The organism is Tenacibaculum holothuriorum (assembly GCF_002120225.1).
Lineage (GTDB): Bacteria > Bacteroidota > Bacteroidia > Flavobacteriales > Flavobacteriaceae > Polaribacter > Polaribacter holothuriorum.
Window position 1 is genome coordinate 1 of the sequence record NZ_LAPZ01000001.1, and the last position, 230,686, is coordinate 230,686.

The 230,686-nt window shown below is 30.1% G+C and carries 223 protein-coding genes, 2 tRNA genes, 1 other RNA gene and 1 pseudogene (1 of these 227 cut by a window edge); 108 read left to right on the forward strand and 119 right to left on the reverse strand.

Features of this window, described 5'->3' with window-relative positions:
- The coding region (locus tag WH52_RS00005) for a 3-hydroxybutyryl-CoA dehydrogenase (protein ID WP_086028874.1) at positions 1-845 on the reverse strand (845 nt) is incomplete at its 3' end.
- 17 nt (positions 846-862) lie between these two features.
- On the reverse strand, positions 863-1,840 hold the full coding sequence (locus tag WH52_RS00010) for a Gfo/Idh/MocA family protein (RefSeq protein WP_086028875.1): 978 nt from the start codon (positions 1,838-1,840) through the stop codon (positions 863-865).
- A 141-nt stretch (positions 1,841-1,981) separates the two neighbouring features.
- Here WH52_RS00010 and WH52_RS00015 point away from each other — a divergent pair, with 141 nt between their 5' ends.
- On the forward strand, positions 1,982-2,623 hold the full coding sequence (locus WH52_RS00015) for a protein-L-isoaspartate(D-aspartate) O-methyltransferase (RefSeq protein WP_086028876.1): 642 nt from the start codon (positions 1,982-1,984) through the stop codon (positions 2,621-2,623).
- A gap of 64 nt (positions 2,624-2,687) precedes the next feature.
- Here the strand turns inward: WH52_RS00015 and WH52_RS14840 are convergent, their stop codons facing one another.
- The 10 genes from WH52_RS14840 to WH52_RS00060 form a co-directional block, all read right to left on the reverse strand.
- Positions 2,688-2,846 carry a hypothetical protein gene (locus WH52_RS14840; RefSeq protein ID WP_158091337.1) on the reverse strand — a complete coding sequence of 53 codons (159 nt, stop codon included), beginning with the start codon at positions 2,844-2,846 and terminating at the stop codon, positions 2,688-2,690.
- Positions 2,847-2,867: 21 nt separating this feature from the next.
- Positions 2,868-3,728, reverse strand: a complete 861-nt coding sequence (locus WH52_RS00020) for a substrate-binding domain-containing protein (protein WP_086028877.1) — start codon at positions 3,726-3,728, stop codon at positions 2,868-2,870.
- Between the two features lie 3 nt (positions 3,729-3,731).
- A complete protein-coding gene (locus WH52_RS00025) occupies positions 3,732-4,601 on the reverse strand; it encodes a nucleoside phosphorylase (RefSeq protein ID WP_086028878.1) in 870 nt (289 codons plus the stop codon).
- Entirely contained in the window at positions 4,602-5,546 is a 945-nt protein-coding gene (locus tag WH52_RS00030; protein WP_086028879.1) for a DUF1835 domain-containing protein, read from the reverse strand.
- A 165-nt stretch (positions 5,547-5,711) separates the two neighbouring features.
- Positions 5,712-6,035: a translation initiation factor gene (locus WH52_RS00035; RefSeq protein WP_086028880.1), complete on the reverse strand. Its 324-nt coding sequence runs from the start codon at positions 6,033-6,035 to the stop codon at positions 5,712-5,714.
- Positions 6,036-6,037: 2 nt separating this feature from the next.
- Positions 6,038-6,985 (reverse strand): isopenicillin N synthase family dioxygenase, encoded by a 948-nt coding sequence (locus WH52_RS00040; protein WP_086028881.1) that lies wholly within the window; start codon positions 6,983-6,985, stop codon positions 6,038-6,040.
- Positions 6,986-7,045: 60 nt separating this feature from the next.
- Positions 7,046-7,738, reverse strand: a complete 693-nt coding sequence (locus WH52_RS00045) for a DUF6048 family protein (protein WP_086028882.1) — start codon at positions 7,736-7,738, stop codon at positions 7,046-7,048.
- On the reverse strand, positions 7,719-8,183 hold the full coding sequence (locus WH52_RS00050; protein WP_086028883.1) for a DUF6452 family protein: 465 nt from the start codon (positions 8,181-8,183) through the stop codon (positions 7,719-7,721). The genes WH52_RS00045 and WH52_RS00050 overlap by 20 nt, the downstream gene beginning before the upstream one ends.
- Positions 8,184-8,291: 108 nt before the next feature.
- Positions 8,292-9,743: a 23S rRNA (uracil(1939)-C(5))-methyltransferase RlmD gene (gene rlmD, locus WH52_RS00055; protein ID WP_086028884.1), complete on the reverse strand. Its 1,452-nt coding sequence runs from the start codon at positions 9,741-9,743 to the stop codon at positions 8,292-8,294.
- 138 nt (positions 9,744-9,881) lie between these two features.
- Positions 9,882-10,235, reverse strand: coding sequence for a hypothetical protein (locus WH52_RS00060; RefSeq protein ID WP_086028885.1), 354 nt, complete (start codon positions 10,233-10,235; stop codon positions 9,882-9,884).
- Positions 10,236-10,330: 95 nt separating this feature from the next.
- On the opposite strand from WH52_RS00060, the gene WH52_RS00065 reads away from it, so the two are divergent.
- The 3 genes from WH52_RS00065 (at position 10,331) to rocD (ending at position 12,660) form a co-directional block, all read left to right on the forward strand.
- Entirely contained in the window at positions 10,331-10,888 is a 558-nt protein-coding gene (locus WH52_RS00065; protein WP_086028886.1) for an RNA polymerase sigma factor, read from the forward strand.
- 2 nt (positions 10,889-10,890) lie between these two features.
- Positions 10,891-11,274 carry a DUF6768 family protein gene (locus WH52_RS00070; RefSeq protein ID WP_086028887.1) on the forward strand — a complete coding sequence of 128 codons (384 nt, stop codon included), beginning with the start codon at positions 10,891-10,893 and terminating at the stop codon, positions 11,272-11,274.
- A gap of 141 nt (positions 11,275-11,415) precedes the next feature.
- A complete protein-coding gene (rocD, locus tag WH52_RS00075; RefSeq protein WP_086028888.1) occupies positions 11,416-12,660 on the forward strand; it encodes an ornithine--oxo-acid transaminase in 1,245 nt (414 codons plus the stop codon).
- Between the two features lie 59 nt (positions 12,661-12,719).
- Here the strand turns inward: rocD and WH52_RS00080 are convergent, their stop codons facing one another.
- The 4 genes from WH52_RS00080 to WH52_RS00095 all read right to left on the reverse strand — a co-directional run bounded on the left by WH52_RS00080 (position 12,720) and on the right by WH52_RS00095 (position 16,795).
- Positions 12,720-15,674 (reverse strand): DEAD/DEAH box helicase, encoded by a 2,955-nt coding sequence (locus WH52_RS00080; protein WP_086028889.1) that lies wholly within the window; start codon positions 15,672-15,674, stop codon positions 12,720-12,722.
- Positions 15,675-15,820: 146 nt separating this feature from the next.
- Positions 15,821-16,147, reverse strand: coding sequence for a CCC motif membrane protein (locus WH52_RS00085; RefSeq protein ID WP_086028890.1), 327 nt, complete (start codon positions 16,145-16,147; stop codon positions 15,821-15,823).
- 15 nt (positions 16,148-16,162) lie between these two features.
- A complete protein-coding gene (locus WH52_RS00090; RefSeq protein WP_233131481.1) occupies positions 16,163-16,462 on the reverse strand; it encodes a DUF2752 domain-containing protein in 300 nt (99 codons plus the stop codon).
- 9 nt (positions 16,463-16,471) lie between these two features.
- Positions 16,472-16,795, reverse strand: coding sequence for a YbaB/EbfC family nucleoid-associated protein (locus tag WH52_RS00095; protein ID WP_086028891.1), 324 nt, complete (start codon positions 16,793-16,795; stop codon positions 16,472-16,474).
- 67 nt (positions 16,796-16,862) lie between these two features.
- On the opposite strand from WH52_RS00095, the gene WH52_RS00100 reads away from it, so the two are divergent.
- Positions 16,863-19,031 carry a S9 family peptidase gene (locus WH52_RS00100; protein WP_198938335.1) on the forward strand — a complete coding sequence of 723 codons (2,169 nt, stop codon included), beginning with the start codon at positions 16,863-16,865 and terminating at the stop codon, positions 19,029-19,031.
- A gap of 98 nt (positions 19,032-19,129) precedes the next feature.
- Positions 19,130-20,125 carry a PLP-dependent cysteine synthase family protein gene (locus tag WH52_RS00105; protein ID WP_086028893.1) on the forward strand — a complete coding sequence of 332 codons (996 nt, stop codon included), beginning with the start codon at positions 19,130-19,132 and terminating at the stop codon, positions 20,123-20,125.
- 58 nt (positions 20,126-20,183) lie between these two features.
- On the opposite strand, the gene WH52_RS00110 is transcribed toward WH52_RS00105, so the two are convergent.
- Positions 20,184-21,353, reverse strand: a complete 1,170-nt coding sequence (locus WH52_RS00110; RefSeq protein ID WP_086028894.1) for an exo-beta-N-acetylmuramidase NamZ family protein — start codon at positions 21,351-21,353, stop codon at positions 20,184-20,186.
- 53 nt (positions 21,354-21,406) lie between these two features.
- Here WH52_RS00110 and WH52_RS00115 point away from each other — a divergent pair, with 53 nt between their 5' ends.
- Positions 21,407-22,642, forward strand: a complete 1,236-nt coding sequence (locus WH52_RS00115) for an ABC transporter permease (protein WP_086028895.1) — start codon at positions 21,407-21,409, stop codon at positions 22,640-22,642.
- Between the two features lie 22 nt (positions 22,643-22,664).
- Complete coding sequence (locus tag WH52_RS00120) at positions 22,665-24,023, forward strand: pyridoxal-phosphate dependent enzyme (RefSeq protein ID WP_086028896.1); 1,359 nt, start codon at positions 22,665-22,667, stop codon at positions 24,021-24,023.
- A 593-nt stretch (positions 24,024-24,616) separates the two neighbouring features.
- On the opposite strand, the gene lipA is transcribed toward WH52_RS00120, so the two are convergent.
- The 5 genes from lipA to WH52_RS00145 form a co-directional block, all read right to left on the reverse strand.
- Positions 24,617-25,486 (reverse strand): lipoyl synthase, encoded by an 870-nt coding sequence (gene lipA, locus WH52_RS00125; RefSeq protein WP_086028897.1) that lies wholly within the window; start codon positions 25,484-25,486, stop codon positions 24,617-24,619.
- 38 nt (positions 25,487-25,524) lie between these two features.
- A complete protein-coding gene (locus tag WH52_RS00130; RefSeq protein WP_086028898.1) occupies positions 25,525-26,745 on the reverse strand; it encodes an Nramp family divalent metal transporter in 1,221 nt (406 codons plus the stop codon).
- A gap of 215 nt (positions 26,746-26,960) precedes the next feature.
- Positions 26,961-27,524, reverse strand: a complete 564-nt coding sequence (locus WH52_RS00135; RefSeq protein WP_086028899.1) for an RNA polymerase sigma factor — start codon at positions 27,522-27,524, stop codon at positions 26,961-26,963.
- Positions 27,515-28,615 (reverse strand): glycosyltransferase, encoded by a 1,101-nt coding sequence (locus tag WH52_RS00140; RefSeq protein WP_086028900.1) that lies wholly within the window; start codon positions 28,613-28,615, stop codon positions 27,515-27,517. Before WH52_RS00140 ends, WH52_RS00135 begins: the two co-directional genes overlap by 10 nt.
- An 8-nt stretch (positions 28,616-28,623) precedes the next feature.
- On the reverse strand, positions 28,624-28,827 hold the full coding sequence (locus tag WH52_RS00145; protein ID WP_086028901.1) for a membrane or secreted protein: 204 nt from the start codon (positions 28,825-28,827) through the stop codon (positions 28,624-28,626).
- A 134-nt stretch (positions 28,828-28,961) separates the two neighbouring features.
- On the opposite strand from WH52_RS00145, the gene aqpZ reads away from it, so the two are divergent.
- The 5 genes from aqpZ to WH52_RS00170 all read left to right on the forward strand — a co-directional run bounded on the left by aqpZ (position 28,962) and on the right by WH52_RS00170 (position 33,110).
- On the forward strand, positions 28,962-29,648 hold the full coding sequence (gene aqpZ / locus WH52_RS00150) for an aquaporin Z (protein WP_086028902.1): 687 nt from the start codon (positions 28,962-28,964) through the stop codon (positions 29,646-29,648).
- A 113-nt stretch (positions 29,649-29,761) separates the two neighbouring features.
- Positions 29,762-31,072, forward strand: a complete 1,311-nt coding sequence (locus WH52_RS00155; RefSeq protein ID WP_086028903.1) for a sulfatase-like hydrolase/transferase — start codon at positions 29,762-29,764, stop codon at positions 31,070-31,072.
- A gap of 4 nt (positions 31,073-31,076) precedes the next feature.
- Positions 31,077-31,841: a YHYH protein gene (locus WH52_RS00160; RefSeq protein ID WP_086028904.1), complete on the forward strand. Its 765-nt coding sequence runs from the start codon at positions 31,077-31,079 to the stop codon at positions 31,839-31,841.
- The gene (locus WH52_RS00165) at positions 31,841-32,434 is read left to right on the forward strand and encodes a toxin-antitoxin system YwqK family antitoxin (protein ID WP_086028905.1); all 594 of its coding nucleotides are present in this window, start codon (positions 31,841-31,843) and stop codon (positions 32,432-32,434) included. The genes WH52_RS00160 and WH52_RS00165 overlap by 1 nt, the downstream gene beginning before the upstream one ends.
- Complete coding sequence (locus tag WH52_RS00170; protein WP_233131482.1) at positions 32,418-33,110, forward strand: SCO family protein; 693 nt, start codon at positions 32,418-32,420, stop codon at positions 33,108-33,110. Before WH52_RS00165 ends, WH52_RS00170 begins: the two co-directional genes overlap by 17 nt.
- Before the next feature lie 114 nt (positions 33,111-33,224).
- Here WH52_RS00170 and WH52_RS00175 read toward each other — a convergent pair whose 3' ends face one another.
- From WH52_RS00175 to WH52_RS00185, 3 genes are read right to left on the reverse strand one after another with little or no spacing between them, the layout of a single operon-like run.
- On the reverse strand, positions 33,225-33,665 hold the full coding sequence (locus WH52_RS00175; protein ID WP_086028906.1) for a hypothetical protein: 441 nt from the start codon (positions 33,663-33,665) through the stop codon (positions 33,225-33,227).
- A 57-nt stretch (positions 33,666-33,722) separates the two neighbouring features.
- Positions 33,723-34,730 (reverse strand): UDP-N-acetylmuramate dehydrogenase, encoded by a 1,008-nt coding sequence (gene murB / locus WH52_RS00180; RefSeq protein WP_086028907.1) that lies wholly within the window; start codon positions 34,728-34,730, stop codon positions 33,723-33,725.
- The gene (locus WH52_RS00185; RefSeq protein ID WP_086028908.1) at positions 34,731-35,921 is read right to left on the reverse strand and encodes a pyridoxal phosphate-dependent aminotransferase; all 1,191 of its coding nucleotides are present in this window, start codon (positions 35,919-35,921) and stop codon (positions 34,731-34,733) included. It abuts the gene before it with no gap.
- 182 nt (positions 35,922-36,103) lie between these two features.
- On the opposite strand from WH52_RS00185, the gene WH52_RS00190 reads away from it, so the two are divergent.
- Positions 36,104-37,438 (forward strand): aspartyl protease family protein, encoded by a 1,335-nt coding sequence (locus WH52_RS00190; protein ID WP_086028909.1) that lies wholly within the window; start codon positions 36,104-36,106, stop codon positions 37,436-37,438.
- Positions 37,439-37,491: 53 nt separating this feature from the next.
- Here the strand turns inward: WH52_RS00190 and WH52_RS00195 are convergent, their stop codons facing one another.
- Positions 37,492-37,902 (reverse strand): DUF1573 domain-containing protein, encoded by a 411-nt coding sequence (locus WH52_RS00195; RefSeq protein WP_086028910.1) that lies wholly within the window; start codon positions 37,900-37,902, stop codon positions 37,492-37,494.
- Positions 37,903-38,093: 191 nt separating this feature from the next.
- On the opposite strand from WH52_RS00195, the gene WH52_RS00200 reads away from it, so the two are divergent.
- Positions 38,094-40,733 carry a valine--tRNA ligase gene (locus WH52_RS00200; RefSeq protein ID WP_086028911.1) on the forward strand — a complete coding sequence of 880 codons (2,640 nt, stop codon included), beginning with the start codon at positions 38,094-38,096 and terminating at the stop codon, positions 40,731-40,733.
- Positions 40,734-40,802: 69 nt separating this feature from the next.
- Here the strand turns inward: WH52_RS00200 and WH52_RS00205 are convergent, their stop codons facing one another.
- The gene (locus WH52_RS00205; RefSeq protein ID WP_086028912.1) at positions 40,803-41,531 is read right to left on the reverse strand and encodes a head GIN domain-containing protein; all 729 of its coding nucleotides are present in this window, start codon (positions 41,529-41,531) and stop codon (positions 40,803-40,805) included.
- 139 nt (positions 41,532-41,670) lie between these two features.
- Between WH52_RS00205 and WH52_RS00210 the strand changes: the two genes are divergently transcribed.
- Positions 41,671-42,228, forward strand: a complete 558-nt coding sequence (locus WH52_RS00210; protein WP_158091338.1) for a lysoplasmalogenase family protein — start codon at positions 41,671-41,673, stop codon at positions 42,226-42,228.
- Here WH52_RS00210 and WH52_RS00215 read toward each other — a convergent pair whose 3' ends face one another.
- From WH52_RS00215 to WH52_RS00225, 3 genes are read right to left on the reverse strand one after another with little or no spacing between them, the layout of a single operon-like run.
- Positions 42,229-43,308, reverse strand: a complete 1,080-nt coding sequence (locus WH52_RS00215; RefSeq protein WP_086028914.1) for a hypothetical protein — start codon at positions 43,306-43,308, stop codon at positions 42,229-42,231.
- Positions 43,295-43,822 (reverse strand): hypothetical protein, encoded by a 528-nt coding sequence (locus tag WH52_RS00220; RefSeq protein WP_086028915.1) that lies wholly within the window; start codon positions 43,820-43,822, stop codon positions 43,295-43,297. Before WH52_RS00220 ends, WH52_RS00215 begins: the two co-directional genes overlap by 14 nt.
- Positions 43,812-44,390 (reverse strand): RNA polymerase sigma factor, encoded by a 579-nt coding sequence (locus WH52_RS00225; RefSeq protein WP_086028916.1) that lies wholly within the window; start codon positions 44,388-44,390, stop codon positions 43,812-43,814. Before WH52_RS00225 ends, WH52_RS00220 begins: the two co-directional genes overlap by 11 nt.
- A 192-nt stretch (positions 44,391-44,582) precedes the next feature.
- Between WH52_RS00225 and WH52_RS00230 the strand changes: the two genes are divergently transcribed.
- A complete protein-coding gene (locus WH52_RS00230; RefSeq protein WP_086028917.1) occupies positions 44,583-45,440 on the forward strand; it encodes a hydroxymethylglutaryl-CoA lyase in 858 nt (285 codons plus the stop codon).
- 1 nt (position 45,441) lies between these two features.
- Positions 45,442-46,254: a hypothetical protein gene (locus tag WH52_RS00235; RefSeq protein ID WP_086028918.1), complete on the forward strand. Its 813-nt coding sequence runs from the start codon at positions 45,442-45,444 to the stop codon at positions 46,252-46,254.
- A 45-nt stretch (positions 46,255-46,299) separates the two neighbouring features.
- Here WH52_RS00235 and WH52_RS15095 read toward each other — a convergent pair whose 3' ends face one another.
- Entirely contained in the window at positions 46,300-46,380 is an 81-nt protein-coding gene (locus WH52_RS15095; RefSeq protein ID WP_086028919.1) for a hypothetical protein, read from the reverse strand.
- Between the two features lie 805 nt (positions 46,381-47,185).
- On the opposite strand from WH52_RS15095, the gene WH52_RS00245 reads away from it, so the two are divergent.
- The 9 genes from WH52_RS00245 to guaB all read left to right on the forward strand — a co-directional run bounded on the left by WH52_RS00245 (position 47,186) and on the right by guaB (position 60,067).
- On the forward strand, positions 47,186-48,736 hold the full coding sequence (locus tag WH52_RS00245; RefSeq protein WP_086028920.1) for a bifunctional metallophosphatase/5'-nucleotidase: 1,551 nt from the start codon (positions 47,186-47,188) through the stop codon (positions 48,734-48,736).
- 110 nt (positions 48,737-48,846) lie between these two features.
- The gene (locus WH52_RS00250; protein ID WP_086028921.1) at positions 48,847-50,031 is read left to right on the forward strand and encodes a DUF4856 domain-containing protein; all 1,185 of its coding nucleotides are present in this window, start codon (positions 48,847-48,849) and stop codon (positions 50,029-50,031) included.
- Positions 50,032-50,135: 104 nt separating this feature from the next.
- Entirely contained in the window at positions 50,136-51,233 is a 1,098-nt protein-coding gene (locus WH52_RS00255; RefSeq protein WP_086028922.1) for an imelysin family protein, read from the forward strand.
- A complete protein-coding gene (locus WH52_RS00260) occupies positions 51,226-52,593 on the forward strand; it encodes an HTTM domain-containing protein (RefSeq protein ID WP_198938338.1) in 1,368 nt (455 codons plus the stop codon). Before WH52_RS00255 ends, WH52_RS00260 begins: the two co-directional genes overlap by 8 nt.
- 25 nt (positions 52,594-52,618) lie before the next feature.
- A complete protein-coding gene (locus WH52_RS00265; protein ID WP_233131484.1) occupies positions 52,619-55,069 on the forward strand; it encodes a TonB-dependent receptor domain-containing protein in 2,451 nt (816 codons plus the stop codon).
- Positions 55,070-55,099: 30 nt separating this feature from the next.
- Complete coding sequence (locus WH52_RS00270; protein WP_086028924.1) at positions 55,100-56,134, forward strand: Fe(3+) ABC transporter substrate-binding protein; 1,035 nt, start codon at positions 55,100-55,102, stop codon at positions 56,132-56,134.
- Positions 56,135-56,155: 21 nt separating this feature from the next.
- Positions 56,156-57,772, forward strand: a complete 1,617-nt coding sequence (locus WH52_RS00275) for an ABC transporter permease (protein ID WP_086028925.1) — start codon at positions 56,156-56,158, stop codon at positions 57,770-57,772.
- A 5-nt stretch (positions 57,773-57,777) separates the two neighbouring features.
- Positions 57,778-58,497 (forward strand): ABC transporter ATP-binding protein, encoded by a 720-nt coding sequence (locus tag WH52_RS00280; RefSeq protein ID WP_233131485.1) that lies wholly within the window; start codon positions 57,778-57,780, stop codon positions 58,495-58,497.
- Positions 58,498-58,591: 94 nt separating this feature from the next.
- Entirely contained in the window at positions 58,592-60,067 is a 1,476-nt protein-coding gene (gene guaB / locus WH52_RS00285) for an IMP dehydrogenase (protein ID WP_086029379.1), read from the forward strand.
- A gap of 51 nt (positions 60,068-60,118) precedes the next feature.
- On the opposite strand, the gene WH52_RS00290 is transcribed toward guaB, so the two are convergent.
- Positions 60,119-60,856 (reverse strand): hypothetical protein, encoded by a 738-nt coding sequence (locus WH52_RS00290; protein WP_086028927.1) that lies wholly within the window; start codon positions 60,854-60,856, stop codon positions 60,119-60,121.
- A gap of 372 nt (positions 60,857-61,228) precedes the next feature.
- On the opposite strand from WH52_RS00290, the gene WH52_RS00295 reads away from it, so the two are divergent.
- The 10 genes from WH52_RS00295 (at position 61,229) to WH52_RS00345 (ending at position 70,853) form a co-directional block, all read left to right on the forward strand.
- Complete coding sequence (locus tag WH52_RS00295; RefSeq protein ID WP_086028928.1) at positions 61,229-61,408, forward strand: hypothetical protein; 180 nt, start codon at positions 61,229-61,231, stop codon at positions 61,406-61,408.
- Between the two features lie 19 nt (positions 61,409-61,427).
- Positions 61,428-63,191 carry a tetratricopeptide repeat-containing sensor histidine kinase gene (locus WH52_RS00300; RefSeq protein WP_086028929.1) on the forward strand — a complete coding sequence of 588 codons (1,764 nt, stop codon included), beginning with the start codon at positions 61,428-61,430 and terminating at the stop codon, positions 63,189-63,191.
- Between the two features lie 2 nt (positions 63,192-63,193).
- The gene (locus tag WH52_RS00305; RefSeq protein ID WP_086028930.1) at positions 63,194-63,859 is read left to right on the forward strand and encodes a helix-turn-helix domain-containing protein; all 666 of its coding nucleotides are present in this window, start codon (positions 63,194-63,196) and stop codon (positions 63,857-63,859) included.
- 99 nt (positions 63,860-63,958) lie between these two features.
- Positions 63,959-64,165 (forward strand): hypothetical protein, encoded by a 207-nt coding sequence (locus WH52_RS00310; RefSeq protein WP_086028931.1) that lies wholly within the window; start codon positions 63,959-63,961, stop codon positions 64,163-64,165.
- 9 nt (positions 64,166-64,174) lie between these two features.
- A complete protein-coding gene (locus WH52_RS00315; RefSeq protein ID WP_086028932.1) occupies positions 64,175-64,408 on the forward strand; it encodes a hypothetical protein in 234 nt (77 codons plus the stop codon).
- Positions 64,405-64,689, forward strand: coding sequence for a membrane protein insertion efficiency factor YidD (gene yidD / locus WH52_RS00320; RefSeq protein WP_233131486.1), 285 nt, complete (start codon positions 64,405-64,407; stop codon positions 64,687-64,689). The genes WH52_RS00315 and yidD overlap by 4 nt, the downstream gene beginning before the upstream one ends.
- Before the next feature lie 342 nt (positions 64,690-65,031).
- Positions 65,032-66,888 (forward strand): DNA topoisomerase IV subunit B, encoded by a 1,857-nt coding sequence (locus WH52_RS00330; protein WP_086028933.1) that lies wholly within the window; start codon positions 65,032-65,034, stop codon positions 66,886-66,888.
- Between the two features lies 1 nt (position 66,889).
- Positions 66,890-67,069: a hypothetical protein gene (locus tag WH52_RS00335; RefSeq protein ID WP_086028934.1), complete on the forward strand. Its 180-nt coding sequence runs from the start codon at positions 66,890-66,892 to the stop codon at positions 67,067-67,069.
- Between the two features lie 207 nt (positions 67,070-67,276).
- Positions 67,277-69,988: a DNA gyrase/topoisomerase IV subunit A gene (locus WH52_RS00340; protein ID WP_086028935.1), complete on the forward strand. Its 2,712-nt coding sequence runs from the start codon at positions 67,277-67,279 to the stop codon at positions 69,986-69,988.
- A 16-nt stretch (positions 69,989-70,004) separates the two neighbouring features.
- On the forward strand, positions 70,005-70,853 hold the full coding sequence (locus WH52_RS00345; RefSeq protein ID WP_086028936.1) for a mechanosensitive ion channel family protein: 849 nt from the start codon (positions 70,005-70,007) through the stop codon (positions 70,851-70,853).
- A gap of 62 nt (positions 70,854-70,915) precedes the next feature.
- Here WH52_RS00345 and lysA read toward each other — a convergent pair whose 3' ends face one another.
- From lysA to WH52_RS00365, 4 genes are all read right to left on the reverse strand, one after another.
- Positions 70,916-72,118 (reverse strand): diaminopimelate decarboxylase, encoded by a 1,203-nt coding sequence (lysA, locus tag WH52_RS00350; protein ID WP_086028937.1) that lies wholly within the window; start codon positions 72,116-72,118, stop codon positions 70,916-70,918.
- 995 nt (positions 72,119-73,113) lie between these two features.
- Complete coding sequence (gene pepT, locus WH52_RS00355) at positions 73,114-74,352, reverse strand: peptidase T (RefSeq protein ID WP_086028938.1); 1,239 nt, start codon at positions 74,350-74,352, stop codon at positions 73,114-73,116.
- Between the two features lie 28 nt (positions 74,353-74,380).
- Positions 74,381-74,935 carry a hypothetical protein gene (locus WH52_RS00360; RefSeq protein ID WP_143591999.1) on the reverse strand — a complete coding sequence of 185 codons (555 nt, stop codon included), beginning with the start codon at positions 74,933-74,935 and terminating at the stop codon, positions 74,381-74,383.
- Between the two features lie 7 nt (positions 74,936-74,942).
- Complete coding sequence (locus WH52_RS00365) at positions 74,943-76,013, reverse strand: DUF3810 domain-containing protein (RefSeq protein ID WP_086028940.1); 1,071 nt, start codon at positions 76,011-76,013, stop codon at positions 74,943-74,945.
- A gap of 128 nt (positions 76,014-76,141) precedes the next feature.
- Between WH52_RS00365 and dnaB the strand changes: the two genes are divergently transcribed.
- The 6 genes from dnaB (at position 76,142) to WH52_RS00395 (ending at position 81,923) form a co-directional block, all read left to right on the forward strand.
- The gene (gene dnaB / locus WH52_RS00370; protein ID WP_086028941.1) at positions 76,142-77,668 is read left to right on the forward strand and encodes a replicative DNA helicase; all 1,527 of its coding nucleotides are present in this window, start codon (positions 76,142-76,144) and stop codon (positions 77,666-77,668) included.
- A gap of 75 nt (positions 77,669-77,743) precedes the next feature.
- A complete protein-coding gene (locus WH52_RS00375) occupies positions 77,744-78,124 on the forward strand; it encodes a biotin/lipoyl-containing protein (RefSeq protein WP_086028942.1) in 381 nt (126 codons plus the stop codon).
- Between the two features lie 88 nt (positions 78,125-78,212).
- A complete protein-coding gene (locus WH52_RS00380; protein WP_086028943.1) occupies positions 78,213-79,397 on the forward strand; it encodes an asparagine synthetase B in 1,185 nt (394 codons plus the stop codon).
- Between the two features lie 58 nt (positions 79,398-79,455).
- The gene (locus tag WH52_RS00385; RefSeq protein WP_086028944.1) at positions 79,456-80,301 is read left to right on the forward strand and encodes a transketolase; all 846 of its coding nucleotides are present in this window, start codon (positions 79,456-79,458) and stop codon (positions 80,299-80,301) included.
- 120 nt (positions 80,302-80,421) lie between these two features.
- Positions 80,422-81,552, forward strand: a complete 1,131-nt coding sequence (gene bshA, locus WH52_RS00390; protein ID WP_086029382.1) for an N-acetyl-alpha-D-glucosaminyl L-malate synthase BshA — start codon at positions 80,422-80,424, stop codon at positions 81,550-81,552.
- Between the two features lie 110 nt (positions 81,553-81,662).
- Entirely contained in the window at positions 81,663-81,923 is a 261-nt protein-coding gene (locus tag WH52_RS00395; protein ID WP_086028945.1) for a hypothetical protein, read from the forward strand.
- Here WH52_RS00395 and aroB read toward each other — a convergent pair.
- On the reverse strand, positions 81,892-82,950 hold the full coding sequence (gene aroB / locus WH52_RS00400) for a 3-dehydroquinate synthase (protein ID WP_086028946.1): 1,059 nt from the start codon (positions 82,948-82,950) through the stop codon (positions 81,892-81,894). The two genes, WH52_RS00395 and aroB, sit on opposite strands and share 32 nt — an antisense overlap.
- A gap of 102 nt (positions 82,951-83,052) precedes the next feature.
- Between aroB and WH52_RS00405 the strand changes: the two genes are divergently transcribed.
- The 12 genes from WH52_RS00405 (at position 83,053) to WH52_RS14995 (ending at position 95,708) form a co-directional block, all read left to right on the forward strand.
- The gene (locus WH52_RS00405) at positions 83,053-84,216 is read left to right on the forward strand and encodes a proline dehydrogenase family protein (protein WP_086028947.1); all 1,164 of its coding nucleotides are present in this window, start codon (positions 83,053-83,055) and stop codon (positions 84,214-84,216) included.
- The gene (locus WH52_RS00410; protein WP_086028948.1) at positions 84,216-84,518 is read left to right on the forward strand and encodes an LETM1 domain-containing protein; all 303 of its coding nucleotides are present in this window, start codon (positions 84,216-84,218) and stop codon (positions 84,516-84,518) included. The genes WH52_RS00405 and WH52_RS00410 overlap by 1 nt, the downstream gene beginning before the upstream one ends.
- 63 nt (positions 84,519-84,581) lie before the next feature.
- Complete coding sequence (typA, locus tag WH52_RS00415; RefSeq protein WP_086028949.1) at positions 84,582-86,354, forward strand: translational GTPase TypA; 1,773 nt, start codon at positions 84,582-84,584, stop codon at positions 86,352-86,354.
- A gap of 297 nt (positions 86,355-86,651) precedes the next feature.
- Entirely contained in the window at positions 86,652-87,509 is an 858-nt protein-coding gene (hisG, locus tag WH52_RS00420) for an ATP phosphoribosyltransferase (RefSeq protein WP_086028950.1), read from the forward strand.
- A 7-nt stretch (positions 87,510-87,516) separates the two neighbouring features.
- Positions 87,517-88,803, forward strand: coding sequence for a histidinol dehydrogenase (gene hisD / locus WH52_RS00425; protein WP_086028951.1), 1,287 nt, complete (start codon positions 87,517-87,519; stop codon positions 88,801-88,803).
- A 37-nt stretch (positions 88,804-88,840) separates the two neighbouring features.
- Positions 88,841-89,872, forward strand: a complete 1,032-nt coding sequence (hisC, locus tag WH52_RS00430; RefSeq protein WP_086028952.1) for a histidinol-phosphate transaminase — start codon at positions 88,841-88,843, stop codon at positions 89,870-89,872.
- A gap of 1 nt (position 89,873) precedes the next feature.
- Positions 89,874-91,007: a bifunctional histidinol-phosphatase/imidazoleglycerol-phosphate dehydratase HisB gene (hisB, locus tag WH52_RS00435; RefSeq protein ID WP_086028953.1), complete on the forward strand. Its 1,134-nt coding sequence runs from the start codon at positions 89,874-89,876 to the stop codon at positions 91,005-91,007.
- A gap of 1 nt (position 91,008) precedes the next feature.
- Entirely contained in the window at positions 91,009-91,590 is a 582-nt protein-coding gene (gene hisH, locus WH52_RS00440) for an imidazole glycerol phosphate synthase subunit HisH (protein ID WP_086028954.1), read from the forward strand.
- Between the two features lie 45 nt (positions 91,591-91,635).
- The gene (hisA, locus tag WH52_RS00445; protein ID WP_086028955.1) at positions 91,636-92,349 is read left to right on the forward strand and encodes a 1-(5-phosphoribosyl)-5-[(5-phosphoribosylamino)methylideneamino]imidazole-4-carboxamide isomerase; all 714 of its coding nucleotides are present in this window, start codon (positions 91,636-91,638) and stop codon (positions 92,347-92,349) included.
- Positions 92,343-93,095, forward strand: coding sequence for an imidazole glycerol phosphate synthase subunit HisF (gene hisF / locus WH52_RS00450; RefSeq protein WP_086028956.1), 753 nt, complete (start codon positions 92,343-92,345; stop codon positions 93,093-93,095). The genes hisA and hisF overlap by 7 nt, the downstream gene beginning before the upstream one ends.
- Positions 93,092-93,679 carry a bifunctional phosphoribosyl-AMP cyclohydrolase/phosphoribosyl-ATP diphosphatase HisIE gene (hisIE, locus tag WH52_RS00455; protein ID WP_086028957.1) on the forward strand — a complete coding sequence of 196 codons (588 nt, stop codon included), beginning with the start codon at positions 93,092-93,094 and terminating at the stop codon, positions 93,677-93,679. Before hisF ends, hisIE begins: the two co-directional genes overlap by 4 nt.
- Positions 93,680-93,884: 205 nt before the next feature.
- The gene (locus WH52_RS14995; protein WP_086028958.1) at positions 93,885-95,708 is read left to right on the forward strand and encodes a fasciclin domain-containing protein; all 1,824 of its coding nucleotides are present in this window, start codon (positions 93,885-93,887) and stop codon (positions 95,706-95,708) included.
- A gap of 94 nt (positions 95,709-95,802) precedes the next feature.
- Here the strand turns inward: WH52_RS14995 and WH52_RS00465 are convergent, their stop codons facing one another.
- Entirely contained in the window at positions 95,803-96,204 is a 402-nt protein-coding gene (locus WH52_RS00465; RefSeq protein ID WP_086028959.1) for a hypothetical protein, read from the reverse strand.
- A gap of 132 nt (positions 96,205-96,336) precedes the next feature.
- Here WH52_RS00465 and WH52_RS00470 point away from each other — a divergent pair, with 132 nt between their 5' ends.
- Genes WH52_RS00470 through WH52_RS00480 form a run of 3 tightly spaced genes read left to right on the forward strand, consistent with a single transcriptional unit; the run spans position 96,337 to position 99,051 of the window.
- Complete coding sequence (locus tag WH52_RS00470; RefSeq protein ID WP_086028960.1) at positions 96,337-97,491, forward strand: class I SAM-dependent methyltransferase; 1,155 nt, start codon at positions 96,337-96,339, stop codon at positions 97,489-97,491.
- A 48-nt stretch (positions 97,492-97,539) separates the two neighbouring features.
- Entirely contained in the window at positions 97,540-98,121 is a 582-nt protein-coding gene (locus WH52_RS00475; protein WP_086028961.1) for a Crp/Fnr family transcriptional regulator, read from the forward strand.
- 9 nt (positions 98,122-98,130) lie between these two features.
- A complete protein-coding gene (locus WH52_RS00480) occupies positions 98,131-99,051 on the forward strand; it encodes an EamA family transporter (RefSeq protein WP_086028962.1) in 921 nt (306 codons plus the stop codon).
- Here the strand turns inward: WH52_RS00480 and WH52_RS00485 are convergent.
- From WH52_RS00485 to WH52_RS00535, 11 genes are all read right to left on the reverse strand, one after another.
- The gene (locus WH52_RS00485) at positions 99,023-99,841 is read right to left on the reverse strand and encodes a DUF1853 family protein (RefSeq protein WP_086028963.1); all 819 of its coding nucleotides are present in this window, start codon (positions 99,839-99,841) and stop codon (positions 99,023-99,025) included. The two genes, WH52_RS00480 and WH52_RS00485, sit on opposite strands and share 29 nt — an antisense overlap.
- A gap of 8 nt (positions 99,842-99,849) precedes the next feature.
- Positions 99,850-100,353, reverse strand: coding sequence for an OmpH family outer membrane protein (locus WH52_RS00490; RefSeq protein ID WP_086028964.1), 504 nt, complete (start codon positions 100,351-100,353; stop codon positions 99,850-99,852).
- A gap of 74 nt (positions 100,354-100,427) precedes the next feature.
- A complete protein-coding gene (locus WH52_RS00495; protein ID WP_086028965.1) occupies positions 100,428-101,708 on the reverse strand; it encodes an acetyl-CoA hydrolase/transferase family protein in 1,281 nt (426 codons plus the stop codon).
- 145 nt (positions 101,709-101,853) lie between these two features.
- On the reverse strand, positions 101,854-102,765 hold the full coding sequence (gene miaA / locus WH52_RS00500; RefSeq protein WP_086028966.1) for a tRNA (adenosine(37)-N6)-dimethylallyltransferase MiaA: 912 nt from the start codon (positions 102,763-102,765) through the stop codon (positions 101,854-101,856).
- Positions 102,765-103,583 carry an ion transporter gene (locus WH52_RS00505; protein WP_086028967.1) on the reverse strand — a complete coding sequence of 273 codons (819 nt, stop codon included), beginning with the start codon at positions 103,581-103,583 and terminating at the stop codon, positions 102,765-102,767. Before WH52_RS00505 ends, miaA begins: the two co-directional genes overlap by 1 nt.
- 45 nt (positions 103,584-103,628) lie before the next feature.
- The gene (locus tag WH52_RS00510; RefSeq protein ID WP_086028968.1) at positions 103,629-104,729 is read right to left on the reverse strand and encodes a 3'-5' exonuclease; all 1,101 of its coding nucleotides are present in this window, start codon (positions 104,727-104,729) and stop codon (positions 103,629-103,631) included.
- Between the two features lie 37 nt (positions 104,730-104,766).
- Positions 104,767-105,426 (reverse strand): YggS family pyridoxal phosphate-dependent enzyme, encoded by a 660-nt coding sequence (locus tag WH52_RS00515; RefSeq protein ID WP_198938342.1) that lies wholly within the window; start codon positions 105,424-105,426, stop codon positions 104,767-104,769.
- Positions 105,426-106,667 carry a DUF1015 domain-containing protein gene (locus WH52_RS00520; RefSeq protein WP_086028970.1) on the reverse strand — a complete coding sequence of 414 codons (1,242 nt, stop codon included), beginning with the start codon at positions 106,665-106,667 and terminating at the stop codon, positions 105,426-105,428. The genes WH52_RS00515 and WH52_RS00520 overlap by 1 nt, the downstream gene beginning before the upstream one ends.
- Positions 106,668-106,674: 7 nt before the next feature.
- Entirely contained in the window at positions 106,675-107,625 is a 951-nt protein-coding gene (locus WH52_RS00525; RefSeq protein WP_086028971.1) for an NAD(P)-dependent oxidoreductase, read from the reverse strand.
- Between the two features lie 86 nt (positions 107,626-107,711).
- Positions 107,712-108,776, reverse strand: coding sequence for a 3-phosphoserine/phosphohydroxythreonine transaminase (gene serC, locus WH52_RS00530; protein WP_086028972.1), 1,065 nt, complete (start codon positions 108,774-108,776; stop codon positions 107,712-107,714).
- 18 nt (positions 108,777-108,794) lie between these two features.
- A complete protein-coding gene (locus tag WH52_RS00535) occupies positions 108,795-109,853 on the reverse strand; it encodes an acyl-CoA reductase (protein WP_086028973.1) in 1,059 nt (352 codons plus the stop codon).
- Between the two features lie 68 nt (positions 109,854-109,921).
- On the opposite strand from WH52_RS00535, the gene WH52_RS00540 reads away from it, so the two are divergent.
- Both WH52_RS00540 and ychF read left to right on the forward strand, forming a co-directional pair.
- A complete protein-coding gene (locus WH52_RS00540; protein ID WP_086028974.1) occupies positions 109,922-110,272 on the forward strand; it encodes a 4Fe-4S dicluster domain-containing protein in 351 nt (116 codons plus the stop codon).
- Between the two features lie 144 nt (positions 110,273-110,416).
- Positions 110,417-111,508, forward strand: a complete 1,092-nt coding sequence (gene ychF / locus WH52_RS00545; RefSeq protein ID WP_086028975.1) for a redox-regulated ATPase YchF — start codon at positions 110,417-110,419, stop codon at positions 111,506-111,508.
- Positions 111,509-111,567: 59 nt separating this feature from the next.
- Here ychF and WH52_RS00550 read toward each other — a convergent pair whose 3' ends face one another.
- The 5 genes from WH52_RS00550 to WH52_RS00570 form a co-directional block, all read right to left on the reverse strand.
- Positions 111,568-113,040, reverse strand: coding sequence for a hypothetical protein (locus WH52_RS00550; protein ID WP_233131487.1), 1,473 nt, complete (start codon positions 113,038-113,040; stop codon positions 111,568-111,570).
- Between the two features lie 55 nt (positions 113,041-113,095).
- The gene (locus tag WH52_RS00555; RefSeq protein ID WP_086028976.1) at positions 113,096-113,716 is read right to left on the reverse strand and encodes an SPOR domain-containing protein; all 621 of its coding nucleotides are present in this window, start codon (positions 113,714-113,716) and stop codon (positions 113,096-113,098) included.
- A 61-nt stretch (positions 113,717-113,777) separates the two neighbouring features.
- Entirely contained in the window at positions 113,778-116,072 is a 2,295-nt protein-coding gene (locus tag WH52_RS00560; protein ID WP_086028977.1) for an FdhF/YdeP family oxidoreductase, read from the reverse strand.
- On the reverse strand, positions 116,065-116,862 hold the full coding sequence (gene fdhD / locus WH52_RS00565; RefSeq protein ID WP_086028978.1) for a formate dehydrogenase accessory sulfurtransferase FdhD: 798 nt from the start codon (positions 116,860-116,862) through the stop codon (positions 116,065-116,067). Before fdhD ends, WH52_RS00560 begins: the two co-directional genes overlap by 8 nt.
- 192 nt (positions 116,863-117,054) lie before the next feature.
- Complete coding sequence (locus WH52_RS00570; protein WP_086028979.1) at positions 117,055-118,227, reverse strand: class I SAM-dependent methyltransferase; 1,173 nt, start codon at positions 118,225-118,227, stop codon at positions 117,055-117,057.
- 138 nt (positions 118,228-118,365) lie between these two features.
- Here WH52_RS00570 and WH52_RS00575 point away from each other — a divergent pair, with 138 nt between their 5' ends.
- Complete coding sequence (locus tag WH52_RS00575; RefSeq protein WP_086028980.1) at positions 118,366-119,271, forward strand: outer membrane beta-barrel protein; 906 nt, start codon at positions 118,366-118,368, stop codon at positions 119,269-119,271.
- Between the two features lie 55 nt (positions 119,272-119,326).
- Here WH52_RS00575 and WH52_RS00580 read toward each other — a convergent pair whose 3' ends face one another.
- The 10 genes from WH52_RS00580 to WH52_RS00625 form a co-directional block, all read right to left on the reverse strand.
- Positions 119,327-120,613: a hypothetical protein gene (locus WH52_RS00580; protein WP_086028981.1), complete on the reverse strand. Its 1,287-nt coding sequence runs from the start codon at positions 120,611-120,613 to the stop codon at positions 119,327-119,329.
- Positions 120,614-120,635: 22 nt separating this feature from the next.
- On the reverse strand, positions 120,636-121,538 hold the full coding sequence (locus WH52_RS00585) for an ATP-grasp domain-containing protein (RefSeq protein WP_086029384.1): 903 nt from the start codon (positions 121,536-121,538) through the stop codon (positions 120,636-120,638).
- An 8-nt stretch (positions 121,539-121,546) separates the two neighbouring features.
- A complete protein-coding gene (locus WH52_RS00590) occupies positions 121,547-122,014 on the reverse strand; it encodes an OsmC family protein (RefSeq protein ID WP_086028982.1) in 468 nt (155 codons plus the stop codon).
- 60 nt (positions 122,015-122,074) lie between these two features.
- Positions 122,075-122,614 (reverse strand): GNAT family N-acetyltransferase, encoded by a 540-nt coding sequence (locus WH52_RS00595; RefSeq protein WP_086028983.1) that lies wholly within the window; start codon positions 122,612-122,614, stop codon positions 122,075-122,077.
- Positions 122,614-123,276 carry a pyridoxamine 5'-phosphate oxidase family protein gene (locus tag WH52_RS00600; protein WP_086028984.1) on the reverse strand — a complete coding sequence of 221 codons (663 nt, stop codon included), beginning with the start codon at positions 123,274-123,276 and terminating at the stop codon, positions 122,614-122,616. The genes WH52_RS00595 and WH52_RS00600 overlap by 1 nt, the downstream gene beginning before the upstream one ends.
- A 17-nt stretch (positions 123,277-123,293) precedes the next feature.
- On the reverse strand, positions 123,294-123,812 hold the full coding sequence (locus WH52_RS00605; protein WP_086028985.1) for a GNAT family N-acetyltransferase: 519 nt from the start codon (positions 123,810-123,812) through the stop codon (positions 123,294-123,296).
- 32 nt (positions 123,813-123,844) lie between these two features.
- Positions 123,845-124,294 (reverse strand): VOC family protein, encoded by a 450-nt coding sequence (locus WH52_RS00610; protein WP_086028986.1) that lies wholly within the window; start codon positions 124,292-124,294, stop codon positions 123,845-123,847.
- An 11-nt stretch (positions 124,295-124,305) separates the two neighbouring features.
- On the reverse strand, positions 124,306-124,674 hold the full coding sequence (locus tag WH52_RS00615; protein ID WP_198938343.1) for a cupin domain-containing protein: 369 nt from the start codon (positions 124,672-124,674) through the stop codon (positions 124,306-124,308).
- Between the two features lie 124 nt (positions 124,675-124,798).
- Positions 124,799-125,089: a DUF1272 domain-containing protein gene (locus WH52_RS00620; RefSeq protein WP_086028987.1), complete on the reverse strand. Its 291-nt coding sequence runs from the start codon at positions 125,087-125,089 to the stop codon at positions 124,799-124,801.
- Positions 125,089-125,607, reverse strand: a complete 519-nt coding sequence (locus WH52_RS00625; protein WP_086028988.1) for a DinB family protein — start codon at positions 125,605-125,607, stop codon at positions 125,089-125,091. The genes WH52_RS00620 and WH52_RS00625 overlap by 1 nt, the downstream gene beginning before the upstream one ends.
- A 79-nt stretch (positions 125,608-125,686) precedes the next feature.
- Here WH52_RS00625 and pdxR point away from each other — a divergent pair, with 79 nt between their 5' ends.
- Complete coding sequence (gene pdxR / locus WH52_RS00630; RefSeq protein WP_086028989.1) at positions 125,687-127,165, forward strand: MocR-like pyridoxine biosynthesis transcription factor PdxR; 1,479 nt, start codon at positions 125,687-125,689, stop codon at positions 127,163-127,165.
- Here pdxR and prmC read toward each other — a convergent pair.
- Both prmC and WH52_RS00640 read right to left on the reverse strand, forming a co-directional pair.
- Entirely contained in the window at positions 127,149-128,081 is a 933-nt protein-coding gene (prmC, locus tag WH52_RS00635) for a peptide chain release factor N(5)-glutamine methyltransferase (RefSeq protein ID WP_198938344.1), read from the reverse strand. The genes pdxR and prmC overlap by 17 nt on opposite strands.
- Positions 128,082-128,128: 47 nt before the next feature.
- The gene (locus tag WH52_RS00640; RefSeq protein ID WP_086028990.1) at positions 128,129-128,620 is read right to left on the reverse strand and encodes a GNAT family N-acetyltransferase; all 492 of its coding nucleotides are present in this window, start codon (positions 128,618-128,620) and stop codon (positions 128,129-128,131) included.
- Between the two features lie 49 nt (positions 128,621-128,669).
- Here WH52_RS00640 and WH52_RS00645 point away from each other — a divergent pair, with 49 nt between their 5' ends.
- The 11 genes from WH52_RS00645 to WH52_RS00695 all read left to right on the forward strand — a co-directional run bounded on the left by WH52_RS00645 (position 128,670) and on the right by WH52_RS00695 (position 140,344).
- Positions 128,670-129,131 carry an NDR1/HIN1-like protein gene (locus WH52_RS00645; protein ID WP_086028991.1) on the forward strand — a complete coding sequence of 154 codons (462 nt, stop codon included), beginning with the start codon at positions 128,670-128,672 and terminating at the stop codon, positions 129,129-129,131.
- A gap of 23 nt (positions 129,132-129,154) precedes the next feature.
- Positions 129,155-130,216, forward strand: coding sequence for a bifunctional diaminohydroxyphosphoribosylaminopyrimidine deaminase/5-amino-6-(5-phosphoribosylamino)uracil reductase RibD (gene ribD, locus WH52_RS00650; protein ID WP_086028992.1), 1,062 nt, complete (start codon positions 129,155-129,157; stop codon positions 130,214-130,216).
- Positions 130,209-130,820, forward strand: a complete 612-nt coding sequence (locus WH52_RS00655) for an HAD-IA family hydrolase (RefSeq protein ID WP_086028993.1) — start codon at positions 130,209-130,211, stop codon at positions 130,818-130,820. Before ribD ends, WH52_RS00655 begins: the two co-directional genes overlap by 8 nt.
- A gap of 53 nt (positions 130,821-130,873) precedes the next feature.
- A complete protein-coding gene (locus tag WH52_RS00660; protein WP_317041830.1) occupies positions 130,874-131,680 on the forward strand; it encodes an EamA/RhaT family transporter in 807 nt (268 codons plus the stop codon).
- Entirely contained in the window at positions 131,680-132,291 is a 612-nt protein-coding gene (locus WH52_RS00665; RefSeq protein WP_198938345.1) for an IMPACT family protein, read from the forward strand. Before WH52_RS00660 ends, WH52_RS00665 begins: the two co-directional genes overlap by 1 nt.
- A gap of 10 nt (positions 132,292-132,301) precedes the next feature.
- Positions 132,302-133,660 carry a hypothetical protein gene (locus WH52_RS00670; RefSeq protein ID WP_086028995.1) on the forward strand — a complete coding sequence of 453 codons (1,359 nt, stop codon included), beginning with the start codon at positions 132,302-132,304 and terminating at the stop codon, positions 133,658-133,660.
- A gap of 201 nt (positions 133,661-133,861) precedes the next feature.
- Positions 133,862-135,631: a 30S ribosomal protein S1 gene (rpsA, locus tag WH52_RS00675; protein WP_086028996.1), complete on the forward strand. Its 1,770-nt coding sequence runs from the start codon at positions 133,862-133,864 to the stop codon at positions 135,629-135,631.
- A 113-nt stretch (positions 135,632-135,744) separates the two neighbouring features.
- A complete protein-coding gene (gene glmM, locus WH52_RS00680; protein ID WP_086028997.1) occupies positions 135,745-137,136 on the forward strand; it encodes a phosphoglucosamine mutase in 1,392 nt (463 codons plus the stop codon).
- A gap of 128 nt (positions 137,137-137,264) precedes the next feature.
- Entirely contained in the window at positions 137,265-138,731 is a 1,467-nt protein-coding gene (locus WH52_RS00685; protein WP_086028998.1) for an aminotransferase class V-fold PLP-dependent enzyme, read from the forward strand.
- A gap of 2 nt (positions 138,732-138,733) precedes the next feature.
- The gene (locus WH52_RS00690) at positions 138,734-139,783 is read left to right on the forward strand and encodes a M14 family zinc carboxypeptidase (protein ID WP_086028999.1); all 1,050 of its coding nucleotides are present in this window, start codon (positions 138,734-138,736) and stop codon (positions 139,781-139,783) included.
- 81 nt (positions 139,784-139,864) lie between these two features.
- Positions 139,865-140,344, forward strand: a complete 480-nt coding sequence (locus WH52_RS00695) for an Lrp/AsnC family transcriptional regulator (protein ID WP_086029000.1) — start codon at positions 139,865-139,867, stop codon at positions 140,342-140,344.
- A gap of 67 nt (positions 140,345-140,411) precedes the next feature.
- Here the strand turns inward: WH52_RS00695 and WH52_RS00700 are convergent, their stop codons facing one another.
- From WH52_RS00700 to smpB, 5 genes are all read right to left on the reverse strand, one after another.
- Positions 140,412-141,023 (reverse strand): outer membrane beta-barrel protein, encoded by a 612-nt coding sequence (locus WH52_RS00700; protein WP_086029001.1) that lies wholly within the window; start codon positions 141,021-141,023, stop codon positions 140,412-140,414.
- A gap of 56 nt (positions 141,024-141,079) precedes the next feature.
- On the reverse strand, positions 141,080-142,033 hold the full coding sequence (locus WH52_RS00705; RefSeq protein ID WP_086029002.1) for a transketolase family protein: 954 nt from the start codon (positions 142,031-142,033) through the stop codon (positions 141,080-141,082).
- Positions 142,034-142,115: 82 nt separating this feature from the next.
- On the reverse strand, positions 142,116-142,697 hold the full coding sequence (locus WH52_RS00710) for a Maf family nucleotide pyrophosphatase (protein WP_086029003.1): 582 nt from the start codon (positions 142,695-142,697) through the stop codon (positions 142,116-142,118).
- Positions 142,687-143,583 carry a UbiA family prenyltransferase gene (locus tag WH52_RS00715; protein WP_086029004.1) on the reverse strand — a complete coding sequence of 299 codons (897 nt, stop codon included), beginning with the start codon at positions 143,581-143,583 and terminating at the stop codon, positions 142,687-142,689. Before WH52_RS00715 ends, WH52_RS00710 begins: the two co-directional genes overlap by 11 nt.
- Positions 143,583-144,041: an SsrA-binding protein SmpB gene (gene smpB, locus WH52_RS00720; RefSeq protein WP_086029005.1), complete on the reverse strand. Its 459-nt coding sequence runs from the start codon at positions 144,039-144,041 to the stop codon at positions 143,583-143,585. Before smpB ends, WH52_RS00715 begins: the two co-directional genes overlap by 1 nt.
- 102 nt (positions 144,042-144,143) lie before the next feature.
- Between smpB and WH52_RS00725 the strand changes: the two genes are divergently transcribed.
- Positions 144,144-144,869, forward strand: a complete 726-nt coding sequence (locus WH52_RS00725; protein ID WP_086029006.1) for a DUF6503 family protein — start codon at positions 144,144-144,146, stop codon at positions 144,867-144,869.
- Here WH52_RS00725 and WH52_RS00730 read toward each other — a convergent pair.
- From WH52_RS00730 to WH52_RS00760, 7 genes are all read right to left on the reverse strand, one after another.
- A complete protein-coding gene (locus tag WH52_RS00730; RefSeq protein ID WP_086029007.1) occupies positions 144,866-145,363 on the reverse strand; it encodes a histidine phosphatase family protein in 498 nt (165 codons plus the stop codon). The genes WH52_RS00725 and WH52_RS00730 overlap by 4 nt on opposite strands.
- 3 nt (positions 145,364-145,366) lie before the next feature.
- Complete coding sequence (locus tag WH52_RS00735; RefSeq protein WP_086029008.1) at positions 145,367-147,268, reverse strand: PEP/pyruvate-binding domain-containing protein; 1,902 nt, start codon at positions 147,266-147,268, stop codon at positions 145,367-145,369.
- Between the two features lie 3 nt (positions 147,269-147,271).
- A complete protein-coding gene (locus WH52_RS00740) occupies positions 147,272-147,832 on the reverse strand; it encodes a DUF4956 domain-containing protein (RefSeq protein WP_143592000.1) in 561 nt (186 codons plus the stop codon).
- Between the two features lie 86 nt (positions 147,833-147,918).
- Positions 147,919-149,748, reverse strand: coding sequence for an ABC transporter ATP-binding protein (locus WH52_RS00745; protein ID WP_086029010.1), 1,830 nt, complete (start codon positions 149,746-149,748; stop codon positions 147,919-147,921).
- Positions 149,749-151,458 (reverse strand): phospho-sugar mutase, encoded by a 1,710-nt coding sequence (locus WH52_RS00750; protein ID WP_086029011.1) that lies wholly within the window; start codon positions 151,456-151,458, stop codon positions 149,749-149,751.
- A 32-nt stretch (positions 151,459-151,490) separates the two neighbouring features.
- Positions 151,491-152,447: a glycosyltransferase family 2 protein gene (locus WH52_RS00755; RefSeq protein ID WP_086029012.1), complete on the reverse strand. Its 957-nt coding sequence runs from the start codon at positions 152,445-152,447 to the stop codon at positions 151,491-151,493.
- An 82-nt stretch (positions 152,448-152,529) separates the two neighbouring features.
- Positions 152,530-153,051 carry a DUF4199 domain-containing protein gene (locus WH52_RS00760; RefSeq protein ID WP_086029013.1) on the reverse strand — a complete coding sequence of 174 codons (522 nt, stop codon included), beginning with the start codon at positions 153,049-153,051 and terminating at the stop codon, positions 152,530-152,532.
- 179 nt (positions 153,052-153,230) lie between these two features.
- Here WH52_RS00760 and ffs point away from each other — a divergent pair.
- An RNA gene (gene ffs / locus WH52_RS00765) (signal recognition particle sRNA small type) lies at positions 153,231-153,329 on the forward strand.
- Between the two features lie 18 nt (positions 153,330-153,347).
- On the opposite strand, the gene xerA is transcribed toward ffs, so the two are convergent.
- Entirely contained in the window at positions 153,348-154,262 is a 915-nt protein-coding gene (gene xerA, locus WH52_RS00770; RefSeq protein ID WP_086029014.1) for a site-specific tyrosine recombinase/integron integrase, read from the reverse strand.
- 130 nt (positions 154,263-154,392) lie between these two features.
- On the opposite strand from xerA, the gene WH52_RS00775 reads away from it, so the two are divergent.
- From WH52_RS00775 to aroQ, 4 genes are all read left to right on the forward strand, one after another.
- Positions 154,393-154,863, forward strand: a complete 471-nt coding sequence (locus WH52_RS00775) for an outer membrane beta-barrel protein (protein WP_086029015.1) — start codon at positions 154,393-154,395, stop codon at positions 154,861-154,863.
- A 108-nt stretch (positions 154,864-154,971) separates the two neighbouring features.
- The gene (locus tag WH52_RS00780) at positions 154,972-155,445 is read left to right on the forward strand and encodes an outer membrane beta-barrel protein (RefSeq protein ID WP_143592001.1); all 474 of its coding nucleotides are present in this window, start codon (positions 154,972-154,974) and stop codon (positions 155,443-155,445) included.
- A gap of 113 nt (positions 155,446-155,558) precedes the next feature.
- A complete protein-coding gene (locus tag WH52_RS00785; RefSeq protein WP_086029017.1) occupies positions 155,559-156,086 on the forward strand; it encodes a porin family protein in 528 nt (175 codons plus the stop codon).
- Between the two features lie 80 nt (positions 156,087-156,166).
- Positions 156,167-156,583 (forward strand): type II 3-dehydroquinate dehydratase, encoded by a 417-nt coding sequence (gene aroQ, locus WH52_RS00790; RefSeq protein WP_086029018.1) that lies wholly within the window; start codon positions 156,167-156,169, stop codon positions 156,581-156,583.
- Here aroQ and WH52_RS00795 read toward each other — a convergent pair.
- From WH52_RS00795 to WH52_RS00805, 3 genes are all read right to left on the reverse strand, one after another.
- On the reverse strand, positions 156,568-157,740 hold the full coding sequence (locus WH52_RS00795) for a lipoprotein N-acyltransferase Lnb domain-containing protein (protein ID WP_086029019.1): 1,173 nt from the start codon (positions 157,738-157,740) through the stop codon (positions 156,568-156,570). The two genes, aroQ and WH52_RS00795, sit on opposite strands and share 16 nt — an antisense overlap.
- Before the next feature lies 1 nt (position 157,741).
- A complete protein-coding gene (locus WH52_RS00800; RefSeq protein ID WP_449451372.1) occupies positions 157,742-158,806 on the reverse strand; it encodes a putative type IX sorting system protein PorV2 in 1,065 nt (354 codons plus the stop codon).
- Between the two features lie 61 nt (positions 158,807-158,867).
- A complete protein-coding gene (locus WH52_RS00805) occupies positions 158,868-159,854 on the reverse strand; it encodes a YheT family hydrolase (RefSeq protein ID WP_086029020.1) in 987 nt (328 codons plus the stop codon).
- Positions 159,855-159,946: 92 nt separating this feature from the next.
- Between WH52_RS00805 and WH52_RS00810 the strand changes: the two genes are divergently transcribed.
- Positions 159,947-160,687, forward strand: a complete 741-nt coding sequence (locus WH52_RS00810; RefSeq protein ID WP_198938346.1) for a CDP-alcohol phosphatidyltransferase family protein — start codon at positions 159,947-159,949, stop codon at positions 160,685-160,687.
- Positions 160,687-161,112: a GNAT family N-acetyltransferase gene (locus WH52_RS00815; RefSeq protein WP_086029021.1), complete on the forward strand. Its 426-nt coding sequence runs from the start codon at positions 160,687-160,689 to the stop codon at positions 161,110-161,112. Before WH52_RS00810 ends, WH52_RS00815 begins: the two co-directional genes overlap by 1 nt.
- Positions 161,113-161,136: 24 nt before the next feature.
- Here WH52_RS00815 and WH52_RS00820 read toward each other — a convergent pair whose 3' ends face one another.
- The 6 genes and pseudogenes from WH52_RS00820 to WH52_RS00845 form a co-directional block, all read right to left on the reverse strand.
- Positions 161,137-162,000, reverse strand: coding sequence for a YihY/virulence factor BrkB family protein (locus tag WH52_RS00820; protein ID WP_158091339.1), 864 nt, complete (start codon positions 161,998-162,000; stop codon positions 161,137-161,139).
- Between the two features lie 10 nt (positions 162,001-162,010).
- Positions 162,011-163,294, reverse strand: coding sequence for an APC family permease (locus tag WH52_RS00825; RefSeq protein WP_086029023.1), 1,284 nt, complete (start codon positions 163,292-163,294; stop codon positions 162,011-162,013).
- Positions 163,295-163,817: 523 nt separating this feature from the next.
- Positions 163,818-164,552: pseudogene (gene lptB / locus WH52_RS00830) on the reverse strand (LPS export ABC transporter ATP-binding protein); the annotation flags it as partial.
- 66 nt (positions 164,553-164,618) lie between these two features.
- On the reverse strand, positions 164,619-164,966 hold the full coding sequence (locus WH52_RS00835) for a carboxymuconolactone decarboxylase family protein (protein WP_086029390.1): 348 nt from the start codon (positions 164,964-164,966) through the stop codon (positions 164,619-164,621).
- Positions 164,941-165,762, reverse strand: a complete 822-nt coding sequence (gene tatC / locus WH52_RS00840) for a twin-arginine translocase subunit TatC (RefSeq protein WP_086029024.1) — start codon at positions 165,760-165,762, stop codon at positions 164,941-164,943. The genes WH52_RS00835 and tatC overlap by 26 nt, the downstream gene beginning before the upstream one ends.
- A 1-nt stretch (position 165,763) precedes the next feature.
- Positions 165,764-166,735, reverse strand: a complete 972-nt coding sequence (locus tag WH52_RS00845) for a KpsF/GutQ family sugar-phosphate isomerase (protein WP_086029391.1) — start codon at positions 166,733-166,735, stop codon at positions 165,764-165,766.
- Between the two features lie 159 nt (positions 166,736-166,894).
- Between WH52_RS00845 and recQ the strand changes: the two genes are divergently transcribed.
- Both recQ and WH52_RS00855 read left to right on the forward strand, forming a co-directional pair.
- Positions 166,895-169,075 (forward strand): DNA helicase RecQ, encoded by a 2,181-nt coding sequence (recQ, locus tag WH52_RS00850; protein ID WP_086029392.1) that lies wholly within the window; start codon positions 166,895-166,897, stop codon positions 169,073-169,075.
- A 3-nt stretch (positions 169,076-169,078) separates the two neighbouring features.
- Positions 169,079-169,672: a YdeI/OmpD-associated family protein gene (locus WH52_RS00855; RefSeq protein ID WP_086029025.1), complete on the forward strand. Its 594-nt coding sequence runs from the start codon at positions 169,079-169,081 to the stop codon at positions 169,670-169,672.
- 80 nt (positions 169,673-169,752) lie between these two features.
- On the opposite strand, the gene WH52_RS00860 is transcribed toward WH52_RS00855, so the two are convergent.
- The 5 genes from WH52_RS00860 to porX form a co-directional block, all read right to left on the reverse strand.
- Positions 169,753-170,124: a DUF4258 domain-containing protein gene (locus tag WH52_RS00860; protein WP_086029026.1), complete on the reverse strand. Its 372-nt coding sequence runs from the start codon at positions 170,122-170,124 to the stop codon at positions 169,753-169,755.
- A 487-nt stretch (positions 170,125-170,611) separates the two neighbouring features.
- Complete coding sequence (locus tag WH52_RS00870) at positions 170,612-171,808, reverse strand: alanine dehydrogenase (protein WP_086029028.1); 1,197 nt, start codon at positions 171,806-171,808, stop codon at positions 170,612-170,614.
- Positions 171,808-172,221 (reverse strand): tRNA (adenosine(37)-N6)-threonylcarbamoyltransferase complex ATPase subunit type 1 TsaE, encoded by a 414-nt coding sequence (gene tsaE / locus WH52_RS00875; protein WP_086029029.1) that lies wholly within the window; start codon positions 172,219-172,221, stop codon positions 171,808-171,810. Before tsaE ends, WH52_RS00870 begins: the two co-directional genes overlap by 1 nt.
- A 44-nt stretch (positions 172,222-172,265) precedes the next feature.
- Positions 172,266-172,835 carry a DUF1287 domain-containing protein gene (locus tag WH52_RS00880; RefSeq protein WP_086029393.1) on the reverse strand — a complete coding sequence of 190 codons (570 nt, stop codon included), beginning with the start codon at positions 172,833-172,835 and terminating at the stop codon, positions 172,266-172,268.
- 5 nt (positions 172,836-172,840) lie between these two features.
- A complete protein-coding gene (porX, locus tag WH52_RS00885) occupies positions 172,841-174,388 on the reverse strand; it encodes a T9SS response regulator signal transducer PorX (protein WP_086029030.1) in 1,548 nt (515 codons plus the stop codon).
- Between the two features lie 216 nt (positions 174,389-174,604).
- Between porX and WH52_RS00890 the strand changes: the two genes are divergently transcribed.
- The 9 genes from WH52_RS00890 (at position 174,605) to fabG (ending at position 185,501) form a co-directional block, all read left to right on the forward strand.
- Complete coding sequence (locus WH52_RS00890) at positions 174,605-175,834, forward strand: HD domain-containing protein (RefSeq protein ID WP_198938347.1); 1,230 nt, start codon at positions 174,605-174,607, stop codon at positions 175,832-175,834.
- Between the two features lie 56 nt (positions 175,835-175,890).
- Positions 175,891-176,925 carry a UDP-3-O-(3-hydroxymyristoyl)glucosamine N-acyltransferase gene (gene lpxD, locus WH52_RS00895; protein WP_086029032.1) on the forward strand — a complete coding sequence of 345 codons (1,035 nt, stop codon included), beginning with the start codon at positions 175,891-175,893 and terminating at the stop codon, positions 176,923-176,925.
- The gene (locus WH52_RS00900; RefSeq protein WP_086029033.1) at positions 176,925-178,316 is read left to right on the forward strand and encodes a bifunctional UDP-3-O-[3-hydroxymyristoyl] N-acetylglucosamine deacetylase/3-hydroxyacyl-ACP dehydratase; all 1,392 of its coding nucleotides are present in this window, start codon (positions 176,925-176,927) and stop codon (positions 178,314-178,316) included. Before lpxD ends, WH52_RS00900 begins: the two co-directional genes overlap by 1 nt.
- Before the next feature lie 2 nt (positions 178,317-178,318).
- Positions 178,319-179,104, forward strand: coding sequence for an acyl-ACP--UDP-N-acetylglucosamine O-acyltransferase (gene lpxA / locus WH52_RS00905; protein WP_086029034.1), 786 nt, complete (start codon positions 178,319-178,321; stop codon positions 179,102-179,104).
- An 8-nt stretch (positions 179,105-179,112) separates the two neighbouring features.
- Positions 179,113-179,679 (forward strand): elongation factor P, encoded by a 567-nt coding sequence (gene efp, locus WH52_RS00910; RefSeq protein WP_086029035.1) that lies wholly within the window; start codon positions 179,113-179,115, stop codon positions 179,677-179,679.
- A gap of 38 nt (positions 179,680-179,717) precedes the next feature.
- Positions 179,718-180,638 carry a UDP-3-O-(3-hydroxymyristoyl)glucosamine N-acyltransferase gene (locus WH52_RS00915; RefSeq protein WP_086029036.1) on the forward strand — a complete coding sequence of 307 codons (921 nt, stop codon included), beginning with the start codon at positions 179,718-179,720 and terminating at the stop codon, positions 180,636-180,638.
- A 75-nt stretch (positions 180,639-180,713) separates the two neighbouring features.
- Positions 180,714-181,589 (forward strand): succinate--CoA ligase subunit alpha, encoded by an 876-nt coding sequence (gene sucD, locus WH52_RS00920; RefSeq protein ID WP_086029037.1) that lies wholly within the window; start codon positions 180,714-180,716, stop codon positions 181,587-181,589.
- A gap of 93 nt (positions 181,590-181,682) precedes the next feature.
- The gene (locus WH52_RS00925; RefSeq protein ID WP_086029038.1) at positions 181,683-184,655 is read left to right on the forward strand and encodes a M16 family metallopeptidase; all 2,973 of its coding nucleotides are present in this window, start codon (positions 181,683-181,685) and stop codon (positions 184,653-184,655) included.
- A gap of 99 nt (positions 184,656-184,754) precedes the next feature.
- A complete protein-coding gene (gene fabG, locus WH52_RS00930; RefSeq protein WP_086029039.1) occupies positions 184,755-185,501 on the forward strand; it encodes a 3-oxoacyl-[acyl-carrier-protein] reductase in 747 nt (248 codons plus the stop codon).
- Positions 185,502-185,770: 269 nt separating this feature from the next.
- Here the strand turns inward: fabG and WH52_RS00935 are convergent, their stop codons facing one another.
- The 3 genes from WH52_RS00935 to WH52_RS00945 form a co-directional block, all read right to left on the reverse strand.
- Positions 185,771-186,190 carry a helix-turn-helix domain-containing protein gene (locus tag WH52_RS00935; RefSeq protein WP_086029040.1) on the reverse strand — a complete coding sequence of 140 codons (420 nt, stop codon included), beginning with the start codon at positions 186,188-186,190 and terminating at the stop codon, positions 185,771-185,773.
- A gap of 518 nt (positions 186,191-186,708) precedes the next feature.
- Positions 186,709-188,037: a sensor histidine kinase gene (locus tag WH52_RS00940; protein WP_233131489.1), complete on the reverse strand. Its 1,329-nt coding sequence runs from the start codon at positions 188,035-188,037 to the stop codon at positions 186,709-186,711.
- A 4-nt stretch (positions 188,038-188,041) separates the two neighbouring features.
- Entirely contained in the window at positions 188,042-189,412 is a 1,371-nt protein-coding gene (locus tag WH52_RS00945) for a sigma-54-dependent transcriptional regulator (protein WP_086029042.1), read from the reverse strand.
- A gap of 165 nt (positions 189,413-189,577) precedes the next feature.
- Between WH52_RS00945 and WH52_RS00950 the strand changes: the two genes are divergently transcribed.
- Genes WH52_RS00950 through WH52_RS00980 form a run of 7 tightly spaced genes read left to right on the forward strand, consistent with a single transcriptional unit; the run spans position 189,578 to position 199,942 of the window.
- Entirely contained in the window at positions 189,578-190,822 is a 1,245-nt protein-coding gene (locus WH52_RS00950) for an efflux RND transporter periplasmic adaptor subunit (protein WP_086029043.1), read from the forward strand.
- A gap of 2 nt (positions 190,823-190,824) precedes the next feature.
- The gene (locus WH52_RS00955) at positions 190,825-191,220 is read left to right on the forward strand and encodes a hypothetical protein (RefSeq protein WP_086029044.1); all 396 of its coding nucleotides are present in this window, start codon (positions 190,825-190,827) and stop codon (positions 191,218-191,220) included.
- A 22-nt stretch (positions 191,221-191,242) separates the two neighbouring features.
- Positions 191,243-191,944 carry an ABC transporter ATP-binding protein gene (locus WH52_RS00960; protein ID WP_086029045.1) on the forward strand — a complete coding sequence of 234 codons (702 nt, stop codon included), beginning with the start codon at positions 191,243-191,245 and terminating at the stop codon, positions 191,942-191,944.
- 31 nt (positions 191,945-191,975) lie between these two features.
- Complete coding sequence (locus WH52_RS00965; protein ID WP_086029046.1) at positions 191,976-194,390, forward strand: ABC transporter permease; 2,415 nt, start codon at positions 191,976-191,978, stop codon at positions 194,388-194,390.
- Positions 194,391-194,392: 2 nt separating this feature from the next.
- Positions 194,393-196,807, forward strand: coding sequence for an ABC transporter permease (locus WH52_RS00970; protein WP_086029047.1), 2,415 nt, complete (start codon positions 194,393-194,395; stop codon positions 196,805-196,807).
- 2 nt (positions 196,808-196,809) lie between these two features.
- Positions 196,810-199,209: an ABC transporter permease gene (locus WH52_RS00975; RefSeq protein ID WP_086029048.1), complete on the forward strand. Its 2,400-nt coding sequence runs from the start codon at positions 196,810-196,812 to the stop codon at positions 199,207-199,209.
- Position 199,210: 1 nt separating this feature from the next.
- Positions 199,211-199,942, forward strand: a complete 732-nt coding sequence (locus tag WH52_RS00980) for a head GIN domain-containing protein (RefSeq protein ID WP_086029049.1) — start codon at positions 199,211-199,213, stop codon at positions 199,940-199,942.
- Between the two features lie 36 nt (positions 199,943-199,978).
- On the opposite strand, the gene WH52_RS00985 is transcribed toward WH52_RS00980, so the two are convergent.
- From WH52_RS00985 to WH52_RS01010, 6 genes are all read right to left on the reverse strand, one after another.
- The gene (locus tag WH52_RS00985) at positions 199,979-201,718 is read right to left on the reverse strand and encodes a hypothetical protein (protein WP_143592003.1); all 1,740 of its coding nucleotides are present in this window, start codon (positions 201,716-201,718) and stop codon (positions 199,979-199,981) included.
- A gap of 83 nt (positions 201,719-201,801) precedes the next feature.
- Complete coding sequence (gene purL, locus WH52_RS00990; protein ID WP_086029051.1) at positions 201,802-205,473, reverse strand: phosphoribosylformylglycinamidine synthase; 3,672 nt, start codon at positions 205,471-205,473, stop codon at positions 201,802-201,804.
- A 103-nt stretch (positions 205,474-205,576) separates the two neighbouring features.
- On the reverse strand, positions 205,577-207,709 hold the full coding sequence (locus WH52_RS00995) for an endonuclease (RefSeq protein WP_086029052.1): 2,133 nt from the start codon (positions 207,707-207,709) through the stop codon (positions 205,577-205,579).
- Between the two features lie 4 nt (positions 207,710-207,713).
- Positions 207,714-208,502, reverse strand: coding sequence for a carboxypeptidase-like regulatory domain-containing protein (locus WH52_RS01000; protein ID WP_086029053.1), 789 nt, complete (start codon positions 208,500-208,502; stop codon positions 207,714-207,716).
- A gap of 120 nt (positions 208,503-208,622) precedes the next feature.
- Positions 208,623-208,706: transfer RNA gene (locus WH52_RS01005), tRNA-Leu, on the reverse strand.
- A 37-nt stretch (positions 208,707-208,743) separates the two neighbouring features.
- Positions 208,744-208,816: transfer RNA gene (locus WH52_RS01010), tRNA-Lys, on the reverse strand.
- Positions 208,817-208,921: 105 nt separating this feature from the next.
- On the opposite strand from WH52_RS01010, the gene WH52_RS01015 reads away from it, so the two are divergent.
- Positions 208,922-209,440, forward strand: a complete 519-nt coding sequence (locus WH52_RS01015; RefSeq protein ID WP_086029054.1) for a shikimate kinase — start codon at positions 208,922-208,924, stop codon at positions 209,438-209,440.
- On the opposite strand, the gene WH52_RS01020 is transcribed toward WH52_RS01015, so the two are convergent.
- Together WH52_RS01020 and WH52_RS01025 are read right to left on the reverse strand one after the other, a co-directional pair.
- Positions 209,432-209,935: a phosphoribosyltransferase family protein gene (locus tag WH52_RS01020; RefSeq protein ID WP_086029055.1), complete on the reverse strand. Its 504-nt coding sequence runs from the start codon at positions 209,933-209,935 to the stop codon at positions 209,432-209,434. The genes WH52_RS01015 and WH52_RS01020 overlap by 9 nt on opposite strands.
- 9 nt (positions 209,936-209,944) lie before the next feature.
- The gene (locus WH52_RS01025) at positions 209,945-210,328 is read right to left on the reverse strand and encodes an RNA-binding S4 domain-containing protein (RefSeq protein WP_086029056.1); all 384 of its coding nucleotides are present in this window, start codon (positions 210,326-210,328) and stop codon (positions 209,945-209,947) included.
- Between the two features lie 79 nt (positions 210,329-210,407).
- Here WH52_RS01025 and WH52_RS01030 point away from each other — a divergent pair, with 79 nt between their 5' ends.
- Positions 210,408-211,301 carry an FKBP-type peptidyl-prolyl cis-trans isomerase gene (locus WH52_RS01030; RefSeq protein ID WP_086029057.1) on the forward strand — a complete coding sequence of 298 codons (894 nt, stop codon included), beginning with the start codon at positions 210,408-210,410 and terminating at the stop codon, positions 211,299-211,301.
- 35 nt (positions 211,302-211,336) lie between these two features.
- On the opposite strand, the gene WH52_RS01035 is transcribed toward WH52_RS01030, so the two are convergent.
- Genes WH52_RS01035 through WH52_RS01045 form a run of 3 tightly spaced genes read right to left on the reverse strand, consistent with a single transcriptional unit; the run spans position 211,337 to position 214,320 of the window.
- Entirely contained in the window at positions 211,337-212,038 is a 702-nt protein-coding gene (locus WH52_RS01035; RefSeq protein WP_086029058.1) for a pseudouridine synthase, read from the reverse strand.
- A 1-nt stretch (position 212,039) separates the two neighbouring features.
- Positions 212,040-213,137: a TlpA family protein disulfide reductase gene (locus WH52_RS01040; RefSeq protein ID WP_086029059.1), complete on the reverse strand. Its 1,098-nt coding sequence runs from the start codon at positions 213,135-213,137 to the stop codon at positions 212,040-212,042.
- The gene (locus tag WH52_RS01045) at positions 213,124-214,320 is read right to left on the reverse strand and encodes a multidrug effflux MFS transporter (protein ID WP_086029060.1); all 1,197 of its coding nucleotides are present in this window, start codon (positions 214,318-214,320) and stop codon (positions 213,124-213,126) included. Before WH52_RS01045 ends, WH52_RS01040 begins: the two co-directional genes overlap by 14 nt.
- A gap of 118 nt (positions 214,321-214,438) precedes the next feature.
- On the opposite strand from WH52_RS01045, the gene WH52_RS01050 reads away from it, so the two are divergent.
- The 6 genes from WH52_RS01050 (at position 214,439) to WH52_RS01075 (ending at position 221,470) form a co-directional block, all read left to right on the forward strand.
- Positions 214,439-215,440 (forward strand): metal-dependent hydrolase, encoded by a 1,002-nt coding sequence (locus WH52_RS01050; RefSeq protein ID WP_086029061.1) that lies wholly within the window; start codon positions 214,439-214,441, stop codon positions 215,438-215,440.
- Between the two features lie 148 nt (positions 215,441-215,588).
- Entirely contained in the window at positions 215,589-216,716 is a 1,128-nt protein-coding gene (locus tag WH52_RS01055) for a methionine aminotransferase (protein ID WP_086029062.1), read from the forward strand.
- Positions 216,717-216,788: 72 nt separating this feature from the next.
- Positions 216,789-217,559, forward strand: a complete 771-nt coding sequence (locus WH52_RS01060) for an XRE family transcriptional regulator (protein WP_086029063.1) — start codon at positions 216,789-216,791, stop codon at positions 217,557-217,559.
- Positions 217,559-218,923 (forward strand): exonuclease domain-containing protein, encoded by a 1,365-nt coding sequence (locus tag WH52_RS01065; RefSeq protein ID WP_086029064.1) that lies wholly within the window; start codon positions 217,559-217,561, stop codon positions 218,921-218,923. Before WH52_RS01060 ends, WH52_RS01065 begins: the two co-directional genes overlap by 1 nt.
- 72 nt (positions 218,924-218,995) lie before the next feature.
- On the forward strand, positions 218,996-219,823 hold the full coding sequence (locus WH52_RS01070; protein ID WP_086029065.1) for a helix-turn-helix domain-containing protein: 828 nt from the start codon (positions 218,996-218,998) through the stop codon (positions 219,821-219,823).
- A 39-nt stretch (positions 219,824-219,862) separates the two neighbouring features.
- On the forward strand, positions 219,863-221,470 hold the full coding sequence (locus WH52_RS01075) for a serine hydrolase domain-containing protein (protein ID WP_086029066.1): 1,608 nt from the start codon (positions 219,863-219,865) through the stop codon (positions 221,468-221,470).
- A gap of 156 nt (positions 221,471-221,626) precedes the next feature.
- Here WH52_RS01075 and WH52_RS01080 read toward each other — a convergent pair whose 3' ends face one another.
- Genes WH52_RS01080 through WH52_RS01095 form a run of 4 tightly spaced genes read right to left on the reverse strand, consistent with a single transcriptional unit; the run spans position 221,627 to position 223,664 of the window.
- Positions 221,627-222,124, reverse strand: a complete 498-nt coding sequence (locus WH52_RS01080; protein ID WP_086029067.1) for a hypothetical protein — start codon at positions 222,122-222,124, stop codon at positions 221,627-221,629.
- On the reverse strand, positions 222,124-222,600 hold the full coding sequence (locus WH52_RS01085; RefSeq protein WP_086029068.1) for a hypothetical protein: 477 nt from the start codon (positions 222,598-222,600) through the stop codon (positions 222,124-222,126). Before WH52_RS01085 ends, WH52_RS01080 begins: the two co-directional genes overlap by 1 nt.
- Before the next feature lie 13 nt (positions 222,601-222,613).
- Positions 222,614-223,267, reverse strand: coding sequence for a GTP cyclohydrolase I FolE (gene folE / locus WH52_RS01090; protein ID WP_086029069.1), 654 nt, complete (start codon positions 223,265-223,267; stop codon positions 222,614-222,616).
- Positions 223,260-223,664, reverse strand: a complete 405-nt coding sequence (locus WH52_RS01095) for a MerC domain-containing protein (RefSeq protein ID WP_086029070.1) — start codon at positions 223,662-223,664, stop codon at positions 223,260-223,262. Before WH52_RS01095 ends, folE begins: the two co-directional genes overlap by 8 nt.
- Before the next feature lie 81 nt (positions 223,665-223,745).
- On the opposite strand from WH52_RS01095, the gene WH52_RS01100 reads away from it, so the two are divergent.
- A complete protein-coding gene (locus WH52_RS01100; protein ID WP_086029071.1) occupies positions 223,746-224,126 on the forward strand; it encodes a Fur family transcriptional regulator in 381 nt (126 codons plus the stop codon).
- A gap of 9 nt (positions 224,127-224,135) precedes the next feature.
- Here WH52_RS01100 and WH52_RS01105 read toward each other — a convergent pair whose 3' ends face one another.
- From WH52_RS01105 to WH52_RS01140, 8 genes are all read right to left on the reverse strand, one after another.
- On the reverse strand, positions 224,136-225,566 hold the full coding sequence (locus WH52_RS01105) for a DUF3526 domain-containing protein (protein WP_086029072.1): 1,431 nt from the start codon (positions 225,564-225,566) through the stop codon (positions 224,136-224,138).
- A 3-nt stretch (positions 225,567-225,569) separates the two neighbouring features.
- Positions 225,570-226,973 (reverse strand): ABC transporter permease, encoded by a 1,404-nt coding sequence (locus WH52_RS01110; protein WP_086029073.1) that lies wholly within the window; start codon positions 226,971-226,973, stop codon positions 225,570-225,572.
- A gap of 1 nt (position 226,974) precedes the next feature.
- A complete protein-coding gene (locus WH52_RS01115; protein ID WP_086029074.1) occupies positions 226,975-227,688 on the reverse strand; it encodes an ABC transporter ATP-binding protein in 714 nt (237 codons plus the stop codon).
- Positions 227,689-227,796: 108 nt separating this feature from the next.
- Positions 227,797-228,093: a hypothetical protein gene (locus WH52_RS01120; protein WP_086029075.1), complete on the reverse strand. Its 297-nt coding sequence runs from the start codon at positions 228,091-228,093 to the stop codon at positions 227,797-227,799.
- Between the two features lie 120 nt (positions 228,094-228,213).
- On the reverse strand, positions 228,214-229,041 hold the full coding sequence (locus WH52_RS01125) for a universal stress protein (RefSeq protein WP_158091340.1): 828 nt from the start codon (positions 229,039-229,041) through the stop codon (positions 228,214-228,216).
- A gap of 17 nt (positions 229,042-229,058) precedes the next feature.
- Positions 229,059-229,361: an HPF/RaiA family ribosome-associated protein gene (locus WH52_RS01130; protein WP_086029077.1), complete on the reverse strand. Its 303-nt coding sequence runs from the start codon at positions 229,359-229,361 to the stop codon at positions 229,059-229,061.
- A 125-nt stretch (positions 229,362-229,486) separates the two neighbouring features.
- A complete protein-coding gene (locus WH52_RS01135) occupies positions 229,487-230,338 on the reverse strand; it encodes an RsiV family protein (RefSeq protein ID WP_086029078.1) in 852 nt (283 codons plus the stop codon).
- Between the two features lie 11 nt (positions 230,339-230,349).
- A protein-coding gene (locus WH52_RS01140; RefSeq protein WP_086029079.1) for a universal stress protein crosses the window boundary here: on the reverse strand, positions 230,350-230,686 show its end. Its footprint extends 470 nt past the window's final position; only the last 337 of its 807 coding nucleotides appear in the window; its start codon lies beyond the right edge, outside the window — the gene reads right to left on this strand; it ends in the stop codon at positions 230,350-230,352.

Consider the following 230,686-nt stretch of genomic DNA (forward strand, 5'->3'; position numbering starts at 1 on the left):
GAGTAATCGTAAAATCCTTCACCAGATTTAATCCCTAACTTACCTGCTGTTACCATATTTACTAATAATGGACATGGTGCATACTTTGGGTTTTTAAAGCCTTCATACATTACATTTAGTATGGATAAACAAACATCTAAACCAATAAAGTCTGCTAATTGTAATGGTCCCATTGGATGTGCCATACCTAATTTCATTACTGTATCAATTTCTTTAACTCCGGCAACACCGTTGTATAATGTTTCAATAGACTCATTAATCATTGGCATTAAAATACGATTTGCTACGAAACCTGGGTAGTCATTTACTTCAACAGGTACTTTTTTAATCTTTGAAGTTAAATCGACAATAAAATCATTTACTTCATCAGAAGTATTATATCCTCTAATGATTTCGACTAATTTCATAATTGGAACAGGATTCATAAAATGCATTCCTATTACCTTTTCCGGTCTATTTGTTACTGCTGCAATTTGAGTTATGGAAATAGAAGAAGTATTTGTAGCTAAGATTGTATCTTCTGGACAAACTTCATCTAATTCTTTAAAGATTTTAAGTTTTAAATCTATATTTTCAGTAGCAGCTTCTACTACTAAGCTGGCATATTGTACGCCTTCTTTTATTGAAGTATATGTAGTTATGTTATTTAAGGTTTGTTCTTTATCTGCTTCAGAAATCTTTTCTTTAGCAACCATTCTATCTAAATTTTTAGAAATAGTAGCTAATCCTTTTTCTAAAGATTTTTCTGATATATCAATTAATTGAACATTGTATCCGAATTGAGCAAAAGTATGAGCAATACCGTTACCCATTGTACCAGCTCCAATTACAGCTATATTTTTCATATGTATTGTTGTGAGTTTTATTGTTTATTTTGAGATTTAAAGCAATCTATTATTTGATGAGCTACTCGTAAAGCTTCGGTTCCTTGAGTTAAAGAAACTATAGGAGTAGTATTATTCTGAATTGCTTCAGCAAATGACTCAAGTTCATCTAAAATAGCATTATTAGGCTCTATTTTAGGATTTTCAAAATAGATTTGTTTTTTTAATCCTTCGGCATTTTGTAAAATCATTGCAAATTCATCTGGTGTTTCTGGAGCGTCTTTCATTTTAACAACTTCAGTTTTCTTTTCTAAGAAATCAACAGAAATATATGCATCTTTTTGGAAGAAACGTGATTTACGCATGTTCTTCATAGAAATTCTACTTGATGTTAAGTTAGCAACACATCCGTTTTCAAATTCAATACGGGCATTGGCAATATCTGGTGTTTCAGAAACTACAGAAACTCCACTGGCATGTACACTTTTTACTTTAGACTTTACTACAGAAAGAATGATGTCTATATCGTGAATCATTAAATCTAATACTACTGGAACATCTGTTCCTCTTGGATTAAATTCAGCTAAACGATGTGTTTCGATAAACATTGGAGAATCGATTAAATCTTTGACAGCTTTAAAAGCAGGATTGAAACGTTCTACATGACCAACTTGCCCTCTGATATGGTTTTGGCTTGCTAATGTGCGTATAGCCTCAGCTTCTTGTAAAGTATTGGTTATTGGCTTTTCTATAAAAATATGTTTTCCTTTTTCTATAGCTTGTTTTGCACATTCGAAATGAGATAATGTTGGCGTAACAATATCAACCATATCTACAGCATCAATTAATTCTTCAACAGAATTAAATAATTTATATCCAAATTCATTAGCAACTTTGGTTGCATTTTCAGTAAAAGGATCATAAAAACCAACTAATTCGTATTTTTCTGATTGTTGTAAAAGGCGCAAGTGAATTTTTCCTAAATGACCAGCTCCTAAAACTCCAGCTTTTAACATAAGTGAAAGATTATTAGTTATTTGTTTATTGGGTGAAGTTTATTCTAATATTCACCTAAAATGAACGCTAACAAATATACACTTTTATCTACTTTTTTTCGCAATTATTACTACTTTTAGCGAGCTGAAATATTAGAATTAGTGAGAGATACAACCAAACATCAAGGACTTAGAAATCAGTTAGCAAACGTTTTAAAAGCTAAGGGAATTAGTGATGAAAATGTATTGAATGCTATTCGAAAAATTCCAAGACACTTGCTTATTGATAGTAGTTTTGAGTCTCACGCATACCAAGACAAAGCTTTTCCTATTGCTGCAGAGCAAACAATTTCTCATCCTTTTACTGTTGCTTTTCAATCTCAAACTTTGGAGGTTGTACCTGGAGAAAAAGTGTTAGAGATTGGTACAGGTTCTGGATATCAAACAGCAGTATTATTAGAGTTGAAAGCAGAAGTTTATTCTATTGAAAGGCAGCATGAGTTATTCAAAAAAACCTCTATGTTTTTACCAAAGTTAGGCTATAAACCTAAGCGATTTATTTTTGGTGATGGTTATAAAGGTTTACCAGAACAAGCTCCGTTTGATAAAATTATTGTTACTGCTGGTGCTCCATACGTGCCCAAACCGTTATTGGCACAAGTAAAAGTAGGAGGAAAGTTATTGATACCTGTTGGTGATAAAGAACAAGTGATGACTTTGTTTATTAGAAGATCTCCATTAGAATTTGAAAAGCATGAACTGGGAGATTTTAAGTTTGTACCGATGTTGGAGAAGAAGAACTAGTTGGTAAATAAAAAAAATCCGCCTAAAAAAGCGGATTTATTGAATTTGAATAAAGAATTGTCAACTACTCAGCATTAGCTTCAGCAACTAATACTTCTTGTTGTTGATGTTGCTTTTGTTTGGTTTGTTGGTTTTTTGCTAATCCACAAGGACTAGTACTACCGCAAGAGGAAAAACCGATTAAACTAACAGTACAAATTGCAATAAATACTACTTTTTTCATTTTTAAATACTTTTATCAATCTCAAAGATATAGATTTCTAATTAATTCACCAGAATTTTCCTTTTTTTCTATAACGTTAAAGTTTACCATTTTATTTTGTATTCTGGTAACTAAATTCTTACTGAGAGGTTTTCCATCATTCCATTCGGTAATTGACAACCATTGTTGAATGTCATGTAACTGTTGCTCGTAACGTTTCGCTAAAATTTCATCAATATTGTCAAAATTTTTAAAGTCTTTAGTACAATTATTAATAATATTTAAAACCGTTTTAACCTCTTCTAAATTATTTTCTAAAACTTCATTTCTAACAGCAACTACAAAACATGGCCATGGTGTAGGACAATCTCCCAATCGTCTAAAAGTTCCATTGTCTACCAATGGTTTGGTTGTAAAATGTTCCCACATAAAGTAATCGGCATCTCCATTTGTAAGAGCATCAATTCCTCCTTGTAAATTACCAACTACTTTAAAATTTAATTTGTCTACATCCCAACCATTATTATGTGCGTTTACAATTGCCATTAGATGAGAGCCAGAACCAAAACGACTTATGGCTACAGTTGCATGCTCTAAATCGTCAATTTTTTGAAATTTAGATTTTGCTCCTACATGAATCCCCCAAATTAAAGGACTTTTGACATAGGTTTGAATTATTTTAGAAGGATTACCATTAATAATATCTTTAATAATTCCTTCAGTAAGAACTATAGCAATATCAACTTCGCCAGAACGTAATGCTTTACACATTTGTCCTGTTCCTCCAGGATAATCTGTCCAACGAAGATTAATACCTTCTTTTGTATATTCTTTATTTTTTAAGGTAATATACCAAGGATAATTAAAATGCTCTGGTACACCACCAACTTTTAAGTTAACCATATATTATTCGGCTAATTTATCTAGCGTATATATAATTAAGTCAGCTACTACTTTACCCGGATCTTCACTAAAAGTTCCGTTAGCTCTATTTGCAATTAATGCATTTATAGAAGCTGCATTGTGACCTAGTAATTTTGAAAGACCATAGATAGCTGAAGTTTCCATTTCTAAATTGGTAACTCGTATTCCGTTATGGTTAAAACTATCTATTTTATTATTTAATTCTGCATCTTGAAGCGGAAGTCTTAACACTCTACCTTGAGGTCCATAAAAACCTCCTGCAGTAGCAGTCATACCTGTAAATACTTTTTCAGAAAGTAATCTTTCTTCTAAAGATTTTCCGTTAGCAATTACTAAAGGATATGATTTTCTCTTACTCCAATTTGTGTGTTTGATGAAGGCTTCTTCAATTTCTTGATGTGCTATTTCTTCAACTTGATACGATAATAACATACCATTTAAGTCGATAGAATGTGAGCTTAACAAAAAGCTATTTACAGGAATGTCTGCTTGTAAAGAACCTGAGGTTCCTATTCTAGTAATATTAAGTTGGGTATGTTTTTCTTTAACTTGTCTTGTTTCTAAATCGATATTTACTAAAGCGTCTAATTCGTTTAAGACAATATCAATATTATCAGGACCAATACCTGTAGAAATTACAGTTAATCGTTTCCCTTTATAAGTACCAGTAGTAGTTTTAAATTCACGTTTTTGAGTTGTGAATTCAATGGTATCGAAATGTTTAGTTACTTTATCTACTCTATATTGATCGCCTACAAAAATAATATCGGTAGCGATGTGTTCTGGTCTTAAATTCAAGTGATAAATACTACCATCTGGATTTAAGATTAACTCAGAATGTTTTATACTCATTTATGATGTAATTTTTAACAGCTTGTTTGTAGAATTTACATAAAGGTAGCTGTATTTTTTAGCGCCGCCAAGATACGAAAAATCAGAACGAATTTTTGAATAATAATTCATTTGATTATAAAGTACTTTTTTACCAGTTTTACTGAGCTTTACGGGGTTAAATGAAGTAAACAATTTTTTTAACTGTTCAACTTTATTGAAGTATTGCATATCACCAAAGCCATAAACTTCTTGATTAGCTAATAAATGACCAACTAATTTTTCTTTTGAAGTAAATGAATTTTCTTTAGCAGTTTTTAAAATTGTATTTTCTATTGAATTTAAACCGTTTTCAATTGAAGGAAAGCGTAATAAATGTGCTTTTATTGCTTCTTCTAAATATTTAAAAGGAGAATTTGGGTTTAAATTATACACAGTTTCTAATCTTAATGGACTATCTGAACAATATAATTGCCATATATAATCGGCATATTCAATATCGTCTTGACTTAATTCAACTCTGTTCTTAAAGTGATTTTTAAGTTGAATGTCACTTAATTCGTTTAGAGCAAAAAGTTTTTCTTCATTTTGAATTTGACCGCTACAAACCAAAGATATTTTTCTATTATCTCTATAACGTTTTAGCCAACTTATAACTGCAAGCATGTTAATTTGACAAAATAAATCGTACTCAAACCACAATACAATTTCGTCTTGTGATTTTTGGTTGCATAAATTACGGTATTCTTTTACTGTAAAATCTATAAACTTCTTTTTGGTTACTTTATAGGAAGATTTAAAAAAATCGAATCGGTTTTTCCAAAAAGTTTCACTACCCACATCTATGGTAGTTTTTCCCTCGCACAACATCTCTCTCCATGTAATTATTTCACCTTTATAATTTAATTTTTGTAGTCTTTGAGTGGTACTATCACCATTAGTGATATGAAGTAAAGAAGTGTTCATTTCTTTGGGGAGTTTAAGGTTTTACATTTTAAAGTTTTACAGATTGTAACGTTAAAAATAACTGATTATTGTTTATGTTTTGGTTTTTAACGTTTTAGTAGTTAATATTAACGCTTTATTTGGTATTAAAACATAAAAAGATGCTGGAAACTTCCAGCATCTTTTTTAACCTCCAACGCGTTTTACGTTAAAGCCTTTATCTTTTAAGATTTTCATTATTTTATCTCGGTAATCACCTTGAATAATAATAGTATCATCTTTAAAACTTCCACCAACACTAAGTTGAGACTTTATTTGTTTAGCAAGAAGTTTAAAATCTTTTGTAGCTCCATTATAACCATCAATTATAGTAATTGGTTTTCCTTTGCGTTTTTCGTATTTGCAAAGCAGAGGTTCGTCTTGTAACCAAATGTCAGACTTTTTTTCTTCAACCTTTTCTTCAAATTGATGATCTGGAAATAGATTTTTTAATTGATCTTGTAAATCCATTTTTACTTAATTAATCCTAACTCACGTAAACGCTCGTTTAAGAAATCACCAGCAGTAATATCTTCAAATTGTTTAGGGTTGTTTTCATCAATACAATTTTCTAATACATCTAATTTCATGTCAGAAATTGGGTGCATAAAGAATGGAATGGAATAACGAGAAGTTCCCCATAATTCTTTTGGTGGATTTACAACTCGGTGAATTGTAGATTTTAATTTATTGTTACTATGACGAGATAACATATCACCTACATTAATCATTAATTCATCTGGTTGTGCAATTGCATCATGCCATTCTCCATCATGATCTTGTACTTGTAATCCTCTACCATGAGCTCCCATTAACAAAGTAATTAAGTTAATATCACCATGAGCAGCTGCTCTTACAGCTCCTTTAGGTTCTTCTTGAATAGGAGGGTAGTGAATAGGACGTAAAATACTATTTCCGTTCTTAATGTATTGATCGAAATAAGTTTCTTCTAAACCTAAATGCAATGCTAAGGCACGTAAAACGTATTTAGCAGTTTTTTCTAACATTTGGTAAGTTTTCTTACCTACTTCATTAAATTTAGGTAACTCTTCAACCTCTACATTAGCAGGATACTCAGCTTCTAACTTAGGATCGTTCTCTACATATTGACCAAAGTGCCAAAATTCTTTTAAATCTCCTTCCTTCTTTCCTTTTGCACTTTCTTTACCGAAAGAAACATAACCTCTTTGCCCTCCAATTCCTGGAATTTCATATTTCTGCTTTACATCTACAGGTAATTCGAAAAAGTTTTTTATTTCAGAATATAAATCATCAACTAGCTGATCATCTAAGAAATGTCCTTTTAAAGCAACAAAACCTATTGTTTCATATGCACTTCCTATTTCATTTATGAATTTTTGCTTTCTGTTTTCATCTCCAGATAAAAAGTCAGCTAAATTTACACTTGGTACTTTACTCATTGTTAATAACTTTTTTTAAATCGACTGTAAAGGTATTAAAAACTAGAGGGATAAAGAAAATTACTTATTAACAATTGGGATTAAGTACGAAATAGTGTAGTTAAATCCAAATCCTGTACTACTTTCAAACACCCTATTAAAACCAGGAGCATAAAGGGTTTTGAAATTAGTTTGGTCGTCTACGCTGATAGCAATTTTGTAAGCGAAACTAAAGCCAATAAATAAATTTTTAAAGGTTTCAGCTTTTATACCTAATTGTAATTCAGTCCAATGAGCAGTTAAACCAGTTTCTATTACTGGAGTTGTAATGCTATTTACAGGAAAATATGTATTGGCTGTATTTGGCTGTATTGAATTTAGCGTGTGGTCAAATAGAGCAAAACCATAACGCATACCTACATAGATTTCATTATTCATATCTAACCAATTTTCGTAGGCGTTGTAATTAACTCCTAATCGAATATAACTTCCTGATGAAGTAGAGGTAATAAAATCTTCAAATGTTTTTTCATCTTCATACCCTAATTCTGCAGCTAAATACCAGTTTTTAGATATACGATAATCTCCAACAATTTCTAATCCGCTATAACTTTTATCGATAATAGAAAGTGCTGGTTTGCTAATGTCTAAACCCACTCTAATACCATAAGCTGTTTTATAGGTAATAGTGTCTTTTTCTACTTCAGTATTTTTATTTTGAGAAAAAGCAACCACGGTAATAAATAAAAATATACTAGTGAAATATTTTAACATGTGCATTGGTTTGATTGTTTATTACTGAAATTTCTTTAGTAGATAAGCTGTCTATCCAACTAACATTTTTGGTTAATGTTATATTATTAAAAATGTATCTAAAACCACAAGAACGAGAAACAAAATCTAATTCTGCTTTATATTTTATAGTAATAGTACCTGTATTTAATCTTCCTTGAGAGAAATTATAAACGGTTTCGTTTGTAGTAGTATTTAAAGGTAATGCAATTGAATCTACTTGACTTTGAATTCTATAGATACTGTCTTTACCTGGAGCCCAAACAGAAAGGGAATCTACTTTTTTTATAGTACTTACATTATCATAATCGTAAAAAGTAAGTATTAATCTAGGTGTAGGATTACTGTTTGTACAAAAATCATCTTTCTCACAAGATGATAAAATAGCTGTTAACGCTATTAAAGTAATTAAAAATGTTTTTTTCATTGTTGTTTTTAATGAATAATGACCAAATGTAAGAATTATTGTGAATTGAAGTTAGGAGTTTAACTTTTATAGAAAGAAAAAATCCAGCTATACTAAGCTGGATTCATTTTATTTTTCAAATAATACTACAGTTTCTATATGAGATGTATGTGGAAATTGATCAACTAAACTAATTTTTTTAATTTGATACCCCGCTTCATGAAGTTGCTCAGTATCTCTTGCTTGTGTGGCAGGATTACATGAAACGTACACCATTCTATCTGCATTTAATTGAATGATTTTCTTCAATGTTTTTGGAGCAATTCCTGCACGAGCAGGATCTAATATTATAGTTCTTATTTTGTTTTTGTACTGTGGATGTTGGTATAAGAATTTTCCTACATCTGCCGCATAAAAATCTACACCCGTAATATTATTTCGTTTTGCATTTTCTTTAGCATCTTTAATTGCAGAAGCAACAATATCTACCCCAACAATTTTGGTGTTGTTTGCTTTTGAAGCTATAATTTGACCAATAGTACCTGTACCACAGAATAAATCCATAACAACAGTATTGTCTACAGCTTCTTTGTTTTCTAAAGCGTAATCGACAACTTTTGTATATAGTTTTTCGGCAGATTTAGGATTTGTTTGAAAGAAGCTTTTCATACTAATTTCAAAGTTTAATCCTAAAAGTTCTTCTACGATTTTGTTTTTACCATATACTAAATCAATACTGCCTGTTGTAGCAATTGTCCTGTCTCCAGTTTCATCGTTTATTGTGTGTAATAAACCAGCAACTCTATCACCAAATAATTCAACTAAGAAGTTGGCGAATTTTTGTAAATTGAATTTCGGTAAATCGTAAGAAGTGGTTACTAAATTGAATAATAATTCGTCTGTTTTGTACGATTTTCTAATTACAAAATAACGGAAGAATCCTTCTCGTCTTGGAGCATGCCAAGGCGCTAACTTTGTATCCTCACAGTATTCACGAATTTTAGCTAAACTATTTTCAAACTCTTCATCGAATAACCCACTATCTTTATTTAAGTTTTCGCCAATCCACCAAGTTCCTCTACGTTTAAAACCTAAGGTGAACTCGTCAACATCGGTTTTTTCCTCGTTGTCGTATCCAATTGCAGAGAAACTATATTCCATTTTATTTCTATAATGGAAAACATTAGGAGAGCTTACAAATTCATCAAAATAATCTTCTATATTTTCTACTTTTCCTATTTTCTTAAACAAGTCCATAGTACTACTGTACTTGTATTCGTGTTGTTTTTCAATAGGAAGTTTTATGTATGGAGCTCCAGGAATTTGTTGATATGGAGAAGTAGTTTCGTCTTCAGAATCTTTTAGTACTTCTAATAACTTAGCCTCAGCATATTTTTTCTTCGATTTATCGATACGAGCTTTAACCAATTGACCTGGAAGTGTGTTAGGTACAAAAACTACAAACTCACCTTCTTCTGAGCGAATTCGACCAATACCTTTACCTCCAAAAGCATAATCTTCAATAAGAATTTCAATTACTTGTCCTCTCTTAACAAATTTGTTGCGTTCTCTTCGTGGCATATTCTAATTTGAAATTTTTCAACGTGCAAAATTAGGAAAAAGATATTGTTTATTAATAGTAATAGAAGATTCTATAAAAAAGAAAGAGCTGATTTTAAATCAGCTCTTTGTAAATAAATCTTAAAATAGTTAAGATAGTTAGTCTCGTTCAACAGATGAAGTTGTAATCTTATTATCTTTATCAATAGTTACAGTGTAATCAGCGCAATAACCAACAGTAACTTTTTCAACTAATTCAGTTTTATCCTTAAGAACAATAGTATAAGTAATTTCACCAGGAGCAAAACTTCTAGGAGCAGAAGAGTTACCAGGAGCTACATTGTTTAAGTTTTCTGTATTTCCGCCTGAAGTTTTTACTTGAATACTAACTTCTTCAGTACCAGAATTTGTAACTTTTACTGTAGGGTTTTCATTATCACATCCTGAACAATTATAAAATGTTAGAGAGACTAATGTAAATACAACTAGTGAAATTTTTTTTAAGAGGTTCATTTTTTTGATTTTAAGTTAAACTTTGGCAAATCTAAAAAAAAAATGAGAATGAACCTTTAAAGGACTTTTTCGTCTTATAAGTGTAATCAATATCAATGGAAGAAGAAAAATTAACTGATTCTGAACTTATAGAAAGTTATAAAAGAGGAAATAAAAAAGTGATAACAATTCTTGTAAAAAGATGGCATATAATTTTTTGTAAAGTAGCTTTTATAATTGTTAAAGATAAATTCATTGCAAAAGATATAGCACAAGAGAGTTGGAAAGTGATTTTAAATAAGATTGAATCACTTCAAAACTCTAATAAATTCAAGAGTTGGGCTTTACAAATCGTAAAAAGTAAGTCTATTGATTACTTAAGAAAGGTTAATAGAAGAAACAAAAACCTTGAAAAGTATAAAAAAGAGTTAAGTGTTTATAATTCTGATTTTGAAGAAGAAGAAGAAACAAATTCAAACATTGTGTTAAAAAAGAGATTGAAAAAAGCAATTCAGTCTTTACCTAATAAACAAAGAGTTGTAATTGAATTATTTTACTTAAACGAATATTCCTTAAAAGAGATTAGTAGCCTACTTCATATTTCAGTAGGAACAGCAAAATCGAGATTGTTTAATGCGCGTGAAGAATTAAAATCAATTTTAAAACATAAATAGAGATGAATAGTATAGAAGACATAGACAAATTAATTAAAGAAACATTAACTGAAGAAGAAGCGAAGTTTTATGATGAATTAGAAGAACAAAACATTTGGCAAATGATGTTCGGTATTTTTAAAGGAAAAAACAGTTGGATAAATATTGTTATTAGTATAGTTCAACTACTATGGTTTGTATTGTTTATTTATTGCGCTATTCAATTTTTTAATACTAATGAAACTAATGAATTAATTCGATGGGGAATTTTTGGTTCACTAAGTTTAATGGCTTCTTCGATGCTGAAGTTTTACACTTGGATGCAAATGGATAAGAAAGCATTATTAAGAGAAATAAAACGATTAGAGTTACAAGTGTCTTCTCTTTCAGGAAAAATGTCTGAATAAGATTTTTTCTCCATTTATATATTTAGTAAATTGCAGCTCTTTTTTAGGGATGATTTCTTTCCCACGCTGAATTTTCGGAACTTTTCGAAAGGATAAAGGTAGAACAGGAATAGTTTTTTTATTAATTAAAAATTATTTAAAATGGCTGTTTTAGACCAATTAACTTCGCAACAAGCGATCGATTTAGAAGACAAGTATGGAGCTCACAATTATCACCCGTTACCAGTGGTGTTAAGTAAAGGTGAGGGTGTGTATGTATGGGATGTTGAAGGAAAAAAATATTACGATTTCCTTTCAGCATATTCGGCAGTAAACCAAGGACATTGTCATCCTAAAATTGTAGGAGCAATGGTAAATCAAGCACAAAACTTAACCTTAACATCTCGTGCTTTTTACAACGATATGTTAGGACGTTACGAAAAATTTGCAACTGAGTATTTTGGTTTCGATAAGTTGTTACCAATGAACACAGGAGCAGAAGCTGTAGAAACTGCATTAAAATTATGTAGAAAATGGGCTTATGAAGTAAAAGGAATTGAAGAAAACGAAGCGCAAATTATTGTGTGTAAAAACAATTTCCACGGAAGAACAACTACCATTATTTCTTTCTCTAACGATCCTGTAGCTCGTAAGAATTTTGGACCTTTTACAAACGGATTCATTAAGATTGAATATGATAACTTAAAAGCTCTTGAAGAAGCTTTAGAGAACAATAAAAATGTTGCTGGTTTTATGGCGGAGCCTATTCAAGGTGAAGCTGGAGTTTATGTTCCTTCTGAAGGATATTTAGCAGCAGCAAAAGCATTATGTGAAAAGCATAATGTATTATTTATTGCTGATGAAGTACAAACTGGTATCGCACGTACTGGTAAGTTATTAGCAGTAAACCATGAAGATGTTCAACCAGATATTTTAATTTTAGGAAAAGCATTAAGTGGAGGAGCGTATCCTGTATCTGCTGTTTTAGCAAACGATAACATTATGAATGTTATTAAACCAGGAAATCATGGTTCTACTTTTGGAGGAAATCCAGTTGCAGCAGCAGTTGCTATAGCAGCTTTAGAGGTAGTAGAAGAAGAAAAATTAGCAGAAAATGCAGAGCGTTTAGGTAAAATTTTCCGTGAAGAGTTAGGTAAGTTTGCAGAGAAAAACGACTTGGTTACTTTAGTTCGTGGTAAAGGATTATTAAACGCAGTAGTAATTAACGATTCAGAAGAAAGTGATACTGCTTGGAATATTTGTATGAGTTTACGTGATAACGGATTATTAGCAAAACCAACACATGGAAATATTATCCGTTTTGCGCCACCATTAGTAATGAACGAAGAAGAATTAAGAGATTGTATTTCTATTATCAAAAGAACAATTTCTGAATACGAAAAATAATAAACTGATTTAGTTTCAGCATAAAAAAGGAGTGAATTAATTCACTCCTTTTTTATTTTTTACATCTCAAAAACCTCTAAATGTTTCTTTAAAACTCCAGATGGTGTATTTTGAGTTTCATCTAAAATTCGAGTGTCGCCAAATAATAAGAAACTATCTTTAGCCCTAGAAACAGCAACATTTAACATGTTCGGTTTGTTGTCTTTGTCGAAAAACATAGTGCCTTCATCTTCATTGCTATATACAGAGCTGAATAAAATAATGTTTCGTTCGGCTCCTTGTAAAGCATGAACCGTTCCTAGTTTTATATCATTTATTTTATATCCAGCTTCACTCAAAGCTTTAGAGAGCTCACCTTTTTGACTTGCAAACGGTGTAATAATTCCCAATACACTTTCAATATCTTCAACATTATAAGCATTTTTTATATGCTCCTTATTTTGCTGCAACCAAGTAGTAATGGCTTTTACTTCATTAATATTACAACGACTGTTGTATTTTCGTTCACTTACACCATTTACATGATATGCTGCCATAGAAGGAAAAATTTGATCTTCTTTAGCTTTTCCTTTCATAGGTTTTAAAATTCCGTTATAAGCTAATTCATTACAAAAACCAATAATTTCGTCATTACATCGTCTGTGTTCTAACAAAATTAATCCTTGTTCTTTTTGATCTTGCAGTGTGGTTACATATTCGCAAGCATTTTGAGCCATTTTCATAATACTTCCGTTAGAAGCTAAGAATCCAATATTTTTTAAGTATTCATATTCATTTGGATTTTGAATTACTTCTGAACTCGATAAGTTTCCGATATCAATTTTTGGAGGAATAGACCAAATAGGTTCAATTTGTTTTAAGTCACCAATAACAAATGCTTTTTGAGCTACAGCAAACATAGGAATACTGACTTCAGGAGTTACTTGACCTGCTTCATCAATAATTAATAAATCTAAGAAGTTGTAGAGCGGGAAGTATTGAAATATTGGTCTTCCTTCTTCATTTTCTCCTTGGAATTGACTGTATACAAAATGTGAGGGAGCCGTATAAAAAGTGGCTACAAAACAAGGAGTTAACATTGCTCTACGTTTCCATTTTGCTCTAATAATATGTTCTCCTGTACCTTTTTCAGTTTCATTTTCTAAAACATCAGTGGTTTCAAGAATCCACCTTGCCTCCCAATAGTGTACTGCTAATAAAAAGGCTTTATGACGTAGATTAACATCTAATTCATCATAATAAAATTTATGTTCTATTTTGTTGGATGCTAATTTTTGATATTCATTTTCCCACATTTCTTCTTCAGAAGTAGATGGGAAACCTTTTATATTGTTTTCAAACTTCCAGTTTTTTAGTTTTAAATTGGTTTGTAAAGCAATATTTATTTGATTTATTAATTGCTTTAAAAAATTACTGGCTTGTTTCTTATCTTCAGCAGTGGATTTATCAATTTTAAAAGTTTTATCTGAAGAGGTTTCAAATGAAAAATAACTTTTTATTTTCTCTAAGAAATCTGGATTATTTTCCAAAGCTTTTAACTCTGTAAGTTCATTACGCCAACCTTGAAGCTTGGTGATTTCTAACGAGTAGTTTTTAATAAAATCTGCTTCGTTATTTAGCTGCTTATTAATCTGTTTTATCGCAGTTAAATAATTACTCGGAAACTCTACGCTGTCAATTAATTTATCTTCAATGTTGAAAATCTCTTCCTGTAAATGGTTACAAGCATCTTCCAAAGTATGAAGATTTTGGTTGAAGTATGTATTGAATTTTAGAAGAAAATAATTTTCAGCTTCAATAAGATATTGCTCGTTTTCTAAATCGCAAAGAGTTCCTTCATGTCCAAATAAATTTCCTTTTAAAAAGTTGATGTTCTTTAAAGCTTTCTCACTCTTAGAACTAGACGGTAAATAGGTGGCGTATCCATGAAAATCGGGAACCCAACGTTCAGATAATTCTTCTAAACTACTTTCAGAATTGATAAAACTATCTATAATATTTGTAACTGCCTGATTGTTGTTAGAACAAGCAAGAATTACCGGAGCATCTTCACCTTTTATCGCTGCTTTTACAAATTCGGTAGCAACCAAACTTTGTAGAAGTGTTGTTTTTCCAGTTCCTGGAGGTCCGTTTACAGCCATCACTGCATTTTCTTCAGCAGTTAAATAAGAAAGTAAAGTTTTTCGCTGTGTTATGGATAGCGGAAACTCATTAGACATTTGTCCTAAATGCAAATGATTATAATTTAAAAATCCGTTATTGGTTATAGCTTCTCTATTATCTCGGTTAACTGGAGTAATTATTTTTGAAAGTAGGGGAGTGTTTTCGGTTTCATTGATTAAATTATCATAGACAAAAAGAATACTTTTTGCAGTTGAAATTTTAGCACTGGTAGCGAAATAGGTTAATTCAAACTGAGTTGTATATCTGTCAGTTTTATAGGTGTTTAGGTTCGTTTTTGTTATTTCTAAAAAGACTTCATTTATATAATCCCAATACACGTCCCAACCAATATTTTCTTCTTCATCTGCTCTTGGCATTTCAATATCTTGAGCGTCGATTACAGTATCTATAGAAGAGAAAATAAAATCATTTTTAACATCGGCGATAGGTGCTAAGAAATTTCTTACTACCAAAGGGAATAATTCTTTGGGAGGAGTTAAGTTTCCTGAACGATCTACTTTTGCAGCTACCCAAAAAGGATGAATGATTCGTTGTTTAAATTTAGGATTATCGGTTTGATAGGTTAAGTGAAATGGCGCAATAAGAATTTCTGCTTCTGTAACTTTATGCCAATTAGTACTGTCTTTTTTTGTGATTCCTTTTAAACGGTTTATTCGTCGTTCTTCCGCATCTAATAATACATTAGCATTTTTACTATTGAGTAAAGCATTACTTAAATCAGAATTTTTTTGATGAAATAAGTTTTTTATTCGGCTAATATCAATAGCTAAATTCTCACTATCAAATAAACTACTTTTGTAATAGTGTAACCAATTTTTTTCGTTATTCATTTTCCCCTAAACCCTTTGTGAAATTTTTCAAAAGCAAGCGAAAATACTCTTTTTTATTTGTAGTACTAAAGAAATATAAGTTTAATTGAAATAATAAAAAAGCGACTTATTAAAGTCGCTTTAAGTTAATTCTATTCAGAAAATTTTTATTGCATGTTTTCTAATTGCTCTCTAAGTAATTCTGGATCTTGTAATGCATCCCAACCAAACATTAAAATCATTCCTACAACAAATATTAAGTACAATGCACTTAAAACAATACCAATAATGGCCATAATTCTACCAGCATTAACATTACCAATACCGTCATACATGTCTGGATTTTCATTATGTAAAGCAGTAGCTTTTTTTGCTAATACTAAAGCAACAATACCTAAAGCTAAACCAATAAAACCGTAACAACAGCAAGTTAAAATTGATAAAATACCTAAAACTAAAATTCCGGTTGAATTGGGTAGTTTTTGTCTTTCCATAGTTTTCTATAAAGTTTAAAATAATTGATTCATTTTTATAACATAACTTATTATAATAATAAGAATGTTAATAGCTGCCAATATACCAATAATTTTTTGAGCGTATTTTAGTTTATAAAAGAAATTAAGTACTACTACAATAGCTAAAATTAACAGTGTGTATATGGCTGGATACATTTTAAAAGCGGCAATAAATTCACCGTGAAAAATTAAAGATAATGCTCTTTGTATACCGCAGCCTAAACAATCTACTCCAAAGAGTTTTTTATTTAAACAAGGCAACATGTAATCTTCAACTTTTGTAAGTAAAAACATCGCTGTATTTTATTTAAACATATCCATTCCAGGAATATTTGGCATTCCTGCTTTAGCTGCTAAAGCTAATTCTTGTTCGTTAATCTCACCAGCTCTTTTTAAAGCCTTATTCAATGTTAAAATTAAATAATCTTCTAACTCTTCATTGTCTTCTAATAAAGACTCATTTATAGAAATAGCTTTTATTTCTCTATTGGCAGTTACAGTGATTTTTAAATCTCCATTAGCTGACGATTCGTCAATTAAAACAGTATCTAGTCGTTTCTTAGTTTCTTCTACTTTTTGTTGGGCTTCTTGTAGTTTACCCATCATTCCAGAAATATCTCCAAACATAATTTCTTAAAATTTATTTTAACAGCAAATTTAGTATTTTCACAAGAAATATAAACCAAACTTAAAAATGAAAAGAATACTGATGTCTACTTTCGTTTTAAGTCTTATTTTTGCATCCGCTTGTAAAGACAAAAAGATGAAAGACTTAGAGACGAAAGCACCTGTTGCAGAAAAGCAACCAAAAAAATTAGAGAAACATGGAGACGTTAGGGTAGACAATTATTTTTGGATGCGACTAACCGATGAGCAAAAAAATGCAAAAGATAAAGATGAGCAAACTCAAAAAGTATACGATTACTTAAATGAAGAGAATGCTTATTATGATGATAAGACCAAGCATACGAAAAAGTTTCAAGAAGACTTATTCGAAGAAATGAAAGGTCGTATTAAAGAAGATGATGAAAGTGTGCCTTATAAAAAGAACGGTTATTTTTATATAACACGTTACGAAAAAGGACAGCAATATCCTATTTACAGCCGTAAAAAAGGAAACCTTGAAGCTGAAGAAGAAATCATTTTTAATGTAAATGATGAAGCAAAAGGACATGAATATTTCCAATTAGGAGGTTTAAATGTAACTCCTGATAATAAATTAGTAGCTTTTGCTACTGATACGGTGAGTCGTCGTCAGTACAATATTCAAATAAAGAACTTAGAAACGGGTGAAATTTATTCAGATATAATAAATAATACAACAGGAGGTTCTGTTTGGGCGAATGATAATAAAACGTTGTTCTATACGAAAAAAGATCCTGTAACACTTCGTAGTTCTCAAATATACAAGCATGTTTTAGGAACTGATGCTGCTGACGATGAATTAGTTTATGAAGAAAAAGATGATACTTTCGGAACTTTTGTTACTAAAACAAAATCGAAAAAGTATTTAGTAATTGGTTCTTATAATACTGTTTCTACAGAATATCAGGTTTTAGAAGCAGACAATCCTAACGGAAAATTTAGAGTTATTCAACCACGTGAACGTGATTTAGAATACGATATTGCTCACTACGGAGATCATTTTTATATCAAAACAAACAAAGATGATGCTACGAATTTTAAGTTAATGAAAACTCCTGAGGATAAAACTACCAAAGAAAATTGGGTAGATGTAATTCCACACAGAGAAGATACTTTATTTGAAGACTTTTCAATTTTTAAAGACTATTTAGTTTTAGAAGAAAGAAACGATGGATTAAGTAAAATACGTATCAAACGTTGGGATGGTAAAGAAGATTATTATTTACCATTTGATGAAGAAACTTATTCAGCAGGAGTCTATTCTAATCCTGAGTTTGAGACCGATGTTATTCGTTATTCATATAATTCGATGACAACTCCTAGTTCGGTTATTGATTTCAATATGAAAGATAAATCAAAAGAAATCAAAAAAGAACAAAAAGTTTTAGGAGGAAAATTTAATAAAGAAAATTACATAAGCAAGCGTATTTGGGTTCCTGCACGTGACGGGAAAAAGATTGCCTTATCAATTGTATATCATAAAGGCACAAAGATTGATAAGAATACTCCAATTTTACAATACGCTTATGGTTCTTACGGATATACAGTAAACGACGGATTCTCTACAACTCGATTAAGTTTATTAGATAGAGGTTTTGTTTTTGCATTGGCGCACATTCGTGGTAGTCAATATTTAGGACGCGATTGGTATGAAGACGGTAAAATGTTGAATAAGAAAAATACTTTTACCGATTTTATTGATTGTTCTAAATATTTAATAGATAATAACTACACATCTCCAGAACACTTATATGCCATGGGAGGTTCTGCTGGTGGTTTATTAATGGGAGCTATCATTAATATGAATCCAGAATTGTATAACGGAATTATAGCAGCAGTACCATTTGTAGATGTTATTTCTACAATGTTAGATGATAGTATTCCGTTAACAACAGGGGAATATGACGAATGGGGAAATCCAAACGATAAAGAATACTACGATTATATTAAATCATATTCACCATACGATCAAGTAAAAGCTAAGAAATACCCAAATATGTTGGTAACAACTGGTTTGCACGATAGTCAAGTTCAGTATTGGGAACCAGCAAAATGGGTAGCTAAATTACGTGAATTAAAAACTGACGATAATTTATTATTCTTACATACAAATATGGATGCTGGTCACGGAGGAGCATCAGGAAGGTTCGATGCTTTAAAAGAAACTGCCGAAGAATATAGCTTCTTATTAATGTTAGAAGATAAGTTAGAAAAATAATTATATTTTTGCGCTCGATAAAAGAGTAAGCGTCATTGCAAGAGCAACGAAAAGTATTCGTTCTTACTCTCGCAATGACGCTTTTTTAATTTACAATGATGAAACGACACCCCGGTATTACAAATTCTATTTTAGATTTAGTAGGTCAAACCCCAATGATTCAATTACAAAAAATCACTAAAGATTTACCAGGAAGGTATTTAGCAAAGGTAGAAGCCTTTAACCCTGGTCATTCAGCAAAAGATAGAATTGCCTTATATATTATTGAAAATGCCGAGAAAAAAGGAATCATTAAACCTGGAGATACTATTGTAGAAACTACATCGGGTAACACTGGGTTTTCTTTAGCAATGATAAGTATTGTTAAAGGGTATAAATGTATTTTGTCTGTGAGTGATAAATCGTCACAAGATAAAATTGATATGTTAAAATCATTGGGAGCAGAAGTGCATGTTTGTCCTGCAAATGTAGCTGCCGATGATCCTCGTTCGTATTATGAAACTGCAAAACGTATACATAAAGAGCATCCAGGATCTATATACATTAATCAATATTTTAACGAACTAAATATTGAAGCTCACTACAATAGTACAGGACCAGAAATTTGGGAACAAACTGAAGGAAAAGTAACACATGTTGTTATAGCTAGTGGAACGGGTGGAACTATTTCTGGAACAGGGAAATATTTAAAAGAAAAGAATCCGAACATAAAAGTATTAGGAGTAGATGCTGTAGGTTCAGTATTGAAAAAATTTCATGAAACAGGTGAGTTTGATGAAAATGAAATTTCTCCATATAAGATTGAAGGATTAGGAAAAAATTTAATTCCAACAGCTACAGATTTTGACGTTATAGATGTTTACGAAAAAGTAACTGATAAAGATGCTGCCTTTAAAGCCAGAGAAATTGTTAAGACTGAGGGAATTTTCCCAGGGTATACTTCAGGAGCAGTAATGCAAGCAACACAACAATATGCAGACAAAGGTTATTTTGATGAAAATAGTGTAGTAGTTACTATTTTCCCAGATCATGGTTCTCGTTATATGAATAAAATCTATTCTAACGATTGGATGAGAGAACAAGGGTTTATGTAAAAAATAATGTTTTCTAAAAAATAAACCTCCTAAATTAAATTAGGAGGTTTATTTTTTATTATTGATATATCAAATACTTCTTACGAACTTTTTTAAATTCAGTTAAGTCGTTCTCCCAGCTTTTTCTAATATCACTAATAGAAGTCTGGTTTTCTATTTGCTGCTGTAACTTTTTTGTTCCAGCGTGAATGGTAAATGTTTTTCCGAAGAACCTTTCTGTTTTAGGAGTTTGGTTGTAAGCATCAATTAACCATTCTAAATTTATTGAATCTAGACGTTTAGTTTTTCTAAGGTCTTTTCCGTAGCATAGTTCATTTTTATGCTTAGGATATTTAGCTCCTTCGTTAGGTTTTGGAGTATAGCTAAATTCAGATTCTTCAAAAAATGGTGCTCCATAAATTTGAAACTGAATATCGGTTCCTCTTCCGGCATTAATAGTAGTTCCTTCAAAAAAGCCTAAACTAGGATATAAGTTAATTGATTTATCATTTGGTAAGTTCGGTGAAGGTTTTATGGCTAAACTATATTGAGAATTGTGTGTGTAATTCTCTAATGGAATAACAGTTAAATTACAATTGACTTTGTCTTTTAACCATTTTTCACCATTAATCATTTGTCCGTATTCACCAATAGTCATTCCATAAACAACAGGAACTGGATGCATTCCTAAAAAACTTCGATGTTTAGGTTCTAAGACGGGGCCATCAATATAATGAGCATTAGGGTTGGGTCTATCTAAAACAATTACAGGAATATTAGCTTCTGCACAAGCTTCCATTATATAATGTAATGTTGAAATATAAGTATAAAAACGAGCACCGACATCTTGAATATCAAAAACTACTAAATCAAGTCCCTTTAACTGTTCTTGAGAAGGCTTTTTACTTTTTCCATGTAAAGAAAGAATTGGTAATTGAGTTTTACTATCTACTCCGTCATTTACATGTGCGCCAGCATCTTCTTTACCACGAAAACCATGTTCAGGAGAAAAAACTTTTTTAATTTTTACATTTCGTGAAAGTAAGCTGTCAATTATGTGTGTATAATTACCACTTTTATTTTTTATGACTGAAGTTTGATTTGCTACTACAGCAATGTTTTTATTCTTTAATAAAGGAATATAAAGTTGAGTTTGATCTGCTCCAGTTTTAATTGTTTTAACAATCTTTTTGGTTTGAGAAACTTCTTTTTTAGTCTTTTGAGCGCAAGAAACAAGATGCAAACTCATGCAAAAAAACAAGAATAAATATGTACTTTTGATATTGTTTAAAATCATAACTTTTGAATTACGAGCTGTTTATTGCCAAACGAATTATTGCAGGCAAAGAATATAAAAATAGTATATCATCTCCAATTATAAAAATTGCAATTACAGCAATTGCTTTAGGAATTGCTATTATGCTAATTTCTGTGGCTACTACTTTAGGTTTTCAGCATAAAATACGTGATAAAATAGCTGGATTTAAAGGGCATATTCAAATTGTAAACTACGACAATAATAATTCAGATATTTCTACGGTTTCTATTGATAAGAATCAAGACTTTTATCCAAGTTTCAATGGAATAGATGGTATAAAGAATGTTCAAGTTTATGCGAATAAAGGAGGAATTATTCGTACTCCAACAGATTTTGAGGGAATTGTATTAAAAGGTGTTGCTGATGATTATGATTTTTCATTTTTTAAAGAATATCTCGTAGAAGGTCGATTACCAGATTTTAGTTTACCAAGAAATAAAGAAATCATTATTTCTCAATCATTAGCAAATAGACTGAATTTAAAATTGAATGATACTATTCAAGCGTTGTTTTATGCCGAACAGAGTAAATCTAAATTTAAATCGAGAAAACCCATTATTGTAGGTATTTATGATACAGGTTTTGAACAGTTCGATAAAACGATGGTAATTGGTGATATTAGAGAAGTTCAACGAATTAATGGTTGGAAAGAAAATGAAGTAGGAGGCTTTGAAATTTTACTAGATGATTTTGATACTCTTAAAGAAAAGAATGATGAAATTTATAGTCAAATAGGAGCAACTTTAGAAAGTGTTTCTTTAGTAGATAAAAACGCCGCAATTTTCGATTGGTTAGAGTTATTTGATAATAATGTATGGTTCATTATTATAATTATGATCATAATTGCAGGAATAAATATGATTACAGCTTTACTTGTGCTAATTTTAGAGCGAGTACAAATGGTAGGAATATTAAAAGCATTAGGAAGTAACAACTGGGGAATTAGAAAAATATTCTTGTACAATGCGACGTATTTAATATTTAAAGGCTTGTTATACGGGAATTTGATAGCCTTTTTATTGTTAGCAATTCAATACTTTTTTAATCCAATTACCTTAGATCCTAAAACATATTATGTAAGTACAGTACCAGTAGTACTAAATTTTTGGGCAGTGTTTTTATTGAATATAGGCACATTAATTATGTGTTTTGTAATGCTAATTATTCCATCATTTATTATCACAAAAATCCATCCATCAAAATCCATCCGATTTGCCTAAATTTGCAACTCAATTTTAGAACATGAAATACGCAAACAATATATTAGAGACTATAGGAAATACGCCTTTAGTTAAATTAAACTCAGTAACAAAAGAAGTAGATGCTTTAGTATTAGCTAAGGTAGAAACTTTTAACCCAGGGAATTCTGTTAAGGATAGAATGGCTTTAAAAATGATTGAAGATGCTGAAGCAGATGGTCGTTTAAAACCAGGAGGAACTATTATTGAAGGTACCTCAGGAAATACAGGAATGGGATTAGCGTTAGCAGCTATTGTAAAAGGTTACAAATGTATTTTTGTGATTTCTGATAAGCAGTCTAAAGAGAAGATGGATATTTTACGTGCAGTAGGAGCAGAGGTAGTTGTTTGTCCTACAAACGTTGAACCAGATGATCCTCGTTCATATTATTCAGTATCTAAAAGGTTAGGAGAAGAAACTCCAAATTCGTGGTATGTAAATCAATATGATAATCCTTCGAATGCTACTGCTCATTATGAACAAACTGGACCAGAAATTTGGGAGCAAACTGAAGGTAAGATTACACACTTTGTAGTTGGAGTAGGTACAGGAGGAACTATCTCTGGTACTGCTAAGTATTTAAAAGAAAAGAATCCAAATATTAAAATTTGGGGAGTAGATACCTATGGTTCTGTTTTCAAAAAATATCATGAGACAGGTATTTTCGATGAAAATGAAATTTATCCATACATCACAGAAGGAATTGGTGAAGATATTTTACCAAAGAATGTTGATTTCTCTTTAATCGATGGATTTACAAAAGTAACAGATAAAGATGCTGCAGTTTATACAAGAAAAATAGCTAAAGAGGAAGGAATTTTTGTTGGAAACTCTGCTGGTTCTGCAATTAAAGGGTTGTTACAACTTAAAGATGAATTTAAGAAAGATGATGTTGTTGTAGTTTTATTCCACGATCATGGAAGTCGTTATGTAGGAAAAATGTTTAATGACGATTGGATGCGTGATAGAGGATTCTTAGAAGAGGAGGTAACAACTGCTGAAGATTTAATAAAAAGCCATGTTGATAAGCCATTGGTAACTGTTCAAACAGAAGAATTAGTATCACATGCAATTGAAAGAATGCGTGATTTTAAAATATCTCAAATTCCTGTAAAAGATGTTAACGGATTTGTAGGTTCTGTAGATGAATCGGCTTTATTAAGAAGTTATTTAGAGGACAAAAATATTGCTGAAAAACCTATTAAAGATGTGATGGGAGCTAAATATCCAGAAGTAAGTTTAGACGCTTCTATTGATGAGGTTTCTAAGTTAATTACTAAAGAAAATCAAGCTGTATTGGTAGATTTAGGAAATGGAAAACATCACATCATTACTAAATATGATATTATTAGTGCCATCTAATTTATAGTTACATATATAAAAATTCAAAAGCCCACTCAAACGAGTGGGCTTTTGTTAATCAACTAATTCAAATAATTTACACAATGAAAACAGTTTACTACGTTGCTTTCACATTTTATTAAATACAAGCTTCGTGCCAAAGTGTATTTTTAAGTGTTATTTTGTTAAAAAGATGTGATTTTTATATTTATTTAACATTTAAAAGATTTTAACTATTGATATGATAATTTTATTGGTTAATCTATTATCATTATTTTAATAATTATCTATCTTTTTTAATTATAATTAATTAAGATAAATAAGAGAAGGTTAGTAGTTGACTTTTCGGTATTATATAAAAATTCAAAAGCCCACTCAATTGAGTGGGCTTCTGTTAATCAACTAATTCAAATAATTTACACAATGAAAACAATATTACTTTGTTTTACGCTAATATTGATTTCAAATTCTGTGCCAAAATTACGAATTAACCTAATATACTGTATGTGATGTTTTAAGAATTCACAATATTTTAACTTCATAAAGAGCTTTCGTTAAGAAATGTATAACAAATAGTCTCTTTTTAAGAAATATTTAATAAATCAAACGATTTGTTAACTTGCGTGCTTATGTGCTTTATAAGATGAACGTACAAGAGCGCTACTTTCTATATACATAAAGCCCATTTCTTCTCCTATCTTCTTATATTTTTCGAATTGATCTGGCGTTATAAATTGCTTAACTGGTAAATGTTTTTTAGAAGGTTGTAAATATTGACCAATGGTTAAAACGTCTAATCCAACATTTCTTAAGTCGGTCATAGTTTCAATAACTTCTTCTTCAGTTTCACCTAAACCAAGCATTAAACCAGATTTTGTACGCATTCCGTTTTCTTTTAAATACTTTAAAACACCTAAGCTTCTATCGTATTTAGCTTGTATACGAACTTCACGAGTTAATCTTCGTACAGTTTCCATGTTATGAGAAACAACTTCCGGATGTACTTCAATAATACGATCAATCAATTTCTCATTTCCTTGAAAATCAGGAATTAATGTTTCTAATGTAGTATTTGGATTCGCTCTACGAATAGCTTGTACAGTTTCTGCCCAAATAATAGAACCTCCGTCTTTTAAATCATCTCTATCTACCGAAGTAATAACGGCATGTTTAATTTTCATGATTTTGATTGAACGAGCAACCTTTTCTGGTTCGTCCCATTCTACAGTTTCTGGTCTTCCGGTTTTTACACCACAAAATCCACATGAACGTGTACAAATATTTCCTAAAATCATAAAGGTAGCAGTACCTTCTCCCCAACATTCTCCCATGTTAGGACAACTACCACTTGTACAAATTGTATTTAACTTGTATTTATCTACTAAACCTCTTAGTTCGGTATACTTTTTTCCTACAGGAAGTTTAACACGTAACCATTTTGGTTTCTTTTGTCTTTCAGGAAGTGTCACTGTTTCGTTTGCCATTCTCTAAAAATTGAATTGCAAATTTACGAAGAAAACCTTTATAAATTGAATAAGTACCAAATACTAAATCCGATTAAAAATACAATTCCAGCAATACTTAAAATTTTAAGAGGAGTTCCTGGTCTGTATTTTTCTGGAGTGTGTTTTCCTGAGATTAAAATATAATTTAAAATAGCATAAAATGGAGCTGTTAAAAAAGATAAAATAGTAGCGATTTTAATTAAGAATCCCATATCTGCTAAAAAGTACTGTAAGATAATATAGGTTCCTGAAGCAATAAATAATAACCATATCCAATACGGAATTTTAAACTTACCATCAAAAATTAAGTTCGTAGTTTTTGTCATTGCTCTTGGTGAGGCATCTAAAGCTGTTAATGTAGTACTAAACATAGTGGTAAAAGCTGCTACACCAATTATTATATATGAAAACTGTCCTAAATTTTGAGTATATAATTTTATAAGTTGAGAAGCAAAAACAGTTCCTTGGTTAGAAAAAGTTCGTCCAGATTTGTACATGACTAAAGCACCTAACATAACAAAACAAACTCCTAAAAATAAGGTACCTATATAACCTACATTAAAATCGAAAATAGCTTGTTTAGGTTTTATTTTTTCTAAAGTAGTTTTACTTTTTTCTACTGACCATAAAGAATGCCAAATTGATATGTCTAATGGAGCAGGCATCCACCCTAAAAAGGCAATTAAAAACGTAATTTGTAAAGACCCATTAGGTATTATTTGCTGAAAACTGAATCCTTTTTCAGTACTAAATAAAGCTACGTTAACTGCAATTAAGGTGCTAATAGTAAGTATAAGTATAATATACTTCATAAAATTATCAAGAAATTTATACTTGCCAAATCCTAAAACAATAATGCTTATTACTGTAATTATTGTAGACCAAATTACAAGATCGTTTGTAAGACCAAATAAATGAGCAGCTAAACTTGCAGTGACAATCGTTACTGCTGCTTGTATAGTAAACATAGTAGCAAAGTTTAATATGTAATAACTTATTAAAACACCTTTGCCTAATTTTTTATAACCGTCTAATAAAGTTTCGCCAGTGGCTGAAGCATATCTTGGACCAAATTGAAAAAAAGGATATTTAAATATATGTACAAGAAGTAATGCCCATAATAACCCAAAACCAAAATCGGCACCAGCACGAGTAGATTGAACAAGGTGAGAAACACCAATAGCTGCACCAGCAAACAACATTCCAGGACCAAGCCTAGTAAAAATGGATTTTTTCATGAAAGGGGATTTTTTGAAAAACTAAAAATTTAAATAATCTATATTTTTCAGTTTTTTCAATAGTGAAAATTTTAAACTGTTTAATTGCTTTTTAGAGGAAAGAGTTCTTTTTTGTTTCTTGTATATAGAAACTAATTGTTTTTGATAATAGAATTTTCCGCCAGCATGAAGTGGTAATATCATAAAGTATTCAATCTTTAAATAAGATTTGCAATCTATGATTTTTTTATAATTTCTGCTAATAATTTTTTGGCTCTTAGTAATTTAACTTTAACATTATTAACAGGTTCGTTAATATGATTGGCAATTTCTTTGTAGCTCAGCTCCTGAAAATATCGTAAATGAATTACTTCTTGGTATTTTGGTTTTAACTTTTTTATGTCTCGTAAAAGTTTTGCTAAGTTTTGTTCAGTAATAATTTTGTCTTCAGGTGAAGGAGCATCATCAATTATTTTATAAGCTTCTTCTTCTTTTTCTTTACTGGTTTCAATAATAACTGTAGCACTTTTTTTTCTTAAAAAATCAATATGAATATTTTTAGAAATGGTAATTAACCATGTTTTAAATTGATATTCTTCATTAAAAGTTTCAATTTTATCAAAAGCTTTAGAAAAGGTTTGAATGGTAATATCTTCAGCATCATTTTCGTTGTTATTCTTTTTTAACTGAAAATTATATACGCTTCCCCAAAAGGTATCTAATAAAAAATTAAAAGCTATTTGATTGCCTTGTTTAGCTAGCTGTATTTGATGTAGTAACTTTTCTTTGTTTATTTCCAATGTGGCGGTTTAGAAAATGAATTGACAATAAATATACCAATTTGAATACATAGTAAACAAATATCGAGAAGGGGAGTAAAGATAGTAATATATTTTTCGTTTAGTTTTTTGCTGAATTTAAATATAACCAATACAAAAATAAGATAGTAAACTATGATAAAAGGTAATGTAAATTTCCAATTTAAAAACAAGTTGGCTATAGCTAAAGTATAAAACAAGAACTTACTAAAATTAAATGTGTTTATATATAGTTTATGCTTGAGCTGATATAAGCTTTTAGTAAGAGCGCTTTCTCGTAATTTTGAAAACCATTCACCAAAGGAATCTTTATTCTTATCAATTGTAAAACTATTAGTGCTAGTACAAATAGCTACATTATTTTTAGTAGCTGCATCTTTTAAAAATAAATCATTTTGAGCGTTATAAACTTTCATATGGTTTATATATCCGTTTACTTTAAAAAAAGTCTTTTTAGTAAAAGCGTAGTTAGTTTGTTCTGCAGTAAAAGGAGTAGAAGTTTTAGTTAAAGAAAAGTTTAAAATACTTTTGATGAGATATTCAAAACGGATTAGCATATTTAATAACCCGATTTTTGAAGTTTCTAGTTTCTTATATCCTAAAACAATTTGTGTATCATTATTAAAAGAAGAAGCAATTTCTTTTAACCAATTATTAGAAATAGGAGCGGTATAAATTTCAGTAAAAACCAAATGTTCATTTTTAGCAGCTTTTATACCAAGAGTTAAAGCGTATTTTTTATTTCCCCAAAAAGCTTCGTTGTTTTCTACATTAACAATGGTTAAACGGTTGTTTTCTTTTTGTAGGTTTTCTAAAAGTTCAGAAGTAGTATCTATAGAAGCATCATTAATAATAACAACTTCAAAATTGTTATAATTCTGATTTATAATATTGGGAAGATTCTGTTCTAATAAATCAGCATTGTTTTTGGTATGAATAATTACAGATATAGGTAATTCTTCAATATTATTCTCATTCTTTTTATTAAACTTAAAAAGGAAAAAGAATAAGAAATATAACAACTGAACAGCAAAGGCTCCTACAAGAGCGTAGAAAAGCACAGAAAACAACATAAAAAAAATTAATTATGTTGTGGATCGCTACAAGTATCAAATTGGTCTGGGGTTTTCCCACAAAAACCACAAGCTTCACCGCTTTCATTTAACATAGGGTTTTGACTAGCACAAGTACCAGCAAACTCACCATCTTTTTTTGCCCAAATTTTAATGGCAATTCCTGCAAAGGCAATAGCTAATAGTCCGATTGTAACAAAAACTAATTTCATAATTCACTATTTAGTTTGCAAAGATACTGAAACTCTGTTTTTCAACAATGGTTAAATTGTTGTATATTCAAAGATGTGACTTTTAAAATTTTAAGTGTCATATTAAACATATTAACTATTTTAAACTTTGAATTATGAAAAGATACTTTGCTGAATTATTTGGAACATTTTGGTTAGTTTTTGGAGGATGTGGTAGCGCAATTTTTGCAGCTGCATTTACAGAATTAGGAATTGGATTTACAGGTGTTGCACTAGCATTTGGTTTAACCGTTTTAACTATGGTGTATGCTGTAGGACATATTTCTGGTGGTCATTTTAATCCTGCAGTTTCATTTGGTTTATGGGCAGGAGGTAAGTTTTCTGCTAAAGAATTAGTTCCGTATATTATTTCTCAATTAGTAGGAGCAATTTTAGCCGCTTGTTTTTTGTACTTAATTATCACCAATAAAGCAGGTTTTGAAAGTATTGGAGGTTTTGCTGCTAATGGTTATGGAAATTTATCTCCAGGAGGTTATAGTCTTACCGCAGCTTTTATAGCAGAATTTTTATTAACCATGTTCTTTTTAATAATCATTTTAGGAGCTACAAGTGAAAATGCACCTAAAGGATTTGCAGGAATTGCTATTGGTTTGGCATTAACTCTAATTCATCTAATAAGTATTCCAATAACCAATACTTCAGTAAATCCTGCTCGTTCTATGAGTCAAGCATTATTTGCAGGAGGAGAATATTTAACTCAATCTTGGTTGTTTTGGATAGCACCAATTGCTGGAGCTATTATAGCTGGTTTTATTTATAAAGCATTGTTTGATAAAGAGTAAAATCATTGTCAATATTCAATAATATAAAACAGATGTTTAAGTGGCATCTGTTTTTTTTATGTTTAAAAATCAACTTTTTTAAACTTTATGGGTCTAAGCATTAAACACATTTTATGAAATCAACCAATATCCCTTTAATTTTATTAATTTCATTATTCTTTTTTTCTTGTGGAAGTGACACTTCAGTAGTTGAAGAAGATCCAATACCAACTCAAAATTCAAAACCTAATATCTTATTAATTATTGCAGATGATATGGGGCTAGATGCTACTCCAGGGTTTAACGTAGGTACCACTAAACCGAATATGCCTAATCTTCAAAATATGATTAATACTGGAGTTCGATTTACCAATTTATGGGCATATCCTACTTGTACACCAACAAGAGGTAGTATTTTAACTGGTAAGTATGGTTTTCGAACGAATGTAAAAAAGGTTCAAGATGTAATGTCTACTTCAGAAACTTCATTGCAAAAATATTTAGATGATAAAGGATCAGGTTACAGTAATGCTATTATTGGAAAATGGCATTTGTCTAGAGACGAAAATCATCCTACACAAATGGGAATAGATTATTATGCAGGTTTGTTAAGTGGAAGTGTTCAGTCATATACAAATTGGAGTTTTACTCAAAACGGAGCAACAACAACTTCAACAGAATATACAACTACAAAGTTTACCGATTTAGCGATAGATTGGATTAAACAGCAAGAGCAACCTTGGTTTTTATGGTTAGCATATAATGCGCCACATACACCATTTCATTTACCGCCTGCTAATTTACATTCACAAGGGAATTTACCATCAGATCAAGCAAGTGTAGATGCAAATCCTTTACCATATTATATGGCAATGATTGAAGCGATGGATACTGAAATAGGGCGTTTGTTAAGTTCTATGACTCAAGCAGAAAAAGATAATACTATAATAATATTTATAGGAGATAATGGTACGCCAAATCAAGTAGCACAAGATTATAGAGGTACTAGAGTAAAGGGCACTGTGTATCAAGGAGGTGTAAATGTGCCAATGATTGTTTCTGGTAAAAATGTTATGCGCTCAAATCAGTCTGATAATAGTTTATTAAATACAGTAGATCTATTTGCCACTATAGCAGATATTGCAGGAACTGGTACTACACAACACTATGATAGTAATAGTTTTAAAGAATTATTTACGTCATCTAGCACATCAAACATAAGAGACTTTGCGTATACCGAATTGGGTAAAGGTACAGGAGATGATGATATAACTATAAGAAATTTAACCCATAAGTATATAAAGTTTACCGACGGAAGCGAAGCTCTGTATAATTTAAATGATGATTTTTTTGAAACAAATAATTTGTTGACTTCAACATTAGACGCTGAAGACCAGCAACAGTTAGATAATTTGAAACAAACCCTTAACAACTTAAAAAACTAATAAGATGAAAAACTTAAAAATATCTATTTTATTATTCGGATTAATAGCATTGGTTTATTCATGTGGATCAGATGATTCTGAAGAAATGAATAACGATGATGATGTAAGTGAAAAAGTATACGATATAACACCAATATTATCAAAATTCGACAATATTGCTGCAATTACCTATTCAGTATCTGGAAATACTGTTACGATACAAACAACAAATTTACCAAACCATAAAAGCCCGTATTGGGGAGTAGGACATACAATGTATGAAGCTTATAATGGCACGAATCCTGATTGGCGTCAAAACCCAGGATCAATCGGAGAACAAAATATAACATTTAGAGTTCCATTAAATCCTTCAGAAGCAGGAACAAAATCGGCAACACCAATGGGACCAATAGGTGTATCTAGAAATGGAATAGTATTTTTTAATCAATATGCAGCTGGTGGAGCTCCTCTAACTAATGAAATTAATTCGTTTGATCAATATTTAGGACATCCAGCTACCACAACATATCACTATCATATTAAGCCTAAGTTTTTAACAGATACTTTTGGAGAAGATGCTTTTTTAGGAATACTTTCTGATGGTTTTCCAGTGTATGGACCTGTGGAAAATGGACAAACAATTACCAATGATGATTTAGATGCTTATCACGGACATGTTTCTCCAACAGCCGATTTTCCTGATGGAATTTATCATTATCATATAACAAATGAAGATCCGTATTTAAATGGAAATGGATTTTTCGGAACTCCAGGATCTGTAACTAGATAATGAGAATACAGCAAATAAAATATTTATTACTCTTTATAGTACTTCTAGTTTCTTGTAAATCTAAAGAGACTAGAAGTGCTAATTCCGTAGATTTAATAGAAAAAAGCAGAACAGACGAATCGTTCACTCTAAAAAATGGGGTTTTATTTTACAAAAACGAACCTTTTTCTGGAATTGTAAATACTTTTTACAATACGGGAGAATTAAAATCGAAATCAAAATATATTTTAGGAAAAAGAGATGGATTTTACAAAGGATGGTATACAAGTGGTAGCAAATCTTTTGAACGACTGTATGCGAGTGGGGTAAAATTTGGAGTACATGTCGGATGGTATGAGAATGGTCAATCAAAATTTAATTATCATTTTAATGGACAAGGAGATTATAATGGAGAATTAAGGGAATGGTATCCAAACGGACAGTTGTATAAAGTATTCAATTATAAGAATGGAAAGGAAGAAGGGAGTCAAAAAATGTGGCAACCAAATGGAAAGATTAGAGCAAACTTTGTGACTAAAAAAGGTGAGCGATTTGGCTTGATAGGGCTAAAAAAATGTTATTCAGTAAATATAAAAAATGAAGTTATTCAATAATATAGTGCGTTATTACGAGCGAAGCATGGTAATCTCTTTAATAATAGTTTTTACACTATTAATAGCTGCTTCTTGTAACACAAAAAAAGCGGTTGATAAAGAATTGACCTTACCATTTTTTAATTCAGCAGAATTAACTCCTGAGTGGATTCATAAGGAAGATAACGATTACAAAAAGATACATCAAATTCCCGATTTTTCTTTAACGAATCAAGATGGAGAGAAGATTACGAGGAAAACATATGAAGGAAAAATTTATGTAGCAGATTTCTTTTTTGTAACCTGCCCTGGAATATGTCCGATTCTTGAAAAAAATATGAGCAAACTTCAAGATAAATTTAAAGAAGATAATGACGTGTTGTTACTTTCGCATACCGTTATGCCTACAAAAGATTCTGTGCCAGTTTTAAAACAATATGCTATTGATAACGAAATCGATGCTAAAAAATGGAATTTGGTTACAGGCGATAAAAAACAAATTTACAATCTAGCTCGTAAAGCCTATTTTGCCGACGAAGATTTTGTGAAAACACAAGACGAAGATGCCTTTGTTCACACTGAAAACTTCATTCTAATTGACAAAAAAGGAAGAATTAGGGGTGTGTATAACGGAACTTTAGCCTTAGACACAGAACGTTTAATAAGGCATATAGAAATATTGAAGAAAGAAGGTTAGTTCCTTAATTTTTAATACCTAACATTTTATTAAATGTTCTTACTTCACATTGATAGAATTTCTTGAATTTAATCCAAAACGTGCTCATAGTTATAAATTTTGTTACTATTATAGTTATCTAGTTTGTTTGGTAATCTTCTTTACATAGTGAAAATATAAGTTAGGTCTCATTTTCAAGACTAAATTACTTGTGTCAATTTTTATAATTACTTGGGTCAAGTCTTCAAATCGCTTATCATAAGATAGAGAGTCTAATTGCCCACCAAACTGAAAAATTGAGTCATTAGCTATTTGCCAATTACAAATTGTAATATTGTTTTTCCCATAATCTTTTATATAAGTCTTATTTGGTTTAAATTCTATATTTGAGGTAACTACTTTATATTGATGTCCTCCTCTTATGTAAGTGTATTTGACATCAGAACTATCAGTTGCTCTTACAAAATTCCATTTACCTATAATCAAACGATTTAAGTCTTTATTATCTGTTTTAATATTCCTACAGCTTATAGATAAAAAAATTAGAGTAATTATTAATTTTAAATACTTTTTCATTTTCAAGATAGGTGTCAACTATAAGTATTTAAAAATACTAAAATGTTACAAAGAAGTTTAAATAATATTGACTTCAATTTCTAAATTAATGCCGAAGTTCTTTTGAATAGTTTTTTGAATAGTTTGAGCAAGTTCGTAGATGTCCTTTCCACTAGCATTTCCATAGTTTACCAAAACAAGTGCTTGTTTTTCGTGTACACCATACTCTCCAAAACGTTTCCCTTTAAATCCACTTTGTTCAATTAACCAACCAGCAGGAACTTTAATTTCCATTTCAGAAACAGGATAACTAGGAATAGCCGGGTACTCTTTTTGTAGCTTTTCGAAGTGTTTTTTAGAAACAACAGGATTTTTAAAAAAACTACCGCTATTACCAATTTCTTTTGGATCGGGTAATTTAGATTGTCTAATAGAAATTACAGCATCAGAAATATCTTTTATGGTTGGGTTTTCAATTCCTTTTCCAGATAATTCATTATTAATTGCTCCGTATGAAGTATTTAAATTATGCTCAACTTTTGTTAATTGAAAACTAACAGAGGTAATGATATATTTTCCCTTTGCAGCGTTTTTAAAAATTGAGTTTCGATAACCAAATTCACAAGCTTCATTAGAAAATTCAACTAATTTACCTGTAGCTTTTTCAACAGCTTCTACTTTGGTAATTACATCTTTAACTTCTACACCATAAGCTCCAATATTTTGAATAGGACAAGTACCTACGTTACCTGGAATTAAGGAAAGATTTTCTATACCACCATAACCTTGAGAAATACACCAAAGTACAAATTCATGCCAATTTTCACCAGCATTTACGGTTAGGTAAATATCGTTATGGTTTTCTCTATCAATAGAAATACCTTTTAAATTAAGGTGAACTACTAATTTTTCAATATCAGAGGTAAGTAACATATTACTTCCACCACTAATTAAAAAAAGGTCTTGTTCTTCCTTTAATAGTTGTTGTAAGCTATATAAGGAATCAATAGAAACAAAACGTTTGGCAATTACATTGATGCCAAACGTATTGTATTCTTTTAAAGATATATTTTCTTGAATATTCAATTAATTATTGTATTGTTGTAAAGCTACTTTTAATATTTCAACACAACGCTTTAAATCAGCTTTATTTAAAACGTAGGCAATACGAACTTGATTTTTACCTTCTCCTTTGGTAGAGTAGAATCCTCCTGCAGGAGCAACCATTACTGTTTCATTATTGTGGTTGAATTTCTCTAAAATCCACTGAGCAAAATCTTCTGAATTATCTACGGGTAATTCTGCGATACAATAAAATGCACCTTTTGGGTTGGCAACTTTAACACCATCTATTTTCTGTAACTCAGAAATTAGCGTATCTCTTCTTTCTTGATATTCTTCAATTACTTCATCAAAATAGCTTTGAGGAGTATCTAAAGCAGCTTCACTAGCTAACAACGCATAAGTAGGAGGGCTTAAGCGAGCCTGAGCAAATTTAATAGCCGTATTGATGAAATTTTCGTTTTTAGAAACAATACATCCAATTCTTGCTCCACACATACTATAACGCTTAGAAACAGAGTCAATCATAATGGCATGTTGCTCTAATCCTTCCAAAGCCATTACTGAATTGTGTTTTTCACCGTCATAAGCAAATTCACGATACACTTCATCAGCAATTAAAAATAAATCGTGTTTAAGAACGATTTGTTTTAATTTTTCAATCTCTTCTTTGCTATATAAATATCCTGTTGGGTTACCAGGGTTACAAATTAAAATAGCTTTAGTCTTCGGTGTAATTAACTTTTCGAAATCTTCAATTGCTGGTAATGCAAAGTTGTTTTCAATTTTTGAAATTACTGGCACAACATTTACTCCAGAAGCAGTGGAGAATCCATTATAATTGGCGTAAAAAGGCTCAGGAATAATAATTTCATCTCCTGGGTCTGTAATACTACCAATAGTAAATAACAATGCTTCTGAACCACCTGTAGTTGCAATAATATTATTGGCAGCTACATGAATGTCGTTTTTAGCATAGTAATTTGCTAATTTATTTCTATACTCTTCAGAACCTTCAGAGCGTGCATACGATAATACTTTAATAGCATTGTTTTTTACAGCGTCTAAGGCAACTTGAGGTGTTTTAATATCAGGTTGACCAATATTTAAATGAAATACTTTTGTTCCATTTTTTTTAGCAGCCTCAGCAAATGGAACCAATTTTCTAATTGGCGATTGAGGCATTGAATTTCCCTTGTTAGAAATAGAAGGCATTTTATATATAAATGTTTAGTTGTTTTGAAAGGCAAATTTGCAAAATATTATTGAATCTTTATGGACAATTAAGATTAAAATTGAATGATTTAAGAAGATTTAAATGGTTAAAAATTTCATAAAAATCAGAGAATAAGAAATTTTGGTTGTATCTTAGAAATGGTAACTTAAAATCTTTCCCTTTGATTAAACAATTACTTTTTTTTCTTTTTCTATTTTCATTTTATTCAATATCTGCACAAAATAAGTTTCAGTTTTATGGTAGTAATTCAGATAAACAGGAGGTTAAGTTTGAACTGATTAACAATCTTATTATAATACCTCTAGAAATTAATGGAAAAGAACTTTCTTTTATTTTAGATACAGGAGTGAATAAATCGATACTATTTAATCTTGCTAAGAAAGATAGTATTGGCTTAAATAATGTTAAAAAAGTATTTATTAGAGGTTTAGGAGATGGTGAACCTATAGAGGCCTTATTATCACAAGGAAATACCTTTAAGGTTAAAAATATTCTAGGAAAAAAGCAGAGTTTATACGTGATTTTAAACGATGCTTTTAACTTATCTGCAAGAATGGGTACCACTATTCATGGTATAATAGGCTACGATTTATTGAAAGATGTAATTGCTAGAGTAAATTATAATACAAAAAGAATAACATTTTATAATCCAAAGAAATATAAAAAGAAAAGATGTAGAAAGTGTGAGGTTTTCCCTCTTGAGTTTTATAGAAACAAACCCTATATAAATGTTGAAGGACAAATTGATACTACAGCTAATAAGATTACTCAATTAAAATTATTAATCGATACTGGAGGGAGTGATGCCATGTGGTTATTTGAAGATACTAAACCAGAAATTAAAACTCCAATAAAACACTTTAAAGATATTTTAGGAGAAGGTTTTAGCGGTACTATTTACGGTAATAGAAGTAAAATACCTCAAATAAAATTAGGTAGGTATTTAATTAAAGAACCTACGGTTTCTTTTTTAGATTCTACATCAACATTTAATGCCAGAAAATTTAAAGAGCGAAATGGAAGTATAGGAGGTAATATTCTAAAGCGTTTTAAAATTTGGATTGATTACCCGAACAAAGAATTTATAATTAAGAAAAACGGGTCACTCAAAGGGTTCTATTACAATATGAGTGGATTACAATTGGTTTATGATGGACAAGAATTGGTAAAAGAAAAAGCAAATACAAGTTTTAAAGATTTTTACAACTCTAATAATGATAATCAAAGAAATACAATATCGTTAATTACTACTTATCATTATAAATTTAAACCTAAATATAAAATTTCTAGGGTTGTAGAAGGTTCTCCAGCTTATAAAGCGGGATTGTTAAAAGATGATATTATAAAAACAATTAATGGTAAGGCAGCTCATACGTATACATTAGATGAAATTATAGGTTTATTTCATACGAAACCTAATAAAAAAATTAAACTAAAAGTTTTAAGAGGTGTAACAGAGCTTAAGTACGAATTCAGACTTGAGAAAAGGATATAAAAAAAGCTTCAGATTTCTGAAGCTTTTTAATTTATTTTATGATTGAAAAATGATTACTCACTATCACTCATCATACTTTTTTCTTTTGCTGGTACTGTTTTCTTAGTAACAAAACCTTTAATCTTTAACATCTTTCTTTCTCCTTTTACATCATTAGAAATAACTGTAATAGCTTTAGAAAAACCTCCAGGTTTACTAGTGTTGTAAGAAACTTCTATTTGTCCTTTTTCACCTGGCATGATTGGCTTTTCAGGTTTTTTAGGTACTGTACATCCACAAGTAGATTTAATATCTTTAATAATTAAAGGTGCTTCACCTACATTAGTAAATTCGAAAGTACGGTTTCCATCAGAACCTAAAGCTACTTTTCCATAATTAATAGTCTCAGTTTCAAATTTAAACTCTTGCGCATTTACAGTTAAAGCGATAAAACAAACTGCAAAGAATGATAAAATTGTTTTCATAATGTTAATTTAATTAGGGGTTTACACCGACTACAAAGTTATATATTATTTTTAAAGTTCAAAAAAACAACCACTAATTTTCTGTACCTCATAGATAGTTGTATTTTTGCTAACTGATTTTCAAAAACAGTGCCAAAAATAAATAGCACTATTTTTTAAGCATAAATTTTAAAGAAATATATAGTTAAGATATGAGTATTCCATCTAAATACAGCGCTAAAGAGGTAGAAGGGAAATGGTATGATTACTGGATGAAACACAATTATTTTCATTCAGAAGTAGACGAAAGAGAGCCATATACAATTGTAATTCCGCCACCAAACGTCACAGGAGTACTTCATATGGGACACATGTTGAACAATACTATTCAAGATGTGCTAATTCGTCGTGCTCGCTTACAAGGAAAAAATGCTTGTTGGGTTCCAGGTACTGACCATGCTTCTATAGCAACAGAAGCAAAAGTAGTAGCAAAGTTAAAGGAACAAGGAATCAATAAAAGTGATTTAACAAGAGAAGAATTTTTACAACATGCTTTTGATTGGAAAGATCAATATGGAGGAATTATCTTAGAGCAGTTAAAAAAACTTGGGGCTTCATGTGATTGGGAACGTACTAAGTTTACCATGGATGATGATATGAGTGAAGCGGTAATTAAAGTGTTTGTTGATTTGTACAACAAAGGCTATATCTACCGTGGATTTAGAATGGTAAACTGGGATCCTGAAGCAAAAACTACACTTTCTGATGAGGAAGTGATTTATGAAGAGCGTCAAGGAAATTTATATTATTTACAATATAATATTGTAGATTCTGATGAAAAAGTTACTATCGCTACTACACGTCCAGAAACGATTTTGGGTGATACTGCAATTTGTATCAACCCGAATGATGAGCGTTATACACATTTAAAAGGAAAGAAAGCGATTGTACCTTTATGTAATCGTGAAATTCCAATTATTGAAGATGAGTATGTAGATGTTGAATTTGGTACAGGATGTTTAAAAGTAACACCTGCCCACGACGAAAATGATAAAGTTTTAGGAGATAAACATAGCTTAGAAGTAATTGATATTTTTAATGAAGATGCTTCTTTAAATTCTTTCGGATTGCATTATGAAGGAAAAGATCGTTTTGTTGTTCGTAAAGAAATTTCAAAAGAATTAGAAGAAAAAGGATTCTTATTAAAAGTAGAGCAACATACTAACAAAGTTGGAACTTCAGAAAGAACCAAAGCAGTTATAGAACCAAGATTGTCAGATCAATGGTTCTTAAAAATGGAAGAGCTAGTAAAACCTGCCATTGAAGCTGTTTTAGGAGAAAATAGAGAAGTAAAGTTATTCCCAAGAAAATTTGAGAATACGTATCGTCACTGGATGGAAAATATTCGTGATTGGAATATTTCTCGTCAACTATGGTGGGGGCAACAAATTCCTGCGTTCTATTATGGAGACGGTAAAGAAGACTTTGTTGTAGCTGAGACTATTGATGATGCAGTAAAATTAGCCCAGGAGAAAACAGGAAATTCATCATTATCAGTGTCTGACTTAAAACAAGATCCAGATGCGTTAGATACATGGTTCTCTTCTTGGTTATGGCCAATGAGTGTTTTTGATGGAATCCGTAACCCTGAGAACGAAGAAATCAAATATTATTATCCTACAAATGACTTAGTAACTGGTCCAGATATTTTATTTTTCTGGGTAGCTCGTATGGTAATTGCAGGTTATGAATATAAAGATGAACGTCCGTTTGAAAATGTTTACTTAACAGGTTTAGTACGTGATAAGCAACGTAGAAAAATGTCTAAATCTTTAGGGAATTCACCAGATGCATTAAAATTAATAGACGATTATAGTGCAGATGGTGTTCGTGTTGGATTATTGTTAAGTTCTGCAGCTGGTAATGATTTAATGTTTGATGAAGCTTTATGTCAGCAAGGAAAAGGATTAGGAAATAAGGTTTGGAGTGCATTCTATTTAACAACGTTATGGGAAGTTTCAGAAGAAATAGAACAACCACAATCAAGTAGAATTGCTTTAGATTGGTATCAAGCAAAATTCCAAAAGACATTAGTAGAGATAGAAGATCATTATTCAAAATATCGTTTGAGTGATGTAATCATGTCTATTTACAAGTTAATTTATGATGATTTCTGCGGATGGTTATTAGAGATTGTAAAACCAAGTTATCAACAACCAATTGATGCAAAAACGTATAACGAAGTAATTGCATTATTTGAGGAAAACTTAAAGATTTTACATCCGTTTATGCCATTTATTACTGAAGAAGTTTGGCAATCGATTAAAGAAAGAACTCCAGAAGAGGCGTTAATTATTGCTAAATATCCAGAAACAAAAGAAAGCAAAGAAGCGTTAATTGCTAAGTTTGATTTTGCTTCGGAAGTAGTTTCAGGAATTAGAACAATTCGTAAAGAAAAAAATATATCGTTTAAGGAATCAATTGAATTAGCAGTAGTAAATAAAGAAGGGTTTACGAAAGAGTTCGATGCTGTTATTCAAAAATTAACCAATGCTTCAGTAATTAATTATGTAGAAGAAAAGGTTGATGGGGCAGCTTCTTTTAGAGTAAAATCTAATGAATACTTTGTTCCAATTTCTTTAGATAATATTGATGTTGAAGCTGAGTTAAAAAAGTTAAATGCTGAATTGAAAAGGGCAGAAGGTTTCTTAACAGGAATTCAAAAGAAATTATCTAATGAACGTTTTGTGAGCAATGCACCAGAACAAGTAATTACTCTAGAGCGTAAAAAAGAATCGGATACTTTAGCTAAGATTGAAACAATTAAAGCAAGTTTAGCTTCTTTACAATAGAAGTTTAACTTTGTTAAAATAAAAAACGCCAATGAAATTTCATTGGCGTTTTCTTTTTAATATTTAGTTTTAATTTCTGTCAATAATATCACCAGAACCAATAGAGTTTGAATCTATATATTTTGGTTTCCCTTTGTAATATACACTTCCAGAACCTACAACATTTGCTTTAATTTTATTAGAAACAGTAGTTGTAATACTACCTGAGCCAGCAATGTTAGCTTTTAAACTTTCAGCTTGTAGTTTGTATGCTTTTACACTTCCAGAACCAGCAATAGAACATTTAAAACTATTGGTGTTACCTCTTAATTTAATGTTTCCAGAACCACCAATAGAAGCTTTAACAGTAGATGCATCTACATCTGCTAAAATGTTTCCAGAACCACCTAAACTAAAAGAAACATCATCGGCTTTAATTCTTTTTTCAACTTTAACATTACCAGACCCTCCTAAAGAAACCCCTTCTATACTTTCAAAAGGTACTGTAACTAATAATTTTCTTGTAGTTCTAACATTAGTGTTTTCTTTGAATTTGATTTTTAAAGTTCCTCTTTTTACTTCTGTTTCTATGTAAGGAAGGATGTTTTCTTCTCCTTCAAGAGTAATTTTTCCTTCTTTACCATCTACTAAATCAACATCAAAAGAACCACCAACGCTTACTTTATCAAAGTTATCTACAGTTCTAGTTATTGTTGTAACGTTTCCATTTCCTCTTACTTTTTTTGAATTCCACCAACTTTGTGAATTCATTGTAATAGCTGTAAAAGCTAATACGAAGGTTAAAATTTGTTTTCTCATTGTTTGATTTTTGAATTTTATTGAGTTTTAATTTCTATATTTAGCACTATAATCCCCTTTAAATATGTATAAAGTTATTTACTTTGCATTTTGTTTTTTTTCCCTATTTTTTATTGATAGTGGTAATTCTATCATAGAAATGATTCTAAAAATAGGAGCACTTTTATCTCTTTCTTTTTTATATTTAGATCAGGCAAAGAAAATTAATAATTGGTACCTTATTATCTTATTAAGTTCTATTGCTTCAGACGCCTTTTTAATTTTTGATAGTAACTTTTTACTTATAGGTTCTTTACTTCTTCTTTTAAATAGAATACTGTATATTGTTATTACAAGAAGAGCTTTATTCGATACAAAAACAGGAACATTATTAATTTACTTTATTCCTTGTTTACTCTTATTTTTTATAATATATGCTTTGTTGAAACCTTATGTTGAACAAATTAATATTAGTTTTATTTTACTAGGAATTACCTCTGCTGTAGCTATTTTGTTTTCATTTTTAAATTACTTAAATAGAATGAATAAGCAGAATTTATTCTTTTTATTTGGGATTTTACTTATTGTTTTTTCTGATGTTTTAAGCGCTTACAATAAGTTTTTAGATTATCATTTGTATTATGTAATTATTTATACAGTCATGTTTTATTTAGCTCGTTATTTAATTTGCAGATCTATGATTTTACAGAAAAAATAATTAATCGATAATCTTTAAAGAAACTCCACCGTAACTAGATTTTATGGTAACTTTTGAATTTGAATTTCCTTTACCAAAAGTACCTTTGTAATATTTCTTAGTAGTTTTTTTTATTCGTTTAATCATTTCTACATTATCATCTGGATAACTAAAACCAGCGTATCCTAAATTTATCACGAAATCAAAGTTATTATCTTCACTAGTACCTAATTTAATACCAGCATAACTACCATCAATATCTACACTTTCAAAGCCTTTGGCGATATTGTTAACTCTAACACCTCCGTAATCGGTATTAATTTTTAAATTCTTGGTAACTGTTCCTATTTTAATACCTGCATAATCTGAGTTTCCAATAATGTCTTCTGCATTGTTAATTCTAATACTTCCGTAGTCACTATTAAAGTTTACGCTGGTTGCGTTTCCTACTTGAATACCTGAATAGTCGGCATTTACTTTTACAGCATTAGTTTCTTTAACTTTTAGCTTAGAATAATCTACATTAATGTTTCCTGATTTCATGTAGTTAATTTCTGAAGTAGAGCAGTAATCTAAATCAATCGTATTACTTTCGTTTTTTAGTTGATCAATTTCAATTTTACCATAGTCACAATTAATATTGGCTTTTCCTTCTAAAACATCTAAATCTATATTTCCGTATTTATTATGAAAATCGGCATTGTTCGTTTTAGGCATTTTTACAAAGTAATTAATCTTGTAATTGGTATTGTTGTTATTACCCCAGAATGACCAGTTTGATTTAGTACTTTCAATAATTGTTCTAGCTTCAACAAGGCTTTTTGTAGCTTCAAATTGAATTTTAATACTCTTTAGTTTGTCCTCAACTTTATCAGCATTATTACCTTTTACAGTAATTTTTACGGTAATATCTACTTTATCTTCATTCCAAGTAGTTACATTTAAATTACCATATTTGTTTTTTAAATACACCGTTGCATTTTCATTTACAGAAAAAACTTTATGAACGGTTTTTGTTTTTTCGTGTTTTTTGGTTGGTGTGTTGTTTGCAACTCCTACGAAAGGAAGCAACATTATAAATAAGATATTAAATAATTTCATCGAATTGAGTTTGAATTTTTGCTGGATTATCATTTTTTAACAGAAATAATAAATCTTGTAAAAGTGTTAATCGTCTTTGGTAATTGTCTATCATTGCTTGAATGATACTTATTTTATTGTCGTTTGTATTAAGTTCTGCAATAAATACATTGTATTGCTCTTCGAGTTCTTCAAGTTTATCTAAGGTATTTTCAATAATAGATTCTGTATCTATATTTCGATACTTTTCAATTTCTTTTAATTCTTGATTTATCGTATTAACAAAAAAGCTTTGTGCTTCGGCCATTTTAGGAGATACATCAGATAAATCGTATTGACTTTTCTGTTGAAAACTTCCCAGATAAAACCCTAATAATAAAATTACTGAAGCGGCAATACTCATCCATTTCCAAGAAATTGTTTTTACTTTTTTAGGAGTATTTAATTTACGCTGAAAACGTTCTAAATGACCTGAATGAGGCTCGTGTATGTCAAAGTCATTTTCGCTAAAAAACTGATGTAATTTATCGTCCATATACTTGTGTTTTATTAGTGTTAACAAGTAAAACTTGCTTTAATTTTTTCTTGGCTCTAGATATAGTTGTTCTTACATTTTCGTTAGAATAATTTAAAATTTGAGCAATCTCTTCATAATCATACCCTTCAATTAAATTAAGTGTTAAAACAATTCGATAATTATCTTTTAAATTATTAATAGTGCTCAACACTTTTTTAGCTTCTAAAGAGCTATAATCTATATTGGTTATTTCTTCAGTTTCATAGTTCGGAATTACTTCCATTTTTACTTCATCGTAGCGATTATTCTTTTTTAATTGTGTTAAACTTTTGTTTATTACAATACGTTTCAACCAAGCTCCAAATGTAACTTCGCCTTTAAAAGTATGAAGTTTGGTAAAAGCTGTTAAAAAAGCTTCTTGCATTAAATCTTCAGCTTCAAACTCGTCTTTTAAAATTCTAAAAGCAGAGTTATACATCGCTTTATAATAGCTTTTATACACTTGCATTTGTGCATTGCTATCATTTGATTTACAGCGTTTGATTAGTTGGTTGATATGTGTCTTTTGTGATTCTAAAGAAATCATTCTATTGTAATGACAAGTTACTTTTTAACTTGTGACAGTTTTTAAGAATAAAAATACTTTTTTATTTTCTTTTAGCGGCTTTTCTAATGGTTTTGTAGGTTAAGTTGTTGTAAATAAAGATGTTGGTTGGTTAGTGTTAAATCCTATTTTAGCGTTAGGAAATTTGATGTCAAAATATGTATATTTGGCACAATGGTTAACAAAGTAAAAATCATAGAGTGTCCTAGAGATGCAATGCAAGGTATTAAGAGTCATTTTATACCTACAGAAGCTAAAGCTAAGTATATTAATGCATTACTAAAAGTAGGTTTCGATACTATAGATTTTGGGAGCTTTGTTTCACCAAAGGCAATTCCTCAAATGAAAGATACTGCCGATGTTTTATCTAAATTAGATTTATCATCAACAACCAGTAAGCTTTTAGCAATTGTTGCTAATGTAAGAGGAGCCAATGATGCATCGCAATTTGAAGAAATAGATTATTTAGGATATCCGTTTTCTATTTCAGAAAATTTTCAAATGCGTAATACACATAAAACAATAGAACAGTCTATTGATACGTTAAAAGAAGTATTATCTATAGCCAATAGAACTAACAAAGAAGTTGTAGCGTATTTATCAATGGGATTTGGAAATCCGTACGGAGATCCATGGAATGTAGAAATTGTTGCTGATTGGACAGAAAGATTATCCAAAATGGGAGTGAAAATACTTTCATTGTCAGATACTATTGGAAGTTCTAAGCCAGAGGATATAACATACCTATATTCTAATTTAATTCCAGCGTATCCAGAAATTGAGTTTGGTGCGCATTTGCATACAACACCAAATGCTTGGTTCGAAAAAGTAGATAGTGCTTATAAAGCTGGTTGTAAACGCTTTGATGGAGCGATAAAAGGATATGGAGGTTGCCCAATGGCAAAAGACGAATTAACAGGAAATATGCCAACTGAAAAATTAATTTCGTATTTTACAGCCGAAAAAGCAGATGTTAATATTAAACCAATGAGCTTTGAAAGTGCTTATAATAAGGCTTTAGAAGTGTTTTAGAATGAAATTTAAGTTAGTTTACATAGCGTTACTTTTTTCCATTTCGGTTTCTTTCGCATCGCGAAAAGAAAAAGTTTTTGGTACTTGGAAAGTAAGAAACGGTGTGTTAATAAAAAATTCTTCACCTAAATCTGAATTGGCCGCCGATTATTGGAAGGAATTCTATTACATTTTTCCTAAGAATATTTGTAGAAAATATATTAGAGAAATTGTATTAATGACAGATGGAGTTGATGAAAAAACAGGAGCCTTAGTAGCTTTAAACAGTAGAAATACTCAGTGGAGATTAGTTATTGATATTAATGATGTAGATTTTAAAACAAAAAATAAAAAAAGATTATACGAATCTATTTATACTTATGTTCACGAATTTGGCCATTTATTAACATTAAATAGTTCTCAAGTAAAACCTACACTTAAAAAAGAGCAGGCAGAAGGAGAACCTTATATTAATGAAGAAGGGCAAGCGTATAAAAACAGTTATATCAATAAATTTGTAGGTAAGTTTTGGAAAGGAAAATTACTTAAAGAGTGGGATGTTATTCAAGATAAATATTGTTACATAGAACAAGAAAGTTGTATAGATAAGTTATACGATTTATATATGGATAACTTCACCGAATTCTTAACAGATTATGCTGCAGAAAGTCCAGAAGAAGATATTGTTGAAAGCTGGACAGCTTTTGTTTTAAGAGGAAAAGTAAAAAAGCCTAAAACAATAGCACAGCATAAAATTAATTTCTTCTATCAATATCCTGAGTTAGTTGCTTTTCGAAAGCATATTAAACTAAAAACAAGAAAATACCTGCATTAAACTACTCTTAAGCATTGTATTTTAGCTTCAATCGAATTTAAATTCTTATATTAATGTGAATTTTGTTGATGAGTGAAGTATGAAGCAAAAGATTCTATTATTATTTACTGTATTATTTTCTAGCACATTTTTTTGTCAGTCAAATCAAGAAACAAAACTGATAGGAAAATGGAAGGTTTTTAATGGGGAAATTGAAAATAAAAAAAGTAAGTATACAGCTAGAGCAAAAGAAGAATGGAAGCGTTTTTATACGATATTTCCCAAAAAACTTACCAATAAATACATTAAAAAAATTGTACTAATTTCTGACGGATTGGATGAAAAAACAGGAGCGTTAGGAGCGCTTACGGTAGAAAATAACAAATGGGAATTAGTATTAGATACTATTGATGTAAATTTTAAGACTAAAGACACTTATCGTTTACATCAGTCTGTATATACATTAGTGCATGAGTTTGGTCATTTACTAACGCTTAATAAAGAACAAGTAGTTCCTTCGTATAAAGAATTTCAAGAAGAAGGTGGGCCTTATTTAACAGAAGAAGGAGAAGCAAAAAAAAATAGTTATATAAATCTTTTTGTAAAGAAGTTTTGGACTCAAAAACTACTAAAAAGGTGGGATGAAATTAAAGAAACTCATAAATATGACTCTAAAAAAATGGTAGATGAGTTGTTTGTGTTCTACCAAAATAATAAAGATGTTTTTTTAACCGATTATGCTGCTGAGAGTCCTGAAGAAGATATTGCAGAAAGTTGGACAGCCTTTGTGTTAAAAGATAGAGTAGAAAACCCGTTAACTATTGCCGAAGAAAAAATAAACTTCTTTTATCAATTTTCTGTTTTAATAAATTATCGAAAAATAATTAGAAAAAACACACGTAAATATCTTCAGCAGAATTTGTAATTTTGGTTGCATTAAAAGCTTTGCTAAATGAAATTTTTAAAATTTACAATTTACTCACTACTATTTGCAGTAGTATTTGCATGTTCTTCAACAAAGAATAAACAATCAACTAATAGCCAATATACATTTACTAAAAAAGAAGGAAATCAATATTTTACCTTATTGCAGTTAAATGACGTCTATGAAATAGCTCCTATACAAGGAGGAAAATATGGAGGTATGGCAAGAGTAGAAACTGTGCATAAAAACTTGCTTAAAGAAAATCCGAATACAATGTTAGTGTTGGCAGGAGATTTTTTAAATCCATCTTTAATAGGAACAATGAAGGTAGATGGATCTAGAGTGCGAGGAAAACAAATGGTAGAAGTTATGAATGCAATGAATTTTGATTTAGTTGCTTTCGGAAATCACGAATTTGATTTGAGTTACATTAATTTACAAGAAAGATTAAACGAAAGTAATTTCGATTGGCTTTCGGCAAATGTATTACATAATAAAGATGGTAAGCACCATTATTTTTATAAAGTAAAAGGAGGGAAGAAGCAAAATACGTTCGATTCCTATATTAAAGAATTTAAAAATTCAGATGGTACAATTACTAAAATAGGCTTTATAAGTGTTTGTATTCCTTCAAACCCTAAAAGTTATGTGTATTATGGAGATATGTTTGAAGAAATAAAAAGATCATATAACGAAATAAAAGGGAAAGTAGATTTCGTAGTAGGTTTAACTCATTTAACGATAGCTCAAGATAAAAAAGTGGCAGAAATGTTACCAAATGTTCCATTAATAATGGGAGGACATGAGCATACTAATAGTTATGATAAAGTAGGTGATGTTTTAATTACAAAAGCTGATGCTAATGCTAAAACAGTATATGTTCATAGATTAGAATACAACCCTATTACAAAAAAAGTAAATATAAAATCTGAATTAAAAGAGATTAATGAATCTATTAAAGATGATGAAAAAGTAGCGGAAGTAGTAAATAAATGGCAAAAGATTCTATCAGCTAAGATAAAAGAAGTTGTAACTAAACCAAATGAAGTTATTTATGTTGCAAAAGAACCATTAGATGCTAGAGATACTCCGATAAGAAGTATTCAAACAAATATGGGAGAAGTGGTTACTAAAGCTATGGGATATGCGTTTAATAATGAAGTAGATTGTTCTTTAGTAAATGGAGGCTCTATTAGAATAGATGATAAATTATCTGGTGATATTACAGCTGTAGATATTTTTAGAGTTTTACCTTATGGTGGGCCTATACTCAAAGTAGAAATTAAAGGTAGTTTATTAAAAAAAGTATTAGATTATGGTTTAAAAGCTGCGGGTACTGGTGCTTATTTACAAAGAGATAAAGTAACAAGAGAAGGAGATGAGTGGTTGATAAACAACGCTAAGATTAACAATAACAAAATATACAAAGTTGCTTTTTCAGATTATCTTTTAAAAGGGTTTGATATTCCATTTTTATCAGATAAAAATCCAGAAGTAATCAATATTTATACACCAACTAAAAGAGAAGTTGCTTCAGACATACGTAAGGCAGTAATTGAGTATTTAAAGACATTATAAGTCGATTAAGTTATTTTTACTTAAAATAAATCTAAATAAAACTTGCTTATTTAGAATAGTTCTATAAATTTGCAGAAAATTTATCAAAACTAAATCTAAATAAAAAGATAATGAAAAGAGTAATTCTTTCAATGTTAGCTGTTTCAGCATTAGTAGTAACTTCATGTTCAAGTGATAGTGATGAAACTCCACAAGTTGTTGCACCAACTACCTATACTTTCGTAGGTAAAGACGGAAAATCTAATGTAAGTTTTACAGGTCAAGAAGCACGTTGGGTAATGGCTTCAGAATTAAAATCAGCTTTAGGAGGAGATACAAAAACTTTAGCACAATTAAACGAGATGTTTAAAGATGGTAAAGGTTTTGTAGGTACAATTCCTTCAAACGGAACATCTGTAAACGATAGTGGAAAAAAATTAAGAGAAACAGTAGCTTCAGCAACTAACTCTAATACAACTACAGTAGAAGAAGAAGCTTTAAGAACTAAGTTAGATGGTTATTTAGCTGCACATGCTGCAATCGATTTTAATGCGGATGCTTCTAACGGTACAGCAGGTAAATTAGAAACTGTTGGAGGAGGTAGAACAGTTTATGTTGACGCTAAAGGTTATGAAATGAACCAAGCAGTAGCTAAAACATTAATAGGTTCTGTTTTTGTAGACCAAATTGTAAATAAGTATGTATCAGAAGGACTTATTAATGAATCTATTGCAGGTAATAATACAGGAACTCCTCACAAAGATAATGCAGATAATAACTACACATCTTTACAACATTATTGGGATGAGGCTTATGGGTACACATTTGGTTTAGAGACTACTCCAGCTACACCAGTTAATGACTCTTCTAACAGAAAAGGATTCTTAAATTCTTATTTAACAAGCGTAGATGGTGATCCTAAATTTAATGTATTTGATGAAATATACGATGCATTTAAATTAGGAAGAGCAGCTATCGATGCTAAGCAATATGATGTGGTTCATGCGCAAGCTAAAATTATTAGAGAAAACGTATCTTTAGTAATTGGTGTTATGGCTGCGCATTATTTACAAAAAGGTAAGGGAGTTAAAAATCCAGATAGTTTACATGCTTTATCTGAGGCGGTTGGATTTGTTCAATCTCTACGTTTTGCACATGTTAACGGAGTTCAAATTCCTCAAAACAGTGTAGATCAATCTTTAGCTCCGTTAGCTAATTTATGGACAGTTACTGATGCACAGTTAGATCAAGTTGCTGGAATTATAGCACAACAATTTGGTTTTAATGTTGAAGATGTAATTGATTTAAAAAATTAATTTACAACTTATATAAAATTAAGATAGCTATGTATTTTTACATGGCTATTTTTTTATATTTTTGTGGCTTTATTTAGATTAATAAAAAATTAATATTCATAAAAATGAAAAGAATACTATATATATGCTTACTATTGTTAGTTATAGCTTGTGGTTCAAGTAACGATGATCCTGGAACATCGAACCCAGATAATTTTAACAGAAAAGAAATGCTAACATTTTGGGCAGATCAAGTAATTATTCCAGGTTATTCAGATTTTACTCAAAAAACAAACTCTTTAAAAGATGCAGTATTAAGTTTTACAGCTACTCCAAGTACAGCTAATTTAACTACTGCTAGAAATGCTTGGAAAGAGGCATATATTACTTGGCAAAAAGTATCGTTATTTCAAATAGGAAAAGCACAAGAATTAAATATGGTAGGAAATATGAATACAATTCCTACAAATGCTACTTTAATAGATTCTTATGCTAAATCTGGTAGTTATAATTTAGAATCGCCAAATCTTATTGGTGTTCAAGGTTTTCCTGCTTTAGATTATTTATTAAACGGTATAGGAACCGACCAAGAAACAATTACATTTTATACTACTGCAACCGATGCAGCTAAGTTTAAAAAGTATTTAGAAGATATAACTAACAGATTATACAATTTAACGAAGCAAGTTTCTGATGATTGGAAAGGAAGTTACAGACAATCTTTTATAGATAATGATGGGTATACAATTTCTAGTAGTGTAGATAAAATGGTGAATTTTTATGTGATACCGTTTTACGAGAAACAATTAAGAGATGCTAAAATTGCGAATCCTTCAGGTGCAAAAACAGGTATTACAGATGTTAAATTAGTAGAAGCATATTACACTAAAAATATATCAAAAGAGTTATTTACAACTGCTATGTTAGCCACAAAAAACTTTTTTAAAGGTGTTGGATATAATGGAAATACAGGTAAAAGCTTACAACAATATTTAGAGTTTTTAAACAGAAAAGATTTATCAGATTTAATAAATACTAAGTTTAATGATATTGATCAAAAAGCGAGTTTATTAAAAGATAATTTTGAAGATCAAATTCAAAACGAGAGAGCAGTGTTTTTAAATACTTACGATGCAATGCAAGCGTTATTAAAAAGCTTTAAACCCGATATGTTTAGTGCATTAAGTATCAAGAATACTTCGACAGATTCTGATAATGATTAAAACATTAGAAAAATATTTTCAAAAAAATACGGAAGCTGCTCCACTTGCAGTATTTCGTATTTTTTTTGGTTTTATGATGTTTGGTAGTTTAATCCGATTTTGGTCTAAAGGTTGGATTAAAGAACTTTACATAGAACCTAAATTTTTCTTCTCTTTTTATGGTTTTGAATGGGTAAAACCATTAGGCAATTATACATATATAATATTTATTGTTTGTGGAATTGCATCACTAATGATAGCTATAGGTTACAAGTATAGATTGGCAATTATAGCTTTCTTTTTAAGCTTTACCTATATTGAATTAATGGATAAAACTACTTATTTAAATCACTATTACTTTATTAGTTTAGTAAGTTTTATCTTAATTTTTTTACCTGCAAACGCTTATTTTTCTGTGGATGCGAAGCAAGATAAAAGTCTAGCCTTTCAGAAAATTCCGAATTGGAGTATAGATAGCATCAAGTTAATGTTAGCTATTGTTTATTTTTATGCAGGTTTAGCAAAGTTAAATTCCGATTGGTTATTTAGAGCCTCACCCTTAAATATATGGCTACCTGTACAATATGACTTACCTTTGGTAGGTTCTTTTATGACAAAAAAATGGTTTCATTTTGCTATGAGTTGGGCAGGTACATTATATGATTTAGCAATCCCATTTTTATTACTATACAAAAGAACAAGGTTATTAGCCTTTGCTATGGTAGTAGTTTTTCATGTATTTACTAGAATATTATTTCCAATAGGAATGTTTCCTTATATAATGATTGTAAGTACGTTAATATTTTTTGATAACAAGTTACACCATAAAATCCTTCAAACAATTGCTAATGTTTTTAAAATATCAAAATCGTATTTCGATAATAGTAAAACATTGTTTTATTCTACTAAACAAAAAATTACAGTTAACATATTAGCGGTATTTTTTATTATTCAATTACTATTTCCGTTTAGGTATTTATTATATCCAGGAGAATTATTTTGGACAGAAGAAGGCTATCGTTTTTCGTGGAGAGTTATGTTGATAGAAAAAGCAGGATTTACAGAATTTAAAGTAGTAGATGCCAAAACCAAACAACAGTTTTATATAGATAACGGAGATTTCTTAACAAAACTGCAAGAAAAACAAATGAGCTTTCAACCAGATTTTATATTAGAATATGCTCATTTTTTAGGAGATACATTTAAAGAATTAGGAATGAAAGAACCTCAAGTGTTTGTAGATAGTTATGTAACACTTAACGGAAGATTAAGTTCTCAATTTATAAATCCAACAATAGATTTATACCAACAAAAAGAAAGTTTTAAACATAAAAATTGGATTATTCCATTTAATCATGAAATTAAAATTAAAGGACTGTAGTATACTTTACATATTGTTTTTTTCAATGCAAAGTATAATTGCTCAATATACTATTTCAGGTAGAATAGTTGATAATACCGGTAAACCAATTAATAACGTAGAAGTTTATAATGCTTCTGGAGGTGAATTAGCAACAACTAATGACTTGGGTATTTATCAAACTAAGAAATTAAAATCGGGCAAATACAAATTAGTCTTTTTCTCATATAATTACGATATTAAAGAACAAATAATTATTGTAAATAACGAGAATTTAAAAGTAAACATTACACTTTCAAAATTAGGAGAAGAACTTTCTGAAGTTGTCATAAATCAACGAAGAAAGAAAGTATTTGCTTTAAAAAGATTGAAAGAAGTAGAAGGTACAGCAATATACGCAGGTAAGAAAACCGAAGTTGTTTTATTAGGAGAGAGTATTAGTAACAAAGCAGCTAATAATGCACGTCAAATTTATAGTCAAGTTGTTGGATTGAATATTTACGAAAATGACGATGCCGGTTTACAGTTAAATATTGGTGGTAGAGGATTAGATCCAAATAGAACATCAAATTTTAATACTCGCCAAAACGGGTATGATATTAGTGCTGATGTTTTAGGGTATCCAGAAAGTTATTATACACCACCAGCTGAAGCTTTAAAGGAAATTCAAATTGTAAGAGGAGCAGCTTCTTTACAATACGGAACTCAATTTGGTGGATTGTTAAACTTCAAGTTTAAAGAGCCTAATAAAAACAAAGATTTTGAATTAATTACTCGTCAATCTGTAGGTTCATTTGGTTTATTTAATACATTTAATAGTGTTGGAGGGACAGTAGACAATACAGGTTATTATGGATATGTGAATTATAAGAGAGGAGATGGATTTAGACCAAACTCTCAATTCAATTCAATTAACGTTTATGGTCATATTGATCATAAATTAAGTGATAAAACCACATTAACTGTTGAAGCCACTTACCTAAACTATTTAGCAAAACAAGCAGGAGGATTAACCGATGCAATGTTTAATGAAACCCCATTACAAAGTAATAGAACAAGAAATTGGTTTCGAGTAAATTGGAATTTATGGTCTGTTAAGTTAGACCATAAATTTACAGAAGATTCTAAATTAAGTGTAAATCTTTTTGGATTAGATGCTTCCAGAAAAGCCGTTGGATTTAGAGGAAATTATAAATCTAAAAATGTAAATCCAATTAGTTATGTAGATGAAATTCTTGCAGATGGAAATTATGCTACAAGAGACTTAATTGTAGGGAATTACAAAAATTGGGGAACAGAGATTCGTTTTTTATCTAAATATGCTTTTAAAGGAAATGAGAATACATATTTAATAGGAGCAAAGTATTACAAAGCCAATAATTCAGAAAGACAAGGTCCAGGAACAAAAGGAGTAGATGCTAACTTTAATTTTACGAATGAAGAAGAATATATTTCTTCAAACTTTAGGTTTCCAAATACAAATGTCGCTCTTTTTGGTGAGCATATTTTTAAATTTTCTGATAAATTTTCTATCACACCAGGTTTCCGTTTAGAATATATTAAAACAGAAAGTAACGGTGATTTTAAAACAATTTTATGGAATAATGGCGATTTACAAACTGGAGTTCCTTTACCAAACGGAATAAATACATTTAGAGACGATAGAATAAAAGAAAGAAGTTTTGCTTTATTCGGTATTGGAGCAAGTTATAAACCAACTAAGTCGTTAGAGATTTATGCTAATGTATCTCAAAATTATCGATCGGTAACTTTTAATGATATCCGTACGGTAAGTCCAACCTTTAAAGTAGATGAAAATATTGATGATGAAAAAGGAGGTACAGCTGACTTAGGAGTTAGAGGAAGATTTAAAAATATACTTACTTACGATGTTAGTGGTTTTGCGTTATTTTATAACAAACGCATTGGTGTTTTTTGGGTAAGTAGTGGACCTGATACTGGAGATAGGTTAAGAACAAATATTGGTGATGCTTTTATATATGGGCTAGAAAGTTTTGCAGACGTAAGTTTATCGAATTTATTTAAGTTTTCTTCCAAAGATATAGCGTTAAATTATTTTGTAAACCTTGCGTTAACAAAGTCAGAATACACAAAATCGTTAGAGAAATCTGTAGTAGGAAACCAAGTAGAATTTATTCCTAATGTAAATTTAAAAACAGGAGTAAAATTTGGGTATAAAAATTTTTTAAGCAGTGTACAATTCACGCATTTATCAGAGCAACAAACAGATGCGAGTCATGCTAACCAATCAGATTTAGTTGGTACTCCTAGTTTTGGAGCTGTAGGTACGATACCAGCATATTCAATTGTAGACGCTTCTTTTTCATATTCATATAAAAAATGGAAGTTAGAAACAGGAATTAATAACCTATTAAATGAAAGTTACTTTACACGAAGAGCTACAGGATATCCTGGACCAGGAATTATACCATCAGCTCCAAGAAGTTATTATGTAACGCTTCAATTCAAATTATAAACTAAATAGCACAATTAAGAATTATATATCATGAAAAAAATAATATCAATTTTAGTCCTAGCAGTTTTGTTTACAGCTTGTAAAAAGGAACAAAAAAAGGAAGAGAAAAAGCAGGAAGAAGTAAATGTATATACGCATCGTCATTATAAAGCAGATCAAGAACTGTTTGCTCAGTTCGAAAAAGAAACTGGAATAAAAGTAAACGTTGTAAATGCAAAAGCCGATGAGTTAATGCAAAAAATGACAGTAGAAGGAGAACAATCTCCAGCAGATGTTTTAATAACTGTGGATGCAGGTCGTTTGGTAAGAGCAAAGAACAAAGGATTATTACAAGGAGTTAAATCAGAGTTTTTAGACAAAACGATTCCATCTCACTTAAAAGATGTTGATAACAATTGGTTTGCTTTAACTAAAAGAGCACGTGTTATTGTGTACAATCCAGAAAAAGTAACCCCCGAAGAGTTAACAACGTATGAAGCATTAATAGATGATAAATGGAAGAAGAAAATTTTAATTCGTTCTTCAGGAAATATTTATAATCAATCGCTTTTAGCTTCTTTAATTGCTAATTTAGGAGAAGAAAAAGCTACTGAATGGGCTAAAGGAATGGTAGCAAATATGGCACGTTCACCAAAAGGAAATGATAGAGATCAGGTAAAGGCTGTAGTTGCAGGAGAAGGAGATGTTGCCGTTGTAAATACATATTATATTGGTAAATTATTAAACTCTAAAAATCCAGAAGAAGTTAAGGCTGGAGAAGGAGTAAAAATATTTTTCCCAAATCAAGAAGGCAGAGGAACACATATTAATGTGAGTGGAGCAGGAATTGCAAAGTATGCGCCTAATAAAGAAAATGCTATTAAGTTTGTAGAGTTTTTGGCAAGTAAAAAAGCGCAAGAAGTTTTTGCAAAGGCGAATTACGAATATCCAGTAAATGAAGAAGTAGCTCCATCAGAACTATTAAAATCTTGGGGAGGTTTTAAAGAAGATACGTTATCGTTAACTAAATTGGGAGAAAATAACAAAAAAGCAGTATTAGTTTTTGATAATGCTGAATGGAAGTAATTTTTTAATCATAAATACTTAGTGAAGAATTTATTTCTACATATAAAAAGAGATACAACAAAATGGTCAATAGCATTATTGACCATTGTTTTGTTTATCACAATTCCTGTTTTTACCATATTTATCAATCTGTTTTATGGACCAGGAGAAACATGGAGCCACTTGGTAAATAAGTTATTACCCAACTATGTTTCAAACTCTTTTATATTAATTGTAGGAACAAGCTTTTTAACCTTACTCTTCGGAATTTCTTCTGCGTGGATAGTATCACGTTATAAAATTCCTTTACGTAAAACTTTAGAATGGTTGTTAATTCTTCCGTTAGCAATTCCATCTTACATAACTGCCTATGCCTATGCAGGAATTTTTGATTACGGTGGAGTCGTAGAAAAACTATTCAATCTGAAAATAGATATGATGAATCATTTCGGATTGATATTCGTATTGAGTATTTCACTCTATCCATATGTATATGTCGCATCTCGAGCTTTTTTCCTAAATCAATCCAGTAATATTATTGAAGCCTCAAAATTATTGGGAGCAAGCGAAAAGAAAACTTTTTTTAAGTTAATATTACCATTAGCAAGACCTGCTTTTATTGGCGGTTTGATTTTAGTCTTAATGGAAGTTTTAAACGACTATGGAGCAGCTAAATACTACGGAATAAATACATTCACCACAGGAATATTTAGAGCTTGGTTTTCATTGGAAGAACCAGATACAGCAATATATTTATCAGCAATTTTAGTGTTAATCATATTCGTTTTAATTACACTAGAAAAGCAACAACGTAAGAGAATAGGATACTTTAATGCGACTAAAAACCATAAGCGAGTACAACGAGAATCTGTTACTTTATCAATCCGAATTATTTTTTTTGTAACCGTTTTTATTCCTGTGTTGTTAGGGTTTTTACTACCATTATTTCAATTATTATATTGGGCATACTTAACATTTACAGAAGTTTTTACTTCAGAATTTTTAAGTATTTCATTACAAAGTTTATTAATAGCATTAAGCTCAGCATTTGTAACAGTACTTTTTGCTTTATCATTATTGTTTTTTGCCAAATGGAACCGATTATCAATCATAAATATGCTAACAAAGTTCAGTGTTTTAGGATATGCAATTCCAGGAGCAGTAATTGCTGTAGGAGTTTTAATTCCGACTTTAGCAATTGATAAATGGGTGGTTACTATTTTTAGAGAGTATTTCAATTTTAAAATCGGATTTATACTGAACGGAACCATTCTGGCTTTGGTGTATGCATATACAGTCCGCTATTTAGCAGTGGCATATAACCCTATTGAAGCAAGTACTTTAAAATTAGGGAAGTCGTTGTCTGAAGCTTCAAAATTGTTAAGAAAAGGAAATATTGAAACGTTTTTCAAAATTGAATTTCCATTGTTGAAATCAGCCATTTTAAGCGCTTTTATTTTAGTATTTGTAGATGTGATGAAAGAACTTCCGTTAACATTAATACTAAAGCCCTATCATATAAACACATTGGCAGTAAAAGCCTACGAGTACGCGAGTGATGAACTAATTGCCGAAGCGGCATTACCTTCGTTATTCATTATTTTTACAGGAGTTATACCTGTATTGTTTTTAAACAGATTAATAGCTAAAGAAAACTAATAAGTGTGGAAATATTACAAGTAAAAAATCTATGTAAAACCTTTAATAAAGGAAAAGTAGAAGCGTTAATCAACGTATTTTTTTCTTTGGAGAAAGGAAACATTTTAGCTGTAGTAGGAGAGAGTGGAAGCGGAAAAACAACGTTAATTCGATTAATTGCAGGATTAGAAGTTGTGAATGAAGGGCAAATACTAATGAAAGAAAATATTATTTCTTCAAAGGAAACTTTTATCGAACCTCAGCATAGAAATGTAGGAATGGTATTTCAAGATTATGCGTTATTTCCTCATTTAACAGTTTTTGAAAATATTGCTTACGGAATTTCAAAAGATCAAAATAAAAAAGAAAGAGTTACTGAAGTTTTACAGTTGATTGGTTTATCAGGAATGGAAAAACGATATCCGCATGAACTTTCTGGTGGACAACAGCAAAGAATAGCTTTAGCTAGAGCATTAGCACCGAAACCAGAACTTTTAATTTTAGACGAGCCTTTTAGTAATTTAGATGTAATTTTAAGAAATCAATTACGAAAAGATATTCATACTATTTTAAAGCAAACCAACACTACTGCAATTTTTGTAACGCACGACATTAAAGATGCTCTAACAGTTTCAGATGAAATATTAGTATTACAAAAAGGAAATGTTTTACAATCTGGAAAAACTAAAAATGTTTACGAAAATCCAGAAGAGAGCTATGTAAAGTTACTTTTTGAAAGTATGTAATGATTTATCATTTAACAATAACTTAAAGAACCACTAAATTTATTTATGGTATATTTGCATGCAATTAATTAACAACACACTAAATTAATTGCACATGCAAGCTCATCAGTCAAAATTTGTAGGAGAAGGTTTAACATACGACGATGTATTGTTGGTTCCTGCATATTCCGAAGTACTTCCAAGAGAAGTTTCAATCCAAACAAAATTTACCAGAAATATTACGATTAATGTTCCTATTGTATCTGCTGCAATGGATACCGTTACAGAATCGGCTATGGCAATTGCTATTGCTCGTGAAGGAGGTATAGGAGTTCTACATAAAAACATGACCATTGAGCAACAAGCTCAAGAAGTTCGTAAAGTAAAACGTGCAGAAAGTGGAATGATAATCGACCCAATTACGCTATCTCTTGATGCAATCGTTTTAGATGCCAAACAAGCAATGCGTGAACATAAAATTGGAGGAATTCCAGTAGTTGATGCAGAAGGAAAACTAGTTGGTATTGTTACAAATCGAGATTTACGATTTGAAAAAGACAACGAACGCCCTATTGTTGAAGTAATGACAGCCGAAAATTTAGTTACAGTTGCTGAAGGAACTTCTTTAAAAGACGCCGAAGTTATTTTACAAGAAAACAAGATTGAAAAGTTGCCTGTTGTTAATGATGAAGATAAATTAATTGGGTTAATTACTTTTAGAGATATTACTAAATTAACACTTAAACCTACAGCCAATAAAGATTCTTATGGTCGTTTACGTGTTGCTGCTGCATTAGGAGTTACTCATGATGCTGTTGAGAGAGCAGAAGCTCTAGTAAATGCAGGAGTAGATGCTGTAATTATTGATACCGCTCACGGACATACCCAAGGAGTAGTTTCAGTATTAAAAGAAGTTAAAACCAAATTTCCTCAATTAGATGTTGTTGTTGGTAATATTGCTACTCCAGAAGCAGCTAAATATTTAGTTGAAGCTGGTGCAGATGCAGTCAAAGTTGGAATTGGACCTGGTTCTATTTGTACTACACGTGTCGTTGCAGGGGTTGGTTTTCCACAGTTTTCTGCGGTGTTAGAAGTGGCTGCCGCTATTAAAGGAAGCGGAGTTCCAGTAATTGCAGACGGAGGAATTCGTTATACAGGAGACATTCCTAAAGCGATTGCTGCTGGAGCAGACTGTGTAATGTTAGGCTCATTATTAGCTGGAACTAAAGAGTCTCCTGGAGAAACGATTATTTACGAAGGTCGTAAGTTTAAATCATATAGAGGAATGGGATCTGTCGAAGCAATGAAAAAAGGGTCTAAAGATCGTTATTTCCAAGATGTAGAAGATGATATTAAAAAATTAGTTCCAGAAGGAATTGTAGGAAGAGTACCTTATAAAGGAGAATTACAAGAAAGTATTCATCAGTTTGTAGGGGGATTACGTGCAGGTATGGGATATTGTGGTTCTAAAGATATTGAAACACTTAAGAACACAGGAAAGTTTGTACGTATTACAGCAAGCGGAATTAATGAAAGTCATCCGCATGATGTAGCTATTACTAAAGAAGCTCCAAATTATAGTAGACGATAATTATTACAGAATATATTGGAAGCCGTTAGATTATAAATCTAACGGCTTTTTTTATTCCATTAATAAACCTTCACTTTTTAAAATTGCTCTTGTAATAGGTTTTAATTCTTTCTTAGTCTCTGGATGAATACCTCTTTTGGTAAAAAACTCTCTGATACCACTTTTATTTTTTCCGTACCAATAATTTGGCTTTCCTTTAATAAAGAATGTAGTAGTATCACTAACAATGATTTTTTTAAAGCTTATAATGTCAATATTCTGATTTGTATTATCAATTGCATTAAGAGAATTGCAAGAAACTTTTTTATAATGATTCCCTTTCCAAGCAATACACTCTTTATTACTTAAGAAAAAGTTTTTAATGCTATAGGTGAGTAAAAAGAATATAGCTAGTGTGATGCTAATTTTGATGATTATTTTTTTGTAAACATCTTTTGTTTTTGAATTTAACTCAGCAGTATGATTCTTGTTTGAATAATGAGTTTTTTTTTTACCCCAAAAAGGAGTGGGAGAATTTATGAGTTTATAATCTTCATAGTTTATATAAGTTAAATATTGAGCCATTGCATCTTTTATAAAACTATCTGGAGCACTTACAGAAATATTTTCTTCCTTATCAATATATTTTCTCTGAAGCCTACTAATGGTTTGAATGCTTACATAATTAAATTTTTTATGTTTTTTTTCTAAAATTTCCTCAACAAAAAATACAGATTTTCCGTGTCTAGAAGTAATAGATTCTTGTTCTTCAATAGCGTTGAAGAAATCATTAATAAGCTTTTCAATCATAGTAGTAGGTTGGAGTTGTCAAATAATTGTCCAAAACTACTTCTATTGTACAGCTCTTAATTACGGTTATCCATAAAGTAGACAATTGTAATTGATAAAAAAATGGATAAAATTTGATAAACCTCAAACATTTAAATCCTACAATATTTGCAGTGTGAGTAATCGTAATTCAATCGATTCTTATAAAAACATAAGATTATAAATCAGTAAGTTTTTTAGAAGGGAAGCTATTAAATATAACTGATTTTAATCTTCTACTTCCCACTAAAGAGACGCGCGACTCTTTTAAAATTTTAGGCTTTTCCAAGCACTTTAAAAATCTGAGCACCAACGCTTGGAAAGGAAAACTAATGCTCGAAAATTTTAAAAGAAATGAAAAAAATATTCATAGCAATAGCAGTTTTATTTATAAGTAATGTGTTTACATCGTGTACCGATTTAGAAGATAAATTGGTGAATAATCAAACTGAACATGAGCTTCAAAATACTGGAGGAGGTAATGATCAAGATCCGCCTGAGGATCCTGATGCTGAACCTGATATAAAAGGATAAAATTTAATATTTTAGAGGAATGAAACAGATTAAGATTTTATTCCTTTTTTTTTCTTTTATTGTTGTAAATTTTCAAAAAAATAACACAAAAAGCCTTGTTCAAAAACGTAAAGAAGCTGTACAAGAAAAAGATTTATCTAGTGCTATTAGATATACTAAAGATGTAATTGTTTTAAAAAATAAATTAAGACATTCTCTTAGTAAAGAGTATTATAGATTAGGTTATTACTTTTTTTTAAATAATAAACAAGATAGTGCTTATGTTAATTATAAAAAATCTAAAGAAGCTTACGAGAAAGAAGGAGATAGTCTTAATGCAGGTAAAGTGTTAAAGGAGATAGCTGTAATTGAATCTAATTATCAATTATATTATAAAAGTGATTCAACAGCGATTAAAGCATTAAAATATTTAAAAAATAGAGATAAGATAATTACCTCTGTTTATAATTGCTTAGGAATAAATGCAAATCAACAAAAAGAATTTAAAGAAGCAATATATTGGTATGATTTAGCAATTAAATATACAAAGGATGAAATAAAAAAGAGTAGATATAATAGTAATAAAGCTAACAATTATATTTTTTTAAAAGATTATGAGAAAGCGATTTCAATTTATAAGAGCATTACAAGTACCTCTCTTTTTAATAGTTTACCTTTAAAATTAAAGTCAAAAGTTTTAGATAATTATGCTTATGCTAAACTTCGATTAGGTAAAGATGTTGATTTAGAAGAATTTTTAATAGCTCAGAAGATAAAAAATCATATTAAAGATTTCGATGGTTTAATAACTAATTACTCTTATTTATCAGACTTTTATATGATTAAAGACAAAAAAAAGTCTTTAAATTATGCATATAAAATGTATGAATTAGCTATTCAAGAGAGAAAATCTGAAAGTACTATCGAAGCACTAGATAGATTGATTATACTTGAAAGTGATCACAGGATAAAAAAACTTGCTCAAAAGAGGTTTAGATTAAAAGATAGTATTGTAGGTGCACGAAAAAAATCTCAAAATAAATTAGTAAAAGTTATCTACAATTATGATAAAGAGAAAAAGCAAAGAATAGTAGCAGAAAAAAAATCAATAGAAAATAAATTAGAAGTAGAAAAACAAAAATCTGAGAAACAAATCTGGCTTTTTGCAGTCATTATAACAATATTAAGTTCTATAGTATATTTTTTCTATAAGAGAGAGAAAAACAAAAAAGAAAAAGTAATTGAAGTATATAAAACAGAAACCCGTTTAGCGAAAAAAATTCATGATGAATTAGCAAATGATGTGTACTTAGTTATGAATAAAATTCAGCAAGGAGAAGACGAAGAAGTATTGTTGAATAAGCTAGAAAAAATCTATTCCCAAACACGAAATATTTCTCACGAAAATAGCCCAGTTTTAACAGGGATACAATTTGAATATTTTTTAAAACAATTATTCACAGAGTTTAACTCTGATATTTGTAAAGTATTAAATAAAGGACTATCATCAATAGAAATAAATAAACTTACTAAAGAAAAACAGATAGTAATTTATAGAGTGTTACAAGAGCTATTGGTGAATATGAAAAAGTATAGCAATGCAAGTTTGGTAATGATTACTTTTAAGCAAGAAAAAGACAAATTATATATAGAATACAAAGATAATGGAGTAGGTGTAGATAAGTTAAAAATTAAAAACGGATTACAAAATATGGAAACCCGTATAAAATCTGTTGGAGGAACAATTATTTTTGAATCAGAAAATCAAAAAGGTTTTCAAGCTAAGTTTCAATTAAAAAAGTAATTATGTTTAAAAAAGTACTGATAGCAGAGGATGCCGATTTCATGTCTAGCGGAATCAAATCAATTTTAGAAAAATTAAACATTCCAACAATTGAATACGCAAAATATTGTGATGAAGCTTTTTTAAAAATAAAGAAAGCATGGTTAGATAATAATCCTTTCGATTTACTAATAAGTGATCTTTCGTTTGTAGATAACCCTAATCCACAACGGTTATATACTGGAGAAGATTTAATATCAGAAGTAAAAAAACTTCAACCAGAACTTAAAACTATTATTTTTTCGGTAGAAGATAAACCGTATAGGATCAAACATCTTTGTAATGAATTATTGGTAGATGCTTATGTTTGGAAATCTGTTCACGGAGCAAGAGAATTAGAATCGGCTATTCAATATGTATTTAATAATACATTTTTTATTTCTCCAAGCTTATCTCAATATTTAAAACAAAAAGAAGCTTTTGAAATTACAGATTACGACGTATTGTTATTAGAATTATTAGCTAGTGGGTTTGAACAAAAAGAAATAAGTATAGCGCTGAAAAATAAAAAAGTAAAGCCTTGTAGTATCAGTTCTGTCGAAAAAAGATTAAAGCTTTTAAGAGAAAATTTCAATGCTAATAACCCAACTCAATTGATAGCTATCACAAAAGATTTTGGATTGATTTAAAAATAGAATTTAAATATTTAATAACACCTTACGGAAATCCGTAAGGTTTTACTTTTTCTAGATATTAATTTTATCATATTAAAAATAAATAGTTTTTATATGCCGAAATATTATGTAAATAAAAATGCCCAGATTAATGGAGATCATGAGGTTCATAAATTTGGATGTAGTTGGCTTCCGAATATAGAGAATAGAATTTATTTAGGAGATTTTATTAGTTGTTATAGTGCTGTTAGTAAGGCAAAAGAATATTATAATAAAGTAAATGGCTGTTACTATTGTAGTAATGTGTGTCATACAAGTTAACTAAAATTTATGGAATATAAAGTAGTACCATTTTATCCTGTTATTAATAGAGAAAAAGATAATACGAAAAAAGTAGCAAAACAGTTAGAGGATATTATTGAAAATTTCTCAAATCAAGGATGGAAATATATTCGTTTAGAAAGTGTAGAAACACATATTTCTCCAATCCCAGGTTGTTTTGGTTTTGGCAGTAAACCTGGATTTAAAGCATACAGGAGAATGATAGTTTTTAGTAAGGAATGATGAAGTATATTTTGTTAGGCTTAATTAAAATGTACTGGAGTTTAAAACCTAAAAACAAACTTCCTAAATGCATTTTTAGAAAATCATGTTCCCATTTTGTTTATGAGGTTACAAAAAGTAAAGGTTTTTTTGGGGGACTAAAAGCTTTGGTCTACAGGTTTAAAAATTGTAGATATGGATTTGAGTTACTAAAAAAACCTATAACTGATAATGTAATTATGATTCTTCCGAACGGAGATGAAATTTCAGAAGATAAGATTGCAAAATGGTTATTGAAATAAGAGTTTTATATAATGAAAGAATATATATATACTTACTAACAATTATAATTAGTTTATTTAGCTTTCAAATAAAAACAACACAAAAAGTATTTATTTGTAAAAGCACATCAAGTAAAAGATATCATTATAAAAAGACATGTAGAGGTTTAAATAGATGTAAAGCCGAAATAAAAGAAACTACTTTAAAAAAGGCCGAAAAATTTGGAAGAACACTTTGTAAACTGGAAAACAAGTAATAAAATGCAAATATCTTGGGCTCTGTTGAAAACTAATTCAACAGAGTTTTTTGTTTTTTCATGCTAAATGTTATTTTAGCAAGCACTTCAAATTCTCACAATTTTTATGGCTCAAGAAACAAAATATACCGAAGACAATATACGCTCGCTCGATTGGAAAGAACATATCCGAATGCGTCCAGGAATGTATATTGGTAAACTCGGTGATGGTTCGTCACCCGATGATGGAATTTACATTCTTGTAAAAGAAGTTCTCGATAACTCTATCGATGAGTTTGTAATGGGTACAGGTAAAACCATTGAAGTTTCTATTCAAGGAAATAAAGTAATTGTACGAGATTACGGTAGAGGTATTCCATTAGGAAAAGTGGTTGATGTAGTTTCTAAAATGAATACAGGGGGTAAGTATGACTCTAGAGCCTTTAAAAAATCGGTTGGACTAAATGGAGTTGGTACCAAAGCTGTAAACGCATTATCTACCTATTTTAGAGTAGAATCTACGCGTGATGGTAAATCAGCTTCAGCAGAATTTGAAAAAGGAAATTTAACCAATCAAGATTTATTAGAAGAAACATCGAGAAGAAGAGGTACTAAAGTGACCTTTATTGCCGATGATACAATTTTTAAAAATTATAAGTATCGTCCAGAATATATCATCCGATTATTAAAAAACTATGTATACCTAAATCCAGGACTTACGATAGTTTTCAATGGAGAAAAGTACTATTCAGAAAACGGATTGAAAGATTTATTGGAAGACAACAACAATCAAGAAGATATGTTGTATCCAATAATTCATTTACGTGGAGACGATATTGAAATAGCGATTACGCACAGTAAAACACAATATTCAGAAGAGTATCATTCCTTTGTAAACGGTCAAAATACTACACAAGGAGGAACGCATCAAGCAGCATTTAGAGAAGCAGTGGTAAAAACGATTCGAGAATTCTACGGAAAGAACTTTGATGCTTCTGATGTGCGTAAATCAATCATAGCTGCCATTTCTATCAAAGTAATGGAACCAGTTTTCGAAAGTCAGACAAAAACCAAATTAGGTTCTACCGAAATGGGAGGAGATTTACCAACGGTACGTACTTATATAAACGATTTTGTAAAAACAAGATTAGATAACTTCTTACATAAGAATACTGAAACTGCTGATAAACTTCAGAAGAAAATCTTACAAGCAGAGAAAGAAAGAAAAGAACTTTCAGGAATTCGTAAAATAGCAAGAGAAAGAGCTAAGAAAGCAAGTTTGCATAATAAAAAATTACGCGACTGTCGTATTCACTTCGGAGATACTAAAAAAGATGGATATTTAGATACAACGTTATTTATTACGGAGGGAGATTCAGCAAGTGGATCAATTACCAAATCAAGAAATGTAAACACACAAGCGGTATTTAGTTTAAAAGGAAAACCGTTAAACTCTTACGGATTAACAAAAAAAATTGTTTATGAAAACGAAGAGTTTAATTTATTACAAGCAGCATTAAATATAGAAGACGGATTAGAAGATTTACGTTATAACAACATAGTAATTGCTACCGATGCCGATGTCGATGGAATGCATATTCGTTTACTATTAATCACGTTTTTCTTACAGTTTTTTCCAGAGGTGATTAAAGAAGGTCATTTATATATTTTAGAAACTCCACTATTTAGAGTACGAAATAAAAAAGAAACCATTTACTGTTATTCTGAAGAGGAGAAACAAGCTGCTATAGGTAAATTGAGAGGGAAGCCAGAGATTACGCGATTTAAAGGATTGGGGGAAATTTCACCTAATGAGTTTGTACACTTTATTGGAGACGATATTCGTTTAGATCCAGTAATGTTAGATAAAGAAATGTCTATAGAACAGATGTTACAATTCTATATGGGGAAAAATACACCAGATAGACAAAAATTCATTATTGAAAACTTAAAAGTAGAACAAGATTTAGTAGAAGAGAATTAATATGAAAAATATCTCAAGACACAAAGTATATTTAATTATAGCGGCGACCATGTTTTTTATAAATCTGTTTAAAGTAAATTTTGAAGATTTATCATGGACGCATAATAAAACTCAATATGTTAGTATGTTATTTTCTGCGATAGCTTTTGTATTAATAACCATACTAACTAAGAAAAAGTAAAAGAAATAAGAATGAAAAAGAGGTTTACACAATTTACATTGGTTTTATCAATAATAATGATCCTTGTAAATTTATTATCGATAGACTTTGATCATATAACAGATATTAAGAAAAATTTATCAGCGTATTTAGGAGTAATTTCAATGTCTCTTATAACATATTCGGTTTATTTATCTTTAAAATCAAAATAATTAAGAAGAAATCTTAATGGAAGAAAACAACAATTACGAACACGACGAAGAATTAACAAACGAAAATCATCAAGAAACAACCGAAACCATTACCAAGGTTACTGGAATGTACAAAGAATGGTTTTTAGATTATGCTTCGTATGTAATTTTAGAACGTGCGGTTCCGTCAATTGAAGACGGATTTAAACCAGTACAGCGTCGTATTATGCATTCTATGAAAGACTTAGATGATGGGCGTTACAATAAAGTAGCAAACATCGTAGGTCATACCATGCAGTATCATCCACACGGTGATGCATCTATTGCAGATGCTATGGTACAAATGGGACAAAAAGAATTGTTGATTGATATGCAAGGTAACTGGGGTAATATACTTACTGGAGACCGTGCCGCAGCTTCACGTTATATTGAAGCACGTTTATCTAAGTTTGCCTTAGATGTAGTTTTCAATGCCAAAACAACTGAATGGCAAGCTTCGTATGATGGTCGTAAAAAAGAACCTGTTAATCTTCCTGTAAAGTTTCCATTGTTGTTAGCACAAGGAGCTGAAGGAATTGCGGTTGGATTATCGACAAAAATACTACCTCATAACTTTAATGAATTAATTGATGCTTCTATAAAATATTTAAAAGGAAGAAGCTTTAGTATTGTACCAGACTTTTTAACAGGAGGAATCGCTGATTTCACCAATTATAATGACGGTAAAAGAGGAGGTAAGGTTCGTGTACGCGCTAAAATATCTCAATTAGATAAGAAAACCTTGGTAATTACTGAAATTCCATTTGGAACTACCACAACCTCTTTAATTGACAGTATTTTAAAGGCGAACGAAAAAGGGAAGATTAAGATTAAGAAAATAGAAGATAATACGGCTGCAAATGTAGAAATCTTAGTACATCTTCCACCAAATGTTTCGCCAGATAAAACGATAGATGCATTATATGCGTTTACCAATTGCGAGAATTCAATATCACCGCTTTCTTGTATTATTGAAGATAACAAACCTGTGTTTATTGGAGTTTCAGAAGTTTTAAAAAAATCGACCGATTTCACAGTTGAATTGTTAAAACAAGAATTAGAAATTCAGCTGAATGAATTGGAAGAACAATGGCATTTTTCTTCATTAGAGCGTATTTTTATTGAAAACAGAATTTACCGTGATATTGAAGAAGTAGAAACTTGGGAAGGCGTAATTGAAGCTATTGATATAGGTTTAAAACCGCATACAAAACATTTAAAACGAGAAGTTACCGAAGAAGATATTGTTCGTTTAACAGAAATTAGAATTAAAAAGATTTCTAAGTTCGATATTGACAAAGCGAAACAGTTTATAGAAAGTTTAGAAGAAAAAATAGCAGAAGTAAAGAACCACTTAGATAATTTAATTGAATTCGCTATTGACTATTTTAAAGACTTAAAATCGAAATACGGAAAAGGAAAAGAGCGTAAAACAGAAATTAGAATTTTTGACGATATCGTTGCTACCAAAGTAGTAATGCGTAATTCTAAACTATACGTAAATAGAGAAGAAGGATTTATTGGTACATCGTTAAAGAAAGACGAATTCGTAGCCGATTGTGCCGATATTGATGATATTATTGTATTTAGAGATAACGGTACGATGATGGTTACCAAAGTAGACTCTAAAACGTTTGTCGGAAAAGGAATTATTCACGTAGCTGTATTCAAGAAAAAAGACAAACGTACGGTTTACAATATGATTTATAAAGATGGAGCAAAAGGACCATCTTATATGAAACGTTTCAATGTTACTTCAGTAACCAGAGATAAAGAATACAATTTAGCGAATGATAATCCGAAGTCGAAAGTATTATACTTTACTGCAAACCCAAATGGAGAAGCAGAAGTAGTCACTATTTTATTACGTTCTGTAGGAAGTGTAAAGAAACTAAAATGGGATATCGACTTTGCCGATTTAGCCGTAAAAGGACGTGGAGTTAGAGGTAATTTGGTAAGTAAACATTCAATTAAAAAAGTTGAGTTTAAAGAAGCAGGAGCTTCTACGTTAAAGCCACGTAAAATTTGGTTCGACGATGCTGTTCAACGTTTAAATGTTGATGGTAGAGGAGATTTATTAGGAGAGTTTAAAGCTGAAGATAAAATTTTAATAGCTACACAATCAGGTAAAATTAAAGCAGTAACGCCAGATTTAGCGACGCACTTCGAAAATGACATGATTGTGTTAGAAAAATGGAAGTCTAAAAAACCAATTTCAGCAATTTATTTTGATGGTAATAAAGAACGCTATTATGTAAAACGTTTCTTAATTGAAAGTACAGATAAAGAAGAAGTGTTTATTTCTGATCATGAAAAATCAAAACTAGAAATTATTGCGACTGATTATCGACCGATGGCTGAGGTTATTTTCTCAAAACGTAGTTTAGATAAGATTGAAGTAAATTTCGAAGACTTTATAGCTATCAAAGGAATTAAAGCTTTAGGAAATCAATTAACTACCGATAAAATACGTACTGTTAATTTATTAGAATCGCTTCCATACGCTGAACCAGAAGAAGAAAAGGTGGAAGATATAGAAGTAAATGAAGAGGAAGTAGTAGAAGAAACTTTAGGGTTAGATATTGAAGTAAAGGAAAAATCTTTTGAAGAAACAAAAGAAGATAAAGTGAAGAAAGCGCTTCAAAATATTATCAAAAAGAAAAAAGAGTTAAAAGAAGATGACGATTCTCAACAAAGCTTGTTTGAATAATTTGTATCTTTAAACTATGCAAATAACAAACATATTTAATGTTAATACAGCTTCAGGAATACTGCTATATTGTTTAGCAGTATTTTTTATTGCATGGTTATTTTCTAGAGTTCTACGCTATTTAATAATTCTATTCATTAAGTCTAAAAAATCAGATAGATTTGGTAGAACAAGCATTCAGTTTTTTAGAAATTCTATCAAGTTTTTCATAGGTATATTTGCTCTTGTTTATATAGTAATGACGGTGCCGCTTTTTAGAAGTAAAGCTACATTAATTTTCTCTGGAGCTGGTATTATTGCAGCAATTATAGGTTTTGCTGCACAAGCAGCTTTATCGAATTTAATAGCAGGAGCATTTATTGTTTTGTTTAGACCTTTTAGGGTAGGAGATTATATAAAATTAGATGATACTCGAATGGGAATTGTTGAAGACATTACGCTTCGTCATACTGTAATAAACAACTTTGAAAACAAACGATTAATCATTCCGAATTCGGTAATTAGTACCGATTCTGTTTTAAATCATACGATTGAAGATTCTTATATTTTAAGTTTCAATAATTTTAAAATTGGAATTAAAGCTGATATAGATTTAGCGAGAAAAATTATTCAAGAAGAAGCAATAAAATTACCAAATGTGATTGACAATAGAACTTCTGAGCAAGTGTTGGCAGATAAAGATCAGGTAGATGTGAGAGTAATAGATGTACACTCTGACCATATACATATGAGAGCCTACGTTTGGCTGAATGAACCTTTTTTAGAGTTTAAGACTAAATGTTCTTTAAAAGAAGCTGTTCATAAACGATTTATTAAAGAAGGAGTCGATTTACCGATACCTATTTATAAGGTTAACAAAAGTTAAAAAGCAAGTAGTAATTAAATAGCTACTTGCTTTTTTATTAAAACTAAAATCAGACTGATTTTTTATATCACTAATTCTTGATGACGGATAATATCTTCAAAAGTTTCTCGCTTACGAATTAAATAATCTTTTCCTTCATGCATCATAACTTCAGCAGGTCTATATCTCGAATTATAATTAGAAGCCATAGAAAAACAATAAGCTCCAGCATTATGAAAACATAAAATATCACCTTCAGAAATTTCATTAATTCTACGATTCGAACCAAATGTATCAGTTTCGCATATATAACCTACAATGCTATAATAACGTTCTCTTCCTTTTGGATTTGATAAGTTTTTTATTTGGTGATACGAATTGTAAAACATTGGTCTAATCAAATGATTTAAACCAGAATCGATTCCTGCAAAAACAGTTGAGGTTGTTTGTTTAATAACATTTACCTTGGCTAAAAATCGCCCAGATTGACTTACTAAAAACTTACCAGGCTCAAACATTAAGGTAAGGTCTTTACCATATTCTTTACAGAATTCATTAAAACGTTTAGATAATTTTTTACCTAATTCTTCAATATTTGTACTAATATCATCTGTTTTATACGGAACTTTAAATCCGCTTCCAAAATCAATAAAATCAATATTCTTAAACTGTTTAGCAGTGTCAAAAAGAATTTCGGTAGCACGTAAAAAAGTATCAATGTCTAAAATATCAGAACCAGTATGCATGTGAATTCCGTTAATATGCATATTCGTATTTTCTACTACCCTTTTTATATGCGGAACTTGATGAATTGAAATTCCGAATTTAGAATCGATATGCCCTACAGAAATTTTAGAATTTCCACCAGCCATAACATGTGGGTTTATACGAATACAAACAGGAATATTGGGGTGCTTTTGCCCAAACAATTCTAATATAGATAAATTATCGATGTTAATTTGCACCCCAAGTTTGGCAACGTCTTCTATTTCTTGTAATGATACTCCGTTTGGAGTGTAAATAATATCTTTTGGTTCGAAACCAGCTAACAATCCTAATTTAACCTCTTGAATAGAAACCGTATCTAACCCACTATTTAGTTTATTAAAAACTTTTAAAATATTTAAGTTAGATAACGCTTTAGCAGCATAATTAATTTTTACGTTTTTTACCTTAGAAAAAGCTTTTGTTATTTTTTTGTATTGACTACTAATAACATCGGTATCGTAAACATATAGAGGACTTCCATATGTCTCGGCTAATTGTAATAAACTATTTCTATCCATTATAAAATTGTTTTAAAAGTGTTCAAAAATATAGGAGTGCAATAGACTCAACAATTAAATTAAAGAAATAAACATATCTGTTTTTTTTGTGATAAAATATAAAAGGGGATTTTTCCTTGTGATTTTATAAATAAAAGAATGCATATTTGGTGTGTAATAAAGATTAAGGGGACTTTATTAAACACTTGATATTTTCTTTTAGGGGTAGATAATATCATAGAAACTCCAGCGAAAGCTGGAGTTTTTGTTTTTATAAAAATATAATTAGCTAATTACCTTTTAGTATTTAAGTTGTTTTCCCCGAAAAAGCAATAATTGTTTTTTGCATCTTTGAAATGAATAAAGATTAAGGGGCTTTATTCGTGATGATATTTTCTTTTAGGGGTAGATGATATCGTAGAAAATCCAGCTTTTGCTGGATTTTTTTATTATCCTGTTTTTTTCTAAAAATAAAAGGGATTTTACCTTATGATTTCATAAATAAAAGAATGCATATTTGGTGTGTAATAAAGATTAAGGGGACTTTATTAAACACTTTGATATTTTCTTTTAGGGGTAGATAATATCGTAGAAAATCCAGCTTTTGCTGGATTTTTTTATTGCCTTGTTTTTTCTAAAAATAAAAGGGGGTTTTTCCTTGTGATTTTATAAATAAAAGAACGCATATTTGGTATGTAATAAAGATTAAGGGGACTTTATTAAACACTTGATATTTTCTTTTAGGGGTAGATAATATCATAAAAACTCCAGCGAAAGCTGGAGTTTTTGTTTGCATAAAATTCAACAATTATTTTTAAGGTAAAAAACGAATTTTACAGGTGATTTTCCTATGCTTTTAAAAGAGCTAATTAAGCATATTTGTCATCGAAATAAAGGAATAAGGGGTCTTTATTTCTAATTGATGATATTTTCTTTTAAGGGGTAGATAATATCATGATAATAAAAAGCACCAGTGTTAACTGGTGCTTTAATTTTTTATAATAGTTACGTAATTTCTATTGGAATTTTACTGCTACTTTTTGAGCTATACCTACAATTACTTCCGTAGCTTTTATAATACTTTCTACAGGTACATATTCGTAACGACCGTGAAAGTTATGTCCACCAGCAAAAATATTAGGACAAGGTAATCCTTTATAAGATAATTGAGAGCCATCAGTACCTCCTCTAATAGGTTTTATTAATGGTGTAATTCCCATATCTTTCATTACTTCTTCAGCAATGTCTACTATATGCATTACAGGAACTACCTTTTCTTTCATATTAAAGTACTGATCTTTAATTTCAACAGAAATTAATTTCTTTCCTTGTTTTGCATTTAAAACTTCAGCTAGGTCTAACATCGCTTTTTTACGATTGTTAAACTGATCCATATCATGATCGCGAATAATATAATGTAGCTTTGTTTGCTCTACTTTTCCTTCCATATGGTGTAAGTGAAAGAAACCTTCGTAACCAGTTGTTCTTTCTGGTACTTCATCTTCTGGTAAAGCATTGATAAATTCACTAGCAATAAGCATTGAGTTTATCAATTTTCCTTTTGCATAACCAGGGTGAACAATTTTTCCTTCAATAGTTACCGTTGCTCCAGCTGCATTAAAGTTTTCATACTCTAATTCACCTATTTGACTTCCGTCCATGGTATAAGCCCATTCAGCACCAAACTTTTCTACATCAAATAAATGAGCACCTTTACCAACTTCTTCATCTGGAGTAAAACAAATTCTAATTTTTCCGTGTTTAATTTCTGGATTTTGAATTAAGAATTCCATTGCTGAAACGATTTCAGTAACACCCGCTTTATCATCAGCACCTAAAAGTGTTGTTCCATCAGTAGTAATAATAGTTTGTCCTTTGTATTGTAATAAATCTTCAAAATAATCTGGAGACAATACAATGTTTTCTTCTTTATTTAAAAGAATGTCTTTACCATCGTAATTCTCATGAATTTGAGGTTTAACATCTTTACCAGTAAAATCAGGACTCGTATCAATATGTGCAACGAAACCGATAGTAGGTACTTCATAATCTAAATTACTAGGTAAAGTTGCCATTAAGTAACAGTTCTCATCAAGCTCAACATCTTCCATACCAATTTCTTTTAACTCTTTTTCTAAAATTCGAGCTAAATTCCATTGTTTTTCAGTACTTGGAAATGCTGGATTGTTTGGATCACTTTCTGTATCTACAGTAACGTATTTTACAAAACGATCTATTATATGTTGTTTGTTCATTGTTATAATTTTAAAGGTTCAAAAATAATTATTTTACCTGTATTTTTTCAATCAAATTAATTGCATTACAAAGTCTATCATTTACTAATGAATCTCCGTAAATTTCAGTTTTTATGTGCATAAAGTTATCAGAATTTACTTTAGTGAATACATTTAAAATATGATAGGTGAATTTGCCTTTTTTTCCTTTAGCTAAACTGTAATATGTAGGTTTATCAAATAACTGAATGTTCTTGGTTTTTAGTTCTTCAAGTTCCATTCTTTTGTTATCATTTGTTATTTTTTCTTTAAAAGTCTTATCTAAATTTATTGGAGAATGAATAATCGATGCATCTAACAATGTAGTTTTTGTTAGATTTAATGTAGTATCAGCCGCATAAATAGAACTTAAAGAGTTGTCGTAATATAAATTTACTTTCCATGTTTTAGGAAGTGACATTGTAAACAAACTACGAATGTCGTTTACTTCTTTTAGGCTTTGAAAAGAGTTTGAAGAATCACATGGGAAATCTTTTTTTAACTCGGATGAAGAAGTACAAGAATAACAGATTATTGTAAGAAAGAGAATATAAAAGTACCTCATAAAATCACTAGTGTTTTTGTTTAAAATAAGCAATGAGCAAATCTACTACATAACTATAAGAATCTATTCCTTTAGTTTGATTATTTGCTTTTAAATAACTGTTATATCCTTTTTTTAAATACGGCTCAATTGGGTTTTCAAATTGCTTCCAAAAAAGATGCGTATTGTACAAATCTTTTCTAATACCCTTGTGTGCTTTTTTTACAAGCTGCTTATATAAGTTTTTATCCCTTTTATAAATTTCTGAAATACAATAGCGATATGCCATTCGATAACCAGAATATTTAAAATATACATCAGTGTTGTTAATACACGCTAAAAAACCGACAAAATTAGCATCGTTTTCTGCAGACCAACCTATTTGATGTGCCATTTCATGGCAAGTAGTGGCTGGATAACCAGTTTTAGGAATCATATCATTAACCTGAGCTTCACTAGTAATGGGATTCAAATAACCAGAAGTTCCGTTGTAAGACTGAAATAAACTTACCAATGAATTTTTGATTGATGATACTCTATAATTTAGCTGTGGAAGTTTACTCGATAATTGATGAAACCCATTGGGCGCTAATTGATATATTTCTTTTTGGGAATAAGGAAGAACTACTTCAATAGTATCATTTTTAGTAATTTGTTGTTGAATAGCATTTAAGCTATCAATAATGATTTCGGTAGTTTTTACAAGTTGTTCAGTAGTATAAGGAGCTTGCTGTAAACCTAAATTCTTAGCTAAAGGTTCACGGAAATAGTTGAGTCCCCAAAACAAATAAAAGCATCCATAAATAACAGAGAGTATTGCTGTTAATTTTAATAATTGCCCAATAAAATTCTTAAATTTATGTTTTATTAATATGTATATTCCTCTCAATAATAAAAAGAGTAAAACGAAACCTAAAACATCACCAAAAGAAAAAGGAATCCACCCCAATAAAAAGCGCAATACAATTGAAATTTTGGGATAAATTCCATTACTGTAATATTGTTCAATAAACTGAGGTTTTTGGCTTAAAAATTGCACTAAAATTACCTGAATAGGGAGTAATAAACTTAAAAAAAGATGTTTTTTAGAGTACTGCATAAAGCCAAAAATAAGAAAGTTATAAGGTTATCAACAAGTTAATAACAATATTGTTTACATTATTTGTGTAAAAAGAAAATTAAAGATGGCTTCTACAAAATCCATCATAAAAAATTACATTTGCCGTTATGGAGAGAACACAATCTGTTAGGGGAAAAAAAATTGATAAGGCGAGAATAATTAGCTTAGAAAAAGGAAAGTTACCACCACAGGCTTTAGACTTAGAAGAAGCAGTGTTGGGAGCAATGATGATTGATAAAAAAGGAATCGATGAAGTAATTGATATTTTACATCCTGAAGCTTTTTATGATAAAAGACATCAAGAAATTTATGCAGCTATTTATGCATTATTTCAAAACTCAGAACCGATTGATCTATTATCGGTATCTAACCAATTAAAGAAAAATGGAACTTTAGAAATAGCTGGAGGCGATTTTTATTTAATCAACTTAACGCAAAAAGTAGCTTCTTCTGCACATATTGAATTTCACTCACGAGTAATTCTTCAAAAGTTTATTCAACGAAAATTAATTACTATTTCATCAGAAATTATTGAAAATGCGTATGATGAAACAGTAGATGTTTTCGATTTGTTAGACGATGCTGAAGGAAAGTTATTCGAAGTAACACAAGGAAACTTAAAGAAAGGGGCCGAAAGAGCCGATTCTTTAGTACAGCAATCTATTAATAAAATCCAAGAAATTTCTACCAAAGAAGGTATGAGTGGATTGGAAACAGGATTTACCAAACTAGATGCATTAACATCGGGTTGGCAACCTTCTGATTTAATTATTATTGCGGCACGTCCTGGTATGGGTAAAACGGCTTTTGTAATTTCTATGGCGAAAAATATGGCGATAGATTTTGGTCATCCAGTTGCAGTTTTTTCTCTAGAGATGTCATCAGTGCAGTTAATTACGCGTATGATTTCTTCTGAAACAGGATTGACTTCAGAAAAATTACGTAAAGGAAACTTAGAACCTCACGAATGGGAACAGTTAAACGTAAAAGTTAAAAAATTATCTGACGCACCAATTTTTATTGATGATACACCAGCACTTTCTATTTTTGATTTACGTGCAAAAGCACGTCGTTTGGTATCACAACACGGAGTTAAAATATTAGTAATTGATTATTTACAGTTAATGACAGCTGGTGGAGCGGGAGGTAACCGTGAACAGGAAATCTCTACCATTTCTCGTAACTTAAAAGCTTTAGGAAAGGAATTAGATATACCCGTAATTGCACTTTCTCAGTTATCTCGTTCGGTAGAAACTCGTGGAGGAAGTAAAAGACCTTTACTATCCGATCTTCGTGAATCTGGTGCGATTGAGCAAGATGCAGATATTGTATCGTTTATCTTTAGGCCAGAATATTACGGAATGACGGAATGGGATGACGACGATCATTCTCCATGTGAAGGACAAGGTGAATTTATCGTAGCAAAACATCGTAATGGTGGATTAGACAATATTCGTTTAAAGTTTACAGGGCACTTAGCAAAGTTCTCAGATTTAGAAGAAAGTTTTAGTAGTGAGTTCCAATCGAGTATGAATACAGGATTTAATGAGGAAGCTTCTGGAAATAATTTTACATCACCGGAAGATGCTTTCGGACCTATAGATAATGGAGGAATGGATGATGTTCCGTTCTAAGAATTGATAAATAATTCATAAAAAATATAAAATACACAATTGCTTTCGGGTAATTGTGTATTTTAGTTTTCAGTTATGTGGGATTTTATTAGAAAAATATTCGGACAGAGAAAAAGAAATCAAAGTATTATTAACAAATATGGATTGAATACTGATTCTAGATTTAAGAAAAAACCAGAAGAAGATGGAGAAGGTATTAATTCAATTCAATTAGAAAAAGGAAAAAGAATAGATATAATTGTACCTGATTTCTTAATAAAAGCAAATAGAGTTTTAGTTACTGACTATAAGTTTAAGTTAGGAGAAACTATAAATGAAGGAGAAGTTTTATGTGAACTCGAAACCGAAGATTTATCATTTGAGTTTGAATCTTTTTGTACAGGGAAAATAGTTTATATAAATTCAAATAAGAGAGTTATAGCGAATGAAAAAATAATTACTCTTGAGGGAGTTTAATTCTTATTGTAATTTGAAAACAAGACTATATATATTAACATTATTATTTTTCTCAAACTCAATTTGGGCATCATTTATTTATGTTCCAATGAGTCATGACAATCAAAAAAATCATTTAAAAGCTTACGGAATAGTATACTATGCACTTCAAAATGGTTTAAAAGCAAAATGGTTATTAAATTACGATGGAGGTGCTTTTTTAATAGAAAACAACGAATCTGTTGTTAATGAATGTAAGATTCGAGGTGTATCGTATGATGTTATTTCTGATACAAAATCTAAAATTATTTTAGAAGAAATCTCTTCTCCTTCTAAAAATCAAGAAGCAATTACTTTAGAAAAAGCACCGAAAATAGCGGTGTATTCACCTAAAGATAAAATGCCTTGGGATGATGCAGTTACTATGGTCTTAACTTATGCTGAAATTCCGTTTGATGTTGTGTATGATGAAGAAGTTTTAAACGATAAATTATTATTGTATGAATGGTTGCATTTACACCACGAAGATTTTACAGGACAATATGGTCGTTTTTACGGAGCGTTTAGAACAGCACCTTGGTATATTCAGCAGAAAAAAGATGCTGAAGCTTTGGCTACAAAATTAGGATATGCTAAAGTTTCCGATGAAAAAGGAGCTGTAGCCAAAAAAATTCGAGATTATGTAATTGGTGGCGGATTCATGTTTGCCATGTGTTCAGCAACCGATAGTTTTGATATAGCCTTGGCAGCAGACGGAGTAGATATTTGTGAAACTATGTTCGATGGTGATCCATCTGAACCAAATTATCAATCTAAAATAGATTTCGATAAAACTTTTGCGTTTAAAGATTTTGAGTTGATTCGTAATCCAACTACGTATGAATTTTCTTCTATAGATATGACTAGAAAGAGAAGAATAAATAAAGAAACTGACTACTTTACATTAAGAGAGTTTTCTGCAAAGTGGGACCAAGTTCCAACAATGCTAACTCAAAATCATACCCAGTTAGTTAAAGCTTTTATGGGACAAACAACCTCTTTTGATAGAAACAATATAAAACCAACTATTATTGTTTTAGGAGAAAATAAAACCAACGGAGAAGGACGTTACATCCATGGAACCAAAGGAAAAGGAATGTTCACTTTTTATGGAGGTCATGATCCTGAAGATTATCAGCACAGAGTAGGAGATCCTAAAACTGAATTAGATTTACATCCTACTTCACCAGGATATAGACTAATATTGAATAACGTATTATTTCCAGCAGCAAAAAAGAAAAAACAAAAAACTTAAAAAAGTAATTGACAATTCTTCATAAAAAATTACTTTTGTCCGTATAAAACAAAAAATAATGTCAACAACACAACAGCTACAAGATTTTACACAACAAGTTCGTAGAGATATAGTTCGAATGGTACACGCCGTAAGTTCTGGTCACCCAGGAGGTTCATTAGGATGTGCTGAGTTTTTAACATGTTTATATCAAGAAATTATGGATTATTCTACTGATTTTGATATGGACGGGAAAAACGAAGATTTATTCTTCTTATCAAACGGACATATTTCTCCAGTTTATTATAGTGTGTTATCTCGTAGTGGTTTCTTCCCTGTTTCTGAATTGGCAACTTTCAGAAAATTAGATTCACGTTTACAAGGTCACCCAACAACACATGAACATTTACCAGGAGTAAGAATTGCATCGGGTTCTTTAGGACAAGGAATGAGTGTTGCTATTGGTGCAGCTGAAGCTAAAAAATTAAACGGAGATGATAAAACTGTATATTCTTTACATGGAGATGGAGAGTTACAAGAAGGTCAAATCTGGGAAGCAGCAATGTATGCTTCAGCAAAAAAAGTTGACAATTTAATTATCACTGTAGATTTAAACGAAAAACAAATCGACGGAACTACCGATGAAGTATTAGCTATGGGTAGTTTAAGAGCTAAGTTCGAAGCTTTTGGTTGGGATGTGTTAGATATTAAAGAAGGTAATAATGTTGAAGCTATTTTAGATGGAATGGCAGACGCAAAATCTCGTACCAGAAAAGGTAAACCAGTTTGTGTTTTATTACATACCGAAATGGGGAATGGAGTAGATTTTATGATGCACACACACGCATGGCATGGTAAAGCACCTAATGATGAGCAATTAGAAGCTGCATTAGAGCAAAATCCAGCTACTTTAGGAGATTACTAAGAATCAAATAAATAAATTTAAATCCCACTTCGGTGGGATTTTTTTATGATTTTATTCACAAATAAGCGTAAGTAATACAGTAAATTTACGTCAATAAACCAAAATAAATTCATGTTAACTATGAGAATAGGCATTGTATGTTACCCAACTTTTGGAGGTAGTGGAGTAGTAGCTACCGAATTAGGAATGGCTTTGGCAGATAAAGGGCACGAAGTACATTTTATAACCTACAATCAACCTGTTCGATTAGACTTCTTTTCACATCGCTTACATTTTCACGAAGTAGTTTTAGAAGAGTATCCACTATTTCAATATCAACCGTATGAATTGGCATTATCGAGTAAAATGGTGGAAGTTGCTGAAAAATATCAGTTAGAAGTTTTACATGTACATTATGCAATTCCACATGCCTATGCAGCGTATATGGCGAAGCAAATGTTAAAAGAAAAAGGTATTGATATTAAAGTTATTACTACTTTACACGGTACTGATATTACGTTAGTAGGAAGTCATCCAACATACAAAACAGCCGTAGAGTTTAGTATTAATAATTCTGATGAAGTTACTTCAGTATCTAACAGTTTACGAGAAGATACGCTGCGTTTGTTCAACATCAAAAAAGAGATTAAAGTAGTATATAATTTCATTGATGGAGAGAAATACGAAAAAGCACATCAAGCAGAATGTAAGCGAATAGGTTTAGCCCAACCTGAAGAAAGAATTTTAACGCATGTAAGTAACTTTAGACCAGTAAAGAGAACAGAAGATGTAATTAGAATTTTTTATAAAGTTCAAAAAGAAATTCCATCAAAGTTATTAATGGTAGGAGATGGACCTGATCGTTTAAAGACAGAAAATTTAGCTAAAGAGTTAGGTATAGAAGATAAAGTATTGTTTTTAGGAAATAGTAACGAGGTAGCAAAAATTTTATGTTACTCAGATGTGTTTTTACTGCCTTCTGAAACCGAAAGTTTCGGATTGGCAGCTTTAGAAGCTATGGCAGCAAATACAGCGGTTATTTCTACGAATGCTGGCGGGCTTTCAGAAGTAAACGTAAACGGAAAAACAGGTTATTTAAGTGCCGTTGGTGATGTGGAAAGTATGGCAAATAATGCTGTTATAATTTTACAAGACGATGCTGTATTAGATGAGTTTAAGAAGAATGCTAAAGAGCATATTAAACTATTTTCATTAGAGAATATTCTTCCTGTATATGAAGAAATTTATAAGAGTTGTTCTGTAACTGTTTAAAAAAAATTAATTGTTTTTGAATAGAATTCGAATAATTTCAATATTACTTTTTTCGATTTCTTGTAAAAAGAATAAAGTAGATAAGATTGAATTTAATAAATCACATTTGAATGGTATGGGGAGAAAGACAAAACGAAAATGCTGTCTTTGAAATAAAAAATGATACTTTAAAATATATTGAATATTATAACACAACATACTTAATCTCTTTAGACGAAAATATATTTACTATTAGATATTCTGATAATAAAATACTATCCCAAAATAGATTATTAAAGTTAACTAAAGATAGTCTTGTTTTAGAAAATGACGATAAAACTCTGTTGAAACTATTTAATACTATTGACAATAAAACTTCAAACTCTCAATAATAATCCCTTGACTAGTAGTACAGTTCAATTTAAAATCTTCGTAGTCGTTTAGCAATACAAAATTGATAATACCACCTACATTTTTCTTATCGTGTATAAGGTATTCTAAAATAGGAGCATAATCATTTTCAGTAATAGAAGCAATACCAAAAATTTGCTGTAAGTTCTTTTTAATATCGTTCACTTTTTCTTTAGAAAAACCTAATTCTTTGTGAGAAATATAAGCTTCGCAAATCATTCCGATAGCAATAGCTTCACCATGCGTAAGTGCTTCTTTATGCTCACTTTCTAAGAAATACGATTCTACAGCGTGTCCAATAGTATGTCCCCAATTTAAAACCTTACGAACACCTTTCTCTTTAGGATCTTCTAAAACAACTTCATTTTTAATTTCTATAGAACGATGAATTAAGTCAACAATATTTACATTCGGATTGTCTTTTATTTCATTAAACAAACGAATATCGTGTGTCATTCCATATTTGATGATTTCAGCAGAACCCGAACGAATTTCTCTTGGAGTTACTGTATGTAAATATTCAGGATCAATAACAATCAATTCAGGATTAGCAAACACACCCACTTGATTTTTCAAGACACCTAAATCTACTCCAGTTTTTCCTCCAACAGAAGCATCAACCATACTTAATAAAGTGGTCGGAATATTTACAAAATCAATTCCACGTTTAAAAGTAGAAGCTACAAATCCACCTAAATCGGTAATAACACCACCACCCAATGTAATAAGTAAACTCTTTCTGTCGGCACCTAATTCGGTCATTACATTCCAAACACCCACGCAAGTTTCAATATTTTTATGGATTTCACCTGCTTCAATTTGAATCACTTCAATAGGTTTCTCAGTACCTAATAATTGTATAAATCGAGGATAACAATGTTCTAAAGTATTGGTGTCTACTAAGACAAATAACGAAGAGTAATTGTTATTCGCAATTAAATTAGATAGTTCGTTATAACCTTTTTCTTCAAAATGAATAGGATAAGTTGCCGCTTGTATTGTGGTCATTCTTTAAAAATATTTAAAAGCGAAAATAATGAGAAAAAGTCAAAATATTTAACGAGTCTCTGTTATATTTGTCACGAAACAACTAAATAAATTTCAAAAGGAATGAAACTTTTTGATAACACCGAGATAGCATTCAAATTAAAGTCAGATTCTGAATTAGAACGCGCTTATTTTTTATTTAAAATGATACAGAACCAACCGATGGTTCGTATAGGTACAGCAGTAACTAATTTTGCATTAAAAGCTCATTTACCTGTAGAAGGATTGATTCGTTCTACGGTATTTGATCATTTTTGTGGTGGAGTTACCGAAGATGATTGTTTACCAAATATTGAAAAAATGTACAACCAAGGAAATGTACATAGTATTTTAGATTATTCGGTAGAAGGTAAAGAAGATGAAGCACAATTTGATGATGCTTTACAAATGACTTTAAAAACTATTGAATTTGCCAAAGAAAAGAATTCAATTCCTTTTGCGGTGTTTAAACCAACCGGGTTTGGTCGTTTTGCATTATATCAAAAATTAACAGAAGGAGAAGAACATACCGAAGAGGAAAAGGTAGAGTGGAATAGAGTAGTAGAGCGTTTTCATACAGTGTGTAAAGCCGCTGTTGAAAAAGATGTTCCTTTATTAATTGATGCTGAAGAAAGTTGGATGCAAGATGCTGCAGACGATTTAATTGAAGAGTTAATGGAAATCTATAATAAAGAAAAGGCCATTGTATTCAATACACTTCAAATGTATCGTCATGATAGAATGGAGTATCTGAAAGGGTTATACAAAAGAGCCCATCAAAAAGATTATCATATCGGTATGAAAGTTGTTCGTGGAGCATATATGGAAAAGGAAAGAGAAAGAGCTGAAGAAAAAGGATATCCTTCACCTATTTGTAAAGACAAACAAGCTACAGACGATAATTATAACGAAGCACTTCGTTTTATGATGGAACATCCTAAAATGGCAATTTTTGCAGGAACTCATAACGAAGAAAGTTCTTATTTATTAATGGATTTAGCTAAAGAGTATAAAATTGATTCAAAAGACAGTAGAATGTGGTTTGGGCAATTGTATGGTATGAGTGATCATATTAGTTTCAATTTAGCAAAAGAAGAATACAACGTTGCTAAATATGTTCCTTTTGGTCCTGTGCGCGATGTGATGCCATATTTAATTCGTAGAGCCGAAGAAAATACTTCGGTAGCAGGTCAAACTTCTCGTGAATTAAATCTATTAAAGACAGAAAAAAAGCGACGTAAGTTATAATGACTACGGTAGATGAAATAAAATTAGCTATCCAAAAAAACAAAAAAAGGTTAGCAAAAGAACTTTCTGAAAGTAAAGAACTGGTGTATCTTATAAGAAAATCGATGACCAGTTCTCTTTCAGAAGAAGAAAAAGAAAAGGTAAAAGAACAATTACTTGATATTTGTAAAGCTGTACCAGCATTTACAGTTTTTATGCTTCCTGGAGGCGCATTATTACTTCCTTTATTAATAAAATTAATTCCAGATATTCTTCCGAGTGCCTTTCGTGAAAGTGATGAAAACTTAGAAGAAGAAAAATAATTCAACTTCCTTATTTAATTCATTTTTAAAACACTAATTTTGCAGCTTCAAAAACGAGCAAGAATGCAATCAATTAGAAATATCGCTATTATAGCACACGTTGACCACGGAAAAACAACTTTGGTAGATAAGATTATAGATCAGGCTAAAATCTTAGACGAGCGTAAAGAACGTACCGATTTATTATTAGATAATAATGATTTAGAGCGTGAAAGAGGAATTACTATTCTTTCTAAAAACGTATCTGTAAACTACAAAGACGTTAAGATTAATGTTATTGATACTCCTGGTCACGCCGATTTTGGTGGAGAAGTAGAGCGTGTATTAAAAATGGCAGATGGTGTTTTATTATTAGTTGATGCTTTCGAAGGACCAATGCCACAAACTCGTTTTGTATTAGGAAAAGCAATCGAATTAGGATTAACTCCAATCGTAGTAGTAAATAAAGTAGATAAAGAAAACTGTACTCCAGATTTAGTACACGAAAAAGTATTTGATTTAATGTTTGCTTTAGAAGCAACAGAAGAGCAGTTAGACTTTACTACCATCTACGGTTCAGCTAAAAATGGTTGGATGAGTACTGATTGGAAGGATGAAAAAACTGATATTATCGATTTATTAGATGCGGTAATTGAAACAATTCCTGAAGCCCCTTACCGTGAAGGATCACCACAAATGCAAATCACTTCGTTAGATTATTCTTCATTTAAAGGAAGAATTGCTATCGGACGTGTATTCCGTGGAGATTTAGAAAAGAATAAAGATTACATGCTTTGTAAAGCAGATGGAACTACCAAGAAAGTTCGTATCAAAGAATTACACGTTTTTGAAGGAATGGGTAAAGCTGAAGCAGACAAAGTACGTAGTGGAGATATCTGTGCTGTAACTGGTATTGACGATTTTGAAATTGGAGATACAATTGCCGATTTAGAAAACCCTGAAGCATTACCAAGAATTGAAGTAGATCAACCTACTATGAGTATGTTATTTACAATTAACAACTCACCATTCTTTGGTAAAGAAGGAAAGTTTGTAACATCTCGTCACTTACGTGATCGTTTATTTAAAGAGATGGAAAAAAACTTAGCTTTACGTGTTGATGAAACTGATACTGAAGATAAATTCAACGTTTTCGGACGTGGAATTCTTCACTTATCAGTATTGATTGAAACCATGCGTCGTGAAGGATATGAATTACAAGTAGGTCGTCCGCAAGTAATTTTAAAAGATATTGATGGAGTTAAATGTGAACCATACGAAACTTTATCGATTGATGTGCCAGAAGATGTAGCTTCAAAAGCTATTAATTTAGTAACATTACGTAAAGGAGATTTATTAGTAATGGAGCCAAAAGGAGATTTACAACATTTAGAGTTTAACATTCCATCTAGAGGGTTAATCGGGTTACGTAATAAGATCTTAACAGCAACTGCTGGTCAAGCTATTATTAACCACCGTTTTAGCGAATACGGTCCTTACAAAGGTGAGTTTAACGACGATTTAAAAGGAGCAATTGTTTCTTCTGAAACAGGAAAAGCAACTGCTTATGCAATTGATCGTTTACAAGATAGAGGTAAATTCTTTATTGATCCTAACCAAGAAATTTATAAAGGTCAAGTAGTTGGAGAAAACTCTAAGCAAGACGATTTAGCAGTAAACTTAATTAAAGGAAAGAAGTTAACAAATGTACGTGCTTCTGGTTCTGATGATGGTGTTAAAATTGCTCCGAAAATCGATTTTTCTTTAGAAGAATGTATGGAATATATTAGACCAGACGAGTATTTAGAAGTTACTCCAGAAAGCTTACGTATGCGTAAGATTAATTTTGTGAAGTAAGATTTTAAAAATATAAAATAGAAACCACCTTTTTTTAGGTGGTTTTGTTTTTTATAAAAAATTTGCATAATTCAAAAATTATTTGAAATATTTGTAATAACAAAACAAAAGACATGAATTTTATTCAATTACATCATCATCATTTTCATACTTGCACTCAAGCGAGCTGAAAATGTATTGAATAAATTCTAAATATATTTAAAAACCCGTTTGAGTAAATCAAACGGGTTTTTTGTTTCTACTGACGTCAAGAAATAACGTTCCTAAAAAAGATTTACTCAAACCAAACTAACGAAAATGAGTAAATTAAAAATAGCCATACAAAAATCAGGAAGACTTAATCAAGATTCTCTACAAATCTTAAAAGACTGCGGAATTTCTATAGACAATGGAAAGGACCAGTTAAAAGCAGCTGCAAGTAATTTTCCTTTAGAAATATTTTATTTACGTAACGGAGATATTCCTCAGTATTTAAAAGACGGTGTAGTAGATGCAGCGATTATTGGAGAAAATTTATTGATAGAAAAAGGAGATGATATTCAATTTATTGAAAAACTAGGATTTTCTAAATGCAAAGTTTCTCTGGCAATTCCTAAATCAGAAGAATACTCTGGATTTCAATATTTTCAGAATAAAAGAATTGCGACTTCTTACCCAGAAACAGTAAAAAGTTTTCTTCAACAAAATAATATTGATGCACAGTTACATATCATTAATGGTTCGGTAGAAATAGCTCCGAATATTGGGTTAGCTGATGGCATTTGCGACATTGTATCAAGCGGTTCTACATTATTTAAAAACAATTTAAAAGAAGTAGAAGTTCTGTTAAAATCGGAAGCAGTACTAGCAGTGTCTCCTAAAATTCAATCTGAAGAAAAAACAATTTTAGATAAGCTTCAATTTAGAATTCAATCAGTTTTAAAAGGAAGAAAATCTAAATACATATTGTTAAATGCTCCAAATGATAAGCTAGAAAAAATCATCAATATTTTACCAGGAATGAGAAGTCCAACGGTGTTGCCATTAGCAGAAGAAGGATGGAGTTCTGTGCACTCAGTATTAGATAAAAATGAGTTTTGGGAAATAATTGATGAGCTTAAAAAGAACGGGGCGGAAGGAATTTTAGTTTGTCCAATCGAAAAAATGGTTGTCTAGCGTTATGATGAAAGTAATTAAAAATCCACCAGTTAGTGAATGGAATTCTATTTGTAAACGAGCTACGTTTGACAAGAATAATCTAACAGAAACAGTGGCTACGATTTTAGAAGAAGTCAAGCTAAATAAAGATAAAGCATTGATTCAATATACAGCATTGTTTGATAAAGTAAAGCTTTCTTCTTTAGAAGTAACGAAGGAAGAAATTTCAGAAGCAAAAAATCTAATATCAAAAGAATTAAAAGAAGCAATTCAACTAGCAAAGTCTAATATTGAAATTTTTCATAATTCACAAAAAGAACAAGAAGTTAAAGTAGAAACTACTGCGGGAGTAACTTGTTGGAGAAAAAGCGTAGCTATTGAAAAAGTCGGATTGTACATTCCTGGAGGAACAGCACCATTATTTTCAACCATTTTAATGTTAGGAATTCCCGCAAAAATAGCTGGATGTAAAGAAATTGTTTTATGTACACCACCTAATAAAAAAGGGGCGATAAATCCAGCAATTTTGTACACGGCTTCGTTAGTGGGCGTAACTAAAATATTCAAAGTTGGAGGCGCTCAAGCTATAGCTGCAATGGGATATGGAACAGAAACCATTCCGAATGTATATAAAATTTTAGGACCAGGAAATCAGTATGTAACAAAGGCAAAAGAGTTGATTCAACAAGAAGGAATTGCTATTGATATGCCTGCAGGACCTAGTGAAGTATTGGTGATTGCAGATGAAACTTCAAATCCAAAATTTGTAGCAGCAGATTTACTTTCTCAAGCAGAACACGGAGTTGATAGTCAAGTAGTATTGCTAACAACAAACGAAGAAGTTGTGGCATCAATAAATGTAGAGTTAGAGAGTCAATTGAATCTTTTGGCGAGAAAAGAAATTGCTTTAAAAGCATTAGAAAATAGTTTTTCTGTTAGTTTAAATTCTATAGAAGAATGTATTCAGTTTAGTAATAAATATGCTCCAGAACATTTGATTATTGCATCAGAGAAAGCATCAATTTATATTGATAAAATAACGAATGCAGGTTCTGTTTTCTTAGGAAATTACAGTTGTGAAAGCGCAGGAGATTACGCAAGCGGAACAAATCATACCTTACCAACTAACGGATATGCTAAAAATTATAGTGGAGTTTCTTTAGACAGTTTTATTAAGAAAATAACATTTCAAGAGGTTACAAAGCAAGGTATTCAAAACATTGGAAATGCTATTGAATTAATGGCAGAAGCAGAAGGTTTACAAGCACATAAGAATGCCGTTACAGTTAGGTTAAACGAGATTAATAACTAAATATTGGTTCGAGAGCAGTCGAGAACTAAGATGAATTATGAGAGAATTTAATTTAGAAAAAATAGTACGTCCAAACATAAAGCAATTAAAAGCCTATTCATCGGCAAGAGATGAATTTAAAGGAGTTGCTGAAGTATATTTAGATGCGAATGAAAATCCGTTTGGAACCTTGAATCGTTATCCAGATCCACAGCAAGTAGAGCTTAAACAAAAGCTTTCAGAAATTAAGAAAGTAAACAATAACCAAATTTTTATAGGTAATGGTAGTGATGAAGTAATTGACTTAGCTTTCAGAATTTTTTGTGAACCTGAAAAAGATAAAGCATTAACATTTTCTCCTTCTTACGGAATGTACGATGTATCAGCAGCAATCAACAATATAGAGTTGATAAAACAACCATTATTAGCCGATTTTCAAATCAATCTAAATCAGTTACAACCCTATTTAGAAATGGAGGATGTAAAACTGATTTTTATTTGTTCACCTAACAATCCTACAGGAAATAGTATCAATAAAGAAGATATAGAATACATCCTCAAAAACTTTAACGGAATTGTAATTATAGATGAAGCGTATATTGATTTTAGTACTTCTGCATCGCTTATTTCAGCGATAGAAGAATATCCAAATTTACTAATAAGTCAAACCTTTAGTAAAGCTTGGGGAATGGCTTCAGCTAGAGTAGGTGTGGGGTATGCAAATCAAGAAATTATCAAATTATATAACAAAGTAAAACCGCCGTATAATGTAAGTTCTTTAAGTCAAGAGGCAGTTTTATCGGTATTAAACAATCAGGAAAAGTTTGAAATAGAGAAGAATATTATTTTAAACGAAAGAGAAAAGGTAATTACTCAATTATCTCAAATATCGAGTGTAAAGAAAATCTATCCAACCGAAGCAAATTTCGTGCTAATTGAAGTTGAAAATGCTGGTAAAATCTATACAGATTTGGTAGAAAAGAACATAATTATAAGAAATAGAAATAGTTTGGTAAACAATTGTTTACGAATTACAATTGGAAGTCCAGAAGAAAATAAAAAACTAATCAACACACTACAAAATTTATAAAATGAAACGAATATTATTTATAGATAGAGACGGAACTTTAATAAAAGAACCTGCCGACGAACAAACGGATTCGTTTGAGAAACTTCAATTTTATCCGAAAGTATTTCAAGGATTAAGTAAAATAGCACAAGAGCTAGATTTTGAGTTGGTTTTGGTAACAAATCAAGATGGATTAGGAACAGAAGTGTATCCAGAAAACACTTTTTGGCCAGTTCACAATTTTATAATGAATACGCTAAAAGAAGAAGGAATAGAATTTTCAGAAGAAATTATTGATAGAACTTTTGCTAAAGACAACCAACCAACCAGAAAACCCAATACAGGTTTGTTAACAAAGTATTTTTCTTCAGCTTATGATTTAGCAAATTCGTATGTAATTGGAGATCGATTAACGGATGTTGAACTTGCCAAAAATCTTGGTTCGAAAGGAATTTATATCAATGATGAAACCTATTTTGGAGCAGATGAAATTACTGTTAAAAGAAGTGAATTAGATGAGTTTATAGCGTTAGAAAGTAATGATTGGAATCAAATCTACGAGTTTTTAAAACTCAAAGAACGTTCTGCTTCTATAGAAAGAAATACCAATGAAACCCAAATAAAAATTGATTTAAACCTTGATGGAACTGGAAAGAGCACTATTGATACAGGAATTGCTTTTTTCGATCATATGTTAGATCAAATTGCACGTCACGGACAGATGGATTTGGATATAAAAGTTAAAGGAGATTTAGAAGTAGATGAACATCATACTATTGAAGATACAGCGATTGCTTTAGGAGAAGTATTTGCCAAGGCTTTAGGAAATAAATTAGGTATTGAACGTTATGGGTTTTGTTTACCTATGGATGATTGTTTAGCACAAGTAGCTATTGATTTTGGTGGACGAAATTGGTTGGTTTGGGATGCTGAATTTAAACGTGAAATGATTGGTAAAATGCCAACGGAAATGTTTTATCACTTCTTTAAATCATTTACAGATGGAGCCAAATGTAATTTAAATATAAAAGCAGAAGGAACGAATGAACACCACAAAATAGAAGCAATTTTCAAAGCATTTGCAAAGGCTATAAAAGTAGCGGTTAAAAGAGATGCTTCTAAGATGATTTTACCATCAACAAAAGGAACGTTATAACATGATTGCAATTATACAGTACAATGCAGGAAATATTCGATCGGTACAAAATGCAATTTCTCGATTAGGATATAAAAGTATTATTACCGATAATCCAGAAGAAATAAAAAAAGCCGATAAAGTAATTTTTCCTGGAGTAGGTGAAGCTAGTTCTGCAATGAATTATTTAAAAGAGAGAAAATTAGATGAAGTTATTTTGTCATTAAAGCAACCAGTTTTAGGTATTTGTTTAGGATTACAGTTATTATGTAAATCTTCTGAAGAAGGAAGTACCACTTGTTTAGGAGTTTTTAATACTCAAACAAAACAATTTCCACCAAAAGACAAGGTACCTCATATAGGATGGAATAATTTTTCAGAATTAAAAGTATCGCCATTATTAGCAGGAATCAATTTAACAGATGATGTCTATTATGTCCACGGATATTACGCAGAGCCTTGTAATGAAACCGTTGCTACCTGTAATTATATAAAAGAATTTAGTTCGGTAATGCAAAAAGACAATTTTTATGCGATGCAGTTTCATCCAGAAAGATCAGCAAGCGTAGGAGAACAATTATTAAAGAATTTTTTGACGTTATAACGTCATTCTGAACTTTTTTCAGAATCACATTTAATTAAATAGAAAATGAGAATTATACCCGCTATAGATATTATTGAAGGAAAATGTGTGCGTCTTACCAAAGGAGATTATGACACAAAAAAAATATACAATGAAAATCCGTTAGAAGTAGCCAAAGAATTTGAAGCAAACGGAATACAATATTTACATTTAGTAGATTTAGACGGAGCCAAATCAAGCAAAATTGTCAATTATAAAATACTAGAGCAAATAGCTTCCAAAACGAATTTAAAAATAGACTTTGGAGGCGGATTAAAATCTAATGAAGATGCAAAAGTAGCTTTTGAAAGTGGAGCTAGTCAAATTACAGGAGGAAGTATTGCTGTAAAAAAAACAGATACTTTTATCAATTGGGTATCAAAATATGGAAGTAGTAAAATTATACTAGGAGCAGATTGTAAAAATAGAAAAATAGCAACTAACGGTTGGTTACAAACTTCTGAAGTAGATGTAGTCGATTTTATTAAGGATTATGAAGAGATAGGAGTACAAAATGTTATTTGTACCGACGTTGCTAAAGACGGGATGTTACAAGGAACCTCAAATGAATTGTACGAAGAAATTCTGCAAAAAACAGGAATAAATTTAATAGCAAGTGGAGGAGTTGCTAGTTTAGAAGACTTGTATAAACTTAAAGAACTAGGTTGTGAAGGAGTAATAATAGGAAAAGCTATTTATGAAGGAAAAATAACGTTAAAAGAATTACAAAAGCTATGTTAAAAAAGAGAATTATTCCGTGTTTAGACATAAAAAATGGTAGAACTGTAAAGGGAGTTAATTTTGTAGACATAAAAGATGCAGGTGATCCTGTTGAATTGGCAAAACAATACGTAGTTCAAGGAGCAGATGAATTGGTGTTTTTAGATATTACAGCAACCTTAGAAAATAGAAAAACTTTAGTAAAACTGGTAGAAACTATTGCTAAAGAAATCAATATTCCATTTACAGTGGGTGGGGGTATTAGCTCAGTAGAGGATGCTTTAGCTTTAATAAAAGCAGGAGCAGATAAGGTGAGTGTTAATTCTTCCGCAGTAAAAAATTCGCAGTTAATTGTTGATTTAAAAGAACGCTTCGGAAGTCAGTTTGTTGTCGTAGCCATAGACACCAAAAATATAGATGGAAATTGGAAAGTTTTTACCAAAGGAGGAACTTTTGAAACCAATTTAGAAACTGTTGCTTGGGCAAAAGAAGTTGAAAAACTAGGAGCAGGTGAAATATTACTAACTTCAATGAATAGCGACGGTACCAAAAATGGATTCGATTTAGGAGTAACCAGAGCAGTAAGTACAAATGTTAATATTCCTGTTATAGCATCAGGAGGAGCAGGTAGTGTAGAACATTTTGAAGAAGTATTTACTCAAACAGAAGCCAGTGCAGGACTTGCAGCAAGTATTTTTCACTTTGGAGAAATTCCAATTCCACAGTTAAAAACAGCATTAAAAGAAAATAATATTCCAGTAAGATGAAGATAGATTTCAATAAAAGTAAAGACGGATTGGTTCCAGTAATTATACAAAACAATTGCACTCTGCAAGTATTAATGTTAGGGTATATGAATAAAGAAGCTTTTCTTAAAACTCAACAAGAAGGTAAGGTGACTTTTTTCAGTAGATCAAAAAACAGATTATGGACAAAAGGCGAAGAATCGGGTAATTTTTTATTAGTTAATGATATTAAAGTTGATTGTGATAACGATACCATATTAATAAAAACTACGCCCAAAGGTCCAACTTGTCATAAAGGCACAACTTCATGTTTTGCAGAAGAAACCACTAAAGGTTTCTTGTACGAGTTAGAAAATATTATTTCTAATAGAATAGATACTAATGACGAAGATTCTTACACAAATAAGTTATTTAAAAGAGGAATTAACAAAGTAGCCCAAAAAGTTGGAGAAGAAGCTGTAGAATTAGTTATAGAAGCAAAAGACAATAATGATGAGTTGTTTATTAATGAAGCAGCAGATTTAATGTATCATTATTTAGTGTTGTTAAAGGCTAAAAACCTTAGTATTAGTGATGTAGAGTCTATTTTGAAATCAAGAAATTAACTTTTGTTTAACAAAAACAATTATTTATTAAACAAAAATTTTGTAACTTTGAACCACTTGCTGATTATTGTATCTCATCAGCAAGTATTTTTTGATCTAGATTATTTTTGTTTAATTAAATATTTAAATAGTTAAACAAAGTCAAAGAAAGCTGAAAATTTGACTATAAAACATTAGAGTAAGCCTAATTAAAAACAGCACAACCATGTTAACCAAAAAGAATTTTTTTAAGTTATCATTAATGCTATTCATTTCTTTTAGCATTACGACCTTCTTTACATCTTGTGATGATGATGATCCAGTAATTCAAAAAGATAGTATTGTACAAACTGCTATCAAATCGTCTAATTTAAGTAGTTTAGTTGCCGCATTACAAAAGGCAGATTTAGTTTCAGCACTAGAAGCAAATGGTCCTTTTACGGTATTTGCTCCAACTAATGAAGCTTTTCAGGCTTTATTAGATGCTAATAATTCTTGGAATACACTAGATGATATTCCAGTTGAAACATTAAAAGCTGTACTATTATATCATGTAGTTGCAGCCAAAGCCCTTTCTACAGATTTAAGTAATGGACAAGAATTAACTACTTTAAATGGAGCTAAAATTACAGTAGATTTATCAAATGGAGTACAATTAAAAACAGGTTCAGACCAAACTGTTACTGTTACTAACGCTAATATTGATGCTTCTAATGGAGTAGTACATCTTATAGATAAAGTTATGTTACCAGATGCTTTATTTATGAGTATTGTAGGTATTGCAACAAGTAATAATAACTTTTCTACATTGGTAGCTGCATTACAAAAAGCCGATTTGGTTTCAGCTTTACAAGCAGATGGACCCTTTACAGTATTTGCACCTACAAATGATGCTTTTCAATCTTTATTAGATTCTAAAGCAGCTTGGAGTTCTTTAGATGATATTCCTGTAGAAACATTAAAATCAGTTTTATTATATCACGTTGTATCTGCCAAAGCTTTTTCTAAAGATTTAAGTAACGGACAAGAGTTAACAACTTTAAATGGAGCTAAAACCACAGTAGATTTATCGAATGGAGTAAAATTAACTACAGCTTCAGGTCAATCGGTAGGAGTAACCACACCAGATGTTCAAGCATCTAATGGAGTTATTCATATTGTTGATGCTGTTATGTTACCAGAAGCCCTACCTAAAGATATTACCGATTTAGCTATTGCTACTCCAGCTTTAAGCAGTTTGGTTGCTGCGTTACAAAAAGCCGATTTGGTTTCAGCTCTACAAACAAATGGACCTTTCACAGTATTTGCTCCAACGAATGAAGCTTTTCAAGCTTTATTAGATTCAAATGCTTCTTGGAATAGTTTAGATGATATCCCGGTAGAAACACTAAAAACCGTTTTATTGTTTCATGTATTAAGTGGTAAAGTTGTCTCAGGAGATTTGTCAGATACATATGTAAAAACGCTGGCAACTGGTCCTAATGACGAAAATTTATCATTACAAGTAGAAGTTACTGGAGGAATAGAATTTAATGGAGATTCTAAACCTATTGATGTTAATATAGAGGCTTCTAATGGAATAATACATACTATAGATAAAGTTATGTTACCACCCAATATTGTAACTCTAGCTTTAAACAATGCAGGCTTTACAAGTTTAGTAGCTGCTTTAACAGATTCTAGACACACTACCGATTTTGTTGCTTTACTAAAACAAGACGGACCATACACTGTTTTTACACCGACAAATAATGCATTTCAAGCTTTATTAGATTCTAATAATATGTGGAATTCTCTTAGCGATATTCCAATTGCTACTCTCGAAGCAGTTTTAAAATACCATGTTTTTGGTGGAGGAAATGTACAATCGGATCAATTAACCGATAATCAAGAAATTACCATGTTTGACGGAAATAAAGTTACCGTAGACTTAACCAATGGAGCTAAATTAGAAACTGGTTCAGGTCAATCTGTAACAATTTCTTTAACCGATGTTCAAGGAACAAATGGGGTAATTCATGTGGTTGATAAAGTGCTGTTGCCAAATTAAAGTGCCCAAATCTTTTTAACCTCGGTTTTAAGGTTGTAAACAAATTTGTTTACAACCTTTCTACTTTTCAAAAGAAATAAAAACTATTTTTAAATTAGAACTCTACAGAGATTGAAGTATCGTAATACTTTTTAGAACTAACAAAATAACTATACTCGGTTAGTAATACTTTCTTATACTTTCTATTGAATATGTTTTTGTAATAGTTAAGTTCATCAATATTTTTAGCATTGTATAAAATTCGTTCTTCATTATTATTAACCTTACCTGTAACCAAAATTTGATATTTATTTTTAGTCTCTGAACCTTTATAACTTGTAGAAAAAACAACTTTAGAAATAGTAAATTTTTGAGCTTTGTTGTTATATTTTTGAGGAGACTTAAAGTAAAAGTTCTCGTATTTACTTTGAGTAGCTTTAAGTTTTAAATTAGGTTTTTGGGCTAATAGTGTAAAAGAGCTTATAAAAAAAACGATATATATAAATGAATTTCTCATAATGTTTTAGTTTTAACTTGTTGATTATAAAGTTACTAAAAACTATTTTATTGATTTTTTCTAAAGGTAGATAAAAAATAACGTGAAGAGATAATACGAAGTTTTAAAAGCTTATTTACGTATTTTTGCAGGATGAAAGAAGAGTTACAACAGCTTTTTACAGCTTTAAAAGATAGTATTACCCAAAACGAATTTGTTAAGTTAACACTAAGCAAACCCATAAGAAAGAGTGATGAGTTGCCTAATGTATATATTCGTCAAATTGAACTTAGAGGAGAGTTAAGTTTTCAATTTTTATATAGATATACTACAAACGATCAAGTAAAAAATTATTCTTTAGAAGAAAGCTATGTTGTATTAGAAGAATTACTTTCAGAAAAATTTAGAGCAGCTACATTGTTTACATTGTCTAATGATTTATTGGTGTTTATTTCTAAAAAGAAAAAGGTAAATTATAAAACAAATAACCCTAGTTTTAAAAATAAATTACCAGAAACTCACGATAAGCAAAAAGTAAAAAGAGCAGAAAAAAGCCCATACTTATTTCACTTAGGAATTACCGATAAAGAAGGAAATGTAATTCCTAAAATGGCAGATAAATATCGTCAAATAAATAAGTATTTAGAAATTATAGAAGCACAGTTAAAATCAGTAAAACTATCAAAGAGTATTCGTATTGTAGATATGGGCTCAGGTAAAGGTTACTTAACTTTTGCTTTGTATGATTATTTAGTAAATAAAAAAGAATATAAAGCTACTGTAACTGGAATAGAATTGCGTGAAAATTTGGTAAACTATTGTAATGACATTGCAAAAAAATGTGATTTTACAAAATTAAGCTTCGTTGCACAACCTATTCAAGAATATGATAACGATAAAATAGATATTTTGATAGCATTACATGCTTGCGATACAGCTACAGACGATGCTATTTTCAAAGGGTTGTCTGCGAAAGCTGAGTTAATCATTTGCGCTCCATGTTGTCATAAACAAATCCGCCAACAAGTAAAAGGGAAAGAGCAGGAAAGTCCATTGTTAAAATATGGCATTTTTAAAGAGCGTCAGTTTGAAATGGTTACTGATACTATTCGAGCTTTAATTCTCGAAAAAAATAATTATAATACTAAAGTTTTTGAGTTTATAAGTAACGAGCATACTCGCAAAAATGTAATGTTAATTGGTGCTAAATCTTCAAAGAAGGTAGATACTGAAAGGATAGATGATAAGATTACGAATCTAAAAGAAGCTTACCAGATTAAAGAGCATTATTTAGAATCTCTTATATAAATAATTGATTAGTAGTTTTTAATACGAATTTTCCTTACTTTTATAAAGATGAAAGGGGAAATATCATTAATTTTTAGAGAGCTAGATTTATCTGAAGAAGAAATAACTTACCTAGCAAGTTTATTCAGAAGAGAAACGGTAAAAAAAGGAGAACTAATTCTGAATACTAATGAAGAAATAAAGCATCAATATTATGTTTTAGATGGTTGTTTACGTACTTATTTTGTAGATAACCTAGGAAAAGAACACACTATTCAATTTGCTGTACACGATTGGTGGATTACCGATTATATTAGTTATTTCTTAGAAGAAGAATCAATACTAACAATTGAGTGTATAAAAGATTCTGTTTTATTAAGAGTAGAAAAAGACGATTTTGAAGAGGCTTTAAGAAAGATTCCAGCTTTAGAATGTTTTATAAGGAAAAAGATAGAACGCTTTTTAGCCAAATCTCATAAAAGAATGTTGGCAGTATTATCTCAAACAGCAAAAAGTAGGTATATAGAATTTGCTAAAACGTACCCGAACATCGAACAACACGTTAAGAATTATCATATTGCATCTTATTTAGGTATTACCACTCAGAGTTTGAGTAGAATAAGAAAAGAAATTTATAAAATGGATTATTAATATACTTTCATGAAAGAATCTAAAGTATTAATTATAGCTGCTTTTTTTGCTATTTATGTTATTTGGGGCTCAACGTATTTATTAAACAAAATATTAGTAACCGAAGTATCTCCTTTATTAATCGCTGCTACAAGGTTTTTTAGTGCAGGTGTTTTAATTATTTTAATTGCTACTTTATTAGGTAAATCAATAAAAATTACCAAAAGTGAATTTATAAATACAGTTATTGCAGGGTTTTTGTTTTTAGTGTACGGAAATGGTGTTTTTGTTTGGGCTTTAAAATATATTGATAGTGGCTTTGCAGCATTATTAGCCTCAACACAACCATTATTTGTATTACTATTGATGAGGTTATTAGATGGAAAAAAAATGCAAAAACAATCTATTATAGGCATAGTTCTAGGTTTTATTGGAATGTATTTATTGGTAAGTCAAAATGAAATTACAACGTCAGAAGGAACTTTACTAGGAATTTTTATGATTTTTACTTGCTTATTAAGTTGGAGTTATGGAAGTGTATTTGTAGCAAAAGCAAATTTACCCAAGAATTTCTTTGTAAGTACAGGTTATCAAATGCTTATTGCTGGGGTTTTGTTATTCTTCAGTTCTTTATTGTTTAGAGAAGAATGGATATCTCCATTAACCTGGTCATTCAAAGCACAAACTTCTATGGTTTTATTAATTTTCTTCGGAAGTATAGTTGCTTTCACAGCCTTTAATTATTTATTAAAAGAAGTTTCTACTGAAAAAGTATCAACATCTGCATACGTAAATCCTGTTGTAGCATTATTTTTAGGATGGTATTTTTTAGATGAAGAGTTAACTACGCAATCTATAATTGCTTCGATAATATTGTTGTCAGGAGTTTATTTTATAACATCAAGAAAACGAGTTTCAAAACTTAAGACCACCAAACCACAAAAAATTTAATAACTTCTCCATTTTGCTTTTTCATCCAACAAAGAGGTGCATTCTCTTGAAGTAGATATTTCTCTACATCATTTTTGAAGTTTTCGAAGTTCGACCAATTTATATTAGAGTGAGGTTCTACCAACCAATCAAGTTTATTTGGAATGTAAAATTTACATGAAGAGAATAGCTTTAATTGCTTAGGGTAAATATAAAATCCGTAAACACAATTATTATTTAAACTTGTAGAAAATTGTTCCTGTTTTTTCAAAGGAATGAATAGTTGAGCTTTAAAATAAACTTGCTGTTTAATCGTAGAAGAATTTAAATTCAGTTCGTTTAAATATGGTTTAGAATAGTTAGAGTAGAGGAGAGGAAGTTGTTTTTCTTTAAGCTTAGTAAGCTTTTGTAAGAGAGAATCTCGTCTGTTAGGTCCAATCCAATGATCTACTTCAGAACTTCCAACTGACTCATCATACAAATAAAACTTATAAATAATTTCTAAATGAGTAGGAACATTGTCTTTTGTTAGTAAACAATCTAATTCGCCTAAAGTAATTTTATCATTTTGAATTTGAATGTTTTCTGCCAAAACATCAACTGAATTATCTTGTTGTAATTCTTGAGATACAAAGCGTTCAACTAATTTACCTAGTCTTAATTTTTTATTTATAGTTTGAGAAAATGTTGAGGTTTTGTTAGAAACTGTTTCAAATTGTATCAAATCAAAAACACCTTTTCCATGCCATAGAAAAGGTGTTTTTAAAAATCCTTCGTATTGTAATTGTAAGTCTTTTTGTTTTTGGTGCATAAAAAGAATTACTCTTTAATTCCTAATTTATCTAATACTAATTTAGTAATGTCAAATCGTTCATCAATATAACCAAATTGATTTCCATTTGTCGTTAAAATTTGTGTATAACCATTAGCTTTTGCTACTTCAGCAATTACTTCGCTTAACTTTTTATATAATGGACGCATATATTCATCTCTTTGAATTTGCATCATTTTAGTGCCATTTACTCTAAACTTTTGCATTTCTTGCTCCATCTTTTGTAATTCAGCAATTCTAGTTTGCTTATCAGTATCGGTCATTATCTTTTCTTCAGCTTTGTAAGACTCAACTTTTTTCTGATATTCTTTAGCTTTAATATTAAAAGATGAATCTAATTTTTTACCAGCAGTTTCAATTCTTCTTAATACATTTTTCATTTGAGGCATTTTGCCAATAATTATATCGCTATTAACGGTACCTACTTTTGTTTGTGCTATTGATATTGTAGAGAAAAGTATTGTTGCTAATACTAAAATTTTTGATTTCATGTTTTATTGTTTTCGACAAATATATAAAAGTGAAGTAGCTAAACTCCTTAAAATTAGTTAAAATTTAAAGTATTTTATAGCGAAAATCGTTTCGCAGCTTCACGTTCTAATTCTTCTCTAAAGTTAGGATGAGCAATAGAAATTAATGCTTTTGCACGTTGTTTTAAACTTTTACCAAATAAATTAACCACACCATATTCTGTAGCTACATAATGTACATGTGCTCTAGTAGTGGTTACACCAGCTCCTTCTTTTAAAAATGGAGTAATTTTTGAAATTCCTCTAGGTGTCATAGAAGGCATAGCAATAATAGCTTTTCCTTCTTTAGATAAAGATGCTCCACGGATAAAATCCATTTGACCTCCCACACCAGAGTATTGATACTTACCAATAGTATCTGCACAAACTTGTCCTGTTAAATCAATTTCAATAGCACTATTTATTGCTGTAACTTTTGGATTTAGCTTTATAAGTGATGTATCATTTGTATAACCAGCTTCTTTAAAATGAACTAACGGATTATCATCAATAAAATCATATAATTTCTGTGAACCCACTGCAAAACAAGTAACTATTTTACCCGTTTTAATTTCTTTCTCTTCACCAGTAATAATTCCCTTTTCTACTAAAGGAAGAATACCATCAGAAAACATTTCGGTATGAATTCCTAATCGTTTGTGATTGGTTAGATTATGTAATACAGCATTTGGAATGTTACCAATTCCCATTTGTAAAGTAGCACCATCATCAATTAATTCAGCAACATGTTTTCCTATTTGAGACTCTATTTCAGAAGGAGTTCCTGTAATAGATTCATGAATAGGATCATTAGTTTCAACAGCAAAATCGATATTTTTAATGTGAATGATTCCGTCTCCGTGTGTTCTTGGTACATTCGGATTTATCTGAGCAACTACCATTTTAGCAGTTTGTATTGCTGGTAGTGTAATATCTACCGAAGTTCCTAAAGAGCAGTATCCGTGTTTATCGGGAGGAGAAACTTGAATAAAAGCTACATCTAGCGGATAAATTCCTCTTCTAAATAACCAGTGGATTTCACTTAAAAAAATAGGAACATAATCACCATTGTTAGTATTGACACCTTTTCTAACATTATTTCCAACAAAGCAGCTAATTAGCTTAAAAGAATTAGAATAAGGTTGTTCTAAATATTTTGCTTCACCATGTGTATGAATTTGAATAATTTCTACATTTTGTAAATCTTCATAACGTTCACATAAATTATCAATTAATACATTCGGAGTCATTGCAGCTCCTTGAAAGAAAATTTTATCGTTAGATTTTACAATTGATACCGCTTCTTGTGGCGATACAATTTTTAAATCGTTTATCATTACTTCTTTGTTTATAATTTTATACAAAGGTCTTGTGTTACCTAAAGGTATTAAATGATAATAGTCATAAAACTAAATTTTCTTATGACTTAAAAGTTCTTGAAGTAAATATTAAAGCTCCAAAAAGAAGAGTAACATAAAAAATCTAGTTTAATAGATTTTTAACTCTAGTAATTATATTTTCTACATCTTCTTGAAAATCAAACCAAAGAATATTTTTATCTTTTCTAAACCAAGTTCCTTGGCGTTTAGCAAATCTTCGGGTATTTTTTTTGATTTCTGAAACAGCAAATTCTTTAGTGAAATTACCATCGAAGTATTCAAATAATTCTCTGTATCCTACCGTTTGTAAGGCGTTTAAGTTTTTGTGTGGATAAACTGTTTTAGCTTCTTCTAACAAACCGTTTTCCATCATAATATCTACACGACGATTAATACGATCGTACATAATTTCTCTGTCGGCAGTTAATCCAATTTTTATAGACTTAAAGTTTCGTGGAGTTTTTGGTTTATTTTTATAAGAAGAATAGGTGTTTCCAGTGCCAATACAGATTTCCAAAGCTCTTATTAAGCGATGAGGATTATCAATTGCAATAGTGTTATAACTTTCTATGTCTAACTCTTTTAGTTTTTGTTGAAGAGATTCAATTCCTTTTTCTTCTAATTCATCGGTAAGTTGAACTCTAACTTCAGAATCAACATCTGGAAAATAATCTAATCCTTTTAAAACCGCATCTACATACAAACCACTTCCACCCACCATAATCTGAATAGGATTCTTTTGAAACAACTCATCTAATTTGGCTAAAGCATCTTTTTCAAATTGACCGACAGAGTAATCTTCAAAAATACTTCTGTCTTGAATAAAATGATGTGGAGCTGCTGCTAATTCATCGGCATCTGGAACAGCAGTACCAATTGTAGTTTCTTTATAAAACTGACGAGAATCACAAGAAATAATGTCACAGCCAAAATGTTGTGCTAATTTAATACTAAGTGCAGTTTTACCTATGGCAGTTGCACCAACAATTGTAATAAGCGTATTTTCTTGAGACATTAATTTAGTTTTGTTCCGCAATTATAGCAAAATTCTGCGTCATCTTTATGTCCGTCATGCAAACAATTCGGACAAGATTGTGTATTTGTATCTATGGCAGTTTTTGTCATTTCAGAAGTAACAATACCCGTTGGAACAGCGATGATACCGTAACCCAAAATCATGATAATACTTGCTACAAATTGACCAAATGGAGTATGAGGTGCAATATCACCATAACCAACAGTAGTTAAGGTTACAATTGCCCAATATACACTTCTAGGAATACTTGTAAAACCATTATCTCCGCCTTCAATTAAGTACATTACGGTACCTAAAATAACACACAAAATGAGTACGAAGAATAAGAAAACTGCAATTTTGGCTTTACTAGCTTTTAATGCTTTTATGAAATTGTTAGACTCACCTATGAAACGGGCTAATTTTAAAATTCTAAATATACGTAATAAACGTAAAGCCCTTAAAGCGACTAAACTGTGAGTTCCTGTAAAGATTATTGCTAAGTACTTTGGAAGGGTAGATAGTAAATCTATGACTCCATAAAAACTAAAAATATATTTTTGTGGTTTTTTAATTGATACGATTCGTGCAAAATATTCAATAGTGAAGAGAATGGTAATTATCCATTCTGAAATATCTAAAAAAGAGTCATATTTTTCATGAATAGAATCAACACTTTCTAACATTACCAAAACAATACTTGCTACAATGGCAATAAGTAATATAATATCGAAAAATTTACCAGCAGGTGTATCAGCTTCATAAATAATTTCATGAAGTTTTTCTTTCCAATCTTTTGATGATGTTTGTGATTTCAAAACAGTAATTTTACGTAATAGCAAATATAAAAGAACTCAAATTAACTAATTGGAATGAGTTTCTACCTCTAAACGTATTATTTTTCCTACCTTATTTTTATCAAGATAATTTTTTATAATAGTTTTAGCTAGCTTTTTATTTTCTACGTTAGTAAGCATAGGTTTTAATATTGATAAATGATTTTCTTGATAAGCCAAATTGGTATAAGCGTAACCAACTACTTCATTATTTTCTATTAAAATAACGGCATTTTCTTCGGGAATTCTTCCTTTATCAATAATTAAAAAGTTATTGTGATTAAAGTTCTTGTCAGTAATTTTTCTTTTACGAATTAAATTGTATTTAGGTTTTAAAATTTCTAGTTCTAAATAGTATTTAAGTCTAGTGAAAAGTGTATTTCCAGTTTCCTCGAAAGTAATAGAATGCACTTTCTTCTGTACTTTTTCTCCTCGTTTTGTAGATTTTAAAAAGAGTTTGTTAACCTCTTGTTTTATATTTTTACCTCTTCCTAAAAAGATAATATTACCATTTTCATTATGAACATAAAAAAGTCCTTCTTTTTCAGGCAAACTATCTAATAATTTAAGCTGTCTTTGTTTAACTTCTCTTTGATCAGAATATTTAATAGAGTGCTTAATAATCTCTTTATCGGTATCTTTTTCTAAAAGTAATTTGAATAATTGAACCGTAGCCAACGCATCACCATTTGCTCTATGGCGATCTGAAACAGGAATGCCCAAAAAACGACATAATTTTCCTAAGCTATGTGATGGAGCTTCTGGTATTAAATCTTTACTTAATTGAACTGTACACAAAGAATCTCTCTTATAATCATAGCCTAAACGTCGGAATTCAGTGGTTAAAATCCTTGTATCAAAAGAAGCATTGTGAGCAACAATTACGCATTCTTGAGTAATTTCAATAATTCGTTTTGCTACTTCATAAAATTTAGGAGCATTACGTAGCATTTTATTGTTAATACCTGTTAGTTTAACAACAAAATCTTGTATTTCTCGTTCAGGGTTTATGAGTGATATAAATTGATCTACAACAGTATGACCGTCAAATTTATATATTGCAATTTCTGTAATTCCCTCTTCGTTATACTTCCCCCCGGTAGTTTCTATATCTAAAATAGCGTACAATTCTTTTCCTTTTTTTGGTTAGCTGTTACAGGTAAAATTAAGCAATATAATTTCGAACTCCAAAAATAGAACTTCCTATTCTAACCATATTACTTCCTAATGAGATTGCTAGCGGATAATCACCACTCATTCCCATTGATAAAGTTGTGAGTTTTGGGTATTTTTCCTGAATCTTTTTTTGAAAATCGTTTAAAGAAGAAAATTCTTCTGTAAGTTGATCTTTATCGTGCGTAAAAGTAGCCATTCCCATTAAGCCTACAATAGCAATATTCTTAAACTCTTTTAATTCTTCGGAAGCTAAAATAGTTTCAATTTCAGAAAAACTAAGACCAAATTTAGAATCTTCTTTTGCAATTTTAGCTTGTAATAAACAATTAATTACTCGGTTGTGTTTTTTTGCTTGTTTATCTATTTCTTTTAAGGTTTTAAAACTATCTACTCCATGAATTAAACTTACAAAATGAGCCATGTACTTTACTTTATTACGCTGTAAATGCCCAATCATATGCCACTCAATATCTTTTGGTAAAGCATCGTATTTACTTACCATTTCTTGAATTTTATTCTCACCAAATACTCGTTGACCAGCATCGTACGCCTCTTGAATATCGGCAATTGGTTTGGTTTTAGAAACAGCCACTAATGTTACATTTTGTGGTATAGTATCCTTTATTTTTTGTAAGTTTTCTTTTATCATTATAAGAATTCGTAAATAGTTAAAGCACTTCTTAATTTAGGTTCGATATACGTAGTTTTTGGTGGCATTATTAAACCAGCATCAACAATTTTTTTAATTTCTTGAATAGAAGTAGCCTGCATTCCGAAAGAAACTTTAAAATCTCCACTATCTACCTTGGTTTTTAGCTCTAATCCATCAGATTTATCTTGAGAATACATAATTTTTGAAGCATTTCTAATATCTTCAATACCTAGAATAGGTTTTAAGACGGTACGGTATAAAATTTCAGAATCTAATTCGCTTAAAGTGTCTGAGAAATTGTAGACAGATTTACGTAAGTATAAGGCATAAAATTCACCATTTAAATACATACTAAAATGATGTTTCTCTTTAGGTTTATATAGTTCTTGACCTCGATTTTCTATTCTAAAATAGGTGTCTAATTCTATTAAAAATTCATCAGGGCTTAATCCATTTAAGTCTTTTATAAATCGATTGAATTCATAAATACTCAACTGACTTTCTGGTAATAAATAACTCATAAAGAAGTTATAATCTTCTTTTCCTGTATGGTTTGGATTGTCTTTTGCTAAATTTTGAGCCAATAAGCACGAAGATGTTGAGCGATGATGCCCATCAGCAATATATAAAGTATCAATATTTCCGAAGGCTTTAGTTATGGTTTCTAAATCTTCATCTTCAGTAATTGTCCAAAGTAAATGTAGATCTTTATCTGTAGTCGAAAACTCGTATTCTGGTCTTGAACTTTTATACTTTTCAATAATACTCTCAATTGTAGTATTATCAGGATACGTTAATAAAACAGGTTCTGCGTTAAAACCAGTATTCTTCAAATAGTTTTCAAATAAAAGCTCTCGAGTTCTTAATGTACTTTCGTGTTTTTTTATAACATCATTATGGTAATCTTCTACTGATGTAGCGGCAATAATTCCGCAGAAAGTATGTGTTGGAGTTGTTTTTTGATAAATGTAAAAAGAAGGAGCTTCGTCTTGTAAAAAGATATTATCTTCTTTAAATTCTAAATAACGATTGTGTACCAATTTAAAGCGCTGTTCACCTGTAATATCTTGCTTATGATATTTATAACCAGGGTTTATTACGTGTAAAAAAGAATACGGATTGAATGCCAACTTAGCATTTAACATTTCTTGCGTATAAATTTCGTACGATTTAGAAGAAACAAGAGCAGCCTTGTCTCTTGGAGCTCTTACCGCTTTAAATGGTTTTACAATTGCCATCTATATATTATTCGTTTAATAAATTAATGATTTGCTCTGCTAGTTCGTTACCAACTTTCTCTTTACTTTCTTTTGTTGAAGTACCAATGTTTGGTGATAAAGAAAGCTCAGGATTCATTAATAACTGAATTTCTGGAGTAGGTTGATTTTCAAAAACATCCAATCCAGCAAACTGAACTTTTCCACTTTCAATAGCACTTATTAAAGCAACTTCATTTAATGCCGAATGTGTTGTGTTAACAAGTCCAACACCATTTTTCATTGCTTCAATTTCATTGGCGTCAATTACATAACCTTCTTCTAATTTTGTATGAATTGAAATAAAATCGGCAGTTTCTAATAACTCATTAAAAGGTTTTATATCTAAAGCAATATCTATTGCTTGACCATTATAAAATGAAATGGTAATAAATTGTTCAGTAATTTCAGTATCAAAAGCAATTACATTCATTCCAATTCCTAAACCAATTTTAGCAACTTCAATACTAGCATCGTTAATTCCAATTAATCCTAAGGTTTTTCCTCTTAGCTCAATACCATTTGCAAATTGCTTTTTTAAGGAGTTAAAACTTAAATCTCCTTCTAAAGGCATTTCTCTATTCGATTGATGTAAATGACGAGTCATACCAAAAAGATGTGCAAAAACTAATTCGGCAATAGCAACTGAAGAAGCTTCAGAAGTTTTTATGACATGAATTCCGTTTTGCTCTGCGTAATCAACATCAATATTATCGGTGTTAGAACCAGAGGTTCCAATTAGCTTAATGCTCTGACATTCGTCAATTAAATCTGCTGAAATCTCGGTATTATTTCCTATTAAAATTGCATCAATTGAATTTTCATTGATGAAATTTTCTAATTGATTTTGAGCAACCTTGGTTACTAAAACCTCAAAACCTGCATTTTCTAGAGTGCTTTTTCCGCTCTCAGATATTCCTTCGTTTGCTAATATTTTCATTTTTATACATATGCGTCATTTCGTGAGAAGAGAAGCTGTCTAAACAGAAGATTACTTCACTTTGTTCGTAATGACGAGTTAAATAATTATGCTTTTCTTTCTAATTCTTTCATCACATCTACTAAAGCTTGTACAGAGTAGAGTGTAAGTGCGTTATACATACTTGCTCTATAACCTCCAACGCTTCTGTGGCCGCTTAATCCGTTGATATTTGCTTCTTTCCACATAGTGTCAAACTGAGTTTGTAACTCAGGGTTTATCAACGTGAAAGTTGCATTCATTTTACTTCGATCTTCTTTTGCAGCAACACCCTTAAATAACGGATTTCTATCTATCTCATCATATAAAAGAGCAGCTTTTTGATTGTTTACTTTTTCAATAAACTCTATACCTCCTAAATCTTTTAACCATTCAAGTGTTAACATGGAAGTGTACACCGCAAAAACAGGAGGTGTATTGAACATACTGTCTTTATCTATAAAAACTTGATAGTTTAACATTGATGGTATTTGACGTTCTACTTTTCCTAAAATATCTTCTTTTACTACCACTAAAGTTGTACCTGCTGGTCCCATATTTTTTTGTGCTCCAGCATAAATCAAATCAAATTTTGAAAAATCTAATTGACGTGAGAAAATATCAGAACTCATATCACATACTAAAGGAACTTCGGTTTCTGGAAATTCCATCATTTGAGTTCCGTAGATAGTATTGTTACTGGTGCAGTGAAAATAATCTGCATCAGAAGGTATTTCGTAATTCTTAGGTATGTAGTTAAAGTTTTTGTCTTTAGAAGAAGCCACTTCTATCAATTCACCAAAAAGTTTTGCTTCTTTTATGGCTTTTGTACTCCAAGTTCCTGTATTTAAATATGCCGCTTTTTTATTTAAAAGATTATAAGCAGTCATTAAAAACTGAGTGCTAGCACCACCTTGTAAAAATAATGCATGATAGCCTTTGTTTTGCAATCCTAAAAGCTCTAAAACTAAACTACGAGCGTTTTCAATTACATCTACAAAAGGCTGACTTCTATGTGATATTTCTATTAAAGAAAGATTATCGTTGTTAAAGTTTATAATAGCTTCAGAAGCTTTTTGCAAAACTTCTTCTGGCAAAATACAAGGTCCTGCACTAAAATTATGTTTTTTCATAGTTGTGTTGTTGTCGTTTTATATAGTTGCAAGAAATTCTATAGTGTTCACTCCATCTGCATAATCCCATAAATTAGGATGCTGTGTTTGTCCGAACTTAATTTCGTTTGGTAAGAAGTTGTTGGCTACGATACATTGAATATTATCTCTTTCTTCGTATAATTTGATTTTTAAATCATCATCATTATCATAATACTCATAGAAAACAGTAGCGATAGGAGAAGCATAACTTTCATCTTCTTTAATCATTAAAAACCCGTTTTCTAACATATCAAATTCGCTCATTAAATATACCGCCTTGTTATAATCGTAGTTATTGGCATATTTTACATTGTTTATAATTTCTTTTTGGGTAAACATACCTTTAAAGAAATCATCAAAATTATAACCTTTTGGAACAAATAACTTTGAAACCGAGCGACAACCTAAACCAAAATAACGGAATACATCTTCACTTAAATTATCAAAATCAGTTGAAGTTTCGTTTCCTGTTAAAACTGCTACAGAATTTCTGTTTTTACGAATAATACTAGGTTTATCTTTAAAATAATATTCAAAATAACGAGCGGTATTGTTACTTCCAGTGGCAATAACAGCATCAAAATCGGTTAATTTTCCTTCTGTAAACTGAATTTTACCTTTAAAATCAGGTTCAACATATTCTAAATATTTAGCTAAAAAAGGAAGTAAATGTTTATCGTTAGATGATTGTTTTACCAAAACAGAATGCCCTGCAATTAAAACCGATAAAAAATCATGAAATCCAACTAGCGGAATATTTCCTGCCATAATAATAGCAACTTGTTTTGGTGTTGTTGAAAAAGAAGTTGTTTCTAACCATTTATCAAGTTGCTCAATAGTTAAAGCTTTAGACCAATTTTCGGTAGCAAACAATAAATTTTCTTCAGTAAACCAACTGTTATTTTCTTTAGCAAGTTTTAATTGATGCTTAAATCCTCCGAAGAATAAATCGTTAAATTCAATATCCTTTTTCTCAGTAATTCCTTGTTGAGAAAACTGGCTTAAAAAATCACCTAATTTGCTAAACGCTTTTACACGTTTTTGTATTGTTTCCATTTATTTTGGTTCTAAATTATTTTGGCTTTATTTTTGCAACTGCAAAGGTACAAAACTGAAAAAATACTATGGCAATAATTATTACAGATGAATGTATAAATTGTGGAGCATGTGAACCAGAATGCCCAAATACAGCAATATATGAAGGTGCAGAAGATTGGCGTTATGCTGATGGTACTGATTTAGAAGGGAATATTGTATTGCCAAACGGAAATAAAGCAAATGCTGATGAAGAGCAAGAGCCTATTTCTGACGAGATATATTATATTGTAGCAGATAAATGTACAGAGTGTAAAGGTTTCCATGAAGAGCCACAATGTGCTGCTGTATGTCCGGTAGATTGTTGTGTTCCTGATGAAGATAATGTAGAAACTGAAGACGAGCTTTTAGCTAAACAAAGCTTTATGCACAACGAATAACAGTATACAAGACTTATTTAAGCGATAAAGAAGACAAAAATTCCGAAGTAATTTCGGAATTTTTTATTTTTAAAAGATATATATTTGCACCGCTAAAATCAAGACTAAAAACTTGTATTTTATATTTAAAAATCTTAAGAAATCATGAAAGCTGGAATTGTAGGATTACCAAATGTTGGAAAATCGACTTTATTTAACTGTTTGTCGAATGCAAAAGCACAGAGTGCTAATTTCCCTTTTTGTACTATTGAACCTAATTTAGGAGTGGTAAATGTACCAGATGCTAGGTTAGAAAAATTAGAAGAATTAGTAGATCCTGAAAAGGTGATTCCTGCTACAGTAGAGATTGTAGATATTGCAGGTTTAGTTCGTGGAGCAAGTAAAGGAGAAGGTTTAGGAAATCAATTCTTAGCTAACATTAGAGAAACTGATGCAATTTTACATGTATTACGTTGTTTTGATAACGATAATATTGTACACGTAGATGGTTCAGTAGATCCAATTCGTGATAAAGAAACGATTGATATCGAGTTACAGTTAAAAGATTTAGAAGCTGTAGAAAAGCGATTAGAAAAGGTAAAAAGAGCTGCTAAAACTGGTAATAAAGAAGCACAAGCTGAATTAGCTTTATTAGAAAAAGTTCAAGAAGTTTTATTAGAAGGTAAATCTGTTAGAACTATTGAGTTTACTGAAAAAGAAGAAGAGTTAGTAAAATCAATGCAGTTTATTACAGCAAAGCCTGTGTTATATGTTTGTAATGTTGATGAATCTTCTGCTAAAGATGGTAACGCTTATGTAGAAAAAGTACGTGAAGCTGTTAAAGATGAAGAAGCTGAAATTATTGTATTAGCAGTAGGAACTGAAGCTGATATTGCTGAATTAGAAGATTACGAAGAGCGTCAAATGTTCTTAACTGATATTGGATTAGAAGAACCTGGAGTTTCTAGATTAATTCGTTCAGCATATAAATTATTAGATTTACAAACGTATTTTACTGCTGGTGTAAAAGAAGTAAGAGCTTGGACTATTCCGGTTGGTTCTACTGCACCACAAGCTGCAGGAGTTATTCATACTGATTTCGAAAAAGGATTTATTCGTGCTGAAACGATTAGTTATGCCGACTATGTTGAATACGGAAGTGAAGCTAAAGTTAAAGAAGCTGGTAAAGTAAGAGTAGAAGGTAAGGAGTACGTAGTAGCAGATGGAGATGTAATGCATTTTAGATTTAACGTATAAATCTTAAAAAGATATAAATAAAAAAAGGAGAGTTTTAAAACTCTCCTTTTTTTATTTAATTATTTCTTAGCACTTAAGAAAGAGAAATTATAACTCAACCCAAAGTTTAGCATTGTACTACTTAAACTACCACCTCTTGCTTTAACGTAACCTAAACCTCCTCGTAAGTTAAGATTTTCGGTTAGCTTATAATTTAAACCTACACTAGGTTTTATAATTAAACCTTGTCCTGTACTAATTCCGCCACCACCAGCTGCACCTCCTAAAAGTTGCGCAAAAGCATTTACTTTATTATTCAAAAAAGAATTTGTTTGAACTCCTAAACCAACAATTCCTTCAGCATAAGCGCCAGCATCACCAAAGTTTGCAAATGAAGTTTGACCAGTTGCATAAATATATTTGTTTAAGAATAGATTAACTTGTAACGATATTTGATGCATGTTTTGTTCAATATTAGTATCTCTAGCTGCGTTTAAATACACATCTTGCTTTAAGATAACATCTATTCCTTTGAATTTTCCACTAGAAAAAGAACGATTATCAGATTTAATTCCATCTTTATCTACGTAGTATTTTAGTCCAATTCCGAAGGTAGAAGAAACAAAATGAGAATCTGGGCTCATTAAATAACCTTTGTTAACTGAAGCGTATACATTATCGAATAATTTTTGTTCAAGGGAAATATCAGGATAAATTAAAAATCCTCCTTTGGTATCTACGCCGCCGCCGCCGCCAGCACCAACACCAAATTTTGCTTGAATGTTTGTTCGGTTTTTGTTCATAGATAAATGATATCCACCACCTAAAAGAATATCCATATAACCAGCTTTAATTCCGTGGTAAGCACCATCAGCTTTTACGAAGAAAAAGAATTCATCTGTAATAAATGAGTTCAATTCAAAACCTGCAAGCCTTATAGTTCTTCCTTTATAAGAGCCTTTGGTGACATCTAAATTATTTAAATGAACCATTAAAGACATTCTGTCTGAACTTTTATTCCAATCAGATTTTTGTAATTCATCAAATGAAAATTCTTGTTCTCTTTTAGAAAAAGAAGAAGTTTCGAAATTTAAAGGAACTTGAACAGCTACATTAATTTGACTACCTTTTATGTTTCCTTTATCGAAAAAGTTTATATAACTATAACCTGCTGTAAGTTTAAAGTAATCGAAATCGTACCCTAAATTAACATGAGGTAATATAAATGCTCCACCACCATCGGGAGCACCTGCACCACCACCCCCACCGAAATGAAATCCGATATCGGTAAATAATTTTTTAGTAATATTTTTTTGAATACCGGCATTTACACCTAAAGTGAAAAAACCACCTCGAATGCCTCCAACAGCACCATAAAAACCAACACCTGCATAACTCCAGTTGTTTAATTTTAAGTTGTAATGCAATCCAGTGAAATCCATATTTACTTCACCATTAGGCATCTTAATAGAAAGAAAATCTAACTGCCCAAAACCAAATTGTGTTTGTTTTTGAGGTGCTTCTTGTTGACTGTATAAAAAATAAACACTCATTGTTAAACTTAACAAGAGTGTTTTTTTAATGATGTTTTTAAACATTAATTAATTTTTAGTGATGTATTTTTTGTCTTTTACCATTCACGTAAGAAGCAACAAAAGCATCTTTAAATCCAACTTTTCTTAATTCGTTACGTAAATATTTAGCTTCATTTAATGTTGAAAATAAACCTAATGAATATTTAAAATATCCATCAGCAGAAGCAATGTTCCCTGGAATAAACTTTTTTGAAATTAAAGGATATTTTCTATTAGAAAAAACACCAACTTGTACTGAATATATAGTATTTCCTTTTGTGTTGTTATTTAATTCATTTACCGTTTCATTAATATTAGCAGTATTTAATTTAGAGTTATTTTGAGATTTCTTAACTCTAGATTGTGCTTTTTTTACACTGTCTAATACACGTTTTGCTTCCTTAGCTTTAACGGCAGCAATATCTACTTTAGGTTTCTTTAGCATTTCTAAACCATTACCACCATTAGAATAAAAATAACCAACAGCAGTTAAGGCTAAACCTAACAATGCTCCAATAAATATAGATACTCTTTTTAGTCTGCTTTTATCATCAATTACTTGTTGTAATTCATTTTCTGCTTCTTCTCTTTTTAATTTGGCATTGTCTAAATCTTGCTGCATTAATGAGAATTTTTCCTCTTCTATAAATGGCATATTCTTAGTTTTTTGATTTTAGTTGATTTAAATTGCTGACTAAAATACAATTTTTTTTTATTTAGACTTTTTCAACAGTAATGACTACTGTTTTTGATGCTGGTGTATGACTAATTCTCGCTTTACTTTTTATAGGAACTAAGACATTAGCTTCAGGAAAATAACTAGCTGTACATTGTTTAGGAATACTATACGGTAAAGCTAAAAACCCTTTAGCAACTCGTTTTTCTCCTTCGAAATGGCTGATTAAATCTACTTTATCTAGCTTGTTAATTCCTTGTTGTTTCATATCGTCAGGATTCATAAAAATAACTCTACGCTCGTTTAAAACTCCTCTGTAACGATCGTCTAAACCATAAATAGTGGTGTTGTATTGATCGTGAGTACGAATGGTCATTAACATAAACTGATTTTCTTTAAGTTGAATATCAGAAGGTTTGTTAATAGTAAAGTTTGCTTTTCCTGTAGCAGTTGGAGAGAAGTCGTTTGCTCTTGCATTGTTTGGTAAATAAAATCCTCCTTTTTTACGAATTCTTTCGTTATATTTATCGAAACCAGGAATGGTGTTTTCAATTTTATTACGAATTAAATCATAGTTAGTTGTTAATTCACTCCAATTTACTTTAGAATTTTTTAAAGTAGCTTCAGCAATTCCAGCTACGATAGCGGGTTCACTTAATAATTCATTAGATAAAGGAGTTAAATGACCACTAGATTTATGTACAACTCCCATAGAGTTTTCTACAGAAACAAATTGTTCTCCAGAATTCTGATAATCTTTTTCTGATCGTCCTAAACAAGGAAGAATTAAAGCTTGTTTGCCATGAACGACATGACTACGATTTAATTTTGTTGAAACATGAAGAGTTAAATCACAGTTTCGTAATGCTTCAGCAGTGTATTCAGTATCTGGTGTAGCAGAAATAAAATTACCTCCCATACCAATAAAAACTTTAGCTTTTCTTGCATGCATAGCTTCAATGGCTGCCACTACATCATACCCATGTTTACGTGGAGCTTCAAAAGAGAATTCTTTTTCTAAGTTTTGTAAGAAAGCTTCTTTGGGTTTTTCCCAAATTCCCATGGTTCTGTCTCCTTGAACATTTGAATGCCCGCGAACAGGGCAGGTACCAGCTCCTTTTTTACCAATACTTCCTTTTAAAAGAAGTAGATTAACCACTTCTCTAATATTATCAACTGCATTTTTATGTTGCGTTAATCCCATTGCCCAACAAATAATAATCTTTTTGCTAGAGGCAATTAATTCAGCAGCTTCTTCAATTTCTGATAAGCTTAAACCTGTTTGAGGTAACAAGTCTTCAATTGTATATGAATTTAAATCGTCAATAAGTTCGTTAAAGCCATGAGTTTTTTCTTCAATAAATTTTAAATCGAATACTGTACCTGGGTTTTTATTTTCTTTTTCGAGCAATAACTTCATTATAATTTTTAATAAAGCTACATCTCCATTAATTTTTACTTGTAGAAATATATCGGTTAATTTTTGACCAGAACCAATCCATTTTAACGGATTTTGAGGATCATTATAACGCATTAATCCAACTTCGGGTAATGGATTTACAGTAATAATTTTACCTCCATGTTTTTTAGTATCACTTAAAGCTGTTAACATTCGTGGATGATTTGTTCCTGGATTTTGCCCCATAACAATGACTAAATCGGCATGATTAAAATCGTCTAAAGTAACAGATCCTTTACCAATTCCTAGTGTTTCTGATAAGCCTGAGCCACTAGATTCATGACACATGTTAGAACAATCTGGTAAGTTGTTAGTTCCGAATTGTCTTACAAAAAGTTGATATAAATAAGCAGCTTCATTACTTGTTCTTCCAGAAGTATAAAAAATAGCTTCATCTGGAGAGTCTAATTTATTTAATTCAGTACCAATTAAATTAAAAGCATCTTCCCACGAGATTTCTTCATAATTATCAGAGCCTTCTCGTAAAATCATCGGATGTGTAATTCGTCCGCTTTTACCAATTTCATAGTCTGACCATTCTGACATTTCTTGAACTGAATGTGTTGCAAAAAACATAGGAGAAACTCTATTTTTTGTAGCTTCTTCTGCAACAGCTTTTGCACCATTTTCGCAATATTCTGCTAAAAATGCTCTTTTCTCGTCTGGATCTGGCCACGCACAGCCTGGGCAATCAAACCCTTCTTTTTGGTTTAGTTTAGCCAATAAACCTACACCTTTTGCCATACCTACTTCATTTGCAATATGTGTTAAGGCAGATTTTATGGCTTTTACACCAACTGCAGATTTTGGTACTTCGGTTAATTGTATTCCTGTTAATTTTTCAGGAGGTTGTGCATGTGGTTTTTTATCACTCATAATATATATGTTGAGGATTTGCGTAAATGGTCATTTTTTGTTCTCTACTGAATCCGATTAAACAAATACCGAATTCTTTAGCGTAATCTACTGCTAAGCTAGAACATGCTGATACTGCTACAATAATAGGGATTTTTGCAAAAAAAGCTTTACTTACTATCTCGTACGAAACTCTACCACTAACTAAAATAATATTTGCGTTTTGTAAAGTGTTTACTGTTAGTAAATTACCTACCGATTTATCAACTGCATTGTGCCTGCCAATATCTTCTTTTATGGTAAGTAAGTTAAGGTATTTATCGAAAATTGCAGCTGCGTGACTTCCTCCAGATTGGTTGAATAGAGCTTGTTTTGATTTCATTTTTGAAAACATTTCTCGAATTTGAGCTTGAGAAAACTTGTTTTTATTCTCTAAAGAATCCCCAGATAATTCAATATCGTCGAGTTTATGTTTTCCACAAATTCCGCAGGAAGAAACAGATAGTAAAGTTCTTTTGTTTAAATACCCTTTTCCTAAATTATTACTAGGAATTGTAACGTTTATAATTGAAGAATGGTCTTTTTTCTTTTCAACTACAGTAAAGTTTAAAGCGTCTTTTTTCTTATAAATATCTTCAGCATATAAAAGTCCTCTAATTAAATCAAAATCATTACCAGGAGTTCTCATTACTACGGTATAAGCTTCTTGGTTAATATTGATTTGTAATGGAGCTTCGATAACAAGAGCATCAGATATTTTCTGTTTCTTGTTATCTGTAATTTTTAAACTTTCGTAGCTGTTGGTTTGCATAGCGCTATGAGACTTTAGACAAACTTACAAAATAAAGGCTAAGTATTTTTTGATATAAATCACAAAAGCCTCGAAATTTCGAGGCTTTTATATACGTTTTACTTTCCCCTAATTAAGTAAAACGCACATTCCAAGGGACTTTAGAATATATTGCTACAACGTAACTATTTTAAAGTTATTGTGATATTATGATTATTTAACACAAATAATTATAATATGCTCATTATTTAGGTTGGTTGTGAAGAATAAATAGGTGTTTCCACCATCTTTAATTTTTGTTTTTTTTCGAATTTCTGCTACCGAAATAGGAAAGTTTCGTGTAGTAATATTAGCTTTTAAACTTGGAAGATGTTTTTTAAGCTCCTTTTTATTGAAAGGAGTTACTTGCTGAATAGTAAAAGTTCTTCCAGGAAAATCAACTACTTCATTTGAGGTGTATAAATGAGAATGCTGATGTAATTTAGCTATATTTAATTGTTCCGATACTTCATGAAACCCACCAGATTTTAAAATAGCAGCATTGGGTTCGTATAAATATTGTAATGGATTTGAATATGTTGAAGAAGCTTGTGATTCTAAATTAAAACTAAACTTTTCAGTTTTATGCTTAGTTAAGTTGACTGCTTTAACTTGTACAGCGTCAACATAATCTTTTTCTAAAATGAAAAGGAGTTCTTTTACTTCGTTTTGAACTGCTATAACTTGAATTTCTTTAACAAAATTTAGTTCATTAATGGTACTCGTAATATCTAAAATAGGGGAGTTTTTAATGAGAATATTATTGGTTTTTGAAAAGAGTAAATCAATATTTTTAGGAACATTTGGCAAACAATCATCTAATAAAAAGACTTTTCCTTTAATGTCATTTCTTCTTGATGGATCTATATAAATCCAATCATATTTTTCATTGTTTTCTTTTAAGAATTCAATACCATTTGTAGCTATGGTTTCAATGTTATTAGCGTTTAATTGTTGGTAGTTATGTTTCACTATTTTAGACAAGTCTTCGTTTATTTCACAATGAATTACTTGTTTAAAAGTTTGAGAAAATGCATAACAATCTACTCCAAAACCACCAGTGAGATCAATAATTGTATTTCCTTTGATTAGAGAAGCTTTATAATTAGCCGTAATTTCTGAAGAAGTTTGTTCGATGCTTAACTTAGGTGGATAATAAATATTCTCAGTTTGAAACCAACTAGGTAATTTTCCTTCAGACTTTCTTTTTGCTAATATTTGATTTGCTAATTCTTGTACAGCAATATTTTTAAACGGACTCCCTTTTAAAATCAGCTTTTCAATAGTGTTTTTTAAATTAGAATTGATAAAGTTCTGTATTTCAGTATTTAAAATAGAATCGTTCAAAAGCCTAGGTTTTATAGGGGTTTTACTCTTAATAGAATAAAGCAAAAATACTGATATTTTAACAAGAATCCTTCTTGTAGTTAGCGTTATTTTTACTACGTTTGCCGCCCCTTAATTTAAATTTTAACTTAAATATTTATGAAGAGAAGTATTTTAATGATTGCTATGTTAATAGCATCAGTAAGTGCAAGTGCGCAATTTTATGTATCGGCTAGTGGAGGATATTCTTTTCCAGCTGCAGATGTTAAGTTCGGAACAGAAACTACTACAAGTGGAGTAGAAAATACTTATGGAAGTTACGGAGAAGGATTACATACTCAATTAAGAGCTGGATATTTTTTCAATGAAAAATGGGGTGTAGAACTTGCTGGAGGTTATTTACACGGTTCTGACCAAACATCTTTATTGTTAGACGTTCCAAATCAACCTTACGTAAATGTAAAAGCAAGAGGTAGAGCTTATGGTTTATCTGCTTCTGTTATTTATAATATTGATAAAAACTTTTACGGACGTGCAGGTTTTTTAACTAAAGTTGGAGGAAGAACAGAGGTTGTAGGAAAAGTAAATGCTACTTTACCAGCTAATTTATTTAATCCTGCTGCTCCTGCTGGATTAACAACAGATTTAACAATGGATTTAACAAGAGATTTTAGAGGTAAGTTTCCTTTAGGGTTTATTGGAGCTATTGGTTATAAGCATAAAATTAATGAAAGCTTATCGTTATTTGCAGAAGTTGAGTACATGGGAATTAGTGTAACTAGAGACAAATCTACTATAGGAGATTTTAAAGCTACTTTAGGAGGAAATAATGTTACTCGTGAGCAATTATTACAAATGGCAGCTAATACTCCAGCATTACAAAATGGTACTTTTGGAAGTATTTTACCATTAATTAATGATGAAATTACTTATGTTGATAATTTAACGCCTACTGAATATGCAGAGACGCAATCAAATCCGTTAGCAAGAAAGCAATTAACACAAAATGTACCTTATTCTTCTGTAGGATTTAATATTGGTATTACTTATACTTTTGGAAAATAATTTTCAAAAAACTAACAAATAAAAAAGAGTGATTGTTAAATCACTCTTTTTTGTTTTAATTATACCCTTTTACGTCTCCCATACTTAAGTTACCGCCATTACCAAATTTATGGTTTTTTGGTAATAGTGTACTGCTTTCAGTAGTTATCCAATCTTCCCAAGTAGCTGGAACTCCATCCATTTTCATGCTTGGAACATACATTTTATAACTTTTCGGAATATTATTTTCGTCTAAAATCCATAGATAAGAATCTCCAGGAGTTGTACCTCCAACAGTATATTTAACCAATAAAGCATCTTTACCATCAACTTTCTTTAGTGACCTGATAATTCCTCTTTCAAATAATTTATGAGGAGCTACTAACCAAAAGCTATCATTATTGAATAACTTTTCTGCTCTTTCAACAATTTTAGTATCTGTCTTTTCTTGTAATTTATCGTTAAAGTAAACAGTGCTTTTATCTAAGTTATTAGGATATAAGTTTACTCGAATAGTATCCCAAGAAACATCAGCAATATGTGCTTTTTTATCCCATTTATAAGAGCGTCTTCCGCCAAAACTCCATTCTAAATAGCGAGTGTTTTTATAAGCTTCATGATTAATAGCTTTTAGAATGCTATTAGCAAGTAAATCTGCTTTTGTATTCATAGCTTTTACATCACCCATATCAATTTCTAAACCGAATAATGGAATTGTATGTTGTGTTGGTAATTGAATACCTGTTTCTGTTTTTTTCCAGTGATTCCAAGTAGCTTCAATTCCTCCGATAGGAATAATTTTTGTCCACATTTTATAAGAAACGGGTTTGTAATTATCGTCTAAAATCCACAAATATGAGTCACCTGGAGTTGTTCCGCCTGAGGTATAAGTAATTAATAAAGCATCTTTATTATTATGTTTTACAATACGTCTTTCGGTTCCAGGATCAAAAACTTTGTAAGGAGCCACTAACCAAAAAGAGTCATTATTAAAGTAATCTTGTGCTTGTTTGAAAATTTTAGGTTCAGGATTTTTTACAATTGTTGAATCTGAGTTTTGCACAAAATTTCTTTCTGGATTATTTAAGTGCAAATGTACTTTTTTATCGTCCCATTTAACAATAACGATGTTTTCTCTTTTAATCCATCTATAATGATGTTCGTTTCTAAAAGACCATTCTAGTATTTCTGTATTTTTGTAATCTTCGTAATTTAAAGCTGAAAGCATTTTATTTGCCAATTCATCAGCTTCAGTTCCTTGTTTTCCTGTTGGAAGTTTTTCGTTATTGATAAAGTAAAAAATGGCAACTCCAATAATTAGAATTAGTAATAGAAAACCTAAGAACTTTAAAACTTTTTTCATGTTTAATTTTTGAGTAGTTTAATTATTGATTTATCAACTGCTGAATTCCTTTAGCGAGCTCATTGGCTGCTTTTGGATGATTTCTAAACCACAATTCTGGTTCAATGAGTTCTAATTCAGCCAAGGCTAATTTACCATTATTATCAATAAAAGCATCGACACGAGCATAAATAGGGATTTCATCACAGGCTTTAACAGTGTTTTCTGCAAAATCAATTTCTGACTGAGTAGGAGTATAGTCATGAACGGAACCACCAAAATCATCTTGAACTCTAAAATCTCCTTCTTTAGCAATTTTAAGTATTGCATGAGTAAATTTCCCGTTCATAACCATAAATGAGATTTCGCCTTTACTCACAATATTGTATTGAAAAGGTTGTAAAATCATAGCTTCATTAGCTATTAATTCAGAAAAAACAGCTTCATGTTCTTCAATAGTAGCTGAACTGATTTTATAAGTATGTCTTGCGCCACCAGAAATACATGGTTTTAAAACAAAGTTTGATAGTTTATGTAATCCAGCCAATTCTTTAAGAGTTCGAGTTTCTTCTTTTTCTACAAAATACGATTCACAGATATGAACTCCATTTTTTTGTAAGTCTAATAAATAATGTTTGTCAATATTCCAACGAATGATTTCTTCAGAATTTAAAAGTTTAGTTAGTTTAGAAACTTTATTTAACCAATTTGAAAACTCAGGAAAACGAACTGCATAATCCCAAGTAGTTCTAAACAAAATGGTTTTTGTAGAAGACCAATCGAAATTTGGATTATCCCATGATAATCGGATTACTTTTAATCCTAAATTCTCTAAAGCAATTTTTACATAATTATCCTCCTGAATGGCATTCTGTATTAGTTTATCCCCTTCCGTAAGATTCAGATAATTTTTATCAGTAAGAATAACAACATCAAAAAGTTTCACAGTCAATATTATTTAGTAGTTACAATTGGTTTATGTGTAATGGTAAAATTACAAGAATTTGCGATAAAACACATTTCGTTGGCCTTTTTATGTAGTTCAATAGCTTTTTCAATATTTTCTGTTTTTCTGATAAGAATTTCAGGATTTAAAGTTACTGATGAAAATTTACCACTTCCGTTTTTATCTTCATTCATAACACCTTCTGGTTTGTCTAGATAACTAACTACATTAATTTTGTTTACTGTACATAAATGTAAATACCAGAGCATATGACAAGAAGAAAGTGAGGGTAATAACAGTTCTTCTGGATTATAACGAGTATTATCTCCTAAAAAAGCTGGATCAGAAGAAGCTTCAATGATAGCTTTGTTTTCAGTTTTTATAGTATGATTTCTACTGTAAACATCGTATTTAGAAGTGTCATTTCCTAAATTCCCTGTCCATTCAATAGTAGCTTTATAATGATGTTGTTTCATGTTTTGTTTAAGAATTTATTTTGATAGATAATTTTCTAAGAAATAATATTGATTGTTTTATTATTTGTAAAGTTGATTAAACTTTTCTTGAGTTAATACATATTTATTTACTTGTTGGTAAAAATTGATTCGACCAGGACTAGTTTTGTATGTTTTTACAAAATCAAACCCAGCTTTCGGTAGTGTTTTGTTAGGTGCTGGATTTAATGCATACGGTTCACAAAATAAATTTTCTAGCTTAAAATTATTAAAGAAAAAAGGCAATGATTTTTTTACAAGTTGTACACCCAAACCCTTTTTCCTTTTTGTAGAATCCCACATTTGTAAATGCATGTAAGCTGATTTGTTAAAAACTAACTTATTAATATTACAATGCCCAATAGGTTTGTTGTTTAATTCCCAGATAGTATAGTAGAGCTGTTTTTCTTTATAGTTTTTTATAACTTCAGCATGAATTTTCACATACCATTCTTCTTTACTTAAGAATTTACTTTTTGAAGCTCCCATTCCTCTGATAAATTCTTCAGAACTATCATGAAAATAATCAACTATAAAATTGATGTCTTCAACAAGCATTTCTCTTACAGAAATATTTTCCATTAACTTTTGTTTTGATGATAGTATTCTAAAATATGATTTGGTATATTCATTTTTTCAGGTTTTCCTTTATCTGCGATTGGATATTCTGCTATTTGCTTTACAGGAATTACTCCTGCCCAAATAGGCAATTCATAATCTTCTGGTTCATCATTTACACCTTCAGCTCTAACTTTAGCTGAAGCAGTTTCAATAGTAAATTCTACAACCAATGTTCTGTCTAATTCTTTTTGATGCATTGGTCGTAAAGAATCCCAGTGATTTGGAATCATTTGGTTTACAATTAGCTCTAAAATATCTGATTTTTCGTTATCGTCATCAATCTTTTGTAAGCTTCCAAATAGTGTTGCAGATCGATAATTTACTGAATGATGCAATCCTGAACGAGCAATTACCAATCCGTCTAAATGCATTACAGTAATAGAAGTTTTTTTGCTTTGTAAAATAGCCAATAACATTCTGTTGGCTGTAGAACCATGCAAGTAAATTTTGTCATCTTTTCTTGCATATGCCATAGGAATTGAAATTGGATTCCCTTCATAAATATAACCAACGTAGCAAAGAAAACCTGCATCTAAAATTTCGTTGATTTTTTCTATATCATAAACAGCTCTATTTTGCCCTCTTTTTACCCTGTTGAGTTTAGATTTTGTATATTCTTTCATATTAATTTATTTAAAGATTAGCTAATAGGTTTAGAATGAATGTAGTTTTCGAATGCTTTTCCATTTACCCAAAAAGTATAGTCGCCAACTTTTTTAAAATCTTGTTTTTCGTAAAACTTAATTGCTTTGTAGTTTTTTATATATACAGTGAGCCATATTTGATTGAACTTTAGTTCTTTGGCTTTATCTAAAACGGTATTGTATAATTGATAGCCAACTTTTTTACCCAAGAATTCATTTAGTACATATATTCTTTCTAGTCTACAAATGTTTTGATCAGAAATACTATCGTTGTCAGCATTTAAAACCAATTTAGCGTATCCTACAGGAAAATTATTTAAATACGCAATCCAATAGATATTTTCTTTCTTATAAAGCTCTTCTGTAGTTCTTTGAATTGAAAAAGCTTCGTTATTATAGTTATATAAATCTTCAGCATTATTTATAAAATGACCGTGAGATTCTGAGTAGGTAACTCTACCTAAAAGCGCTAAAATTTCTACATCTTTATGAGTTGCTATTTTAATCTTAATCATTGTTAGTCGTTTTAATGAGTAAATTTTGTGAGTTATTTCTTTTTCCAGTTTTGTAATTCAATTAAATTACCTTCAGGGTCTCTTACATAAATAAAAGTGATTTCTCCAACACCTTTTACTTCTCTTTTGGTTATTTCACCTAGTCTTTTACCTTCGTTCAACTCTATGTTTTTAAGAGTTTCTTCAATATTATCAACTTCAAATGCAATGTGCCCAAAACCTCTTTTATTAGGCATTATGAATTCTTGATTTTCAATATGTTCATATTGATAAATTTCAAGCGTAGGTCCGTTTTCTCCATGTCCTGGAAGCAAAAGGTGAGTACCTTGTAAAGCAGCATTTTTTAAACCAGTTCCTTTTTCAAGCCATTCTCCAGATTGTTTTCTAATAGGAGGAATTACTACACAATTGAAAACTTTTATATAAAAGTCTGTTAGTTTTTTCCAATCTGTACTTACAATATTTGTGTGAGCGTACCTCATTAATATATAGATTAAATTTTATCAAGTTTAGAGACTGTTAATTCATTTTTAGTATTTCCAGTATTTAGAGTAGAAGCTGGTTCGAATAATAATATACTAACTTCTTCTGGAGCATAAGGTTTATGTTGAACTCCTTTAGGAATGATGACAAATTCACCTGAATTTAATTCTAAAGTTTTACCTTCTAGTTCAATAAATAATTTACCATCTATAACGTAAAATAATTCGTCTTCTAAATCGTGTTTGTGCATCACAAATTCACCTTTAAATTTTGCTACTTTGACAAACTGATTGTTAAGCTCTCCAACAATTTTGGGTGTCCAGTATTCGTTAAAAGTACTTAGCTTAGATTGCAAATTTATTTTTTCAATTTCTCCCATTTTCATATGTATTTATAATCTATAAATTTTCTTAGTTTCTTTGATTTGTTGTTCTTTAGTTATTTTAGGGAAAAGAATATTCTTTTAATCTTTGATTTGAAGAACTATTACTATTCTCAAAAAATCATCTTTTTACTGGTTCTATATTTTTAAATTGATTTGAGTTGGTTTTTACCTTTTCTAAATCTTTCGGCTTAAAAATTCGTTGTGTTGATGCAGGATATTTCTCAATCATTATTGAAGGTCGAATAGGGCGTTCTACAAAATTTCCTGAACAACTTGGACATACGTTTTCAAAAATTTCTAAAGCACACGATTTACAGTAAGTGCACTCAAAAGAGCAAATCATTGCTTCGGTTGAAATGTTGGGTAAATCTTTACCACAATGTTCACAATTTGGTCTAATTTCTAACATTATAAGTAGCGTTCTTTGATAATATTTATATGCCATAAACTATGACCAAGCAGTATATAGGCACAAGCTCTTGCTGAAATATTGGTATTACTTGCAATTCCCATATTTGATAAATGTTTCTGCGGAATACTCGCAATTACATTCAAAGAGTATTTACGAGTGATCGAAAATTCAGTTAATAACTCTTCTAAAGACTTACTATTTGCTTCTGAAGGCTCTATATAATCGTTTTGTTCAAATCCCATTAAAGGAGATTGATCGTTTCTTGCAATTCTAAAGAAACGGTATATAAAAATACGCTCTGTGTCAATTAAGTGTTGTAAGATTTCTTTAATTGTCCATTTTCCTTCAGCATAACTAAAAAGTAATTTGTCTTTTGAGATTGAAGAGAAAAAGTCAATCACAAATTTTTCATCGTTTTCGAATCCAGAAACCAATTCTGTTGAACTCTCAACTAAATCAATATAATTGGCGTAGTACTCGTTGTATTCGTTTGATTGTAGGTTTTTTTTTATCATGTTGTTACATTTATATCTCAAAAATAGTATTTTTATGGACTATATTTTTCGTCCAGAATCAAAATAATCAGTAGTCCAGATGTTTCCGTATAAAACTTCAATATATTTAGATAAATCAGTGAAAGAACCTTTGTATTTACAGTTGTCAAATCAGTTAATTTTACTGATTAGAGAAGGGCAGTTGACATCAGGAACAAAACTCATTGGATCAAGACAATTAGCGGAGTTGTTAGGGATACATAGAAAAACCGTAGTAGCGAGTTATGAAGAATTAGCTTTACAAGGTTGGGTAGAAAGTATTCCTAAAAAAGGAACTTTTGTACATAATAATTTACCAAACTTATATCAAAAAAGAAAAGAAAGAGAGTCAGTAGTTAAAGAAAAGTCTGGTTTTTCATTTTATACGAGTTCAATTTTAAAAGCTAAAAAAGCTTTTAAAGTAGAAGAAATAATATACTTAAATGATGGAACTTCTGATACAAGATTAACTCCTTTAGATGAAATTGCACGTACTTATAGAAGAGTTGCTTCAAAGAAAAGTACTTATAAGCATTTAGATTACGGTTCTACGTATGGAAACAATGGATTGAGAGAAATCCTAGTATCTTATTTAAATTCAACTAGAGGGCTAAAAGTAGCTAAAGAAAATTTATTGATTACTCGAGGTAGTCAAATGGGAATGTGGCTTTCAGCTCAGTTATTACTCAAAGAAAAAGATGTAATTGTTGTAGGTACCACTAATTATGCTTCGGCAGATATTACTTTTAAAAACACGAAAGCAACTCTTAAAAGAGTAGGAGTAGACCAATGTGGAATACAAACTAATGAAATTGAATTGCTATGTAAAACTACTCAGATAAAAGCGGTATATGTAACTTCTCATCATCATCATCCTACAACAGTTACCTTATCGGCAGAAAGAAGAATGCATTTGCTTCAATTATCTAAAAAACATGGTTTTGCAATTATTGAAGATGATTATGATTACGATTTTAATTATAATCATGCACCGATTTTACCTTTAGCAAGTCATGATACTAGCGGAAATGTGATTTATGTTGGTTCAGTTTGTAAAACTGTGGCTCCCGTTTTTAGAATAGGGTATTTAATTGCTTCTAAAGATTTTGTAGATGAAGCAGCTAAATTGAGAGGTTATATAGATAGGCAAGGAGATGCCTTGTTAGAATTAACATTTGCTGAATTTATAAAATCGGGAGATTTAGACAGACATATTCGAAAAGTTTTAAGAGTGTATCAACAACGAAGAGATTTGTTTTGTAAGCTACTGAAAGAAGAGCTAGGAGATTATTTTTCATTTGAAATTCCTAAAGGAGGAATGGCGATTTGGACACAACTCAACAAAAAGTATACGTGGAAACAAGTACAAGAAGAAGCTAGAAAACACAACTTAGAAGTTGGAGATTATACTCGATATGATATGGCAAAAACTAATCATAATTCTATGAGAATTGGTTTTGCTTCTTATACCGAAAATGAAATTTATGAATTGATAAATAGATTGAAAACTACTATGAAATCTATTACAAAGAAGCTTTAATCATTCTATCATTGCCAAATAAATCTTTACGCAATTCAATATTGGTGAAACCTTTTTCTTGTAACATTGTTACAGTTTCTGCTCCTAAATATTGATTGATTTCAAAAAATAATAATCCGTTTTTAGAAAGATGTTTTTTAGCTAAATCAGCTATTTTAATGTAGAATATCAATGGATTGTCATCTTCAACAAACAAAGCTAAATGAGGCTCGTTTTTTAAAACATTATTCTTAATTTCTGCCTTCTCTAAATTACGTACATAAGGCGGATTAGAAACAATAACATCATATTTTTCGTCATTACGAGGAATGTTCGACGAAGTAATCTCTTCATTTATATGAGATTGCTTCATTTTATTCGCAATGACGTTTAAATTATCAGCTTTTAAAATATCTTTAAAAATAAAATTGATGTTGGTTTTATTAAGTTCAGCATTCTGTTTAGCAACTTTTAAAGCTTCATCAGAAACATCAATAGCAGAAACATTATCGTTTGGTAAATGTTGTTTTAAACTAATAGGAATACAACCAGTGCCAGTACCAATATCAAGAATATTAAATTCATCTTCTATCTCCTGTCTTCTGTCTTTTGTTTCAAACAATATCCATTCAACTAACTCTTCTGTTTCTGGTCTAGGAATTAAAGTGTTCTGATTTACTTTAAAAGGAAGCCCATAAAACTCGGTGTGCCCAATAATATATTGAATTGGCTCTTCTTTTTTTAGTCTGTCTAAAGCATTATTCAATAGTTCCTCTTTTTCAGAAGTGATTTCAAAATTAGGTTGTAACGTAAAATCAATTCGTTGTAAACCTAAATATTCTTCAATTAAATAAAAGAAAAAAGTATCTATCTCTGTTTGAGGATAGATTGAAGATAATTGTTCTTTAAAATATTCTTTAAATTGATTTAATCGCATAGTCCTTGTGTCTTGAATCTTGGTTCTTTTGTCTCTAGTCTTAACTTCTATAAATTTTTCAACATCCAAACATTACAAGAATAATGTCCAGTATTTCCCATAGGCTTATCAAGATTTACAAAACCATTCTTTTTATACAAAGCTCTTGCAGCTTCCATATACGGCATAGTTTCTAAATAACATTGTTCAAAACCATCTTCTTTTGCTTTTTGCAAACATTTTTCAATTAGCTTACTACCCAAACCTTTTCCTCTTGCAATTGGTAAAAAGTACATTTTTTGAAACTCACATACATTACCTTCATAATTATCTAACTGAGAATAACCTGCTCCACCAATAATTTTATTTTTATGTTCTATGACAAAGTAAGAAGCTTTGTCTTTTTGGTAAGTTTCAAACATTTCGTCAGTAGCTTTATCTTCATAAGCTGTACCTACTTTGGGTACACCAAATTCAATTAAAACATCTCTAATTACTTTGGCAATCTGTATGTTGTCTTGAGGAGTAATTTCTCTAATAATAAAATCAGATGTTGTCATAGGAATACGTACTTTTGCAGGAGCAAATTACCAAAAAACACCAACTTACATGAAAAAGTTATTGTATTTTTTTTCCATAGTATTTGTTTTGAGTTGTTCGGTTAAAGAAAAGCCGATTTTTTTAAAAATAGATGATGTAAAAATCCTATCGGCTGCTTCAGATACAGTAAAATTGTCTGTAAATGCTTTTTTTGAAAATCCGAATGATATTGGAGGAAAGATTTCTACCGATGAAATTAAAGTAATTGTAAATGGAGCAGAAGTAGCTCAGGTTTCTTCAGAAGAATTTAAAGTACCTGCAAGAAAGGAATTTACCATTCCATTAAAAGTTGTGATTCCTACCAATAATATTTTTAAGAATAATAAAAACGGACTTTTAGGAGGTTTGATAAATACATTCTTAAACAAAAGTGTTAAGGTTCAGTTTAAAGGAGATTTAAGATATAAAGTTTTAGGTTTTTCTCACGTATATCCGATTGATAAAACTGAAGATGTAAAAATTAAGTTTTAATTATTTACAGAGAATTTGCTTGAATGAATCACGAAAAATACATACAACGTTGTTTAGAATTAGCTAAAAAGGGAATTGGAACAACACGTCCAAATCCTTCTGTGGGTGCAGTTATAGTTCATGATAATTTTATTATAGGTGAAGGATATACAAGTCCATATGGTGGGTCACATGCAGAAGTTAACGCGATTAATTCTGTTGAAAATCAAGAATTACTGAAAGAATCTACGATTTATGTGACTTTAGAACCTTGCTCACACCACGGAAAAACGCCTCCTTGTGCCGATTTAATTGTAAAAAAACAAATACCTAATGTAGTAATTGGCTGTGTAGATACAAACAGTTTAGTGGCAGGAAAAGGAATTGAAAGATTAAAAAAAGCTGGGTGTAGTGTTACTGTTGGGGTTTTAGAAGATGAGTGTTTTAAGCATCATAAACGATTCTTTACAGTTCAAAATAAAAAACGTCCTTACATTATACTTAAATGGGCAGAAACTAAAAATGGTTTTATAGCGCCAAAAATTAAAGATGAACAGAAGCCTGTTTGGATTTCTAATGCGTATTCTCAACAGTTGGTTCATAAATGGAGAAGTGAAGAGCATGCTATTTTAGTCGGAACTAATACGGTTATTGTAGACAATCCGTCTTTAACGGTAAGAAGCTGGACAGGAAATAATCCAATTCGAATAGTTATTGATAGAACGTTACGCATTCCTCAAGATGTTAATGTATTTAACGACCAAGCGAAAACAATTGTTATTTGTGAGAAGAAAGGCGAATTAGAAAATAGAGAAAGGATTAGCTTTGAAGAAATAGATTTTTCTAAAAATATAGCACAACAAATTTGTGGTGTTCTGATGAAGAATAATATTCAATCAGTAATTATTGAAGGAGGTCAACAAACACTTCAAACTTTTATTGAAGAGAATTTATGGGATGAAGCAAGAATTTTTATTGGAGAATCTGAGTTTGAAGATGGAATTAAAGCTCCTGTTTTCTCAACTGCGCTCGAAATGATAAAAACTACAATTACTTCCGAAGAAAAAATAGAAAACGACATTTTAAGAATATATACAAATGATTAAAAACATCATTTTTGATTTTGGTGATGTATTCATCAATTTAGATAAGCAAGCCACCTACAAAGAACTTGCTAAACTTGAAGTTACAGAAGTAACCGAAGAGATGATGCAACAATACTATCAGTACGAAATGGGATTGACTTCTACTGATGAATTTGTGAATTGGTTTCATCAAAAGTTCAACATTTCAAAAGAAAATTTAATCAATGCTTGGAATGCTATTTTACTAGATTTTCCAAAGCATAGATTAGCTTTTTTAAAGGAGTTAGTTGCGAGTAAAAAGTACCGATTGTTTTTGTTGAGTAATACAAATGATTTGCATATTTCTTGGATTCAAAACGACTGGGGAGCTGCCTTATATAGTGAGTTTAAAAACTGTTTTGAACAGTTTTATTTATCACATGAAATTAACATGCGTAAACCAAATACAAATATTTTTGAATTTGTTTTAAAAGAGAATAATTTACAAGCATCAGAAACTATATTCATTGATGACACCAAAGAAAATACTGATGCAGCAGCTCAATTAGGTATTCATGTTTGGAACAACAGTTCTGAAAAAGAAGATGTAGTTGAGTTGTTGAATAGAAAAGAATTTTCAGTGTGATTTATTTAGTTTTAAGCATATTAGTATCAAGTTTACTATTTGTTATTTTTAAATTGTTTGATGTATTTAAAATCAACACACTTCAAGCAATTGTTGTAAATTATGCTGTAGCCTTATCATTTGGGTTTTTAAATTCTGATGTCTCATTAGCGGTTTCTGAAATTCCAAATCAACCTTGGTTTTTCGGTGCATTTTGCTTGGGAGTGTTATTCATTTCAGTATTTAACGTGATGGGATTAACAGCTCAAAAAAATGGACTCTCAGTTGCTTCTGTAGCAGGGAAAATGTCGGTAGTAATTCCAATCATAGTAGGAATTATAGCATATAAAGAAAGTGCTGGAATCGTTAAGTTAATTGGAATATTATTGGCATTAGTAGCGGTGTATTTATCATCAGCAAAAAGTGACTCAAGTCCAGTCAAGTTCAAAAACTTATTATTACCATTACTTTTATTTTTTGGTTCAGGTTGTATTGATGCTGGGTTAAAATTTGTAGAAACTAATTATGTAGCAAATAACGAAGTACCAATGTTCTTGGCAACGATTTTTGGTTGTGCATTTATTTTAGGTAGTTTATTTGTTTTAGTTCAAGTAATCAATAAAAAACTTAAATTTCATTGGAAAAATGTTTTAGGTGGAATTGCTTTAGGAATTCCAAATTACTATTCAATGGAATTCTTAATTAAAGCTTTACAAACAAAAGGGTTGGATAGTTCAACTTTATTTACAATAAATAATGTTTCAATTGTAATTTTAACGACAGTTTTTGCGTTACTTTTCTTTAAAGAAAGATTAATAAGAAAAAATTGGATTGGGATTGGATTAGCAATTGTTAGTATTTTATTAGTAGCTTCGGCATAATGAATGAAATTAAAGATACATATAAAACGATAACAAAACCTTCTGAAGAAACGTTGTTTAAAGACAGAAATAGTAAGTTTTTTGGCTATGCTTTTCCTGTAAATTCTGAAGAAGATGTCAAATTAAGATTAGAAGAGTTACGCAAATTACATCATACAGCACGTCATCATTGTTACGCGTGGCAATTAGGTACAGAAAATATTCGTTTTAGAGCGAATGATGATGGAGAACCTAGTAATTCAGCTGGTCAACCAATTTATGGGCAAATTCAAGCTTTTGATGTTACAAATGTATTGGTAGTTTCGGTTCGTTATTTTGGGGGAACAAAACTGGGAGTAGGAGGATTGATTAATGCTTATCGTTCTTCTGCTCAATTAGCTCTAGAAGCTTCAGATATTATTGAAAAGACAATTGATGTTCAATTTAAATTGAGTTTTGGTTACGATTTAATGAACAAAGTTCAACGAGTTATCAAAGAAAAGAATTTAGAAATTGTAAATCAAAAATTAGAATTAGCTTGTGAATATACCATTGCTGTACGTAAGAGTGAAGCAGATGCAATTTTTTCAATTTTTGAAAGTATCTATCAGTTAAAAATTAAAAAACTATAAAACGTTATTTATGTTTAAAGTTCCTTTTTTAAAAGTACATTTCTGTTTATTATTAATCGGATTATTGAGTTCTTCAATAATAGCTCAGAACTATTTGTACGATACAGAACAGTTTGGTATTAAGGGAGCAACTTTAGGAGGCTCTGTTATTGCTGGTGCAGACGATGAAAGTATGACGTTTTATAATCCTGCTGCAATTCATAAAGCACCATCACAAGTTAGTGTATCTTTATTTCAACCTACAGTAAAAACATTTGGATTTGATAAATTTTGGGGAGGAAATGAAACAAGTAATTTAAATACTGATTTTGGATTAAGACCTTCGTTGTTATCTTTTAAAGTAAAAATTAAAGGATTAGATATTGCATTCATAAAAATTAGTAAAAGTGATCTAAATGATAAATTTAGTGCTAAAAGAGAAATTGTATTTAACAATGCACAAACTACCCAGTTTTTTGAATATGAATATTCTGGAGAAGACCGTTGGTTTGGAGCAGGAACTAGCTTTCAAATTACTCCAAAGTTTCACATTGGAGTAAGTCAATTTGTGAGTATAGCCAATTTTAAATATCGTAATAAAATACTATTAGAACGTATTGAGTTAGATAACAATAATTTAACTACTAATTTTTTTAATTCTGAACAAAGTAGTGATTACGGAAATACTGGACTTATTACAAAGATTGGTTTTTTATATGATTCAGAAAAGCACGATTTCGGTTTCACAGTTACAACTCCTAAGTATTTAAGAATTAGAAATAGTGGAGAGTTCGCAAGTACTTTTGTAAATATTGATGAAACTACGAATGTAGCTCAACAAGTAATAGATAACGATTTAAATACCACAATAAAAACTCCTTGGGAGTTTTCTTTTGGATATAGTGTTAGGTTACAAGAGAAAAGAAAGTTGTGGGTAAATGCCAGTTATTATACTGGTATTTCAGATTACCAAACGGCATTAGTAGAATCTGCCAATAATAACATGTCTTGGATTAATGGTACAAAAGCAATCTTTAATTTTGGAATAGGATATTCACATGAAATAAATGACAAATTAGAATTGTTAGGAGGTTTAAGAACCAATAATTTTGCGTATACTAATAAGCAATCTCAAGACGGTGAGTTACGTAATACGATTTTAGATGGAAATCATTTCCATTTTGTTTTCGGAACTAAGTTTAAGTTTAGAAGACACAATGTTCTTTTAGGAGTAGATTGGGGTACTTTGATGGATAATCCTGAAGAAGGAAACTTCAATTTCTTGAAAAACATTGGTCGATTAGCTCCAAATTTAAAAGGGTTAAAAAAGAATAATATCAATATTCTATTAACATATAGATTCATTCTTGATGAATTTATAAAACTATAAATTCAACTTTCTTAATGTAGCTAAATAGCTATAAACCAAAACATTTTAGGTTAATTAAATAATATTTCGTAAATTTGCACGCCTTTTTACGAGAACAGATTTTAAAAAGGTGTAAAATTATATTTATTTAAGTTTAATTTCTCTTGGCGTTGGTTTCGTTAAAAATCTGGCTAACAAAAAGATACAAAATTATTCTCAGACATGTCTGAAGAAACAAAAAACACAGCAGAAGCTGTAAATCCAGCAGAATTTTTAGCAAACTTTAACTGGCATAAATACGAAGAAGGTATTGATGAAGTTGATGAGTCTAAATTAAAAGAATTCGAAAAAGCGTTAGAAGGAACTGTAGGTTTCGTAAACGAGCGTGATGTAATCGAAGGTTTAGTAACAAGAATTACTGATAGAGATGCTATCATCGATATCAATTCTAAGTCTGAAGGAGTTATCTCTTTAAACGAATTCCGTTACAACCCTAACTTAGCTGTTGGAGACAAAGTAGAGGTATTAGTTGACAAAAGAGAAGATTCAACTGGTCAATTAGTATTATCTCACAAAAAAGCACGTGTAATCAAAGCTTGGGATCGTGTTAACAACGCTCACGAAACTGGAGAAATCGTTAACGGTTTTGTTAAGTGTAGAACTCGTGGAGGTATGATCGTTGATGTATTTGGTATTGAAGCATTCTTACCAGGTTCTCAAATTGATGTGAAGCCTATCCGTGATTACGATCAATATGTTGAGAAGACTATGGAATTCAAGGTTGTTAAAATTAACCACGAATTTAAGAACGTAGTAGTATCTCACAAAGCATTAATCGAAGCTGATTTAGAAGATCAAAAACGTGAAATCATCGGTCAATTAGAAAAAGGACAAGTATTAGAAGGAGTTGTTAAAAACGTAACTTCTTACGGTGTATTTGTTGACTTAGGAGGTGTTGACGGATTAGTTCACATTACTGATTTATCTTGGTCTCGTATCAACCACCCGAACGAAGTTGTTGAATTAGATCAAAAATTAAACGTTGTAATCTTAGACTTTGATGATAACAAGTCAAGAATCCAATTAGGATTAAAGCAATTATCTGCTCACCCATGGGAAGCGTTAAGCTCAGACTTAAAAGTAGGAGATAACGTAAAAGGTAAAGTAGTTGTTTTAGCTGATTATGGTGCATTTGTTGAAGTTGCTGAAGGAGTTGAAGGATTAATTCACGTATCAGAAATGTCTTGGTCTACTCACTTACGTTCTGCTCAAGATTTCGTAAAAGTAGGAGACGAGGTAGAAGCTCAAATCTTAACATTAGATCGCGAAGAGCGTAAAATGTCTTTAGGTATGAAGCAATTACACCCAGATCCATGGACAGATATTACTTCTAAGTACCCTGTAGGTTCTACTCACACTGGTACAGTTCGTAACTATACTAACTTTGGTGTATTTGTAGAATTAGAAGAAGGTATCGATGGATTAGTGTACATCTCTGATTTATCTTGGACTAAGAAAATTAAGCACCCATCAGATTTCGTAACTGTAGGTGATAAGTTAGAAGTTCAAGTATTAGAATTAGATGTTGAGAACCGTAAATTAAACTTAGGTCACAAGCAAACTCAAGATAACCCTTGGGATGCTCACGAAGCTAAGTATGCAATCGGATCTAAGCACGAAGGAACTATTACAGCTAAAAACGATAAAGGTGCTACTGTAACTTTCGAAGATGGTGTTGAGGCTTTCGCTCCAACTCGTTTCTTAGAAAAAGAAGATGGAAGCAAATTAGCTAAAGGTGATACTGTTGAATTCATCGTAACTGAATTTAGCAAAGAATACCGTAGAATCGTTGTTTCTCACACTTCTATCTTTAGAGAAGAAGAGCAAAGAAACGTAAAAGCTGCAGCTAAAAAAGCTCAAGAAGCTGAGAAAACTACTTTAGGTGATATCGGTGGATTAGCTGAATTAAAGAAGAAAATGGAAGGAAAATAATTTTCTGAACCATATAACTTATAAAACCGCTACAATTTTGTAGCGGTTTTTTTATGCTTTTATTTTATCTAGATAATAATAAACTTATCTTTGTTCAAAATCGAAAAAAGAACATGACATTAATAAAATCTATATCAGGAATTAGAGGAACTATAGGTGGTGGTTTAGGAGATAATCTTACACCAATCGACGCAGTAAAATTTGCTGCTGCTTATGGTACATTTATTAAGAATAAGAATTCAGAAAAAGAGAAAATAAAAATCGTAATAGGTAGAGATGCTCGTATTTCTGGTAAAATGATTAGTAGTTTAGTTTCTAACACACTAATAGGTTTAGGAATTGATGTTTTAGATTTAGGTTTATCAACTACACCTACGGTAGAAGTTGCTGTTCCTATGGAAAAAGCAGATGGCGGAATTATTCTAACAGCTTCTCACAATCCGAAACAATGGAACGCTTTAAAGTTATTGAACGAAAAAGGTGAATTTATAGATGGAGAAGATGGAGCAGAGGTTTTAAAGTTAGCAGAAAGTGATGCGCTAATTTTTGCAGAAGTTGATGATTTAGGTACGTATAAAAAGAAAAAGAACTATATAAAGAAACACATTAAGGAAGTTTTAAAACTTGATTTAGTTGATAAAAAAGCCATTAAAAAAGCAAAATTTAAAGTAGTTGTTGATGGTGTAAATTCTACAGGAGGTATTGCAATACCAATGCTTTTAAAAGAATTAGGAGTAAAATGTATCGAATTATATTGTGAACCGAATGGTCATTTTCCGCATAACCCAGAACCTTTAAAAGAACATTTAACAGATTTATCTGAATTAGTAGTTAAAAAGAAAGCCGATTTAGGTATTGTAGTAGATCCAGATGTAGATCGTTTGGCTTTAATTTCTGAAGATGGTTCTATGTTTGGTGAAGAGTATACATTAGTTGCTTGTGCCGATTATGTTTTAGGGCAATTAGGAGGAGGAAACACCGTTTCGAACTTATCGTCGTCTAGAGCATTACGTGATGTAACAGAAAAACATGGAGGTACGTATACTGCAAGTGCTGTAGGAGAAGTAAACGTAGTAAAGATGATGAAAGCAACTGATACAGTAATTGGTGGGGAAGGAAATGGAGGAATCATTTATCCTGCTTCACATTATGGTCGTGATTCATTAGTAGGAGTAGCGCTATTCTTATCGCATTTAGCAAAGCAAAAAATATCTTGTAAAGAATTGAGAGATTCATACCCAAGCTATTTTATGAGTAAGAATAAAATTCAATTAACTCCAAAAATTGACGTTGATAAAATTTTAGCTACTATGGCTAAGAAATATAAAGACGAAGAAGTAAATACAATAGATGGAGTTAAGATTGATTTTGCTGATGAATGGGTTCATTTAAGAAAATCTAATACAGAACCAATCATTAGAATTTATACAGAAGCTACCTCACAAGAAAAAGCTGATGGTTTAGCCGAAAGATTTATAAAAGAAATCGAAGAAATTATTAAATAAAAACTATCCCGCACTTTTGCGGGATTTTTTATAACCATACAAAATTAGTAGGATTGTTAAATATTAAACAAGGTATATGACAATTCAAATATTTTATAGAAATTCGTATTGTAAACACCCTTTAACTGATGAATTTAGAACAATATTTTCAGCAATTTAGAAAGCATATCGTAGGTATAGATCAAACTTTTGAATCTCCATATGGAGAGCAAAAAATTATTTATGCAGATTGGACAGCAAGCGGAAGATTGTATAGACCAATTGAAGAAAAAATTTTAAATGAGTTTGGACCGTTTGTAGCGAATACACATACAGAAACTTCAACTACAGGAGCTTCTATGACACTGGCTTATCACGAAGCAAGAAACATTATTAAGAGACATGTAAATGCTTCTAAAGATGATGTGTTAATTACTGAAGGTTCAGGAATGACAGGTGTTGTCAATAAATTTCAACGAATTTTAGGGTTAAAAGTTACTGAGAGTTTAAAAGAACACACCAATGTTCCTGAGGAACTAAAACCGATTGTATTTGTTTCTCATATGGAACATCATTCAAATCAAACTTCTTGGTTAGAAACAATTGCAGATGTAGAAGTTGTACCATGTAATAATGAAGGACTCGTTTGTTTAGATAAATTCGAAGAAACAATAAAAAAATATAAAGATAGACCTATAAAAATAGCTTCAATTATTGGTGGATCTAACGTTACAGGTATCAAAACCGATTATCATAAAGTAGCGGCTTTAATTCATAAATACGGAGGTTTATGTTTTGTAGATTTTGCTTGTTCTGCGCCTTATGTAGATATTGATATGCATCCTGAAAAAGAGGATGAGTATTTAGACGCTATTTTCTTTTCACCACATAAATTTTTAGGAGGACCAGCAACATCGGGTGTTTTAATTTTCAATAAGAAATTGTATAAAAATATGATTCCAGATAATCCAGGAGGAGGAACAGTAAGTTATACAAATCCTTGGGGAGAACACGATTATATTGATGATGTAGAAACCAGAGAAGATGGAGGAACACCAGCATTTTTACAAACGATAAAGATTGCTTTGTGTATTCAGTTAAAAGATAAAATGGGAACTGAAAACATGAAGAAGCGTGAAGATGAAGTAAATAAAGTATTGTTTGAAACACTTGAAAGCTTAGACGGAGTACATATTTTAGCACCACAACACAAAGACAGATTAAGTATTTTTTCTTTTTATTTTGAAAGATATCATTTTAACTTAGTAGTTAAATTATTAAACGATCGTTTTGGAATCCAAACACGTGGAGGCTGTTCTTGTGCTGGTACATACGGTCACTTTTTACTGAATGTAGATCAAGATACTTCACATAAAATTAAAGATCAAATATTAGAAGGTTGTAATACTGAGAAACCAGGTTGGGTGCGTCTTTCAATTCATCCAACGATAACTACTGAAGAAATTGAGTTTATCTGCAATTCATTAAAAGAGTTGCATAAAAATATTGATGTTTGGGCTAAAGACTACAAATACGATATGGAAAAGAACGATTATGTTCACATTTCAGCGTCTTCAATAGAAAAGGAATTAGTAGCAAATTGGTTTTCAGTTTAACTATGGAAATCACAATTGATTTTTTAGAAGAGAATTACTCTCAAATAAAAGAAGAAAGTCTTTTTGGTAGATGGATAACCATTCAGGATATACTTCCTATTATAAAAAAATTAACAAATCAGTTTAAGGTTGAAGAAATAGGAAGATCTGAAGAAGATAGACCTATTTATAAAATAAGCATTGGTTCTGGTGAAAAGAGAATTTTAACTTGGAGCCAAATGCATGGTAATGAAAGTACGGGTACCAAAGCATTGTTCGACTTTTTAAATTGTATTATCATCTTTAAAAATTCAGAATTTGTTAAAACAATTTTAGCTAATTGTACGCTAGAATTTATACCAATGCTAAACCCAGATGGAGCAGAAGCTTATACTAGAGTAAATGCAAATACTATTGATTTAAATAGAGATGCAGTAGCTTTAAAAGCTAAAGAGAGTAAGGTTTTAAGAAATGTTCTAAATAAGTTTAATCCTCATTTTTGTTTTAATTTACACGATCAACGTACCATATTTGGTGTAGAAGGAACCAAAAATCCAGCGTCAATATCATTCTTAGCACCTTCGGAAGAAGAAACAAGAAAAATAACGGATGGTAGAATTGCTACTATGAATATTATTGTAGCAATGAATAATTTATTGCAGCAAGTAATTCCTAATCATATAGGAAGATATACTGATGAGTTTTATCCGACAGCAACAGGAGATAATTTTCAAAAGTTAGGGCATAATACTATTTTAATAGAAGCAGGTCATTTTCCTGAGGATTACGATAGAGAAGAGGTAAGAAAGTTCAATTTTTATGCTTTGTTAAAGGGAATTCTACATATTTCTGAAGAGAAAAGTTTTAAAGAATACCAAGAATATTTCGCTATACCAAACAATATCAAGAACTTCTATGATGTAATTCATCGTAGTGAAAATAACCAAAAAGATATTGCTTTTCAGTATGAGGAAAAAGTAGAAAGTGGTAAATTTGCACTGTTTTTAAAGAAAGAAAACGAAGGCAATCTTTCAGAATATTTAGCTCATAAAGAATTTAATAAAAGAGAATAAATCTTAAATTTTTCTCAATAGATTGCTTAAAAAAATAAAAAAATATCATACATTAGCATTATTACTTGAAGAAAACAAAAAATGAAGAAGTTTGTACTAGATGAGATTGATCATCAAATTTTAGACATTTTAATTGAAAATGCTCGAACACCTTTTACAGACATTGCTAAGAAATTATTAGTGTCGGCAGGAACAATTCATGTTCGTGTAAAGAAAATGGAGGATGAAGGAATTATTCAAGGATCTACATTAACATTAAACTATGAAAAGATGGGATATTCTTTTATAGCACATGTTGGTATTTTTCTTGAAAAAACATCTATGACACAGCATGTTTTAGATAATTTACGTTTAATTCCTAATGTTACTGTTGCTTATGTAACTGCTGGTAAATACAATATTTTCTGTAAAGTAAGGGCAAAGAACACAAATCATGCGAAAGAAGTTATTTATGCTATTGACGAAATTCATGGTGTAAGTAGAACGGAAACAATGATTTCTCTTGAAGAAAGCATTAACGATAAAAAGCGTATGATGCACGCTATTTTTAAAGAAATTTAAAAAATTATCATAATAAAAAATCCGAAGTTAAAACTTCGGATTTTTTATTTATAAAAGTTTTATTCTTTTAGAATCTATATGTTAAACCAACGATTATTTGGTTAACTCTTGTATCAAAAGTAACAGGGTTATTACCATCTAAGAATTTAGCTTCTGTATTAGAGAAAGCTCTTTCCCAACGTAAGTCTAAACCTATTTTTCCTAGCTCAATTCCTCCACCAAATTGAATTCCCATAGAGAATCCATCTGAATCTATTTCTTTTAAATCAGAAAGACTGAAGTCAGATCCAAGAACATATTGAAAAGATGGACCTGCATAAATATGAGCAATTCCTAAGAATTTTTTACCAAATAAAACAGGAATATCAATTTTCTTAAAATCGTAACTTGTAGTTTTAGAAGTAGTAGTTCCTTTAGGTAAATAAGTAACCTCATTACTTAATTGAGTATAAACTAATTCTGGTCTAATATATAATCCTAAGAAAGGAATTTTACCTCTTAACCAAATACCAGCGTGAAATCCAGTTTTACTTTTTGCGCCAGATAATACATCATCTTTTACAGCTGTAAAAGAATCTGAATTGTAGTTAATACCTCCTTTAATACCAAAGTGTAATTGCGCTTGTGATAATTGAGTTGCTCCTAAAAACAAACACAATACTAAAATAAGTTTTTTCATGATTTTTTATTTTATAATTATAAACGTATAAAGTTGGTTAATCGTTTATGTTATAATTACTTTCTAGAAATTACTTTTTCTACAGCTTTAATAATAGCTTTATCGTTTAATCCGTATTTTTCCATTAATTGCGCAGGAGTTGCAGACTCACCAAAACTATCGTTAACAGCAACGAATTCTTGTGGAGTAGGGGAGTTAGTAGCTAAACAACGAGCTACGCTTTCTCCTAAACCTCCATATTTATTATGCTCTTCAGCAGTAACTACACATCCTGTTTTTGCAACAGATTTTAAGATAGCTTCCTCATCTAAAGGTTTAATTGTGTGAATATTGATCACCTCTGCAGAAATTCCTTTTTCTTCTAATTGTTCAGCAGCTTGTAAAGCCTCCCAGACTAAATGACCAGTTGCAACGATAGTTACATCGTTTCCTTCAGTTAATTGTACTGCTTTACCAATTTCAAATTTTTCATCAGTTGGCATAAATACAGGTACTTTTGGTCTACCAAAACGTAAATATACTGGTCCTTCATGCTCTGCAATTGCAATTGTAGCTGCTTTAGTTTGGTTATAATCACAGGTATTAATAACAGTCATACCTGGTAACATTTTCATTAAACCAATGTCTTCTAAAATTTGGTGTGTAGCACCATCTTCACCTAAAGTTAAACCAGCATGAGAAGCACAAATTTTTACATTTTTGTCTGAATAAGCAATTGATTGACGGATTTGATCGTAAACTCTACCCGTAGAAAAGTTTGCAAATGTACCTGTGAAAGGAATTTTTCCTCCAATAGTCATACCTGCTGCAATTCCCATCATATTAGCTTCAGCAATACCTACTTGAAAAAAGCGCTCTGGATGATTGTTTTTAAAATCTCCCATTTTTAAAGATCCAGTTAAATCTGCACATAATGCTACTACATCAGGATTTGTTTTTCCTAATTCAGTTAATCCATCTCCAAAACCAGAACGAGTGTCTTTTTTTTCGGTATACGTATATTTTTTCATTGGTATTAGTTTCTGTTAATTTTAAATGTTGTGTTGTGTTTTAAATCGGTTCAAAAATAAGAATATTAAATTTAGATTAAACCTATAATTGCATCAATTCTTCGTATAATTTATGAGTTGGTAATCCCATAACTGTAAAATAACTTCCTTCTATTTTTTGAATACCTATTTTACCAATCCATTCTTGAATTCCATAAGCACCAGCTTTATCGTAAGGTTGATAGTTTTCAATATAATAATTGATTTCATCATCAGTTAATTCCTTGAAATAAACTTTGGTTATATCACTAACTATTTTTTGAAAATTTTTACTTTTTATAGAAATAGAAGTAATTACATCATGACTTTTATTAGATAAGTTTTTTAGGGTTGTAAAAGCTTCATTATAGGTTTTAGGTTTTCCCAAAGCTTTACCATCTAGCCAAACAATAGTATCTGAAGTAATTAGTAAATCTTTTTCGGTTAACTCTTCATCAAAAGGTTTCGATTTTAAATCGGCTAAATATTCAGTTATTTCTTTTCCTTTTAAATTTTCTGGATATACTTCTTCAACTTCTTTTAGTCTGATTTCAAAATCTAAGTTTAAATCTTTAAAAAAAGCTTGTCTTCTTGGTGATCCTGAAGCTAAAATTATGTTGTACTCTGCTAATTTTTTAGATAACATATTTAAAGTAAATTGCTATAATTGGTATACTTACAACTGCTAATATATATACCAAATTACTAACTTTCATAAATTTTTGATATTCTATTGATGTATTAACTCCCATCAATCTTTTTATAAACCATAACTGTGGCACTGTACCAAAAAGAAAAATGACTCCTAATATAAATTTATCTTTAACAACTAATAACGCAAATGCAACTGTTGCAAATAGAATAAATATAGAAACTGTTAATATGATATTCTTAGCTCTTTTTCGACCTAAAACAATAGGGAGTGTTTTATGCTTTTTTATATAATCATTGTTAATATTAATAATGTCAATTAATATTTCTCGAAGAATGTTTCCTAAAAAAGAATAGGTTACATAGAATATTGTTATTAATTGTAAGTAAAAAAAAGTATTGGCTTGAGCTGCATTAAGTTCTATTGGATAATCGAACCACCAAACAATTAAAACACATAGAACTTTTAAAACACCTTCCATAATGTTATTAAAGAATGTCTTTTTTCTAACTAATTTGAAATATAAAATAGCTCCGAATAAAGAAATAAACTGAATAATGCTATAGTAAGGTTTACCAATAAAAACAGATAAATAAATACCTAGTGCAACACCCGTAACCCCAAATATTACAGAGAGTGCTAAAGCATCTTTAGAAGAAAAAACTAAATGTTTATTTGATTTGTATCTTAAGTAATAGCCAGCTAAATATCCTGAAGCTAAAATGGTAATTGTTGATAATGATAAAACACCTAAATCGACAAATGTAAGTTTGGTTTCAAAACCATAACCGTATAAAAAGCAATACTTAAATAAAAATTGAACAACAACAATATGAACTAGTTTTTTCCATTTGATAATAGATAAAAAACTATCGAACATTAGTTAAAGGCTTTTTTAATTCTAGCTAAGTCACGTTTGTTATCACGATCTTTCATTGTTTGTCGTTTATCGTGTGTCTTTTTACCTTTTCCTAAGGCAATTTCTAATTTGGCCCAACCATTTTCATTAATAAATAAACGTAGCGGAACTATAGTATTTCCTTTAGCTTCAACCTCTCTTTCTAACTTTTTTAATTCTCTTTTGTTAAGTAGTAATCTTCGTTCACTTTTTGGATTATGATTGTAATGATTCCCAAATGCATATTCTTCTATATACATATTAATAACAAAAAGTTCACCTCTATCATTAAACTCACAAAAACTTTCTGTAATTCTAGCTTTGCTCTGTCGAATAGATTTTATTTCAGTTCCTGTTAATTGAATTCCAGCCGTATATTTATCGAGTATTTCGTACTCAAACCGAGCTTTCTTATTTTGGATATTAATATTCTTTTGCATTGAAAGGGAGGATTTACAATAATATTAACAAATATAAAATTTTAGATTAGGAATAAGAATGTAATTTTGATAAAAATTAATCGACCAAGTCCAACAAAAATTATGCGATACTTAGTAATTTTTCTTATTGTTTTAACTTCATGTAAACCAGAGTTTACAGCTCAAGAAGTTGTAGATAAAGCTATTGAATCTTCAAAATTGAATGATTTAAAAAAATCTACTATATCATTTACTTTTAGAGATAAAAATTATAAAGCTGATAGAAATAATGGCGAGTATGCTTTAACAAGATTTTTTAATGTTGATTCTATTATCATAAAAGATGAATTATCAAATAAAGGTTTTAAAAGAACGGTTAATGATAGTATAGTTTCATTATCAGAAAAGTATATAAAAGGATATGGTAACTCAGTAAATTCTGTACACTATTTTTCTATTTTACCATTAGGATTAAATGATAATGCAGTATATAAAAAGATGTTAGAACCAGTTACGATTAAAGGAAAAGAATATTATAAAATTCAGGTAACTTTTTCTGAAGAAGGAGGAGGAGATGATTTTGATGATGTTTTTATTTACTGGTTTGCTAAAGAGGGGTTTAAGTTAGATTATTTAGCGTATAAATACCATACCAATGGAGGAGGCGTTCGTTTTAGAGATGTTAAAAAAGAACAATTCAAAAATGGAATTCGCTTTGTTGATTATAATAATTACAAGCCATTAGAAAAGGATATAGATTTTTATACAATAGATAAACTGTACGAAGACGGTAAACTTAAAAAAGTATCTGAAATTGTATTAGAGAATATTCAAGTGAGTATAAATTAATCAATTTTTAAAAGCGTACTATTTTTAACTCCGTTTGTGATTGTTGTAATGTAAAGGTTTGCATTATTGTCATCACTAATTTGTTCATACTTATTATCATCTAAAATCTTGTTCACAAATTGTGGAGTAGAATTACTATGACCAACTACTAAAACTGTTTTTCCTTTTGTTTTCTTCTGAAAATCAGTATCAAACATTTCTTTAGGATTATAAAAAATGATATCTAAATTTTTAGTAGTTGCGGTAGGTGTTGCTGTTTGAATTGTTCGATTATAATTGGTTGAGTAGACGAAATCAAAATCAATATTTTTAAAAGTTTTAGCCCAATTTGTAGCTCTTTGTTTTCCTTTTTCAGTTAAATTAGGATTTTTATTATTCTTGTCAGTTCTATCTTTTTCAGCATGACGAATTAAATAATATGTAGTTACTTCAGGTTCTTTGTTCGTACAAGAATTTAAAATAAATATGAGTAGAAAGAATTTTAAATATTTCATTTTTTAGTCATTAAAATAGCGAGCTTGTTTAATATACAAGTCTCGATTGTTACCATCGATTTTGAATTCAACATCTAAACCAAAATTAAGAAAGGATTTGCCAGTTCGATATATTTTTTTGTAAAAATACTTTTTAATAATACTTAATTGTTTAGATAGATTTAAAATTTCATCATTGGTAAGTATTAGTTTATTGTTACTTAAGCTAGAATACGCTATAATTTCTATGGCTTTTTTATCATTATAAAGTTCAATATCAGCACCTTCATAACATAATAATTGTTCACTTATAATATCTTTTTTCGGATTAACAACCGGTTCTTCACCTAATTGAATATTAATAACATTTCCATAAAAATCTTTTCTATATAAATTTTTGGTAATGGCTACTCCATTAGCTATTTCATTAGGAAAAGAACGATGTGCTAAAATTCCCATAGCCACAGTTTTTTGATTAATATTGAAAAGATCTCGTTCTAAAAACGCTTGTTTTTTCCACAAACTAGCCCAAACCTTTTTAATAGCTTTTGCAAACGTTTTTTTAGGATTGTTTAGGATTCCTGTTTTTGAAGTATATAAACCAGCTCCACTAAAACCCTTAATGTCTTCAGCATTTGTAGAACTTCTAAATCGAATTCTTTTGTAACCACAATTTTTAGTTACATAATTATTGATTCTTTCAATTAATGAATTATCAATTGAAGCTTTTTTAATTCGTTTTTGAATCTTTTTTAAGTTGATGAATAACGAACTATCGTTTTGGGTAATGCTATAGTTTTTGATTGTTTTCTCAATTAAGTCATCAATTTTATGCTTTTTGATGTGTTGTAAATAAAAATGAAAAGGAATTGCAAAAGAACATTCAGGAACCTTAAAGTTATTTTTTATAGAAAGTTTATATAATTCACCAAAATTAGCAGCTTTTCCACCAACTATATCGATCATTTTATGATGTAGGAATTTACCAGGAATAAGTGTATCAATATTTTTATTTATAGCTAAATCCTTTAATTTCTTTTTCCTTTTTCGGGTCTTTCGGTCGAATTTCTTTTTTGAAATTGGTTTGATAAAAAAAGTATCTAACTTCACTTGAAAAGAAACATATTGATTGTTTAAATCCTTAAGGTAAGAGTTTGTATAGGCTTTTTTATAGGTAGCAACAGGAATTTTCCGATTAATCCCTAAAACTGAAATATGACTTAATGGAGTTTGCATTCTAGTAGTTAAAACTCCATTAACTATAGGAAGTGTTAGAACAGGTTTATTTACTATAACAATATCAGTATTTTCGATTGAAATATTATCTAAACTATCTATATTGATAAAACGTAATTTTCCGTAGGCTTTATTTAATGATATAGGTTGATAAACTTGGTTTCCATAAATTTCATCGGCAGTGATGTACGGAATTGGTAACTTACTTTTTTCTAACACCAATCTTGAAGTGTTTAAAAAGAACTTAAAATTTTTGAAATAAGTAGAACTTTTCACTTTATCATATAAAAAAACAATGTCTTTTATACTCATATTATCAGCAGGAGATAACTCAAGAGTATACATATTTATGTTTTCGTAATGATTGATATTGGCTAATAAAAAGCGTTTGTTTTTATGCTTTTCTTGATAGTTGTATTTGTTGAAGTTATCAATAGAAATATCTAATTCTAAATAATTTATTACAAATTCATAATGGTATTTATAAGTCTTACTATTAGTGTAATAGAGCTTTTTGTTTTTTAGATCGTATAGTATTTTTAAAGATTTAACAAATCCGTATTTGTTTGATAATGGTTTGTATGATAGTTTATTAAAATCAGCAATAGAGGAGAGCTTACTTTTGTAATTCTGAGAATAACTCTGAAAACAAAAGTAAATACAAAACAATATACTGATAATAGCTCTCATTAATTATGAAGTTAAGTAATACACTAATATTTCAGCTGAATCGTTAAAGAAATCTATTCTTTTAATAGTTACTTTTTGAATATCTATATCTAATTTTTGAGAAATATGATTCTTTAATTCAATTTCATTTTTGAGATTTAAATCTTCAATATTAGTAATTGTTATTAATGTAGATTCTAGTTTTTTATAAGTAAATATGGCCTCTAGTCCCCAAATTAAACCAATAATAACAAGATTAGATATTATTAGTTCTTTATAATACGACGAATCTGTTAATGAGTTAATGATAGATAATCCTATTATAGAGAATAAATAGGTCATATCTTTTATTTGAATAGTAGATGTTCTGTAACGAATAATTCCAAAAATGGCAAATAAACCTAATGCGAAACCAAGCTGTAGTTCTATACTTTTTAACAAATAACAAAGTAAAAACACTATTTGACCAATGATAAAATAGGTGAAAACATAATCGCTGTTTTTGGTTGATTTATAATAAATAAATCGAATAATTATAACAGATATAATGATGTTAAATAGTAGTTTGAGTAAAAATTCATTCATTTTTAATGATATTTCTACTAAAATAAGAAAACCCAAACAAATTAATGTTTGGGTTATAGCTTAATTATTTTGAAAAAAATGTATTGTTAGTTTATTGATTGCATGGTTACTAACTTAAAGTATTCACCTTTTTTATCTAATAATTCTTGATGTTTTCCTTGTTCTACTATTTGTCCTTTTCTAAGAACAACAATATTATCAGCTTTTTGAATGGTAGATAACCTATGAGCAATTACTAAAGAAGTTCTATTCTCCATCATTTTATCTAAAGCTGTTTGAACTAATTGTTCTGACTCTGTATCTAGGGCAGAAGTAGCTTCATCTAAAATCATTATTGGAGGATTTTTAAGAACCGCTCTCGCAATACTTAAACGTTGTTTTTGACCACCTGATAACATATTACCACTATCACCAATATTAGTATTGTATTGCTCTGGTAAATCTTTTATAAACTCATGAGCATTCGCAATGTTAGATGCTTCGGTAACTTTTTCTAAGTCAGTGTTTTTAGTACCCAGAGAAATATTATTGTATACAGTATCGTTAAATAAAATAGAGTCTTGAGTAACAATTCCCATGAGTTGACGTAAATCGTGCTTAGAGATATCTTTTATATTAACTCCATCAATTAAAATTTCTCCTTTATTTACATCATAAAAACGAGTAAGTAAATTTGCTAATGTAGATTTACCACTACCAGATTGACCAACTAAAGCAACAGATTCTCCTTTAGGTATTTTTAATGAGAAATCTTTTAAAACATATTCGTCTTTATATTTAAACCATATGTTTTTAAATTCTACTTGTTTGTTAAAACCTTCTTTAATAGTAGCATTTTTTTTATTCTTTATAGGATTTTCTGCTTCTAAAATTTCTAGAATTCTTTGAGCAGAAGCATTTCCTTTTTGAATTCCATAAAAAGCAGCTGAAATAGCTTTTGCAGGATTCAATATTAGATAGAACAAACCAATGTAACCGAAAAATTCTTGAGGCTGCATAGAGCTATTATTACCTAAAACTAATTTACCTCCGAACCATAAAATTATAACAATAGTAACAGTTCCTAAAAACTCACTTGTAGGAGAAGCCAAACGTTTTCTTTGAATTACCCCATTCATAAGTGTGTAAAAATTATATGTAGACTTTTCAAATTTACTTTGAGCTTTATCTTCTGCAGTAAAACCTTTAATAATTTTTAATCCACCAATGGTTTCTTCCAAAATAGAGAGTGTATTACCCATTTCCTTTTGAGCTTTTAAAGCTGAATGTTTTAGCTTTTTACTAATTGCAGAGATAATATAACCTGAAATAGGTAATAAAATAAAAACAAACAGGGTAAGCTTAACACTAATAGCTAACATAGAAATTAGGGTTAAAACTATTGTTAAAGGCTCTCTAACTAAAGCTTCAAAAGAATTTAAAAAAGAAACTTCAACTTCTTGAACATCAGAAGTAGTTCTTGCAATTAAATCTCCTTTTTTTTGATCTGAAAAATAACCTAACGGAAGTTCTAAAAACTTAGCATAAATTTCATTCCTTATATCTTTAACACATCCATTTTGTAAAAAAGAAAGAACATACGAAGCCAAGTATCTAAAGATGTTTTTACCTAAGAATAAAATTAAGGTTAATCCGCATATATAAAGTAATGCTTGCTCTACACCACCTGCATCTATTAATTGAGATAATTTATAGTTAAGGTTTCCAGATACATATTTGTATATCTTACCTATACCTTCATATTTCGTAGGAGACATGACCTTTTCTTCTTTACCAAATAATATACCTAATAATGGAATAAAAGCTAAAACTGATAAAACATTAAAAATAGCATACAATACATTAAAAAGTATATTAAGAGCCATATACTTTTTATAAGGTAAAACAAAACGAATTATTTTTCTAAAAGGAGACATCTATAAATTTAATTCTTTAATTATTCGTTGAATTTTAGCATCTAACTCTGCTTCAATTTCTTTAGCCTTTTCTGTTGAAGTTAATTTAGATTTTACACTAAAATAAAATTTAATTTTAGGTTCTGTTCCACTTGGTCTAGCAGCTATTTTGGTTCCGTTTTCGGTATGATAAATTAATACGTTTGATTTTGGAACATCAATAGTTGATTCTTCTCCTGTAATTAAATTCTTTTTGGTTGAAGTTTGATAGTCGTATAAAAACTCAACATCTTCTCCATCAATTGTTTTTAATGGATTGTTACGTAAATCAACCATCATTTGCTTGATTTGTGCAGCACCGTCCATTCCTTTTTTAACTAAAGAAATTAAATGTTCTTTGTAAAAATGATGACGTGTATATAAATTTAATAGTTCATTATAAAAAGAACTATTTTTACTCTTAGCATCGGCAGCAATTTCACAAGCCAATAGAGCAGAGGTAACAGCATCTTTATCGCGAACAAAATCACCAACCATATAACCAAAACTTTCTTCTCCACCACCAATGAAATCTAATTCAGGATGATCTTTAATCATTTTAGCAATCCATTTAAAACCAGTTAATCCTACTTTAGTTTCAACTCCGTAAGAATCTGCAATTTCATTAACAAGATGAGTAGAAACAATAGTAGAGCCAATAAATTGATTCCCATTTAGTTTATCTTGTTTTTTCCAATCGTTTATTAAGAAATTGGTCATCATACTCATGGTTTGATTTCCGTTTAATAACTTCATATTTCCATCAATGTCACGAACAGCAATTCCTATTCTATCAGAATCTGGATCGGTTCCAAGAACAATATCTGAATCAATTTTATTAGCTAAATCTATAGCCATTTGTAATGCTTCTGGCTCTTCTGGGTTTGGAGACTTTACGGTTGGAAAATCTCCATCAGGAGTTGCTTGTTCTTCAACAATATGAATTTGAGTATATCCAGCACGTTTTAAAACTTCAGGAATTAATTTGATAGAAGTTCCGTGTAAAGAAGTGAATACAATTTTTAAATCTTCACGTCCTTTAATGTTAAAAGTTCCATTTTGTAATGATGCTTTCCAAAAGGCTTCATCAATTTCACTTCCAATAGTAGAAATTAAACTTTCATTAGCATCAAAATTAATTTGAGAATATTCTAATGAATTAACTTCTTCTATAATTTCTTTATCTTGAGGAGGAACAATTTGTCCACCATCTGTCCAATATACTTTGTACCCGTTATATTCTGGTGGATTGTGAGATGCGGTTAATACAATTCCTGCATCACAGTTTAAATAATTTACAGCGAATGATAACTCTGGAGTTGGGCGTAAATCTTCAAAAAGAAATACTTTAATATTATTTGCGGAAAGTACATTTGCAACTACCTGAGCTAACCATTTGCTATCATGACGACAGTCGTAGCCAATTGCTACTTTTACTTCTTTATTCGGATAAGATTTATTTAAGTAATTACTTAAACCTTGGGTTGCTTTACCTAATGTATATTTATTTATTCTATTAGTACCAGCTCCTACGATACCTCGCATACCACCTGTACCAAATTCTAAGTTCTTGTAAAATCTATCAGCTAAATCTTCAGATTGAGTGTCAATTAATTGTTGAATTTCTGTTTGTGTTTCAGTATCAAAAGTATCTGAAAGCCACAATTTAGCGTTGTTTAAAATATCGTTCATTTACTAAAATTAAAAGCGTGTAAAGTTACAATTTAAAAGTTTAATTGTTTTTTTATCTTATAGTGTTTTTGTTGCGGAGTACTTTTAATGATAAGCTCACCTATAAAACCAGCAAGAAATAATAGAGTACCGATAACCATTGACGTTAAGGCTATATAAAACCACGGATTACTTGTAACTAATATTGTTTTTAAACCTTGAGAAAGTCTATACAGTTTCATAGCGCCAATGTAAAAGGCAGAAAAGAAACCAAAAAAGAACATTAGTGTGCCCCAAAGGCCAAAAAAGTGCATGGGTCTTTTACCAAATTTTGATAAGAATGAAATAGTAATTAAATCTAAAAAACCATTGATAAAACGATCTATGCCAAATTTAGTAACTCCATATTTACGAGCTTGATGTTGTACGATTTTTTCTCCAATGTTATGAAAACCTTCGTTTTTTGCTAAAACAGGAATGTAACGGTGCATTTCACCACTTACTTTTACGGTTTTTATAACTTCATTTTTATAAGCCTTTAAACCACAATTAAAATCATGTAAGCTTAAACCTGAAGTTTTTCTCGCTGCCCAATTGAATAGTTTTGATGGAATATTTTTGGTAATAACATTATCATAGCGTTTTTTCTTCCATCCAGAAACTAAGTCGTAATTTTCTTTTATAATTAAGTTATAAAGTTCTGGAATTTCATCTGGACTGTCTTGTAAATCAGCATCCATAGTAATTACAACATCACCTTTTGCTAAATTAAAACCAGCGTCTAATGCTTGAGATTTTCCATAGTTACGCTGAAAACGTATTCCTTTTACTTGAGAATGTTCTTGTGATAATTTTTCAATTATTTCCCATGAAGTATCAGTACTTCCATCATCAATAAAAACTACTTCGTATAAAAACTGATTGGACTGCATAACCTTTGCAATCCAATCATATAATTCTTGTAAACTTTCTTCTTCATTAAGAAGTGGTATTACTACCGATATATTCATAAAATTTATGTCTGAAATATTAAGAATGTAAAATTACAAATACTTTAGGAGAAAATGTAATTTTATTATTCTTAAACAATTCTTAATATTGATCTTCTTCTGTTTTCTTCATAACAGCGCCTGCAATTGCAGAAATAATAAATCCATAAATTGCAAAACCAATTAAAGCAAAAGCAGAAGAAATAATAGGACCTTGGAATTTTTGAGCCATTTCCATACTTGCTTCTACTTGATCTTCATCCATACCAGAATCAATATATTGTTGTTTTACATATTCCATTTTTTGTTGAGCGAAATCTGGCTCAATAAAGTTTTCAAAAACTTGTTGGTAACAAATAGCAATTAAAGTACTAATTAGCATAATACCAACACCAGTTTTAACTGCTTGTCCCCAAGACATAAAACCATTGTTGTCTGATTTAAATTTTTTAATACCCAAAACAATTAATGCAATAGGAAGTACAAATCCAAGGGTTCCAAAAACCCAACCAGGATTAAAACTTTTATCCATTGCATAAATAACCATATTGAGCATTATTGATAAAACTCCTAAGATTATACCATAGTTTAAAATAATACTTTTACTGTTAGCTTGATTTTCCATTGTGTAATTTTTAGTTAGTTGAACAAATATATAGTTTTATAGTGAAGCTATATTTTTTAGAAAATAAAAATCAAAAAAATATAACAACAATCAATTAGTATTCAAAAACTTAGAAATGTTACAGTTTTTTTTGATTTTTTTTCCTTGTTTATTAGAAAAAAAAGATCGTATCTTTGCAGCGGCAAGTTCTACACAACCAGCTCCCTTTGAATCCCCCAGGGCGGGAACGCAGCAAGGGTATTAGGTCGTAGCGGTGTGATGTAGGTAGCTTGCCATTTTTTGTGTCCGCTATTTTCTTATTCATTTTCTCTTTTAGAGCTTCTCGGATGAAATCTTTCTACAGTATTTATTAATTGTGTTTTATTTTGGTGAGCATAAATTTCAGTAGTAGTAATGCTTTCATGCCCTAATAATTGTTGAATAACTCTTAAATCTGCTCCTTTAGAGAGTAAATAAGTAGCAAAAGAATGACGTAATGTGTGTGGACCTACCTTTTTTTGAATATTAGCTTTTACCGCTAAGTCTTTTAAAATAAGAAATATCATTTGTCGTGTTAACCTTTTTCCTCTTCTATTCAGAAATAAAATATCTTCATCTTCTTTTTTAGGAACTATTTTAGATCTGAAATGAAAGACATAAGAATTTATTAAATGCATAGTAGTATGATGTATAGGAACAAATCGATATTTATTCCCTTTCCCTAGAATTTTTATATATCCATCCTCAAAAAATAGATCTGATAATTGTAGATTGATTAACTCACTTACGCGTAAACCACAACTGTACAAGGTTTCTATAATAGTTTTGTTACGTTCTCCTTGCGGATGGCTTAAATCTATTTCAGCAATAATTTTATTAACTTCTTCTTTTTCTAAAGTATTAGGGAAGTGTTTTCCAACTTTTGGGCTCTCGATTAAATTGGTAGGGTTATCTTCTCTATAATCTTCAAAAACTAGGTAATTGAAAAAGCTTTTTAACCCAGAAATTAGTCGAGCTTGACTTCTAGCACTAATTTTTTTACTTTCTTCATAAATAAATTGCTGAATATTTTCTGACTTTATGTTTATTGGAGAAACTAATAAGTTATGATTTTTTAAAAAATTTGATAGTTTAAGAACATCTCTTTTATAGCTGTTGATTGAATTTTGAGATAAGTTTCTTTCTATTTTTAGGTAGTCGGTATAGTCTTTTATTGCTTGTTTCCAGTTCAAATGAAAAGTGTGTTAAATTTAATTAATTGAAAATTAAAAACTTAAAATTAGTGAAGTAAAATTTATAATTTATTAACGTTTTAAATGGTAATTATAAGCTACATTCGCGCCTCAAAATTAAATTAAAATTATGAAAAAATTATTAATGATTGCTATGATGGCATTTGGTGTTGCCGTTAACGCACAAGAGGGAGAGTTAAACGTAGGAGGTACAATTGGTTTACCTGTAGGTGATTCTAGTAATGCAAATGTTACAGGAGCTATTGAAGCTAACTATTTATTTAAAGTTTCTGAAGACTTTAAAGTTGGTCCAGCTGTATCTTATTTACATTTTCAACAGGATGGTGCAGATGCTGCATTTTTACCATTAGCTGCTGCTACTCGTTATCAATTAGATGATAAGTTCATTTTAGGAGCTGATTTAGGTTACGGTATTGGAGTTAGACCATCAGGAGCAACAAGTGGTTTCTATTACAGACCAATGGTTGGATACCAATTAACTAATAAAATTACTCTTCATGCAGATTATACAGGAGTAGCTTTAGATGGTGTTAATGCTTCAACTATTGGAATTGGAGGAACTTATTCTTTTTCTTTATAAGATATTTAAAGACTAAATACTTAAAAAACATGTTAATCAGATTAGCATGTTTTTTTTTGTAAAAAAAATACTGTAAGTTTGGTGAAAATTAAACTAAAATTAAAAATTATGAAAAAACTATTATTAGTTATTGCTATGGTTGCATTCGGATTTACAGCTAAAGCACAAGATGGAGAGTTTAACTTAGGAGCTAACATAGGTTTTCCTTCTGGGGCTATTTCTAATGCAACTTCTTTTGCTTTTGGAATTGAAGCTAACTATTTATTTGAAGTTTCTGATAACTTTAAGTTAGGACCATCTGTATCTTATCAACACTTTTTAGGTAAATCTGTAGCAGGAGTTTCTTTACCATCTGCATCTATTATTCCTATTGCAGCTGCTGGTCGTTTTGGAGTTTCAGACGAATTCACTTTAGGAGCAGATTTAGGTTACGCTGTAGGAGCTAGTAATGTATCTGGAGGAGCTTTTTATTTTAGACCAATGGTTGGGTATGATATTAGCGAAAAGATAATGTTACAAGCTTTTTATTCAGGAGCTGATACAATCAATATGTTTGGTGTAGGGGCAATGTTCTCTCTATAATCATAAGAAACAAAATATTTTAAATGCATGCTTATAAGCATGCATTTTTTATTTAAAGTTTTGAAAATTCTTTTATTTTTGGCATTTCAAAAATTAAAATATTTAAGAAAATTATGAAAAGATTATTATTAATTGCTATGATGGCTGTTGGATTAACTGTTACAGCTCAAGAAACTAATTTTGGTGTTATTGGAGGTTTTAATATGACTTCAATATCTACAACTGATTCTTCAGCAGGAATACCTTTAACTTTATCTGTAAACGGAAGTGGTTTTTTTGCAGGTTTTTTCGTAGATTTTGAAGTTTCAGATAAATTTTCAATTCAACCAGAACTGACTTATTCTGCAGGATTTAAGAATGGAGATTCTGTTAATTCAATAACAATGCCGATATTAGCTAAGTTTTACGTTTCAGATAAATTTTCACTACAAGCAGGACCTATGTTAGATTTAGTTGTAGATGAAACGCCTCAAGAAGCTAATAATTTTGGTTTAGGATTAGCTGGAGGAATAGGTTATGACGTAGATGAAAATGTTTTAATTGTTTTTAGATATTCTCTAGGTTTAACAAATAGAGTAAATCTAAATAATATTTCACAAAAAGTTGATTATCTTCAAATTGGTGTAGGTTATAAATTCTAATCAAGATAAAATTATATGTAAAAGGAAGCAAATTTGCTTCCTTTTTTTGTTTATAAAAGTATTCCCGTTATTTTTAGCCAATGAAAAAAATTATCATAATAAATGGCCCTAACTTAAATTTGTTAGGAAAAAGAGAACCAACAATTTATGGTTCTAGCTCTTTTGAAGATTTTTACAAAGCATTAAAAGAAAAATATTCAGAGGTAGAATTAGATTATTTTCAATCGAATATAGAGGGTGAACTAATAAATAAACTTCACGAAGTTGGTTTTGATTTTGATGGAATTGTTTTAAATGCAGCTGCTTATACACATACTTCAGTCGGAATAGGAGATGCAGTAAAAGGATTAGAAACTCCTGTTGTAGAAGTGCATATTTCAAATGTACATTCTAGAGAGGAATTTAGACATGTAAGTTTTATTGCACCCAATACTAAAGGAGTTATTACAGGTTTTGGCTTACAAAGCTACGAGTTGGCAATTCAAAGTTTCTTGTAAAGAAAACTATAACGGATTAGTAGTAGTATAAAAAATGGTAATAATACCAAGGGAAATAACTGAATTTTTAGTGCCCAAATAACTGGAATTAAAATAAGTAAAACACCTAAAATTATTACATAATATTTAATCCAGTTTTTAAGCTTACTCTTTAATAGTAAGAAGGCAATAACTAAATTCGGAGCAAATGCCCATAAAAAATTATAATTATTTGGTGCCGTAGAATGGTTGGTAAAGAACGAAAGAAATACTATTACAACTCCAAATAAACCAGTAGAAAAGAATAATATAAAATCTAACCATTTAGTACGAGTATTATTTATATAATCTTTATAGGTTATAAATAATCCGATTAGGCTTAATAAAAGAAACACTAAAAAAGGAGATACAACATCACTTTTTGCTTCTTTCTCATTAAATTCTAGTAATGTTCTTGATTGTTTTACCAAAGGTTTTTTTTCAGAATTACTGTTAATTTTTGAAACTTCTAGTGCTTTGTATAAATAATCAGGCAAGTATAAATATTCGTTTGGAGTAGCAATTTTATCTAATTTACTTCCTAAGGCAATGTTTATACCTAAACTTCCCCAAGTATTTGGGTTAATCTCTTTGTTCATTAATTGACGTAAAGATTGAGGTTGAGAAACAAACTCATCAGAAAAAACTAAATTATCACCTAAAATTTGCTGAATAATATTTCTTGGTCTAGTTGCACAATTATCAAAAAAAGGATCATATAAATATGAAGCATTTTCTGGTTTAGCATTATCAACTAAAAAGTAGAAGAATTTATTTTTTTGTTCTTGAGTAAGGTTTAAAACTTGTTCTTTCACCCATCTTTTGTCTTTTTGAGCACTTTTTAAAGCTAAATAAAAAGGATAACCAGCCAATTTATAATTCATGTATCCTTTAGTAAAATTTAGAATAAAATTAGGATCGTCGAAATCAAAAATTCCAAAGTTGTAAAGAATATCTAAATTTAAAACGGGATCTTTAACTCTAATAGCTGTATGCCCAAACTTTTCGTAAATAGCATCTCCTGGACCAGAAGTTATAATACTAACTTTTGAATATATAGAAAGTTTAACTGTAGCTTGAGAAAAAATAGTACTTGTTAAAACAAAGAATAGAAGTGAGGTTATGTATTTTTTTAGCATATTATCTAAAGAAGCTATAATCGAATTTTATTGAAAAAATGTTGGAATATAAGGCGTTTCCAACGCTACCTATATTGGTTAAGGCATAATCTATTTGAATACCTTTATATTTAAAACCTACACCAAAGTTTGGTTGAACAGAAATAGATTTACTTCCATCAAATTCGGTAATATTTTGAAAATTTCCAACTCCAGCACGTAAAAATACCATTCTTTCATAGTCTAGCTGAAATCCTAATGCAGGATCTATGCTCAAAAAACTAGATGAAATAATATCATTAGTTTGAGCAAAACGCATATTCAAATCAAATTCTGTTAAAAGATTAAAAGAACGAGAAATTTCAAATGATTTTGCAACACCAAGTTGAGCTTTTGGTTTGGTTATTTCATTAGTTTCTGGTAATTCTTGGTTTTGACCAGAAATTGCATTTTTAATTTTATCAAATTCGGCTTTGTTAATACTCCAAACATTAAATGTTGTAGTAATATCTCTAACCATTAATCCGAATTTCCAATTATTTCTTTCAAATTGAATTCCGGCATCGAAACCAAATCCCCAAGAAGTTGCAAAATCCCCAATTACACGTCGTACAATTTTAGCATTTACTCCTAATTGAAATCCGTCTAAAAGCATTTTTCGCGCATAAGAAACATTAAAAGCATAATCGGCAGCAGAGAAAAGGCTAATACGATTGTAATCGATATTTCCTTGACTATCGATAAGTTCTGTTGTATTCAGGATATCATCAACTCCAAACCTTATAATAGAAAGTGCTAATGCACTTCTGTCATCAACAGGCATTGCAAAAGCAGCATAATTGTAATTTGCGATTCCTGCAAAATAAGTAGCGTGCATTAAAGCACCTTGGTAATCTTCAATATTTACCAACCCTGCAGGATTCCAGTAAATGGCATTTACGTCGTTGCTAGTTGCAACGACTGATTTACTCATACCTAAAGCTGCTGCATCGACTCCAATATTTAAAAATTCGTTTGAGTAATTTCTAAATTGTGCTACCATTACCGATGTAATGAAGAAAAATAAAAGTAGTAACCTTGTTTTCAATCTTAAAATTTGTGTGTTTACAAATATCTGAATTCCCAATAAAATAACTATGTTTTTTCGGTTATATTGTTGTTGGGATAATGTTTAATTTTTCATTAATGAATTGACAAATTTTATTTTCTAACCATCTATTTTCTTCATTACTAAAGGTTTCCATAAAACCAACATGCCCTCCATATTTTGGGGTCATTAAGTGGAAATTGTTTAGAGAATTTGCTTCCTCAATAGGATAACATTCTGGTGATAAAAAACTGTCATCTAAAGAGTTAATAAGTAAAGTGTTGTGCTTTATTTTAGGAATGTAAGGTTTAGCACTAGCTTTTTTCCAATAATCTTCTGAACTTTTAAAACCAAATACAGGAATTGTATACTGCTTTTCTAAATGGCGAAATTTTGTAGCTTTAAATAACAACTCTTTATCAAGTTTAAAATCAGGGAATTTATGGGCTTTTTCTAAAAGTTTTAAACGCATGGTTTTTAAAAACTCATCCATATAAACTTTGTTTTTTAGTTTAGTAAGTTCTGCTTGTGATGTTGTTAAATCTACAGGAACAGAAACTGCAATTCCTCCTTTAATTTTTGCTGGTATATCATCATATTCTCCTAAGTATTTTAAGGTTAAATTGCCTCCTAAACTAAAGCCTATCATTACAATAGAGTCATAATGATAGTTTTCAGAAAGATGTTTTATGACAAAGTCTACATCATCAGTTTTTCCGCTATGATAGGTTTCTAGTAGTAAGTTATCCTCTCCGCTACAACCTCTTAAATTCATGCATACAGTATCAATACCAATACTATTTAGTTTATTAGAAGTTGTTATCATATAATTAGATTGAGAGCTTCCTTCTAATCCATGAATTAAAATAGCTAAAGAATTAGAATTTACGGTTGAAAAATCTAAATCAATAAAATCATGATCCCAAGTAGTAAGTCTTTTTCTCTGATAAGCTATAGTATCTTTCATAAAAAGAGGTCTATAAACAGTATTAAAGTGCGCACTTTTAAAAGGAAAACTTGGTTTAAAATCTGATTGAATTACAGGCATTTATTGAAATATTTTTTTTAAGAATAAACTAATTGAGTGAAAAATAATAAAAAATCGCCCAATATTTCTATTTTCGTATAAAATTGGGACTCATGAATATTAAAAAACATATACCAAATACATTAACTTTAGGAAATTTGTTCTGCGGAACATTAGCTACAGTTTTTGCTATAAAAGGAGATTTTTATGCTACTGCAGTACTTGTAATTTTAGGTATAGGATTTGATTTTTTAGATGGTTTTGCTGCAAGATTATTAAAAGTACAAGGAGAATTAGGAAAACAATTAGATTCTTTGGCTGATATGGTTACTAGCGGAGTTGTTCCTGGTTTAGTAATGATGCAATTATTGGTAAATGCTATTGATATTGATGCCGTTGGTTACTTTGGTGTAGATGCCTACGGAAAAACAGGAAGCAATTTACCATATATCGGTCTATTACTTACGTTGTTTGCTTGTTATAGATTAGCAAAATTTAATATTGATGAACGTCAATCTGATAGTTTTATTGGAGTTCCAACACCAGCAATGAGCTTATTTGTAATATCATTACCGCTAATTTTAGAATATTCATCATTTAACTTCTTTATAGAATTAATTCAAAACAAATACTTTTTATTAGCAATAACATTTTTGTTTAGCTATTTAATGAATGCTGAATTACCGTTATTTTCTTTAAAATTTAAAAGCTTTGGGTTTAAAGGAAATGAGATAAAATATCTATTTCTTTTATTATCAATAGTACTACTAATAGTACTGAAAATTGTAGCAATTCCAATAATTATTTTGTTATACATTATATTGTCACTTATAAACAATTTAGTAAGAAAATAATGAAAATTGAAGTTTGTAAAGGAAGAGAAGAAGCACAACAAATTGTAAACGGATTAAATGCTTATAACAAGAAACAATTAGATTGGTTTTTAGAAGATGTTTATACACCTATAGAGCTAGTAGCAAAGAACGATGAAGGAAAAATTGTTGGCGGAATTCTAGGACATGTAGGGTATTATGCAGGTTTCTATGTAAGAATTTTTTGGATAGATAAAAATGAAAGAGGCAAAGGCTTAGGTACAAAAATATTGCAAATGGCGGAAGAAAAAGCTAAAGAAAATGGAGCAATAATGGTAACTTTAGATACTTTTTCTTTTCAAGCAGAAACGTTTTATGTAAAAATGGGTTACGATGAAATTGGAAGAATAAAAGATTACCCTAAAGAGGGAGAAGCCCATGTGTTTTTTAAAAAAGAATTAAAATAAAAAGGAAGCTATAGCTTCCTTTTTTTATGAAATTTCATGTTCAGTAATAAGTACAGCATTATCATTTGCTTGTATAGGAGCGTTTGAAAAGTCGCTATATATTTTTACAAAAGAAGCACCTAAAAATAGTATTTGAGATGTATAATAAACCCAAAGCATTATTAAAGCCAAAATACTAGCAGTTCCAAAAGTAGTTGACAAATGGCTTTTCCCAAGGTAATAACTAATACCTATTTTACCTAAAGAGAATAAAAAAGCAGTAAATATTCCTCCTAAAATCATGGGTTTAAAATTAATTTTTGCATCTCCTAAAAACAAGAACATTAATGAAAATAGGACAGTAGATACAGCAAATGAAGCTAAATGCTCATAAGTTAAAACTACTTTATAATTAGTGTGCAAACTATCGTAAAACTGAATTAAATAACTATTTATACTACTGCTAATTACCAAAATAAAAAATAGAAGTAATAGAAGACTAAATGAAAAAAAGTGTTTCGTAAAATATCGTATTAATCCGTTTTTTGGTTTAGCTTTAAGATTCCAAACTCCATTAAAAGCATTGTGTATTTGCCCAAACATACCAGAAGCACTTAATAATAGTGTAGAAAAACCAATAATTGTAGTTAATACTGAGTTATGATTTTGATGTTGGTTTTTTATAATAGCTTGAATTTGTATTGAAGCTTCTTTTCCTAAGACATCTTGTAGTTGATTATAAATTTCTCCAGAAATAGCTTCTTTTCCAAAGATTAATCCTAAAATAGAAACCAAAATAATTATAATAGGAAATATAGAAAACACAGCATAATACGCCAATGCAGCACCTTTTTGAAAAGTATTACTATTAAAAAAGTGTAAGAAAACTTGTTTTAAAAATTTAAACACAGAAATTAGTTTATTGTTTTTTATGTTCGGTTTGTTTGTAAATATATTCTATAATAAAACAAAAAACAATGATACCAACAGCAATAAAAACATCAGTTTTACTTTTAGAATAATGATCTATAAGTAAAGCAAACATAGCTGTTAAACATAAAATAAATCCAATTAAAGGAATCCAAGCATTACTATTAGTATTCTTGCGAAGTTTGTAGCCCGAAAAATTAACAATAGCAAAAATTAATAAAAATCCAACACTACCAGCAGTAGAAATACTTTCTAGTTTTAATGTGTTTACTAAAACAATGGTAGCTACTGCTGTAATGAATAATCCTATTGGTTGATTCCATAGTTTATGAGTAAACTCATTTGGTAATTCATCATCTTCTGCAATTTCATAATTTACTCTACTACCACCATATAATGAAGCATTTATAGCTGAAAATGTAGAAATTAATGCTGCAACTGTTATAATTGTAAAACCAATTTTACCTAACATTGGTTTTGCAGCTTCTGCCAAAACATAATCTTGTGCAGTAGCAATATCAGAAAAAGCTAATGAACCTACTGTAACTGTTGCAATAATTATGTAAAGAATAATTACAAAAATAACACTCCAAAAGTATGCTCTAGGTATGTTTTTTTCAGGGTTTTCAATATCTGGTGCTGCATTAGCAATAAGTTCAAACCCTTCGTATGCTACAAAAATTACCATACCAGCAGTTACTAATTTAAACGGAGATTCCCAGTGTTCGGGAGATAATTGTCCTAAATGAGGATTGCCAAATAAACCATAAACACCTACAACAACAAAGCTTAGTAGGATTATAAGTTTAATAATAACGGCATATGATTCAATTTTACCAACAACAGCAATACTATAATAATTTATTGCTGTAGCAATAATTACAATTGTAGTGGCATAAATATGAGAGTCGATAACTTTATCACTTGTTAATTGAAAAAGGTTAGGAGCGTAGCTGCCAAAAGCAGAAGCATAAAGCGCAAGCATAATTATATAGCTAATCCAAAGAAGGTTATTAATTCCTCCACTAAAAATACCAATGCCAAATCCTTGATTTATAAACTTAACAGTACCACCTCGGTCTGGGTATTTTAATGAGAGTTTTACGTAACTATATGAAGTAATTAAAGCAATAGTACCAGCAATTAAAAAAGAAACTGGTGTTCCTCCTTTGGCCATGGCTGCAGCTAAACCTAGAACAGCAAAAATACCACCACCTACCATACCTCCAATACCGATAGACATGGCTTCTTTTAATCCAATTTTTTTAGGCATAAAGTTGTTTTTTGCCTAAATTAATCAATTTTAGAATAAAAAATTATGATGAAGTAGAAATATCTGAAATAAAGTGATATTCGCTTAATGATGTTTTACTTTCAATAAACTCTTTAGAAACTTCTTTGTTTTTAGCATAACTTAAATTGGAAAGAATATTCCAATTTTCATTATTCCTATTTGTTAAAATTAAATTTTCTGTTGTGATTTCAAAATTAACCCAATCGTTAAAATTTGCTATTTTTTGGTAAGAATGATCTGAAACTTGCATGTTACCAATAGTTTTCGAATCGTCTTTTACTATAGGTGATTTAGAAAGACTTAAACACATCTTAGAAAAATCGGTAAAACTCAGTTTATCGTAAGGTATTACTAAGAACGTATTTACATCACTTATCTTTTTATATACTCCGAAACCTCCTTTTAGATTGAATTCATCACAAAGCTTGGTAAAAGAAGTTGTTACATCTTCTTCATTCGTGTTAGAAATTACAAATTCACTTTTTGAAGCTTTGTCGTTATTGTCAAAGTTCTTTTTCTTTAGCTCAAAGTCTTGCCCTAAATAAACTCTACGAACAGTTTCATCTTCTGCTAATTCTTCTGGTGTTCCTTCTTTTAAAATTCCACCATTATACATTAAATAAGTTCTGTCGGTAATAGCTAAAGTAGCTTGTACATCATGATCGGTAATTAAAATTCCGATATTTTTATTTTTTAACTGAGCTACAATTCCTTGAATATCTTCTACAGCAATTGGATCTACTCCTGCAAAAGGTTCGTCTAATAAAATAAACTTAGGATCTGAAGCTAAACAACGAGCAATTTCGGTTCTACGTCGCTCACCACCCGAAAGTAAATCTCCTCTGTTTTTTCGTACATGACTTAAACTGAATTCGTCAATAAGTTCTTCTAAGCGTTGTTTTCTTTCAGCTTTTGTGCGATCTGTAAATTCTAATACCGACATTATATTATCTTCAACCGATAATTTTCTAAAAACAGAAGCTTCTTGAGCTAAATATCCAATACCTTTTTGAGCACGTTTGTACATAGCGTCGGTAGTAATTTCTTCATCATCAAGGAAAATTTGACCAAAATTTGGCTTAATCATCCCTACAATCATGTAGAAAGAAGTGGTTTTTCCAGCTCCGTTAGGACCTAATAAACCAATAATTTCTCCTTGCTCTACTTCTAAAGAAATTCCTTTTACAACCTTACGATTACCGTATATTTTTTGAATATTATCTGCTCTTAATTTCATGTATGTATTTAGAGTTTTACGATGCTAAAGTAATGTAATACTATTATTAAAACGCTTAATAATTTGTTAACTGTTTTCTTCTAAAGCTTCCCAGAACTCAACAGCTCTTCTTAAATGAGGAATTACAATTGTACCACCGACTAAAGTAGCAATACTCATCGTTTCCATCATTTCTTCTTTGGTAACTCCGTTTTTATGAGCTGTTTCTAAATGATAGGCAATACAATCGTCACAACGTAATACTGCAGAAGCTACTAAACCTAATAATTCTTTGGTTTTTATTGAAAGATGACCTTCTTTATAAGCGTTGGTGTCTAAGTTGAAAATACGTTTGATAACCTTGTTATCAGAACCTAATATTTTGTCGTTCATTCTAGAACGATAGTCGTTAAACTCTTGGACTTTTTGAGACATTTTTTTGTTGTTTTTTAATAACAAGGTTAGAAATATGAATACTTATTTCGTATAATATCATAATAGGTACAGCAACGATTACTTGACTCGCTACATCTGGCGGAGTGATAATTGCCGAAAGTACTAATACTACTACTAAAGCATGTTTACGATATTTTCTTAAAAACTGAGGAGTGATTAATCCAATTTTAGATAAAAAGTAGATTAATACTGGTAATTCAAAGAAAACAGCAACACCTAATAATGTATTGGTGATTAAGCTTATATATGCTTCTAGTTTAAAGTTATTTTGAATTGAATCTGAAATTTCAAAATTGTAAAAGAAATATACAGACATTGGTAAAATTACATAGTAACTAAATAATACTCCTAAAAAGAATAGGAGTGAAGAAATAAAAATAAATCCTCTTGATTTTTTACGTTCAGAACTGTGTAATCCAGGAGCTACAAAACGCCACATTTCCCATAATATATAAGGAAAAGCAACCACGAATCCTAAAATTAATGAAGACCAAATCCCTGTCATTAATTGTTGTGTAGGATTTAAAGCTTGTAATGTTTGCTTAAAATTGATATTACAAAAACTACTATCAATCCCTATAGAAGAAAATACTTTACAAAAGAAAGTATAAGTAGAAAAGTCAGGTTTTAAATGTGCTAATAAAACTTCATCAAAAACAAAGTTTATATTGATAAAAATCAAAATAGCTATTATAAAAATAGCAGCAAAACTTCTTACTAAATGCCATCTGAGTTCTTCAAGATGGTCTAAAAAAGACATTTCTTTTTCTACCATATTAAAAAATACCTTCTTTAATTATATCATGTAAATGAACAACACCAACATACTCGTTATTGTCATCAGTTACTAAGATTTGTGAAATACTATTGTTTTCTAATGTATCTAAAGCATCTACAGCCATAGCATTTACATTAATTGTTTTCGGATTACTGCTCATAATATCTTGAGCTGTTAAGTTCTCAATCTGTGTAGTTTTACTTAACATTCTACGAATATCACCATCAGTAATAATTCCAACTAATTTTTCTTCTGAGTTTAAAACAGCTGTTACACCAAGCCTTTTTTCAGAAATCTCTACAATTACATTAGTTATTTTATCTTCAGCTGAAACTTTAGGAATTTGATTGTTCTTAATTAAATCTGAAACTCTTAAGTATAAGCGTTTACCTAAAGCACCTCCTGGGTGATATTTTGCAAAATCGCTACTTGTAAATCCTCTTAATTCTAATAAAGAAACTGCTAGAGCATCCCCTAGAACTAATTGAGCTGTAGTACTTGTTGTAGGAGCTAAATTGTTTGGGCATGCTTCTTTTTCAACATAAGAATTCAATAAAAAATCTGCATTTGTTCCTAAAAAAGAATCAGGATTACCAGTAATAGCAATAATTTTATTGTCAGAATTCTTAATTAAAGGAACTAAAACTTTTATTTCAGGAGTATTACCACTTTTAGAAATACAAATAACAACATCGTTTTTTTGTACAATTCCTAAATCACCATGAATAGCATCGGCTGCATGCATAAATATAGCAGGAGTTCCTGTAGAATTTAAAGTAGCAACAATTTTATTAGCTATGTTAGCACTTTTTCCAATTCCAGTAACAATTACACGTCCGTTAGAATTTAATATGTAATTAACAGCATCAGAAAACGAATTGTCTAGTAATTTTACTAAATTAGCAATAGTTTTACTTTCTAAAAGTATAGTTTCTTTTGCTATATTTAATATATCGTTAGATTGTTTCAAAACAAAATAATTAGTGTGAATTTTAAAACGTAAAAATAGCAATATTTTAAGTACTAAAACTCGAATAAAAAAAGAAACTTTTTTAATATTTGTATTTAAAGATTTTTGTAAATTAGTTCGCATTTTTAATTTTTAGATTAGAAGATGAATAAAGAGCAGATGGATTTGTATGGCTCCTTAAAGAAGATTTTTGGATTTAATCAATTTAAAGGATTACAAGAAGATGTGGTTAATAGTATTTTAAGTAACCAAAACACTTTTGTAATTATGCCAACAGGAGGTGGTAAATCGTTATGTTACCAACTTCCTGCATTAATGAAAGAAGGTACTGCTATAGTTGTTTCTCCCCTTATTGCGTTAATGAAGAACCAAGTAGATGCTATTCGAGGTATTTCAGAAAACCCTGGTATAGCACACGTATTAAATTCTTCATTAAACAAAACAGAAGTAAATCAAGTAAAAACTGATATACAAAACGGGGTTACTAAACTATTGTACGTAGCTCCAGAATCGTTAATAAAAGAAGAATATGTAGAGTTTTTAAGGCAACAAAAAATATCGTTTGTAGCTATTGATGAAGCTCACTGTATTTCTGAATGGGGTCATGACTTTAGACCAGAATACAGAAATTTAAGAAACATTATCAAACAAATTGATAATGTACCTATTATTGGGCTTACAGCTACAGCGACCGAAAAAGTTCAAGAAGATATTCTTAAAACTTTAGGTATGAGTGATGCCAATGTATTTAAAGCATCATTTAACAGAGCGAACTTATTTTATGAAGTTCGACCTAAAACTAAAGAAGTAGAAAAAGATATTATTAGGTTTGTTAAGCAACGACCTGGTAAATCTGGAGTTATTTACTGTTTAAGTAGAAAAAAAGTAGAAGAAATAGCTCAAGTACTTCAAGTAAACGGAATTAACGCGGTTCCTTATCACGCTGGTTTTGATGCAAAAACTAGAGCAAGACATCAAGACATGTTTTTGATGGAAGAATGTGATGTGGTAGTAGCAACTATTGCTTTTGGTATGGGAATTGACAAACCCGATGTTCGTTTTGTAATTCACCATGATATTCCAAAAAGTTTAGAAAGCTACTATCAAGAAACGGGTAGAGCAGGTCGTGATGGAGGAGAAGGACATTGTTTAACATTCTACTCTTATAAAGATATAGAGAAGTTAGAAAAATTTATGGCTAACAAGCCTGTTGCAGAGCAAGAGGTAGGGCATGCTTTGTTACAGGAAGTCGTAGGATATGCTGAAACTTCAATGAATCGTCGTAAGTATTTATTGCATTACTTCGGTGAGGAATTTGACGATGTAAATGGTCCTGGTGCAGATATGGACGACAACATGCGTAATCCTAAAAAGAAGCACGAAGCTCAAGACGAGGTTGTTAAAATCTTATCTGTTATCAAGAAGACTAATGAAATGTATAAGCCAAAAGAGTTGGTGAATACAATGATTGGTAAAGAAAATGCCATTTTAAAGTCTCATAAAACTACGGAACAGCCTTTCTTTGGTATAGGAAAAGATAAAGATGAGCATTATTGGATGGCGTTAATACGTCAGATTTTAGTCGCTGGTTTTATTCGAAAAGAAATAGAGCAATATGGTGTTGTTAAGTTAACAAAAGAAGGAAAAGCGTTTATAGATGCTCCTACTTCTTTTATGATGACTGAAAATCATATTTATGAAACAGATGATGATGGAACCATAATTACCAATACCAAATCTGCAGGAGGAGTTGATAATAAATTAGTTGAAATCTTAAAAGACTTACGTAAAAAAGTTGGTAAACGTTTAAATGTTCCTCCATATGCTGTTTTTCAAGATCCTTCTTTAGATGATATGGCTTTAAAATATCCTATAACTATTGATGAATTAGCTAAGGTTCATGGAGTAGGAGAAGGTAAGGCTAAGAAATATGGTAAAGATTTTATCAAATTAATAGCAGATTATGTTGAAGAAAACGACATAATAAGACCAGACGATTTAATTGTAAAAAGTACAGGAATCAATTCTGGATTAAAGCTTTACATTATTCAAAACACCGATAGAAAATTACCATTAGAAGATATTGCTTCTTCTAAAGGGTTAGAAATGGGGGAGTTGATTAAAGAAATGGAAGCTATTGTGTTTTCAGGAACAAAACTGAACATAGATTATGCTATTGATGACTTGTTAGATGAAGATCAGCAAGAAGAGATTCATGAGTATTTTATGGAATCTGAAACCGATAAAATTCAAGAAGCATTAGATGAATTTGATGGAGATTATGATGATGAAGAATTGCGTTTAATGCGTATTAAATTTACTAGTGACGTAGCTAATTAAAATATGAATAAAAAAGTTACTGAATATATAAATTCAAAAGAAAAATGGGCGCAAGAATTACAAGTTTTGCGCTCAATTTTGTTAAAACTACCTTTAGAAGAAGCTATAAAATGGAGCGCTCCTGCGTACTTGTATAAAGGTAAAAACATCTTGGGAATTGCAGCTTTTAAAAACTATTTTGGTTTGTGGTTTCATCAAGGGGTATTTTTAAAAGATGAAGCAAAAGTTTTAATGAATGCTCAAGAAGGAAAAACTAAAGCTATGCGCCAATGGCGATTTGAAAGTTTAGCAGACCTTAATGAAGAATTGGTAAAACAATATGTTTTAGAAGCAATTGATAATGAAGAAAAAGGATTATCAATAAAACCTAAAAGAAATACTAAACCAGTAGTTATACCTAAAGAATTGCAAGATGCTCTAGATAATAATCAAAAATTAAAAGATCAGTTCGAAGCTTTTTCATTAAGTAAAAAAAGAGAATATGCAGAACATATTGCTAGTGCAAAAAGAGAAGCTACGAAACAGAATCGTTTGCAAAAAATAATTCCGATGATATTAGACGGAAAAGGCTTGCACGACAAGTACAAAAATTGTTAAAGATTTTAAACCTATTACAGATACATGATAAAGTAATTATTGATTAAGAGATTGCTTCATTTCATTCGCAATGACAAAGTTTATTTTATAATTACTTTTTGTATAGTAGAAGTAGAATCGCACCTAACAACATATAGGTGAATGTTTTCTAAACTATCTTTTCCTGTAATATAGTATTCTGCACAAGGTTTTAAGCGAGGTTTACTTTTGCTAAAATCAACATCAGCATATGTTAAAATAGTTGAGATTGTACCAGTGTCAATTTGTTTAGAAGCCATTACTTCTTTGGCTTCTTTTGAAAATAAACGCTTTTTAATACGAATGGTTTTTAAAGTACGAGCATCCATTCCGTAGTCAAAAGAAACATCTTTTTGTTTCCAGAAATACATTACAGCCACAGAGCCTAATGCTACACCTATTAAATAATAACCAACACGTTTAAGTAATTGCATGATTTTGATTTTGAGAATGCAAAAATAAGAAGTTATATTATTCTTTTAATAATGATTTTACGTTATTATATAATATACTTTCATTTGTTTTATACGAATTATAACAAAAGAATAAAATTAAAGGTATAATCAAAAGTATATAAATAGACACTGATTTATAATTTAGATAAACAAAAAAAGAAATAAGTAAATAAAAGAACATTAAGATGTAGAACTCAATATTAATTTTTATTTCAAAATTTAATACTAGTTTTTTATCATCTATATTTTTTACTAATCCATTTATTTTTATTGAATTAATATGACCTGGATTTAAGTCAAAAAAGAAATATTTGAATGAATTTCTAGATTTAATTATAAAACTATCTTTAGAAGTTTTTATCAATGTTAAGTTAGGGTTCTTTTGAATTTTAAGTATAAAGCTATCAAATGTGGAAGTATTAATTGTAAACTTTTCTTTTTTAATCAAAGTAATACGTTTTAAGTGCTAAATTATCAATAAGTTAATGTCTCTATAAGGTAAATCAAACCAGTCGGCTACGGTTTTATTAGTTAAAATTCCGTGATAAAAATACATTCCGTTTCGTAAACTTTTATCAAATCGAGCAGCATTTTCAAATCCACCTTCTTCAGCAATATCTAATAAATATGGAGTAAATATATTACTTATAGAAACTGAAGCGGTACGCGCATATCTTGATGGAATGTTTGGTACACAATAATGTATTACTCCATGTTGTTTAAAAGTAGGCTTGCTATGTGTGGTTACTTTTGAAGTTTCAAAACATCCACCACGATCAATACTAACATCAACAATTACGGCTCCGTCTTTCATTTGCTCAATCATTCCTTCAGTAACAATTACTGGAGAACGATCTTTTCCTCTAATAGCACCAATAGCAACATCACAACGCATAAGTGCTTTTACCAATGTTTTGGGTTGCACTGTTGATGTGTATATAGGAGCAGGAACACAAGCTTGTAGTTTACGAAGTTTGGTAATAGAGTTATCGAAAACTTTTACTCTTGCGCCTAAACCAATAGCTGTTTTTGCTGCTAATTCTCCAACTGTACCTGCACCAAGAATAACAACATCTGATGGTGGGACACCACCAATATTTCCCATTAACAAACCATTACCACCACTTGCAGTAGACATTAATTCTGCTGCTATGTGCATTGAAGCAATACCAGCAACTTCACTAAGGGATTTTAATATTGGATAAAATCCGTGTTCATCTTTAATAAAATCGAAAGCAATAGCTGTAATACGTTTTTTAGCCAATGCTTGAAAGTATTTTTTATTTTGAGTTTTTAGTTGCAAAGCAGAAATTAAAACTGCTTGCGGATTCATCATTTTAACTTCGTCTAAAGAAGGAGGTTCTACTTTTAAAACGATGTTACAAGCAAAAGCTTCTTTTACATCGTAAGAAACTTTAGCACCAGCATCAGAGTACTCTTTATCACTGTAATTTGCACCTTCACCAGCGCCTGTTTCAATAACAACTCTATGTCCGTGAGCTACAAGAGCAGAAACTGCATCGGGTGTTAAGCTAATTCTTTTTTCTTCGAAATGAGTTTCTTTGGGTAATCCAATAAACAATTCGCCTTTTTGCTTTTTAATTTCAAGCATTTCTGGTTGTGGCATCAATTGTTCTTTGGTAAATGGTGTAATTGAACTCATTAATTTTGTTTTAGTTGTATGTTACGTTTTCCGTTAGGTAAAACGGTTATTTGAATGTCTATAGCTTCTAAAGGTAGTAAATTTTTAACATTCTCTGGCCATTCAATTAAGCACCAATTATTACTGTAAAGATAATCTTCAACTCCCATGTCATATGCTTCTTCTTCATCTTCAATTCTATAAAAATCGAAATGATACACCGTTTCTCCTTTATTTGATAAATATTCGTTTACCAAAGAAAAAGTAGGAGAGTGGGTAACATCTTCTATTCCCAGTTCTTTACAAACTTCTTTTATAAGAGTTGTTTTACCAGCTCCCATTTCACCATTAAAAAGCAAAACTTTGTTTGGCACGTTACTAATAAGTTCTTTTGCTACACTTGGTAATTCTTCTAATGAATAATCTCTGTTCATAAAGGCAAAAATATAAAAGAAGATTTTCTTAAAAAGGATTTCTATTAAATCTTGTACCGATAATGACCAATTATTTTATAATTGAACAAACAATCTTCCAAAACTTGACCGCTACCAATATTATGAACGATTTTATAGCGTTTATGATTATTCGATTTTAGATGACTCACAATTCCTATATGAGTTAATCCGTTGCTTAATCTCCAAGCAACAATATCTCCCGGTAAATAGTTTTTGGAGTTTAAGGTAATGGTTTTGTTTGCATTCTTCCTTTTAAAAAAGGTCATTAAATTAGGAACTCTTCTATGATCTATATTGGTATCGGTTCTTTTTAATCCCCAAATTTTAGGATATTTAGAAAAGTTAGCTTTCATGTCTAAATGAACTTCTTTTTGTAAATCAATACTAATTTTTCGATAAGCCCTTATGATAACATCTGTACAAACTCCTTTTCCTTTTGGAACATCTCCATTAGGGTATTTAATAGAGAAGTAACTCCCGTCATAAACTACATTGTCTTTAGTTAATTCTAATGCAGCTATACTCAATTCATTTTTTTGTGAATAGAGTGATGCAGCTACAAATAAGAAAATTAAAAAGACAAGTTTTCTCATCTTCATTACTTTGGATTATACACTGCGCAAGGAATAATCATTTCTTCTAATGAAATTCCACCATGTTGATAGGTGTTTTTATAATACTTTACAAAGTGATTATAGTTGTTTGGGTAGGCAAAAAACAGATCTTCTTTAGCAAAAATAAACGGACTGTTAATAGTGATACTTGGTAAGAAAATATCTTTTGGATTTTTGACAGCATACACATCTTTGTCTTCAAAACTAAGACTTCTACCAGTTTTGTAACGTAAATTAGCACTGATGTTTTTATCTCCAATAACTTTACTTGGGTGATTACAGTTTATAGTACCATGATCGGTAGTAATGATTAACTTTTGACCTAAAGATTGAGCTTTTTGAATAATTTCAAATAGAGGAGAGTTTTTAAACCAACTAACAGTTAACGATCTGTATGCTTTGTCATCGCCCGCTAATTCCTTAATTACTTCCATTTCGGTTTTTGCATGCGAAAGCATATCGACAAAGTTGTATACAACTACTGTTAAATCGTTTTGTTTTGTACCGTTGTAATTGTCTGCTAATTCTTTACCACTTTTTAGAGAAGTTATTTTGTAGTATTCGTGTTTAATATTAAGGTTTAGCCTTTTTACTTGCGACTCTAAAAATTCAGCTTCAAAAAGATTTTTACCTCCTTCATCTGTGTCATTTTTCCAATAATTAGGATACATTTTTTCCATTTCAGAAGGCATTAATCCAGAAAAAATAGCATTTCTAGCATATTGTGTTGCCGTAGGTAAAATACTGTAGTAGGAATGTTCTTCTTCTTTTTTGTAATAATTATTGATTAGTGGCTCTAAAACACGATATTGATCATATCTTAAATTATCAATTACAACCCATAAAACTCCTTGATTGCCTGATAGGTTTGGAACAACATAATCTTTAAATAGTGTGTGAGAAAAAGTAGGTTTGTCATCAGCTGTTAACCAATCTTGATAATTCTTTTTTACAAACTTAAAAAACTGACTGTTAGCTTCTGTTTTTTGAGATTCTAGTATTTCTAGCATCCCTGTATCGTTAATGTTTTCTAACTCAAGCTCCCAGTGTACAAGTTTTTTGTACATATCAACCCAATCTTCGTAAGAATTTACCATAGCTAAATCCATGGCAATTTTTCTAAACTCTTGTTGATAGTTAAGTGTAGTTTTCTCAGAAATTAAACGAGAATGATCTAAATTCTTTTTTAAACTTAATAATATTTGATTAGGGTTTACGGGTTTTATTAAATAGTCGGCAATTTTAGAACCAATAGCTTCTTCCATAATATACTCTTCTTCACTTTTTGTAATCATAACAACAGGAAGATTTGCATTTTTTTGTTTAATGGCAGAAAGTGTTTCTAAACCCGTAATACCAGGCATATTTTCATCTAAAAAAACAATATCAAAATTTTGTTCGTCAACTAAATCTATTGCATCAGCACCATTTGTACAAGTAGTGACAGTGTAGTTTTTCTTTTCTAAAAATATAATATGTGGTTTTAATAAATCAATTTCATCATCAACCCAAAGGATATCTATGTTTTTCATATGCTAAAATTTCTTGAACCAATGTGTAACTATTGGTTTTATATATTAAAAGCTTTTACTGGCTTGTTAAAATTACAATGTTCTATGCTAAAAATAACGTTTAAAACTTATTTTGTTGTAGAGCAAAAGCTAAAAATACGTTAATAAACTATAGAGTTATTTGGTTTTGTAGATAAATTATAATTCTTTTGTTTGAAATTGAAGAATTTATCTATTTTGAAGACTCCAAAAACGAATAAATTAAAAATACTTAACGATCCTATTTATGGATTTATATCAATCCCCAATTCGTTAATTTACGATATAATTGAACACCCTTATTTTCAACGACTTCGTAGAGTGAGTCAAATGGGGTTGTCTAATTTAGTATATCCAGGAGCGAATCATACACGTTTTCATCATGCATTAGGTTGCTTGCATTTAATGCAAAAAGCAGTTCAGGTTTTAAGAACTAAAAATGTAGATATTTCAGAAGAAGAAGCGAATGCGTTATATATAGCAATTTTATTGCACGATATTGGTCATGGGGCTTTTTCTCATGCTTTAGAATACAGTATTGTAAACGGAATTGTGCACGAAGAGATATCACTTCGTTTTATGAAAGCGTTGAACGAAGATTTTGATGGAAAATTAAGTTTGGCAATTCAAGTTTTTGAAGGAAAATATCATAGAAAGTTTTTATATCAGCTTATTTCTAGTCAATTAGATATTGATAGGTTAGATTATTTAAAAAGAGATAGTTTTTATACCGGAGTTACAGAAGGAAATATTTCGTCTGATCGATTAATAAAAATGATGAATGTTGTAGATGATGAGTTGGTTATAGAGGAAAAAGGAATTTATTCCGTAGAAAAGTTCATTATTGCTCGCCGTTTAATGTATTGGCAAGTTTACTTGCATAAAACAGGTTTAGTTGCAGAAAATTTGTTGGTAAATGTGCTTAAAAGAGCAAAAGAATTAGCAATGAATGGAGTAGACTTAAGAGCTACTACATCATTCAAATACTTTTTATACAATGAAGTAACAGATAGGAATTTTACAGATGAAACTCTAGAGAAGTTTTCTAAACTAGACGATTTTGATGTATTAGCTTCTATTAAAGAGTGGACAAATCATGATGATAAAATACTATCAAGTTTATCAAACATGATTATAAATAGAAAACTATTAAGAATTGAACTTCAAAATGAACCAATTACAGATTCATACATTAAAAAACTCCATAAAAAATTGAAAGAAAAGTTTCAATTAAATAAAGAAGAGTTAGAATATTTTATGTTTCAAGGTTCGGTTAAAAATCAGGCATACAACCCTGAACTACCTGTAAAGATTTTAACAAAAAAAGGAAAGTTAAAAGACATAGCAAAAGCATCTGATCAGTTGAACTTACAGGCTTTAACAAAACCAGTAATTAAATATTATGTTTGTTATCCTAAGAGTTTATAAATCATCTTAAGATCAAAAATGATTAATTACACAAAAAATAATTACTTTTGCATTTGATGAAATTTACCGCAAAACAAATAGCAGATATTTTAGAAGGTGTTGTTGTAGGAAATCCTGAAGCAGAAGTATCGAAGCTTTCTAAAATAGAAGAAGGAGAATTAGGTTCTTTAACCTTTTTATCGAATCCTAAATACAATTCATTCATTTACACGACCAATGCGTCGGCAACTATCGTAAATAAAACATTTGAACCTGAAAAAGAAATTTCTACTACTTTAATTAAAGTGGAAGATGCCTATAAGGCTTTTTCAAAACTATTAGAGTTTTACAATCAGGTTAAGAATAATAAAACTGGAAGAGAAAATCCTCATTTCATAGCAAATAGTGCTAAAATTGGAAGCAACGAATACGTTGGAGCATTTTCTTATATTGGTGAAAATGTTGTTGTAGGGGAAAATGTAAAAATTTATCCAAATTCTTATATTGGAGATAATGTAACTATTGGAGATAATTCGGTAATTTTCGCTGGAGTAAAAATTTATTCAGAATCTGTTATAGGTAATAACTGTAAAATTCATTCAGGAACTATTATTGGTTCTGACGGATTTGGATTTGCACCTGATGAAAATGGAGAATACAAAGCAATTCCTCAAACAGGAAATGTTATTATAGAAGATAATGTAGACATTGGAGCGAATTCAACTATAGATAGAGCCACTTTAGGTTCTACAATAATTAGAAAAGGAGTAAAGTTAGACAATCAAATACAAATAGCTCATAATGTTGAAATCGGTAAAAACACTGTAATTGCATCGCAATCTGGTGTTGCAGGTTCAACTAAAATAGGTGAAAATTGTATGATTGGTGGTCAAGTAGGTATTGTTGGTCATATAACTTTAGGAAACAACGTAAAGATTCAAGCCCAATCAGGTATTGGACGAAACTTGAAAGATGATGCAGTTGTTCAAGGGTCTCCTGCTTTTGGGTATACCGATTATAGTAAATCGTATATTCACTTTAAAAACTTACCGAAACTAGCAACTACAATTCATAAATTAGAAAAAGAGTTAAATGCTCAAAAAGACAACTAATGAGTACTAAACAAAAAACTATAAAAAATGAAGTAACATTATCTGGTGTAGGATTGCACACGGGTAATGAAGTCGTTATGACTTTTAAGCCAGCTCCAGTAAATCATGGTTACGCCTTTAAAAGAGTAGATTTAGAAGGACAACCAGTTATTGAAGCAAAAGCTGAGTATGTTACAAATACACAGCGTGGTACAAACATGGAAAGAAATGGTGTACAAATCCAAACTTCAGAACATGTTTTAGCTGCTGCAGTAGGTTTAGGTATCGACAACTTATTAATAGAAATAAACGCTTCTGAACCACCGATTATGGACGGTTCTTCAAAATATTTTATTGAAGCTCTTGAAAAGGCAGAAGTTGTAGAACAAGATGCTGATATAGAAGAGTATATTGTAAAAGAGGTTATTACCTATAAAGATGAAGCTACAGGTAGTGAAATTATTTTAATGCCTGCAGATGAATATCAGGTAACAACAATGGTAGATTTTGGTACTAAAATTTTAGGTACTCAAAACGCTACATTAAGCACAATTTCCGACTTTAAAGAAGAGATTTCAGCAGCAAGAACATTCAGTTTCTTACATGAAATTGAAATGTTATTAGAAAATGATTTAATAAAAGGAGGAGACTTAAATAACGCTATAGTTTATGTAGATAAGGAATTATCTGAAGGAACTACAGAAAAGTTAAAAGCAGCCTTTAAAAAAGACAATATTTCAATTAAGCCAAACGGAATTTTAGATAACCTAGAATTGCATTGGGCAAATGAAGCGGCAAGACATAAATTATTAGATGTTATTGGAGATTTAGCTTTAGTTGGAACTCGAATTAGAGGAAAAATAATAGCTAACAAACCTGGGCATTTAGTAAATACAAATTTTGCTAAAAAACTTGCTAAAATTATTAAGCAAGAAAAGAGAAATAATGTACCAAAATTCGATTTAAATGAAGCTCCTTTAATGGATATTCATAAAATCATGGAAATTTTACCTCATAGACCGCCATTCTTATTAGTTGACAGAATTATCGAGTTAAGTGATAAGCATGTTGTGGGAATGAAAAATGTTACTATGAATGAAGATTTCTTTGTAGGACATTTTCCAGGAGCACCAGTAATGCCAGGGGTTTTACAAGTAGAGGCTATGGCGCAATGTGGTGGGATTTTAGTTTTAAGTACAGTTCCAGATCCTGAGAATTACTTAACTTATTTCATGAAAATAGATAATGTTAAGTTCAAACAAAAAGTATTACCAGGTGATACTTTAATATTTAAAAGTGAATTAATAACGCCAATCAGAAGAGGAATTGCTCATATGCAAGCCTATGCTTATGCTAACGGAAAGTTAGTTTGTGAAGCTGAACTAATGGCTCAAATAAGTAAGGTTAAGTAATTATGAATCAACCACTAGCGTATATACATCCACAGGCTAAAATAGCAAGAAATGTAGTTATTGAACCTTTCTCAACAATTCACCCAAATGTTGAAATAGGTTCAGGTACATGGATTGGATCTAATGTAACAATAATGGAAGGTGCTCGTATAGGAAAGAATTGTAGAATTTTTCCGGGAGCTGTAATTTCTGCTATCCCACAAGATTTAAAATATAATGACGAGGATACTACTGTTGTTATTGGAGATAATGTGACAATAAGAGAATGTGTTACTATAAACCGAGGAACTACAGATAGAATGAAAACTGTTATAGGAGATAATTGTTTAATTATGGCATATTCTCACGTAGCACATGATTGTATCGTAGGAAATAACTGTATTTTTTCAAACAATACTACTTTAGCAGGTCATGTAAATATAGGCGATAATGTGGTGTTAGCAGGTATGGTTGCGGTACATCAATTTGCTTCTGTAGGTAATCATGCATTTGTTACTGGTGGATCTTTAGTTCGTAAAGATGTTCCTCCTTATGTTAAAGCAGCTCGTGAACCTTTATCGTATGTTGGAATCAATTCTGTAGGGTTACGTAGAAGAGGTTTTACTACCGAAAAAATTAGAGAAATTCAGAATATTTATAGAATACTTTTCCAAAAAAATTATAATAATACTCAAGCAATTGATATTATTGAAGCTGAAATGGAAGCAACCCCTGAACGTGATGAAATTGTTCAGTTTATCAAAGATTCACACAGAGGTATTATGAAAGGGTATTTTAAATCAAATTAAAAAATAAAATGGCAAGTACATCAGATATTAAAAAAGGACTTTGTATTAAATACAATAGCGATATATTTAAGATTATAGAATTTTTACATGTAAAACCTGGTAAAGGACCAGCTTTTGTAAGAACGAAATTAAAAAGTGTAACTACTGGAAAAGTGATCGATAATACTTTTTCTGCAGGACATAAAATTGAAGACGTTCGCGTAGAGACTCATAAATTTCAATATTTATACGCAGAAGGAGACGATTTACATTTCATGAATACAGATGATTACAACCAAATTACTTTAGAAAGAAAAGTTGTAGATGGATCTGAGTTTATGAAAGAAGGAGAAGTTGTTACTATTTTAATTAATACTGAAGATGGTTTACCATTATCAGTAGAAATGCCTTCTCATGTAATTTTAGAAGTTACACATACAGAACCTGGTGTAAAAGGAAATACAGCAACAAATGCTACAAAGCCTGCAACAGTAGAAACTGGTGCTAGAGTAAATGTTCCTTTATTTATCAATGAAGGAGATAAAATTAAGTTAGATACCGAAAAAGGTACATATTCAGAAAGAATAAAAGAATAAATTAAAATTCCCGCTATTGCGGGAATTTCTTTTTAGATATGAAGTTTTCATCACCCCAAACACTTGAAAGTATAGCTACATTATTAAATGTAGAATCTGTAGGCGATAAAGATTTTCCTATTACAGGAATAAATGAAATTCATGTGGTAGAAAAAGGAGATATTGTTTTTGTAGATCATCCTAAGTATTATGATAAGGCATTAAACTCAGCTGCGACTACAGTTTTAATCAACAAAAAAGTTGAATGTCCGGAAGGAAAAACATTGTTAATTTCTGAAGATCCTTTTAGAGATTTTAATAAACTTACAAAACATTTTAATCCTTTCATAGCATCACAAAAAAGTATAGCAGATACCGCTGTTATTGGAGAAAATACAATTATTCAGCCTAATGTATTTATAGGAGAAAATGTTACGATTGGTAAAAATTGTATTATACATGCCAATGTATCTATCAACAATAATTGTGTAATTGGAGATAATGTTATTATTCACTCAAATACTGTTTTAGGAAGCAATGCTTTCTATTATAAAAACAGACCAGAAGGATTTGATAGATTATTATCAGGAGGAAGAGTAATTTTAGAAGATAATGTAGAGTTAGGAGCTTCTTGTACCATTGATAGAGGAGTAACTGGAGATACTACTATTGGTAAAGGAACTGTTATTGATAATCAAGTACATGTTGGTCACGATACAATAATTGGAAAGAAATGTTTAATAGCTGCTCAAACAGGGATTGCTGGTTGTACAGTTATTGAAGACGAAGTGACCATTTGGGGACAAGTAGGTGTTGTTAGTGGACTTCATATAGAAAAAGGAACTGTGTTAATGGCACAAACTGGCGTGATGAAATCTTTAAAGAAAGGTGTTTACTTCGGAACGCCACAAAGAGAGTATCGCCAAACAATGAGAGAAACTATCTTTTTAAAAAATGCAACAAAACCAGATAAAAAGTAACATAAATTTAATTGTGAAAAGTCAATTAAAAAGTTATTTTTGTCTGTCTTAAAAAAATAAGTAAAAAATAAACCAATGAGTGTTTTAGTAAATAAAGATTCGAAAATTATTGTACAAGGTTTTACTGGTAGTGAAGGTACTTTTCACGCTGGTCAAATGATTGATTACGGAACTAACATAGTTGGAGGTGTTACTCCAGGAAAAGGAGGTCAAGAGCATTTAGGTAAACCAGTATTTAATACGGTTGTAGAGGCTGTTGAAAAAGCTGGTGCAGATACTTCAATTATTTTTGTGCCACCAGCATTTGCTGCTGACGCAATTATGGAATCTGCAGAAGCAGGAATCAAAGTAATTATTTGTATTACTGAAGGAATTCCTGTAGCTGATATGACTAAAGTTAAAGCTTATATCGATGCTAAAGAAGACTGTACTTTAGTAGGACCTAATTGTCCAGGAGTTATTACTCCAGAAGAAGCTAAGGTAGGAATTATGCCAGGGTTCATCTTTAAAAAAGGTAGAGTTGGTATTGTTTCTAAGTCTGGTACTTTAACTTACGAAGCTGCTGATCAAGTTGTAAAACAAGGATTTGGAGTTACTACTGCAATTGGTATTGGAGGAGATCCAATTATTGGAACTACTACAAAAGAAGCAGTTGAGTTATTAATGAATGATGACGAAACTGATGCAATCGTAATGATTGGTGAAATCGGAGGGCAATTAGAAGCTGAAGCTGCTCGTTGGATTAAAGCTGACGGTAACCGTAAGCCAGTTGTTGGATTTATAGCAGGACAAACTGCACCAGCTGGTAGAACAATGGGACATGCAGGAGCAATCGTAGGAGGAGCTGATGATACTGCACAAGCAAAAATGAAGATTTTAGCAGAAAATGGAATTCATGTTGTTGAGTCTCCAGCTAAGATTGGAGAAATGGTTGCAAAAGTTTTAGCATAATTGTTAAAATATTAATAAAAAGTAAACGTTTTAAATCCGATGCTATATCTTTAGCATCGGATTTTTTTATCAACCTATCAAATCAAAAATTAAATGAAAAGATTTAATCAAATTCTAAGTATTGCTTTAGCTGGTACTTTGCTATTCTCCAGTTGTAAGCAAAACAACCAAACTACTACCGAGGTTAAAACCGAACAGCATACAGATGCTAATGGTTTTAAGTATGAAACAGTAACAAACGACCCTACAGGATTACGTTTGTATACATTAGAAAATGGGTTAAAAGTATATTTAGCTCAAAATTTCGAAGAGCCTAAAATTCAAACTTTTATTCCAGTACGAGCAGGATCTGTATATGATCCAGCAGATAATACGGGGCTAGCTCATTATTTAGAGCATATGGTTTTTAAAGGAACTGATGAGATAGGTGCAATTGATTTTGAAAAAGAAAAAGTAGAATTAAAGAAAATTTCTGATTTATACGAAAAGCATAAAGCAGAAAAAGACCCTGAGAAAAAGTTAGAAATCTATAAGGAAATAGATAAAGTTTCTCACGAGGCATCTAAAATGGCCATCGCTAATGAATACGATAAAATGACAAGTTCATTAGGAGCACAAGGAACCAATGCTTGGACTTGGCATGAGGAAACTGTTTACGTAAACAAAATTCCTGCTAACGAATTAGATAAATGGATTAAGTTAGAAAGTGAAAGATTTACACAATTAGTTTTACGTTTATTCCATACAGAATTAGAAGCTGTATATGAGGAGTTCAATAGAGCGCAAGACAATGATTATAGAAAATCTAACTATGCGTTAATGAAAGCGTTATTTCCAAAACATCCATACGGACAACAAACTACTATTGGTACTTCAGAGCATTTAAAGAATCCATCAATGGAAGCTATTCATGCGTATTTCGATAAGTATTATGTACCAAATAACATGGCTGTTATTTTAGTTGGAGATTTAGAATTCGATTCTACAATCAAAAAAATAAACGACACATTTGGAAAAATGGCTTATAAAGAAGTTACACATCCAACTCGTCCTATAGAAGCTCCAATGGAAAAATCAATAACTAAAGAAGTTGTTGGTCCAGAAGCAGCTAATGCAAGTATTGCTTTTAGAAGTAAAGGAATTGGTTCTAAAGAAGAAAAATATCTTACATTAATAGATATGATTCTTAACAATAGTGACGCTGGTTTAATTGATTTAAATTTAAATCAAAAACAAAAAGTACAACGTGCGGGTAGTTATACTACATTTTTAAATGACTATGGAATGCACAGGTTATATGTAACTCCAAAGAATGGTCAATCTTTAGAAGAAGCTACTCAATTAGTATTAGATCAAATTGAAAAAGTTAAAAAAGGAGAATTTGATGAATGGTTAATTGATGCTGTAATTAATGATTTAAAGCTTAGTCAAATTAGACAATATCAAAATGCATCTTCAGTTGCTAGTGAATATGTAAATGCATTTGTTCACTTCCAAAATTGGGAAGATAGAGTGAAGTTATTAGATGAGTTAAGAAAAATTTCTAAAGAAGAGTTAGTAACTTTTGCAAACGATTTTTACAAAAACAACTATGTTGTTGTAAATAAAAAACAAGGTAAGAGTGATGATTTAGTAAAGGTTCCTAAACCAAAAATTACTCCTAATGAGTTAAATAGAGATAAATCATCTAAATATATGGCGGCTTTCAACGAAATGAAGTCTCCAGACTTAAAGCCTAAGTTTGTTGATTATAAATCTGCAATTAAAAAGACTGATGTTAATGGAGTTGAAGTTTCTTATATTGAAAATACAAAAAATGACTTAGCAGAGTTGTATATAATTTTTGATATGGGTAAAGACAATAATCAAAAATTACCAATTGCTGTTGGATACTTAGAATATTTAGGTACTGACAAACTAGCTCCAGAAGCTTTAAAGAAAGAATTCTATAAATTAGGAGTTAAGTACGGAGTTAGCGCAGGTAAAGATCGTTCTTATGTTTACTTATCTGGTTTACGTGAAAACTTAGATAAAGGATTAGCTTTATTAGAAGATTTATGGGCTAATGCTAAAGCTAATCAAGAAACATATAATAAATATGTAGATAAAATTGCTAAGAACCGTACAGATACGAAAGCTAGTAAAGGTCAAATTATGTGGAATGGTTTAATGAACTATGGAATGTATGGAGAAAATTCAAGTTTACGTGATATCTATACTATTGAAGAGTTAAAAGGATTTAATCCTGATGAATTAGTATCTTTAGTTAAAGATCTTAAGAACTTTAAACACAGAATTTTCTACTACGGAAAAGATATAGATCAAGCAAAAACGGCATTAAACAACAATCATAAAGTAGCAGATAACTTAAAAGATTATCCAGCTAAAAAAGAGTACGCAAATGTTGATACAGGAAATAATGTATACTTTGTAAATTATGATATGGTGCAAGCTCAAATGCTATTCTTAGCAAAAGGAGAGGAGTTCGATCCTAAGAAAATGGCAGCTTCAACGTTATTTAATTCATATTTTGGTAGCGGATTATCTTCAATAGTATTCCAAGAAATTCGTGAATCTAAATCTTTAGCGTATTCTGCTTTTTCATCATATAGTAATGCAGCAGAAAAAGGAAAACCAAATTATGTATATGCATTTATTGGTACTCAGGCTAATAAAATTCCAGATGCTGTAAAAGCGATGATGGATTTAATGACAGATATGCCAGAAGCTGAAGAGCAATTTAATGCTGCAAAAGAAGCTGCGTTAAAGAAATTAGCAGCTCAAAGAATTAACGATACTGGAATTTTCTGGGCTTATGAACGTTTAAAGAAAAGAGGAATAGATCATGATAATCGTGAAGAAATTTACAATGCGATTAAGAATATGAATATGGCAGATCTTAAAAATTTCTTTAATGAGAATATTAAAGGAGAAGATTATAATATTATGGTTATAGCTAATAAGAAAGATATTGATTTAAAGGCTCTTTCAAAATTAGGTAAAGTACAAGAAATGGATGTAGATCATTTATTTAACTACGAGAAACCTAAAAAAGTAAAACCTTAATAATCAGGTATTATACTAATAAAAGCGTTCTTTATAGAACGCTTTTTTTATTCATCGAATTAAAACATTTATATTTGGAGTTTTAAAACAACAACTAGAATGAAACTTTTAGAAAATAAAACAGCAATTATTACTGGTGCAACTAGAGGTATTGGTAGAGGAATTGCCTTAGAATTTGCAAAACAAGGAGCTAATGTAGCTTTTACATATAATTCATCTGTTGATGCTGCTACTGCGTTAGAAAATGAATTAAAAGAGTTTGGTGTTAACGCAAAAGGATACCAATCTAATGCTGCAGAGTTTGATGCTGCACAAGAATTGGCTAAGAATGTTTTAGCAGAATTTGGTACGATTGACGTATTAGTTAACAATGCAGGTATTACAAAAGATAACTTGTTAATGCGTATTTCTGAAGACGATTTTGATAAAGTAATCGAAGTAAACTTAAAATCTGTTTTTAATTTAACAAAAGCAGTTATTCGTCCGATGATGAAACAACGTGCAGGATCTATTATTAATATGAGTTCTGTTGTTGGATTAAAAGGAAATGCTGGTCAAGCAAACTATGCAGCTTCAAAAGCTGGAATCTTAGGATTCTCTAAATCAGTAGCTTTAGAATTAGGTTCTCGTAATATTCGTAGTAACGTAGTTGCTCCAGGTTTTATTGAAACTGAAATGACAGCAAAATTAGATGAGAAAGTAGTAGAAGGATGGAGAAATGAAATTCCTTTAAAAAGAGGAGGGTCTCCAAAAGACATCGCAGATGCATGTGTTTTCTTAGCTTCTGATATGAGTTCATATATTACAGGGCAAACTTTATCTGTAGATGGAGGAATGTTAACGTAATAAAACGAGACAAATATTTTATAATTAAAAAGTCTGAATTAAAATTTAATTCAGACTTTTTTTTGAGGGTGTTTTTTAGATTAAGGGATACTTTATTGGGAATAAAGCACTCGGGGAAATGAATGCATACTTTTAGAGGAAAGCATTCATGGGGAAAATGAATTCACTTATAAAAGTGTCTTCTGGGAAAATTCTGTAAACACTTTTTAAGGGTTAAATGTTTACGGGGAATAAAAAAGGGACAGGGTTCTTATAGAGATATTAGCTTTCTATTTTTTATAATCATCAAATGTACCATCGTCGTATAAAACAACAATATTTTTAATTCTTTTCTCGACAGGAATACCTTTTTGTTCGTTGCCTGAGAATTGCGTATTTGATTTTTTTTCGGGTTGTTGTTCAAATACGGGATTTTCATTAAACAGAGAAGGGGACTCTATATTTGGGGATTTTACTTCTTTGCTTATAATTGTACTTTTACTTTTAGGAAAAGTGCCTCTTCCATAAACTAACCAGTCTAACTCAATTTCATCAAAAGCTTTTTCAACCTTTACTACAAAATCTAAGCTAGGTTTATTTCTACCAGATAATAAGTGAGAGATACTTGATCTTGGAACATCAATCATATCTGCAAATGTTGAAGCAGATAAATTGTAATAATCTAATATGAGTTTAATTCTATCAATCATATGTTACTTTTGTAAACCATATTTTTTGTTTACGATTGTAAATGTAGTGATAATTACATAAGTAAACAAATAATTATGGTTAAAAACTTCATTTTAACACCTTTTTAAGATACAAATCACTTTAAATAATAATAATCAAACCATTGTTTATTAGGTAGTTATGTTTTTAATATAGATAATGTTTATAATAATGATTAATTGAGAGAAAACAACTATTTACAATATTAAACAAACTAAAATAGCTAATGTTTAAGTGAATTATTCATTTTAGATAACATTAACAATAATTATATCTGTATGTCCTAAATATTTCATAATAGGTTAGGTGTGTTTATATTTGTAAACAGAAAAAGAAGATAATAATACAATCGATATAGTTTACATATGTAAAGCAAAAGAGTATTCATTAAATTACTAAAAGTATATATGTATAATATATTATACAAAAGCAATTTTATAAGATTTGAATAATCATTATAATACCAAAAGAAGTGGTTATTCATTTAGTTTTAAATAACTTATATATTGATTGGCAAGCTTATATTAAAGCTAGTTTTGTTGTTAACAGACGTAAATTTAATAGTTCCTTTATGAGCTTCTATAATGCTCTTAGAAAGTGTTAAGCCAATTCCAGAACCATCTTTACGAGTAGTGAAGTAGGGCACAAAAATATTATTTTTTATTGCATCTGAAATACCAATACCATTATCTATAACTGCTATATAAGTTCTATGCTCCTTATTTTGATTAATATCAATAATTATTTTAGGGTTTTCGACATTCTCTATAGCATGAATACTGTTAGATAGTAAATTGATAAATACTTGCTCAAGCTGCTGTTTATCAGCAAAAACACTGTTGTTTACATTTGTAAACAGTTCCGTTTTTATGTTTTTCATCTGAAACTCACGTTCAAATAGTTGTAAAGTATTTTTAACTAACACAACCAAATCAAATTCTTCTTTATTTGGCAATGGTAATTCTGCTAACTTTCTATAAGTATCTACAAATGATGTTAAATGTTTAGAACGCTTTTTAATAATCTTTAAACCTGTAGACAATTCTTCTAAATCGTCTTTATCTACTTCTTCCTGAATTAAATCGTCCAAATTTTCAGCCAAACTACTTATAGGAGTGATGGTGTTAATAATTTCATGAGACATTACATTCATTAATTTATACCAAGCTTCCTTTTCTTTTTTATCGATTAATTGCTGAATTGTTTCTAAAGTGACAATTAAATATTGATATTCATTTGTTTGCGTAATAGAGGTTTTTAAGAAAAAATTCTCTTCTTTATCATTAATAGTTAAAGAAATAGTATGTTTTAAAAAGTTCCAATTTGAAATGAGTTCCTTTAAACTACCAATTTTTTCTTTTAACAGCTGCCAATTATAAAACTTTGGAATATGTAAAAAATCAACAAAGGCTTTATTGAGTTGAAAAACTTCAATAGAACCGTTATCATCTTTTCTTAAAATAAGTACTCCAATACTTAAACTTTCAATAATATTGGTGAAAATTAAAGTTTCTGAAGAGGTTTGTAAACTTAACTTTCTATGTTTTTCGAGTAACATAGCGGTTTTGTCGTGTAGTGGATTTTTTCTTTTCTCTTTAGAAATTGTATTCGAATAATCACTGTGTAATAAGCAATCGATAGATTTTTCGATATCGGCAAATAATTTCTTGAGATAATCAATCAATAAAAAAAATTGAAAACAAAGAATTAAAGAAAATCCTAAAGTATTAGCAAAAAAATCGTTGTTATAAGTATAGAATACAATTATTCCGTTAATTAAAATTAATAGAATACGTATAAAGATTTGTATGATTTGTGGTTTTCCCAAAATATTAAAGTCCAAATTTTTCTAAGCGTCTGTACAGAGCTGCTCGTGTTAAACCTAAATCTTTCGAAGCTTTCGATATATTACCTTGGTGCTTGTTCATAGCTTGTTGAATTAACATTTTTTCTGTTTCTTCTAAATTAAGATTATGACCTAAAGATACATTCATTTTTTTAGTAGAAAAATGCAAATCTTCTAATTGTATAACCTCAGTATCTGCAATAATTACAGCACGTTCAACTATGTGCTCGATTTCTCTAATATTCCCTGGCCATTGGTAGTTTTTCATCGCATGAATAGCTTCGTTGGAAAAACTGGTACTATTTTTACGGTACTTTTTTACGAGTTTCTTCAAGAAATGATTCGCTAATAATAAAACATCTTCCTTACGATCTCTTAAAGGAGGTAAGTTTAATTCTATAGTATTAATTCGGAATAACAAATCTTGTCTAAAAGTTTGTTCTTCTACCATTTCATGAATAGGAGCGTTGGTTGCACAGATAATTCTAACATCTATCTCTCGTTCTTTACCTTCACCTAAACGAGTAATTTTTCTGTTTTGAATAACAGTTAATAATTTTGCTTGTAAGTGGAGGGGAAGATTACCTATTTCATCTAAGAAAATAGTACCACCTTTTGCCAATTCAAAACGTCCTAAAGTATCTTTTTGAGCATCTGTAAAAGCTCCTTTTGCATAACCAAAAAGTTCGCTCTCAAATAAATTTTCATTTAAAGAACCTAAATCAACATGGATAAAAGGATGATTTTTTCTATCTGATAATAAATGAATTTCTTTCGCAAAGACATATTTTCCAGTTCCATTTTCACCTAAAATTAATATGTTAGCATCGGTAGGAGCTACTTTTTGCATCAATTTGATAGCAGATTTCATTGCTGGAGAATTACCGATAATATGCTCAGTTTGTTGATGAAAATCTTTATCCTGTTGTTTTTGAACGGTTGTTAACTGTGAAGTTTTTCGCTTAGAACGTGCTAATTCAACCCCAGCATTCACAACTCCATACAACTTTTCTGTATTCCATGGTTTTAAAATAAAATCGGTAGCTCCTTGCTTAATAGCTTCTACAGCCAAATTAACAGAGCCAAAAGCAGTCATAAGAATTACTGTGGTTTCTGGGCTTACCTCTTTTATATGTTTTAACCAATACAAACCTTCTTTACCATCTTCAAAACCAATGCGATAATTCATATCTAACAAAACAACATCAACAGTTGCATTAGTAAGGTGATTACTTATTTTTTTGGGATTATTAGCGGTAATAATTTCAGAAAAGTACTTTTTCAAACTTATTCTTGCTGAAAATAAGATATCGTCATCATCATCAACAATTAAAATGGTAGCGTCTTTTTTTCTCATACTACATAATTAGTTAATTGTTAGAATATGAACAAAGAAATGTTCGTTATTGAACACTTTAAAATCATGATTAAAGGTTAGGTTGTTGATTTTTAGTGTTTTATCAATTTGTTTTCTACTGGCATATTTGTGGCATCAATATAACCAAACAAAGTGTAATTAACTATGGACAAGCAAATACAACCTAAAAACAAGAAAACAAAAAAGATGTTATTATGGAGTATACCTATTGTACTGCTAACGAGTTTGGTTTTAATGAATATGACTCGTAAAAAGCAAGTGAATATAAGTAAAGATTCAATATCAATTAGAGAAGTAACAGAAGGAGATTTTGAAGATGTTTTACTATTTAATAGTACGGTAGAACCAAAAACCTCTGTTTTTGTAAATGTAATTCAAGGAGGTTCTGTTTCTGAAATTTTTGTTGAAAGCGGACAAAAAGTAACTAAAGGAACTCCTTTATTAAAAGTGTACAATCCGAATGCAGAATTAAATTATTTAACGCAAGAAACTGCAATTGTAGAGCAAATTAATAACTTAAGAAATATTCGAGTTAATATTAAGAATCAGCAGTTAACTCTAGATCAACAATTATTAAGTATTGATAATGATTATAGAAACGCAAAGCGTCAATATGATTTAGATAAAAAGTTATTTGGTAAAGGAGTTGTGGCAAAAAACGATTATGAAAAGACAACTCAACAATTTCAATTTCAAAAAGAGCGTAGTGGAGTTATAAAGAAAAGTGTTGCAGAAGAAAAAAAGAGTAGAGATGTACAATTAGCTCGCATAAACACTTCTATTACCAACATGCAAAAAAGCTTAGAGCTATTAAGAAAAAACAAAGAAAATTTTACGGTTAAAGCTCCAGTTGATGGGTTGTTGTCGTCTTTCAATCCTACTTTAGGAGAAAACTATAACCAAGGTCAAAATATTGGGAAAATTGATGTATTAGACGGATATAAGTTGGTCGCTTTAGTAGATGAGTATTATATCGCTAAATTAAAAGAAAACATAAATGGGAAAGTTGCTATTAATACTAATGATTATAAAATTAGGTTATCTAAAATTCATCCAGAAGTTGTGAATGGTCAATTCAGAATAGAATTTCAGTTTGATAAAGATTCTTTACCAAAAGATATTAAGAGAGGAATGTCTTTAAAAAGTAAAGTATTTTTATCGAACAACAGTAAAGCTCTGTTAATTTCTAAAGGACAATTTTATCATGATACAAATGGTAAATGGGTGTTTGTTTTAGATGCAAATAACAAAGCAGTAAAAAGAAATATTAGAATTGGACGTGAAAATCCTTTCTATTATGAAGTGTTAGATGGACTGAAAGTAGGAGATAAGGTAATTACTTCTAGTTATGCTGATTTTAAAGATGTTGAACAAGTAAATGTTGATTAAAAATGTTAAGAATACGTATAATTATGATCATACTATTTTCAATTGTTTTATCATCTTGTTCTTCTAGAATAATTTATGATGGAATAACAGTGAAAAACTGGAAAGTATCTTCAGGAAATAAAAACTTTAATGCAACATTTACCGATTTTTCAGGAAAAGCATATCAAATAGCTAATTTTAAAAAAGAAGAAGTAAACATAAATATAGTATCAGAAATAGAGAAAGGAACTATAATAGTTTATTTAGCAGATGAACATAAAAAAGTAATATGGAAATCAGAAGAATTAAGTAAAAAACAAATTAAAACAAAAAGTATTGTATTAACTAAAAAAGGAAATTATAAAGTGTTTGTAGAAGGAAATGAAGCCTCAGGAACATTTAAAATTAATTGGAATTAACTAATAATAAAAATATATAAAAATGATAAAGATTAACGATTTAGTAAAAGTATACAGAACAGAAGAAGTAGAAACAACGGCTTTAAACAAATTAAGTTTAGAGGTAAAAGAAGGAGAGTTTGTCTCAATTATGGGAGCCTCTGGTTGTGGTAAATCAACATTATTAAATATTATAGGTTTGTTAGATGCACCTAATTCTGGAAGTTACGATTTTGATGGAATTGAGGTTGCAAACTTCAACGAAAAGCAACGTGCTAGTTTACGTAAAGCTAATATTGGATTTGTATTTCAAAACTTCAATCTAATCGATGAACTTACTGTATTTGAAAACGTTGAATTACCATTGATTTATAACAATGTAAAATCTTCTGAAAGAAAACGTAGAGTAAACGAAATTTTAGAGCGTATTGGTATAGCACATAGAGCGAAACACTATCCGTTACAATTATCTGGAGGTCAACAACAAAGAGTGGCAGTAGCAAGAGCTTTAGTAACAAACCCTAAGTTGATTCTTGCCGATGAGCCTACAGGAAATTTAGATAGTAAGAGTGGTAACGATGTAATGGAATTATTAACAGAATTACACGCTACTGGAGCTACAATTATTATGGTTACGCACTCATCTTACGATGCTAAGTTTTCTTCAAGAATTATCACATTAAAAGACGGTGAAGTTGTTTCAGAAAAACAAAACGAGCACAAGGTAGATTTACTTGTTCAGTAAAAAATAATTAATCCATAAAAACTTGTAAAAAATGATACAAACATGGTTTAAAATATTTTTTAGAAACAGTAAAAAAAATTGGCTAAACATTTTAGTAAATATTTTAGGATTAACCCTAGGTTTTGCGGGGTTATTAATAGTGCTACTGTACTTAAATGATGAGCAAAGCTACAATAAAACGAACCCGAATAAAGAAGATGTTTATAGAGTGGTTCATAAAATGGCAAGTGGAGATATCTGGTCAACCAGTACAAACATAGAAGGACCTACTTATAAAGAAGAAATACCAGAAGTAGAAAGTTTTTATTTGTGTAATAGTTGGTATAGTGATGGGTTAATAAAGGTTAAAGGGAAAGACATTTTTACTCAAGGTATATTACAAGGAGAACCTAACTTTTTTGACTTTTTCCCTTTTGATGTTGTTGAAGGAAGTGCAGAATCGTTTAAAAAGACTAGAAACAATATTGCTATATCAGAAAAATTAGCAAAACAATTTTTTGGAAAAGAATCTGCAATAGGAAAAACAATTAATTTTTATAAGAGAGATTTTATAATTACTACAGTTTATAAAATTGAAGGAAAGCACTACGTTATGCCTAAAGTAGTTTTTCAATATAAAAAACAACCTGAAGGTCATTGGGGAAATTTTTCTAACAACTTATTTGTAAAACTTTCTAAAGGAACTGAAGCTAAAACATTTAATGAAAAAGTAAAAGATGTATGGCATAAACATTCTGTTTTACCATCAGCTAAGAACATGAGCATAACTCCAGAAGAATTTACTCAGAAGTATGGTACCACAGCTTACTTAGAGAAAATAGGAGATATTCGATTGCACACAAAATCTAATGATGCAGGTCCAGAAGGAAAAGGAAATTATCAATTAATAGTTATCTTGATAAGTCTATCTATATTATTAATAATAATTTCTTGTGTAAACTTTATCAACTTATCTATTGCTTCAGCAACACAAAGAGCAAAAGAAGTTGGAGTAAAGAAAACTTTAGGACTTTCTAAGGCTTCTTTAGTTAGACAGTACACGTTAGAGATTGTAACACAAAGTATTGTTGCTTTTTTATTGTCACTTATTTTAGTTGAATTAGTGTTGCCTTCTTTTAATGATTTTATGAAAAAAGATATTTCAATCTTACAATTTGGGTTGTTATCTCAATTAACATTAGTAGCAATAGTAGTTTCTGTTGTAATAGGAAGTATTCCAGCATTTTATTTATCAAGATTTAAATCGGTAGAGGTATTAAAAGGGAACATATCGAGAAGTAAACAAGGAATATTTGCTAGAAACATCATGTTAGGATTACAATTTTTAATTTCTGGTTTCTTTTTAACAGGTTCAATTATAATTAACAAGCAAGTTAATTATATGATGAATAAAGATTTAGGGTTTAATGGTGATCAAATTGTAATGATTTCTTTTAATAAGTTTGATAATAGGTATAAGAATTATTTGCTAGCGAAACAAGAATTGGTTAAGCATCCAAATATAGAAGCTGTAACAAGTAATTCTTTTATAATTGGTGGAGGAAGTGCGAGTTCAACAAACTTTTCATATAAAGATGTGTCGATTCAATCTAACTCTAATGCTTTAGATCATAACTATTTAGATGTAATGAATGTTGATATCGTAGCAGGAAGAGGTTTACAAGATGATATCGCATCAGATACCATAAAAAATGTTTTAATTAATGAAACATTAGCTTCTGCTTTAGGAATTGCTGATAATCCAATAGGAAAAAAAGTTGATGCTGGTTTTGGAGGACCAGACAATGATGGAAAAAACTTACAGGTAGTAGGAGTAGTAAAAGACCATCATACAAGAGGTTTGGTAAATAAAATTCCGCCTACATTTTACATGCACTGGAACAGCTTTGACTGGATGAGAGGTAATCTTTGGAAGATTCAAGTTAAAATTAAGCCTAATAATATTCAAGAAACTTTAGAATTTATTGAAGATTATTGGAAACAAAATGTAGAACAAGGTTATCCGTTTAATCCAGAGTTTGTAGATAAGCGTTTTGCAAAAACATATAAAAAATATGAAAAACAACAAACTATATTTTTTATTCTAACCTCTGTGGTGATATTGGTTTCTTTATTAGGCTTGTTTGCTTTGGCTACGCTAACAATTCAACAACGATTAAAAGAAGTTGCAATTCGAAAAACATTAGGAGCTTCAATAAAAGAAATAATGTATCAATTAATAAAGAGCTTTTTAAAAATAACATTAATTGCATCAGTTATTTTAATCCCTGTAGCATATTATTTTATGCAAAATTGGTTGGAGAATTTTACATATCGTATAGAAATGCCTCTACTTCCTTATATAATTACACCAATTGTGTTAATAGTACTAGTGTTTATAGTGGTTGGTATTAAAGCATATTATGCTACTAAAGTAGATTTAATTAAATACCTAAAATTCGAATAGCTATGTTACAAGTTTGGTTTAAAATATTTTTTAGAAATAGTAGAAAAAACTGGTTAAATACTTTAGTAAACATTAGCGGATTAACATTAGGGCTATCAGGACTATTAATTATTCTACTTTACTTAAAAGAAGAGCAGAGTTATAATCAATGGAATCCTAATAAAGATAATGTATATAGGGTAAATATTAAACAGCCTAGAACAGGGGAGGTATGGTTTACCTGTAACCCAGGAATGTATCTTACGTATCCTGAAAAAATACCTGAAGTTACTGAAGCTATTATGGTAAAACCATTTTACAGAAGTAGAACAGTTCAATATAAAAATTCTTTTGAATTTAACGATAAGACGATATTTACAGAACCTCATTTTTTTGATTTTTTTCCATTTAAAATATTAGAAGGTTCAGTAGAAAAATTTAGAGAAACAAGAAATTACATCGGTTTGTCTAAAGAATATGCAGAACGTATTTTTAAAGGAGACGAAGCTGTTGGTAACATCGTTAGAATAGATAATAAAAATTATACAGTAGCTTGTGTTTTTGAGGTTCCGAAAAACTCACATCAAGAACCAGATTTATTATTACAATTTGAAACACCTTTTGAGGTACATTGGGGAAATCATAATAATGAGTTGTTTTGTAAAATCACAAGTGGTTCAGATTTAGCTTCTGTAAGCGAAAAAATGAAACAGATAATTGTTGATGCTGTTAAAATGTCTGCTCAAGAAGAAGGAGTAACTATTCAAGAATTTGAAGAACAGTACAAGCCACCAACAATTTTATTAGATAAGTTAGATACGATTTACTTACATAATTCTGCGAAAAGGGCAGGACCTAGCGGTACAGGTAATTATCAATTATTAATGATATTATTGGCTTTATCAATCTTACTAATTATTATTTCTTGTGTTAATTTTATTAATTTATCGGTAGCTTCTGCAAGCCAAAGAGCTAAAGAAGTAGGAGTAAAAAAGACCTTAGGATTATCCAAAAAACAGCTGTTATTACAATATACTTTCGAAATTATTTTACAAAGTATAATCTCATTTGTTTTAGCCTTATTAGTGGTAGAATTATCGTTGCCTTATTTTAATGAATTTATAGGAAAAGATATTTCAATACTTCAATTAAATTCAATAATTACATTATTTACAACAGCAATTGTTATAGCTATTGTAGTAGGTTTAATTCCAGCTTTGTATTTATCAAATTTTAAAACTGTTGATGTTTTAAAAGGTAGTATTTCAAAAACTAAAAAAGGGAATTTAGTTAGAAACATAATGTTAGGACTTCAGTTTTTAATATCTGGCTTTTTTATAATCAGCGTATTAATTGTAGGAACTCAGGTTACTTATATGATGGAAAAAGACTTAGGTTTTGATAAAGAATATGTACTGTCTGTAGACTATTATAATATTGATAATAAGTTTAAAAAATATGATTTAACGAAAGAAGTTTTAACAAAGAACAAGAACATTGTATCAATAACATCGAGCATGTTTGTACCAGGAGAAGGCTTTGTAAACGGAACTTCGTTAAGTCATGAAATAAATGACAAAAGATTTAATTCTGCATCTAATGTTGTTGATCATAATTATTTAGATTTTTCAAAAATTAAGTTGTTAGCAGGAAGAAATTTTTCGAAAGATTTAGCTTCAGATTCACTTAAAATAATCATCAATGAAACTGCCGCTAAAGAATTAGGAATTTTCAACAAACCACTAGGTGAAAAGTTAAACTTAGGTTGGTTAGATGATGATCAACCAGGTTTTGAAGTTATCGGAATGGTGCAAGATTATCATTTCGATGGCTTTGATACTAAAATTGCACCTATGTTTTTTGTTCTTTGGAACAGTTTAGATTTTCCAAATGGTTGGATGCCAGCAATTCAATTCAAGTTAAAATCTAAAAATATTGATGAAACAATTGCTGAAATAGAAAGCTTTTGGAAAACCAATATTGATGCTAAATATCCTTTCACATATGAATTTTTAGATAAGAAGTTTGCGAAAACCTATGAAAAATTTAAGAAGCAACAATCCATGTTTTTAATACTATCAATTATAGTGATAACCATCTCATTATTAGGACTTTTTGCTTTAGCAACGCTAACAATTCAACAGCGGCTAAAAGAAGTTGCAATTCGTAAAACATTAGGAGCGTCGATTAAAGAAATAATGTATCAATTAATAAAAAACTTTTTAAAAATTACATTGATAGCTTCTGTAGTTTTAGTACCAATAGCGTATTACTTCATGCAAAATTGGTTAGAAAATTTTGTGTATCGTATCGAAATGCCAATAACACCATACATTATAACACCAATTATTTTAACCATTTTAGTGTTTGTTGTTGTGGGAATTAAAGCTTTTTATGCTACCAAAATAGATTTAATTAAATACCTAAAATTCGAATAATTATGTTACAAGTTTGGTTCAAATTATTCTTTAGAAATAGTAAAAAGAATTGGTTGAATACTTTAATTAATATTGGCGGATTAACCCTAGGATTAGTAGGTTTAACAATAGTATTATTGTATTATAACAAAGAAAATTCATACGATAAATGGAATCCTAATAAAGATGTGATTTATAAAGTAGCTCATTCTTGGCCAGATGGACAAATATATGATGATGCTACACATCCTGAAGGACCAAAAAGTAAAGAAATAATTCCAGAAATTACAGATTATCTTTCTATGCCTTCATGGTACAATAACGCTTTATTAAAAGCTAATAATGGTAAAACTACTTATGTAACTAAGATTGTACAAAGTACACCCAATTTTTTTGAATTCTTCCCACATGAAATTATTGAGGGAACTAAAGACGGAATTTTAGCCTCTAAAGATCTTATTACGATTTCTTCTGGAGTTAAGAAGAAGTTATTTGGAACTAAAGATGCTTTAGGAAATACGATTTCGTATGGAAAGAAAAATTACACTATTTCTGGAGTTTTTGAAGTGAAGAAACCGTCTACAACCGAACCAGAAGTTGTCGTTTGGGGTATGGCAAATAAAAGTATGATTAAAAATTGGGATTCCTTTTCAAATTATACTTACTACAAACTTAAAGAAGGAGCAGATATAAAAGCTGTCGAAGAAAAATTAAAACAAGTATTTATTGATAATTTTCACAAAGCAAATGCAGAAAAAGAAGGGATTCCTCTAAATAGTTATTTAGAAAAAGAAGCCTCAGTTCCATTTTTAGAAAAGCTAAACGGATTTCGCCTACATTCTAAAGGAGATGTTGGCCCTCTAGAAGGTAAAGGAAATTACTTGTTATTACTAATAATGATGGGGCTTTCTGTATTTATCATTATTATCTCAAGTATTAATTTCATTAACCTTTCTATAGCATCTGCTAGTTTAAGAGGTAAGGAGGTAGGTATTAAAAAAACACTTGGTATTTCTACACTTAACTTTAATTTACAATATGTTTTAGAAATTATTATTCAAGGTTTTGTAGCTTTATTACTAGCGCTATTAATTACTGAGCTTATTCTTCCAAATTTTAATGATTATTTTAAAACAGAGTTAAGTCTTAGAAATGTTAAGCTAATTGGTCAAATAAGTGTTTTAACATTGATAATTTCTTCTTTTATAGGAGTTTTATATGCACTGTATTTACACAAATTTAAAACGATTGAAGTTTTAAAAGGAAACTTTTCGAGAAGTAAAAACATGGTGTTATTAAGAAATTTAATGCTAGGGCTACAGTTTATAATTTCTGGATTCTTTTTAGTAGGAGGTTTGGTAGTATATAACCAAGTGAGTTATATGAGTTCTAAAGATTTAGGATTTTCTGGAGACCAAATTTTAGTAGTGAATTTTGCAAATGGATCTCGTAAATGGGAACGATACGAGTTGGTAAAAAAAGTGTTTAGAAATAACCCGAATATTTTATCAGTATCAACAAGTATGGTATCACCAGGAGCTGATAATGATTTTTCAATTGGAGTGTCATATAAGGATAAAGATTTAGATACTAAGTTTATTCCTGTTGATTATAATCATTTAGAAATGATTAAAGCAGAAATGAAACATGGACGTAGTTTTTCAGAAAAATTTGCATCAGATAGTATCAGCGGTGTTATTTTAAATGAAACAGCAGTAAAACTGTTAGGAATCGAAAAACCTGTTGGTAAAAAAGTTGGAGCTTTTGATAAAATTTGTACTATTATTGGTGTTGTAAAAGATTATCATTTAGATGGTTTTGATAAAAAAATAAGACCCGTTGCATATATGCATTTTAAATCACTTCCTTGGTTAAAGTACAATTCAAACTCGGTACATTTTAAGATTAAAGAAGGTAGAGAAGAAAAAGCGATTGCTCAAATAGAAAATTTTTGGAGAACTGAAGTTGAACCAGGATATCCGTTAACATACTCCTTCGTAAATAAAGCTTTTGAAAAAACGTATGAAAAATACAGACAGCAACAAACCTTGTTCGGAGTTTTAACTTTTGTAGTAATTATAGTAGCATTATTAGGGCTTTTTGCATTAGCGAGCTTAACAATTCAACAACGATTAAAAGAAGTTGCTATTCGTAAAACATTGGGTGCATCTGTAAAGGAAATCATGTACCAACTTATTATAAGTTTTGTAAAAAATGTATTAATAGCTTCGGTATTTTTAATTCCAGTTGCCTATTATTTAATGCAAAATTGGTTAAATAACTTTGCGTATCGTATCGATATGCCAATTCTACCATATATTATTTCACCAATAATTTTAATTCTCTTGGTAATCACGGTTGTAGGAATAAAAGCTTATAATGCTACCAAAGTAGATTTAATTAAATATTTAAAATTCGAATAACATGAAAAATAAACATCTTTATACAGTCATTTTTACTTTTATGTCATTATGCTTAATGGCACAAAGCAAAAAGTTTACAGTTAAAAGCTTTAAAAAGATAATTATTAGTCCGCATATAGAAGTAGAGTTTAAAAAAGGAGACAACGAATTAGTAGAGATTATTGAAAATCATTCAGGTTTAAATATTGATGTAAAGGGGAAAACTTTACACTTATATTTAAATGATGCTAAGATTAGTTCTCCAACAAAAAAAATAAAAGTTAATGGGCATACTCAAAAAGTACCGATTTACAAAGAAACGTTGGTTAAAGCTATTATAACTTATAAAAACGTAGAGACTTTTGCATTAAGAGGAGAACAAGATTTTCTTTTCAAAAGTCCAATTGTTCAAGATAAATTAACCTTAAATATTTATGGAGAACCTGACGTTACTCTTGAAAATATTGAATTAAAAAAAATGAAAACTACTTTGTACGGAGCAGGGAAATTTTCTATTGCTAAAGGAAAAGTTGATGAACAAAAGTATACAGTTTATGGTGAAGCTCGTATAAAAGTATCAGAAGTAAAAAGTAATCAAACAAAAGTACTTGCCTATGGTGATGCTAATGTAAAAGTAAATGTTTCTGAAAGGTTAAAAGTAACTTCATACGGTGAAGCTAAAGTGTATTATAAAGGATCTCCTAAAATATCTAAAGGAATTATTATTGGAAGTACTATTATAGAAGCTTTATAAAAAGAAAAAGGAGTTCAAAATTTTGAACTCCTTTTTTTAATTATATGTTATAAATTTTAAAGATTTATAACCATCAATTTTAAGTAGATATATTGAGGTAGGAAAATGATGAGTTGAAATTAACTCATTAGTAATTTTACCTTTTAATATTTGTTTTCCTTGTAAATTGTATATAAAATAATTTTTTCCAAATAACTTATCGGTATAATTGATTTTAATTATTGAGTTTTCATAGTAAACAAAAAAATCATTAGGAAGATTTAAATCACTTGAAGATAATGTTGAAGAACTTTCTACTGCACCAATATCAACACCAGATCCCGAAAGTCTTGACTTCCCGTAAACGTCTTTATCATTTGTACTCCAAGAATTATTTCCATTTGGTAGGTTTAAAAATTGATTATAAGAATTGTTTAATCCAGAACTGTTATTTTGTAAAGCAAAGTTTTCATTACCTTCAGAAATGCTTTCAAATTTAGGGTCTAAATCTAAATTATTATTTTCATCTGCTCCAAAGTCAGTATTCCAATTTGAGCTACCACCAGATCCTTCTAAGATTGAATTTTTAACATGGATGTTAGAGCGTTTAAAATGTTCATAATAAAAGTTAGGCTTAGAAGGTGCAGTGTTACCCCATACAATGGTATTATACATTTTGGCATTCATATTATCGGGGCTTATTTTACAATAGTAAGCTCCGCCCTCCTTATTAGCTCTATTTCCATAAACAGTACAATTTATTGCGTTTGTATATGAATTACTAGATGTAAAAACTGCTCCTCCAAAATCTGCTGAATTTTTATAAATTAATGTATTGTACATCGTTGTAGAGGAAAAATTAGCATTGTATATAGCACCGCCAGCACTAGACATAGTGTTGTTATGTATTTTAACATTTAATAGTGTTACTCTAGCTCCACTTCTTGTATAAAAAGCTCCTCCAGAAGCACCAGAATTATTATAAAAATTACAGTTAGTCGCTTTTACAACTGAATAATTAACAGTCATAATAACTCCTCCTTGAAACCTGTTTTGGTAGAACTCTGAATTAGTTATTGTTATTAATGATTTATCAGTAGAATACATTCCAGCTCCATATGAAGCAAAATTATGTCTCATTATAGAATTGTCTATTTTAATAAAACAATCACCTTTATTAAACATTGCTCCACCTATACTAGCTGAGTTATTGATAAATTGTAAATTTTTAAGAGTTATGTTTGAGGAAATATTGTACATTCCAGCTCCATTCTTGGTTCTTAATGTATGACCATCAAAAGTATAGCTTTTATCTACATTAGCATTTCCATTTATAATTCTGAAGCCATCTAAAACAGCTGAATTACTTAAGTTGTGTGTAAAAACAACTGAATAAGCATTTTCATCTCGTCCAAAATCATTTATACCATTTCCATCAGTATCAGTATCATTATCATTAAAATCACCTGATAGAATTGTAGGGTTAGTTTCAATATTTCTTTGAGATAAAGAAGTTTCTGTACCATTAAAACCACCGTAAATTTTTATGTTTTTATTTATGAAAAAAGTTTTAGATCTTTCATCATTTGATAATATTAGATGTGAAGGGTGGTAAGTTGCTGATTTAACATATAGTATGTCATTTTCATTTATAGAATTAATTGCAATTTGTAAATCTATAAAAGCATTTTCCCAAGAGGTTCCAGAGTTGTCTCCAGTAGCATCAGGATTAACGTAATAAATAGTAGAAAAAGATTTTATAGCAATTAAAAAGAAAATAAAAGTAATTTTTTTCATGTAGTTTTTTAAACAAATATAATAAGTCAAGTAAATAAAAAAAAGAAAAACCCAAATCAAATCATGACTTGGGTTTTTCTTTTTTAGACTTTCTTTTCTATCCATTTACGGGCATTAACAAAAGCTTCTAACCAAGGAGAAACTTCATCTTTTCTACCATCTGGGTAATTTGCCCAGTTCCATTGGAAAGTAGAGCGCTCAATATGAGGCATAGTTACTAAATGACGTCCAGTGTTATCACACATCATTGCTGTATTATAATCAGAACCATTCGGGTTGTTAGGATACCCTTCATAACCATATTTAGCAACAATATTATAGTTTTCTTCTGCTTCTGGTAAATTAAATTTTCCTTCACCATGAGAAATCCAAACACCTAATTCCGTTCCAGCTAAAGTAGATAGCATAACAGAATTGTTTTCTTGTATTTTTACTGAAGTAAATGAACTTTCGTGCTTTTTAGAATCATTATGAGTCATTTTACCATGAACTTTATGCTCTGGATTAATTAGCTCTAATTCCATCCATAATTGACATCCGTTACAAATACCAACAGATAAGGTGTCTTCTCTTTTAAAGAAGTTCTTTAAAGCTGTATTGGCTTTTTCATTATATAAAAATGCTCCAGCCCATCCTTTTGCTGAACCTAAAACGTCTGAGTTCGAGAATCCTCCTACAGCACCAATAAATTGAATGTCTTCTAAAGTTTCTCTACCAGAAATTAAATCCGTCATATGCACATCTTTTACATCAAAACCAGCTAAATACATGGCATTTGCCATTTCTCTTTCAGAGTTAGAACCTTTTTCTCTAATAATTGCTGCTTTTGGACGAGCTCCTTTCGCTATACCAACAACGTCGGCTAATTTCCCTGTGAAATGAGTAGGGAAAGTGTATTTTAATGGTTGGTTTTTATAGTTGTCAAAACGATCTTTTGCTAATCCGTTAGCTGTTTGTTTATCATCTAATAAATACGAAGTTTTATACCAAGTATCTCTTAATTCAGAAACAGATAAAGCAAAAGCATCATCGTTGTTTTTAATATTTAATCGGTCAGATTCAGTAACCATACCAATTTTAAAGAACTCAATATTATTGGTATTAAATACTGTTTCAACAGAATCATCTATAGTTTGGAATACAATTCCTGAGTTTTCTGAGAATAATAATTTTATACTATCATTCTCGTTGATTTGAGATAAATCAATATTTGCTCCAACATTTACATCAGCAAAACATAATTCTAATAAAGTGGTAATCAAACCTCCAGACGCAACATCGTGACCAGCAACGATTTTCTCTTCTTTAATTAAATCTTGCATTACATTAAATGTAGATTTAAAGAAATCGTTGTTGACAATAGTAGGAGTGGAGTTTCCTATTTTATTTAGGATTTGAGCAAAAGAACTTCCTCCTAACTTAAACTCATCTTGCGATAAATTGATATAGTAAATACTTCCTTTGTTAGGTTTTAAAACTGGTTCTATTACTATAGATATATCATTACAATTTGCTGCTGCTGAAATAACTACTGTACCAGGAGAAATTACTTCTTCATTTGGATACTTTTGTTTCATTGATAAGGAGTCTTTTCCTGTTGGAACATTGATCCCTAAATCAATAGCAAAGTCAGATATAGCTTTTACCGCTTTGTATAAACGTGCATCTTCACCTTCATTTTTACAAGGCCACATCCAGTTTGCAGATAATGAAACTGATTGCAATCCTTCTCTTAATGGTGCCCATACGATATTAGATAATGCTTCAGCAATAGAATTTTTACTTCCTGCTTCTGGAGCAATTAAACCAGAAATAGGAGAGTGCCCAATTGTAGTAGCAATACCTTCTTTTCCTTTATAATCTAAGGCCATTACCCCCACATTATTTAAAGGAATTTGTAAAGAACCAACACATTGTTGTTTTGCTACTTTACCACCAACACATCTATCAACTTTATTTGTTAACCAGTCTTTACAAGCAACAGCTTCTAGTTGAAGTACTTGCGCTAAATAGTTTGTAAAGTTTTCTTTGTTATAGGTAGGTTCTGCATAGTTTCTTTGAACCGTTTTATCGGTCATAATCGTTTTAGGAGAGCTTCCAAACATATCTTCTAAAGCTAAATCCATTGGTTTATTACCATTGGTTTTAGATTCAAAAGTAAATCTATGATCTCCAGTAACATCTCCAACAGTATACATTGGAGAACGCTCACGTTCTGCAATTCTGTTTAGTGTTTCAATATGTTTTTCCGCAATTACCAATCCCATTCTCTCTTGAGATTCATTTCCAATAATTTCTTTATCAGAAAGGGTAGGGTCTCCTACAGGAAGCTTGTCTAAATCAATATTACCTCCAGTATCTTCTACTAATTCAGATAAACAGTTTAAATGTCCACCTGCACCATGATCATGAATAGAAACGATAAAGTTTTCTTCACTTTCTACCATTCCACGAACGGCATTTGCAGCACGCTTTTGCATTTCTGGATTAGAACGTTGAACGGCGTTTAACTCAATACCTGTAGAGAATTCACCAGTATCGGCAGAAGATACTGCAGCACCTCCCATACCAATTCGATAATTTTCACCTCCAAGAATTACTATTTTATCTCCTTCTTTTGGAGTGTCTTTTAAAGCCTGTTCTTTTTTACCATATCCAATACCTCCAGCTTGCATAATTACCTTATCAAACCCTAACTTTCTAGCTTCTTCTTCGTGTTCGAAAGTTAATACAGATCCACAAATTAAAGGTTGTCCGAACTTATTACCAAAATCAGAAGCACCATTAGATGCTTTGATTAAAATATTCATTGGAGTTTGGTATAACCACTTACGTTCGTCCATTGCTTGTTCCCAAGGACGATTTTCTTCTAAGCGAGAGTACGAAGTCATATATACAGCAGTTCCTGCTAATGGTAATGAACCTTTTCCTCCTGCAAGTCTATCGCGAATTTCACCTCCCGATCCGGTAGCAGCACCGTTAAAAGGCTCTACGGTGGTTGGGAAATTATGAGTTTCTGCTTTTAATGAAATTACAGATTCAAACTCTTTCGTTTCATAATAATCAGAGACATCAGCACGCTTAGGAGCAAATTGCTCTACTTTAGGACCTTCTATAAAAGCTACATTGTCTTTATAAGCTGAAACAATATCATTTGGATTTTGCTTTGATGTTTCTTTTATTAATTTGAATAGGGAAGTAGGTTGTTCTTCACCATCAATAACAAAAGTTCCGTTAAATATTTTATGTCTACAGTGTTCAGAATTTACTTGAGAAAAACCAAATACTTCAGAATCTGTTAACTTTCTTCCTATTTTAGTAGAAACTTCTTCTAAATACTTAATTTCTTCTTGACTAAGCGCTAATCCTTCTTGCTCATTATAGCTAGCAATATCTTCTATTTCAAGAATAGCTTCAGGTTGAATATCAATCGTAAAAGTGTCTTGATTAAGTCCATTAAATTTTTGAGAAATCATAGGATCAAAATCAGAGAAAGCTTCGTTTACATTTTCATACTCTTCAATTCTAATAATATCCGAAATCCCCATATTCTGGGTAATTTCAACTGCATTGGTACTCCATGGAGTAATCATAGCTGCTCTTGGACCAACAAAAAAGGCGTCAAGAGACGCCGCGTTTATTTTAGGTTGGTTGCCAAATAACCAAGTAAGTTTTGAAATTGTTTCTGTAGATAATTCTTTTGTTGCTTGAACAGCAAATACTTTACTGTTTTGGTTTCCGAAGAAATGAATCATTATGTTAAGTTGTGTTTGTGTTGTTGTTTTAAAGGCGTAAATTTAATTCTTTTGTATGAAATAGAAGTATAAAAAAAGCTGCAAAATTTTGCAGCTTTTTTATTTAGTTTATAATTATTTTTCTAGTAGTGCTTCCTTTGTCGCTTTTAATATTTAATAAATAAACTCCAGTTTTAATTTTATTAAACTCTATTGCATTTGTAGTAGTTTTAGATTCAAATATTTTTTTACCTGCAATAGAGAATAGGGTTGCTTTTTTTATATTAATATTTAATGGATTTAAAATATAGATTTTATCACTTACAGGATTAGGGTATATACTTAAACTTTTTAAAACCTCATCATTTAAACTTGCTGTTGCGGTTTCATGTTTGCCAATTCCATCTACAGTATCTTTATTAAAAGAGTCCCATTCATTATCTTTATCAAAAGTAGTATTAGGTGATGTTACAGTGCTTTTTCTTCTTAGAGTAACATCTTTTGCAAAGTTTGCGCTTCCTCCATTAAAAACTCCAATAATATCAATTAAAACATCGTTTTTAAATAACCCTACAGGGTCGTTTCCATTAAAATTAATAGGGGCTCCAAAGTGTGGGGATACATTAGGAACAACTAAATCTGCTTCATCAATTAAAGTTTGAATTGAAGCTTGTCCGTTAATAACTACATAAACGTCTCCAGCAGCTAAAGTTCCTGATAAAGTTAATGGTGATACCCATTCACCAGAACCATTTGCTTGTCTTTTAATACTATAAATTGATAAATCTACAGGAGCAGAAGTAACATTTGCGATTTCAAGAGCTTTGTTATTACTACCTCCTTCGACATATTCTGAAAAGAAGAGTTCACTAGCGTTATTTGTTGAACCATCTGTAGTTGTACCATTTACAGCATTACTTAAAGACGATTCATTATTAGCAGCATCTAATGCCGAAACTTGAACACTATACGTCGTAGATTTTGTTAAGCCTGTGGCTGTGTATTCTAAAGATGATGACGAACCAACTTTATTACCATCTAAATAAATATTATAGCCAGTTACTGCTGTATTGTCTGTTGATGCTGTCCAAGAGACTTTAAAAGAAACATCGGTTTGATTACCTATAAAAACATTAGTTGGAGTTGTTGGTTTTTCTGTATCTTCTAAAGTAGTTCCGTTAACAGGAGAGCTTTGAGCAGATTTGTTATCTGCTGCATCTTTAGCTAATACTGTAAAAGAATAAGTTGTATTATGATTTAAGTTTGAAATGGTAGTACTTGTGGTTGTAACATTTTTATTTAATGCACCATCAACAAAAATATCATATGAAGTAACAGCTGTATTGTCAGTAGAAGCTGACCAAGAAATATCTACACTAGAGGTAGTTATATTACTTAGGCTAACGTTAGATGGAGTAGTAGGAGCTTCAGTATCATTATTTGTGTATATTCCCCAAATATCTTCAGCCAAAGGTCCTCCCCAAATTCTTGTTGCTAATCTAGGGTTATCTATGAAAGGATTTCTATTTCCTTGAGCATACGTGTTTGAAGTATTTCCATGATAAGTGTTTCTTTGTTTTTCAAAATCTGAAACAGGGTCTTCTGCATTCCACTGTAAAAACAAATCAATCATATTGTCAGGAGTATCTGTTGTACTACCAACTCCAACAGCAGTAGGCAAACATTGATCTCCGTATCGTAAATACATATACATCATCATTCTAGCTACATCACCTTTCCATTCATCACCTGGGTACCAACCTCCAGTTACAAAGTTAGAATTTCCTGAACCAGAAGCAAATTTACTATTACTTCTATTAGAGTTTTGAGTAGCGTCTGCAGGTCTAAGGTTGTGAGCATCTGAACCTGGACCTTCAAAACCTAAATTAGGATTACCTAGAGAGCGAGCAAAAACATGTTCTCTGTTCCATTCTCCTTGTCCACCACCATTATTATTTATTCCTCTAGTTCTGTCATTAACAATTGTTCCATCAGAACCATTTTCCCATCCGTAAATTAATAATACTTCAGAACTATTATTTGGATTTACATCAGTAGCTTTTGAAGCTTCCCAAGTATCGGGAGTATACGTTAAAAATTTAGTGTGAGTATTAGTTATTTTAGTAGCTAAAGCGTCTTTTAATGATATACCGGTGAGGTTTAAGTTGACATCATTATAATAAGCTTGTTGAGATAAAATATTACTTGATATGAATAGTAATATTATAAAAAAGATTGAGGGTAGTTTTTTTATCATTAAATTAGTTCTTAGAATTAGGGATTCTATTTCTTTCTATTTTCCCTTTTTTTAGTGCTTTATAGCTTTCATAACAATTTAATACAGCTTCGATCATTTGTAAATCGCTAGCTTTTTTAATGAAATATTCTGAATAATTACAATCCTCTAATAATTTAGTGAGTTCTTGTTTGTCCATTTCGAGGTATTCCATCATAACTTCTCTGTCGAATTTACCAGCTAACATCTTACGTAAATCGTCTTCTTTTTTTAGTTTTTTTAATTTTCTAAGCTGCTTTGGTTTTTTTCCAAAGAGATTGTATACTAAATCTACTGGGTTTAATAATTTAGCAATAGGAGAAGATGATATTCGTTGTGGTCTACCTACTTCATAGGTTTGAGGTAATCCGTTAATATGGATTCTCGTAAACCTATCTTTAGGTACTTGCTTAACATCTACTTCTAAAATACCGATTAATTTAGTAGATTTAATTACTACTTCTTTTACTTCTTCAGGTTTTTCAACTAAAGAAATGATAACTTCATTGCCTTTTAATAAATCATTTGTTACTCTAAGTTTTATAGAAGAAAATCCTAAATAAGATACTAATACAGTATCATTAGTTTTTGCAGCAAGTTCAAATAAACCATTTTCATTAGTTATGGTACCAACTACAGTATTTAAGTTTAAGATATGTGCTGCACTTAATGGTTTTTTAGTTTCTGAATGCACAATTTGTCCTTTTAACTTTTTTTGAGAAAAAAGTATTGAAGAACTTAAAAATAATATTATAAGGAGTAGATATTTTTGCATGCTGCAATAATAAAGATAATAAAGTGTTTAACAGTTAATAAACTGCTAAAAATGTTTACTATAGTAAAAACAAAAAACTCTAAAACCAGATTAGTTACTGTGTTTTAGAGTTTTTTTTTGTGCACATAGCGGGAGTCGAACCCGCACGTTCTTACGAACACAAGCCCCTCAAGCCTGCGCGTCTACCAATTCCGCCATACGTGCTTAAACAAAAAAAGTTAAGCATTAGCTTAACTTTTAGTGACCGGGCTGGGGCTCGAACCCAGGACCCTCTCCTTAAAAGGGAGATGCTCTACCAACTGAGCTACCCGGTCATTGCATTTTGTGATTGCGGGTGCAAATATACAATGGTTTTTCGTTTTGAAAAAACTTTTTTATGCTTTTTTTTTATAATATTTGTAAAAACTTAATTTACAGGTATGAAGATTATCTTGTTAGGATATATGGCGAGTGGAAAGTCGACAATTGGTAAGCTACTGGCAAAAAAAATGAATCTTGATTTTATAGATTTAGATGAATATATTGAAAATAAGGAACAATTAAAAGTTTCAGAAATTTTTAATACTAAAGGAGAAATCTATTTCAGAAAACAAGAGCATTTACATTTAAAAGAATTGTTAGATTTAGAAGGAAGCTTTGTTTTGTCGTTAGGTGGAGGTACTCCTTGCTATGCAGGTAACATGGATATAATTAACGCTGAAGAAAATGTAAATTCTTTTTATATAAATGTTAGTATTGGAACTATTACTAACAGATTAACGAATGAAAATGAAACAAGACCTTTGGTAGCTAATATCTCTAAAGATGATTTAGTTGAATTTGTAGCTAAACATTTATTTGAAAGAAGTTTTTTTTACAATCAATCAAAGTTTGTTGTAAAATCTGATGATAAAGAACCAATCGAAATTGTAGATGAAATATACAGCTTATTAGCTTAAATAAGCTGTAGTCATATTGTTTTCAAACTTTACAGTTATATGCTCTTTTATAGATGTAGACAAAGAAATACCTTTAAAATCGGCTTTTACTGGATATTTTTTATGATTTCTGTTTACTAAAACTGCAGTTTTAAATCGTTTTAATGGTACATTTAAAAAATGTTTTACTCCATATATAAGTGTGGTTCCTGAGTTCAATACATCATCAATAAGAATTAATGGTTTATTTGAATATTTTTCAGGAGTAATTGAGGTTGTTATTTCGTTTAATGGGTTTTGTTTATCAATAAAAACTTTACAAAGCGTTATTTTTATTGGAGAGATTTCTTGTAATGTTTGTGCTAATTTTTCGGCTAATTTGAATCCGTTTTCAACAATTCCTGCCAAAATAATTTCTTCTTCATGAATATTCGATTCATAAATTTGATAAGCAATACGCTTTATTTTTTGCTGAATTTGAGTGTTATTAAGTATAATATTATCTGTAGTTGTCATGGTTATTTGTTATAATTCATCAGTTGATTCAGATTCGTAATAATCATCAATATCTCTTCTGTCTTTTTTAGTAGGCCTACCAGTACCTTTTTTTCTATAGTAGTCTTTAGAATATTTTAATAATTCTGTCTTTTCAAACTGTTCTTTTGGGGTTAGGTCTTTTCTGTAAAGGTCTACTAATTTTGCTCCAACTCTGTTTGGAGGAATGTCTAAAACCTTAATTTTATAATTTATTTGGTTTTTTCTGACCAAAATTTCTTCATCACCATATATTTCTTTAGAAGGTTTAAGGTTTGTTCCATCAATTTTAACATGTCCTTTTTTACATGCATTTGTAGCTAAACTTCTTGTTTTAAATAGTCTTATGCACCACAAATATTTATCAATTCTCATACAAAAAGTTAAAATTGTTCGTTAAGTTTTTTACAAAGGTATAAAAATGGTAAATTGCGCGTCAAAATTCAAAAACTAAATGATAAAATTTAAACATCTTTTTTTAACTATTATCGGAAGTGTTGTATTATATTCTTGTGGAAGTGATAATAATACAACTCCATTTGATCATGAGGCACAAGCAAAAATTGATAATGATAGTATTGTGAAATTCTTAATGAATCATTATTACGATACTGATAAAGATTCGGTAAAACCCTTGGTTGCAGGAAAAGTAGCTTTATTAAAAGATGCTGATACTCCTAATGATCCTAGTAAATTAAAAATTCAAACATATAAAGAAGGAGATGTTGAATATAAGTTATATGTTTATGTAGCGAGAGAAGGGGCTTATGCTCCGAGTGAAGATAAAGGTTTTCCAACTGTGATGGATTCGGTATATATTAAGTATAGTGGACAAAGAATAGTTAATAAAGATAGTCTAACTAGTCCGTTTGATGGAGCAACTAGATGGTTTACTTTAAATGGTGTAGTTAGAGGTTGGACTCATGGAATTTCAGGAAACTTCAAAGGAGGTAATAATATAACTAATAATGGGCCAATTACTTTTGAAAATGGAGGTAAAGGAGTTTTATTTATCCCTTCTGGTTTAGCTTATAGAAATCTAGGAAATGGTAATATACCTGGAAATGCAAATTTAATGTTTTACGTAAATCTTTTTGATATTGTAAAGGATACTGATCATGATAATGATGGTGTTGCATCAATTTTTGAGGATCCTGATAAAGATGGTGATCCTAGAAATGATGATACAGATGGAGATAGGGTTGCGAATTTTGGAGATGTAGATGATGATGGAGATGGTAAATTAACCAAAGATGAAGATGCAAACGGAGATGGAGATCCAAGAAATGATTTTAGTGATCCAAATAAGCCAGATGTACCAGATTATTTAAACAGAGATATTAGATAAATAAAAAATCCTCAACAAAATTGTTGAGGATTTTTTTATGAGTTAATCTTCCAGTCAAATTCTTTAAATATTATTTTCCAATTTTCAGGCAATTCAGTGTTTAAGCAAAATGGTTTGTTTAAGTAAGGGTGTTTGAATTCTAATTGTTTTGCGTGAAGGAACAGGTTGTCTACACTAAAATTTTCTATGAACATAGTGTTATGGTTCTTATCGCCATATTTAGGATCACCAATTAAAGGATGACTAATCTTATTCATATGAATTCTTAGTTGATGTAGTCTTCCTGTTTCTGGCTTTAATTCAACTAAGCTGTATCTAGAAGAATCGTAAGGTTTTACAGGTATGTCTAAGATAATAGTTTGTAATAAGTTCAAGTTAGTTAAAGCTTCTTTATGTACTTTACTATCTCTTCCTTTTACTGGAGAATCGATTGTTTTTTCTTCAGGAGCAAAACCTCTTACTATTCCTAAATAAGTCTTTTTTATCGTGTTATTTGTAAATAATTCTTGAAATTTGGCTACGTATTTAGTTTCTTTGGCTAAAAGAATTATCCCAGAAGTTTTTCTATCTAATCGGTGAATTGGATAAAATTTCTTTTCAAATTGGTTGAACAATAATTGTAATAAAGAATCTTCTTCAATAACATTTCTAGAATGATATGCATGATGAACCACAACATTATTGGGTTTAGATACAGCAATAATGTATTTATCTTCGTAAATAATAGGAACTTTCAATTTAGTTACAGATTTTTTTGAGTTCTTTTTCTAACTCAGTGATTGATATTTTGTTTTTAATAATCCTTCCTTTTTCATCTAATAAAACCATGTGTGGAATTGAGGAAACATTATACATGTTTGATATTCTATTGAAGTCATCATACACATGATCCCAATTTTCTAATCCATCCTCATAAATACCGTTTTTCCATTCGTTAACAGATCTATCTTCAGAAACAGATAAAATATCGAAACCTTTATTTTTATAAGTAGTATATAATCGTTTTAAAACAGGAGAAACTTCTCTACAAGGAGCACACCAACTTGCCCAAAAATCAATTAAGACAACTTTTTTATTTTTTAAAACATAACTGAGCTTGGTTTGTCTTCCGTTTAAGTTTACTGCAGAAAAATCTTTAGCAATAGGTCTGTTTTTAATTGTGTTTATTTTTTCTAAGTTATTGATTTTATTTAATTTGCACCTTGTTAATTGAAGTGTTTTTTTGTTTTTAATTATATTAATGAAACTCTTTATTTCTGATGAAGTAAAGGGAGAGGTATTCATAATAAAACGACTCAATTCGTTATTTTGATTATTAACAATGAATGAGATATTTTTCTTTTTATTCAGTTTATAAAGACTATCAGATTTCTTTAAAAAACTAGAAAGAGAGATGTTTTTATTTTTAAAGTTATTGTAATAATCAATTATAAAACCATTGTTTGACTGAATATTTTGATAGTACTTAAAAAGTCTAATATGAAGTTCATTTTCTTTATTAGTAATTATAATATCATTCGAAATGAATACTTTATAAGTACTTTTTGAGTTGCTCAAGTAAAAAGGAGTAAAAGTTTTTGAATCAAAACTCAAAAAGTATACATTTTCAAGATGTTTCTTTTTAAAGGAAAAGAATGAATTGGAAACTTTTGCACTATCAATTTTAGTAGAATCTAAACTGAATAAATAAGCTTTAGAAAGTTTTTTAGAATCAGTATCAATTCTGGTAATATCAAAATTTACTCCCTTTCTTTTTTCTAGTTTCTCAGTTTTACATGATAAAAAGAAGAGAAATATTGCTACAAAAAATGGTAAAAGAGTATTATCTAACTTCATGTTTCCTTGCTATAGACAGCAAAATTAATGATAAAACCCCACAAACAAAAAAACCGATAAAAAGTGGGAGAGAAGTAGTATTGATAAATCTACCTATATAGGTTGCGATTGGAACTGCCATTATTGTAGATACAAATCCGTTTATTGCAGATCCAATTCCAGCAATATGCCCTATAGGTTGCATCGCCAAAGCTCTTAAATTACCAAACAAAAATCCAATAGAAAAGAATTGAATTCCGAAGAAAAATAATAGTATTGAGATGTTTGGATTTTCGCTTCCGAAGAAAATAAAAATGTAGCTTAAAGATATTAAAGTAAAAGCAACCATAAAGATACTAACCAATTTAAACATACCTAATCGAATAACCAATGTACCGTTTAAAAAAGTAGCCAAACCTACAGCAATAGCTAAGCCAGCAAATATATATGGGAATTCTTCTTTTAATCCATATTGCTCTTCAAATATTTTTTGAGAAGCAGAAAGATAAACCATAAAAGAACCTGTAATTAATCCAGAAATAAGCGTAAATAAAATTGCTTGTTTATGTTTTAAAAATTCCTGAGTTCCGCTAATAAATAAATTGAACTTGAATTGTTTCTTATGTTCAGGTTTTAAAGTTTCAGGTTGGCGTTTCCATAGCCAAAACATTACTAAAACACCAAATAATAACTGACTTATAAATATTGCTTTCCATCCGTAACTATCTAAAACGATCTTACCTAATGCAGGTGCAACAACAGGTACAAGAATAAAAATAACCACAATAAAAGACATGATACGAGCCATATAATCGCCACTAAAACTGTCTCTTACCATGGCAATACTGATAGTTCTTGGAGCTGAAAGACCTATTCCTTGTAGAATTCGTCCAATAATCATCATTTCTAAACTATTAGCATATACACAAATGAAACTTGCAATTACAAAAACTATGAATCCAAAATAAATTACAGGTTTTCTTCCTAAACTATCAGATATTGGTCCCGAAATTAACTGTCCGAATCCTAAACCAAGAAAAATCATGGTAACCAATAATTGATTGTTGGTAGTTTGTGTAATTCCTATAGACTTTCCAATATCTGTTAAGGCGGGTAATAATGCATCAATAGAAAGAGCTACAAGCGACATTAACGCTGCCATTAATGTAATAAACTCTAATTGCGATTTTTTTTGTTTTTGCATTTTGCAAATGTAGGAATCAAATTTAGTTCTCGAGAAGTTTTAACTTAGGAATATATCCAATAAATAATAACCACTAGAAAACTGAAAATAAACTATTTTTGTTTTCAAAATGCAATAATTGGATTCATTAACACAAATAGTTTTAGGAGCTTCTGTAGGAGAGGTTGTTTTAGGAAAAAGGTTAGGGAATAAAGCACTGTTTTATGGAGGAATTGCTGGTACTATTCCTGATCTTGATGTACTATTTGGAAAATTAACCGATACCATTACTGCTACAGAATGGCATCGCGGAATTAGCCATTCAATCATATTTTGTGCAGTTATGGCTCCCTTATTAGGGTGGATAGTCAATAAAATTGAACAAAAAAGTAATCTGGGTTGGAAACCTTGGGCTAAGTTGTTTTTTTGGGGATTAATAACACATCCAATATTAGATGCATTTACTTCTTGGGGAACGCAACTCTTTTGGCCATTTACTACACGTATAGCCTTCAATTCAATTTTTGTGATTGATCCGTTGTATACCGTGCCATTTTTATTGTGTACGTTGCTCGCAATGTTTTATAGAAGAGAATCGAAAATCAGAAGACGCCTTAATACAACTGGATTAATCGTTTCTACTACTTATTTATTTTTGGCTTTATTCATAAAATCTGTAGCTACTTCTAAATTTGAACAAGCTTTACAAAAACAAGGTATTACTTACACAGAAATTAGTACACGTCCATCTGCTTTAAATACCATATTATGGAATGCTAATATTGATACTCCAGACTCTTATTTAATGGGAGAATATTCCTTTTTTGATAGGCAACCTATTCATTTTATCAAATACCCTAAAAATCGTACTATTTCTATAGGTTTAAACGATTTTTCAGAAGTACAACGTCTTATTGCTATTAGCAAAGGTTGGTATATTATAGAAAATAAAGATGATAAATGGTATTTTAATGATCTTCGTTTTGGAACTATTCCTAAAAAGGATGGAAGCTCATTTTTTGTGTTTTCCTATCTTTTAGAAAATAAAAACGGAAAATTATACGCTACTGAAGTACCTAAAACAGATAGAGATGCTAAATTTTTAATGAAGCGCTTGTGGGAAAGAATAAAAGGAAACTAACCGAAAAGAGGTTTATCAATATTTGTATTGAGGTTTAGATAGAACAAACTTGTTGAGTTTGTCATTCCCGTGAAGCTTGTACTCAACTTGATTGGGTAATGGGAATCTAAATAAATATACTATTTTCGTGTAAATCTATTTTATTCAAATGTCTAAATTACCAAACGCTACCGCTAGTATATTCTCTGTAATGTCGCAATTAGCAAATAAGCACAATGCGATTAATTTATCACAAGGATTTCCGAATTTCCCTGTTGATGAGCGTTTGCTTCAAATACATGAACGACTATTAAATGAAAACATTCATCAATATACACCGATGGCAGGTTTACCATCTTTATTGAATAAAATTGCTTCACTAACCAATAAAAATTATCAAAGAGAAATTAATACTGACACAGAATTATTAATTACTTCAGGAGCTACTCAAGGAATTTTCACAACCATTAATGCTTTGGTTAATTATGGTGACGATGTACTTATTCTAGATCCGAGTTACGATAGTTATGAACCATCAGTTTTAGTAGCAGGAGGGAAACCAGTTCGAATTTCATTAAATGATGATTATTCTCCTAATTTTAATCGAATTGAAGCTGCAATTACAGCGAAAACAAAACTGCTGATTATTAATAATCCGCATAATCCAACAGGTAAAATATGGAATGAACAAGATTTTGAAGCTTTAGAAACAATCTTAGAAAAGTATGAAAATATATTGTTGCTAAGTGATGAAGTTTATGAATACATTTCATTTAAACATCCACATATTTCAGTTAATACACGACCTAAATTAATCAATAGAGCCATTATAGCTTCTTCTTTTGGAAAATCATTACATGTTACAGGCTGGAAAGTAGGTTATTTGATTGCTCCTGAACCTTTAATGAAAGAAATAAAAAAGGTGCATCAGTTTTTAGTGTTTAGTGTAAATAGTACAGCACAACACGTGATTACTAAATATTTAGATATAGTAAATTTTGATGAAATTTCAACAATGTATGCCAATAAGAGAGCTTTGTTTTTAGAAGGTATACAAAGCAGTTGCTTTAAAATACTCCCTTCGGAAGGAACATATTTTCAAGTTGTAAATTATTCAGAAATAAGCAATAAAAATGATGTTGAATTTGCCAAAGAATTAATTACTAAATATGGAGTAGCAGCTATTCCAATTTCAGTATTTTACAAAGATGCTACCGATAAAAAGATGCTTCGTTTTTGTTTCGCTAAAACAGATGAAACATTAATTAATGCAGTTAAAATATTAAATAATATATAGTTATAAGTTTTTTTGTTTTTCTTTTACAGGTTAGCTACAATTTGTATCAAATCTTGATTATATTTGTAGCAAATGAAAAGAATAGCACAAAATATACGTCATTTACGAAAGTTAAAAGAGTTAACACAAGAGCAGTTTGCTAATGATGTAAACATTACTCGTTCTAGAGTTTCATCGTATGAAGAAGGTCGGTCAGAACCTTCTATAGACTTCTTAATCACAATTTCAGAATATTTTAAATTACCTATAGATATATTGGTTAAAAACGACTTAACCTTTTCTAATGAATCTTCGTTTATCGAAATAGGAAATCAAAGAGTATTGTTCCCTATCACTGTAAACGACAATGAAGAAGATCTAATAGAAATTATTCCTACGGAAGCTTCAGCAGGTTATTTATTAGGATACGATGATCCTGAATACATTGAACAACTTCAACGAATAAAACTTCCTTTTTTACCTGTAGGAAAACACAGAGCTTTTCCTATTAAAGGAAATTCTATGCACCCTATGAAAGATGGAGCTTTTGTTGTTGCTAAGTTTATTGAGAGTATTTATGATGTTAAAGATGGGGTTTCTTACATTATTGTTACTAAAAACGATGGAATAACTTATAAAAGAGTGTACAGTAGGATAGAGGAGAACAATAGTTTATTATTAATACCAGATAATAAAAACTATCAAAGTTATAATGTTCCTATTTCTGAAGTGGTTGAATTATGGGAGTTTACATGTAGTATAAATACACAAGAATATGATGAAAGAGATTTAAAAATTAGTAGTATAGCTGGTATGTTAACAGAACTTGGAGTGGAACTAAAAGCTTTAGCAGAGTTAAAATAATGAACTATGCTGTCGTTGATATAGAAACCAATGGGGGTGTAAAAATAACTGAAATAAGTATTTTTATTTTTGATGGTAATGAGGTTATAGATGAATTTACAACTCTAATAAATCCAGGAACTTTTATACCTCAATTTATAACAAATCTCACAGGTATAACCAACCAAATGGTTAGGCAAGCTCCTAAGTTTGAAGAAGTAGCTAAAAAAATCCATGAAATTACTGAAAATTGTGTGTTTGTAGCACATAATGTAAACTTCGATTATGGCATTATTTCTAAGGAATTTAATTCTTTAGGGTTTAAATTTAAAAGAAAGAAACTTTGTACAGTTCGATTATCTAGAAAGTTAATTCCTAATAGAAATTCGTACAGTTTAGGTGAAATTTGTAGCCATCAAAACATTGAAATAAAAGATAGGCATAGAGCTAAAGGAGATGCTGAAGCTACCGTTATTCTATTACAGAGATTATTAGCATTAGATGAAAATGGAGAAGTGGTCCAAGGTTTTTTAAAAGCTAACTCAAAAGAAGCAACCTTACCACCATTGTTATCGAAAGACATATTTAATAAACTGCCTCAAAAACATGGAGTTTACTACTTCTGGAATGTAAAAAAGGAGATTATTTATGTAGGTAAAGCAAATAATTTAAAACAACGAGTACTGAGTCATTTCCATGACAAAAAGAAAAAGGAAATAGAAATGTGTATGTTAATAGCGAACATCACTTTTGAAGAAACAGGAAATGAATTGATCGCACTATTGTTAGAATCATCAGAAATTAAAAGATACTATCCTAAGTTTAATAGAGCGCAAAAAAAGAAAAATCCGACTTTAAGTTTGTTTAGCTATGAAGACAGGAAAGGAATAATTCATTTAGCATGGAATAATTCTAAAATTGTAAAAGATTCAATTCGTAATTTTTATTCGATTAGAGAAGCTAGGTTGTTTTTAGAAGAACTTTGTAAAGAATATGAATTGTGTCCTAAATACTGCCATCTTCAAACTACGAATAGCAGTTGTTTTGATTATACTATTGAACAATGCAAAGGTATTTGTATAGAAAAAGAAGCTATTGAAGACTATAATGATAGAGTTTTGCAAGCAATAAAATCTTTAGCATACGACAAAGATGAATTATTAATTAAGTTAAATGGTAGAAATAGCGAAGAAATCAGCTTTGTTCTAATATCCGAGAACTCTTATAAAGGCTTTGGTTATTTAAACAAGAAAGAAGAAAACAACTTAGAAAAAGCTTATTTAGAAAGTTTAATTAATCATAAAGAAACTACAGAAACAAAGAAAATAATTGGTTCATTTATAAAAAATAATACTGATAGTTTTGAGTTGATTCCCATTATGTAAATCTTACCTTTTTAAGTAGTATAATTAAGTTACTGACTAGTAACATTATCTAACCATATTCGTCTAGTGAATATGCAACAACTCAACCAAGGAAAGTATTACGGAGCTCATAATCAAGAATTAAATTTCAATAATTTTTTAATTACTGATACAGTTTATACTCATGATAAAGTAGATTGGCATTATCATGAAAACCCATATTTTACCTTTTTATTAGAAGGTAAACTTTATGAAGCTAATAAAAAAGAAGATTATTATTTAGAATCTGGGAGCTTACTGTTTCATAACTGGCAAGATGCTCACCACAATATTAAACCACCTGAACATACTAGAGGTTTTCATATAGAACTCACTAAAGATTGGTTTAACTGTTTTGATATATCGTTATTAAATATTGAAGGAAGTCTTCAACTTGAAAATCCGTTTATAAAGCAAAATATTTATAATATTTTTTTGGAGACAAAGAAGTCAAATGAATTTTCAAAAACTAATATTGAGCTTTTACTTTTAAATTCATTCTCAAGAATTGAAACTTATATAGAAACAAAAGAAGAGAAGCAACCACATTGGGTTAATAAAGTTCTTGAAATTATACATGATTCCCCAGAACTTTGTATGTCATTAACAAGTTTGGCTTTAGAATTGAACATACATCCAGTTCACTTATCAAGACAGTTTCCTAAATATTTTAAAACCTCATTAGGGAATTATATTAAATACACTAGGCTAAACAAGGCAGTTTCTCTAATAATCAATAAGGGCAAATCTATGACAGAAATTGCAGTAGAAGTAGGGTTTTATGATCAAAGTCATTTTACAAATTTGTTTAAAAAAGAGTTTAATATTACACCATTAGCTTTTCGAAAAAAAACTCAAAATGTTAATTTCATACAATTTTAGGGTATTTGGTTTTCAGTTCTTTGGTAAAAATTATTAAATATGAAATATATAAAACCATTACATCTAGCTTTAGTGATACTCTTTATTTCTTGTGGCACTTCTAAAAAAGTTACTCCAGTATTATTTTCTAAAAATGACATTAAGACTTCATCAAAAAAAGAAGTTTATATAGAAAATTTTACATTAAATAAAGATGAATATCTAACGGCTAATTTTATACTTAAAAAACCATTAATAGAGAGTCTTAAAGAATTATCTGAAAAAGATCTACCAAAGGAGGAGTTGTTAAAAAAAGGGAATTTTCAATTTTCTTTTTTTGTAGATGATCAATTAATTCATACAGAAAATTTGAATATTGGAGCTGGTACTCCAGATTCTAAAGTACAGGAATTAAAATATAAAGTTCCTTTAATTTATCCTAAAATGCTAGATCATTGGGGCTGGTTTACATGGTTAAAATTTATGAAGATGAGCGGTGGAAGAGACGCTTTTAACGACAATAAACATAAGTTAACTGTTGAAGTTAGAAGTTATTTAAACGATGCTTCTTTAAAAGTAGGGAAGCTCCTTGCAAAAGGTAATATTGATATAAAAGTTGAAGAATTGCCTTATGACAAGAATTTAATATCAATTCAAAATATAAAACCAATAAAAGATTTTAAAATATCTAAAGAACTTTATAATAAGCAAAAAATAGAAGCTTTAAACAAAAAAATTGCTCAAGGAAGATTTGAACATATAAACGGAATAGTAATCTTAAAAAATGGAGAATTATTGTTAGAAGAATATTTTAATGAATCGAAAAGAGAAAGTTTGCATGATCCGAGGTCAGTTGGTAAAACAATAGCATCAACTATTACTGGAATAGCGATAGATGAAGAGCATATTAAAAATGAAAACGTAAAACTTAACGAGTTTTATGATTTGAAAAGATATAAAAATCACTCTCAGAAGAAAGAAAATGTTACACTAAAATCTTTGTTAACGATGAGTTCTGGTTTTGTTGGTGATGATAATGATTATAGTAGTATTGGGAATGAAAACCGTATGTATCCAACAGATAATTGGGTTAAGTTTGCTTTAGATTTACCTATGGATACAAATAAAAAAGTAGGAGAGAAGTATAGTTATTTTACAGCTGGAGTTGTAGTTCTTGGAGATATTCTTCAAAAAACAGTTCCAGGAGGCTTAGAAAATTATGCTGATAAAAAGTTATTCAAACCTTTAAATATTAATAATTATAAATGGGAGTATACTCCACAAAATGTTGCAAATACTGCTGGAGGTATTCGTTTAAGAGCTATTGATTTTGCTAAATACGGTCAGTTATATAAAAATAATGGTAAATGGGAAGGGAAACAGCTTCTTTCAAGTGAATGGGTTAAAAAGAGTTTGATAAAGCACGTTAAGCAACCAAATAAAGATAATGCTTACTATGGTTTTTTATTTTGGAACAAGACATATACTATAAATGGAAAAAGTTATGAGACTTATTTCTGTACTGGTAATGGAGGAAATAAAATATTCATTTTTAAAGATATTCCTTTTGTAATAGTAATTACTGCTTCAGGTTACAATTTACCATATATGCACACAGATGTTGATAAGATGATGATTGATTATATTTTACCTGCAATTTTAAAATAAAGTCAAATTTGTATAGATTTGATAACTTGTAAGTTATTTCAAATAAAATAGCGAGCTTATATAATTACCTTTATTTGTTTACCCTTCCGCGTAAAGGTGATAAGCTCGCTAATGAAAAACATCGATTTTTAAAAGTTTACTCTTTGTGTTAAAAATCTAATTCAATATATGTTTATTAAGACAGGTTATATTTGAGTAGATGTTTCTAAAACTATTTTCAAACCTGTTATAAATTTTTCCTATAATGTTAATTTGGTGATGTGGAATGTATCCTAAATTAGCTTCAAATTCTTTAATTTTCATATTTAAAAAATAGGAAAGAATTGAATCTTTTCTATGATCGGCTCCCCAAATTGCTTCTAGTAGTTCTTTTTCTTTAGATACTTTCTTGTAAAATGATTTTAATCCGTTTATTTCAGAAAAATACTGCTCTCCAAAAGCATCTTTAATTATTTCATTATCGTTAGAAAGTACAAAACAAACGTTCTTAATTTTATGTTTTATGATTAATTCTCTTATACTATTAATTGTTTTATAATCTGATGTAAATGAATTACCAAGTGATGTATAAAAATAGTTTTGACAATTGAATGTATCATCAATAATTGTTTCTAAACAATCGGTAGGACATAAAAGAAAAAGAACATTATGCATTAAACTATAGTATCTGGATTCGTATAAGGGAATGATGAATGATGTACATCTATTCTTAGCTCATTATTAATTAATTTATAACCAAATGTATATTCAACTTTGGCTTCGTTTCCTTCTAAATCTGTAAAAAAGTAGTTTCCCATAGCTATAGCACGATCTTCTTCTAAGATTATTCCAGAGTTTTCAAAACGTACTTTTGTCCATGGTTGTATTGCAAAACCTTTGTCTTCTTCACAAGCTCTATCATCACCAGCAATAAAATATGATAGTGCTTCTGCTTTAGTTGGTCTAAACTGTTCTACCTCACACTTTGTAGGTTTAAATAAAACTGTATTTGTATCAAAGGCATAACGATTGTCAAGAAAATCATTTGCAAAAGATTCACATTCAGACCTGTTGTCTTTTAATGAACCAATTTTTACCACACCATTTCCCCATTTTTCTTGAGCTGCTAATACTTGTTCTTTTGTAATCATTTTTTTCTAATATTTAGTTGTTTATAATTTTCATAAACTCGTCACGCTTTGCATCATCTTTAAAGCAACCACCATATTCAATAGTAGTTGTATAACTGTTTTTATCTTTAATTCCTCTAGAAGAAACACATAAATGTTTAGCACTAATCATTACTATTACATCTTCAGTTTGTAATGCTTCTTGTAAATCTTTAAGAATTTGTAGTGATAATCTTTCTTGCACTTGTGGTCTGTGCGAATAATAATCTACCAATCGATTTATTTTTGAGAGCCCAACTACTTTATCTTTTGGGATATAGGCTATATGAGCATGCCCTGTAATTGGCAAAAAATGATGTTCGCAAGCAGAATCTATAGTAATGTTTTGTTCTACCAACATTTTCTTGTAACCATATTTGTTATCAAAAGTTGATAATTTGGGTTTATTCTTAGGATTTAAACCATAGAATAGCTCTTTTACATACATTTTCGCAAAACGATAAGGCGTGCCAGATAAACTGTCGTCTGTTAAATCTAACCCCAATTCTTCCATTATTTTACCAAAATGATGTTGAATATTTTTTACTTTTTCATCATCTGTCTTATCAAAAGCATCTGTACGCAACGGTGTTTCAATGTTAGATGAGATATGGTTATTTCCAATAGTTTCTATATGTTCTTTATTCATGGTGTACACAGCATTTTTCGGTTTTGCACTGACAATAGTTTAAATTGTATATATGAAGTATTACCAAAGCTAAAGCAGGGATATAAATTGCATATTCTGGTAAAAAAATCAAGCTTAGTTTTTCATTAATAACAACAAAGAATAATAAAAACCAGCTTAACCAAAGCATTGGTTTTATAACTTTACTTGTTGTTGTTTGTGTTGAATGATAGATAGCAAAAAATGAAATTACTAAAAATATATAATCAATAGTTTTCCACCATGTTGGAGTAGAATGGCAGCCTTTTAAAGAACAAGATTGAACTATAAAAAGTAGAGGAGTAGCAATACAGTGTAATAAACATAAAGTACTTGCAAAAGCACCAAACACATCTGGCTTAATTGATGTAACTTTCATTTTAGTTGTAGTTAATGCAACTGAGTTGCAAATATAAAAATTTTATTTGTTATTGCAACTGAGTTATAATAAATTTGTGTTATGGGAATCATTAGAAAAACACAATCAGTAGAAAGATTATTAAATGAATTTGAAAAGAGCTCTGAAGCTATTTCAGCAAAAGAGCTTATTGAGAGGCTAAATTCAAAAATGAATAAAACAACTATTTATCGTGTTTTAGATAGACTTGAAGATGATGGAATTTTACACTCTTTTTTAGGAATCAATGGTATTAAATGGTATGCAAAGTGTAATAATTGTACAAAAGTAGCGCACACAGATAAGCATCCGCATTTTCAATGTATAAATTGTGGAAAGGTAGATTGCCTACCTTTCCACGTGAATATTCCTAAAATTCCTAATCGAGAAATACTTTTCTCACAAATATTAATTCAAGGTAAGTGTGAGGTGTGTTCTAACTAAATCGTATAGTTAGTTTAGTAATTTTTGAACAGATTTATCTCGTAAACTACCACCAATAAAAGCAAAGAAAATTATACAGCTAATTAAAAGAATTACCCCAATACTAAACCAAATTTTGTTTGGAACTCTATTTTTATAAGAGAATTGTGGTAGTTCGTTATAGTTTTTTATAGTGAATTTTTGTTGCTTGAATAGCATAGGAACCAAATAATTTCTCCATTCATTTGAAAATTCAAATACCTGTTTTTTATAATCATTATAATGATTTTCAGAAGTACCAGCGATTTTATTTAACGATTGTTGCATTAATATTGCTGGTGATAAAAATTGGAATACACTAACTAGTTTTTGTTGTTTTCTTAACTGAGTTTCATACTGAGCTAATAAAGGCTTTGTTTTTTCTTCCATAACCTTTTCTGAAGCAAAATAATTATGCCAAAATCCAAACTTATCTTGATTACTTTCTTGAGCTAACTCTGGATGATTTCTCAAATACTCGCTCATTATTTCGTTTTGTTTCTCTTCATTTTCTTTTTTAATTAAACGAATTTCGTTGATCATTTTTAAACGAGAAGGAGTAGGGTACAAAGTGCTTCCTAATTGATTGATTGTAGCTGGTAATACTAAAACGATTAATAGCCAAAACCCTATTAATGCTAAAGCATTTTTTGAAGAGTTATTTAACTTAATGTTTACGATACATGATAGTACAAACCAAAACAGTATATATCCAGAAATAATTATTAATAATCCAGCTAGTGTACCTATATCACTAAAAATACCTTTTGAAAAAACAGCAAACATAGTTAGGAGAATTAATAGAATAACTCCTGTAAAAACTATGTAACGAATCAACATTTTTTGCAATACCCAGTTAACTGTAGAGATTGGTTGAGCAGATAATAAACGTAAAGTACCTAATTCTTTTTCTTTAGACAATACGTTAAAAGTAAATGCTATAATTAATAGCGGTAAAATGTATATGATGACAAAGGCTAAATCAAAATTACCGAATAATAATTGTACAGGATTAACCATTTCAGAATAGTCTAAAGCAAAGTTATTTCCATATACTGTTGGACTTTTAAAATGTGTATACATATCGCTTTGTCCAGTAGCTAAAAAAGAAAAAGTTTCAGGTTTCATTATTGCTAAACGAGGATGTCTATAACCAATAGTCATTGGTTCTGAAGGTAATCGCCAATAAGGACCATCTATTTTTTCACCTTTTTCTATTTTCTTTAAAGTAGTAACCATTACACTATCTTTTTTATGCAATTCATTTTCTACTTTAGTAATATCGCTCAGTCTTTTTTCTACATTTTTTTGCCCATTAAAGGTGGCAAATGTAAATAACAAAAGAACACTAACTAATAGAATAGTTAGCCAGTGACTTCTTATCAGTAATTTTATTTCGTATTTTAAATTGTTCTTAAACATAACTTATATCTTTTTTGAAGCCCAAATCATCGTTATAAATGGAAGTAGTAACCAAAATCCTAGAAAAACTAAACTTTCTTTGTTTTCTGTTAAAAGGTTAGAAAGTTTTGGAGGGGTAAAACTAAACTTAGGAAGCTCTTTAAATCTTTGTGCACTCATCTTATAATTCCAATCACCAAGTTTAGAATTATCTTTTATATCGTTATTTAAAAATGCTTGTTTTTTAATACGATATTCTTCTGCAGCTTTGGTAAACTTCCAATGCAAATTATCGCTGGTGTTTGCTATATCCATAGATAAAAACCGTACAGGAATAAAAGGAGATAAGAAAGCTAATTTTTTATACGTACTATTCTGCTGAATAGCAATATCATTTAAAATAGCGTAATGCTTTTCGTAAATTTTAGCTTCATGTTCTTCTCCTTTTTGCATTCGGTACCCTGCATAATTAAAAGGTAATTGACTAATACTGTCTACTCCATATTCTTTTAGAGTTTCTTCTTCTAATTTTTTAGCAGCTTTATTCCAAGGGTTATGACCATCTAATCCGTTTTTCTTATCCTCAGCAATACGAGTATTGAATTCTGATTTAGATGGATAAGGATTGTTTTTATTTGCAAAATTAGTAGCTACTTTTGGAGAAATAAAACTGAAAAGAATCCAAATTACCAAACTACTTACAAGCGACATCCCAGAAGATTTACTCCACATAGAAATTAAGACTGTAAGGGTGGTAACAATTAAATAATAAAGGGCATAAAGTACAAAAAGTATTAGTAGGCTATTCCAACTAAAAAAAGCTAAATTTTCTAAGTTTGAAAGCACAATACCAAGTAATAAGAAAACGATTAATGTTAAGCAAAAAATAGGTATGTATATAGCAAACCATTTACCTAAAGCTAACTTTACAGGATGTACTCCTTGGCTTTTTAACAATCGGAATGTTTGATGTTCTTTCTCCTTGGTATATGAATTATATCCTATTAGAATAATAATTAGTGGAAAGAGATAAATCAACACAAAATTAATTGATAATGTACCAAAACGAGCTAAACTTGTTTGATCACTAGCTTCACTAAATGAAGCTTCGTTTCGACTATGGGCTTCTAAAAAAATAGAATTTCCTGTGTATTTTGTTACTCCATAATCAAATAGCGATAAAGCAAATTGTGGCTTAAAAGCATAAGTACCGTAATGTGCTGCAGAATGTGGGTTTTTTGCTCCTTGAGTTTCCCAAATAGAACGTTCTTTAGCTACAGAATTTATATACTGTTCATTATTCTTTTGATATTGATTTACTCCGGTAATTGTAGCAATTACTAACAAAATCAATGAAATACCAATAACTATTTTAAAGCGTCCGTCTCTAGCTAGTTCTTTGAGTTCTTTAAAAATTACATGGATCATTTTAACTCACATTTTTAAAGTTCATAATATCTAAATAGATTGTTTCCAATTCCTTTAAGGATACCTCAGGAGTGTTTAAATGATTTTCTAAAACTCCAGAACACATAATTCCAATATGTGTACTTACTTCTTTAGCTCTAAATAAGTCGTGCGTTGCCATTAAAATAGCGACTCCTTCGTTTTTCATTTTGGTAAGTAATTCCATAAATTCATTACTTGATTTAGGATCTAATCCAGAAGTAGGTTCATCTAATAAAAGTACTTTAGATTCTTTTGCAATAGCCAAAGCGATTCCTACTTTTTGGCGCATTCCTTTAGAAAATGTTTTTACACGTTTGTTATGAGCTTCTTCTTGTAATCCGGCCTCAGTTAGATACAACTGTAATTCAGAAGTATCGAATTTTTTTCCAGATAATTTGGTGAAATAATCTAGGTTTTCAATAGCTGTTAGGGTAGGGTACAGCATTAAATTCTCTGGAATATAGGTTAAAAACTCTTTGGTTTTAATTGGGTTTTTGACCACATCTAATCCGTTTATTTCTGCAGTTCCAGAACTAGGATTTGTAAAGTTTAACAACATATTAATTGTTGTAGATTTTCCTGCTCCGTTTGCACCTAAAAGACATAAAATTTCGCCTTCTTTTACATTAAAAGAAAGGTTGTTTACAGCAGTAAAATCACCGTATTTTTTGGTGATGTTTTGTATAGTTATCATAACTATAGTTTTATAAAATTAATAAATAGTATTATACACGTATACCATCGAGAAAATGCGGTATTTCTGATGGATAATTAGTGTTAAAAGGTTATGCAAATAAAATAGTTACACCACAGGAGGAGGTGGCCTACTAAAAAGAGAGTTATTCCTATACTTCTCTACAAAAGTATAGGAATATTCATTAAAAATTTGTTGATTAAAATATAGCTGTTTTGTTTGTTCAGCAATGTGTAAACCATCAACTAAATAAAAAGTTTTATCTGTACTTTCTACATATTCACAAATATCACAATCTTCATAACTTTCGTTGTCATTATGCTCATAAGTATGTAGATCGACAAATTTTATTCCGATAAAGAGTATCAGATAAAATAATGTAATATGTTTCTTAAAAACTTTCAATTAGAAATATATATTGCTACAATATTAATCATTTTATTTTGTCTAACCTTTTATTTTCAACTTGTTTTATGTTAAAAATAAAAGCCTGTACAGATTATACAGGCTTTGTTACTATTTAAATTAGGCAGGAATAATTAAAAACGGAATTTTAATGTGATGTCCTAAATTTTGAATAACTGCTTCTCTAAATAAGTTCTCGAAAAAACTATGTTGATACTTCAACATTATCAATGTATTTATTTGTTTGTCATTGATAAAATTGTTGATCGATTCTGTTTTATTAGTACGTTTTTGTAAGTTGCTAAAATCACTTTCAACATCATCTAAATACATTCTAAGCGAATCAAGGTTTTCTTGTTGTTGCTGAGTTAATTCTGCATTTTCCCAAAAGTGAACTACCTCAACTTTTGATTTATTTAAGCTAGCAAACTCTTTTATTACATCTATAGAAGTATTGCTATACATACGTTTTAAATCGCTAGGAAAAGCTAGTCTTTCTGGATTTTGATAGGTTGCATTCGCAGGAATAACCAGCATAGGACATGCTTTAAAATTATTAATAACATCTGTCGTGTTACTTCCTATAAATATCTCTTTAGCTCCTGTAGCACCTTTAGTACTCATTACCACAAAGTCGATATTATTTTTTTCGACAGAAATATTTACAGCTTGTTCAATATCGTGAAAGCTTAAACGAACTTCAAAAGTATGATTATCATTAGCATTTACTTTTTCTAACCGTTCTTGAAGATGTCTTAAATCATTAAGAGCATTTTCTTTCATAACTTCTGAAAGCTTGCTTGAAAAAGAAGACATTCTAGACGATTTAATTTGTGCTGAATGTAAGAGATAAAAAGTACATTTTACATTAGCAAAAAAATTAAGAGCATAAATAGTTGCTGCCCAAGCATTATCTGAAAAATCGGTAGGAATTAATATTCGTTTCATCATCTTAGTTTTTAAAATTATAAGTGTGGTTTCATTATTTGTTTGCGCTTTTCAAGTATTTTTTTCAAATCGCTAAACGTATTCTTAACTGATAAATGATAGTTTTCCTCGTTTGAAGAAGCAAAAATTACGGGTCCAGATTGACGTAATTCAATTTCACATATATTACCTTTTCCTGTTGGATCATTTTCTTTTTTAATGTATACATTAGCTCCAACAACCCAACTAAACCGATCAAATAACTTACTTAATTTCTGTTCTATATTTTGTTGTAAACTCTCACTTGTAGGCATGTTTACAAACTGTATTTGTATGTTCATTTTGAGATTACTTTTAATGATTATATCTCAAAAATACTAATGATATCGATGTTGTAAAATGATAAATATCAGCTATACTTTTAGGTTTTATTGAATAAAGAAGTTAACAGTTTAAGAGCAAGGAATTATTCTTTAAATCGCTGATCCCAGTACATTTTTAAGAAAGGTTTTATTTTAGAAAGTGGAATACTAATTTGATAGGAACCTATATAAGATGGACACATTACACAATCGTTAAAATAAAAGGTAACATCATTATCATTAATAATAAAGTTATTTTTTACACTCATAAAATCTTCAATAACAATATTAAAACAGTCTTGTAACTCAGCTGAATTTGCAATTTTTTGATTGATGGTTTTTAAAATTTCTTCTTCACTTCCTATATCAAAATAATCTTCAAAATTTAAAAATGTTCCTTTAACTGCATCATAATTAAGTGTTGTAAAAGTATAATATGCTGTTTTACTTCCTGAATAATGATTCTCCTTGTAAAACAATAAACTTAAGTGCTCGTCGTCTTGTAAAAAAACTTTGTAATTAGTAATACGCTTTTCACGATTTTGCTTTGTTTTTAGACTATCGCATAAAAACTCTTGAGCTTCTAAAATACCATTCTCTATTGCCTTTATATTGAGTAATTTTTTGGAGAAATATTCATTGAAACTACTAAACTTATGATGGTAATTTTCATCTAAGTACGGATAGGTAAAATCTAATTCATAAGTATCTGTATTTTTTACAAACCTCTTTTTTTGTAAATAACTTTTGGTGATTTCTGCATCATCTTTAGTATGAACTATAGGAAATACTTTCTTTTGAATTTTTCTGTTTTGCTCTAAATCAATATCTAGTGTTTCTTTAGAAGTAACTATGCTATCCATAGGCTGCTCTACCTTTATAGTTGGTTTTGTATCTTTTTTACAACTAAAAATGAATACTAGGATAATAATAGAAAGTAGAGTTTTAAAATTCATGTTCTTATTTTTTAGTGTAAAATCATTAATGGCTTTTTAAGAGATTTACTAATTTTCGTAGTGGTATTATTTTGAAATAAACGTGTAAAGAAGTTTTCGTCTTGTACTAATAAAACTGTACTATCTATATTCTGAGTTTGCATTATATACGATTTTACATGTTGTAACGAAATATCGTATACTACAGTATAAGTGTTATTAATAGTAGAAAATTGGTCGTTCAATAATGCTTTATCTAGCTCTTTTAATTGACTATTTTGATTATTAATAACCCTAATAATTACGGTTTCATTTTCTTCTTTTGAAAGTACTGAACCATTGAGCATTAAAGCTAAATCATCTTTCTCG

Excerpts from the sequence above, each read along its gene's own strand:
- WH52_RS00010 (WP_086028875.1), bottom strand. The coding sequence starts at position 1,840 with ATGTTAAAAGCTGGAGTTTTAGGAGCTGGTCATTTAGGAAAAATTCAC.
- WH52_RS14840 (WP_158091337.1), bottom strand. The coding sequence starts at position 2,846 with ATGAAAAAAGTAGTATTTATTGCAATTTGTACTGTTAGTTTAATCGGT.
- WH52_RS00020 (WP_086028877.1), bottom strand. The coding sequence starts at position 3,728 with ATGGTTAACTTAAAAGTTGGTGGTGTACCAGAGCATTTTAATTATCCT.
- WH52_RS00025 (WP_086028878.1), bottom strand. The coding sequence starts at position 4,601 with ATGAGTATAAAACATTCTGAGTTAATCTTAAATCCAGATGGTAGTATT.
- WH52_RS00030 (WP_086028879.1), bottom strand. The coding sequence starts at position 5,546 with ATGAACACTTCTTTACTTCATATCACTAATGGTGATAGTACCACTCAA.
- WH52_RS00035 (WP_086028880.1), bottom strand. The coding sequence starts at position 6,035 with ATGGATTTACAAGATCAATTAAAAAATCTATTTCCAGATCATCAATTT.
- WH52_RS00040 (WP_086028881.1), bottom strand. The coding sequence starts at position 6,985 with ATGAGTAAAGTACCAAGTGTAAATTTAGCTGACTTTTTATCTGGAGAT.
- WH52_RS00045 (WP_086028882.1), bottom strand. The coding sequence starts at position 7,738 with ATGTTAAAATATTTCACTAGTATATTTTTATTTATTACCGTGGTTGCT.
- WH52_RS00050 (WP_086028883.1), bottom strand. The coding sequence starts at position 8,183 with ATGAAAAAAACATTTTTAATTACTTTAATAGCGTTAACAGCTATTTTA.
- rlmD (WP_086028884.1), bottom strand. The coding sequence starts at position 9,743 with ATGCCACGAAGAGAACGCAACAAATTTGTTAAGAGAGGACAAGTAATT.
- WH52_RS00060 (WP_086028885.1), bottom strand. The coding sequence starts at position 10,235 with ATGAACCTCTTAAAAAAAATTTCACTAGTTGTATTTACATTAGTCTCT.
- WH52_RS00065 (WP_086028886.1), top strand. The coding sequence starts at position 10,331 with ATGGAAGAAGAAAAATTAACTGATTCTGAACTTATAGAAAGTTATAAA.
- WH52_RS00070 (WP_086028887.1), top strand. The coding sequence starts at position 10,891 with ATGAATAGTATAGAAGACATAGACAAATTAATTAAAGAAACATTAACT.
- rocD (WP_086028888.1), top strand. The coding sequence starts at position 11,416 with ATGGCTGTTTTAGACCAATTAACTTCGCAACAAGCGATCGATTTAGAA.
- WH52_RS00080 (WP_086028889.1), bottom strand. The coding sequence starts at position 15,674 with ATGAATAACGAAAAAAATTGGTTACACTATTACAAAAGTAGTTTATTT.
- WH52_RS00085 (WP_086028890.1), bottom strand. The coding sequence starts at position 16,147 with ATGGAAAGACAAAAACTACCCAATTCAACCGGAATTTTAGTTTTAGGT.
- WH52_RS00090 (WP_233131481.1), bottom strand. The coding sequence starts at position 16,462 with ATGTTTTTACTTACAAAAGTTGAAGATTACATGTTGCCTTGTTTAAAT.
- WH52_RS00095 (WP_086028891.1), bottom strand. The coding sequence starts at position 16,795 with ATGTTTGGAGATATTTCTGGAATGATGGGTAAACTACAAGAAGCCCAA.
- WH52_RS00100 (WP_198938335.1), top strand. The coding sequence starts at position 16,863 with ATGAAAAGAATACTGATGTCTACTTTCGTTTTAAGTCTTATTTTTGCA.
- WH52_RS00105 (WP_086028893.1), top strand. The coding sequence starts at position 19,130 with ATGAAACGACACCCCGGTATTACAAATTCTATTTTAGATTTAGTAGGT.
- WH52_RS00110 (WP_086028894.1), bottom strand. The coding sequence starts at position 21,353 with ATGAGTTTGCATCTTGTTTCTTGCGCTCAAAAGACTAAAAAAGAAGTT.
- WH52_RS00120 (WP_086028896.1), top strand. The coding sequence starts at position 22,665 with ATGAAATACGCAAACAATATATTAGAGACTATAGGAAATACGCCTTTA.
- lipA (WP_086028897.1), bottom strand. The coding sequence starts at position 25,486 with ATGGCAAACGAAACAGTGACACTTCCTGAAAGACAAAAGAAACCAAAA.
- WH52_RS00130 (WP_086028898.1), bottom strand. The coding sequence starts at position 26,745 with ATGAAAAAATCCATTTTTACTAGGCTTGGTCCTGGAATGTTGTTTGCT.
- WH52_RS00140 (WP_086028900.1), bottom strand. The coding sequence starts at position 28,615 with ATGTTGTTTTCTGTGCTTTTCTACGCTCTTGTAGGAGCCTTTGCTGTT.
- WH52_RS00145 (WP_086028901.1), bottom strand. The coding sequence starts at position 28,827 with ATGAAATTAGTTTTTGTTACAATCGGACTATTAGCTATTGCCTTTGCA.
- aqpZ (WP_086028902.1), top strand. The coding sequence starts at position 28,962 with ATGAAAAGATACTTTGCTGAATTATTTGGAACATTTTGGTTAGTTTTT.
- WH52_RS00155 (WP_086028903.1), top strand. The coding sequence starts at position 29,762 with ATGAAATCAACCAATATCCCTTTAATTTTATTAATTTCATTATTCTTT.
- WH52_RS00160 (WP_086028904.1), top strand. The coding sequence starts at position 31,077 with ATGAAAAACTTAAAAATATCTATTTTATTATTCGGATTAATAGCATTG.
- WH52_RS00165 (WP_086028905.1), top strand. The coding sequence starts at position 31,841 with ATGAGAATACAGCAAATAAAATATTTATTACTCTTTATAGTACTTCTA.
- WH52_RS00170 (WP_233131482.1), top strand. The coding sequence starts at position 32,418 with ATGAAGTTATTCAATAATATAGTGCGTTATTACGAGCGAAGCATGGTA.
- WH52_RS00175 (WP_086028906.1), bottom strand. The coding sequence starts at position 33,665 with ATGAAAAAGTATTTAAAATTAATAATTACTCTAATTTTTTTATCTATA.
- WH52_RS00185 (WP_086028908.1), bottom strand. The coding sequence starts at position 35,921 with ATGCCTTCTATTTCTAACAAGGGAAATTCAATGCCTCAATCGCCAATT.
- WH52_RS00195 (WP_086028910.1), bottom strand. The coding sequence starts at position 37,902 with ATGAAAACAATTTTATCATTCTTTGCAGTTTGTTTTATCGCTTTAACT.
- WH52_RS00200 (WP_086028911.1), top strand. The coding sequence starts at position 38,094 with ATGAGTATTCCATCTAAATACAGCGCTAAAGAGGTAGAAGGGAAATGG.
- WH52_RS00205 (WP_086028912.1), bottom strand. The coding sequence starts at position 41,531 with ATGAGAAAACAAATTTTAACCTTCGTATTAGCTTTTACAGCTATTACA.
- WH52_RS00210 (WP_158091338.1), top strand. The coding sequence starts at position 41,671 with ATGATTCTAAAAATAGGAGCACTTTTATCTCTTTCTTTTTTATATTTA.
- WH52_RS00215 (WP_086028914.1), bottom strand. The coding sequence starts at position 43,308 with ATGAAATTATTTAATATCTTATTTATAATGTTGCTTCCTTTCGTAGGA.
- WH52_RS00220 (WP_086028915.1), bottom strand. The coding sequence starts at position 43,822 with ATGGACGATAAATTACATCAGTTTTTTAGCGAAAATGACTTTGACATA.
- WH52_RS00225 (WP_086028916.1), bottom strand. The coding sequence starts at position 44,390 with ATGATTTCTTTAGAATCACAAAAGACACATATCAACCAACTAATCAAA.
- WH52_RS00230 (WP_086028917.1), top strand. The coding sequence starts at position 44,583 with ATGGTTAACAAAGTAAAAATCATAGAGTGTCCTAGAGATGCAATGCAA.
- WH52_RS00235 (WP_086028918.1), top strand. The coding sequence starts at position 45,442 with ATGAAATTTAAGTTAGTTTACATAGCGTTACTTTTTTCCATTTCGGTT.
- WH52_RS00245 (WP_086028920.1), top strand. The coding sequence starts at position 47,186 with ATGAAATTTTTAAAATTTACAATTTACTCACTACTATTTGCAGTAGTA.
- WH52_RS00250 (WP_086028921.1), top strand. The coding sequence starts at position 48,847 with ATGAAAAGAGTAATTCTTTCAATGTTAGCTGTTTCAGCATTAGTAGTA.
- WH52_RS00255 (WP_086028922.1), top strand. The coding sequence starts at position 50,136 with ATGAAAAGAATACTATATATATGCTTACTATTGTTAGTTATAGCTTGT.
- WH52_RS00260 (WP_198938338.1), top strand. The coding sequence starts at position 51,226 with ATGATTAAAACATTAGAAAAATATTTTCAAAAAAATACGGAAGCTGCT.
- WH52_RS00265 (WP_233131484.1), top strand. The coding sequence starts at position 52,619 with ATGCAAAGTATAATTGCTCAATATACTATTTCAGGTAGAATAGTTGAT.
- WH52_RS00270 (WP_086028924.1), top strand. The coding sequence starts at position 55,100 with ATGAAAAAAATAATATCAATTTTAGTCCTAGCAGTTTTGTTTACAGCT.
- guaB (WP_086029379.1), top strand. The coding sequence starts at position 58,592 with ATGCAAGCTCATCAGTCAAAATTTGTAGGAGAAGGTTTAACATACGAC.
- WH52_RS00290 (WP_086028927.1), bottom strand. The coding sequence starts at position 60,856 with ATGATTGAAAAGCTTATTAATGATTTCTTCAACGCTATTGAAGAACAA.
- WH52_RS00295 (WP_086028928.1), top strand. The coding sequence starts at position 61,229 with ATGAAAAAAATATTCATAGCAATAGCAGTTTTATTTATAAGTAATGTG.
- WH52_RS00300 (WP_086028929.1), top strand. The coding sequence starts at position 61,428 with ATGAAACAGATTAAGATTTTATTCCTTTTTTTTTCTTTTATTGTTGTA.
- WH52_RS00305 (WP_086028930.1), top strand. The coding sequence starts at position 63,194 with ATGTTTAAAAAAGTACTGATAGCAGAGGATGCCGATTTCATGTCTAGC.
- WH52_RS00310 (WP_086028931.1), top strand. The coding sequence starts at position 63,959 with ATGCCGAAATATTATGTAAATAAAAATGCCCAGATTAATGGAGATCAT.
- WH52_RS00315 (WP_086028932.1), top strand. The coding sequence starts at position 64,175 with ATGGAATATAAAGTAGTACCATTTTATCCTGTTATTAATAGAGAAAAA.
- yidD (WP_233131486.1), top strand. The coding sequence starts at position 64,405 with ATGATGAAGTATATTTTGTTAGGCTTAATTAAAATGTACTGGAGTTTA.
- WH52_RS00330 (WP_086028933.1), top strand. The coding sequence starts at position 65,032 with ATGGCTCAAGAAACAAAATATACCGAAGACAATATACGCTCGCTCGAT.
- WH52_RS00335 (WP_086028934.1), top strand. The coding sequence starts at position 66,890 with ATGAAAAATATCTCAAGACACAAAGTATATTTAATTATAGCGGCGACC.
- WH52_RS00340 (WP_086028935.1), top strand. The coding sequence starts at position 67,277 with ATGGAAGAAAACAACAATTACGAACACGACGAAGAATTAACAAACGAA.
- WH52_RS00345 (WP_086028936.1), top strand. The coding sequence starts at position 70,005 with ATGCAAATAACAAACATATTTAATGTTAATACAGCTTCAGGAATACTG.
- lysA (WP_086028937.1), bottom strand. The coding sequence starts at position 72,118 with ATGGATAGAAATAGTTTATTACAATTAGCCGAGACATATGGAAGTCCT.
- pepT (WP_086028938.1), bottom strand. The coding sequence starts at position 74,352 with ATGAACAAACAACATATAATAGATCGTTTTGTAAAATACGTTACTGTA.
- WH52_RS00360 (WP_143591999.1), bottom strand. The coding sequence starts at position 74,935 with ATGAGGTACTTTTATATTCTCTTTCTTACAATAATCTGTTATTCTTGT.
- WH52_RS00365 (WP_086028940.1), bottom strand. The coding sequence starts at position 76,013 with ATGCAGTACTCTAAAAAACATCTTTTTTTAAGTTTATTACTCCCTATT.
- dnaB (WP_086028941.1), top strand. The coding sequence starts at position 76,142 with ATGGAGAGAACACAATCTGTTAGGGGAAAAAAAATTGATAAGGCGAGA.
- WH52_RS00375 (WP_086028942.1), top strand. The coding sequence starts at position 77,744 with ATGTGGGATTTTATTAGAAAAATATTCGGACAGAGAAAAAGAAATCAA.
- WH52_RS00380 (WP_086028943.1), top strand. The coding sequence starts at position 78,213 with ATGAGTCATGACAATCAAAAAAATCATTTAAAAGCTTACGGAATAGTA.
- WH52_RS00385 (WP_086028944.1), top strand. The coding sequence starts at position 79,456 with ATGTCAACAACACAACAGCTACAAGATTTTACACAACAAGTTCGTAGA.
- bshA (WP_086029382.1), top strand. The coding sequence starts at position 80,422 with ATGAGAATAGGCATTGTATGTTACCCAACTTTTGGAGGTAGTGGAGTA.
- WH52_RS00395 (WP_086028945.1), top strand. The coding sequence starts at position 81,663 with ATGGTATGGGGAGAAAGACAAAACGAAAATGCTGTCTTTGAAATAAAA.
- aroB (WP_086028946.1), bottom strand. The coding sequence starts at position 82,950 with ATGACCACAATACAAGCGGCAACTTATCCTATTCATTTTGAAGAAAAA.
- WH52_RS00405 (WP_086028947.1), top strand. The coding sequence starts at position 83,053 with ATGAAACTTTTTGATAACACCGAGATAGCATTCAAATTAAAGTCAGAT.
- WH52_RS00410 (WP_086028948.1), top strand. The coding sequence starts at position 84,216 with ATGACTACGGTAGATGAAATAAAATTAGCTATCCAAAAAAACAAAAAA.
- typA (WP_086028949.1), top strand. The coding sequence starts at position 84,582 with ATGCAATCAATTAGAAATATCGCTATTATAGCACACGTTGACCACGGA.
- hisG (WP_086028950.1), top strand. The coding sequence starts at position 86,652 with ATGAGTAAATTAAAAATAGCCATACAAAAATCAGGAAGACTTAATCAA.
- hisD (WP_086028951.1), top strand. The coding sequence starts at position 87,517 with ATGAAAGTAATTAAAAATCCACCAGTTAGTGAATGGAATTCTATTTGT.
- hisC (WP_086028952.1), top strand. The coding sequence starts at position 88,841 with ATGAGAGAATTTAATTTAGAAAAAATAGTACGTCCAAACATAAAGCAA.
- hisB (WP_086028953.1), top strand. The coding sequence starts at position 89,874 with ATGAAACGAATATTATTTATAGATAGAGACGGAACTTTAATAAAAGAA.
- hisH (WP_086028954.1), top strand. The coding sequence starts at position 91,009 with ATGATTGCAATTATACAGTACAATGCAGGAAATATTCGATCGGTACAA.
- hisA (WP_086028955.1), top strand. The coding sequence starts at position 91,636 with ATGAGAATTATACCCGCTATAGATATTATTGAAGGAAAATGTGTGCGT.
- hisF (WP_086028956.1), top strand. The coding sequence starts at position 92,343 with ATGTTAAAAAAGAGAATTATTCCGTGTTTAGACATAAAAAATGGTAGA.
- hisIE (WP_086028957.1), top strand. The coding sequence starts at position 93,092 with ATGAAGATAGATTTCAATAAAAGTAAAGACGGATTGGTTCCAGTAATT.
- WH52_RS14995 (WP_086028958.1), top strand. The coding sequence starts at position 93,885 with ATGTTAACCAAAAAGAATTTTTTTAAGTTATCATTAATGCTATTCATT.
- WH52_RS00465 (WP_086028959.1), bottom strand. The coding sequence starts at position 96,204 with ATGAGAAATTCATTTATATATATCGTTTTTTTTATAAGCTCTTTTACA.
- WH52_RS00470 (WP_086028960.1), top strand. The coding sequence starts at position 96,337 with ATGAAAGAAGAGTTACAACAGCTTTTTACAGCTTTAAAAGATAGTATT.
- WH52_RS00475 (WP_086028961.1), top strand. The coding sequence starts at position 97,540 with ATGAAAGGGGAAATATCATTAATTTTTAGAGAGCTAGATTTATCTGAA.
- WH52_RS00480 (WP_086028962.1), top strand. The coding sequence starts at position 98,131 with ATGAAAGAATCTAAAGTATTAATTATAGCTGCTTTTTTTGCTATTTAT.
- WH52_RS00485 (WP_086028963.1), bottom strand. The coding sequence starts at position 99,841 with ATGCACCAAAAACAAAAAGACTTACAATTACAATACGAAGGATTTTTA.
- WH52_RS00490 (WP_086028964.1), bottom strand. The coding sequence starts at position 100,353 with ATGAAATCAAAAATTTTAGTATTAGCAACAATACTTTTCTCTACAATA.
- WH52_RS00495 (WP_086028965.1), bottom strand. The coding sequence starts at position 101,708 with ATGATAAACGATTTAAAAATTGTATCGCCACAAGAAGCGGTATCAATT.
- miaA (WP_086028966.1), bottom strand. The coding sequence starts at position 102,765 with ATGTCTCAAGAAAATACGCTTATTACAATTGTTGGTGCAACTGCCATA.
- WH52_RS00515 (WP_198938342.1), bottom strand. The coding sequence starts at position 105,426 with ATGATAAAAGAAAACTTACAAAAAATAAAGGATACTATACCACAAAAT.
- WH52_RS00520 (WP_086028970.1), bottom strand. The coding sequence starts at position 106,667 with ATGGCAATTGTAAAACCATTTAAAGCGGTAAGAGCTCCAAGAGACAAG.
- WH52_RS00525 (WP_086028971.1), bottom strand. The coding sequence starts at position 107,625 with ATGAAAATATTAGCAAACGAAGGAATATCTGAGAGCGGAAAAAGCACT.
- serC (WP_086028972.1), bottom strand. The coding sequence starts at position 108,776 with ATGAAAAAACATAATTTTAGTGCAGGACCTTGTATTTTGCCAGAAGAA.
- WH52_RS00535 (WP_086028973.1), bottom strand. The coding sequence starts at position 109,853 with ATGGAAACAATACAAAAACGTGTAAAAGCGTTTAGCAAATTAGGTGAT.
- WH52_RS00540 (WP_086028974.1), top strand. The coding sequence starts at position 109,922 with ATGGCAATAATTATTACAGATGAATGTATAAATTGTGGAGCATGTGAA.
- ychF (WP_086028975.1), top strand. The coding sequence starts at position 110,417 with ATGAAAGCTGGAATTGTAGGATTACCAAATGTTGGAAAATCGACTTTA.
- WH52_RS00550 (WP_233131487.1), bottom strand. The coding sequence starts at position 113,040 with ATGAGTGTTTATTTTTTATACAGTCAACAAGAAGCACCTCAAAAACAA.
- WH52_RS00555 (WP_086028976.1), bottom strand. The coding sequence starts at position 113,716 with ATGCCATTTATAGAAGAGGAAAAATTCTCATTAATGCAGCAAGATTTA.
- WH52_RS00560 (WP_086028977.1), bottom strand. The coding sequence starts at position 116,072 with ATGAGTGATAAAAAACCACATGCACAACCTCCTGAAAAATTAACAGGA.
- fdhD (WP_086028978.1), bottom strand. The coding sequence starts at position 116,862 with ATGCAAACCAACAGCTACGAAAGTTTAAAAATTACAGATAACAAGAAA.
- WH52_RS00575 (WP_086028980.1), top strand. The coding sequence starts at position 118,366 with ATGAAGAGAAGTATTTTAATGATTGCTATGTTAATAGCATCAGTAAGT.
- WH52_RS00580 (WP_086028981.1), bottom strand. The coding sequence starts at position 120,613 with ATGAAAAAAGTTTTAAAGTTCTTAGGTTTTCTATTACTAATTCTAATT.
- WH52_RS00590 (WP_086028982.1), bottom strand. The coding sequence starts at position 122,014 with ATGAAACAACATCATTATAAAGCTACTATTGAATGGACAGGGAATTTA.
- WH52_RS00595 (WP_086028983.1), bottom strand. The coding sequence starts at position 122,614 with ATGGAAAATATTTCTGTAAGAGAAATGCTTGTTGAAGACATCAATTTT.
- WH52_RS00600 (WP_086028984.1), bottom strand. The coding sequence starts at position 123,276 with ATGAAAGAATATACAAAATCTAAACTCAACAGGGTAAAAAGAGGGCAA.
- WH52_RS00605 (WP_086028985.1), bottom strand. The coding sequence starts at position 123,812 with ATGATTAAGATTAAAATAGCAACTCATAAAGATGTAGAAATTTTAGCG.
- WH52_RS00610 (WP_086028986.1), bottom strand. The coding sequence starts at position 124,294 with ATGAGGTACGCTCACACAAATATTGTAAGTACAGATTGGAAAAAACTA.
- WH52_RS00615 (WP_198938343.1), bottom strand. The coding sequence starts at position 124,674 with ATGGGAGAAATTGAAAAAATAAATTTGCAATCTAAGCTAAGTACTTTT.
- WH52_RS00620 (WP_086028987.1), bottom strand. The coding sequence starts at position 125,089 with ATGTTAGAAATTAGACCAAATTGTGAACATTGTGGTAAAGATTTACCC.
- WH52_RS00625 (WP_086028988.1), bottom strand. The coding sequence starts at position 125,607 with ATGATAAAAAAAAACCTACAATCAAACGAATACAACGAGTACTACGCC.
- pdxR (WP_086028989.1), top strand. The coding sequence starts at position 125,687 with ATGTTTCCGTATAAAACTTCAATATATTTAGATAAATCAGTGAAAGAA.
- prmC (WP_198938344.1), bottom strand. The coding sequence starts at position 128,081 with ATGCGATTAAATCAATTTAAAGAATATTTTAAAGAACAATTATCTTCA.
- WH52_RS00640 (WP_086028990.1), bottom strand. The coding sequence starts at position 128,620 with ATGACAACATCTGATTTTATTATTAGAGAAATTACTCCTCAAGACAAC.
- WH52_RS00645 (WP_086028991.1), top strand. The coding sequence starts at position 128,670 with ATGAAAAAGTTATTGTATTTTTTTTCCATAGTATTTGTTTTGAGTTGT.
- ribD (WP_086028992.1), top strand. The coding sequence starts at position 129,155 with ATGAATCACGAAAAATACATACAACGTTGTTTAGAATTAGCTAAAAAG.
- WH52_RS00655 (WP_086028993.1), top strand. The coding sequence starts at position 130,209 with ATGATTAAAAACATCATTTTTGATTTTGGTGATGTATTCATCAATTTA.
- WH52_RS00665 (WP_198938345.1), top strand. The coding sequence starts at position 131,680 with ATGAATGAAATTAAAGATACATATAAAACGATAACAAAACCTTCTGAA.
- WH52_RS00670 (WP_086028995.1), top strand. The coding sequence starts at position 132,302 with ATGTTTAAAGTTCCTTTTTTAAAAGTACATTTCTGTTTATTATTAATC.
- rpsA (WP_086028996.1), top strand. The coding sequence starts at position 133,862 with ATGTCTGAAGAAACAAAAAACACAGCAGAAGCTGTAAATCCAGCAGAA.
- glmM (WP_086028997.1), top strand. The coding sequence starts at position 135,745 with ATGACATTAATAAAATCTATATCAGGAATTAGAGGAACTATAGGTGGT.
- WH52_RS00685 (WP_086028998.1), top strand. The coding sequence starts at position 137,265 with ATGAATTTAGAACAATATTTTCAGCAATTTAGAAAGCATATCGTAGGT.
- WH52_RS00690 (WP_086028999.1), top strand. The coding sequence starts at position 138,734 with ATGGAAATCACAATTGATTTTTTAGAAGAGAATTACTCTCAAATAAAA.
- WH52_RS00695 (WP_086029000.1), top strand. The coding sequence starts at position 139,865 with ATGAAGAAGTTTGTACTAGATGAGATTGATCATCAAATTTTAGACATT.
- WH52_RS00700 (WP_086029001.1), bottom strand. The coding sequence starts at position 141,023 with ATGAAAAAACTTATTTTAGTATTGTGTTTGTTTTTAGGAGCAACTCAA.
- WH52_RS00705 (WP_086029002.1), bottom strand. The coding sequence starts at position 142,033 with ATGAAAAAATATACGTATACCGAAAAAAAAGACACTCGTTCTGGTTTT.
- WH52_RS00710 (WP_086029003.1), bottom strand. The coding sequence starts at position 142,697 with ATGTTATCTAAAAAATTAGCAGAGTACAACATAATTTTAGCTTCAGGA.
- WH52_RS00715 (WP_086029004.1), bottom strand. The coding sequence starts at position 143,583 with ATGTTCGATAGTTTTTTATCTATTATCAAATGGAAAAAACTAGTTCAT.
- smpB (WP_086029005.1), bottom strand. The coding sequence starts at position 144,041 with ATGCAAAAGAATATTAATATCCAAAATAAGAAAGCTCGGTTTGAGTAC.
- WH52_RS00725 (WP_086029006.1), top strand. The coding sequence starts at position 144,144 with ATGCGATACTTAGTAATTTTTCTTATTGTTTTAACTTCATGTAAACCA.
- WH52_RS00730 (WP_086029007.1), bottom strand. The coding sequence starts at position 145,363 with ATGAAATATTTAAAATTCTTTCTACTCATATTTATTTTAAATTCTTGT.
- WH52_RS00735 (WP_086029008.1), bottom strand. The coding sequence starts at position 147,268 with ATGAGAGCTATTATCAGTATATTGTTTTGTATTTACTTTTGTTTTCAG.
- WH52_RS00740 (WP_143592000.1), bottom strand. The coding sequence starts at position 147,832 with ATGAATGAATTTTTACTCAAACTACTATTTAACATCATTATATCTGTT.
- WH52_RS00745 (WP_086029010.1), bottom strand. The coding sequence starts at position 149,748 with ATGTCTCCTTTTAGAAAAATAATTCGTTTTGTTTTACCTTATAAAAAG.
- WH52_RS00750 (WP_086029011.1), bottom strand. The coding sequence starts at position 151,458 with ATGAACGATATTTTAAACAACGCTAAATTGTGGCTTTCAGATACTTTT.
- WH52_RS00755 (WP_086029012.1), bottom strand. The coding sequence starts at position 152,447 with ATGAATATATCGGTAGTAATACCACTTCTTAATGAAGAAGAAAGTTTA.
- WH52_RS00760 (WP_086029013.1), bottom strand. The coding sequence starts at position 153,051 with ATGGAAAATCAAGCTAACAGTAAAAGTATTATTTTAAACTATGGTATA.
- WH52_RS00775 (WP_086029015.1), top strand. The coding sequence starts at position 154,393 with ATGAAAAAATTATTAATGATTGCTATGATGGCATTTGGTGTTGCCGTT.
- WH52_RS00780 (WP_143592001.1), top strand. The coding sequence starts at position 154,972 with ATGAAAAAACTATTATTAGTTATTGCTATGGTTGCATTCGGATTTACA.
- WH52_RS00785 (WP_086029017.1), top strand. The coding sequence starts at position 155,559 with ATGAAAAGATTATTATTAATTGCTATGATGGCTGTTGGATTAACTGTT.
- aroQ (WP_086029018.1), top strand. The coding sequence starts at position 156,167 with ATGAAAAAAATTATCATAATAAATGGCCCTAACTTAAATTTGTTAGGA.
- WH52_RS00795 (WP_086029019.1), bottom strand. The coding sequence starts at position 157,740 with ATGCTAAAAAAATACATAACCTCACTTCTATTCTTTGTTTTAACAAGT.
- WH52_RS00805 (WP_086029020.1), bottom strand. The coding sequence starts at position 159,854 with ATGCCTGTAATTCAATCAGATTTTAAACCAAGTTTTCCTTTTAAAAGT.
- WH52_RS00810 (WP_198938346.1), top strand. The coding sequence starts at position 159,947 with ATGAATATTAAAAAACATATACCAAATACATTAACTTTAGGAAATTTG.
- WH52_RS00815 (WP_086029021.1), top strand. The coding sequence starts at position 160,687 with ATGAAAATTGAAGTTTGTAAAGGAAGAGAAGAAGCACAACAAATTGTA.
- WH52_RS00825 (WP_086029023.1), bottom strand. The coding sequence starts at position 163,294 with ATGCCTAAAAAAATTGGATTAAAAGAAGCCATGTCTATCGGTATTGGA.
- WH52_RS00835 (WP_086029390.1), bottom strand. The coding sequence starts at position 164,966 with ATGTCTCAAAAAGTCCAAGAGTTTAACGACTATCGTTCTAGAATGAAC.
- tatC (WP_086029024.1), bottom strand. The coding sequence starts at position 165,762 with ATGGTAGAAAAAGAAATGTCTTTTTTAGACCATCTTGAAGAACTCAGA.
- recQ (WP_086029392.1), top strand. The coding sequence starts at position 166,895 with ATGGATTTGTATGGCTCCTTAAAGAAGATTTTTGGATTTAATCAATTT.
- WH52_RS00855 (WP_086029025.1), top strand. The coding sequence starts at position 169,079 with ATGAATAAAAAAGTTACTGAATATATAAATTCAAAAGAAAAATGGGCG.
- WH52_RS00860 (WP_086029026.1), bottom strand. The coding sequence starts at position 170,124 with ATGCAATTACTTAAACGTGTTGGTTATTATTTAATAGGTGTAGCATTA.
- WH52_RS00870 (WP_086029028.1), bottom strand. The coding sequence starts at position 171,808 with ATGAGTTCAATTACACCATTTACCAAAGAACAATTGATGCCACAACCA.
- tsaE (WP_086029029.1), bottom strand. The coding sequence starts at position 172,221 with ATGAACAGAGATTATTCATTAGAAGAATTACCAAGTGTAGCAAAAGAA.
- WH52_RS00880 (WP_086029393.1), bottom strand. The coding sequence starts at position 172,835 with ATGAGAAAACTTGTCTTTTTAATTTTCTTATTTGTAGCTGCATCACTC.
- porX (WP_086029030.1), bottom strand. The coding sequence starts at position 174,388 with ATGAAAAACATAGATATCCTTTGGGTTGATGATGAAATTGATTTATTA.
- lpxD (WP_086029032.1), top strand. The coding sequence starts at position 175,891 with ATGAAATTTACCGCAAAACAAATAGCAGATATTTTAGAAGGTGTTGTT.
- WH52_RS00900 (WP_086029033.1), top strand. The coding sequence starts at position 176,925 with ATGAGTACTAAACAAAAAACTATAAAAAATGAAGTAACATTATCTGGT.
- lpxA (WP_086029034.1), top strand. The coding sequence starts at position 178,319 with ATGAATCAACCACTAGCGTATATACATCCACAGGCTAAAATAGCAAGA.
- efp (WP_086029035.1), top strand. The coding sequence starts at position 179,113 with ATGGCAAGTACATCAGATATTAAAAAAGGACTTTGTATTAAATACAAT.
- WH52_RS00915 (WP_086029036.1), top strand. The coding sequence starts at position 179,718 with ATGAAGTTTTCATCACCCCAAACACTTGAAAGTATAGCTACATTATTA.
- sucD (WP_086029037.1), top strand. The coding sequence starts at position 180,714 with ATGAGTGTTTTAGTAAATAAAGATTCGAAAATTATTGTACAAGGTTTT.
- WH52_RS00925 (WP_086029038.1), top strand. The coding sequence starts at position 181,683 with ATGAAAAGATTTAATCAAATTCTAAGTATTGCTTTAGCTGGTACTTTG.
- fabG (WP_086029039.1), top strand. The coding sequence starts at position 184,755 with ATGAAACTTTTAGAAAATAAAACAGCAATTATTACTGGTGCAACTAGA.
- WH52_RS00935 (WP_086029040.1), bottom strand. The coding sequence starts at position 186,190 with ATGATTGATAGAATTAAACTCATATTAGATTATTACAATTTATCTGCT.
- WH52_RS00945 (WP_086029042.1), bottom strand. The coding sequence starts at position 189,412 with ATGAGAAAAAAAGACGCTACCATTTTAATTGTTGATGATGATGACGAT.
- WH52_RS00950 (WP_086029043.1), top strand. The coding sequence starts at position 189,578 with ATGGACAAGCAAATACAACCTAAAAACAAGAAAACAAAAAAGATGTTA.
- WH52_RS00955 (WP_086029044.1), top strand. The coding sequence starts at position 190,825 with ATGTTAAGAATACGTATAATTATGATCATACTATTTTCAATTGTTTTA.
- WH52_RS00960 (WP_086029045.1), top strand. The coding sequence starts at position 191,243 with ATGATAAAGATTAACGATTTAGTAAAAGTATACAGAACAGAAGAAGTA.
- WH52_RS00965 (WP_086029046.1), top strand. The coding sequence starts at position 191,976 with ATGATACAAACATGGTTTAAAATATTTTTTAGAAACAGTAAAAAAAAT.
- WH52_RS00970 (WP_086029047.1), top strand. The coding sequence starts at position 194,393 with ATGTTACAAGTTTGGTTTAAAATATTTTTTAGAAATAGTAGAAAAAAC.
- WH52_RS00975 (WP_086029048.1), top strand. The coding sequence starts at position 196,810 with ATGTTACAAGTTTGGTTCAAATTATTCTTTAGAAATAGTAAAAAGAAT.
- WH52_RS00980 (WP_086029049.1), top strand. The coding sequence starts at position 199,211 with ATGAAAAATAAACATCTTTATACAGTCATTTTTACTTTTATGTCATTA.
- WH52_RS00985 (WP_143592003.1), bottom strand. The coding sequence starts at position 201,718 with ATGAAAAAAATTACTTTTATTTTCTTTTTAATTGCTATAAAATCTTTT.
- purL (WP_086029051.1), bottom strand. The coding sequence starts at position 205,473 with ATGATTCATTTCTTCGGAAACCAAAACAGTAAAGTATTTGCTGTTCAA.
- WH52_RS00995 (WP_086029052.1), bottom strand. The coding sequence starts at position 207,709 with ATGATAAAAAAACTACCCTCAATCTTTTTTATAATATTACTATTCATA.
- WH52_RS01000 (WP_086029053.1), bottom strand. The coding sequence starts at position 208,502 with ATGCAAAAATATCTACTCCTTATAATATTATTTTTAAGTTCTTCAATA.
- WH52_RS01015 (WP_086029054.1), top strand. The coding sequence starts at position 208,922 with ATGAAGATTATCTTGTTAGGATATATGGCGAGTGGAAAGTCGACAATT.
- WH52_RS01020 (WP_086029055.1), bottom strand. The coding sequence starts at position 209,935 with ATGACAACTACAGATAATATTATACTTAATAACACTCAAATTCAGCAA.
- WH52_RS01025 (WP_086029056.1), bottom strand. The coding sequence starts at position 210,328 with ATGAGAATTGATAAATATTTGTGGTGCATAAGACTATTTAAAACAAGA.
- WH52_RS01030 (WP_086029057.1), top strand. The coding sequence starts at position 210,408 with ATGATAAAATTTAAACATCTTTTTTTAACTATTATCGGAAGTGTTGTA.
- WH52_RS01040 (WP_086029059.1), bottom strand. The coding sequence starts at position 213,137 with ATGAAGTTAGATAATACTCTTTTACCATTTTTTGTAGCAATATTTCTC.
- WH52_RS01045 (WP_086029060.1), bottom strand. The coding sequence starts at position 214,320 with ATGCAAAAACAAAAAAAATCGCAATTAGAGTTTATTACATTAATGGCA.
- WH52_RS01055 (WP_086029062.1), top strand. The coding sequence starts at position 215,589 with ATGTCTAAATTACCAAACGCTACCGCTAGTATATTCTCTGTAATGTCG.
- WH52_RS01060 (WP_086029063.1), top strand. The coding sequence starts at position 216,789 with ATGAAAAGAATAGCACAAAATATACGTCATTTACGAAAGTTAAAAGAG.
- WH52_RS01065 (WP_086029064.1), top strand. The coding sequence starts at position 217,559 with ATGAACTATGCTGTCGTTGATATAGAAACCAATGGGGGTGTAAAAATA.
- WH52_RS01070 (WP_086029065.1), top strand. The coding sequence starts at position 218,996 with ATGCAACAACTCAACCAAGGAAAGTATTACGGAGCTCATAATCAAGAA.
- WH52_RS01075 (WP_086029066.1), top strand. The coding sequence starts at position 219,863 with ATGAAATATATAAAACCATTACATCTAGCTTTAGTGATACTCTTTATT.
- WH52_RS01080 (WP_086029067.1), bottom strand. The coding sequence starts at position 222,124 with ATGCATAATGTTCTTTTTCTTTTATGTCCTACCGATTGTTTAGAAACA.
- WH52_RS01085 (WP_086029068.1), bottom strand. The coding sequence starts at position 222,600 with ATGATTACAAAAGAACAAGTATTAGCAGCTCAAGAAAAATGGGGAAAT.
- folE (WP_086029069.1), bottom strand. The coding sequence starts at position 223,267 with ATGAATAAAGAACATATAGAAACTATTGGAAATAACCATATCTCATCT.
- WH52_RS01095 (WP_086029070.1), bottom strand. The coding sequence starts at position 223,664 with ATGAAAGTTACATCAATTAAGCCAGATGTGTTTGGTGCTTTTGCAAGT.
- WH52_RS01100 (WP_086029071.1), top strand. The coding sequence starts at position 223,746 with ATGGGAATCATTAGAAAAACACAATCAGTAGAAAGATTATTAAATGAA.
- WH52_RS01105 (WP_086029072.1), bottom strand. The coding sequence starts at position 225,566 with ATGTTTAAGAACAATTTAAAATACGAAATAAAATTACTGATAAGAAGT.
- WH52_RS01110 (WP_086029073.1), bottom strand. The coding sequence starts at position 226,973 with ATGATCCATGTAATTTTTAAAGAACTCAAAGAACTAGCTAGAGACGGA.
- WH52_RS01115 (WP_086029074.1), bottom strand. The coding sequence starts at position 227,688 with ATGATAACTATACAAAACATCACCAAAAAATACGGTGATTTTACTGCT.
- WH52_RS01125 (WP_158091340.1), bottom strand. The coding sequence starts at position 229,041 with ATGAAACGAATATTAATTCCTACCGATTTTTCAGATAATGCTTGGGCA.
- WH52_RS01130 (WP_086029077.1), bottom strand. The coding sequence starts at position 229,361 with ATGAACATACAAATACAGTTTGTAAACATGCCTACAAGTGAGAGTTTA.
- WH52_RS01135 (WP_086029078.1), bottom strand. The coding sequence starts at position 230,338 with ATGAATTTTAAAACTCTACTTTCTATTATTATCCTAGTATTCATTTTT.